Here is a 230686-nt window from a genome sequence, read left to right as displayed (position 1 = left end):
TCGTACGGATCAATGCCGAGCCGCTTCGCCGTTTCGACTTCCGGAGAAGCGAATTCGTCTCGAAGCCAGCGCAGCATAATGCCTCCGTTATTCGTCGGGCCTCCGATGACCCAATGCTTGTCAGTCAGCGCGTAACAGAATGTCCGCGCTTTTTCATCCGTAATCGGCGCATCCGTCACCGAACGCACGGCTCCGCTTGTTCCGATCGTAACGGCCACTTCGCCTTTGCCGATCGCGCCGACTCCAAGGTTGGCGAGCACGCCGTCATTTGCGCCGATAATAAACGGTGTATCCGCATGAATGCCCATCCGTGCAGCGATTTCCGGCGCAAGGCCGCGCAGCTGATGAGTGGTCGGCACGATGTCCGACAGCTGATCTTCCCGGATTCCGGCAATCCGGAGCGCTTCTTCATCCCAGGAAAGCGTATCTAAACGGAACAGCCCCGTTGCCGAAGCGATCGAATAATCGACGACATAAGTTCCGAAAAACTCGTGCAGAATATATTCTTTAATACTGATGAATTTGGCGGTTTTCGCGAATGTCTCCTTGTCCTGTTCTTTCATCCACACAATTTTGGAAAGCGGAGACATCGGGTGAATCGGCGTACCCGTTCTTTTATAAATATCAAAACCGTTCATCTCTTTTAAAATCCGTTTTGATTGCTCGGCGCTGCGGTTGTCCGCCCAAATGATGCTTTTGGTCAGCAGGCCGCCGTTTTGATCGACAGCTATCAATGAGTGCATGGCGGTGCTGATGCCGATTGCAAGCAGATTGTCAGGGCTCAGTCCGGCCTTTGTGACGGCGTCCCTGATGCTTCCGATCACCGCTTCCAAAATGTGCTCAGGATCCTGCTCGGCCCATGCCGGCTTTGGCTGTATTAAATCATAGTGAACCGAATGCTTGGCTAACACTTTGCCTCTTGGTCCGAACAGAACGGCTTTCGTACTGGTCGTGCCGATATCCAGACCGATAACAGCTTGGGTTTCCTTCATAATATATCCCGCCTAATCTGATTGAATAATAAGATAGATTGATAATGTATGCCCTTACAAAGTCAATTATAGGAATAATTTTTTTATAAATCAACGATGAAGAAGAAAAATTTTTTCATAAAATTGCCTCAATTCCCGCTGTATCGGCATTCTCTCTTTTGAAAAATAAATATTCAGAAAGCGATTACAAACGTTTGTGCGCGATCATTTTTCTGATTTGCTGCAAGTTGGCGAGCGTTTTCTCCTGCCGCAGCCGGGCCGTGGCGAAATACAGTGTATCAATGACCGACAGCTGGGCAAGCCTTGCGGACATTGCTTCCGTTCTGAAGGCCGTTTCCCTTGTTGACGTATACAGCACCACGTCGGAAATCTGGGTGAGCGGCGACTTTTGGTAGCTTGTAATGCCGATCGTGCCGGCGCCGAGCGATTTGGCCGTTTTCACCGCGTCGAGCACGTCCTTGTTGCTTCCAGAATGAGAAATGCCGATGACTGCGCTATCGGGACCGAGAAGACCCGCTGACATCGCCTGAAAGTGAGAATCCGTGTGCGCGATGCAGTTTATACCCGTACGCATAAATTTGTGATACGCGTCAGTGGCGATCAGCCCGGAACCGCCGTTTCCGTAAAATTCGATTCTGTCTGCGCGGTGGATCATTTCTACCGCTTTTTCAACGTCGGCCGGATCTAATAAATGAAAGGTATCGGTCAGACCGGAAATGTTTGTGCGGAAAACTTTCTGGATGATGACTTCGATATCGTCGTCGGGGCTCATTTCTTCATGAATGTGCTGCACCGGCTCCTGAACGATCTCCTGAGCAAGCGCGATTTTTAAATCCTGATAGCCGGAAAAACCGAGCCGTTTGCACAGCCTGAAAATCGTCGCTTCAGAGCTTTTTGTTTTTTCCGCCAGCTGAATGATGGAAAGGTGAATCACGTCTTTCGGTTCCTTCACGATATGGTCTGCAATCGCTCTCAATTTTGGCGACAAACCTTTGCTGGCCGCCTGAATCTTCCCGATGCTGCTTGAATTCACAGGGGTCATGCTATAACCTCCCTACTCGAATGTAAACGCATACTTTTATGATAAAGCAAGTTCTGTCATAAGGGAATCAGGTTTTGCTTTCTTTACCTCAAATGAAAGAAAAGAGAAAAGTATATCGGGGACACCGCCTCAATGAAACTTCATACATCCGATTTTCACAAAAAGTGATCGTTCTCTGAAAAGTGCCGGTGCCCAATTCGCCGGCCATAAGTGTAAGCTGTCCTGTTACAGTTCAGTTTCTAGTGAGTTGCCGGCGCTTGAAGTTCCGGATGAATTTCTTCAAATTAGTGTTCCGCCATTAGCAGTCAGTTCTTTATTAACTGGATTGATCAAAAGAGAAGGATTATTAAGCAGGAGGACACTTGAGAAGCACAGGTCTAATCAGCTTCGGAGAAAAACTTCAAATTAATATAATAATCTAATTGCTCTGAAACGCGTACCATACATTATACTTTCAATGATTTTTAAACTCTGAGGAGGAAATTCACATGAAAGTAATTGCAATTGACTTAGATGGCACGCTGTTATCAGAGAACTTAACTATCCAAGAACAAGATGTAAGAGCTTTAAAGCTTGGACAAAAACAAGGTCATCTTGTAACAATCGCTACAGGGAGAGCTTTATTTGATGCAAAACACATCATCCATAAATATGATTTGGATTTTCCGATTATTGCTTCAAACGGCGCTCAAATTGATGTGGGAAATCAGGTCATATTCGAACATTTTATGGATTCAGATGTAATCCAACCTATCATCACATGGTTAAATAAAGAAGAAATCTATTACCAGCTCTATTTATCTGACAAAATTGCCGTATCAAATCAAGGAATTCAGCAGCTTGAAAAAGAACTTTACAATACAGTAATGGAAGAACCTCATTTTAATCAAGAAGTATTTTGGAATTCTATTAAAGCTCAAATCCATCAATACGGGTTAGAGGAAATACCGGGTACAATTGACCCTATCGATTATCGGTATGTCATAAAATGTATGATTGTTTCGCCAAACCAAAGAAAATTAAAAAAAGCTAAAGAATATTTTGGACAACTGAAGGAGTGTGCCGTAACGAGTTCAGGAGCATTCAATCTTGAAATCACAAGTGCAGGAGTAGATAAAGGAGCGTCATTAAATAAACTTTGTGAACATTATGGAACGGATGCGCGGAATGCAATCGCAATAGGTGATAATTTAAATGATCTGCCTATGTTTCATGCAGCAGGAATAGGGATAGCCATGGGGAATGCAGATAAGAAGCTTATTCAATTGGCTGCTTTTAAAACGTTATCGAATGATGAGTGTGGTGTATCTTATGCTTTTAATCATTACATTCTGACGAAAGAAGAAGACCCTAAACCGCGGAGTATACAGCCATGAGCCATTTTGTGAAAAGATGTTTAATCTATATTGTCGGATTGTTTATTTTATCCGTAGGGGTTGTATGTATGATTAAATCTAATACCGGGATTGCCCCCTGGGATGCTCTAAACGTGGCTTTATCAGAACTCATTGGCCTTACAATCGGGTCATGGGTTTTCATTGTCGGAGGAATCCTTATCTTTATAAACAGCCTCATAAAAATGCGGTTTCCTAATCTAGCCGGTTTTATTCCGATTTTTATTATTGGAAGTTTTGTTGACCTTTTAAACTTAAAGGTTCTTTCGTTCTTAAAAACAGATTCTGTAATTCTTCAATGGAGTTTATTTTTGATAGGGTTGTGTATATTGGCTATGGGAATCGCTATTTATTTAAGAGCATCTTTTCCTTCGATACCGAATGATGAATTAATGTTGGCTATTACTGAACGTACAGGTTGGGGTATTAATATTACAAAGACGATAGGGGAAGCTTTAGCTTTTGTGCTTGCAATCATTCTTCAGGGGCCGATTGGGATAGGAACCATCATTGTGCTGCTATGTCTGGGGATATTAGTAGGTTTATTTGACAAACTATTATACAAGATGGGGAAGCCCCGTTCTATCTATAGTGTGGGACAGGAAGGCGCACATATTCATGCAGGCCATGATAAAACTATTAATTAAATGCTTTTTTTCCCCTTGTGTTATTCAGTGTGAAATCCTGATAACGCTGTCTAAGAAGGAGTAACAGTAATGACAAACATTACAGAGATAGCAAAGAAAGCGAACGTTTCCCGGACAACAGTTTCTAGAGTTCTCAATAATCATCCTTATGTAAAACCTGAGAAGCGGGACGCTGTGTTAAAATCTATGAAGGAATTAAATTATGTACCAAATTTCAACGCGATTAACCTATCCAGGGGGAAGACAAATGTATTCGGAGTCATTGTTCCTAAAATCAACCATCCGTTTTTCAGTAAACTGATTGCCGGAATAGGCGAAGAGTGTAATAAACATAATTACAGTTTGCTTGTGCACCAATCAAATAACGATCCTGAACAAGAAATGGAGTTTTTTAACAGATTGAAATACAAACTTATTGACGGTCTTATTTTGGGATCCTGTGTAAGCCCCCATCACGTACTCGACGAGATATCTGGGTTTGGCAATATTGTTTCCTGTGAAGCTTCTGCAAGCAAACAGGTTGCACATATATTTATTAATCATGAGTCAGGAATCAAAATGGCAATTGATCATCTGCGAAATCAAGGACATCAATCCATTGGTCTATGTATAGGAAATCCTAAGAGCGGTGTTGGCATAAGCAGAAAAAAATCATTTTTTCACTTTCAAAATGAATACGGATTGAAATGGAGTGATAATTGGTACTTTGAGGAACAGTACACTATTGAAAATGGTATAGAAATAGCAAAATTATTACTAAATAAGTCACCTCGTCCTGAGGCAATGGTTGTAGGAAGTGATTATGTTGCGGCAGGGATCATTTATGAAGCGAAAAGACAGGGAATACGAATACCTGAAGAACTGGCGATTATAGGATTTGATAATCAGCCGATATCTAAGGTAATAGAACTTTCAACGATACATCAACCGATTAAAGAGTTGGGACAAACAGCAGCAAATTTATTATATAACTTAATGAATAACAAAGATGTCCCCAATATAAATAAGTTGAACCTAAAACTTATTAAAAGAAAGTCAACTTAAAAAGACCACTTTATGGTGGTCTTTTTTGCTTAGCGCAGAATCAGCTCTGGGGCAGGCGCTTTGAAATGAGCTCTTTTTTTCGTTTCATCTATAAAACTGAAGGGCTTCATGGAATCGTAGAAGCTTTTCGGAATTTCTGTTTGAACAATATATATAAAGTGCTGATTACGCCATATTAGGGGCCGGCTCACCCCGCATATGAATATAAACATGGTCAGTCAAAATGTCTTAAATAGGTGATAAGAAAACCAGCGGCAAAAATTAGTATTGACTTTGAAAATAGAAGACTGTATATTATGTTACTATATTCAGAAAATAAAAACTCAAGAGATTCATTTAACATAAAACACTGTGAACGGGAGCAGTAAAAGAATCCAGTCAGAAAAAGAGAGCCGCGGGTTGGTGCAACGCGGACTGATTGTTCTTTGAACTCGCCCGGAAGTGGCAGGGCGGAACGGAATTGTCGGAATATTCCCTATGTCCTAACGGCTGACCTTCGTTAAAAGGTTTTTAAGCTGGATTCCGGATATTCGGGATCAACAAGAGTGGTACCGCGGCTGCCTGAGGCACGCCGTCTCTTTTCCCAAAGAGGCGGCGTGCTTTTTTATGTGATGAACACTTTTTGCGAGAGGGCGTGTGATAGATGGAAAAGGACAAGCAAACGTTAAAACGGACGATGTCGTCCAGACACATTATGATGATGGCGCTTGGAGGCGCAATCGGGGCCGGGCTCTTTAAAGGCAGCAGCACGGCGATTGATGAAGCGGGGCCATCCGTGTTATTGGCCTACCTCCTCGGCGGAATCATTCTGCTGTTTATTATGCAGGGGCTGGCCGAAATGGCAGTCAGAAACAAACATGCAAGGACGTTCCGTGATTTGGTTCAGCAGTCTCTCGGGTCGTACGCTGCATACTTTTTAGACTGGATCTATTGGAAAATGTGGGTGCTCAATATTGCCGCGGAGGCGGTCGTAGCCGCCATTTTCATTCAATATTGGCTGCCGGAATGTCCGATATGGATATTGGCTTTGATCATTTCCATTGTGGTGACGGTCGTAAACATGCTTTCTGTGAAACTGTTTGCCGAGACGGAGTACTGGCTCGCGCTCATTAAAATTACAGTGATTGTCATCTTTATTTTATGCGGGATTCTGCTATTATTTTTCTCATTCGGCAATCACACGGCGCCGGGGCTGTCTCATTTAACGGATCACGGAGGGTTTTTCCCGCATGGAGCGGGGGGCGTCATTACGGCGATGCTCGTCGTGATCTACTCATACGGCGGAACGGAAATCATCGGCGTCACGCTGGCGGAGACAAAAAATCCCGAAAAGGTGATCCCGAAAGCTGTCCGAAGCACGTTAACGCGGATTGTCGCTTTTTACTTGCTGCCGTTTTTCATCATCGTCAGCCTGATTCCTTGGAATCAAGTCAACAGCGTTCCCGAAAGCCCGTTTGTCATAGTATTTAAGATGATCGGGATTCCGGGTGCCGACCATATTATGAATGCCGTCATTCTTCTTGCGATTATCTCGTCTATGAACTCGGGACTGTACGGATCATCCCGCGTCTTGTTTACACAGGCTTCTGACGGCCGGGTGCCGAAAATCTTTTCAAAACTGTCGAAGAAAAAGGTTCCCGTTTATGCGATTCTGACTTGTACGTCATTTTTATATGTAGGCGTCCTGATTTCTTTATTCGCAGGAAGCCAGACGTTTAATTATTTGATGGGTTCCCTCGGCTATACCGTGCTGTTCATCTGGCTGATTATCGGATTCGCCCATTTGAAATCAAGAAAACATTCAACAGAACAGCCGGCTTATTACGTCAAATGGTTCCCGTACACGACATGGTTCGCAGTGCTTGCGCTTTTGGCCATCTTGGTCGGCGTGATTGCCACGACATCCATCGTCATCACATGCATCACTGCGGCCATCTATCTCCTTATTACGGCTGCGTATCTCGTGAAAGGGAGACGTCAATAAATAAAAAAACTCTTGCCCCGCGGCAAGAGTTTTTTTATTGAACGGCCTTTTTTTCTGCGGCCAGAGCAGGTGTTTTCAGTTTCTTCGGTGTTATATTCACAAAACAAATGCTTGTGACGATCAGAAGCAGTCCGGCTAAAAGGCTGACGGTCAGCGGTTCATGCAGGAATATCGAGCTGACGATAATGGATATGAGCGGGATCAGGAAGGTGTAAGAGGCAACCTTGCTTGCTTCCCCTGAACCGACAAGCGTAAAAAAGGCGAGCCAGCCGAGCGCGATAACAAAAACTGAAATGAACAGAAGGCTCAGAATGAACGGAGCTTTCCATTGAATCGCTGAAAAGCTTTCTGAAAAATGGCCAGAGCTGACAAGCAGCACGCCGCCGATCAGAAGCTGAAGAGCGACCATCCAGATAGAATCCGCGCGTCCGCCCGTTCTTTTCACATATACCGTGCCGAGCGCCCAGCTGACCGCAGAGCCTAAGGCCAAAAGAATGCCGGCGATGGAAATATGGCCTCCGAAACCGGCTGCGCTGATGACGGCGACACCGGCAAAGCCCAGAATAAGACCGGCTATTTTTAAAGGATACATCGATTCCCCGAGCCACAGCCAAGAAAAAACGCCCATTAACACCGGCTGGAAAAACACGATGGCTGAAAATAAGCCGGCAGGCAGGTAGTTCAAGCCGACCGTTTGCAGGCCGTAAAATAAAGTAATATTTAAAATGGCAGAAATAAGATAGATCGGCCACGTTTCTTTAAAACGCAGCTTTTTAAAACGGGGCAGCGCAACCATTAATAATAGAAGTCCGCCGATCAGCGTGCGGATTCCGGCAAACAGAAGGGGCGGCGAATAGGCAAGCGCGGCCTTTGTCAGCGGCCAGTTAATTCCCCATACCGTGACTAGAAACGCCAGCATAAGAGCCGTCTGTATTTTCGAAAGCTGTTTCACGTCGTTCACTCCTTGTAGAACAATTCCATCATATGATACGGTAATCAGCAAGATAAATAAAATGAATCTTTTTTATAAGGAGCATAAGTAAAACGTCATGACGATTACACAACTGCGGGTTTTTGTTCAAATCGCTGAAACGGGAAGCTTTACAAAAGCGGGGCAGGCGCTGAATATGACGCAGCCCGCCGTCAGCCATGCCATCTCTGCGCTTGAGTCAGAGCTCGGCATCAAGCTGATCGTCCGCGAGCGCCGCAACGGCGTAAGGCTCACGGACACGGGCGGAAAAATTCTCGTCCATATCAGAGAGGTGCTCAAAGGCATAGAAAAAGCCGAGCAGCTGGCGGCCGCGGAAAGAGGGCTTGAACAGGGAACGATTCACATCGGCACATTTCCGGCCGCTTCCGCTTATTTCATTCCAAAGCTGATCAGCGTGTTTAAAAAACGGTATCCGAAGCTTGAGTTGGTGCTTCATGAAGGAACGGTTAACGAAGTAAAGGAATGGCTCCGCTCCCGGGTAATAGATGTAGGTATCACTCTTTTTCCTACGGAAGACATGGAATATCTGCCGCTGAAAAAAGATAAAATGGCCGTCGTGCTTAGAAATGATCATCCGCTTTGCTGCTGTGAGTCAATCACTCTGAAAGATCTTGACCGCCAGCCGATGATCATCTGTGACGGAGGATACGAATCACCGTTTATTGATATGTTTAAGGAGGCAGGATCTGTGCTGACTGCCGCATTCACTGTTTACAACGTCAATACGTCCATCAGCATGATCAAAGAGGGGCTGGGAATTGCGATATTATCACAAATGTCTATGTCGGGAATATCGCTGCCGGAAAATGTCGTGACAAGGGAACTCAATCAGGCGGTGTACCGTGATGTTCTGCTTGCCGTTCCTTCTATAAAGGAGGCTTCATTGGCGGCAAAACTTTTTATTCAAATCGCACAGGAACTCACAAAGAATGAATAAAAAAAGACCCTAATCATCATAGGGTCCTGAATCTTATCGGTTAATTTTAAAAGAGTTAGTCGTATTGACAAGTTTTGAACCGCTGAACGTAGCTTTGACACGATAATAACCTGTCTTGCATCCTTTTAAAGAGAATGACTTAGTCACCCTTACTGAGAAAGAAAAGGTTGTTTTTTTACAAGTCATCCATTTCTTTCCGGACTTTCGCTGTAAGTATAGGTTTCCTTTAAAAGTTCGATCTGACGGATACGCTGTACTGAGAGTAAAATCGACACTTTTCGCTTTTTTAGTGTAGTAGGAGGCATCGGTAAATCCGCTTACATTTAAATGCTGCTGAGTGCCGGAGTAAAAGTCTGCAGCATATGCCTTATCGGTGTTTCCTGTAAAGAAGATTGCTGCCAGTAAAGCTGTTGTGAGTGCCATTAAGATTTTTTTACGCATATAGACAATGACTTCCTTCCTATTCAATATCATACATATCTTAACATTATTGGGTTTGTTCATTCAACGATAGATTTTCACTTTTATAGGATGAAAAGCTCATCATATCTGAATGTAATAGATCCATTCATACAGAGTTCAATAGTGACGACCGCTGACTGATTGTTCGAAGATCATCGAATCAAATTGTTTAACTCACGGGAAAAGCTGTGGTAAGGTGTGTGGTAGAGACCTTGTTTAAGATCTGCTTACACTAAACCAAAAAGGAGAAAACGATGGCTGAACATACATTGAAAGATACTGCGTTTTCCGTATTGAATTTATCGCCGGTCGTACAGGGGGGAACGGTTGCTGAATCGTTCCGCAACAGCATGGATTTAGCGCGCCGCGCCGAGGAGTGGGGCTATAACCGCTATTGGCTTGCGGAGCATCATAATATAGAAGGCGTCGCCAGCTCGGCAACGGCGGTGCTGATCGGCCACATCGCCGGCGGCACGAAAAAAATCCGCGTCGGTTCTGGGGGTATTATGCTGCCGAATCATTCTTCACTTGTGATCGCGGAGCAGTTCGGAACCCTTGAAACGTTATATCCGGGGCGGATTGACCTGGGGCTCGGACGCGCGCCGGGGACCGACCAATTAACGGCGAGAGCCTTACGAAGAAACATAAACAGCGGGGAAGATTTTCCGGAGCAGCTTGAAGAATTGAGAAATTACTTCAAACCGACAGGCAATGTGCGCAATCAAGTCCGCGCCATTCCGGGCGAAGGGCTGGACGTGCCGATCTGGCTTTTGGGCTCAAGCGGCTTCAGCGCGCGTCTTGCGGGAGAGCTCGGGCTTCCGTTCGCCTTTGCGGCTCACTTCTCACCGAAAAATACCGTGCCGGCTCTTGAACTGTACCGCAGCTCCTTCCGTCCGTCAGACGTACTGGATCAACCGTACGCGATGGTCGGCGTCACCGTCATTGCCGCCGATACGGATGAAAAGGCGGAGCATCTGGCAACATCGCATTATCAAAGATTTTTAGACCTCGTCCGCGGCACGCCGAACCAGCTGAAGCCTCCTGTTGAAGACATGGATCAAATCTGGTCGCCGTATGAAAAAGCGATGGTCAATGAACAGCTCAGTTCAACGATTGTCGGCGGACCGGAGCGTGTGAAGGAAAAGCTGGAAAGCTTCATCCGGACAACACAGGCGGATGAAATCATGGTGAATTCAGAAAGCTTTGAGCATGCCGACAGAATGAGATCATTTGAAATCATCGCCGAATTAAAAAACAGCTGAGCAAAAAAAGCAATGTGCCGCGCACATTGCTTTTTTTATTCGCCGATCCGCTTGACTGAATTCCGGATGACGAGTTCCGGTTCATACACGACGTCATCCTTCTTCGGCTTTTTATGTTCTAAGCAGTCGATGACATATTTTGCCGCCGCTTTCCCCATAATGGATTTCGGATGCTTGACAGAGGTGAGCTTCACCTCGGAAATCTGGGCGAAATGTGAATCGTCATAGCCCATGACCGATACGTCATCAGGCACCTTTAACCCCAATTCCCTGAGAAGATTAATCGTCTTCAGCGCAATTTCGTCATTGTAGCAAAGAATGGCCGTCGGATATGACCCGCTGTTTTGCTCAAGGGTATGCTTAATTTTTTGGAGAAGCACGGTTTCTTTTTCTTCAGTCGTGTAAGTCACGATCATGTCCGGAGACGGGAAAATCCCGCGCTCCCGATGCGCCTGAAGATAGCCGTTCATCCGTTTGACGCCCTGCGTGTCATCCGCTTTAAAGATTCCCATAATGTGTGTGTGGCCGAGGGACATGACGTATTCGCAAGCCATCATGCCGCCTTTGACATCATTGACGGAAAAGCTCGGTGCGGCCAGCTCCGCATAAGAGGCGTTAATCATGGCAAACGGAATGCCGTTTTTCTCCAGATTGAGATAGTAGCCGATGTTGGGCGTCTGCAGCGCGCTTTTTGTAGGCTCGACAATCAGCCCGTCTATATTTTTGGACAGCAGGTTTTCAAGGCCGCGCCGCTCACTTTCTGTATTGTTGTTGGTGCTCGTCAGCAGCATGGAATAGCCCTGTTCGCTTAAATAAGATTCAATTCCCCTGATGATGCTCGGAAAAATATAGTCTGATATGTACGTTGTAATGACGCCGATCGTTTTGTTTGAATGCATGGCTGATTTCGCCATGCGTGAAGCGACAAAGGTGCCCCCGCCCTGAACGCTGTACAGCAGCCCTTGCGAGACCAAATCTCCGATCGCCTTTCTGATGGTATGGCGGCTGACGCCGAACTGCTGCATCAGCTCATTTTCCGTAGGCAGCTTTTCGTCCGGCTGTATTTTTCCCTGATTCAGCCATGAACAAATTTCTTCTTTTACTTGAGCATATTTCGGTAGCATATCAATTCCTCCAAAATGTATACGGACAAATTCCAGTATAACATAGTAAGCCCTTTCATCAAGCTGTAAAAATAATTGACAGATTATGAAAAACTGCTTATTCTTTATTTGTACGTACTAATTTTCCTCATTTTTAGATAAAATTCTTCATAAGTACGTACAAATGTGGCGGTTCTGAAGAAAACAAAGCATCATCAAGCGCCGCACTTTGTTTTGTAAGCGTTTTTATTCTATTATTCGCGGGAGGGTAAAATTCATGAAGAATCACCCGGCACCAATTGGCTCAAATGTACCTGTCACTCGGCAGCATTCCAAGTGGTTTGTCATTCTCATCTCATGCGCGGCCGGACTGGGAGGGCTTTTGTACGGTTATGACACGGCGGTGATTTCCGGCGCCATCGGTTTCCTGAAAGATTTGTACCGCTTAAGTCCTTTTATGGAAGGGCTCGTGATTTCAAGCATTATGATCGGCGGTGTTTTCGGCGTCGGGATTTCCGGATTTTTGAGCGACCGTTTCGGACGGAGAAAGATTTTGATGGCAGCGGCGCTGTTGTTTGCGGTGTCAGCGGTTGTCTCTGCGCTTTCTCAAAGTGTGTCTTCCTTAGTGATCGCCAGAGTCATCGGCGGTCTGGGAATCGGCATGGGCTCCTCGCTTTCTGTCACGTATATTACCGAAGCCGCTCCGCCGGCCATACGCGGCAGTCTGTCTTCACTGTATCAGCTGTTTACGATATTAGGGATATCCGGCACTTATTTTATTAACCTTGCCGTCCAGCAGTCCGGCTCGTATGAATGGGGAGTGCACACCGGCTGGCGGTGGATGCTCGCTTACGGCATGATTCCGTCCGTCATCTTTTTTATCGTGCTGCTTATCGTGCCGGAAAGTCCGCGCTGGCTTGCGAAAGCGGGGCGCCGGAATGAAGCCCTCGCCGTGCTGACGCGCATTAACGGCGAGCAGACCGCGAAAGAAGAAATCAAACAAATCGAAACGTCTTTACAATTAGAAAAAATGGGGTCATTGTCTCAGCTGTTTAAACCGGGGCTGAGAAAAGCGCTTGTGATCGGGATTCTGCTGGCTTTATTCAATCAGGTCATCGGCATGAACGCGATTACGTATTACGGGCCGGAAATTTTCAAAATGATGGGCTTCGGACAGAATGCGGGGTTTATCACGACATGCATCGTCGGTGTCGTCGAAGTGATTTTCACCGTCATCGCCGTTCTTTTAGTGGATAAAGTAGGCCGGAAAAAGCTGATGGGAGTCGGATCTGCCTTTATGGCGCTGTTTATGATCTTAATCGGGGCAGCCTTTTATTTTCAGCTGGCGAGCGGTCCGGCTTTAGTCGTCATCATATTGGGATTCGTCGCCGCTTTCTGCGTATCAGTCGGGCCGATTACGTGGATCATGATTTCGGAGATCTTTCCGAACCACCTCCGAGCACGCGCCGCCGGTATTGCGACGATATTCTTATGGGGGGCCAACTGGGCGATCGGCCAGTTCGTGCCGATGATGATCAGCGGGTTAGGGCTCGCGTACACCTTCTGGATATTTGCCGTCATTAATATTCTCTGTTTCTTGTTTGTCGTGACGATCTGCCCTGAGACGAAAAATAAATCATTAGAAGAAATAGAAAAACTCTGGATAAAATGAAAGCGTTTTACGACAAAAGTCCGCTCCGGCGGGCTTTTGTCTGTCACCTTCATTCCGTTTCTGTATATAATGACTGTATCAAGGAGATACTGGAAAATCCCGCGAAGAATGTCGAGGAATTGACCTTTAACAGTTGAATTAACAATGTCATCCTGTTAAAATAATTAAAGAAAGCAGACATAATTTTTTTTGGCTATGATGGGACGTTTTTTGTCATAGCGGGACATTTTCTGTCCAGTATGAATAGGAAGGAACGTTTGAGTCATGAACCAGTTAATACAAGCTCAAAAAAAATTATTGCCTGATCTTTTGCTTGTGATGCAGAAAAGATTTGAAATCTTGCAGTATATCAGGCTTACCGAACCGATCGGCCGCAGAAGTCTTGCAGCCAGTCTCGGATTGACCGAGCGCGTTCTCAGAAGCGAGGTTCAGTTTTTGAAAGAACAGAATCTCATCGATATTAAAACAAACGGCATGACAATGACGGAAGAGGGCTATTCACTGCTTTCGATTCTGGAAGATACGATGAAGGATGTTTTAGGATTGACGCTTCTGGAAAAGACATTAAAAGAGCGGCTTAATCTGAAAGACGCCATTATCGTTTCCGGAGACAGCGACCAATCTCCTTGGGTCAAAAAAGAATTAGGGAGAGCGGCCGTTGCATGTATGAAAAAGAGATTTTCAGGCAAAAATATCGTCGCTGTAACCGGCGGTACGACAATTGAAGCCGTCGCCGATATGATGACGCCCGATTCAAAAAACCGCGAGCTCCTGTTTGTGCCCGCAAGAGGCGGTTTAGGCGAAGATGTGAAAAACCAGGCGAACACCATATGCGCGCATATGGCGGAAAAGGCTTCAGGCACTTATCGGCTTTTGTTCGTTCCCGGACAGCTGTCACAAGGCGCCTACTCATCTATTATTGAAGAACCTTCCGTAAAAGAGGTGCTTCACACGATTAAATCAGCGAGTATGCTCGTTCACGGAATCGGCGAAGCTAGAACAATGGCGGAGCGAAGAAACACGCCTTTGGAAGATTTGAAGAAAATAGATGACAATCATGCGGTGACAGAGGCATTCGGCTACTACTTTAATGCGGACGGAGAAGTCGTTCACAAGGTACATTCAGTCGGAATGCAGCTCGATGACCTCGATGCCATTCCCGACATTATCGCGGTAGCGGGCGGATCATCAAAAGCAGAAGCAATCGAAGCTTATTTTAAAAAGCAGCGAAACACGGTTCTCGTCACGGACGAAGGAGCCGCAAAGAAGTTATTAAGGGATAACAGTCCCTCAATATAAATATCTCTCACTTATTTAAAGGAGGAAATAATCATGGCAGTAAAAGTCGGTATTAACGGTTTTGGTCGTATTGGACGTAACGTATTCCGCGCAGCATTAAACAATCCTGAAGTTGAGGTAGTAGCGGTTAACGATTTAACAGACGCTAACATGCTTGCTCATCTTTTACAATATGATTCCGTACACGGAAAATTAGATGCAGAAGTTAAAGTTGACGGCAGCAACCTTGTTGTTAACGGCAAAACAATCGAAGTTTCTGCTGAGCGCGATCCTGCGAAACTCAGCTGGGGCAAACAAGGCGTTGAAATCGTAGTTGAATCTACTGGTTTCTTCACAAAACGCGCAGACGCTGCGAAACACTTAGAAGCAGGCGCGAAAAAAGTTATCATCTCTGCACCTGCTAACGAAGAAGATATCACAATCGTTATGGGTGTTAACGAAGACAAATACGATGCGGCTAACCACCATGTTATCTCTAACGCATCTTGCACAACAAACTGCCTTGCGCCGTTTGCAAAAGTACTTAACGACAAATTCGGCATCAAACGCGGTATGATGACAACTGTTCACTCTTACACAAACGATCAGCAAATTCTTGATCTTCCGCACAAAGACTACCGTCGTGCGCGTGCAGCAGCTGAAAACATCATTCCTACATCAACTGGTGCTGCTAAAGCAGTTTCCCTTGTTCTTCCTGAACTGAAAGGCAAACTGAACGGCGGAGCTATGCGTGTGCCGACTCCAAACGTTTCTCTTGTTGACCTAGTTGCTGAACTTAACAAAGACGTAACGGCTGAAGACGTAAACGCAGCTCTTAAAGAAGCGGCTGAAGGCGATCTTAAAGGAATCCTTGGCTACAGCGAAGAGCCATTAGTATCCGGAGACTACAACGGCAATGCTAACTCTTCTACAATCGATGCTCTTTCTACAATGGTTATGGAAGGCAGCATGGTAAAAGTAATCTCTTGGTACGATAACGAAAGCGGCTACTCTAACCGCGTTGTTGACCTTGCAGCTTACATCGCAAAACAAGGTCTTTAATTCATAGCTCCCGGAAAGGGCCGGACTTGGTTCTTTCGGACAGAAACGCTATAATGAAAGCGGACAAGGGAAGGGGACGGACTCCCTTTCCCTTTTTCCATGAGAACCGGCTTTCAGAAAGCGCCGGATTGCTGCAGAACGTCCGCGTTTTGAAGTTTCCGCGGCACTTTCGTTTTCTGAGCCGCCTGCCCTGGCTCAGAAGACGATCTGCCCCGTGCCCGGAAGCTGCAATCTGCCCCGCGGCGGAAGCATCATGAGGCGGTTTCACGTTTCACGTTTTTCGTGCTATGCAAACCATTTTGAAGGAGGATCTCCTAAGGCATGAATAAAAAAACAGTAAAAGACATCGACGTAAAAGGCAAAGTCGTATTCTGCCGCGTTGACTTTAACGTTCCAATGAAAGACGGGGAAGTAACAGACGATACTCGTATCCGCGCTGCGCTTCCAACAATCAAACACCTTGCAGACCAAGGCGCGAAAGTCCTTCTTGCGAGCCACTTAGGCCGCCCGAAAGGCGAAGTGGTTGAGGAGCTTCGTTTAACTCCTGTCGCTGCACGCTTAGGCGAACTGCTCGGCAAAGAAGTGAAAAAAGCGGATGAAGCTTACGGCGATGCTGTAAAAGCACAAATTTCTGATATGAAGGACGGAGACGTTCTTGTATTGGAAAACGTACGTTTCTACCCTGGTGAAGAGAAAAACGATCCTGAGCTTGCTAAAGCATTTGCTGAGCTTGCGGATGTATATGTCAATGACGCATTCGGTGCTGCCCACCGTGCTCACGCATCTACAGCCGGAATTGCCGAGCATCTGCCGGCGGTTGCAGGATTCCTGATGGAAAAAGAGCTTGACGTTCTCGGCAAAGCCGTGACAAATCCTGAGCGCCCGTTTACGGCAATCATCGGCGGCGCGAAAGTAAAAGACAAAATCGGCGTAATCGAAAGTCTGCTTGATAAAGTGGACAACCTGATCATCGGCGGAGGTCTTGCTTACACATTCGTAAAAGCGCTTGGCTATGAAGTCGGTAAATCTCTTCTTGAAGAAGATAAAATCGAACTTGCAAAATCATTCATGGACCGCGCGAAAGAAAAAGGCGTTAAATTCTATATGCCGGAAGACGTTCTCGTTGCTGATGATTTCTCTAACGATGCAAACGTTCAAATCGTGCCGATCTCTGAGATTCCAAGTGATTTAGAAGCGATCGACATCGGAACGAAAACCCGCGAAACGTACGCTGAAGTTATCAAAAACAGCAAACTTGTCGTATGGAACGGACCGATGGGCGTATTCGAAATCGACTTGTTCGCTCAAGGCACAAAAGCAGTGGCTGAAGCATTGGCAGAGGCAAACGATACATACTCTGTCATCGGCGGAGGAGACTCTGCGGCAGCCGTTGAAAAATTCGGCCTTGCTGACAAAATGAGCCATATCTCAACAGGCGGCGGCGCATCCCTTGAATTCATGGAAGGCAAAGAGCTTCCAGGTGTAGCTGCGCTGAACGATAAATAAAAACTGCTATAAGGAAGTGGAACAGATGAGAAAACCAATTATAGCCGGTAACTGGAAAATGAACAAAACACTCGGCGAAGCTGTCAGCTTCGTTGAAGAAGTGAAATCTTCCATTCCAGCAGCAGACAAAGCGGAAGCCGTTGTTTGCGCACCAGCTCTTTTCTTAGAAAAGCTGACTTCTGCTGTTAAAGGAACTGACCTGAAAGTCGGCGCCCAAAACATGCATTTTGAAGAAAACGGTGCGTTCACAGGTGAAATCAGCCCGGTCGCTCTGAAAGACCTTGGCGTGGATTACTGCGTCATCGGCCACTCTGAGCGCCGTGAAATGTTCGCTGAAACTGATGAAACAGTTAACAAAAAAGCGCATGCTGCTTTCAAACACGGCATTGTGCCGATCATTTGCGTAGGTGAAACGCTTGAAGAGCGCGAAGCCGGAAAAACAAATGATCTTGTTGCCGATCAAGTGAAAAAAGGTCTTGCGGGTCTTTCTGAAGAGCAAGTTGCCGCTTCCGTTATTGCGTACGAGCCAATCTGGGCAATCGGAACAGGCAAATCTTCTACAGCGAAAGATGCTAACGACGTCTGCGCGCATATCCGTAAAGTCGTTGCTGAAAGCTTCAGCCAGGAAACTGCTGACAAGCTCCGCATTCAATACGGCGGCAGCGTAAAACCTGCAAATATTAAAGAATATATGGCAGAGTCCGATATTGACGGTGCTTTGGTCGGCGGCGCAAGCCTTGAACCGCAGTCATTCGTTCAATTATTGGAGGAAGGTCAATATGAGTAAAAAACCAGCTGCACTCATCATTCTTGATGGGTTCGGATTACGCAATGAAACAGTCGGAAACGCAGTCGCACAAGCGAAAAAACCGAATTTCGACCGTTATTGGAACCAATACCCTCATCAGACGCTGACGGCATCAGGCGAAGCAGTCGGACTGCCTGAAGGACAGATGGGGAACTCTGAAGTCGGTCATCTGAATATCGGCGCAGGACGTATTGTGTACCAAAGCTTAACACGCGTGAACGTTGCCATCCGCGAAGGCGAATTCGAACGCAATCAAACGTTCCTTGACGCCATCAAAAACGCGAAAGACAACGACAAAGCGCTGCACCTGTTCGGCCTTCTTTCTGACGGAGGCGTACACAGTCATATCAATCATTTATTCGCGCTGCTGAAGCTTGCGAAAAGTGAAGGACTGACGAAGGTGTATATTCACGGTTTCCTCGACGGCCGCGATGTAGGTCCGCAAACAGCGAAAACTTACATTCAGCAGCTGAATGAGCAGATCGAAGAAATCGGTGTCGGCGAAATCGCCAGCATTTCCGGACGCTACTACTCCATGGACCGCGACAAACGCTGGGACCGTGTGGAAAAAGCGTACCGCGCAATGGCTTACGGCGAAGGCCCGTCTTACCGCAGCGCGATGGATGTAGTCGACGATTCTTATGCGAACGGCATTCATGATGAATTCGTCATTCCGTCCGTCATCACAAAAGAAAACGGTGAACCCGTTGCGAAAATTCATGACGGCGATTCTGTGATTTTCTATAATTTCAGACCAGACCGCGCCATCCAGATTTCAAACACGTTTACCAACAAAGATTTCCGCGATTTCGACCGCGGTGAAAATCATCCGAAAAACCTGTATTTCGTCTGCCTGACTCACTTCAGTGAATCTGTTGACGGATATGTGGCTTTTAAACCGGTAAACCTTGACAATACGGTCGGTGAAGTATTAGCACAGCACGGGTTAAAACAGCTTCGCATTGCAGAAACTGAAAAGTATCCGCACGTTACGTTCTTTATGAGCGGCGGCCGCGAAGAAGAATTCCCGGGCGAAGAGCGCATCCTCATTAACTCGCCGAAGGTCGCGACATATGACCTGAAGCCTGAAATGAGCGCGTATGAAGTGAAGGATGCTCTTGTAAAAGAAATCGCGGCTGACAAGCACGACGCGATCATCCTGAACTTTGCAAACCCTGACATGGTCGGCCACTCCGGAATGGTCGAACCGACGATTAAAGCAATTGAAGCAGTGGACGAATGCTTAGGCGAAGTGGTTGACGCCATCATCGCTAAAGGCGGACATGCCATCATTACCGCTGATCACGGTAATGCGGACATTCTGATTACAGAAACAGGCGAACCGCACACTGCCCATACGACAAACCCAGTCCCTGTCATTGTGACGAAAGAAGGCGTGACGCTGCGCGAAGGCGGAATCCTAGGCGACCTCGCACCAACGTTATTAGACCTTCTCGGTGTTGAAAAACCGAAAGAAATGACCGGAACATCTTTAATTCAAAAATAAGCGTAAATCAAAAGGAGAGACAAACTCATGCCATACATTGTTGATGTTTATGCACGCGAAGTCCTTGACTCCCGCGGCAACCCAACAGTTGAAGTTGAAGTATATACAGAAACAGGAGCTTTCGGCCGCGCATTAGTGCCAAGCGGAGCTTCTACAGGTGAATACGAAGCGGTTGAGCTTCGTGACGGCGACAAAGACCGTTACCTTGGAAAAGGCGTGTTAACTGCTGTTAACAACGTAAACGAAATCATTTCTCCAGAGCTTCTCGGCTTTGACGTAACTGAACAAAACGCAATCGATCAGCTTTTAATCGAGCTTGACGGAACTGAAAACAAAGGCAAACTCGGTGCGAACGCAATCCTTGGTGTATCTATGGCTTGTGCGCGCGCAGCTGCTGACTTCTTACAGATTCCTCTTTACCAATACCTTGGAGGATTCAACTCAAAAACGCTTCCTGTACCGATGATGAACATCGTAAACGGCGGAGAGCATGCTGACAACAACGTAGACATTCAAGAATTCATGATTATGCCTGTAGGCGCGCCTAACTTCCGTGAAGCGCTTCGCATGGGCGCTCAAATCTTCCACAGCCTGAAATCAGTTCTTTCTGCTAAAGGAATGAACACAGCTGTAGGTGACGAAGGCGGATTCGCTCCGAACCTTGGTTCTAACGAAGAAGCACTTCAAACAATAGTTGAAGCAATCGAAAAAGCCGGCTTCAAACCTGGCGAAGAAGTGAAGCTTGCTATGGATGCTGCATCTTCTGAGTTCTACAACAAAGAAGACGGCAAATACCATCTGTCTGGCGAAGGCGTTGTGAAAACATCTGCTGAAATGGTTGACTGGTACGAAGAAATGGTTTCTAAATACCCAATCATCTCTATCGAAGACGGACTTGACGAGAACGACTGGGAAGGCCACAAACTTCTTACAGAGCGTCTTGGCAAAAAAGTTCAGCTTGTCGGTGACGATCTTTTTGTTACAAACACGAAAAAGCTTGCTGAAGGTATCAAAAACGGCGTAGGCAACTCTATCCTGATCAAAGTAAACCAAATCGGTACATTGACTGAAACATTCGATGCGATCGAAATGGCGAAACGCGCGGGCTACACTGCCGTTATCTCTCACCGTTCAGGTGAAACTGAAGACAGCACAATCGCTGACATCGCTGTGGCAACTAATGCAGGACAAATCAAAACAGGTGCTCCGTCCCGTACGGACCGTGTTGCGAAATACAACCAGCTTCTTCGCATCGAAGATCAGTTGGCTGAAACTGCTCAATACCACGGTATCAACTCTTTCTATAACTTGAATAAGTAATGGAATGGACGCCGGGAGATATTCTCCCGGCGTTTTTTTATGCTCCCGGGTTTTTCCCTCCTTTTTCATCATCTTCATTTGGTCAATAATATTCATTTTTCCCCTATTTAAAGGAATCAGTGTTCTTCAATCGAAAGGGAAGAGGTGTTAATAAGAGGAGGGATTATGATGAAATTTTCATTTATGTCAGCCGCGGTGGCAGCAAGCGTTATATGGGGCGCGTCTGCCGGGCCGCTGTCTGAAACCCATGGTTATTCAGCCGTGACCGCGCCGGTTTTTGATGCTGATGAGGCATTGGACACTATGCATGATCTGAGCGAAACCATCGGGCCGCGGGAAACCGGAACTGCGAAAGAAAAGGAAGCGGCTGAATACATATCGAATCGTCTGCGGGCTCAGGGCGCCAGTGTCAAAGTACAGTCATTTCCGTTGAAAAAGTACTTTTCAGGTTCAGTCACAGCGGGAGATCATGAATTCCCGCTCCGCTCCGCTGATCAATCCGCTGTTGAAAAAGAGCTGAGAATTGAGGGAGGGATTTTTGACGGCGGCTGCGGATCACGCGATGACGTAACAGGAGCCAAAGGAAAGATTGCAGTGATACGCGAAGGAAAGATCCCCGTTTCTCAAAAGATCAAACATGCCGAACAAGCGGGAGCCAAAGCAGTCATTATTTATAATCAGACAACAAAACCGCTCGCCGTCCGTCCGCATACCGATAAAGGAATCACGATACCGGCGGCGGGTATGAAAAAAGAAGACGGTGAAGCACTGCTGCAGGAAAAGCAGGCAGTCATTCAATTTAAAAACTATAAAAACCGCACCTCACAAAATATTATAGGAACGCGCAAAGCGGCACAGGCCAACTCTTCTGATGCTGATATTATATATGTCACAGCGCATTATGACAGCGTAAAAGGCGCGCCCGGAGCGGATGATAACGCCTCAGGCACATCTGCCGTTCTGGAAATCAGCAAGCAACTCAAACACATACCGAAAGACAAAGAGATCCGCTTTATTTTGTTCGGTGCAGAAGAATTATGGTCTGCGGGTTCATCTTATTACGTCAGTACACTCACGAACAATGAAAGAAAGCACAGCCAGGCCAATTTTAATGCCGATATGATTGCGACTGACTGGGAAGAAGCGAGTCAAATGTGTGTCACGACTCCTGACGGCAGGGAAAACCCGAGCGTCCGGTACGCTGAAAAAGCCGCTGAAAAATCCCGGTTGGTCAAGCCAAACCTGATTCAGCTCGGTTACTCAGACCATGTCTCTTTTTATGAAGCAGGGATTCCGTCGGCTAACTGGATTTGGCTCAGCCCCGATACACAGGAGCCGGGGCCCTGGTATCACACTGAGAATGATAATATGAAACACATCAGCAAAGAACGATTAGAGAAAGCGGGAGCACTCGTTTTCGCGGCTGTAACTGAGGCAGTGACAGAATAAAAAAACAGGCTTCGGCCTGTTTTTTTATATTATTTTCTGTATATTCTCTCAATTAAGGGAGATTTTCTCACTCGTTACCAGATATATACCATTTGACAGGATTTTATTTTACAAATAAAAGAAAAATAAATATATAATACCTAATTTATAAAAGGATGTAAAACTCATTTATCAAATTTTAACTTTTGTTATAATTGCGATATCGATCGATATTTGTTTTAAATTGTAAAAAACAATACTCTTTTCTATCTATTAGGGGGCGAAAAATGAATACTGTCACAAAAGAAGCCAGCAACCTTGGTCAAAAACGGCTGTTACATCTAATTGAAACGAAGCAGGCGATTGTAGGCGTGTTAGGCATGGGATATGTGGGATTTCCTCTTGCGCTTGAATGTGTCGATAAAGGATACAATGTTATCGGATTCGACAAAAACAGTGAAAAGGTTTCCTTGTTAGCCGCCGGAAGCAGCCATATTCAAGATATAGAGGACGACAGACTGAACTCGGCTTTACAAACAAAACGCTTTCAAATCAGCGCCGACATGTCGCTCATCCAAAAATGCGACATCATTGTGATATGTGTGCCGACACCCCTGAACAAAAAAGACAAGATCCCCGATTTAACCTACATCGACAGTGCAGTTGACAGCATGATCGCTTATGGAAGGCAGCATCAGCTTTTAATTTTAGAAAGCACCACCTATCCCGGAACAACGAAAAAAAAGATTGCCGACAGAATGGCATCAAGCCGCGGCATGAAAATAGGAACAGACTTTTTTACGGCTTATTCTCCGGAAAGAATTGATCCGGGCAACAGGCAATATGAAGTTTCAGATATTCCTAAAGTAGTCGGCGGAACCACACAGACTTGCACAGAACTTGCCTCAGCGTTTTACAGCACCATTGTTACAAGCATTCACCCGGTCACCTCACCCGAAGTAGCTGAAACAGCTAAACTCCTAGAGAATACTTATCGTTATGTCAATATAGCTCTTATCAATGAAATGGCGCTTAATTGCCGTGAACTTGATATTGATATATGGGAAGTCATCTGCGCGGCAGACACGAAGCCGTTCGGCTTTCAAAAATTTATCCCGGGCCCCGGAGTCGGAGGCCATTGTATCCCGATTGACCCTTTTTACTTCAAATGGATCGCGAATGAAAAAGGGCTGCAGACAAAATTAATTGATCTGGCGGACGAAATCAATTCCAACATGCCGATTTCTGTCTCTGACTATGCTTTGAAACTGTCGGGCAAAGACAAATGCAGCATCTTAATAATAGGGGCCGCTTATAAAAAAAATACAAATGACCCGCGTGAATCCTCAGTGTTTACGATAATGGAAGAATTGATGGACAAGGGGTGCGCGATTGATTACCATGATCCGTTTATCAGCGAGATCCGCTTGAATGACGGAAGCCGCAAACAATCTGTCCCTTTCACAAAAGAACACATCAATCAGTACGACGTCATCATCATTCATACAGATCACGATGTCATCGACTACAGTATTTTGAAGGATGTCTCACCGATTATCTTTGACACAAGAAATGTATGTAAGGAAAAATCAGCCGACAATTGCAGAGTTGTCACTTTATAGGAGGGAACGGTCATTAGTAATCGATTTATCTCTTTTCACAGACCTGATATGACAAACGAAGAAATCGCAAGCGTAACCGAAACGATTCAATCGGGCTGGATTTCGAAAGGCCCGAAGGTAATCGATTTTGAAAAAAAGCTGGGAGAATGTATAGGAGCCGAACACGTCATCAGCTGTAATTCAGGCACCGCTGCATTACATATGGCTTTATTGGCGCTCGAGGTGGGAGAAGGCGATGAAGTCATCGTGCCGAGCTTCACGTTCTGTTCCAGTGTCAATGTTATCCTGCACGCCGGAGCCGTTCCGGTGTTTGCGGATATATGCGAGAAAAGTCTATGTGCCGATCCTGAAGATGTCAGGAAGAAAATAACGCCGCGCACAAAAGCGGTAATTGCGGTTCATTTTGCCGGCTATCCGGCTGATCTGGAAAACTTGCAATCCATTTGTAAAGAAAACGGATTGTATCTGATTGAAGACGCCGCTCATGCGCTCGGTACAAAATATAACGGAAGCATGATCGGCACTCACGGCGATGCCGTGTGCTTCAGCTTTTATGCCACCAAAAATATTACAACGGGGGAAGGCGGAGCCCTCGTCATGAAAGACGAACAGGCCGCAGAAAGAGCGAGGCTGTACGGCTGGCACGGCATCACAAAAAATGCCTGGAACCGGTACGGTGAAAAAGGCAGCTGGAGATACGACGTTTTACTGCCGGGCTTTAAATATAATATGACGGATATTCAGGCCGCGCTCGGTCTGGTTCAATTGAAACGCGCAAACGAAATTCAAGAAAAACGGGAACAGATCGCTCAATTTTATGTACGTGAACTGTCAGGCCAATCTGACAAAGCGGCGCTTCCGCTTTCTGACATTCCAAGCGGCATAACGCACTCATGGCATTTATTTATTTTGCGGATTCGAGAAAACGGCGGTATGGACAGAGATTTGTTTATTGAGAAAATGAAAGAAAAACAAATCGGGCTGAGCGTGCACTTTATTCCCGTGCATTTGCATCCTTACTATAAAAAACATTTTCCTGCCGAGCTTCCGGTAACTGAACGTGTTTTCCGGGAGATCGTATCACTGCCTCTTTACAGCCAGTTATCAGATGAGGATTGCAGCTATATTGTCAAGTCTATAAAAGAAGTTTTGACTATCAGCCAGGAGGTTGGATCATGAAACATATTGCGATTATCGGAGGAGCCGGTTTTATCGGAAGCGAACTGGCGGCATTATTACAGGCTAAAGGTTATCACACCATCATTGCAGACCAAAAGGAGCCGGCTTTTGACACTGAATACCGCCAAACGGATATTCTTGACCGGACGTCCCTCCGCGAATCACTGCGGGGAGCGGATGCGGTTGTCCATTTGGCGGCAATGGTCGGAGTGGACAGCTGCCGAAGCAATGAAGAAGACGTCATACGGGTCAATTTTGAAGGAACGAAAAACGTCACTGAGGTATGCGGTGAATTGGGAATCAGCACACTTCTTTTCTCATCGAGTTCAGAAGTGTTCGGAGATTCACCGGATTTTCCTTATACCGAGACAAGCAGAAAGCTTCCGAAATCGGCTTACGGAAAAGCCAAACTGCAATCAGAGGAATATTTGAGAGAACAGGCTTCCGACGACCTTCATATTCGGGTCGTCCGGTACTTTAATGTATACGGGCCGAAACAGCGCGAGGATTTTGTCATCAACAAGTTTTTCAGCCTGGCCGAGAATGGCTCTGAGCTGCCTCTTTACGGGGACGGCGGACAAATACGCTGCTTCAGCTACATCAGTGATATCGTCACCGGAACTTATCTCGCTCTCGTTCATGAAGGAGCCGTCTTTGAAGACTTCAATATCGGGAACGACCAGCCGATCACGATAAAAGAACTGGCTGAAAAAGTCAATGTGCTCTCAGGCAGAGAGAAGGATAACTATCTGTTTAAAAAGCTGGGCGAAGACGGCGTGAGGGGAAAAGACATCGAGATTTTTAAACGGGCGCCGTCAATCGAGAAGGCGAAACGTTTGCTCGGTTACGCTCCGAAAGTAAGTCTGAATGAAGGCCTGGAGATCATTAAAAATGAGAGACACAAGCACAAACTTTCACTTTCCTAAAAACCCGGAAGTGGTCAAATATCCCATTTATCCGGGTCAGTTTTCCGTCAGGGGCCGTCTGCGCGCGGTGAAGCACTTGCTCACTGCCGGACAAAGCGGACTGACTGAAAAACTGGAAAAACGTTACGGGAAAGGGATTGTGCTGACCTCCAGCGGCAGTGCGGCACTGGTGCTCGCATTAACTTATTCGGGAGCCGGGCCGGGGAAAGAAGTGATTTTCTCATCCTTCAGCTGCCCGAATGTCATTGATGCCGTATTGCAATCCGGTGCAACGCCTCTTTTTGCGCAGCTGGATGAGCATCTTTCATTATCGTTTGAGGATGTCAAAAAAAAAGCGACGCGGCAGACGTGTGCGGTTATCCTCACGCATGTATACGGCCGGAGAGAAAATACCGCCATCATTGACTGGGCGAAGGAACACGGTATTTTTGTCATTGATGATGCCGCTCAAGCCATGTTTACAAAACAAGCGGATACATATGCCGGCGGTCTGGGCGATTTCGGTGTTTTAAGCTTCGGCCCGTCAAAACCGCTTGCGAGTATCGGAGGCGGCGCGTTAATCGCGCCGAAAGAATGGCTTCGGCAAAAAGCAAATCTCCCGATGGAACAGCGCAGCCAAGTGGCAGCTGACTATCGAATTTATATCAGAAATCAAAGAATCCAAGCTGTAATGAAACGGAAACGGCATCATCCTATTTCATATATGTTTAGAAAAGCGGGCGCCATGCCTTCCATGAAAGCCACAAAGCTCGAAGCTCTGCCGGATAAACCGGCTGTTGTACCCGTGCTTCGCATGCATCCGGCAAGGGAAGCCATTATTGATGATCAGCTTTCACGTATGGATCAGCTTGTAACAGCTTCGCTCCGAAACTTAGAGACGGCGGGAGAAATCTTTGCAAAGGCGGGAGAAACAAACGGCATAAGAATGATCCAGCCCCAAGAAGGAGAACATCTGAATTATTTAACAATTGTATTTCCCCGGGATGAAGAGCGGTACGGGTATTCCGTTTATTTAGCTGAAAGAGGCATCCAAACATGCTGGAACTATCTTCCCCTCGGACGTATTCCGATTTATGAAACATACGCGGGGGAAGGCGGAGAAGACCCGCTTTGGAAGAGAGTTCTTTCTCTGCCGTTTAAACCCCCTCTTCAAAAGGAGCAAGTCAGATATATAGCCGAATCCGTTTTATCATATTATGAGCAAAAGAATAAGACTGAATAGTGGTGATAACTATGCAAAAAACAGCAGTATACACGACCCGCCAGGCATGGGATCGGGCCGCTGACATGTATCAGGCGGGATTGTTTCAAAGCTATGATTGGGGAATCCTCATGGAAGAGCTTCCCGGCACGTCATTTCACCCTGTCAGACTGACAACGGACGGAGGACAAGTCATCTATCTTCCGCTTTTTGAACAGAAGGGCGTATTATCCGGCAATATGATCGGATACGGCGGCGTTATTTCAGATCGACCCATCTCATTTGAATGGCTTCAAAGTGAAATCCAGACCATATTCGGCCGGAACATATCCCGGATGCTGCTGCCGTACGGTCAGACTTCTTTTACAGAAGACATCGGGGAAGGGTGGACGGAAAAGGCAACACGGATCCTTACGCTTCCGGACACGTTTGACGAACTTTGGACGGGCATTTCCGGAAAAGCCCGGACAGCAGTCAGATACGCTGAAAAAGAGAATATTGTCACCCGGCTGATCGGGCGAAAAGAACTTGGCGTGTTTTATGACCTCTACAAAGAGCATACGTCGGCAATCGGCGCGGCTTATGTGCTGAGCCAGGGCTTTTTCCAAAAGCTGCTTGACACGTTTGCGGACCGAATGTTTTGGGTCGGAGCATATCAGGGTGAGACGCTGATCAGCAGCAGTATTTTTCTCTATGACCGCTCTCATTTCTATTATTGGCAGAATATAAACAGCCTGGCGGGAAAAAAAGCGCAGGCCTCTTACTTATTGATGCGTGACGCCCTGCAATTCGCCATTTGCCGCAAGCTTCAATGGGCTGATTTTGGCTATTCACACAGTAAAGAAATCGCAAGACCGAAACGATATTGGGGAGCTGAAGAAAAACAATGCCGACTTTTTACGAAACCGGAATGAAAACAATAAGCGGCCATCAATCCAGTTATCTGCCGTGGTACGGTTTTTTTGAAAAAATGTATAAGTCGGATCTGTTTGCCATTCATGACACAGCTCAATTTGAGAAAAAAGGATTTCTCAACCGCAACAGAATCAAAACGCCGCAAGGCCCCAGATGGCTGACGGTGCCTTTGCAGATGAAACAATATAAAGACATAGAGCTTCGGCATATGAAAATCGACCAGACGCAGGATTGGCGGAAAAAACATTGGATGGCGATTAAAATGAACTATGCGAAAGCTCCCTATTTTGAGCGGTACCAGCATTTTTTTCAAGATGTCTATCAGCAGGAGTGGGAATATCTCCATGATTTGAATATGCACATCATTGAATTTTTCCGAAAAGAGCTGCGAATTGAAACGCCGCTCTGTTATGTCTCTGAGCTTGAATGCCGGAAGGAGAAAAAAAGCGATTTTGTTTTAGCGCTTTGTCAGGAGCTGGGGGCGGACCGTTATTATTCAGGCAGTCAGGGTTCCGACTATTTAATAGAAAGCGATTTTGACAGAAACGGAATAGTCATTGAGTATCAGCAGATCCGACATTTTGGCTATCCTCAATTATTTGGGGAGCATATCCCTCACCTCTCCATGCTTGATATGCTGATGAACTGCGGAGCGGATACAGCCGAAATGTTAGTTAAAGGAGGGCAATATGATGAAAGTAATGGTATTTGCAGCGCATCCCGACGATGAAATTATCGGCGTCGGCGGCACGCTCGCCAAACATGTCCGCCAAGGTGACAGCGTGTCGGCAGTCATTATGGCGGAAGGCAAGTCATCAAGAAAAACGGATTACAAAAAGCCTGAAGAGTCCGTTATGCAGCATTCTAATCAAGAAACGGAGCAGGCGCTCAGCACTTTGGGCATCCATGATTTTGTCAGGCTGAACCTTCCTGATAACAGAATGGATTCAATGGATTTGCTGGATGTTGTGAAGGAAGCGGAGAAACAAATCAATCGTTTTCAGCCTGACATTGTGTATACCCAGTACGGCGGTGACATTAATATTGATCACTCCGTCGTATTCAGAGCGGTCATGACGGCAACCCGTCCGCTTCCCGGTCATACGGTAAAACGGGTTTTTGCCTATGAAACATTGTCTTCGACGGAATGGAATTACTGTCAGAAGGATCAGTTTCATGCCAATTTCTTCGTTAATATTGAAGACGAGCTTGAAACGAAATTGAAATCGATGGCGTGTTACGGTTCCGAGCTCAGAGACTTCCCTCATCCCCGCTCTTTGCAGGCGATCGAACATAATGCCCGTGTGTGGGGAGCAAAATCGGGTTTTACCGCTGCGGAAGCGTTTATGCTTGTGAGAGGAACATGGTGACTGTCCTATGATTGCTCAAATTCCGTTTTTCGGACTTGATCCGAAGCAAATCGATGAGAAATGGGTGGAAGCGGGATACGGTCTGGAAGCGAATATTTTTGACGGCCATTCCTTTAGTGAAGCGGATTATCTCAAAACATTCAATCAGACGCTGGAATATGCAAAACAGCTTGATCCTTCATTATTGACGCTGCATTTCCCGACAGATCATGCCGATTATGTGCATGAAGATCACATCAAAAAACAGCTTTATCACTTTGCGGAGCTCGCTGTGAAATACGGCGCCAAAGGCATAACCGTTCATGCGAATCAATTTATGACGGTTGAGGAATTTCAAGTCTATGACCTGGAAGGAAACCGTAAAAAAATCGTTGAGTTTTTCGCGGAGTTTGATGAGCGGCTGAAAGGGACGGACATTTGGATCGGTGTGGAAAACCTTCCGATCATCGGGAATCTGGGAGAGGATTTTGATCCGATTTTCATTTATCCTGAGGATTTTACAGAGCTGGTGCAGCTGGATCTGAAGCATGTCGGTATTACGTGGGATCTGTGCCATTGGGCGATTACCTATCAGACTCACTTGTCTTCCGCCCTTATGTTCAGAAATGATCAGCTGAAATATCCAGATTTCTTTCAGTTTCTTTCGATAAAAGAGAGCATTAAGCATTATCACTTCAGCTCTTTTCGCCAGCTTGCGTTCCCGCATGGGGGCGTCCGCTGTTTTGAGGGCCGCCATCCGAGTGAAGGGACGATCGCTGAGGAGCTGCTGAGACGGGCTGCCGATACTTTGCAGGAGCTTTATCGGAATCAAGATACCGGCATTGTATTTGAGGTGATGGAAGAGGATTATACGGAAAGACGGGAATCATGGAGAACGCTGGAATGGTTCGGCGGTGTTTCTGATGACGAGGATCAAAAAAGGGTCTGATATGACATATCGAACACCGAACTATGCAAAGCTTTGGTGTGCACAGGTGTTTTCTTCAGCAGCGGATGGGGTCTGGCTCATTGCTCTGCCGCTGTTAGTGCTGGAATTGACCGGCAGCAAAATTCTTGTCGGCGTTATTTCTTTTATCGAACTCGTGCCGTTGACATTTGGCGTGCTGGCGGGACCGCTGATTGATTTATTCCGAAAAAAGTCGATCTTGTATTTGTGCAATACGGGCCGGGCCGTCATCATGATCCTCTTGGCGGTGCTCAGCGCGAACGATTTATTAACCGTGTGGATAGCCGGGGTGTGCGCCTTTTGTCTATCTCTGCAATCGATGCTGTTTGCGCCGGCGAAAGTCGCGATCATTCCGCTGCTCGTCCGCAAACAGCATCTTGATCAGGCGACATCTCTGATCAATACGAGTGACTTGATCGGACTCATCGTCGGAAAATTGATCAGCGGGATCATGATTGCGGCTATTCCGTTCGGGCTGCTGTTTGCCATAAACGGAACTGCTTTTTTTATCTCCGCGGCATTTATCGCGTTCATTCGTATTTCAGAACAGCCCAATGAAAAAAGCAACGGAACTGAAGATGTAAAATCCGGTTACAGAATGCTGAAAGGAAATGCGGCATGGCTGACATCGGTCGGATACTTTTTCGTCGTAAATCTCGTCATTGCCGGCCTTATTTCAGTAATGGGGCCGATTCTTGCTGTGGAGCGTTTTCAGCAGAACTATTCTGTATGGTTTGCCGTCATGTATTCAATGTTTCAGGCGGGGATGCTTTTGGGCAATCTGGCCGTATTTTTCAAATGGAATACAAAACGCTTGAACCGGCTGTACCCGCGGACGTTAACGGCAGCGGGACTGCTCATTATGCTCCTGTTTTTTCCCCTTCATGGGTTTGAGTGCATCATCTTCCTGGTGCTTGGCATTATCATCTCGTATATTGATGTGCAAACGGTGCTGTATTTCCAAAAGACGGTTCCGGCCGCATATTTCGGAAGGGTCTTTGCACTGATTTTTTCCATTGTCAAAATGGGTGAACCGCTGTCGGCCGCTGTCTACACAGGGCTTCTGCTGTTGATGAATGCGGATTATATTTTTGCGGCGGTCGGACTGACCCTTACGATCGTTTTTGCTATTTTTTCAGTCAGACAAGGGAGTCAAAGAAATACAGAGAAACAAGCGGATCAATCCGTCTGAATGGTAAACGAAGGGGCGCCGATGTCAGCCGGCGCCCTTTTTATCATAAATCCAAATAAAGCCTTATCATATCCCGGCATTGAATGCCGTTTTCAAAAATGTCTTCATCATAATGCCTGATAAAAAAATCATGGTCGACAGCCTGAATGCGGAATCCGCATTTTTGATAGAGTGACAGCTGATGAATACTGGAATTTCCGGTGCCGATTTCAATCGTATCAGCTCCCGATTGTCTCGCTTTTTCAATGGCATCTTGCACCAGCTGTTTTCCGAATCCCCTGTTCTGCAGCGATTCTTTTACCGCGATGTTTACGATTTCTATCGTTTTAGGCCTTGTTTGCAATAAAACGTAAACCCCTGCAAGCTCGTCTGACGTCCAAGCCGTATAGCATTCTCCTCTTACAAGATAATCATCGACAATCTCCCTCGACGGATCGGCCAGCAGCAATAGTTCATACAGCGCTTCATCCGGCTCCGCGGCTTTTCGGATACTCAGTTTTTGCATGTCCGTTTCTCCTCCTCTGTTATGATCGACAGCTATTTTTTCAAAATAACTCCAAAATCATTCTACTTTATTATAAAATATGAAACATAGGAAAAGTTATACAAGTTTTGCAGATTGAATAGGAGGAAAGTCATGTTTTTTTGTAAGTATTGCGGCCAGCAGAACAACGAAGAGGCGCATTTCTGTAAAGAATGCGGAAAACCGATCGGGAAAGGAAGCCGGCTGGAGCGGCAGGCGGCTGTAAGAGCGGCTGAACCTGCTTCACAAATAAGAAAGCCGATCCCTAAAAAAACGCTCTTCATATGGGGCGGCATTGCCGCAGCGCTGATCTTATTGATTGCCGCATATAAAACCGGAGCCTGGCTGACATCTGAAAAAAGGCTCACAGATCAATTCGAACAGGCGGTTCATGACGGGGACACGAAAAAGCTCGCAGCCCTGCTCACTCCTTCAGACAAAAAACTGAAGCTGAATGAGACCAATGTCAAACCGCTCCTTGCATACGCAAAGAAACACGATGAACTGCTGGCATCGCTTCGCGGCAATTCATCAGAAAAAGATGCGGTATACGTCAAAAAAGAGGGTAAAACCCTTCTTTTGTTTGACCATTACGAATTGAAAGTCGATCCGGTTTATTTCCGCGTCACCAGCAATTATAAAGGCGCCGATCTTTATATCAACAGCGAGAAAACAGGTACGGTCAAAAAAGCCGATGAAACCCAAATCTTCGGTCCGTATGCACCCGGTGTCTACACGGCGGAAGCCAAGCTTAAAAATGAGACGGTTGACGTTGTCAAAAAGCAAGAGGCAGAGGCGGCCGGCAGCCGGAATGTTGAGTTTGACCTGCCGTTAGACGCCGAGGATGTGACATTCACTCCGGCAGACAGCTTCAAAAGCGTGAAAGGCGATCTGCTGATAAACGGCAAGTCCGTCCATAAAGATCCGTTTACATCCGTTACATACGGTCCGCTCTTAACTGACGGTTCCATGACAGCCGCCGTGGAGGCTGATTTTCCTTGGGGGAAAACAAAAACTGCCGATGTTCCGATCAACAGCACTGATATGGAATTAACGCTTATTCCGGATCAAGATACACAACAAACAATCATGGACACGATTGTCAAAACAACGAAACAGTATACAAAAGCGATGGCAGACGGAAATACCGATCAGATGACCGAGGCTGGTTCCGCCTGGAAAGAGCAGACGAAAGAAGTGGTATCCGGCATGAAGAGTTCCGGCACCTTTTTGAAGGATCAGTATAAAGAGACAAGCTTTGATCTGGATTCATTTGCGATTTCTCAAGAGAACGGCCGCTGGCAAGTAACTGTTACGGGTAAAGAGCTTCATGAGTCTGCTTATTTCGACGGGAATACGAAGCCTGATATGGAAGAGGCTGAGCCAGGCTTTCACTATGTACTCTCATATGATACAAAACATAAAAAATGGATTTTCGAAAAAGCTGATCCAGCCTCAGATTCTTCTGGGACAAATGTAAAAAAAATAAAAAACGACCAGCCGAAAACCTATACATCAGCATGGGAGTCTTCCAAAGGAAACACAGCTTCAGACAGCGTGACAAACGAGCAAGTCACATCGTTTATGACTGATTACCTGACAAATCAATCAAGCGCCGTCAGCCTTAACAATTTTGCCATCATGGCGGGCAATTTAGAAGAGGGGAGCCCTTTGTATGCTGATCAGCAGAAACTGGTCAAAAAACTGCACAGCGAGGGAACGACCGAAGTATTTAATGAAGTGAATGTCAAAAGCTTTTCACAGAAAGGCTCTCATCTGACGATTCATACGTACGAGGAGTTTTATATTACGAAAGCCGGCGGCAGTCCGAAGCTCAGAACATACAATTGGACGTATGGCGGCGTTGTTAAAGACGGAAGAATTTATTTAACATCCATTCAATAAAAAACCCCCGCGCCAATCAGGCGGCGGGGGTTTCCGTTTTTAAAAGAAGAAATAATTCATGAGTTCTTTTATATAATGCTTGATCGTGAATTGAAACGTTACACAAATGATCAAATAGATGACGATAACAGAATAAATGATATCGGCCTTAGCCGTGAGCTGATGCTGATAGCTCGCCAGCATGAGCGGAGGCACGGCAAACGCCGCTCCTAAAAGACCGACAGCCAGAATGGTAAAGCAAACGGTTGTATGAAGCAGCATAAAAATGAGGGCAAGAAGCAAAATAGCTGTAAACGGAATCAAAAATGCCCCGAATCTGGACAGCGAATCTTTAAATGACACCTGCGCGCCGCCGGCCTTCAAAGCGATAAAAATCAAGAGATACAGGCAAAAAACGCATAATGCAAAGGTAAGCGCCGGTTTGATCACAACCGCGGTAAAACTGACGTCACGAAAGCCGTCTGATAAGAGAATATAAAACATAATCGGCGTCACCAGGCAGAAAAGCACCATGTTGATGATGCTGCTGACAAGCTGTTCGCCGCCTGTCGTTTTACATGTTTGGTACGGTCTCTTTAACACATCAAGCACGAATAAGGCAAATTGCTTTGAAGCCTGCTTAGCCGCGGCGCCGGCCTGAGCGGCCTGGCCTTGCGTTTGGCCTGCGCCTCCCTGCCCGGGCTGGGGCGCCCCGCATTTTTCACAAAACTTTCCGCCATCAGTTTGATGGCCGCATTGAGAACAATACATTCTAAAACTCCTTTTACAAGTAATATAGGGATTTTGTTCGATATTTACATTATAAAAGAAAATAGGGCGGATGTAACGGAGTTTTCTAAAGATATACAAATCACTTTCTCTATGAATTGATAATAGAGAAAAAGTACCCATTATGGTAGAATTTTAATGAAGCTGATGGATATCATGTCTCTCGGCGCATTGATTCAGAGTAAAAAAGGAAATTAACGCATGCTAAAAAAATTGAAAATGCTTTATCGGCTGTTGAAATTCGGAAAAGGCTTATGGAGATAACAAACAGAAAAAACCGTCCTTACAAGGACGGTTTTTTTCTGTTTCCGGATCGTCCGGCTGAGGTTATAAAAAGCAGACCCCGGGGTAAAAACCATGCATAAGAAACAGCGGAGAACAAAACATAACTCAATAACGGCAAGTCATAAGGAGGTACGCATGTTTTCATTCATCATTCATGTCTTCATTTCACTGTTTGCAGTCTCCAATCCCATCGGAAACGTGCCGATTTTTCTTTCACTGACGGAAGGGTACTCGGAGAAAGAACGGACAGCGATCGCGCGCAAGGCTTCCGTGCTGTCGTTTATCATCTTGGCGGCTTTTTTAATCTTCGGCCATCTGATCTTTAAACTGTTTGACATTAACATTCATGCCTTACGTATCGCGGGCGGCATTTTTATTTTCGGCATCGCTTATAATCTTCTGAACGCGAAGAAATCTCATGTACAGTCCCTTCATCATGAAGAGAAAGGGGAAAGCAAGGAGAAAGCCGATATATCTGTGACGCCTTTGTCGATTCCGATTATCGCCGGACCAGGTACGATCGCGACGGTGATGAGTCTGTCGGCCGGCCATGGCGGCATCTTCCATTACATCAGCGTGCTGATCGGCATTGCGGCCGTCATCGCGATGACGTTCATCTTCTTTCACTATTCATCTTTCATCAGCAATAAGCTCGGGAAAACCGAAATGAACGTCATTACCCGACTGATGGGGCTGATTTTGGCGGTGGTGGCGATCGGCATGATCGGCGCCGGTCTGAAAGGCATGTTCCCGATCTTGGTTTCCTGACTTAAAAAAGCAGCGCCCGGTTATCTTCGGGTGCTGCTTTTTTCTATTTTCGGCACATGCTGAAACACTTCTTCACTCTCAAAAAATTCTATCAAACGGCTCAGCCAGTCATAATAATGGAGCCAATCCGTCAGTTCATCCAAAAGCTGACGGGCTTTTTCTTCAATATCGGGACTGAGATTTTCCGATTCCAGAAGCTCAGTCAGCTCGCGGTTCAGCTTTTTATAGAGCATTTTGTTTTTGCTGACCGCCTTTGTCCAATTTGCCGTAAACAGGGAGATAAACGTCTGGTAATAATCACGCTCCACGTCATAAAGGTCTTTGCGAACGCCTTTTTCAAACACTTTTTCAGCCAGATTGGCGTCAGTCATTTCGCGGACCACCTGGCTCATCCTCGTTTTGCTCATCCCGGTTGCCTCTGACAGCTCATTTAACGTCATCGGCTTGCGGTTCATATAAATAATACCGAGCACACGTCCCAGTGTGGCCGGCATTCCGAATGTATGCATATTCTCGGCGATTCTCTCAATGAGATGCTCTTCAGCATGCCCGATGATATCAAGAGCGTTTTTTTCCACGGCTGATCATCCCTTCACTGGCTTTTCATGCTGACAATATATCATATTTTTTACAGTTGATGAAAAAGATGATGCGGCAGGATATGCGAGCTATCGGGAGCGATTGTAAGAACATCCGCATTGTCAGCGGGATAACATGAAAAAACACGTATATTGTATATAATTTCAACACATTGTAAACTTTTTATTTTACAAATTTCATCTTATAATAAAGATTATACTTTTCAGAAAAATAACGGAACCCTTCGGAGGTGCACGGATTGCTGAGATTAGAAAATGTATCGAAAGTCTATAAAGGCGGAAAAAAAGCTGTCAACAGCATTGATTTAAATATCGAAAAAGGCGAGTTTATTTGTTTTATCGGGCCGAGCGGCTGCGGAAAAACGACGACGATGAAAATGATTAACAGACTGATTGAGCCGTCATCCGGAAAGATTTTTATCGATGGCGAAAACATTATGGAGCAGGACCCGGTGGAGCTGAGACGGAAAATCGGCTACGTCATTCAGCAGATCGGACTTTTCCCTCATATGACCATTCAGCAGAACATTTCCCTCGTGCCGAAACTGCTGAAATGGCCGGAACAAAAGCGGAAGGAACGGGCGCGGGAGCTTTTGAAGCTCGTCGATATGGGCCCGGAATATTTAGACCGCTATCCTCACGAGCTGAGCGGCGGGCAGCAGCAGAGAATCGGCGTGCTGCGCGCCCTTGCAGCGGAACCGCCTCTTATTCTTATGGATGAACCGTTCGGAGCGCTTGATCCGATTACGCGGGATTCCCTTCAAGAAGAATTCAAAAAACTGCAAAGAACATTGAATAAAACGATTGTGTTTGTAACCCACGATATGGATGAAGCTATTAAGCTGGCTGACCGGATCGTCATTTTAAAAGCGGGAGAGATCGTTCAGGCCGGCACTCCTGATGACATTCTCCGGAATCCGGCTAATGAGTTTGTCGAAGAATTTATCGGCAAAGAACGGTTATTGCAATCAAGACCGGATATTGAACGCGTCGAGCAGATGATGAACAAAAAGCCTGTCACCGTTACGGCGGACAAAACACTTTCGCAGGCGATACAGGTGATGCGGGAACACCGTGTCGATTCCCTGCTTGTCGTTGATGACCTGAATGTGCTGCAAGGATATGTGGATGTGGAAATCATTGATCAGAACCGGAAAAAAGCGAGCCTCGTCGGCGACGTGCTCCGCTCTGATCTGTATACGGTCGAGCAGGGCACACTGCTGCGCGATACCGTACGCAAAATTTTAAAGCGCGGAATGAAATATGTACCCGTCGTTGATGAACAAAGGCATTTAGTCGGAATTGTCACGCGAGCGAGCCTTGTCGACATCGTTTACGATTCAATCTGGGGCGAGGAAGACCAGCTGGTGACGGGCTGACAAGGGGAGGAACGCTTACAATGAATGAAATGATCAAGTTTTTGCAGACGAACGGCGGAGAACTGTTATATAAAACGTGGGAGCATTTATACATTTCGATCATCGCCGTCATATTAGGCATTGTCGTCGCCGTTCCGCTCGGAGTGGCGCTGACGAGAATGAAAAAGGGCGCAGGCGCTGTCATCGGCGCCGTCAACATTGTGCAGACCTTGCCGAGTCTCGCGATACTGGCGTTTTTTATCCCGCTGTTAGGCGTGGGAAAGGTGCCCGCGATCGTCGCGCTGTTTTTCTATTCGGTGCTGCCGATTCTCCGGAACACGTATACCGGCATTCAAGGCGTAAACAAAAATCTGCTGGAATCGGGAAAAGGCATCGGGATGACGGTCTGGGAGCAGATCAGGCTTGTGGAACTGCCGCTTGCGGTTCCGGTGATCATGGCGGGCATCCGTACATCCACCATTTATCTGATCGGATGGGCGACGCTTGCTTCCTTTATCGGGGGCGGCGGGCTCGGAGACTATATTTTTATCGGCCTGAATCTCTATCAGCCTGAATATATTATCGGCGGCGCCGTGCCGGTCACTATTTTAGCTATTATCATTGATTATCTGCTAGCGGCGACGGAACGGAAGGTGACGCCGAAAGGGCTGAAAGGACTGAAGGAAGTATCTTAAGGAGTTGGCTGTTTTGAAAAAAAACCAAAAGAGATGGATGTGCGCACTGGCGCTGTCAGCTGCTCTGCTTCTAGGCGGCTGTTCCCTTCCCGGCCTGAGCGGGGCTTCCGATGATACGATCAAAATCGGGGCGCAAAGCATGACGGAATCAGAAATTATCGCCAATATGATCGCACAGATGATTGAACACAATACAGACTTGAATACGGCATTAATTAAAAACCTCGGATCGAACTATGTCCAGCAGCAGGCGATGCTCGGCGGTGAAATCGATATCGCCGCGACGCGCTACTCGGGAACGGATTTAACGAGCACCCTCGGCATGGAAGCGGAAAAAGACCCGAAAAAAGCATTAGCCATCGTCCAAAAGGAATTTGAGAAACGCTTCCATTACAAATGGTTTGATTCTTACGGATTTGAGAACACATACGCTTTTACCGTCACGAAAGAACTTGCGGAAAAAGACCATTTAGACAAAGTGTCCGATATTAAGAAGCATGCGGATCAATTTAAGCTCGGTGTAGACAATGCGTGGCTGAAAAGAAAAGGCGACGGCTATAAAGGCTTTACCGACACGTACGGCTTTGAATTCGGCACAACCTATCCGATGCAGATCGGACTTGTATACGATGCCGTGAAAAACGGGAAAATGGACGCCGTCCTCGCCTATTCAACGGACGGCCGGATTAAAGCGTACGATCTGAAAATTTTAAAAGACGACAAGCAGTTTTTCCCGCCGTATGACTGTTCGCCGGTCATTCCCGACAGCGTGCTGAAGCAGCATCCGGAACTGAAGGGCATTGTGAATAAACTGATCGGCAAAATCGATACGGAAACGATGCAGGGATTGAATTACGAGGTGGACGGCAAGCTGAAAGAACCGTCCGTCGTCGCTAAAGAATTTTTGGAGAAACATCATTATTTTGAATAAGAAATGAGGTGGGGCAAATGGAAGTGCTGCAGCAGCTCGGCACTTATTATTCTCAAAACGGCGCCTATGTGCTTCAGGAGTTTTACCGCCATTTTCTCATGTCGGTATACGGCGTTTTATTTGCGGCGATCGTCGGGGTTCCGCTCGGCATCTTCATTGCCAGGTACAGAACATTAAGCGGCTGGGTATTCGCGGTGACAAACGTGATTCAGACCGTGCCGGCGCTTGCGATGCTTGCGGTGCTGATGCTCGTCATGGGGCTCGGCGCCAATACGGTGATTTTGTCGCTGTTTTTATATTCGCTTCTTCCGATCATCCGGAATACGTACACGGGAATCGCCAGCATTGAACACGCTTATCTTGAATCGGGAAAAGCGATGGGCATGACCAAATTTCAGGTGCTCCGCATGGTGGAGCTGCCGCTTGCGCTTTCCGTCATCATGGCGGGGCTGCGGACGGCGCTCGTCATCGCGATCGGCATTACGGCAATCGGTACGTTTGTCGGCGCGGGCGGACTCGGTGACATTATTGTCAGGGGCTCAAACGCCACGAACGGAACCGCGATTATTTTGGCCGGCGCCATTCCGACAGCGCTGATGGCCGTTATCGCAGATCTTGTGATGGCGTGGCTGGAGCGTGCGCTGAGTCCGGTGAGAAAGAAAAAACGAACCAAAGCGCCGAATGCGGCATGAAAAAAACGCCTTGCGGGTCAGGGCGTTTTTTTTCTTATGGCTTCGGAACATGCTTGAAAATTTCTTCGCTTTCAAAAAACTCGATCAGACGGCTGATCCAGTTGTAGTAATCAAGCCAATCCTTTAATTCTTTCAGCAGTTCGTTGATTTTTTCCTCAGCTTCTTCCGGCACGCCGTTTTCAAGGACGGCCGTCAGTTCGCGGTTCAGCTTTTTATGCATCATTTTATTTTTGCTGACGACCTTGCTCCATGTGGCCGTAAACAGCGTAATAAAGGTTTGGTAATAATCCTGCTCGACGTCGTATAAATCTTTGCGGACGCCTTTTTCAAACACTTTTTCCGCCAGATTGACGTCAAGCATTTCACGGACCGCCTGACTCATTCTCGTCTTGCTCATGCCGGTCGCTTCTGATAATTCAGTTAAGGTCATCGGCTTGCGGTTCATATAAATAATGCCTAAAATGCGCCCCACCGTCGCGGGCATTCCGAATGTATGCATATTTTCAGCGATTCGTTCTATCAAATGATCTTCAGCTTGTTCGATTACGTGTAACGGATCTTTCTCCAACAGTTTCAATCCTTTCAGTCAGCAATTCCGATGTCAATATACCACATTTTTAAACCGGCGGAAATGCTCTTCCGAGAGAATCTGGCAGTAATCCGGAGCAATAAGAAGAACTTTGCCGGTCAATACGGGTAAATCAGTGCTTACACAACCTTTATATATAATATGGACAAATTGTAAACTTTTTAATTTACAAAGTTTAATTTATAATGGGAAACGTTCAATTGTCTGAAAAGTTAAATTTGAATTTAACGAATTGAATAAACTTAATCATGGAGGTGTGAGTGTTTGCTGACATTAGAAAATGTCTCGAAAATGTATAAAGGCGGGAAAAAAGCCGTCAACAGCATCAACCTGAATATCGCCAAAGGTGAATTTATTTGTTTTATCGGACCGAGCGGCTGCGGAAAAACGACGACGATGAAAATGATCAACCGCTTAATTGAACCGACAGAAGGCAGAATCCTGATAGAGGGCCGAAACATTATGGAACAAGACCCGGTGGAACTCAGAAGAAGCATCGGCTATGTCATCCAGCAGATCGGGCTGTTTCCGCATATGACCATTCAGCAGAACATTACCCTCGTTCCGAAGCTTTTAAAGCATCCTGCCGAAAAACGGAAGGAACGGGCGCGGGAGCTTTTAAAGCTCGTTGATATGGGGCCTGAATATTTAGACCGTTACCCTCATGAACTGAGCGGAGGACAGCAGCAGCGAATAGGTGTATTACGGGCACTTGCCGCAGAGCCGCCGCTCATCTTAATGGATGAACCGTTCGGGGCGCTTGACCCGATTACGAGAGATTCCCTTCAGGAAGAATTTAAAAAACTGCAAAAAACCTTACATAAAACCATCGTATTTGTTACCCATGATATGGACGAAGCCATCAAGCTTGCGGACAGAATCGTCATTCTGAAAGCGGGAGAAATCGTCCAGGCCGGAACGCCTGATGAGATTCTCAGATTTCCGGCGAATGAATTTGTTGAGGAGTTTATCGGCAAGGAACGGCTGATCCAATCATCCAGCCCTGATATTGAACGGGTGGAGCAGATCATGAATCCCGATCCCGTGACGGTAACACCTGAGAAAACACTGTCAGCCGCCATTCAGCTGATGCGTGCCGAGCGGGTGGATTCGCTGCTCGTCATTGATGAAAAGAACGTTCTCCAAGGTTATGTCGATGTGGAGATGATTGACCGCAATCGAAGACAAGCGGTAACCGTCGCGGAAGTGCTTGAACGGGATCTGTACACGGTCAGAAGCGGCACTCTGCTTCGCGATGCCGTCCATAAAATTTTAAAAAGAGGCATGAAATTTGTGCCGGTCATTGATGAAGCCGGCCGTTTAACGGGAATCGTGACAAGGGCAAGCCTCGTTGACATCGTCTATGACTCCATCTGGGGAGAAGAGAATCAGCTCGCGGTGATGTCATGAGGAGGCTTCAATTGATATGAATCAGACCGTGCAATTTTTACAGGCAAATGGAGGAGAGATGCTTTATAAAACATGGGAGCATCTGTACATCTCATTAATCGCCGTCATGGCGGGCATTCTCGCCGCCGTTCCGCTCGGCGTCCTGCTGACGAGGATGAAAAGAGGAGCCGGCGCCGTCATCGGCATCGTCAACATCATTCAAACCTTGCCGAGTCTTGCCATTCTTGCGTTTTTTATTCCGCTTTTAGGCGTAGGAAAGGTCCCGGCCGTTGCGGCGCTGTTTTTCTATTCCATGCTGCCGATTCTCAGAAACACGTATACGGGGATTCTCGGCGTCAATCGGCATCTTCTGGAATCGGGAAAAGGAATCGGCATGACGGCATGGGAGCAGATCAGGCTTGTAGAGCTCCCGCTTGCCGCTCCGGTCATCATGGCGGGCATCCGGACGTCTTCGATTTATTTAATCGGCTGGGCGACGCTCGCTTCCTTTATCGGCGGAGGCGGGCTGGGAGATTACATTTTTATCGGCTTGAACCTTTATCAGCCGGAGTATATTATCGCAGGCGCTGTTCCGGTCACAATGCTGGCGGCCGCTGTCGATTATATGCTGGGGATGACAGAACGGAAAGTCACGCCTGACGGGCTGAAGAGCATAAAGGATGCTTCATAAGGAGGAGGTCTCTCATGGGGAATAGATGCAAAAAACGGCTGCTCGCAATCGCCTGTATCGGCATGCTGCTCCTTGGCGGATGCTCGCTCCCGGGGTTGAGCACCGCATCGGAGGATACCATTAAAATCGGCGCGCAAAGCATGACCGAATCAGAAATCATCGCGAGCATGCTCGGGCAGATGATCGAACATCACAGCGGGTTAAAAACATCCGTTATTAAAAATCTCGGCTCCAATGCCGTACAGCAGCAATCCTTGATCAACGGTGATATTGATATCGCCGCTACACGCTATACAGGTGACGCGCTGACCGGGACGCTTCGCATGGAGCCGGAAAAAGACCCGGAAAAAGCGCTGCGGCTCGTTCAGCGTGAATTTCAAAACAGATATGACATGAAATGGTTTGATTCTTACGGCTTTGATAATACATACGTCTTTACCGTTTCCGGACAGCTTGCCCGCAAGTACCATTTGGAATCGGTATCCGATGTCAAAAAAGAAGCGTCTCATCTGAAATTCGGCGTAGATAACTATTGGATGAAGCTGAGAGGCAACGGATATCAGGATTTTATGAAAACGTACGGAATGTCATTTGAAGGCACGTATCCGATGCAGATCGGCCTCGTTTACGACGCGCTGAAAAGCAGAAAGATGGATATCGCGCTTGCTTATTCCACCGACGGAAGAATCATCGCTTACGGACTGAAAACGCTGAAGGATGATAAGCGGTTCTTTCCTCCGTATGACTGTTCACCCGTCGTTCCGGATCATGTATTAAAAGAGCATCCCGAACTGGAGGGCGTGATCAATCAAATGATCGGCGCGATTGATACAAAGATGATGCAGAAAATGAATTACGAAGTTGACGGCCGATTAAAAGAGCCGTCAGTCGTGGCTAAGGAATATTTAGAAAAACATCATTACTTTGAATAACGGAAAGGAGATGTGCGGATGGACACGATGAAGGAGCTGTTTGCGTATTACGCTCAAAATGGCAGCTATGTTCTGTATGAGTGCTGGCGGCACTTTCTCATGTCGGCGTACGGCGTCGTTTTCGCCGCCGTTTTCGCCATTCCGGCCGGAATTGTGACAGCAAGGCACGGGCGTCTCGCCGGCTGGGTGTTTGCTGTGGCGAACGTGATTCAAACCGTTCCGGCGCTTGCGATGCTCGCCGTCCTGATGCTCGTCATGGGACTCGGCGCCAATACGGTCATCACGGCTTTGTTTTTGTATTCCCTGCTGCCGATTCTCAGAAATACGCACACGGGCATTATCAATATCGAGCACGCTTATCTCGAGTCGGGAAAAGCGATGGGTATGACGAAATACCAAATCCTTCGTATGGTGGAGCTGCCGCTTGCGCTTTCCGTCATTATGGCGGGTCTTCGAACGGCGCTCGTCATTGCCATCGGCATCACGGCGATCGGCACCTTCGTCGGGGCGGGCGGCCTCGGCGATATGATCGTCAGAGGGTCGAACGCGACAAACGGAACCGCCATTATTCTGGCGGGCGCCATCCCGACCGCGCTGATGGCGGTAGCCGCAGACCTGCTGATGGCGTGGCTGGAACGAGCCCTCAGCCCTGTGAAAAAACAAAAAAGAAAGCTGATCGTACGCTCAGCCTCATGAAAAAAAGCATTCTTCCGCGTGAAGGATGCTTTTTTTGATTTCTTGATTAAATTTTGATAACTGCGCTGTAAAGTCTTACATATCAAATAACAAAGCAGAGGGGTAATCAAATGAGCAACATCTTAGAAACGAGACAGCTGCAAAAATCATTCGGCAGACAACAGGCAGTGGCTGATGTGTCTCTATCGGTTAAGCGCAACAGTATATACGGCCTGCTCGGTCCGAACGGGGCCGGAAAATCAACGACACTTAAAATATTGACCGGCATGCTGCAGCAAACATCCGGCGAGGTTCTGTTCGACGGACATACATGGAAGCGCGAAGATTTGAAAAGCATCGGTTCCCTGATTGAAGCGCCGCCGCTTTACAGCAACCTGACAGCCGCTGAAAATCTGAAAGTCCGCTGCGTTATGCTCGGACTGCCTGATTCAAGGATTGCGGAAGTGCTGGAAATCACGGGATTAACGGGAACCGGAAAAAAGCGTGCCGGACAATTTTCCATGGGGATGAAACAGCGTCTCGGCATTGCGTTAGCATTATTAAACCGTCCGTCGCTTTTAATTCTTGATGAGCCGACAAACGGATTGGACCCGATGGGAATTCAGGATTTGCGGGAATTTATCCGCTCCCTGCCCGGACAGGGAATGACGGTTATTTTATCTAGCCACCTGTTATCAGAAGTCGAGCAGATCGCAGACCATATCGGAATCATCAGTGACGGCGTTTTAGGATATCAGGGAGAAATCAGCCGGGAAGACGATCTGGAGCGGCTGTTTCTGGAGGTTGTCAAATCAACACGAGAGAAAGCGGGGACTGGGAAATGATTCAGTACATGCAGGCGGAACATCTTACATCTAAAAGAACATTTATCAGAAAGCTGATCATTCTGATTCCGCTTCTGAACACGGCTTTTTCTTTTCTGCTGAATACCGCCTATTTTATGACGGGCACGTTCAATTGGTGGGCGGTTATTTTCATGCCGCTCATGATTGCTCTAATGTGCGGTTTATCTGTTAAAAAAGAGAAAAAATCTGCGAATGACCGCGCGGTGTACTCATTGCCGGCAGATTTAAAAAGCATTTGGCTCTCAAAAATAAGCTTGATCGCGCTGTATTCACTCCTGTCGCAAATCGTCTTTTTCATCATCATGTTTTTGCTTGGCCTTGTATTTCCGGGAATTGCTGCGCTGCAGCTGAAAGGCGTTGAAGCAGGCTCCCTTTTATGGCTGACGACGCTTTGGGAAATTCCATTGTGCTTATGGATTGCCAGACAGTTCGGGTTTACGGCAGTCATCCTCATGAATATGATGGCCGCCTTTGTTTTTGGTATTGTGCCGGCGTCCGCTTCATTGTGGTGGCTGAGCCCATGGAGCTGGTCAGTCCGGGTGATGTCACCGATTCTCGGGATCCATCCGAACGGAATTCCGCTTCCCGCAGACAGCGGCTTATTAAACGGAAACGTGATCATTCCGGCTATTATTCTTTCTATTCTTTCTTTTATCGTGATAAGTTTTGTTTCCGCAGTGTCTTTTTCAAAAGGGGGAAACCGGTCATGACCGTGCTTTTACGATATATGTGGGCCGATGTATTAAAAATGAAGCGCACGCCGCTCATATGGATGCATGTTGCGGCGCCGGTTTTATGCGCGGGATTTTTCCTGTTGTATATGTATGGAAGGGTTCAGGAGCCTTATATGCTGTACAGTGTGTTTTTCAGCGCGATTGCTGTTTTATACCCTCTAATCATCAGTATTGTCTGCGGCATGTCTGCCTCCGTCGAGGAACAGGCGGGTCATTTTCAGATGATGCTGGCAGTTCCGCATTCGAAAATCGTCAGTTTTGCGGGCAAGCTGCTTCTATTGCTGCTCTTGAATGTGTTATCGATAGGTCTCGCCATCTGTCTTTATTTGGCGGGGATGAAATTTGTTCTTCACATCAATGATCTCCCGTATCTTCTCTTTTTAAAAGGAGGGGCGTGGCTGATTGCCGGCAGTATTCCGCTTTATATGATGTCTTTTTTTGTCAGCATAAAGTACGGCATGGGGCCGTCCGGGCTTTTAGGAGGTGCGGGATTATTAATGGCGGCGCTCATGAATACGGGACTTGGCGATATCATCTGGCGTTTTTTCCCATGGGCATGGAGCGTGCGGCTTTCAGGCCTTGCAGGACTGCTGCATTTTGACAAAGTCAAAAAAGAGTTCCTCCCTTATGTAAGATACGATATGAGATACGGAGAAATAATGTTATATTTTTCTATAGTGATATTATGTCTGGCCGGCCTCTATTGGTGCAGAAGATGGGAAGGGCGGCGTTCATATGAATAAAGGCAAGGAGCGATTCGGCCGGTGGCAAACATTTTAGCAATTGATGATGAAAAAGATATTCTCGTTCTGATCAGAAACATTTTACAGCGTGATCAGCATACAGTAACGATTCTGGAAAAAGCGGAGGATCAGTCATTGGATTTTTTTCAAGGCTATGATTTGATTCTTCTCGATGTCATGATGCCCGGAACGGACGGGATTGAACTCTGCCGGCGGATTCGGCCGCTGGTAGACAGCCCGATCCTGTTTTTAACGGCAAAGTCTGACGAAGAATCCATTGTGAAAGGCCTCATGACAGGCGCTGATGATTACATCACAAAGCCGTTCGGCGTACAGGAATTGATGGCAAGGGTAAACGCACATGTCAGAAGGGAACGGCGTGAAAAGCATCAGACGAAACGGCTGATATCAGGCTTCATGTTTGATTTTGACAATAAAGAAGTATGGATTGATGACCGGAAACTGCCTCTTACGAAAAACGAATATAAAATCGTTGAATGTCTGGCACAGCATAAAAACAGAACATTCTCACGGGAGCAGATTTACGAGGAAGTGTACGGCTTGGACGGCGATGCGCTCTATTCAACCATTACGGAGTTTATCAGAACCATCCGGAAAAAATGTAAAGAACACGGGGCTGATCCGATCAAAACGGTGTGGGGTGTCGGATACAAATGGGAATAGCAAAAGGAAAATCAAGCATCCGCAAAGAGCTTGTCAAATTTACCATCACGCTGTGTCTGAGCACGATGGGGGTGGCGGCATTATGTGTCGCCTTAAATGCCATTACCATGAATGCCGGAGCGATCCTGCCCGCAAATTACAGCGAGCATGAGGCGGAACAGATCAAACCCCGCCTGAAATCAGCGGAAAAGATAACAGAAGATATGATCCCCGCAGGTATGACATACGCCGTTTTTGATAAAAAAACAAAGCGGATGACAAAAGGAACGATGACGGAACAAGATGCGGCCAACGCCAGAAAAAAAATTCAGCATCAGCCGTATTTTAATTATGCTCAAAAAGGATTCATGGTGATAAATCGGAAAGATGAATATGGCGTTCTCCAATATTCACTTAGGTCGGAATTTCAGTCGCCGCTGTTAAGGCGCTATCTGCCGAATTATGAATGGACGGGGCTTACGATTCTGATCACTTTGCTTCTTTTGACCGTTTTTATCGTGACGACGCGTTTCGCCAATCAGCTGAGACGGCATTTCAGCACACTCAGCTCCATTACGGCAAGCATTCAAAAACAGAATTTAAATATCAATCCAAAAAGGTCGCGCATAAAAGAATTTGACGATGTCATTGACTCTCTGCTGAAAATGAAAGACGCGCTTCAGGCATCTCTGGCGGCGCAGTGGGAGGCGGAGCGGATAAAGAAAGAACAAATCGGCGCGCTTGCGCATGATATTAAAATTCCGGCAACGATCATTAAAGGAAATGCCGAGCTGCTTCAGTTAACAGAACCTGATGAGGAGCAGGCGGAATATGCGCAGTATATTCTGGATGCCGGAAACAAAATCGAGCATTATGTCGGACAGCTGATCCAGCTTTCTAAAGCGGAGGAGGCAGTTGCCGTTCATGTGGAATATACCGACCTCAAAGAGTGGATTCAAAACATATATCGTGACGCGGCGGCGCTTGCGGGGCCGAAACAGATTGATCTCGTCCTCAGCGAACGGGGAATTGACCGAATAGAAGCGCCGATCGATCATGAGCTGCTCCACAGGGCGGTCATGAATATCGCGGCAAATGCCGTCGACTATACGCCGGAAGGAGGGGAAATCCGTGTGGACGTCCTGTGCACCGATTCCGCCCTCCATCTTGCCGTATCCGACAGCGGAAGCGGGTTCTCGCCGGAAGCGCTGAAAAGAGCGACACAGCTTTTTTACACGGAGGATAAAAGCAGACATTCGGCGGGGCATCACGGCATGGGGCTTACATTCGCCCATCATGTCGTACATCTTCACCACGGCGAATTAATACTTGAAAATCAGGAGTCTGGAGGAGCCCGGGCGGAGATTCGAATCCCGCTGGAAGGCGTCAGACAAAAACAAGCCCTGCACGCCTGAGGGCTTGTTTTTCTGTTTAAGAAAAGCAAAAATAAAAACGGCTGTCCGTTTGAGAGATCAGCCGCTTATGCGGAAAAGAGTTTATTAGGAAGGATCAATCCATTGTGAAGACCACTTGGAAATTTCCTCTAAAATAGGGGCTAATGCGCAGCCTTTTTCCGTTAATGAATACTCAATGCGGACAGGCGTTTCGGGGATAACATCCCGTTTGATGACACCTTCTGTTTCAAGTTCTTTCAGACGTTCTGACAAGACTCTTCCGCTTAAATTCGGAAGCGCCGCTTCAATTTCGCTAAATCGCTGCTGTCCGTTCAATAACTGAAAGACGATTAGAGCCACCCAGCGTTTACTTAGGATGTCGACCGCTTTTTCGAATCTGGGGCACATTTCTGATTGGTTCATGCTTTTTCACCTCGTCTTCTGCTATTATACCGCAAAATCGGAGGGAACGTACGTCTGGCGCTTGTTAAGTTGAGGAGAGGATCAAAAAGAGGATGAGGAATCCGGGGAGCGCTTTTTCGCTTCAGCCGCGATAAAATCAAAGTATTTGCTGACGCTTTCAATATCTTCTTTTGTGAAGTGCTGCCACTTTTTGCTGTCAAACAGCGGCAGATGCTCCGCGCCTCTGTCAACGGCGGTCTGATAGATGGCGCAGATGGATTGATAGCTTTCGGAGGTTTCGCGGATTTCCTCCTGAAATGCCTTGATGTGTCCGGCCCGCGCCATTAACTCCTCATACGGAATTTTTAATGTGTCCGCCAATTTTCTGATGGTCGCGGGTTTAGGAATGCCACGGTGCCCGTTTTCAATTCTGGAAATGGTCGCCGAGCTGACGCCGGAATAGACGGCAAGCTGATTGACGGTAAGCTTCCGGGCGCGGCGCAGCTCTCTTAATTGCTTTCCGAATGTGTTCAATAAGATCGCCTCACATGTGCAAAGTCATGAGTCTTCGTTTGTTCTTTTTTTGGCTTCCGCCGATAAGAACGCAAAGTATTTATCAAGCAGAACCAAGTCTTCTTTCGACAGGTGCCGCCAGTTCTCCCGCTCCAAAAGGGATAAATCATGCAGCTCATACGTTTCGGCTTTTTCCAGCAAGGTGCAGCCCGTGTCGTACGGGGCTCTCGTTTCCTGGACGGTCTCTATGTATCCCGCCGTCTGCATCAGTTCCTCATACGGGATTTTTAACGCATCTGCGAGCTTTTTAATGGTTGCAGGTTTCGGCACCCCGCGTTTGCCGTTTTCAATCCGCGAGATTCCCGCGGCGCTGACGCCTGAATACGTTGCCAGCTGGTTCACTGTCAGATGCCTTTTTTCCCGCAATGTCCGCAATTGTTTCCCGAAGCTTTCCACAGTCTCTCCCCCTCCCGCGGTCTATTTATATTCTAGTATGTTTATTGACTAAAGGGAATAGCCAGGCTGGAAAAGTATTGACAAAAGTTAACAAAAGCCGTATCTTATGTATAAGAAAGAAAGTATTTGACAGAACGGAAGGTGAAGAAAGTGGTCGAAAAGATACAGATCAGAAGAGATTATGTGCTGCAGTATATGGTCAATAATGACTACTCGTTAAACCAGCTCGCCCTGGAGATCGGAATATCTCCCGCCACACTGAGCCGTGTACTGAATGGAGAGCGGAGGCCGGGCCAGCTGGTCATCGGAAAAATGCTCTATTACTTTGACATGAAATTTGAAGATCTTTTTTACTACGACTTTGTTGACAAAAGTCAATGATGATGGAAGATTCAAACGCATTTCCGTTTTTCTGACATGATGTGCACCGATACGGCGTGACATGCCTTTGTTTTTCATGTAAAATAGAAGCAATGTAGGCCAGTCAGTCTGGAGGTGTATGGGATGCACACATTATTGATTACCTTATTGGTTATCGTCAGTATTGCACTTATTATTGTCGTATTGCTTCAAACCAGCAAAAGCGCCGGATTATCGGGTGCAATTTCAGGCGGGGCGGAGCAGCTTTTCGGAAAACAGAAAGCAAGGGGCCTTGATCTGATTCTTCACCGCACAACCGTTGTGCTGGCAGTCTTGTTTTTCGTGTTGACGATTTCGCTGGCGTATATCGTATAAGGCAATGTTTGTATAAGGTCTGATTTAATATCAGGCCTTTTTCTTGTTGAGAGACGGCGTTTGTTTCTCGCAAAACTGTGGAAAACTAAATTGAATGTGCAAAAAAGGGGTTATGAGCATGAAAATTGTGACACCAAAACCATTTACATTTAAAGGCGGAGACAAAGCGGTGCTTCTGCTGCACGGATTTACGGGAAATACGGCAGACGTCAGAATGCTCGGCCGCTACTTGAATGAGCGCGGCTACACTTGTCACGCGCCTCAATATAAAGGGCACGGCGTTCCGCCGGAAGAGCTGGTACATACGGGGCCGGAAGATTGGTGGAAAGACGTCATGGACGGTTATGAATATTTACGGTCTGAAGGCTATGAAAACATTGCGGCCTGCGGACTGTCGCTTGGCGGGGTTTTTTCATTGAAATTGGGTTACACTGTACCCATAAAGGGAATTGTTCCTATGTGTGCGCCGATGCACATTAAAAGTGAAGAGGTTATGTACGAAGGAGTTCTCTCCTACGCGCGCAATTATAAAAAATTCGAAGGAAAACAGCCGGAGCAGATTGAAAAGGAAATGAAGGAGTTTGAAAAAACACCGATGAATACGCTCAAATCGCTTCAGGAGCTGATTGCCGATGTGCGCAAAAACGTCGACATGATCTATTCCCCGACATTTGTGGTTCAGGCACGGCATGACCATATGATTAATACAGAAAGTGCGAACATCATTTACAACGAGGTGGAAACGGACGACAAACAGCTGAAATGGTATGAAGAATCAGGCCATGTCATTACGCTCGATAAAGAACGGGACCTCGTTCATCAGGATGTGTACGAATTTTTAGAGAAACTCGATTGGTAACAAACAGGAGGTCGAATAATGGAAAAAGAAGCGTTTATGGACCGTCTTCTCGCGTTTATGAAGGAAGAGGCGTACAAGCCCCTTACCGTTCAGGAACTCGAGGAGATGCTGAACATCACGGAAGCAGATGAATTTAAAGAGCTGGTAAAAGCGCTGGTGGCGCTCGAGGAGACGGGACAGATCGTCCGCACCAGAAGCAACCGCTACGGGCTTCCGGAAAAAATGAATTTAGTAAAAGGAAAAATTTCCGCGCATGCAAAGGGATTCGCGTTTCTATTGCCGGAGGATACCTCTTTAAGCGATGTGTTTATTCCGCCGAATGAGCTGAATACGGCCATGAACGGCGATATCGTCATGGTGCGGCTCAATTCCCAGTCAAGCGGATCGAGACAGGAAGGCACGGTCATCCGCATCCTGGAAAGAAGCATCGACCGCGTCGTGGGCACATACACAGAAACGAAAAGCTTCGGCTTTGTCATCCCGGATGATAAGAAAATCACGAGTGATATTTTTATTCCGAAACATGCCAATAACGGCGCTGCGGAAGGCCATAAAGTCGTCGTCAAACTGACAAGCTACCCTGAAGGCAGAATGAACGCCGAAGGAGAAATCGTTGAAATACTCGGCCATAAAAATGATCCGGGGATCGATATTTTATCAATTATCCATAAGCACGGCCTGCCGGGGGACTTTCCGGCTGAAGTGATGGAGCAGGCAACAAGCACGCCCGATACCATCGATGAAAAAGACATCAAAGACCGCCGTGATCTCCGCGATCAGGTCATTGTCACCATTGACGGCGCGGATGCGAAGGATCTGGATGACGCCGTCACCGTGACAAAGCTTGATAACGGCAGCTACAAGCTCGGCGTCCATATTGCCGACGTCAGCCATTACGTCACGGAGAATTCCCCGATTGACAAAGAAGCGCTGGAAAGAGGGACAAGCGTGTACTTGGTTGACCGGGTCATTCCGATGATTCCGCACAGACTGTCTAACGGAATCTGTTCTTTAAATCCGAAGGTCGACCGGCTGACGCTTTCCTGCGAAATGACAATCAACCAGCAGGGACAGGTAACAGAGCACGAGATCTTCCAAAGCGTCATTAAAACGACGGAAAGAATGACCTATTCAGATGTCAACCGGATCCTCACAGAAGACGACGCCGAGCTGAAAGAAAGATATGAGCCGCTCGTCCCGATGTTTAAAGACATGGAACGTCTGGCGGAAATTCTCCGGGCGAAACGGATGGACCGCGGCGCCGTGGATTTTGATTTCAAAGAGGCGAAGGTGCTCGTCGATGAGGAAGGCGCCGTAAAAGACGTCGTCATCAGAGAGCGCTCAGTAGCGGAAAAGCTGATTGAAGAATTCATGCTTGTCGCAAACGAAACGGTGGCCGAGCACTTCCATTGGATGAACGTGCCGTTTATTTACCGGATTCACGAAGAGCCGAACGCCGAAAAACTGCAAAAGTTCCTGGAGTTCGTCACGACATTCGGTTATATCGTCAAAGGAAAAGCCGGAGACATTCACCCCCGCGCGCTGCAAAGCATTCTTGACGAAGTACGGGACCGTCCGGAAGAAACGGTGATTTCAACCGTCATGCTCCGTTCCATGAAGCAGGCGAAATACGACCCGCAAAGCCTGGGCCATTTCGGGCTGGCGACTGAATTTTATACGCACTTCACATCGCCGATCCGCCGTTATCCTGACTTAATCGTTCACAGGCTGATCAGAACGTATTTGATCAACGGACAATCGGACGAAGCGACTCAAGAAAAGTGGGCCGAACGCCTTCCGGAAATCGCTGATCATACGTCAACGATGGAACGTCGCGCTGTTGATGCAGAGCGGGAAACGGACGATCTGAAAAAAGCGGAATATATGCTTGATAAAATCGGCGAGGAATTTGACGGCATGATCAGTTCCGTCACGAATTTCGGAATGTTTGTCGAGCTGCCGAATACGATTGAAGGGCTTGTGCACGTCAGCTTTATGACGGATGATTATTACCGTTTTGACGAGCAGCATTTCGCCATGATCGGTGAACGCACGGGCAACGTTTACCGCATCGGAGACGAAATCACGGTCAAAGTCGTCGACGTCAATAAAGATGAGAGAAACATCGACTTTGAAATTGTCGGCATGAAAGGCACCCGCCGTCCGAGAGAAACAACAGGCGACCGCAGAAAACGAGGCAGACCGGCGCGGAAACGCGTGTTAAACAGCAATACCCCGGCTTCACCGCCGAAATCGGAGGAAAAAGGGGAATGGTTTACAAAACCGAAGAAGAAAAAGAAAAAACGCGGTTTCCAAAACGCGCCGAAACAAAAACGCAAAAAGAAGAAGTAAATGCGAAAAGCAAATGGGGCAAAATGCTCTGTTTGCTTTCTTTCGCAAGCCGCATTTTCATTGTCGCGGAACGCTCCATTTGCTAAAATAAAGCGTATCGCACACATGAACGGTTTTTGCGGAGAGAGGAGGAGAAGGCATGCCAAAAGGATCAGGCAAAGTATTATCACAAAACAAAAAAGCAAACCATGATTACTTTATAGAAGAAACCTATGAAACAGGCATCGTGCTGCAGGGAACAGAGATTAAGTCCATCCGCGCCGGCCGCGTAAACATGAAGGATTCCTTTGCGAAAATCGAGCGCGGCGAAGTGTTCCTCCACAACATGCACATCAGCCCGTACGAGCAGGGAAACCGCTATAACCACGACCCGCTCCGGACGAGAAAGCTTTTGATGCACCGGAAAGAAATCAATAAGCTGATCGGCTTGACGAAAGAGAAAGGCTATTCCCTCGTGCCGCTGAAGCTGTATTTGAAAAACGGCTTTGCCAAAGTGTTAATCGGCCTCGGAAAAGGGAAGAAAACATACGATAAACGCGAAGATTTAAAACGAAAAGACGCCAAAAGAGAAATCGAAAGAGCGTTCAGAGACAGACAAAAAGGCTTCTGATGCATGAGCCTTGATGTGATGACTGCCCTATGCTATACTGTTCACACATCAGATTCACAGGCTGTTTATTGAAGACATTCCCAATTGAATTTGTCTGTGATCATGATATAATAACAGTACAGCCAGTTGAGCAAGAGCTTGATAGATCTCCCGTATACCCTTAACAAGGGGACGTTACGGATTCGACAGGGATGGATCGAGCTTGAGCTGCGAGCCGAGAGGCGATCTCGTTAACACGCACCTAAATATAACTGGCAAAACTAAAAGTTTTAACCAAAACTTAGCACTAGCTGCCTAATAAACGCAGCGAGCTCTTCCTGACATTGCCTATGTGTCCGTGAAGAGCACATCCAAGTAGGCTACGCTTGCGTTCCCGTCTGAGAACGTAAGAAGAGACTGACAGACTAGCTCTCGGAAGGCCCGCCCGCAGGCACGAAGACGAGTGAAACACGAAATATGCAGGCTACGCTCGTAGACGCTTAAGTAATCGATGTTTCTGGACGTGGGTTCGACTCCCACCGTCTCCATACATAACAGAGGAACCGCAGTGCCGTCACATGACGCACTGCGGTTTTTTCATGCCGAAAAATAAAGGAGCGAAAGTGAATGGAAATCGTCATCATAGACGGAAAAGATGTTACAAGCACAGAAGCATTACACCGAATCTTAAAAGATCAATTAGATTTCCCGGACTATTATGGCGAAAATCTGAATGCCTTATGGGATTGTCTGACAGGCTGGATCGAACTTCCGCTGACTTTGGTGTGGAAGAATTTTGACATCAGTCAGAAGGAATTGGGTTCGGATGCTGATGATGTATTAAGGATATTAAAAAAGGCTCAGGCAGAATTAGATGGTGAATTTTTCATTCAAATCGATCAGCCGTCAGCCGGGACAACGGACAGGCACTAAAAAGTGCGTATTTTTCCTCATCCATTTTTCTATCCGATAATAGGGACAGACTTCTTTATTCTAATGATAGGTTAATCTATAAAACAACAGACCATTATAAAACATTTCATAAAATAAAATAGTGGAAGGTGTTATTGATGTTAAAAGTCATCATAGACGGAAAAGATGTTACAAGCACAGAAGCTTTACACCGAATCTTAAAAGATCAATTAGATTTCCCGGACTTTTATGGTGAAAATCTGAATGCCTTATGGGATTGTCTGACAGGCTGGATCGAACTTCCGCTGACTTTGGTGTGGAAGAATTTTGAGGCCAGTCAAAAGGCATTGGGTTCGGATGCTGATGATGTCTTGGAGCTGTTTCAAGAGGCTCAAGAGGAGTTAGGGAATCGGTTTGTCATTCAAATCGATCAGCCGTCAGCCGGGACAACGGACAGGCACTAAAAAGTGCGTACTTCCCCTCATCCATTTTTCTATCCGATAATAGGGACGGAAGGTTTCAGGCTTTCGATTTCTGTCCATATATAAGAAGAGACTTGCGATAGGGAGGAATGAATGATGGATTTGCAGTTGAAAGGGAAGACGGCGCTTGTGACGGGATCTACGTCAGGCATCGGGAAGGCGATTGCGGCTTCGCTGATTGCAGAAGGTGCGGCCGTGATCATTAATGGCCGCCGTGAAGAAAAGGTGAACGAAACGATCCGGGAACTAGAGAAACAGACGCCGGATGCCCGTCTCTATCCGGCCGCATTTGATTTAGGCACGGCGGAAGGATGCGGCGCGATTTTTCAGCAGTACCCTGATGTGGATATTCTCGTCAACAATTTAGGAATCTTTGAACCTGCGGAATACTTTGATATTCCTGACGAAGAGTGGCTCCGGTTTTTCGAGGTGAATATCATGAGCGGCGTGCGGCTGACACGCCGGTATGCAAAGCGGATGATTGAGCGTAAGGAAGGGCGGGTGATCTTTATCGCGAGTGAAGCGGCCGTCATGCCTTCTCAGGAAATGGCCCATTACAGCGCTACGAAAACGACGCAGCTGTCGCTGTCACGCAGTCTGGCCGAGCTCACGGAAGGGACGAATGTGACGGTGAATACAGTCATGCCCGGCTCCACGAAAACAGAGGGCGTCGAAACAATGCTCGAGTCGCTTTACCCCGGTGAAAACCTGAGTGCGGCGGAGGCGGAGAGACGATTTATGAAGGAGAATCGTCCGACGTCCATCATTCAGCGGTTGATCCGTCCGGAAGAAATCGCTCACTTTGTTGCCTTTTTAAGCAGCCCGCTGTCGTCTGCCATTAACGGATCTGCATTGCGGATCGACGGCGGCTTGGTGCGGAGCATTATATAAGATGAACGTACAAAAACCCCCGTAAAGCGGGGGTTTTTTTAATGCGGATCACGCTGAAACCGGCCGATGATCCTGCTGATTAAATCTTTTGTGGCGGAGTCAAAATGCTCTTCTTTTTGGTTTGTCAACAGCCCGACCGGCGGTGAAATTGTTAAGTTATGGATCGGAATGACCTTCGTGCCCTCGATCGGCTCTGAGTGCGCCGTCGCCGTAAAGATTGAGACACCGATATTTTCCCTGACATAGTATTGGTGAGCCATGCTGCTGGTCAGCTCCATTTTTCGATAGCGGCTGCCGATGGCCCGCTGCAGGTGCTGTTCAATTTGAATCCGGATCGGGCAATTGACGGGCGTAAAAATCAGACATTCATTTTCTAAATCCTCGAGATTAACGCTTGCTTTGGCGGCAAGGGGATGTCTGTCTGACACGATGACATTGAGCGAGTCATGGAAAAACGGATCGAAATAATTTTCCAGAATCAGCTCCGGCTCGCCGCATACGGCAAAATCAATGGCGCCCTCCAGCAGTTTGCGGCTGCATGTATTGGCATCATCCACGCTGACATTGACCGACATGTCAGGATAATCATTTAAGAAACCCCGCAGTACGGCAGGGAAGATCAGGCTTGCCGTCGGTTCGGATATGCCGATCTGAATAAGGCCGGCCTGGCCCTGTCTGATATCGGCCAGAGTATGGTCAAGCACCTCGTATTGCGCGAGAAGCTGCCCGGCCCGCTCATGAAACAGCCGCCCCGCCCTTGTCAGCTTCAGCTTCTTTCCCCGTTCAAACAGCTGTGCGCCTACATCCTGTTCCAGCTGTTTAATCCGCATTGAAATCGTCGGCTGTGAGTAGTTCAGAATTTCGGCGGCCTTATAAAAGCTGCCTGACTGTACGATCGTATGAAACGTTTTAATGGTGCGTAATTCCAACGAAATCCCCTCCCGGCTGTTCATTAATTTTCTTGAACCTTTCCTTTACTTTTTTTGATTAGTCAAATAAATCAGTTTGCTTTATAGTATAAACAATCAAAGCTTAGTAAACAAATTGGAATTATATATTTTTGCGGGGAGAGTGACCGGAATGAGTGAAGACATATTTCGATTGGCTGAGAAAAAGGATGCGCCGGAGTTTTTAGAGCTGCTGTACAGCGCGTTTCAGCCGATCCGCAATTTGGAGATCGACTGGCCGTCGGCGCGGGCCGACATCGATATGGTAACAGAAAATATTGAAAATCATTCAGCCGTCGTGCTCGAACGGGACGGACGGCTTCTTTCAACCATTACGATCCGTTTTCCGTGGGAGAGTGACACGCCTCCGTCAAAATATCCGTTTGTCTGGTGGTTTGCGACGCTTCCTGAGCTGAAGGGGCAGGGCATCGGCAGCAAACTTTTGACTTATGTGGAGGAACACGTGCTGCGGGATACGCTGAAGGCCCCGGCCATCACGCTCGGCACTTCGGCGCGCAAGCATCCCTGGCTTGTGGATATGTACAGACGGAGGGGGTATGAAGTGTATTTTGAGCAGGAGAAAGACGGAGACATCGGAGTCATGATGAGAAAGGTGCTCATACCGGAGCGGTTTGACGCGTCGCTGTTAGGCACACCGAGCTGGGCGCAATGATAAAAAAACGGATCAGAGCCGGCTGTCTGCTTCTGCTGCTCGGCGTGCTGGCCGGCTGCGGGCAAGGAGAAAGCACAAAAGCCGGGAGCGGCGTGCAGACCGTCATTGTCGGCACGGGAACTGATTTTCCGAACATTGCTTTTATGGATGAAAAAGGCGAGCTAACCGGCTATGACATTGAAGTGATGAAAGCCATTGATGAACAGCTGCCGCAATACAAATTTGTCTTTAAGACGATGGATTTCTCGAATCTGCTTACAAGTCTTGCAAACCGGAAAATTGACGTGATCGCGCACAATATGGCGAAAAATAAGGAACGAGAGAAACACTTTTTGTATCACAAAATCCCGTATAACTACTCGCCGATGTACATCACGGTGAAGGCGGATAATGACGCGATACACACGCTCCGGGATTTAAAAGGGAAAACCGTCATCGTCGGCGCGACGTCAAACGCGGCGGATTATATGACGGCATACAACAAAACCCACGGCAGCCCGATACATTTGAAATACGCCGGGCAGGGCGGCAATGACACAGCGAACCAAATGGAGACAGGACGCGCTGACGCCACCGTATCCACGCCGTTTGCCGTCGATTTTCAAAATAAGACGCACGCGTTCAAACAAAAGACGGTGGGTGATGTGCTGCTGGATACCGAGGTGTATTTTATGTTCAATAAAAACAGCCAAACCCTGGCGGACGATACAGATCGGGCGATTCAAAAGCTGGAGAAGGACGGCACATTGAAAAGGCTGAGTGAAAAATGGCTCGGCGCGGATTATTCAAAATCAAGTTTCACGAAATAACTGAAGCAGAAAACGGGGCGATCACATGAAAATAAGACTGGCGGTCATGTCATTAACAATTGCCGCAACGGCGGCGTTATCAGCCTGCGGCGCGGGCGGAGAGGCGGCAGCAGGCAATCAGAAAAACGTGAAGAACATCACGGTCGGCACCGGCACTCAATTTCCGAATATTTGCTTTATTGATGATAAAGGCAAATTGACGGGCTACGACGTTGAGCTGGTGAAAGAGCTTGACAGGCGCCTGCCGGACTATCGTTTCACTTTTAAAACGATGGATTTCTCCAACCTGCTTGTCAGCCTCAGCCAGCATAAAGTCGATATCGTAGCCCATCAAATGGAGAAAAGCGCTGAACGGGAGAAAAAATTTCTGTTCAATCAAGTCGCGTATAACAACTTCCCGTTGAAAATCACGGTGCTTCAAGAAAACGGGAACATTAACGGCATTGATGACTTGAAAGGGAAGCGGGTTATTACGAGTCCGACGTCAAACGGTGCGCTTGTGCTGAAGAAATGGAATGAAAAACACGACAGTCCGTTTGAAATCGCTTATGCCGGCCAAGGCTCCAACGATGCGGCCAATCAGCTGAAATCCGGCCGCGCCGATGCGACGATTTCAACGCCGTTTGCCGTCGATTTTCAAAACAAAACGAGCGCGATCAAAGAAAAAACGGTCGGCGGGGTGCTGTCAAATGCCAAAGTGTTCTTTATGTTTAACAAAAATGAACAAACGCTGAGCGATGACATTGATAAAGCCCTGCAGGAAATCATTGATGACGGCTCGCTTAAAAAGCTGAGTGAAAAGTGGCTCGGCGCGGATTATTCAAAGGAGCAATATTAAGTGAAAAAGAGAGGGATCGGCAATGGAAAAAGCGTTTGATATCAGTATGATCGCGTCTTTTGTGCCGACATTGCTCGGGTATTTGCCCGTCACGCTGTATATATTGGCGGTGTCTCTGCTGTTCGGCTTTCTATTGGGGCTGCTTTTGGCGCTGCCCCGCATCTATCGCATTCCCGTGCTGAATCAGTTTGCGAAGCTGTATATCTCTTTTTTCAGAGGAACGCCCATCATGGTGCAGCTGTTCATTGTATTTTACGGTATTCCGGCGCTCACGGCGCTCGCCGGAATTGATACCTCCAAAATGGACCCTTTGTATGCGGCAATCGCCACGTACGCGCTGAGCAGCGCGGCAAGAGCGGCCGAAATCATCAGGGGAGGTGTGAACAGCGTCGACCGCGGGCAGGCGGAGGCGGCGTTCAGCATCGGGCTGAACGGGGGGCAGACATTCCGGCGCATCATTCTGCCGCAGGCGCTTGTGCAGGCCTTTCCCAACATCGGGAATATGGTGATCGGTTTCTTAAAAGATACATCACTCGCTTTTTCGATCGGGGTGATGGATATGTCGGGCAGAGGACAGACCTTGATTACATCGAGCAATCATTCTTTAGAAGTGTATATCTCGCTTTCTGTTCTGTATTATGCGGCCGCCCTTTCATTTGAATGTGTCTTCAGATGGGCCGAAAAACGAATCAAGAAAGATGAGACGCGCCTTGTGACGGTTTTTGACATGAGCGCGCACGGCTGAAAAGGAGGGAGAACAGTGGAGCTGGACATTCCATTTATCGGCACTGCGATCAAACAAATGATGAAAACTGTTCCGCTTACATTGGTGATGACGGTCATTCCGATTATTGCCGGATTTTTCATAGCTCTCGGCAATATCACGGTGCGTATATTCCGCATCAAATGGCTGCTGGCCTGCTCATCGTTTTACGTGTCTTTTTTCCGCAGCACCCCGGCGATTCTCCATATTATGCTGATTTATTTAGGGGTTCCGCTGATTGCCGATCAATTCAGCCGCGCGTTTCATCTCGGCTGGTCGGCCAATCAGATTCCGGTCGCCGTGTTTGTCATCATGGCACTGTCATTAACGGCAGGCGCCTATATGACGGAAATTCTCCGATCCGGGATCATGGCCGTCGATACGGGGCAGGCGGAGGCGGCATATTCAATCGGCCTGACGCGGGGCCAGATGATTCGGCGTGTGGTTCTGCCGCAGGCGTTCATGATATCGCTGCCGAACTTCACCAATATAGGCATCGGTTTTTTGCATACCACTTCCATCGCGGCCATTGTTGCGGTGCCTGAAATTACAGGAACGGCGACGATTGCGGCATCCGATAACTATGCGTTTCTGGAAGCATTTATCGGGGCGGCCGTGATTTATTGGGGATTAACGCTGATTCTCGAAGCTGTAAACAGTCTGGCGGAAAAAAGAGCGGCCAGATATCAAGGAGGCGCATTATGATCGAAATCCGAAACATTCAAAAACATTTTGGCAGTCATCACGTGCTAAAGGGGATCAATTTAAGTGTCCGGAAAGGAGAAGTCGTGACCATCATCGGCCCGAGCGGTTCCGGGAAAACCACTTTTCTGCGCTGCCTTAATTTACTTGAGCGGCCGGATGAGGGCGCCATTTCGCTGCACGGTGAAGTCATTAACTGCAAAAAGCCTGCCAAAAAAGACATTCTCAGACTGAGGAAACAGACGGCGATGGTTTTTCAGCAATATCATTTGTTTTTGCATAAAACGGCGATTCAAAATGTCATGGAAGGCCTGACGGTCGCAAGGAAAATGAAAAAACCAGATGCGTACGCCATTGCCGAGCGGGAACTGGCCAAGGTGGGGCTTCAAGATAAATTGCACGCCTATCCGAATCAACTGTCGGGAGGACAAAAGCAGCGGGTCGGGATTGCCCGGGCGCTTGCCATTCATCCTGATGTCATGCTGTTTGACGAACCGACCGCAGCCCTCGATCCGGAGCTTGTCGGCGAGGTGCTCGAGGTGATGCTTAACATTGTGCGGACCGGCGCCACCATGATCATTGTCACACATGAGATGGAATTCGCCAGAAGAGTGTCCGACCGAATTGTGTTTATGGATGAAGGAGCAATCGTGGAACAAGGAACGCCTGAGGAAGTCTTTTACAAGACGAAAAAAGAAAGAACGAAGAAGTTCCTCCGCCGCGTGCTGCCTGATTACGGTTATGACATAAAAGAGCGCATAAAGGAGCCTGTCGTATGATTCGTTTAAGCATTTTAGACCAAAGTGTCACCGCGGAAAACCAAACCGCAGAAGAAGCCTTGCGGCAAACGGTGAAATTGGCTCAGGAGGCCGAACAATACGGGTATGACCGTTTCTGGGCGGCGGAGCATCATAACAATGAAGAGATAGCGGGATCAGCGCCGGAAATTGTTCTGGGGTATCTTGCCGCAAGCACGAAAAAAATCCGTCTCGCGTCCGGCGGGGTGATGCTGCAGCATTACAGTCCTTATAAAGTGGCGGAGCAGTTCCGGGTTCTGTCCGCCCTTGCTCCCGGCCGTGTGGCGCTCGGTGTCGGCAAAGCGCCCGGCGGATTTCAGCTGTCAACCGATGCATTGCAGCGGGAGCTAATCCAGCCAGCCCGTTTGTTTGAAGAAAAGCTTGAGGAGCTGACTCATTTCATCCGAAATGATTTTCCGGACTCGCACCGCTACGCGTCATTGCGGCCGACGCCGCATACTGAGTATGCGCCTGACATCTTTTTGCTCGGCGGCAGCGCGGAAAGCGCGATATCCGCGGCCAAACTCGGCATTTCCTTCGTTTTCGCCTATTTCATAAACGGTGAAGAGGCTGCGTTAGAAAAAGCGCGCCACGCCTTTGACGAGCATCTGCCGAAAGGGTCGAAGGCGGAATTTCACCTTGCGCCGATGGTATTTACCGCGCATACAAAAGCAGAAGCTGAAAAACACGTGGTATCGCGTGAGTCGGTCAAAATCATTCTCGAAGACGGCAAAAAGGTGAATGTCGGTTCCCGGGAACAAGCGAAAGCGTTTCTTGAACAAGTCACGCAGCCGTATAAGCTGATTACACAAAAGACGGGTGTGATTGCCGGGACAAAAGAAGAGACAGCCGCCGAGCTGAGACGATTATCGGTTCAATACAGCATTACCGATTTTGTGATTTTGTCGCCTATCAAAAACGCTGAGGAAAAACGATTGTCTTACCGGCTGTTAAGCGAAGCGGTGCAGCCGGCTCCACAATTATAGGAGGGATGAACATGAGTCATGAAGTAAACGTAGTGGTCTGGAGCAAACAGGGCTGCTCCTATTGCGATGAAGTGAAAGGATATTTGCGGGAAAAAGCCGTGGCATACGAAACAATTGATGTGACAGAGCGGGATGAATTGCGTGACGTGCTGCAGACGAAGTACGGCATCCGTCATGTCCCCGTCGTTGAAATCGGCAGCGGTGACAGCCGTGTGTATCAGGCCGTTACTCAAGTCGGCATTGAACATGTAGAACGGGCGCTTGCCGATTACGAGGGGAAAAAGGGGGAGAGAAAATGAGCCGGACGGATCTTATTCAATTCGGAGCCATGATTCATGGTGTCGGCGGCACAACAGACGGCTGGCGTCATCCCGACGCCGATCCGACAGCAAGCACGAATGCGGCGTTTTACAGGCAAAAAGCGCAGACTGCTGAAAGAGGGCTGTTCAGCTTTGCTTTTATTGCGGACGGCTTGTTCATTTCTGAAAAGTCCATCCCGCATTTCTTAAATCGGTTTGAGCCGATCACTATTTTATCGGCGCTTGCCGCCTCTACAACCCATCTTGGTTTAATCGGCACATTTTCCACATCGTTCACTGAGCCGTTCACCATCGCAAGACAGCTCATGTCTCTTGACCATATCAGCGGCGGCCGGGCGGGCTGGAATCTCGTCACTTCTCCGCAGGCGGGGGCTGCGCGCAATCACAGCAAGGAAAACCTTCCCGACCACAGCCGGCGCTACGCCATCGCCCAGGAACATGTGGACGTGGTGCGCGGTCTGTGGAATTCCTGGGAAGAAGATGCCTTCGTCCGCAACAAAGAAACCGGGCAATTTTTTGACCCTGACAAACTGCATCGTCTGTATCACAAAGGCGAGTATTTTCAAGTGGAGGGCCCGCTGAATATCGGCCGGTCCAAACAGGGAGAGCCGGTCGTTTTCCAAGCGGGGTCTTCAGAAACCGGCCGGTCGTTTGCCGCGAGGAATGCAGATGCAGTCTTTACGCACTCCAATTCACTTGAGGAAACGAAGGCTTTTTATAATGATGTGAAGAAGCGGGCGGCGGATTACGGCCGGGACGCTTCCAAGCTGCGGATCTTTCCGGGAATCAGTCCGATTATAGCCGGCTCACAAGAAGAAGCAGAAGCGAAATACCAAGAATTCGCCGAGCTGATTCCCATAGAGAACGCTGTTAAGTATGTGGCCAGATTTTTTGACGATTATGATCTGAGCCGGTTTCCATTGGATGAGCCGTTTCCTGATTTGGGCGACGTCGGGAAAAACGCGTTTCAAAGCACGACAGACCGTATTAAAAGAGAGGCGAAAGCCCGGAATCTTACGTTGCGTCAAGTGGCGCGCGAAGCCGCGTTTCCGCGAACCAACTTTATCGGGACACCGGAACGTGTGGCGTCATTAATTGAAACATGGTTTCAGCGGGAAGCGGCGGACGGGTTTATCATTCACTCTGACATCCCGGGCATGCTTGAAGCCTTTGTGGATCATGTCATACCGATCCTCCAGGAAAAGGGGCTGTACCGAAAAAGCTATCCGGCCGATACACTGCGGGGGAATCTCGGATTGGATATTCCGGCCTGCAGACCCAATCCGATTTTGAGCAGAAACTGAGGTTTCTGCTTTTTCTGCTGCTTGCCATTCCCGTCATTACAACCTTTTTTAAAAAAATATACTGATTTCAAGATATTATTGTTGCTAAATGATTTTTTTGTAACTATAATTATTACAGAACTGATCAGTATAAAAAAACATTCATATTTCATAATAAATGTGTGTGTAATCTGAAAACGAAAGGGCTGTTTACAATGGCAAAAGTACTTTATATCACTGCTCATCCTCATGATGAAAAGACATCTTACAGTATGGCGACAGGAAAAGCGTTTATCGATTCTTATAAAGAATCAAACCCGAATGATGAGGTTGTACATATCGACCTTTACAAAGAGAACATTCCTCATATCGACGCGGATGTATTCAGCGGCTGGGGAAAACTTCAATCCGGAACAGGTTTTGAAGAGCTTTCTGAAAACGAAAAAGCGAAAGTCGGCCGTCTGAACGAGCTGAGCGATCAATTCGCGTCAGCTGACAAATACGTATTCGTCACACCGCTTTGGAACTTCTCATTCCCGCCTGTTATGAAAGCGTACCTTGATTCTGTGGCTGTAGCCGGAAAATCATTCAAATATACAGAGCAAGGCCCGATCGGTCTGTTGACTGACAAAAAAGCGCTCCACATTCAGGCGCGCGGAGGCTATTACTCTGAAGGGCCGGCGGCTGACATGGAAATGGGCCACCGTTACATCGGCATCATGATGAACTTCTTCGGCGTTCCTTCTTTTGACGGATTAATCGTTGAAGGCCATAATGCTGAACCGAATAAAGCACAGCAAATTAAAGAAGATGCGATTACCCGCGCGAAAGAAGCCGGAAAATCATTCTGATCTTAAAAAAACCTCCCCGCCGTACGGCTGGGGGGTTTTTTATATTAAAGGGCAATCGTCCGTTTTTGTTCGCTGCTTCTCATCGCCGCTTCAATGACACGGATGACATCGATGCCTTCTTTTGCTGTAACGGGAAGCGGTTTTCCGTTTAAGATGCTGTCTGCCAGCAGTTTGTAGTACGTAAGGTAAGAGCCGTTCTCAGAGGGGATTGTTTCTGTATGCCTTTTCTCATCCGCTGCGGTTGTCAGCTCTCCGAAGTTGTCAGGATCATCGGCGCCCCAGCTGTCGTCAACCGGCTTTTTGCCCGCTGAAAGAGCGTCTTCCTGTCCGTCCATTCCGTATTTGATAAAGCTTGCATTCCGTCCGTGAATCTGATAGCGCGGGCCGCTTGCCGCATTCATGGAGCCGGATTGAAGAATGACCTGAAGCTTGCCGTAATGGAGCGCGGCCAGAAAACAATCAACAGTTTCACTATTGTCCCGCTGCTTCATCACATGTGCGGTGACGGATTCCGGCATTCCGAAAAGCAGAAGCGTCTGGTCAATAATATGTGAACCGAGATCATACAGCGTTCCCGTGGCGGGTCCGTTTTTTTCGCGCCATCTTTCTTGTACAACTGGATTGTACAGATCGTAGTTGACTTGATATGTATGAATGTCTTGAAGTGCCCCGTCCCGAATCAGCTTTTGTATTGTTAAAAAGTCATTGTCCCACCGCCGGTTGTGGTACACGCTCAGTAAGACGCCTTTATCTTCAGCCGTTCTTCTCAGTTCCTCCGCTTCTGCTGAAGTCGCCGTCATCGGTTTTTCCACGACGGTGTGTTTTCCCGCAAGGAGGCATTTCATCGCTGATTCATAATGCATTCCGCTCGGTGTCGTGACGATGACGAGATCAATGTCAGGATCACCGGTAATGTCTTCAATCGCGCGCACGGCTTCAGCCCCCGGCAGATCACGTTTGACCTCATCCGTTCTGGACGTCATGACTTTTTTGATCTGATAATCATCAAGGACGTCCAAAAGCGGCGCATGAAAAACTTTACCCGACAAACCATATCCCAATATGCCAACCTGTATCGTTTTCAATGAACTTCCCCCTCATGATATGTGATAACAATATATACCCCGCGGGTGTACTGGTAAAACTTGTGTGTTGAAAATTTTTTACACCGGATTTTCAAGTCTGTATAATGAAGATAACGAAGAAAAAAACCGAGGTGGAAAATGGACAAACATACCGAGCATCAATCGTTAAATCATAAAAGCGCCAAAGAAAAAGACCAGATCCTGAACCGGCTGAAACGGATTGAAGGCCAAGTCAGGGGCATTCAGAATATGGTGGATAACGAACGATACTGCGTGGATATTCTCGTGCAGATTTCAGCCGTACAGGCGGCCATGCAGAAAGTCGCGTTTCATCTGCTGGAAGATCACGCCCATCACTGCGTAGCCGGCGCCATTGAGAGCGGAAACGGGGAGCCGGCGATTGCCGAGCTGCTTGATGTTGTGAAAAAAATCGCAAAATCGTAAAATAAAATGTTTTGAAATACCCTACAGGGGTATGGTAACATGAAGAAGAAAAAACAAGACGTGGAGGGAATCATCATGGAACAAAAAACACTGCAAGTCGAAGGCATGTCCTGTCAGCACTGCGTCAAAGCAGTAGAGACCGGAGTAGGAGAACTGAACGGAGTGACGGCGGTTCAGGTGAAATTGGAAGCCGGACAGGTGGATGTGACGTTTGATGAGAACAAAGTCTCCGTATCAGATATAAAAGACGCGATTGAAGATCAAGGTTATGACGTCGTATAGGATTTATCGCGCTGCGGAAACGGGCGCGGTTTTCTTTTATCAAATTTATACCCCCCTGGGGTTTATGGAGAGAGATGAGGACATTGAGTGAACCGAAAGAAATGACCATTCAAGTGGGGGGCATGACATGCGCCGCCTGCGCTTCAAGAATTGAAAAAGGGCTGAAACGGATGGACGGCGTCAATGACGCTTCCGTCAATCTTGCGCTTGAAACCTCAAATATTTCCTATCAGCCTGACAAAATCGAAGCTGGCGCCATAAAAGAAAAAATTGAAAAACTCGGCTACCATGTTGTGACGGAAAAAGCCGATTTTCAGATTAAAGGCATGACGTGCGCCGCTTGCGCCAACCGGATTGAAAAGCGCCTGAACAAAATAGGGGGAGTTGACAGCGCACCGGTGAATTTCGCCCTGGAAACGGTCACCGTTGAATACAATCCGAAAGAGGTGACACCGAAAGAGCTGAAAGAGACCGTGGCAAAACTCGGCTACAGATTAGACGAGAAGAAAGCGGTTGATGGAGCCGGCGGATTTTCCCAAAAGGAGAAAGAGCAGCGAAAGCAGCTGATCAGGCTGATATTTTCTGCCGTTCTCTCCTTTCCGCTTCTATGGTCGATGGTCAGCCATTTTTCTTTCACTTCTTTTATCTGGATGCCGGATATCCTGATGAATCCGTGGCTGCAATTCGCGCTTGCCACCCCGGTGCAGCTCGTCATCGGCTGGCCTTTTTATATGGGAGCGTACAAGGCGCTGAGAAACAAAAGCGCCAATATGGATGTTCTCGTTGCGCTCGGAACGACGGCCGCTTACGCATACAGCCTGTACATGACGATTGCGTCTCTCGGACGAGACGGACATGTTGAGGGGCTTTATTATGAAACGAGCGCCATTTTGCTGACTTTGATTTTGCTTGGAAAGCTTTTAGAGATGAAAGCGAAAGGCCGCTCATCAGAAGCGATTAAAAAGTTAATGAAGCTTCAGGCGAAGACGGCGGCGGTTGAGCGGGAAGGGAAGGTACAGGTGATTCCGATTGACGAGGTCCGGACGGGGGATATCGTATATGTGAAACCGGGAGAACGCGTCCCTGTCGATGGCGAAGTGATTGAAGGCCATTCCGCGATTGATGAATCGATGATTACGGGAGAGAGCATGCCTGTCGATAAGTCTCCCGGAAGCACTGTCACCGGGGCGACGATCAATGCAAACGGCTTTCTCAAAATCAAAGCGGTGAATGTCGGGAAAGATACCGCGCTTGCACACATTATTAAAATCGTAGAAGAAGCCCAAGGATCAAAAGCGCCCATTCAGCGGCTCGCGGATCACATTTCAGGCATTTTCGTCCCGATTGTGCTGGGGCTGGCCGTGCTGACTTTTCTCATTTGGTATGTATGGGCCGCGCCGGGACAGTTTTCTGAAGCGATCGGCAAATTCATCGCCGTGCTTGTCATTGCCTGTCCGTGCGCACTCGGGCTCGCCACTCCGACGAGCATTATGGCGGGCTCCGGCCGTGCAGCTGAATTTGGCATTCTTTTTAAAGGCGGAGAGCATTTAGAAAAGACCCAGCGTCTGACGACAATCGTACTGGATAAAACAGGAACGGTGACAAACGGCAGACCGGTTCTGACAGATGCCGTACCGGCAGAGGGAATGAACGAAGAGGAACTCCTGCGGCTGGCGGCGGCCGCCGAAACGGGATCAGAGCACCCGCTTGGAGAAGCCATCGTGTCAGGAGCCGAAAAACGGGGGATTGCCATCCCGAAAATCACCCGGTTCCAAGCCCGGATCGGTTCCGGAATCTATGCAGAGGCTGACGGCAGAACGATTCTTGCCGGATCAAGACGGCTGATGGAATCAGAACACATTGAACATGAGGCGCTGCTTCCGCACATGGCTCGCTTGGAGGCGGTAGGGAAAACGGTGATGATTATTGCGGCAGACGGCAAAGCGGCGGGGCTTATCGCAGTCGCCGATACGATCAAGGAAACATCTCCGGCCGCGGTGAAACGTCTGAATGATATGGGGCTTGACGTCATCATGATGACCGGTGACAACAAAAAGACCGCGGAGGCCATTGCAAAAGCCGCGGGCATCGGCAGCGTGATCGCCGAAGTGCTTCCCGAACAAAAGGCGGCGGAAATTTCCCGGCTGCAAAAAGAAGGCCGGCGCGTGGCGATGGTCGGTGACGGCATCAATGATGCTCCGGCGCTGGCTGTGGCCGATATCGGAATGGCCATCGGCACCGGCACCGATATCGCAATGGAAGCGGCGGACATTACGCTGATCCGCGGAGACCTGAACGGCATTGCCGACGCCATCGGCATGAGCAGGCTGACCATGAGAAACATCAAGCAGAATTTAGGCTGGGCATTGGGATACAACAGCATCGGCATTCCGATTGCGGCGTCCGGCTTTCTGGCCCCGTGGGTGGCAGGCGCTGCCATGGCGTTCAGCTCAGTATCGGTCGTGCTTAATGCTTTGCGTTTACAGAAGGTGAAAAAAGACAAAATGGGCTGAGGCCTGTTTTGTCTTTTTTATTGACACTTTATTCAAAGCCTGCATATAATAGAGAAAACATATATGAGTATATGTTCATATATATAAAATCGTTTAGCTGTATTGATGTTATGGGAATCCTATTACGGAAAGTAGGGTGAGTCGAAAATGAAAGCAGCCAAAGGTGAATTTGTATTAGACGGACTTGATTGCAGCAACTGTGCAAAAAAAATAGAAAACGGCGTAAAAGCCATTGACGGCATCGACGGCTGTGCTGTCAATTTTGCGGCAAGCACCATCACGGTCTCAGCCGGCGGCAAAAACGAGCAATGGATGAAAGATGAGGTTGCGAAAAAAGTAAAGTCCATTGATCCTCATGTGACCGTCCGTGCGAAACATGAAGACAAACCCGGCGAGGATGAGTACCGCAAAAAGCTGGAGCTGATGTTAGTGAGATTGGCAGCGGGAGCCGTTTTGGCCGTCATCGCTTACTTCGCGCACACGGGCGCCGTCCTTGAGTTTCTGCTCTTTTTTGCTTCATATTTGATCATCGGCGGCGATATCGTAGCCAGAGCGGGAAAAAACATTGTCCGCGGCCAGGTATTTGATGAGCATTTTCTGATGGCGCTTGCCACGATCGGCGCATTTGTGATTCATCAGTATCCGGAAGGCGTCGCGGTCATGCTGTTCTACCAAATCGGTGAATTGTTTCAGGGAGCGGCCGTCAGCCGATCCAGAAAATCGATCAGCGCGTTATTGGACATCCGTCCTGAGTACGCCAATGTGAAAACGGAAAACGGCATGGCTGCCGTTCCGCCGCAGGACGTCAAAGTCGGACAGGTCATCGTCGTGAATCCCGGAGAACGGATTCCGCTGGACGGAAAGGTGCTGAGCGGTTCTTCGATGGTTGATACATCCGCTTTAACGGGCGAATCTGTGCCGAGAAAAGCGGAGCCGGGGCAAGATGTGATGGCCGGATTTATGAATCAGAACGGCGTGCTTCATATTGAAACCTCTAAAGGATACGAAGACTCTGCCGTGTCAAAAATATTGGATCTGGTCGAAAATGCGGCCGGACGTAAAGCGAAAACGGAAAACTTTATTACGAAGTTTGCCAAGTACTATACACCGGCCGTTGTCATTGTTGCGGTGCTTCTCGCCTTTTTACCGCCGCTTCTCGTGCCTTCAGCCGCACTATCCGACTGGGTGTACCGCGCGCTGATTTTCCTTGTGATTTCTTGTCCGTGCGCACTCGTCGTCTCCATTCCGCTCGGGTTTTTCGGCGGTATCGGAGCTGCGTCTAAAGCAGGGGTGCTCGTGAAAGGCAGCAACTATTTAGAAGCGCTCAATCAGGTGGCATACGCCGTGTTTGATAAAACGGGAACCTTAACGAAAGGCAATTTCGCCGTTACTGATATCAAACCGGCGGCAGGGTTTACAAATGACAGCCTGCTTCATGCGGCCGCGCTCGCAGAAGCCCATTCCAATCATCCGATTGCTTCTTCCATCCGTGAAGCTTACAATCAACCGCTCGCGGCAGACGAGATTGAAGAATATGAAGAAATACCCGGACACGGCATTCGGGTGAAAACCGGCGGATCAACGATTTTGGCCGGAAATCAAAAACTGATGGCAAAAGAACAAATCGCTTCCGGTACAGCTGAAAATAACGGAACCGTCGTCTATGTCGCCGTTGATCAGCAGTATGCGGGGGCGATCGTGATCGCCGACGAAATCAAAGAGGACGCCAAACAGGCCATTGCCAATTTAAAAGCGCTCGGCGTGAAGCGGACAGTGATGCTGACGGGTGATTCAAAGCAGACCGGAGAAGCTGTCGGCCGAGAGCTCGGTATTGATGACGTGTACACAGAGCTTTTGCCGGGTGACAAGGTAGACCGCGTCGAAGAACTTGAAGCGGCGCTTTCACCGAATGAAAAACTGATGTTTGTCGGTGACGGGATTAATGATACGCCTGTGCTTGCCAGAGCTGACATCGGAGCTGCCATGGGGGCTCTCGGCTCTGATGCCGCCGTCGAAGCGGCCGATGTCGTCCTGATGACAGACCAGCCGTCAAAAGCAGCCGAAGCTATCCGGATTGCACGCCGCACACGCCGGATCGTCTGGCAGAACATCGGATTTGCTTTAGGCGTAAAAATCATTTTTCTCCTGCTTGGCGCATTCGGATTCGCCACCATGTGGGAAGCGGTCTTTTCAGATGTAGGCGTCACGCTGATCGCCGTTGCCAACGCGATGCGCGTCATGAGAGTGAAAGCGGAATAATTGTCAAAGATAATTCGTTTTTCAGGGTTTTCTTAAACAAGGTTGTCTTGGTAAAATAGAGAAGCGGGCCATCCGGCATCCGCTTCTTTTTTATTTTAAAAACAATGAGGTGTCTGAGTGAAAAAGAAACAATCGTCTGCGAAATTTGCGGTGATACTGACGTTAATCGTTGTCGTTTTATTTGCGGCCATCGTAATTATTAACAACCAAACGGAAAAAGCGGGCGAAACAGTCGCCGAACAGCCTTCCATTAAAGGACAGCCCGTGCTTGGCAAAGACAGCGCGCCTGTTACGGTAGTTGAATTCGGAGATTACAAATGTCCGTCATGCAAAGTATTTAACAGCGATATCTTTCCGAAAATCAAAAAAGATTTTATCGATAAAGGCGACGTGAAATTTTCATTTGTGAACGTCATGTACCACGGAAGCGGCTCGCGTCTGGCGGCTCTTGCTTCAGAAGAAGTGTGGAAAGAAGACCCGGCATCATTCTGGGCTTTCCATGAGAAGCTGTTTGAAGAGCAGCCGTCAAGCGAACAGGAATGGGTCACGCCTGCATTGCTTGAAAAAACGGTCAAAAGCACCGCGAAAAAGGTTGATCCTGACAAGCTGAAGGAAAACCTTGATAAAGAGACATTTGCAAAAGAGCTGAAAACTGACACTGACCTGAATGATAAATTAAACATTACGGCGACACCGACGATTTATGTAAATGACAAGGTGATTAATGACTTCTCTAAATATGATGAGATTTCAAAAACGATTAAGAAAGAGCTGAAAAATGAAAAATAGAATCGTATTTTTATATGCTTCTTGGGTGATAGCTCTTGCTGCCATGCTCGGCAGCCTATATTTCAGCGAGATCAGAAAATTCATACCGTGCGAGCTGTGCTGGTATCAAAGAATTCTCATGTACCCGCTTGTCCTGATTTTAGGAATCGCCACCTTCCAGGGTGACACGCGCGTGAAAAAATACGTGCTGCCGATGGCCATCATCGGCGCGTTTATATCGATCATGCATTACCTTGAGCAGAAGGTGCCCGGTTTCAGCGGCATCAAGCCGTGTGTCTACGGCGTGCCTTGCTCATCTGAATATATTAACTGGTTCGGTTTCATTACCATTCCTTTCTTGTCATTGACGGCATTTATTCTCATTATGATCTGCATGTGTTTTGTCAAAACGGAACGCACGGCAAAATAAAGAGCCTGCTCCATAGGAGCGGCTCTTTTTCTATTATTTGTACCAAGCTTTGTTTGTCGCAATCTGTCTGTTATGGGAGCTGTCCCAAATATCCACGGAATAGGCATAATCATAATTCATGACGCAGCGGATGCCGCTGCCTTGGGCGTCATGCTGAAGTCCGAAGTTATGGGAAAACTCGTGCTGTGCCGCTTTCGCCGTGTTGGCCGTTCCTTGATCAAGGTTCACGCTGAAAGCCGGGCCGCTCGGTTTGCCGTTATATACATACGCGATACCGCCGGCGTCAAAACTTGATTTTGCGGTAAAACCGACGACAAAATGATAATTTTGATTTCTGAAGCTGCCTTGGAGATTCGATAAAATCTGAGAACTGTTTGAGCCGGAAGAATTCCAAGCCTGCACGGCCTGTACGACGAAATCAATGTTGTGATCACGGTTAAAAGCGACATCCGCCTGCTCCACGATCTGGACGATTCGCGTTTGCCAGTCGCTGTATTTGGCGCGGTATTCAGCGTCCGCCACCGCCAAAACTCTGACCTTCTGAGAGCCCGTGCCGGCTTTAGTTGAGGCTTTATCCTGACTGACATTGGCATTAAATCGTTTCGTGCCGACCTGCTTTCCGTTTTCATCCAGAATTTTTGTGTCAACCGTCTGTTCAACTTGGACCGGGCCCTTCAAATCTTTAAAATGATCGGCTTTCGGAAGCGGGTCCGTATACACCGTTTTCGCCGGCTCCGCATGAGTGTGCGAATGCGTATGGCTTTCGGCTGACGGCAGGCCGGGAATTAATCCGGCGGCCAATAAAACAGGAAAAACAAGTGAACTGATTTTCATCTCATAACCCCCTTTTTGTTAGAGAAAGTATTCAATGAAACTTCCAATAAACCTCCCAAAATAGTATAAAATAGGTAAATATTCTTGCTCCCAGCCGTTATGGGTGGGATTGTCCCGGGTTAGGAATCAGAATCTTTCAAAAATAAGGTTGATTTTAAGAGAAAGCGATTATAAAATCTAATGGTCGTCAGAAAATTTAACAAATAAAAAGGAGCATATGGAATGGCCTGGGAGCTGCTTAGTGTAATCGGCATCATTGCGTTTGCGGTCAGCGGAGCGATTGTTGCGATGGAAGAGGAGTATGATATTTTAGGCGTATATATTTTGGGGATCGTAACGGCGTTCGGCGGTGGAGCCATCCGAAACCTGCTGATCGGTGTTCCGGTCTCCGCCTTGTGGGAGCAAGGCGCGTTTTTTCAAATCGCTCTCGCATCAGTTACGATTGTCTTTTTGTTTCCGAAGCTGCTGTTAAGACATTGGAGTAAATGGGGCAACCTATCCGATGCCATCGGGCTTTCGGCGTTTGCCATCCAAGGCGCTTTATATGCCGTGAAAATGGGCCATCCGCTCAGTGCGGTGATTGCGGCAGCGGTCCTGACCGGCAGCGGGGGCGGCATCATACGGGATTTGCTCGCGGGCAGGAAGCCGCTTGTGCTCAAGGCGGAAATTTACGCGGTCTGGGCCGCGCTCGGAGGGTTAATCGTCGGCTTGGGCTGGTTGGGAAATTCGTTTGGCTTGTACGTTCTGTTTTTCGTGCTTGTTGTTTGCCGCGTTTGTTCCTATATGTTTAAGTGGCAGCTGCCAAACCGTTCTTTTCGTTTAGATAATTAACATCAAAAAAACCGATTTCAAAGCGAAATCGGTTTTTTTGCATATAAATAACCCATATCTTGATTGATATTGGGTGAATGTGCTAAGATGAATTGTATTTGCCTATTTTATTTATATATTAACTATATGTATCCAATTTTATTTTACAGTATTTCGTATGTGTTTGTCAACTATTTTCTGGAGGTGCCGTTCATGAATCAGCAGGATAAGGAATGGAAGGAAGAGCAGTCAAGAATAGATGAAGTGCTGAAGGAGCTCCGCAAAAAAGAGCGGTCTCTGGAAACATCATCGGGCGGATTGAAGCAGGATATTGTCGGCCTGAGAAAAACGTTTTGGGATGATGTCACCGTGAATATGGATGACGCCCATGAAGCGGCGGAGACATTTTCAAGCATTAAACAGCAGGCGGAAATGCTTTCAGAACGTGAACGGACGCATCGGCTTCAATACCGGCAGCTTCAAAAAATCCAAAAGCTGAAAACCTCTCCGTACTTCGGCCGTGTCGATTTTACGGAAAAAGGGGAGTCTTCTTCCGAGCGGATTTATATCGGGCTGACTTCTTTGATGGATGAAAACAACGAGCAATTTCTCATTTATGATTGGCGCGCGCCCATCTCATCTCTTTACTATCAATATTCCCCGGGAAAAGCCCGCTATGAAGTTCCGGAAGAAACAATAGAGGGAGACATCACACTGAAGCGGCAGTTTATCATTAAAAACGGGACGCTTAAAGCGATGTTTAACACGGATATGACGATTGGTGACGAAATGCTGCAAGAGGTGCTGAGCGGCCATTCCGGACAGCATATGAAAAACATCGTGTCAACCATCCAAAAAGAACAGAACGAAATCATCCGGGATGAAAAAAGCAAATATCTCATCGTTCAGGGAGCCGCCGGAAGCGGGAAAACATCCGCGGCGCTTCAGCGGGCCGCTTACTTGCTGTACCGCGGGCGCGGGGTGCTTGATGCCCGTCAGATTGTATTGTTTTCCCCGAACATTTTGTTCAACAGTTATGTGTCCGCCGTATTGCCGGAATTGGGAGAAGAGAATATGGAGCAGGCCACCTTTCAGGAATATATCATCCGCCGGCTCGGACGAAAGTTTGATTGTGAAAGCCCGTACGAGCAGCTTGAATATTGCCTGACTGAACAAAATCAGGACGCACTTTCCGTAAGGCTCGCAGCCATTGCTTACAAAGCGTCATCAGCTTTCCAGGCCATGATTGACCGCTATGCCGGCTCGCTTTCCGGCTCGGGCCTGATGTGTAAACAGATCAGCTTCCGGGGAGAGACCCTGATTTCAAAAGAACGGATTGAAGCCTATTTTTATTCGCTTGATCAGCAGCTGCCGATTCCGAACAGAGCGGAGCTGACGGCGGAATGGCTTCTCGCGGAAATCAGCGCTCTCGAAAAAAAGGAGCGTAAGAAGGAATGGGTCTTGCAGGAGAGCGAGCTGCTTGATAAGGAAGACTATGCCGAGGTTTATCAAACACTCAAGAAGCAGGCGGCAGATGATGAACCTGCATTTGACGACCATCAGCGCGAACAGCGGCTGCTTGGCGCCATTATTGTCGGCAAAGCCTTTAAACCGATTAAGCAGGCCGTCAGACGGCTCGGCTTTCTCGATATAAAACGGATGTATCTCCGGCTGTTTTCAGACTGGGGAGCTGCTGAAAAGCCCGATCATTGGGAGAGCATCGGCGCTTTGACCAGAAACGCATTTGCAGAACGGTCACTTCTGTATGAAGATGCCGCTCCGTATCTGTATTTGCAGGATCTGTTAGAAGGAAAAAGAAAAAACACACAAATGAAGCACGTCTTCATTGATGAAGCGCAGGATTATTCCCCATTTCAGCTCACGTATATTCAAAGCATCTTCCCAGCGGCAAAGATGACGGTGCTCGGTGATGTCAGCCAGTCGATTTATGCCCACACCATTACGGGCCCTTCTTCCCTCGCCGGCTGCTTTCGCAATGGTGCAGAAAAGTATGTCAGCCTGAAACGGACTTACAGATCGACGCGGCAGATTGTTGAATTTACGAAAGCGCTGCTGGCTGACGGCGATGACATTGAGCCTTTTAACCGGAACGGGGAAAAACCGCGTGTTTTGCGGACGGATACAGAAAAAGCGCGGCAGGAACAATTGGCGGATACAATCCGGGAGCTCAGACAAAAAGGCTGGGAGACGGTCGCCGTCATCTGCAAAACAGCCGCGGAAGCCAAAAAAGTATTTCAGGCGGTCAGCGCCGGGAGCGGTGTCCGTTTGATCAATAAAGAAAACCAGCCTTTTCAAAAAGGGGTATGCGTCATTCCCGTTTATTTGGCAAAAGGCATTGAGTTTGACGCCGTCATTGCCGCTGACGCCTCCGCTGCCCAGTACAAAAGCGAACATGACCGTAAGCTGTTATATACGGCCTGTACGCGCGCGATGCATCATCTGACCGTGCTGTCTCCGGGAGAACCCTCTCCTTTTATAAAAGAAGTGCCCGCCGGCTTATTCGTGTAAGCCCTTTGCCAAGTGCAAAGGGCTTTTTATCATTAGTAATCTTAATCATTGTCATCATGATTATATATTTTACTTACATACAAACTTTCGGTAAAGTTTCAATTAGAATATTATTTTGACAATTCCTATAGAAATAACGTACGTTACGTTTAATTCCTTGTGAGGTGGATATCGTTGCAACTTCAGGTCATGAACAGTCCGTTTAATCAGGAGCAGGCAGAGCTCCTTAACCGCCTTCTGCCGACCTTGACAGAATCACAGAAAATCTGGCTGAGCGGTTATTTGGCTGCGGCCCGGTCCGAATCCGGTGAAACAGCCGCACCCGCTGCTCCGGCTCCAGCAGAAAGCCCGGCAGTCTCAAGAGAAGTCACCGTATTATACGGATCGCAAACGGGAAATGCGGAAGGTCTTGCGAAACAGACGGTAAAGACGCTTGAGGAACGGGGATTCCAGGTCACCGTCGCGTCGATGAACGATTTTAAGCCGAATAATCTGAAAAAAGTAAACAATTTACTGATCGTGGTGAGCACGCACGGAGAAGGCGATCCGCCGGATAACGCGCTGGCTTTTCATGAATTTCTTCACGGCAGACGCGCGCCGAAGCTTGAAGCGCTCCGTTACTCCGTTTTGGCGCTCGGAGACAGCTCGTATGAATTTTTCTGCCAGACCGGCAAAGAGTTTGACGAGCGTCTTCAAGAGCTCGGCGGCACCCAGCTTGCGCCGCGGGTTGATTGCGATCTTGATTATGATGAGCCGTTTTCGGAATGGCTTGACGCGGTCATCGGCGGTTTGAACGAAGGAGCGGGAAATCAAACAGCCGAAGCGCCTGCCGAGACGCCGGCTCTCGGTGAATCCGTTTATTCCAGAACGAACCCGTTTCGGGCGGAGGTTCTTGAGAACATCAATCTGAACGGACGCGGTTCGAATAAAGAAACACGCCATCTCGAGCTTTCGCTTGAAGGGTCGGGCCTCGCGTATCAGCCCGGAGACAGCCTCGGCATCTATCCGGAAAATGATCCGGCGCTCGTTGATGAGCTGATCAATGAGCTGAAATGGGACCCAAAACAGGAAGTGGCGGTGAATAAACAAGGAGAGCGCCTCCCTTTGAAAGATGCGCTTACTTCTCATTTTGAAATAACCGTCTTAACAAAACCGTTCCTGCAAAAGGCCGCACAGTTTACGGCTGACCAAAAGCTGAGTGAACTTCTGGCCGAAGGAAACGAAGAGCAGCTGAAAGCATACATCAACGGCCGTGATCTGCTTGATCTCGTCCGGGATTTCGGGCCGTGGGAAGCTTCCGCCGAAGACTTTCTTTCCATCCTGCGTAAAATGCCGGCCCGGCTCTATTCGATCGCAAGCAGTTTAGAAGCGAATCCGGAAGAGGTGCATCTGACAATCGGAGCGGTCAGATATGACGCGCACGGCAGAGAACGAAAAGGCGTCTGCAGCATTCTGTGTGCGGAAAGACTCCAGCCGGGAGATACGCTTCCGATTTACATTCAGCACAACCAAAACTTCAAGCTGCCGGACAATCCGGATACACCGATCATTATGGTCGGGCCGGGGACAGGCATCGCGCCGTTCCGTTCCTTTATGCAGGAGCGTGAAGAAACCGGAGCTGAAGGGAAAACATGGCTGTTTTTCGGGGATCAGCACTTTGTCACTGATTTTCTGTACCAGACGGAATGGCAAAAATGGCTGCAAAACGGTGTTCTCACAAAAATGGACGTCGCTTTTTCCCGGGATTCGGAGGAAAAGGTATATGTGCAGCACCGCATGAAAGAACAAAGCAAAGAGCTGTATGAATGGCTGCAGCAGGGAGCCGCCGTATACATCTGCGGTGATGAACAGCATATGGCACATGACGTGCACCAGGCGCTTCTCGATATCATTCAGGAAGAAGGCGGCATGAGCCGTGAAAAAGCGGAAAGCTTCCTGGCAGACATGCAGCAGAAAAAACGCTATCAGCGTGACGTATATTGATTTTGGTTTGAAAGGAGCTTATTCAGCATGGTGAACAACATTTTAAAAGCGCCGGAAGGCCCTCCAAGTGATGTTGAGGATATTAAAGAAAAAAGCGATTATTTGCGCGGCACATTGAAAGAAGTCATGCTCGACCGGATTTCAGCCGGCATCCCGGACGAAGACAACCGGCTGATGAAGCATCACGGAAGCTACTTGCAGGATGACCGCGATCTCCGTAATGAACGTCAAAAACAAAAGCTTGAACCGGCTTATCAGTTCATGCTGCGCGTTCGGATGCCAGGCGGCGTGTCAACTCCGGAACAATGGCTTGTCATGGATGAACTGGCGCAAAAATACGGAAACAATACATTGAAGCTGACGACGCGTGAAACGTTCCAAATGCACGGAATTTTAAAATGGAACATGAAAAAAACGATTCAGAAAATCAATGCGGCGCTGCTTGATACCATTGCGGCCTGCGGAGATGTCAACCGAAACGTCATGTGCGCTTCAAATCCGCACCAGTCTGAAATTCATGCGGAAGTATACGAATGGTCGAAGAAATTGAGCGATGACCTTCTTCCGCGCACGAGAGCCTATCATGAAATCTGGCTTGATGAGGAACGTGTGGCGGGCACTCCTGACACGGAAACGGAACCGATGTACGGGCCGCTGTACCTGCCGCGGAAATTCAAAATCGGAATCGCCGTGCCTCCGTCCAATGATATCGATGTCTTTTCTCAAGATCTCGGCTTCATTGCCATCGTGGAGGAAGGCAAACTTATCGGATTCAACGTTGCAATCGGCGGCGGTATGGGAATGACGCACGGCGATACGGCCACTTATCCGCAGCTTTCAAAAGTCATCGGCTTCTGCAAACCGGAGCAGCTGTATGATGTAGCGGAAAAAACCATTACGATTCAGCGCGATTACGGAAACCGTTCCGTCAGAAAGAACGCCAGATTCAAGTACACTGTTGACCGTCTCGGGCTGGAAAACGTAAAAGCCGAGCTGGAAAACCGCCTCGGCTGGCAGCTGGATGAAGCGAAACCTTATCATTTTGACCATAACGGCGACCGTTACGGATGGGTGAAGGGTATAAAAGGGAAATGGCACTTTACGATGTTTATCGAAGGCGGCCGCGTCACGGACTATGAGAATTATAAGCTGATGACGGGATTGCGTGAAATCGCCAAAGTCCATACGGGAGATTTCCGTCTCACCTCTAATCAAAACCTGATTATCGGCAATGTCTCGAGCCAGAAAAAGAAACAAATCAGCGCATTAATCGAACAATACGGTCTGACAGACGGCCGGCAGCATTCCGCCCTCCGCCGCAGTTCAATGGCTTGCGTCGCGCTTCCGACATGCGGGCTCGCCATGGCCGAAGCCGAGCGGTATCTGCCGAAATTGATTGATAAGATTGAAGCCATTGTTGACGAAAACGGGCTGCGGGATGAAGAAATCACCATCCGTATGACCGGGTGCCCGAATGGCTGCGCCCGCCATGCGCTTGGCGAAATCGGATTTATCGGAAAGGCGCCCGGAAAATATAATATGTATTTAGGAGCGGCGTTTGACGGCAGCCGTTTGAGCAAAATGTACCGGGAAAATATCGGTGAAGAGGAAATTCTGAGTGAGCTTCGCACCATTCTCCCGCGCTACGCGAAAGAGCGTGAGGAAGGCGAACACTTCGGCGATTTCGTCATCCGCACGGGTATCATTAAAGCGACGACAGACGGCACGAATTTTCACGAATAAGATGAGCACTTAAAACCAAGGATAGAGACACACTGACGGTGCGTTCTCTATCCTTTACTAAGCAGCATAAACGCTGCACCGCGTCATGAAACAGATGACGCAGCTTGCGAAAAAGCCTGTTTTCTCTGAAAACAGGCTTTTTCTTTTTCCGGAAAAAATGTAGCTGAAGGAAAAAAAGTTCGCCGTGAGCACGTTATGAGAAATTTTAAATAAAAACGGGTAAAATAAAAGAAGAATGGTTGCGTGCGGAAAATATATTGAATCTGCCCGATCATCGGCTCCGGCCTTTGGCAAAGGCAGAGAACAGGCAATAATGATATGATGCAGCAGATGAAGGAGGTCATGCTTTGGACATATTTTTAGTCGTACTCGTACTTTTAACCATCATCGCGATCTCAAATATCGTAAATCGGTTTGTCCCCTTTATCCCGGTGCCTCTGATTCAGGTGGCGCTCGGTATCATTGCGGCGTCATTTCCGCAGGGGCTTCATTTTGAACTGAATACCGAATTATTTTTTGTTTTGTTTATCGCTCCGCTGCTTTTTAACGATGGAAAACGGACGCCGCGTGCGGAACTTTGGAATTTGAGAGCGCCGATTTTGCTGCTTGCGCTCGGGCTCGTGTTTGCCACGGTGATTGTCGGCGGTTACACGATTCATTGGATGATTCCGAGCATTCCGCTGGCTGCCGCGTTCGGGCTGGCGGCGATACTGTCACCGACTGACGTTGTCGCAGTCAGCGCGCTGTCAGGGCGAGTGAAGATGCCAAAAGGCATTCTGCGTCTCCTTGAAGGAGAAGGACTGATGAATGACGCATCCGGCCTGGTCGCTTTTAAATTTGCGATTGCGGCTGCCGTGACGGGCGCATTTTCGCTGGCGCAGGCCGCCTTCAGTTTCGTTCTGATTTCAGCCGGCGGTTTACTCAGCGGTGTCGTCATTTCTTTTTTGATTATCCGTTTCCGGCTGTTTTTGCGCCGCCTCGGCATGCAGGATGTCACGATGCATATGCTGATTCAAATTCTGACGCCGTTTGTCATCTATCTCGCGGCTGAAGAAATCGGCGTTTCCGGCATTTTAGCTGTTGTGGCCGGCGGCATCACGCATGCGGTGGAGCAGGACCGTCTTGAATCAACGATGGTCAAACTGCAAATCGTCTCTTCAAGTACGTGGAATATTATTTTGTTCATTCTGAACGGTCTTGTTTTCGTTATTTTAGGTGCGCAAATACCGGATGTGGTTTCTGTCATCTTTAATGATACCGCGTTTAACAATATGATGGTCATCGGGTACATTATTGTCATTACACTGACGTTAATGATTCTCAGGTTTTTGTGGGTGCTGTTTTTTTGGAACGGCAAGTGGTTTTTTAACAAGGATCAGAGCATTTATAAACCCGGCCTGCGCTCGACCCTGCTGATTTCGGTTTCAGGCGTCAGGGGAGCGGTCACGCTCGCGGGTTCCTTTTCCATTCCTTACGTGCTCTCTGACGGCTCACCGTTTCCTGAACGGAATTTGATTCTCTTTTTAGCCGCGGGTGTTATTATGTGCACATTGGTACTGGCGACAATCGTACTGCCGATTTTGACAGATAAGCCGGAAGACAATGTGAAAGAGAAGAAAGTCAAATTGCTGACAGCGAGACGGAAGCTGATAAAGGCTGCCTTAACGGCCATTAAAGAAAATATGAATGAGACAAACAAAACGGCTTCTTTTGCGGTTATTGCCGAATACAATGAGAAAATGAAAAATCTCAGATTTCAGCAGTCCACCGTCAAAAACCGCACGAAAAAAGATGAGCGGAAAGTCCGCGCCCAAGGGATACAGGCTGAACAGGAAGAACTGCTGCGGCTGATTGAGCGGGGCGAAATACCGGAAGAAACGGCAGACAGCCTTCAGGAACGGTTTGATGAACTGGAAGTGCTGTATACGAATCCGTTTAAAGTCGGCTTATCTAAGAAAAAGCTGAAACGCCTGATGTACTGGATCTTTTTCGGTGAACAAAAAAAGCCGGAAATGTCGATTTTAAATGAAGAAGGCCTCATCCGCACCACAAGGGTTAAAACGGCAAAAGCGGCCATTGAAAGCCTGAAAAAACACATGACTGAAGAAAATAAAGATGTGACGCTTGCCGTCATTTCCTTTTACAATCACTTGATTTTCAGGCTGGGGCACTCGTATCACGAACAGAGTCCGACCCGCCGTTTTGAAAATCAAAAACTCGAAATCAAACTGCGGGCCGTGCAGGCCATCCGCAACGAAATCCAAACATTATTCGAAGAGCGGGAAATTTCCCGCGATATGTCACATGAGCTTCGCCAATACATCAATGATGTGGAAGCGGCCATGCTTGACGGAGGTGAATAAAAAAAGTCCGGCATCTGTTCGCCGGACTTTTTTTGATTACGGACGATGGAATTCGACGTGATCGCCGTCGCGGTCAAACCAGCCTCTGAAGGCCCAGTTGATCCAGCCGCCATCACCTTTGTTGGTGAAGCTTCCGTCTTCAAACACCCAAATGCCGTACGTGATGCCGTCATAAACGGCGGAACCGTAAAACTGAACACCGTTAAAATGATCTTCATATTCCTGGCTTAAATTAAACACCATGACGTTATATTTTTGTCCGGAAGCGTAGAATGAAGATTCCATTAAGTTTTTGACGAAGCCGTCACGGTTTTGCGCCGACTTAATCGCGTCAGCAATCGAATTGCCGATACCGAGCAGGTCAACGTCAATGTTTAATCCGACATCTTTTGCTGAGACATCTGATGTTTGCTGCGCCATGTTTTGAGGGACCGGGGTTTCTTTTGCGGATACAAAGGACAGAGGAGTCAGAGACAAAGCGGCACCAAGGGCAACGGACATCGGGATACGCATACGTTTCATATGATTTCCTCCTTCAATTGTGTGGTGGCTACAGTAGCGATTTACCCGGACAGTTACCCAGTTAACCTGAATTTTTGAAAAATAGGAAAATAATAACGTCAGTGGTGCTTGGGCACTAAAGATGGTTTTTGTGATAAAGATGAGCGTATAATTGGTTTCTTACAGCGGAAATGTGAGATAATAATAACCGTTTACATAATGACTAGAAAGGATGGTTCAACGTGGCAAAAAGCTTAAAAGATACTGTAAAGCTTCATAATGGCGTTGAAATGCCGTGGTTCGGCCTTGGCGTCTTCAAGGTGGAAAACGGAAGCGTAGCGGCGGATTCCGTCGAAGCGGCAATCAGAAACGGCTACCGCAGCATTGATACGGCGGCTATTTATAAAAATGAAGAGGGTGTCGGCGAAGGCATCAGAGCCGCGGGCGTTGCCAGAGAAGAGCTGTTCATCACGTCAAAAGTGTGGAATGAAGATCAAGGATACGAAACGACACTTGACGCGTTTGAGAAAAGCCTTGAGCGCCTCGGCCTCGATTACCTCGACCTTTACCTGATTCACTGGCCGGGCAAGGATAAATATAAAGACACATGGCGCGCTCTTGAAAAGCTGTACAAAGACGGCAAAATCCGCGCCATCGGCGTCAGCAACTTCCAAGTGCATCATTTAGAAGAACTGCTGAAAGATGCTGAAATCAAGCCGATGGTCAACCAGATTGAATTCCACCCGCGCCTGACTCAAAAAGAAGTAAGAGATTTCTGCAAAGCGCAGGGCATTCAAGTGGAAGCATGGTCTCCATTGATGCAGGGACAGCTCCTCGATAACGAAGTGCTGTCTCAAATTGCGGAAAAACATAACAAATCGGTTGCTCAAGTGATTTTGCGCTGGGATCTTCAAAACGAAGTCGTTACCATTCCGAAATCGATTAAAGAGCACCGCATCATAGAAAATGCCGATATTTTTGATTTCGAACTGTCACAGGAAGAAATGGAAAAGATCAGCGCATTGAACAAAGACGAGCGTGTCGGCCCGAATCCGGACGAGCTTCTGTTCTAAGAAAAAACAGCCCTTTACGGGGCTGTTTTTCTTTACATAAATGTCTGTGTCTGACGTTTTACGCTGAACCTGTATGCGGCTATTAATAACAGGGCGGCGGCGAAGGCTCCCAAAATGATGATGTTCAGCATCAGGCTTTGGAGCGTGCGGCCGTGCTGCAATTGATCGACCGTATCGAGCACCCAGCGCTGAGGCAGAAATTCGGCGATTGTCTGCACCGTTTTCGGCATAATATTGCCCGGAAAGAAGCAGCCGGCCAGCAAGCATGTCGGCACGACGATCAAATTCAAAAGCGCCGATGCCGAAGCGCTGCTGTTGGAAAAACCGACGGTAATAAAGGCGATCCCGATCGCGCTTAATGCAAACAGCATCATCAGGACGAACAGCTGCCACAGTGGGAATGACGGATGAATATGAAAAGCGGCGCCCATAAAGAGAACGGCGAATAGAATTTGGACGGCCATGATAATGATATTCACCGCCGCGTTTGCCAGTACATACTGCTTTGATGTGATCGGCGTTGACAGAAGTCTGTAGTACGTTCTGTTTTCCCGCTCTTTAATCATCAGTTCCGTCAGGTTGCCGGCGGAATAGAGCATAATGATAATGAGATACCCGATGACTGAGTAGGTCATTTCTTTATGGTTCGATGTATCTTGTAAAACAGCGGACTCCGTTTGAATGGGAGAATGCTTGAAATCGGCGTACATCGCCTGAAAGGCTTTCGCGTCTCCGCCGGAAGATTTGCCGATTGAGGCGGCGCTGTTCATATAATTGTACAAATAAGAGCTGATATATCCGGTGACCTGGGCGCCTTTCAGCGAAGTCATGCCGATGTGAGCCGGTTTCCCGTCTTTTACGCTTTGGGAGAAGCCTTTTTCAAACGTAATGAGCGCCTCCATTTTTCCTGAAGCGATCTTGGATGAGGCGGACGCAGCCGTTTCCTCCGAAATCTTCACATGATCCAGTCCTTTTAAAAACGTGACCGTATCCTGTGCCACTTCTCCGCCATCTTGATTGAGAATGCCGATATTGAGCGTTTCGGCTCCGCCGTTGGCATTGGTCATGAAGGAGAGGAAGACGCCGATCAGCGGAGCCCCGATATAAAGAATGAGCTGTTTTTTGCTTTTTGTAATCCCTTTGAGAGTGTGCGCAAACAGCCACCAGAAGTTTTTCATATTACAGTCCCTCCCGTCTTTGAAACGTAAATGCGGCGATCAGCAAAAAGAGTGCTGCCAATGCTGTATTTAAACCGAGTGCAGGCCATGCCGCTGATACATCATTTGCGTAAATGATGTTGTTAATAGCCTTATTGATCCAGGATAAGGGCGACAGGGCGGAAATTCCTCCGCCTTCATATTTGTAATAGGCGCCGCCGATAATGGACATCACCTGAACGATGATGACGGTGATTAATCTGGCGCTTTCGGGTTTTCTGGTCAAATAGCTCAGGCTGAGCCCGAAGCTGACGGCCAAAAGAATTTCAGAAACGAGAATCAAAAGCACAAGGCCCATGTGGCTGCCCCAATTCGCTTTTAAGATAAATTTGCTGAAGGCGACAACGGCAAGAATCGTCAGAACATTCACAGCCAAAATGCCGAGCATCTTTCCGAGAAAGATATCGCTTTTCCGGAGCGGGGCGGCGATCAGGCGATCTGCGGTGTGCCGTATTCTTTCCCCGCGGAATAAGCTGCTTGCAAAAATCGAGGCGTACAGCCCGATCATTGTCGTCATGGATATCGCGTAAAAATCTTTCGCTTTCGGTTCTTTCGTTTTGTGTAAAGACGTCTGCTTCATATAATCGCTTTTGATTTGTCCGGCGGAAGGCGTCTTATGCGCCTTGTAAGCGGCGGCGCCTGCTTTGTATTGATTGGTAAAAGCGGTCAGCATGCCTTGGACGATCGTGCCGTTTATGCCGCTCCGGTCATTTGTAAAGACTTGAAAACCGGTGTTTTTTACAGTGACGAAAGCATCCGCCTGATTTTCTCGAACCTCGTTTTTGCCTTTTGCCTCCGTGTCCGCTTTTTGAAAATAGACATGCTCTTTTTTGGCGGCTTTCATAAACTCAGTAAAATCATGAGAAAGAGGGCCGTTTGACTGGTCCGTATATACGACCTTGATGTTCCCGACCGTCACCTCTGAATCAAAGGCGTTTGATAATGCCGCAGTAAAAATCAGCATGAAGACGATCGGAAAAGCAAGCATGAAAATAAAAGTCCGTCTGTCGCGGAAACTGATTTTGATTTCTTTCCCGGCGATGTGCAGAATATTCATTTGCAATCCTCCTTTCAGTGAGGTCAGTCGCGCAGGCTTCTGCCTGTCAGCGTGAGAAATACCGTTTCTAAGTCAGGGGCCTGTTCCTGCAAGGAGCGGATTTCAATTCCTTTGTCCATGAAGTACCGGATCAGGCGGTTTAAATTGTTGACCCCTGTGTCAGAGCTGATTTTCACGCTGTTTTCTTCCAGTGCGGCGGCTCTGACGCCGGGCAGCTCCTGAATATCGCCGAGGCTGATGCCGTTTCCGGATGACAGCTCAATCACGACGTCCTTCGTGTCGGTAATGATGGAGGTCAGCTGTTCTTTTGTGCCTTCTGCGATGACTTTTCCGTGGTCGATGATGGCGATGCGCGTGCATATTTCTTCCACTTCCTCCATGTAGTGGCTCGTGTAGATGATCGTGCAGCCCATTTCATTCAGCTTTTTCACTGATTGCAGAATATAATTTCTTGATTGCGGGTCAATACCGACCGTCGGTTCATCCATGATGATCAGTTTCGGCCGGTGGGCAAGGGCGCAGGCGATATTGAGCCGGCGTTTCATTCCGCCGGAGAAATGCTTCGGCAAATATTTGTGTTTATCGCTCAAGCCGACGAATGTCAGGGCTTCCTCGACCCGTTCTTTCAGAGCCGCCCCTCTTAGGCCGTACAGCCCGGCGAAGAACTTCACATTTTCATAGGCGTTTAATTCTTCGTAAATCGCGAGGTCCTGAGGGACGATGCCGATATTCATTTTCGTTGCTTTGCTATATTTGAAAATATCTTTTCCGAGAAACAGAATGTCTCCGCCAGAAGGTTTTAAAAGACCTGAGATCATATTGATCGTCGTGCTTTTTCCGGCTCCGTTTGCGCCGAGAAACCCGAAAATCTCACCTTCTTTTACGGCAAGCGACATTTGGTCAACGGCGGTATAATCACCGAATTTCTTACTCAGCTGTTTGAGCTCCAAAATGTTCATGTTTCCACCTCTATGTCTTGTGATGTTCTTATTATAAAAAAAAGAATGAACGGCCGTTAGTGCAGCTGTTCATTCCTTTGACATGAGAATCTTCATATTTTTCACATGAAAACATTCACTTATTCAACCGGAAGCAATGTCGTGACGGAAAAACCGGCCGTGCCGTCAAAAATAACGGTTCCTTGCAGGACGGCCGCCCGTTCTTCCATACCGAGCATGCCGAGGCCTTTTTTAAAGCGGACGGCGCCGTTTCCGTTATCTTTCACTTCCGCTTTCACGGCTTTATTCAGCACATGGATATCAATGAAAATCTGCGTGGCATCGGCGTATTTCATTGCATTGGTCAAGGCTTCGGTTACGTTTTCCTGAATGACTCTCCAATGCATTTGCGTCAGCCTGTCCAAATCGCCTTGATGCGTAAACGGAACCGGCATCCCGTTTTTGGCCGAAAATTCATCAATAAACGTTCTTAATCTGTGAATGCCCATTTGTTCAGCGGGCGGTTTCATATTTTTCAGCGTAATGCGGATATCCTCTATGCCCTCTTTGGAAATGGTAATGGCGTTTTGGAGCAGTTCAGCCGCTTTGTCCGGATGGGAGCCGAGCATCCGTTTCGCCGCTTCCATCTGAATGAGCGCGCCTGTCATGGAATGGCCGATTTTGTCATGGATGGCTTGGGACAATCTGTTTCTTTCTTCGAGTTTGCCGGTATACTCCGATTGTTTGATATATTCTGTGCTGCTGTGCAGCTGTTTCGTCAGTTTTTCAATGCTTGAGCGCATGCTGTCTGACTGCTCTTCATATTTTTTCAGCCGGTCGCTGGACCGGGCGGCCAAAACGAATATCGCCAAGCAGAACAAGGTCATGACGATATAAGTCGGAAGGTCGCCGTACGGGATAAATAAAAACGGCAAAAACACGAGCAGGCAGAACACATAGCGGTGAACCGGATATTCGGCAAGAACGGCAAAAATGGCGGGCGGCAAAAGAAACAGAAACGCCGGGTGGCCTAAGGCGGAAAGCGAGGCGGTCAATGCCAGCGCCAGCAGGGTGATCCCGCGCCTCCAAGCGGGCGGCCTGATCATGCAGACCGCAATGCCCAAAGACAGATAAAGCAGCAGAAACAAGACGGCGTACGGTGTGTAAATGCGGTCTGCCGATACGAACAAAAAAGCCGTATAAAAAATGGCGATCAGTCTGCTCATCAGCATCCAAAAATCCATACCGTTCAACGCCCGTTATCCACCTTCCCGGTGATATAATAAATCGCGATCTGCGTTCTGTGCTCAAGCCCCGTTTTCCCTAAAATAGATGAAATATAATTGGCCGTCGTCCCTTCAGAAATGAAAAGCTGTTTTGAAATTTCCCTGTTCGAGAATCCTTTCGCAATAAGCGACATGATGCTGAGCTCTCTTTCAGTAAACTGGCTTTCATCAATCTGATGCGCGGCTTCCGCCGGCCGGGAAAGGCTGTCTTTTATTTTATCCAGTACGGTGTCCTGAAGAATGCTGTGCCCGTTGAAGACGCTTTTGATCGCATCGCGGATCCGTTCCGGTTCGGTATTTTTTAATAAATATCCTTTCGCGCCGTTTTTAATCGCTTCTAAAATATACTCATCGTCGTCAAATGTCGTCAGGATCATCGGCTTCGTATCCGTTTCCTCCGCGATCCGTTTTGCGGCTTCGACGCCGTTCATCACCGGCATGCGGACGTCCAACAAGGCGATATCGACGGGATTGTGTTTACAATACTCTGCCGCCTCGAATCCGTTTTCCAACGTTGCCGATACAGTAAATTCCTCATATGTATGCAAAATGATTTTCATTCCTTCTCTGATGAAAGAATTATCATCCGCGATAATGACATTAATCTTCATGGCCGCACCCTTTGTGTGTTTTTTGTTTCATTATATACCATCCGATTTTAAATCAAAAAGCCTCCCGGCGAAAGGTGCGCGGAAGGCGGAGCGGTCAAGCGGGTTTTTTCAATTGTATGAAAAACAGCATCAGAAAAGAAATGATCACAATACAGATCACCCACACCCAGGCGAGTGTTTCATTGCCGGAGTCCATCGCGACGTAAATCGCTGTCGGCAGCGTTTGGGTGACGCCGGGAATATTTCCCGCAAACATTAAAGTCGCCCCGAATTCACCTAGCGCCCTTGCAATACTGAGAATGCTTCCGGTCAAGAGGGAGGGAAAGGCAAGCGGGACGGAAATACGGGTGAACACCTGCCACCTGCCGGCTCCGTCTACTTTCGCCGCTCCCTCGATGTCGGCATCAACCGCGGCGAAGCCCGTTTTAGCGGACTGATACATAAGCGGGAAGGCGACAATGGCCGAAGCGATCACCGCGGCCGACCACGTGAAAATGACGGGCTGGTGAAAAATCCGCTCAATCGCCCGGCCGAAAAAGCTGTGTTTTCCGAAAATGATAATGAGAATGAACCCGACAACGGTAGGCGGAAGAACGAGCGGGAGCATAAACAGCGTCTCCACAGCCGTTTTTCCGGGAAATCGCGCTTTCGCCATCCAGGCGCCGGCAAGCGTTCCGAGAATGATGACGGCGAAGCCCGACGCCAAAGCCACCTGAAACGACAGTACGACTGGGGTGAAAAACTCCGAAGCCGTAATGTTACTTGGCAGTAAATCCATATTTCTTAAACACTTTCATCGCTTCATCCGACTGCAGATACTGATAAAACGCTTCTGCTTCTTTACGGTGCTTTGTATCCTTGACAATGCCGAGCGGATATACGATCGGATCGTGCGTTTTCGCCGGCGCTTCATCGGTGATTTTCACCTTTTTCGAAATCAGCGCGTCTGTTTTATAGACAAGCCCTGCATCGACATTTCCGGTTTCAACATAAGACAGCACCTGGCGCACGTCTTTTGCATAGACGACTTTATCTTTTACCTTGTCCCACAGGGATAATGCCGTCAATGATTGTTTGGCGTATTGTCCGGCCGGAACGGATTCAGGTGTGCCGAGCGCGATTTTTTCCGTGCTGTCTTTTTTCAGGTCATTCAGGTGTGTCAGGTGTGCGCTGTTTTTCTCAGGCACGATCATGACGAGATCATTTTTCAAAAGACCCGTGCTGTCCTTTTTATCGATATCTCCGTCATGAACGAGCTTTTCGAATTTATCTTCGGCTGCCGAGAAGAATAAATCAGCTCCCGCGCCTTGTGAAATTTGTTTTTGCAATGTGCCTGATGATCCGAAGTTGTCTTGAATGGTTACGTTTGAATGTGATTTTTCGTAGTTGGTCTGGATTTCTTCAAGTGCATCCTGAGCGCTGGCTGCCGCAGAAACGGTCAGCGTGACTTTTTCGTTTTGTCCGCCTTTGGACGATTGTCCGGATGAGCAGCCCGCAGTTGCGAGGAAAACGGCCATAGCCGTAGTTGTGAGTAGTGTCGCTTTCTTTTTCAACATTGTGCACCCCTTATAGCTAAATATCATTAGATCAAACTAATTATAACGCAATTGTACGTGATGGTGCGGTTTTTTTTCAATATCTGAACAGTTATAATAAAAACGGAGCGTGATAATATGACAGAAGCCACTTCCTATACAATAGAAGAAGTTGCGGGCCTTTTGAAGGTCTCCAAACTGACAGTATATGATTTGATAAAAAAAGAACTCATTCCGGCGTACAGGGTCGGAAGACAGATGAGGGTCGATGAAGAGGACTTAAAACAATATAAAGCAAACATGAGAATGTCAAAAAAGCCATCCGCAGCAGAAGCGCCTGACCCGTCCCGCGGGCGGGAGCCGGAAAAAAGGCAGTCCGTTATCATCAGCGGGCAGGATGTGTCGATGGACCTCCTCAGCAAACAGCTGGAACAAACAATACAGGCGGCTCCGCTCCGTAAGTACAGCGGCAGTTTGAACAGCCTGATCGAGATGTACCGCGGAGCTTGTGACATCGTCAGTCTGCATTTGTACGATGGGGAGACGGGGCAGTATAACATCCCGTATGTGAAGCGCATTCTTTCAGGGGAGCCGTTTGCGCTTTTTCATGTCGTGCTTCGTCAGGCCGGATTATATGTGAAAAAGGGCAATCCGCTGAACATTCAGGGCTTTCAGGACTTGAGCCGAAAGGATGTCCGTATCGTCAATCGCGAAAAAGGATCAGGCGCTAGGGTCCTGCTGGATGAACAGCTCAGATCATTCGGCATTACGCCGTCTGATGTCGCCGGCTACCATGACATTGTCACGGATCATCTGTCAGCGGCTTCACAAGTATCAAGCGGAAAGGCGGAAATCGGAGTCGGGTCGCAGCATGCGGCGCATATGGCAGGCACGGACTTTATCCCGGTGATCAGTGAACAGTACGATGTGGTCGTCTTAAAACAAAACCGGGAGCTTGTTCAAAGCGTGCAAGACATCCTCAATTCTGAGGAATTCAAGTCTCAGCTTTCTCAATTATCCGGATATGATACGAAAATGACCGGACGGCTCATATATGAAACATGAAAAATCCCTCCATATAACGGAGGGATTTTTTTATTGCTTATAAAACCGCAAAAGGTCGCCGTTTAATATTTTATCGGAAAGCATCAGCTCTTGTTCAGCTTTTTCTTTCTCATCGCTGCACGCGCTCATGTCAGAAAGCGGTTCGCCCGTTTTACGGCTGTAACACGTATTTTTCGTATAAATATGATCATCCGTGATAAAGCTGCCGTTTCTCAGCACTGCAAACGGGGTCCGCTCTCCGGAAAACAGATCATTGCCGAACTGAATGCTGCCTTTCGTTTCAATGCCGAGCAGGTGAAGCAGCGTCGGCCTTACATCAACCTGTCCCGCGGCGGAAGCAATCGTTTCCGGCTCACGGTCGGTCACCCCGGGAATATGAATGATAAACGGCACGCGCTGAAGCTGAACCGTATCAAACGGAGTGATTTCCTCTTTCCCTAAGAATTCGGCAAGTCCTTGATTATGGGCTTCGGATATACCGTAATGATCTCCCATCAGGACGATCATCGCGTTGTCATACAGTCCTTCTTTTTTCAGCTTCTTGAAAAAGTGTTTCAGGGCCTCATCTTCATAGCGGACCGTCGTCACATAGCGGTTTAATAAATCGCTGCTTGTGTCCGGTTCCTCAATGAGCTGATCCTGTTTTTCAATTTCAAAAGGAAAATGGTTGGTCAAAGTCAGCAGGCTCGCGTAAAACGGCTGCGGAAGCTTCTTTAATTTTTCCGCTGACTGTTCGAGAAATTCCTTATCCTTCAGGCCCCAGCCTGTTGAATTTTCCTGTGTCACCTTAAATTCATCCGCGTCGAAAAAACGGTCGATTCCGAATGCCCCGTACATCTCATCCCGGTTCCAAAAGGCTTTATGATTGGCATGCAGAACGGCTGAATAGTATTGACGGTCTTTTAACATATGGTACATCGTATTGTACCGGTGGCCGCTTTTTGTGAAAAAAACGGCGCCGCTTGAAGACGGATACAGCGAATTCGCAGTAATGAATTCTGAATCTGAGGTTTTTCCCTGTTCAGTCTGCTGATAAAAATGAGTGAAGTTATAACTTTTTTTCCGCAGTTTATTTAAAAACGGGGTAATCTCCCGCCCGTTGACCCGCTCATCCATTACAAAACGCTGTGTTGATTCGAGCGTAACAAAAATCACATTGCGCCCCTTTGCAAGCCCGAATTTTGCATCGGACGGCCTGCTGTAGTCGGCTTGAGTGTAATTTGCGACCGCCGCAAGGCTGTCTTCATCGGCAAACGCTTTAGCTCCTGCATTCAGCGTCTGCGAAATGGTGTCATACAAATGAAAGTGGAACAGGCCGATTCCTTTTACGAGCGCTTCACGATCAAAAGGGTGCTTGAACAGCTTCGGCTGCTCGGCCTCAGACAGTGCGAGGTTGCACAGCATGAGGCCGGCTGATGCCCACGCATACGCTTTAACGGTACGGTCGCCCGCTTTTCCTTTATCGGCTTTATGCCTTTTACCAAGGTAAAACAAAACCGCAATATCCAAAAATAAAGCGATGTAAAGCGGGTGAAACAGCTCTTGGACGCTGCTTCCCATATCACCCATATTGCTCGCCTGAAACAAAACCGGTATGGTGATAAAATCAATATAAAACCCGTAAAACACCGTATTCGCGATTAAAATTCCCGTCAGCATCACATTTGCCGCAAGCAGAAAGATCCGCTGTTTTTTTTCCGTCAGCAGCAGGGCGATGCCGAACAGCGGCACAATGAAGCTCAGCGGATTAATGAGAAGCAGACATTCCTCAAGAACCGAATTGTTCTGCAGATCAAAACCGAGCTTATAAACGGCATAGGTTTTCATCCACATGAACAGGATGGACAGGCATAAAAACCGATGATTGCTGAAAAAGGTTTTCTTCATATGTATGACTCCTCACCCTAAAAGCGAAAAGACGCTTTTTGTTTAAGAGATGCGGCCGTGAACCAGTTCGTATAAATAATAGCAGGATACAATCGTTAAGCCGGCCAGCACAAGCTGCTCCGAAAAGCTCCCCGTTCTCATATAAAGGGGAAGACGGAAGCGGATGGCGGACGGAAACAGCAGTTTAATGCCGTTGACGGTCCATGCGTCAAGCACAAGATGGCTCGCCATTCCGATCATCAGTCCGGCGGAAATGCTCGGATTCGGAATATAGGTTGCCGTAATGAAAAACATAATAAGCATAAACAGCAGGCTGTGTGTAAACGTTCTGTGGCCGAACACCGTGCTAACGATTTTGGACAGAACGGGCAGCGTCCTGCCGATTTTGCTTTTCGTATGGCATATGTCGGGAATCAGCGCCCCGAGGGCACCCGCTGAGGTCATAAGGACCGGATCATACCCGTAATAATACGCAATTGCGGAACAAGAAGCGATGCCTCCCATGATGTGTGTTTTTCCTGTCATTTTTCGCTTCTCCTTTTTATTTTTGCCAAAATCCCCTGAATTACAAATATATCAAGAGAATGCATGTTTGATCAACAAACTTTACCTGTTCCGCCAAAAGGAAGGAGACGCGGATTCCGCATATTCTGCCGCGGAAAAAGACACATTATAGGTGTACCTATATTTGATAAAGAGGTGATACAGATGGCTTTCTTTAACAAAGAAAAAGGAAAAAACAGCGATAAAAACAAAAATGTCATTCAAGGCGCGCTTGAAGACGCCGGTGCAGCTCTGAAAGACGATCCGCTTCAAGAAGCTGTTCAAAAGAAAAAAAACAACCGCTGACCATATAAGACGGGTAGGGCGAACGCTCTATCCGTTTTCCATCTAATTTTTCCCTTTGACAGATCTTTTTATCTCTGATAACCTCTGAGTAGAATTGAATGATAAAAATCCTCACTCTTTCTCGGTGAGGTAGAGGTTGCGCTTGATGATGAGTCGCACATGCCAGGCTGATAGGGGCCGCGAAACATGTGTTAAAGGCATCAGCGCCGAAGTGTAAAGAAAGCCGATCCTTCTTTATGCTGGGACTGTATCTGAATAAGTGCAGGACTGCCGCGTGCTTTTTCGCGGAGGGCTATCCGGAGATCAAGGGTGTGTGTGTTTCTTTAAGCATGGACTTTTGTTCAGGCTTTTTTTGCGTGTAAATATGGTCTCGGGGTCTGGTCCGTAGGAATGAACAACCAGGAGGTACAGGAATGGAACAGACGAAAAAATGGGGTTTTTGGTTATTAACGGCGTTTGTCGTAGGAAATATGGTAGGCTCGGGCATCTTTTCGCTTCCGAGTACGCTCGCAAAAATCGCGAGCCCGTTCGGCGCTACATCAGCATGGCTTTTAACGGGAGCCGGTGTGTTAATGATCGCGCTGGTCTTCGGCCACTTATCCATCCGTAAGCCTGAACTGACGGCGGGGCCGCAAAGCTATGCGCGTGCGCTGTTCAGCGATCGGAAAAAAGGGAATGCAGCGGGCTTCACGATGGTGTGGGGCTACTGGGTGGCGAGCTGGATCAGCAACGTGGCGATCATCACGAGCCTTGCCGGATATTTAACATCATTTTTCCCGATTTTAACGGATAAGCGTGAAATGTTTTCGATCGGCGGTCAGGCGGTTACGCTCGGCCAGCTGCTGACGTTTGCCGTATGTACGGTTTTATTATGGGGCACTCACACGATTCTCGTCACCAGCATTAACGGTGCGAGTAAATTAAATTTCGTCACGACGTTTTCAAAAGTATTAGGATTTATCTTCTTTATCATTGCAGGTTTATTTGTGTTTCAAACGTCGTTTTTCGATCATTTTTATTTTCCGGTTCAAACAGGTCCTCACACAGTTGAGGGAATCGGCGGACAGATCCACAATGCGGCGATTTCAACATTATGGGCGTTCGTCGGAATTGAATCGGCAGTCATCTTATCCGGGCGCGCCCGTTCGCAGCGCGACGTGAAACGCGCCACCATTACCGGATTATTGATCGCGCTCAGCATCTATATCATCGTAACATTGATTACGATGGGCGTGCTTCCGCATGGTAAGCTTGTCGGCTCGGAAAAACCGTTTGTTGACGTATTGTACGCGATCGTCGGCAATGCGGGAAGCGTCATCATGGCGATTCTGGCGATTTTGTGTCTGTTCGGAACGATGCTCGGCTGGATTCTTCTCGGCTCTGAAGTTCCGTATCAAGCGGCGAAATCAGGAGACTTTCCGGCTGCTTTTGCAAAAACGAATAAACAGGGAAGCCCGGTTGTGTCGTTAATCGTAACGAACGTGATGTCACAGATCTTTATCTTTTCAGTTATTTCCCGGACGATCAGTGACGCATTTACGTTTTTAACAACGGCGGCAACGCTCGCTTATCTGATTCCGTATCTCGTATCAGCGTTTTACAGCCTGAAGCTCATTTTTACGGGTGAAACGTATGACGAGATAAAGGGTTCAAGAGTAAGAGACGGTATCATCGCCATCCTTGCCTGCATTTATTCTTTTTACGTCATTATTACCGGAACGGCCGATTTAACGACCTTTATTCTCGGTATCGGGCTGTTCTTCGTCGGTTTGCTGTTATATCCTTTCGTCTCAAAGAAATTTGCAAACAACAGACAATCGGTATGACAAAAAGACATCTCACGTCTGTGAGATGTCTTTTTTATTTGCGGCGGCGGGTTACGTTTTGACGGCGTGTATATAATGAATGGTCTCGAATGCGGTTAAATGGTCAGTGCGTCCGCTGAAAAAACGGTCAAGTGTAAAGAATAATAAAAAGCCGCTGTGACAGCGGCTTCGGGGTTACTTCGTTAAGCTTTTTGTGATGTAGTCGAGCTGGCCTTCAAGTGAGATCGGGTCTGAGAAATAGAAGCCGATCGGATCAATGCGGTAGACATGGTTTTGTTTGACGGCATCGAGGTTCTTCCAGATTGAGCTGTCAAGCACGCCTTTGTCGTCACCGCCGGCCTGCCATGGCCCCATAAAGATGTAGTCTCCCGCGAAGTCAGGCAGTTTCTCGAGTGAAATGCTGGCGTAGCCCGGCCCTTGATTAATGGCTTTTTCCTGCGTCAGTTTTGTGGCCTTCAGCCCGAGTTTGTCATAAATGATGCTTCCGCCGCGGCCGAAGTCTTTACCGAATACATAGATGTCTTTTCCGTTTGTCTGCATGATGGAGATGGTTTTTGAGCCGACCGCTTTTTGAACCTTTGTTTTAGCGGCAGCGGTTTTCTTATCCCATTCAGCCAGCCATTTGTCTGCTTTATCTTCAGTGCCTGTCATTTTCGCAAACTCTTTGAATTGATCAATGTTGCTGAGCTTGTCATATTTAATGGCGATTGTCGGCGCGATTTTTTCCAGTTTTTCAATATCGGCGCCTTGTGTCGTCCAGACAACGATTAAATCCGGCTTTAAGTCAATGATTTTTTCAACGGACGTGCCGTCTCCGATGTTTGTCACACCTTTTGTTTTCCCTTTGTAATAAGGGTTTTTAAATACGTTTTGCGGCGCGCCGACAACATTGATGCCGAGCTGTTTAAAGTCGCCGTAGTAGCCGTCAGCCATGACGACGACCCGTTTCGGGTGCTTCGGAATTTTAATATTGCCGTTTTCGGCTTTATACGTGATGGTTTCTTCTTTTTCAGAAGAACCTTTCGTGTCTGAAGAATTGCCGCATGCGGCCAAAGCGGCAATGAGCAGCATGGCAATCAGCGCTGCGCCGATTTTCTTGTATGTATGGAACATCTGACATTCCTTCTTTCATAAAAATTAGTGATAAAGAGAATCATTATCAGTGTGATTATATCACTGCTTTCATAGAGAAGCACGCTCTTTTTTAAGAAAAACTTTCTTTTTTTATATGAAATTAGGTCTATTAAAAGAGAAGATAAAAGTGCTATACTGAAACAAGTCATTGATAATCATTATCATTACCATTCTTGTTTTGAGAAAGGAAGAACGAGTGTTGGGTCTATTGAAAAAGAAACAGACAATGACGGCTCAAGGGGCATCAGGGAGTGAAATCCAATGGACGGCGCGTTCATTCCGGGCGGCTGTGCTGCTGTGTGCCGGTATTGCGGTTTTATTGATCGGCGCGGCTCTGTCTGTTTCCATCGGAGCTGCCGATATTCATCTGCGGACGGTGTGGGATGCTCTCTTTCACTTTCAGCCGCAAAATACATCTCATCAAATCATACGCGATCTGAGGCTGCCGAGAACTGCCGCCGCCGCGCTCGTCGGGGCTTTTTTAGCTGTGTCCGGGGCGATTATGCAGGGGCTGACGCGGAACCCGCTTGCTGAGCCTTCCATTATGGGCGTGACGTCGGGGTCAGGATTTGCGATCGCATTGGCATTTGCTTTTTTTCCGGGGCTCTCTGCCGCTGGGCTTGTTTTGTGGTCCTTTGCGGGAGCGGGAATCGGAGCGCTTATTGTGTTTGGCATCGGCCTGTTTTCAAAAGGCGGTCTGACACCGGTGAAGCTCGCGCTGGCCGGTACGGCAGTCGGCTATTTCTTAACGGGGCTTTCAAGCGCGATTGCGATCCGTTTTGATGTCGCCCAGGATGTGAAGTTCTGGTACGCCGGAGGAGTCGCTTCCGTGAAATGGGAAGGCGTGCAGCTGCTGTTGGCGGCCGGTGTTATCGGACTTTTGCTGGCATTTCTGATTGCGCGCTCAGTGACGGTGCTGAGCTTGGGTGAGGAGCTGGCCAAAGGGCTCGGGCAGTACACATCGCTTGTGAAAGTAATCGGAATGTTTGTCGTTGTCCTCTTGACGGGGGCTTCAGTCTCAGTCGCCGGAGCCATTTCTTTTATCGGCTTGGTGATTCCGCATATCACCCGATTTTTAGTCGGGGTAGATTACAGGTGGATCATTCCCTGTTCGGCGGTATTCGGCGCCGTTCTATTAGTCTTCAGTGATATTGCCGCAAGACTCGTCAATGCGCCGTTTGAAACACCGGTCGGCGCTTTAACCGCCCTTATCGGCGTTCCCTTTTTCTTTTATTTGGCGCGCAGGGAAAGGAGAGGGCTGTAATGAATGTAAAATCGAAAAAACCGCTGGCGGTCATGGCCGTTACGTTTTTGCTCATATGCATCGTCTTTTTTATCAGTTTAAACATGGGTGTGATCCGGATTGCGCCTCTTGATACGCTGCGTGTCTTTTTCGGACAGGGGGATGCCCGGGATCAGCTCGTTTTATTTGAATTCAGACTGCCGCGCATGGTGCTGTCATTGCTGGTCGGCGCCGGAATCGCGGTTTCAGGCGCGATTTTTCAAAGCGTGTCTCAAAATGACTTGGCGGAGCCGGGCATTCTCGGTATTAACGCCGGGGCGTCTTTGGCGGTCGTTCTGTTTATCTTCTTTTTCCAAGGATCAGCTGTTGATTTAAGCATGGCCAGTACATGGCTGCTTCCGGTGAGCGCTTTGGCGGGGGCTTTTCTGGCTGCTCTGCTCATCTATGTGCTGGCTTGGAAAAAAGGCGTTTCACCTGTCCGGCTCGTTTTGGTCGGAATCGGCGTCAATGCGGGGTTTAATGCGCTTCTCTTGATTTTTCAGCTGAAAATGGACCCGCGGGATTTCATGCAGGCGCTTGTATGGATTTCCGGTTCGATTTGGAACGCCAATTGGAAAATGGTGCTGTCCATTTTGCCGTGGCTGCTGGTTCTTTTACCGTTCAGCCTCTATAAAGCCAGGTATTTAAATGTGCTCCAGCTCGGTGATCAGCTGGCGGCGGGGCTTGGCACCCGGGTTGAAAAGGAGCGGCGCGTTCTGCTGATGTCCGCCGTTGCCCTGACCGCGTCATGTGTTGCGGCAGCCGGCGGAATCGCTTTTCTCGGACTCATTGCGCCGCATTTGGCCAGAAGGCTTACCGGGCCGCGCCACCAGACGCTTATCCCGGTTTCGGCTTTAATCGGCGCATTTTTATTTCTGCTTGCCGATACGCTGGCGAGAAATGTGCTTGCACCGTCCGAAGTTCCCGTCGGCCTGGTGATTTCCGTGCTCGGAGCGCCGTATTTTGTATATTTGCTGATGAAAACGAAATAGAGGAAGGAGACTGCCGCGATGAACTCATTATCGGCGGAACAGCTTACTGTCGGTTATGGCGACCGTTTGATAGCGAAAGAATTGGATATCGCCATACCGAAAGGAAAAATCACAACGCTGATCGGTCCGAACGGCTGCGGAAAATCGACGGTTCTCAAAACGATGTCAAGAATCATGAAACCGAAATCCGGCGCCGTCTATTTAAACGGACAGGCAATCATGCAAAAATCCACGAAGGACATCGCCAAGGAAATGGCAATTCTTCCGCAGACGCCTGAAGCGCCGAGCGGGCTGACGGTGTACGAACTTGTTTCTTACGGCAGGTTTCCGCATCAGTCCGGAATGGGCCGTTTGAGTGATAAAGACCGTGACATGATCAAATGGGCGCTTGAAGAGACGGGGATGGCCGAATTTTACGACCGGCCGATCGAAGCGCTTTCCGGGGGGCAGCGGCAGCGTGTGTGGATCGCCATGGCGCTCGCTCAAGAAACGGAGCTGCTGCTTCTTGATGAACCGACCACTTATTTAGATCTCGCCCATCAGCTTGAAATTTTGCAGCTGCTGGACAAATTAAACAAGGAGCAGGGCCGCACCATCTTAATGGTCATTCATGATCTGAACCATGCCGCCCGTTTTTCCCATTACATGATCGCCCTGAAAAAAGGGCGCGTCATCAAGGAAGGAACGGCGGAGGAAGTCATGACTCCCGGCATATTGGAAGACGTGTTTCAGATTGACGCACAGATTGTAAAAGATCCGCGCACGAACAAACCGGTCTGCTTAACCTACGATTTAATCCGGCATGAAAACGCAACGGTATGATGAAAAAAACGCAGAGCCATTCCGGCCTGCGTTTTTTTATTGCGCCCGGGTCTGCTTCTGTCCGGAGACGCATTTATCCAAAACGAAAAAAACCCCCGCCACAATCAGCTCCTCCGTCGTTGACAGCCAAATCTTTTCAATCAGTTTATCCGTCGTATACGCGGTCATCCAGAGGAACAGCAGCTGAACGGTGCTGGCTAAAAGGAGAAAAGGCAGCCTGCCCGTCCCAAAAAAGGTAAAGCTATGTATCATCAGCCGCTCAAGCGGTTCAAAACATAAACCGAGAAAAATAAAAAGTACGGAAAAAAGCAGGACGTACGCCATCGATCCGTAGCTCGTCCCGGCTAATGAAAATACGGCCATCATCACGATAAAATACCCGAATAATACGGCAGCGGCTGCCAGGGCATACCGGAGCACCTGAAGAAAAAACATTTTCGTCCCGTTTTGATTGATCATCTGTTCAGCTCCTTTTCACACAGAGGAGACTTGCAGAGACGGAACTCTGCAAGCCGGTGTGTGTCTTCAGCATTTCTTTTTGACGACAGGGTGTTTCTCTTTCGAAAGAATATCCGTAAAGTCTTTGCCCAGATCCAGATGCTGCTGGACGAATTTCTCAGGAAGCATGGCAAGCCATTGGTTCAGGGACACATCGGCATAGTGGTCATCCTTGAAGATTTCCAGGAAGACGAGCGGCTCATCCCCCAAATTCTCCACATAGTGGCCCATTGCGAACGGAACGTAACCGACATCCCCGGCCTGATAGTTAAATGTTCTTGCATGGCCGTCCGATGCAAAAACCGTCATCCGCCCTTTACCGGAAATATAATACTGCCATTCATGCGTATTCGGATGCCAGTGCAGCTCTCTCATTGCGCCCGGTTCGACTACGACAAGCGCTGAAGCGATCGTTTTGGACACTTTGAAGTTTGTGGAATCCGCGATATATACTTTGCCGCCGTCCGTCTCAGCAGTCGGACCTTCATCGAGCAGGCGGTAAGTGAACGGATAAGGCACTTCGCCGTTCGGGCCTTCCACAATGTCGTCTTTCAGCTTCCCGGGAACCGGCTCTTCAAAGATGTATTTTTCTTTCCGAGGCAGGCCGGCGAGGTCTTTTTCTGAAACCCCGAAATTGTTGGCGATGACATCAAGCGGCGTGTGGGCAAGCCAGTCAGTCACTTGGAATGTGCTGTTTTCTGAGAAGGAACCGTCATCAAAAACCAAGAGGAATTCACAGCCTTCTTTCAGCGCCTGAATGGAGTGCGGCAGGCCTGACGGGAAGTACCACAGATCTCCTTCCTTCACGTCATCGATAAAACTGCGTCCCTGTTCATCAACGATCGTGACCCGTGCTTTGCCCGTCAGCATATATGCCCATTCGGCTTCTTTATGCCAGTGCAGTTCACGGATGGCGCCCGGTTTTAAACGCATGTTGACAGATGCCAGATTTTCAGAAATCGGCAGCTCGCGAACGGTCACCTCACGCGCGTATCCGCCCTTTTCCAGCCGGTTGTGCACATCTGAGAAAGAGAATTTCATATTATCCACTGTGCCGTGATCCGTTTCCGGCGGCGTCAGCATATCCGGATTTTGGCGGTCTCTTTCAAGGTTGCGCGGAATCGTGACGGTCGCCCCTTTGTCTCCTCTGATCGGCTGCGGGATATTGCAGTTGTTTTCTTTTGACATGTAAATCGTCTCCTCTCAAGCTTTGTTTTTTCAGAAAGAGAATGTGAAAGGCCTTTCGTTTTCCCTTCTGCTTTGTTAAGTGATGCGTTCCGATGAAAAGTCAACTTCGTGTGAAAATTAATTTTTCATTTTCTGATCTTTCAGTTCCGTCATCAGTTCGATCAGGGCGTCAAACTTCTTCTCAAACCGTGTGAGAAGATACATGGCAATCAGAGCCGGAAAGCCGAGATTGCCGATCTGTCTGACCGCTTCTTCTATAAAAACCTGATCCATTATCAGCCACCTCCTGACTTGACCTGCAGTCATGTATATAAGTGAAAGAAAGAGCGGCTCCTGTAAACCTGATATCGCGGTTGAGGGTCTTTTTTTTGTTCCGGTAAATCCGGGACATAAGGAGTGCGGAATCTTAGTCGGAAAGGAGTAGTTTACTTTTTTTTGCTTTCTTTCATTTAATTTAAATAGGGGGCGGTTTTATGGACTATCAAGTTCTTTTACGGTCAAAATGCAAGGAAATTATGAAACATCCGATCGTTAAACATTTTTTAAGTGACCCAAAGCATTACGAGAAATTTAAAAATGTGCTGGAACATTCAGACGAGAAGGATGCAAAATCATTGGACGACCATTTTAAGCAGTTTTATAAGGAAATCCGGATCATCAAATATATGAACTCTATGATCCGGATTTTCTCCATCGATTTTGACAAACGCATCCGTAAAAATCAGAAGCGCTATCCGCTGACGGTGGATCAGCCGGAGGGAGGTGAAGCGCTTCCCTATGAAATGGGAAAAGACGCGTATGAAGAGTTTCTGCGGAAGCAGGGGGATTTGAGCCAGCATGTCCAAAACCGTGATTTATACGAAGCGCTTCAGACGTTAACCGATAAACAAAAAAGCGTGCTGACGAATATTTATCTTCACGGAGCGACGATGAAGGAGATTGCCGAGTCGCTGGGTGAATCACGGCAGAACATTTCTAATATTCATAAAAAAGGGCTCGATAATCTCAGAAAGCAGCTGGACAAGCAAAAAAAGGGGGAAAATAAGCAGTGAACGGGCCATTTGACTTCAACAAAGAGAACACAGATACCGACGAAATGGAACTTTTGATTTCGCGTTTTTCGCCAATGATAAAAAAAAAACTGAGCAATACATCATACCAGGAAAGAGAAGACCTTGAACAAGAATTGAAGATTAAAATAGTTGAAAAAGCGGACATGCTGTTATGCCAGGAAGTGCCGGGTTTTTGGGAATTTATACTTCATCTTATAAATGAAAGCTCCTGACAAAAGCGGCGGAATGATGGATATTCCGCTCTGACAACGTGAGAAAAACGAGAAGAGATGTCCGGTCTCGTTTTTCTTTTCTGTTTCCCCGCAAGACCTCCGCACTAAAAAAGTACCAAATCTTATCCATATAATGATATGATGAAAAAAACAAAGAGAAAGGAACGTCCAAGGTGGAAAATGCGTCAATTTTAATTGTAGACGATGAGAAGGCGATCGTTGATATGGTCAAACGCGTTCTCGTCAAAGAAGGCTATCACAACATTAAGACAGCCGGAAGCGCTGAGGAAGCGATTGAGTTTGTTAAACATGAATCCGCGGATCTGCTCGTGCTGGATGTGATGATGGAAGGCATGTCCGGTTTTGAAGCATGCACCGAAATCCGGAACTATACCGACGCTCCGATCTTTTTTCTGACTGCCCGTTCTTCTGATGCGGATAAGCTGTCAGGATTTGCATTGGGAGCTGACGATTATATAACAAAGCCGTTTAATCCGCTCGAATTGGCGGCGCGGATCAGAGCGACGTTAAAGAGAACCTATAAGCGCGAAGAGAAAACGGCGGTAAAGACGTATTCATACAGCCATTTTTCCTATTCGCCGCAAAACGCCGAGCTGATCGTCGGGGGCGAGCCCGTCAGCTGCTCCGCACAGCTTCTGCAATTGCTTCAATATTTCTGTGAACATCCTGATGTGGTGCTCTCTAAAGATCAGATCTATGAAAAAGTGTGGGGATATCCGTCTTACGGCGACAACAACACCGTCATGGTTCACATCCGCAAGCTCAGAGAAAAGATTGAAAAAGACCCCAGCAATCCGTCCTATATTGTAACGGTGCGCGGCCTCGGCTATCGGTTTATTCCCGATCAAGGAGAAAAAGGAACCCGCTCATGAGAATGCGCGGAAAATTTCTGCTCCACTTTTTCGGACAGCTTCTGCTTGTCATCCTGCTGATGTCCGTTTTGGCCGTCGCTTCTTTCTTCTATTTGGATTGGCGTTTCAGCGAAGCGGAAGCCAATGCGGGACTGACCAAAGCGACGGCAGACTCGTTTGAAGCGTGGCTTGATAAAAACGAAGACGGCACATGGGATGTCGATGAATTTTTAAAGATGTCGGTCAGAAAGCAGAAGGGCTGGCTGCAGATCATTAATGACAAAGAAAAAACGGACTACGCGTACAGAGTGCCGAAAGACGTGCCGAGCCATTACAGCAGAAAAGACCTCTTATCCATTTACCAGTACCGGAATTTTGACAACTACAAGCTGAATTACTGGACGGTCACGATAAATGATGAGACCTATTTGATTCTGTTCGGCTGGAAATCCGCCAGTGAGCAGCTTCTCACTTACATCGAATCACAGGAGCCATCCCTCGCTTCCCTTTCTCAATATAAAAAAAGCACGGTTGATTATATTAAACGGGAAAAAGGGGCGGTCTACCTTCTCGAAGACAGCGGCAGACTGCTCGGGGATATCAACAGCACGAAAAAAGAACGGAACACCGTCAATGAGCTTGAATTGCTGAAATACAGTTCCAAGCCGTGGAATTACAAACGGGAAATTTCTTTTAAAAGACTCGATAAAACGAAATGGATGGTCGCGTCGGTGCCGAACCCCGTGTACATCCCCGATCACGAGTTTAACAAATCATTTTTGAGAAATGTGATGAAAACCCTCTTCCTCTTGATCGGAATCCTGGTATTTATGATCTGCATCTTGACCATCTGGTACTCTTTCCGTTTCGGCTGGCCGCTGTTTCATACCATCAAATGGCTCGTCAATTTATCAAAGGGCCGGCTTGAAGAACCGAAGAACCGCAAAGGACAGCCGGTCAGCAAAAACAAAAAAGGCAAAACAAAGCAGCCGTTCCGCTTTTTCGCCGAGATTTTCGAATCGATGGATCAGCTGACCGACACGCTGAAGCGGGATAAGAAAAACAGAGAAAAAATCCAGGCGACAAGGGAAGAATGGATCGCCGGGCTGAGCCATGACTTAAAAACCCCGCTGAGCACGATTTACGGCTACAGCATGATGCTTGAATCGAAGCAATACGACTGGACCCCGGAAGAAGTCAAAGAGATGGGGCAGATCGTCCGGGAAAAATCAGAATATATGTCGAAGCTGATTGAGGACTTAAACTTAACATACCGTCTCAAAAACGCGGCCCTCCCGATCGAACGGCGGCTGATCAACGTCGTGCCGTTTATCAGAAACGTCACGAACGATTTCACGAAAAACACGTTCTCGGAAGGCTATGACATCGCCTTTGAAACCAAAAAGGAAGACATTCTTTTCGCCATTGATGAAGCGTGGTTCCGCCGTGTTCTGGAGAATCTGCTGGCAAACGCGGTTAAGCATAATAAGAAAGGGACCGCCATTCGGGTCGTGCTTGAGGAATCAGCCGAACAGCTCATTCTGAAAGTGAAAGATAACGGAAGAGGAATGGACGACGAAACGATTCACCAGCTGTTTAACCGTTATTACCGGGGAACGAATACGAAAGGCCCGTCAGAAGGAACGGGACTCGGACTCGCCATTGCCAAGGAGCTGGTACACCTTCATAACGGAACCATCCATGTCAACAGCAGAATCAGCGCCGGAACGGTGATTACGATTCTTTTTAAAAAAGATTAAGTTTGGACGCCGCTTTGTCGGGAATAACAATAGAAGACTGACAAGCAAAAGAGGTGTTCACATATGGAAGCAGCATTACGAGCAGATACGAGAGCAGTTATCGGAGAAGGCCCTTTATGGGACAAGGATAAGGAATGCCTGTACTGGGTGGATATACTGGGCAGCCAGCTCCATATCTTCACTCCGGCTGACGGAATCAACCGTTCCGTTAAATTCAAATCATTTGTCACGGCTCTGGCCTTGTATTCAAAGGAAGAGCTGGTGATGACGATGAAAGATGGGTTTTACCTGTACAATCTTCGGGAAGACACATTGACGAAGATGAAGCAGCCGAGAGACATGCGGGAAGATATCCGTTTCAATGACGCAAAATGCGACCCGTCCGGCAGATTATGGGCGGGAACGACGAGCATGGAAGGCAAAGAAGAGGAGGCTTCGCTGTACCGTCTGAATACGGACGGCAGCCTTGCCAAAATAAAAGACCAGGTCTCCACCTCGAACGGTTTGGATTGGGATCGGGACCGAAACTTGATGTACTATATCGACACTCCGACGCAGGAAATCGTCTGTTATGCATACGATCCTGAAACCGGGGCCGTATCAGATCCGAAAACGGTCTACCGCTTTCCGGAATCGCAAGGATCTCCCGACGGAATGACCATTGACCGTGACGGAATGCTGTGGGTGGCTCTGTTCGGAGGCGGCCGTGCCGTCCGGATTGACCCGTTTTTGCATAAGGAAATTGCATCTATCGAAGTTCCGGCGAAATACGTCACCTGCTGCGCGTTCGGGGGCAGAGACTTGAACACGTTATACATTACGACCGCGACAGAAAAATTGACGGAAGCCGAAAGACTTGAGCAGCCGCATGCGGGCGGCCTGTTTTCAGCAGAGCTTGAGACGGGCGGCTGGGAGCCGGTTCCGTTTGCAGGCATGATGTAAAAAAAGCCCTGGCATATGGGGAAGTTCCCATTGTGCCGGGCTTTTTTGTGTTAAATGGAGCGGATGATGCCGCCTTCAACCCGCTGTGCGGTGCCGTTAATGGCAGAAGCCGCTGATGAAGCGAGAAATACAATCGTATTGGCGACTTCTTCCGGGGTTGCATAGCGCTGAATCAAAGATGTCGGCTCGTTCACTTTAAAATAATCCCGGACGAAGCTGTCCGTGTCTTCTCCGGCAGCCTTTGCGGCTCCTTCCATGTAAGAAGCGACGCCTTCGGTCCATGTCGGTCCCGGCAGCACGGAGTTGACCGTGACATTTGTGCCTTTCGTCATTTCAGCCATTCCCCGGGACAAGCTGATTAACGCCGTTTTCGTCATTGAATACGGAATCATTTGCGCAAGCGGTTTGACTCCGGCTTCACTGGAGATGTTCAGAATCCGTCCGCTGTTTCTTTCGAGCATTTGCGGCAGAAAACGCCGGCACAGGCGCACGGCGCTCATAACATTCACTTCAAAATACCGAGTCCATTCGTCATCAGACACCTCAGCGAAGTCCTTTACTTCAAAAAAGCCGAGGTTATTGACAAGAATATCGACTTCCCCGATTCCGCCGGCGCGCTTGATCAAGTCATCCGCCTCATCCTGACGCGATAAATCCGCAGCGATGCCGTGAACCGTTCCGTAAGCGGAAAGCTCCTCAACCGTCCGTTCCACAGTTTCTTTTTTTCTTCCGTTTACAATCACCTCGGCACCTTCGGCTAAAAAGCTTTTTGCCGCGGCTTTTCCGATGCCTGAAGTCGATCCTGTAATCAACACGAGCTTTCGTTCAAGCTGTAATTCCATGATAATCCTCCTTTTTACGCCATTGTGTAACAGTATACATGATGAATTTTAGTGTGTACGAACAATTTGCTTTCATGCAAAAAGGCCGGATATACAAGCCTTAAAGACTTATAGTATAATTACTGCGAAAAAAGGATACGAATGTCAAAGAGACAATCGTTTACCATAATCAGGGGGAGTTAAAAGAATGAAGAAGATCACTGCCGTCTGGGCGGCGCTCTTTGTCACCGCCTTTGTGATCGCCGGCTGTTCCGGCGCACAGGAAGAAGGAAGCGCGGCCAAACAAAAAGCCGTCTCAACCGAAGCATTCCCGGTAACCATTAAGGATGCCTCGAACGAAAAAGTAACCATAAAGCAGGCACCGGAAAAAATCGTTTCCCTCATGCCGAGCAATACGGAAATTACATACGCGCTCGGACTGGGAGATAAGGTCGCAGGCGTTACGACAAATGATACATATCCGAAAGAAGCGGTAAAAAAACCGAAAGTCGGAGATATGAATGTGAACGCTGAAAAAGTCATCGCGCTGAAGCCGGATCTCGTGCTTGCCCACGCGTCCTCTATGTCCGCTTCCGCCGATGCGATGAAGCAACTGAAAGATGCGGGCATCACCGTCTTAACGGTCAATGATGCGCAATCGTTCCAAGACGTGTACAAATCTATCAGCATGATCGGAAAAGCGGCCGGCAAAGAAAAGCAGGCGGATAAGCTGATCAAATCGATGAAATCCGACCTTTCCGGTATAGAAAAGAAAGCGGCGGCCATTTCTGAAAAAGACGAAAAGAAAGTATTCGTCGAAGTGTCTCCTGACGGCTACACGACGGGGAAAGGCACGTTTATGAACGAAATGCTTGAAGATATACACGCGAAAAACGCCGCCGGCAGCCAGACCGGCTGGGTGCAATTGACGGATGAAGCGATTGTCAAAATGAATCCGGACGTCATCATTACGACAGACGGCGTAAAGGCCGCTGAAGTGGAAAAACGCGCCGGCTGGGGTGCCGTCAATGCGGTCAAACACCACAATGTCTATTCTGTTGATCCCGACCTTGTCACACGCTCAGGCCCGCGCCTTGTCAAAGGGGTCGAGAAGCTTGCAGAAAGCGTTTATCCTGAAACGTTTAAAAAGTAACCGCCCGCTGGCCTACACGGTCAGCCTGCTGTTTTTAGCCGTTTGTACGGCACTCGGCATTTCAATCGGCAGTCTGCATATTCCTTTATCCGACGTTTTTTGGATCGGGATCGGCCGGACATCCTCGGCTGACCCTATGAATGTAAATATTATGATGAATATCCGCCTGCCGAGAGTCGTTCTGGCTGCCCTTGTCGGAGCCGCGTTATCTATTGCGGGGGCGGCGTTTCAGGGACTTCTGAAAAATCCGCTCGCCGACCCTTATACACTCGGGGTATCTTCGGGAGCCTCAGCGGGAGCCGTTATCACCTTGTTTTTCGGCATTCAGATTCCCGTCATCGGCCGGTTCACACTACCGGTTGTCAGCATCGCCGCAGCGATTGCGGTCATGGCGGCGGTTCTGTTTTTCAGCCGCCTCGTTCATGCGTCGATGTCGGTTTCAACGCTCATTTTGACAGGCATCATCATGAATTCTTTTCTCGGGGCTCTCATTTCGCTTGTGATCGCTTTAACGGGCAATGATCTGCTCCCGATTGTCCGCTGGCTGTTAGGAAGCGTGTCAATGAGGGGCTGGGGCTATGTCGCGCTGTTTCTGCCTTTTTTTCTGGCCGGGACGGCGCTTCTGCTTATCAATGGCAGAGAATTAAACATTATGACTTATGGAGAAGAAAAGGCAAGGCTGTTAGGCGTCAGTACGGGAAAAAGAAAACTGCTGATGATCGCCGCCGGATCTCTGCTGACGGGAGGAGCGGTTGCCGTCTCGGGGACGATCGGATTTGTCGGCCTTGTCATTCCCCACGTGACACGGCTTTTATGGGGAACGGATCATCGCCATTTACTGCCGCTGTCAGCATTGACGGGCGCCGGGTTTCTCATTTTGGCGGATTTGTTTTCCCGCACCGTCATTGAGCCTGTCGAATTGCCGATCGGCATTATGACGGCTTTGGCGGGAGCGCCTGTGTTTGCCTTGATTCTGCTTCGCCAGCATCATGGAGGGAAACGCTTATGATCAGGGTGAGCAGCCTGTCCGGCGGGTACGGAGGCCGGATGATTGTGGAAGATGTCAGCTTTACCGCCGGAAAAGGTGAATTTGTCGGCATACTCGGTCCGAACGGCTCGGGAAAAACAACGCTGATGAAATTGCTGACGGGAATGCTCTCTCCGTCAAAAGGCGAGGTGCTCGCAGCAGGCAGGCCCGTCGGCGGATACAAGCCGCGGGAGCTTGCGAAAATTATGGCCGTTTTGCCGCAGCATACGGAGCAAGCCTTTACATTTTCCGTTAAGGAAACGGTGTCCTTCGGCAGATACCCGTATCAAAAAGGACTCTTCAGACAGATGGATCAACATGACGAAGACATTGTCCGGGAAGCGATGGAAATGACGGGCATCGACCGATATGCGCAGCAATCCGTCCGCAATCTGAGCGGAGGGGAGCGGCAGCGCGTCTATCTGGCGCAGGCGCTGGCTCAGCAGCCTGAGGTGCTGTGTCTGGATGAGCCGACGACCTTTCTTGATCTCAAATATCAGAAAGACCTGCTTGATACGGTGAAGCGGCTGACGAGAGAAAGAGGCCTGACGGTCATCAGCATTTTTCACGACCTAAACGCCGCAGGCCAATATTGTGATCAGCTACTGATGATGAAAGACGGACGCGCTTTTCCGAAGCAGACGCCGGATCAGGCTTTGAAAAAAGAGACGATTGAAGACATTTACGGCATCAGTGTCAGCGCTGTTGCCCAGCAATCGTCGCCGAAACCGCTGATCGCTTTCATGCCGGAAGCGCGGGAGGAAAGAGAGCCTGTCAGCGTTCCGTTCGCCTCTCTGATAAACAAAAGCGGAACTACCGTAACGCTTCATACAGAACGGCCGTTCAGAATGTTGTCAACCGCATCTGACGGCCCGGGCTTTTCGTGGAGCCGCCGGCTTTCCGGCTCAGCGGCTGCTGGTTTGATCTGCCGTACGTTTGATTCGGTCACAATTGCCGTGACTGCGCAGCATACCGTTTGGGTGCTGATCAGCGGACGTTTATCGGAACAGGGATTTGTACGGCTGTTAACGGCAGCGGCTGAAGCGAGAATGCAGGCTCTTTCCGGCAGACAGGCAAAAGGCGACATTGTCATTTGTGCCTTGCAGACAGGAGAGGCGATGGACGTCCCTCAGGCGGAAAGAGCCGTCAGAAGAGGAACCGCGGCATGTGTAAAAGCGGCGGAAGAAGGAGGAATACAACGATGAAGCTGTATACAAAAACCGGCGATAAAGGACAGACAAGCCTGATCGGCGGCAGAACGGATAAAGACAGTCTGCGGGTTGAAAGCTACGGGACGATCGATGAGCTGAACAGCTTTATCGGGCTTGCGCTTGCGGAGCTTGATGATTGTGAGAATTGCGGTGATGTGAAAGCCGAACTCCGAAACATTCAGCATGAGCTGTTTGACTGCGGCGGCGACTTGGCGACGGTCACTGAACATAGAAGCTATATATTAAGAGAGACATCTATTTCCGCATTGGAAGACTGCATAGACCGTTACACGGCTGAAGCGCCCCCGCTTGAGAAATTTATTCTTCCGGGCGGGCATAAGGCGGCTGCTCAGCTTCACATCGCGCGGACCGTCACGAGACGGGCTGAGCGTCTCGTCGTGAAACTCGGCAAAACAGAAGAGATAAACGATACGGTGATGCGTTACTTGAACCGCCTGTCTGATTATTTTTTCGCGGCGGCAAGAGCGGTTAACGCAAGACAGGGCGTTCAGGATATAGAGTATGAAAGAAGCGCCGCGGTATTCCGTGATGATGAATAACGTTTTGTTCAGCCGGCAGCAGCAAGCCGGCTGTTTTTTTATAGAGATATCCATCAATTGAACCTTTATTGACAGGAGGAAAATGTATCTTATGCATTATTGACTGAAAAATTAAAAAATGAGATATTATAAGAAACATTGTAAAATAATGGGGGATTTGATAGATGGATACATATAATAAGAGCGAGAGCATCTGGAATAAAAATTTCACCCTTCTGTTTATCTCAAGGCTAGTTAAATTGTCAGGCGACGGTTTTGCCTTTAATTCCATTCTGTGGTTTTTGATTTTTGACGGGGAAGGCGCGATCGGCACGTCCCTGTTAATTGCGGTCACGTTCCTTCCGGAGGCGATGCTGGCGCCGATTACCGGGCCTTTTATGAAGCAGCATACGCTGAAATTCTGGATGTATTTCTCCGATCTCACGCGCGCGGCGGTCGTGTTGATCATTCCGATCTGTTATTTTAACGGTTTTTCTCCTTTATGGTTTGTCATGCTTCTCATGATTGTGCATTCAGCCACGGGAGCCGCTTATAATCCTGCATCTATCTCGTTAATCCCCAATATTGTCGGAGAAAACAGCCTGCAGAAAGCGAATGCGGTCATCCAGTCATCAGGCCAGATCGTCAGGCTTGCCGCCATTACGCTGAGCGGGGTGTTCTTAACATTTATCAGTCCCGCTTATTCTTTGTTTATCGCTCTTATATTCTATCTTCTATCAGGTTTTCTCGTACTTTTTATGTCATACCAAGTCCAGCATGCCAAACAGGATACAGTCGCCGTCAGACAGCGCGGGACGTATTTCGGAAGGCTCAAACGGGGTTTCGTTCTTGTCAGGAAGCACCAGATTTTATACCCGCTCGCCATCTATTGTATCTTCATGAATTTTGCGGCCGCTCCGTGGGAGGCGCTCTCTGCCGTTTATGTCGCCGAAGATTTAAACATGCCGCCGATCATCTACTCGCTTTTGAAAGCGACAGGCACGGGCGGAGCCTTTTTAATGGGTTTTATTTTGGCTAAGGTGAAGGTGAACAAATACGGTCTCCTGTTTGTGTCAGCGGGAATCATAGAAGGGGCTGCATTTTTCATCACCGGCCTCAACACTTTTCTGCCGCTCGTCTTCCTCGCCGCGTTTGCGTTCGGATCTGCCGTCAGCGCGATTAATGTGCCGGAATATACGATTATTCAGACGTCTGTGGACCATGATGACCAGCCGCAAGTCTATGCCGTCATCCATATGATCTCAAACATATCCATTCCGCTCGGCGCGGTTCTTTGCGGGTACGCGGCTAACGCCTTCGGTTCCGGAAAAGTCATTGCCGCCGGCGGTCTCGTTGAAGTCCTGTCCGGTCTCGGAATATTGTTCTTTACGAAGCTGGCCAAAGCCGAACGCTCAGATCTCATCAGAGAAAAAGAAGCGAGCATCAGAATATAGATTTTTCGTAAAACGCCCTGCGCCGTCCGGTGCAGCGGCGTTTTTTTATGCGAAGGTCCGGGGGCTTATACGACTCCGGTCTGATATGAAAATCAATCTCTGACTCGTTTTGCCGGCCGCGGGATTTGTTTATAGTAAAGACAAGGAAAACGAAAGGAGGATCTGCATGAATATAAATGGTAAAACGGCAGGCGGCTTTCTGCTGATTGTGTTCGGACTTTCTGTCTTTTTCGGAGGAGGCCATTTCGCATTTATCATCCCGCTGGGGATCGGAGGCCTGATGCTTTACTGGGGAATCAAACGTTTTTCAAAAGGCCGGGCGGTATCGGGTATCATCGCGGGCGTCATCGGAGCTATGATTCTCGTCGGTTCTCTTCCATTTATCGTTGCGATCGGACTGGCCGGCGCCATGGTGTATTTCGGATGGAAGATGATGAAGCAGGGCGGCTCAGACACCGCTTCCCGCCAGTATGAACCGGAAGCGGCATCACCGGGCTATCAATCCGGATTTGACTCTGAATGGGAAGAATTTCTGAAGAAAAAATAAGGAGGAAAACAAAATGGTCTTAAAAAGAATAAGAAATATGTTCGTCGCATCTGTTAACGAAGGGCTTGATAAATTAGAAAATCCGAAAGTCATGCTGAATCAATATGTGCGTGATATGGAAAGTGACATCGCTAAGGCGAAACAAACGATTGTCAAACAGCACACGATCGTCCATCAGTTTAAGAAAAAACAGGAAGATGCCTCTGAAACGGCGGCAAAACGGAAAAACCAGGCTCAGCTTGCTTTTGACGCCGGGGAAGAGGAGCTAGCGAAAAAGGCTCTGACTGAAATGAAATACCTTGAGGGAAAAGCGGCCGAACATGAAAAAGCGTATGAGCAGGCGAAAACACAGCTGGCAGAGCTGAAAGAGCAGCTGGAAACTTTAGAAACGCGCCTCCGCGACGTAAAGGATAAAAAACAGGCGCTCATCGCCCGCGCGAACGCGGCAAATGCGAAGGAACATATGAACGCTTCTTTCGACAAAATTGACAGCGAAAGCGCCTACAGAGAGTTCCTTCGAATGGAAAGCCGCATTGAAGAAATGGAAGTCCGCGTCAAATACGGCACTTCAGCTGAGGCAAACACAGAATACAGCCGCTCCCAATATTCAGACGAGGTGGAAGCTGAGATTGAAAACATGCGCTCGCTTTCTCTGGAAAAAACAGAGCGTCAAAAAGCGGCTCATGAATAATGTGCACAAGGGAAGATCGGCGCGTTTACGCCTCTTCCCTATACGCACGTATCAATTCTCCGGCTTTTCCTTTATAATAAAATGAATGAAAAAGGATGGAACGTAATGAAGCGTAAGATTGCCAAAGGACTGATGGCGGCGTCCGTTCTGATCTGCTGTCTGTTTTTGGTGAAAGAAGTGTTTGCCGGGCGTTTTTTTCCGCTGTACGAAACAGAAGCAGAATCGGCAAGCATATCGCCGCGTGCCGTCAACAGCCTGTCGGTTTCATCGGAACAGACGGATGTGAAAATCATCGCGGAAGCGCGGAATGATATCGCGGCAAACATGACGGGACCGGCGGGGAAAATGTTTGTCCAAAGCAGGGGAAAGACCCTCAATCTCAAAGCGAAGGAGAAAGGGTTCCAATTTCTGAATCTCTTTCAGCGCCCTCTGCTGATTGTCCGTATTCCGTATGATTATCATCGGGACATCACCGTCCATACGTCAAACGGCAGCATTGCCGTTGACGGAAACAAGGGGCTGTCTCTTGCGCACCTCAGCGTCCGTTCTGTAAGCGGGAATATGTCGCTGAAGCACGTGAAGACGGATGTGTTTGAAGCGAAGGGGCTGTCGGGCAATCTCACAGCAGCAGGCCTTGCGGCAAAAACGGGGGCTGTCCGCTTATCCTCGGGACATGTCGGGCTTCAACATCTGGCGGGCGCCCTTGACGTGCGGGTCGCTTCCGGCAGTGTCGACGCCTCGCTTGAGACGGCGGATGCTCCCGTATCCGTCAGGCTTGCGAGCGGCAGCGCAGCGATCAGCCTGCCGAAAGACGGAAGTTTTACGGTGAACGCCGAGACGGCAAGCGGAAGAATCCGGCCGTCTTATTCCTTTGAGAAAACGAGTAAGGAAGGCGGGGCATTTACCGGCATGAAAGGCAGCGGCGCCAGGCCGATTGATATAAAAGTGACGAGCGGCAATATTGCACTGCAATAGTCAAGGAAAGGAGGGGCAAGCAGCTGATGGCAAAAAAACAGATTCTCGGACTTATCATCGCCTTATTAGGCGTCAGCATGTTTTTGCGTATTATCGGCATCGGTGACTTCTTGTTTTGGCCGCTCTTTTTTCTGATCACAGGCTATATTTTTAATAAATATTCCCGCGGCTGGCTCGGCTCCGTCCTGTATATCTTCGCCGCTTTTTTATTTTTGAGGAACCTGTTCAGCGCCACTTTTAACCTGTTCGGCTATGCCTTCGCCGCCTTTCTCATCTACGCGGGCTACAGGCTCCTGAAAGGAAAGCGCGTGTATGAACATAAAGAGAAGAAAATCAATCTTGAAAAAGAAGAGCAGCCAAAGCCTTCCGCCCAGACGGAAAGCAGACAGCCGGACCTCCGCAGCTTTTTTATCGGCGAGCTCCGGATGATGAAGGACCCATTTGAGCTGAATGATTTAAATGTTTCCGGATTCATCGGCGATGTGAAAATTGATTTGTCAAAAGCGATGATTCCCGAAGGAGAAAGCACGATGACCATCAGCGGTGTCATCGGCAATGTCGATGTGTACGTCCCGCCGGATATTGAAGTGTCCGTCAGTTCATCGGCTTTTATCGGCGATATGAACCTGCTCGGCTCTAAGAAAAGCGGCATGAGCCCGAATCTGTATAAAGTATCGTCTGAGTACGGCGACTCGCCGCGGCGGATTAAAATTTCAATTTCGTTATTCATCGGCGATGTGGATGTGAAGTATTTATGAGGAAAAAATTACTCGCCAATATTCAGTGGCGCGCCATGCGGATGACCGCGGGACTCAGTCTGCTCCTTTGCGCGGTGTTTATTACGCTGATGCTGCTGTATTACGGGCTTGACCCGATGCTGTTGTTTTCTTCCGGCTGGTTCGGTATTCCGTTTGTGGTCATCCTGCTTCTGGCGTCTCTTTCGGCGGGATTGATTTCCGGTTATGTATACGGCGGCCGCCTGAAAACAAGAATGGATACACTGATTGAAGCGGTTTTGAAATTTGAAAACGGCAATTTTGCTTATCGGGTGCCGCCGCTCGGCGATGATGAAATCGGTCTGGCGGCAGATCAGCTCAACGAAATGGCCAAGCGGGTCGAGCTCCAGGTCACATCGCTGCAAAAGCTCTCCAACGAACGGGCGGAATGGCAGGATCAAATGAAAAAATCGGTCATCACTGAAGAACGCCAGCGGCTGGCGCGCGATCTGCACGATGCCGTCAGCCAGCAGCTCTTTGCCATATCTATGATGACATCCGCCGTCTTAGAGCAGGTGAAAGATGCGGATGACAAAATCGTCAAACGGATTCGCATGGTTGAACATATGGCGGGGGAAGCGCAAAACGAGATGAGAGCGCTGCTATTGCATTTGCGGCCCGTCACTTTAGAAGGAAAAGGCTTAAAAGAAGGGCTGATTGAGCTGTTAAAAGAGTTCAAAGCGAAGCAGCCGCTGGATATTGAGTGGGACATCAGCGATACGGGTGTGTCAAAAGGCGTTGAAGACCATCTGTTCCGCATCGTGCAGGAGGCGCTTTCCAACGTTTTCAGACATTCAAAGGCGACCAAGGTCACCGTCAGGCTCGGCGCGAAACATCAAAAGCTGCAGCTTAAAGTCATTGATAACGGGGCGGGTTTTACGATGGATCAAGTGAAAGCATCTTCATACGGCCTGCATTCCATCAAGGAAAGAGCGAGTGAAATCGGCGGCATAGCGGAAATTATCTCCGTAAAGGGAAAAGGCACGCAGATCGACGTGAAAGTCCCGATTTATCAGAAAACAAAAGGAGAGAACGACAGTGATTCGAGTGTTACTGATTGATGATCATGAAATGGTCAGGATGGGTCTGGCCGCATTTTTAGAAGCACAGCCGGACATTGAAGTCGCCGGTGAAGCATCAGACGGGCAGCAGGGCGTCGATCTGGCCGCAGGGCTTTTGCCGGATGTGATTTTAATGGACCTTGTCATGGACGGCATGGACGGCATCGAAGCGACAAAACAGATATGCTCGAAACTCAATGACCCGAAAATCATCGTGCTGACGAGCTTCATTGATGACGACAAAGTGTATCCGGTGATCGAAGCGGGAGCGCTCAGCTATTTGCTGAAAACGTCCAAGGCGGCAGAAATAGCCGAAGCCATCAGAGCGGCTGCCAAGGGCGAACCGAAGCTTGAATCGAAGGTGGCGGGAAAAGTGCTGTCAAGGCTGCGCCATTCAGAGAATCAGCTTCCGCATGAAACACTGACAAAAAGAGAACTGGAAATCCTCTGTCTCGTCGCGGAAGGCAAGACGAATAAAGAGATTGGTGAAGAGCTGTTCATTACGATTAAAACGGTGAAAACCCACATTACGAATATATTGTCAAAGCTTGATGTCAGTGACCGCACGCAGGCAGCCGTATATGCCCACCGCAACCATCTCGTGACATAAGAAAAGGAGAGCGGCGCCAGCACACTCTCCCGAGGGACGGGGTCATTGGGACATTCCCTTTGTTCCGAAATCCCTGATGGCGACTTTGACTTTGTATTCAATATCCGATTCACTGAAGTGATGATCCCAGTCAGAGGATATCTTTTTCCATTTACCGGGATAATGAATCCGGACTTGATCGCCTAACCCGGTAATATCCACTTTCAACTCATGCTGCATGTAATCAATGAATGCCGTGACATCTGAATGAATGCTGCGTTTTACCGCGTTTTTGATTTCATTTATATAGGACTCTTTGAAGGAATCTTCTTTCGGGTTCCAATCCTCAGACAGACGGCCTTCAACAAACCGGGTAACGATAAACTTGAATTTTCCATTTTTATATTTTGTTTTTACATTATATTTGCTGGAAAATACTTCGAAGGATAAATAATGATTGTCATGCTTTGCAAACGTGACGCCTCCCTTTACCGTGCCTGTGAACAGGTTCATATTCTGGACTTGTAAAGGCGTTAAATTCGCATACCAGAATTTATTTTTAATAATGGTAGCGCCCCAGATTTCCAGTCTGCTGCCCACTTGGCGCACTTGAGGAAGGGCAAAGGTCTCGCCTTTGGCGATTTTCTCTGATATTTCCCCCAATGTCACGGGCTCCATCATCCGGATGGTGACCGAATTATTCTCCGTTAAGTCATAGATCGTATTTGACGCAGGTTCTCCCTGGTCACTGATTTTGAAAATATCTTTCGTTTTATCCGGCACCGTCATCACATTGCAGCTTCTTCTCGTACCGTTGTCTCTGATAAATTGGTTCATCAATGCGTCAAGCGGAATGTCATCCTTTAACAGCGCTTCGGAAAACAGCATGATGCGCAAGTGCTGAGAGAAAGCGGGGTGGTTTTTTAACGATGCCGTCCTTAAGGCTTGGTGAACGGTTTCCCCGGAAGTGGAAGTCACCTTTGTCGGATTGCTTGATGTCGACTGCTGGGAACTTGCTTTTTGCGGGATCAGAATCTGCTGCGTCACTTCCACGTTTTCTTCCTCAGGTTTATCGAGCCCGACTCCGATAACGAGGCTCAAGTCTTCTATATTACGGCTGTCCCAGCATCCCGTCAAAAGCAATGAGCAAAGAAAGATTACGATGTATTTCTTCATTGCGCTTTTTTCACCTTCCTTTTCACAGCGACGACTCCAAACATCAGCAAAGGCAGCAAAAAGAAAACCAAGAAGATATAGCCGAGAATATCACTGAACATCAACAGCTTGTTGCCGTCTTTTGGCATCAATGATCCGAAGAATGTCGCAATCCCTACGAAGATAATCCCTTTTTTCTGCTTCAGCCCGAAAATTTTATTCAGGCCAGATGTCGCGAAATACCCGTACGAGACATAGGTGGCGAAAAATTGGATGATCCAGACAACAAGCAAAAAGGACTCGAACCTTTCAATAAAAAGCCCTTTGATTTCAAATGATTGAAAGAGCGCGATCGTAGGCCAGATCATTGTTTTGACATCCTGGGTGGTTAAGGCGCCGACGACGAGAACATAGGTAATGATGTATAAAATAATCGGGATGCCAAAGCCCATGGCCGACATGCGGAATGTGTGCTTTTTATTTTTGAGGTACTCGGGGAGAAACAGCATAATCTCAATTCCCAAGAAGGAAACAGAAACGACGGTCAAGGAGGCCATAACGGGAGAAAATCCCTGCCCGAGCACCGGCCGCAGGTTGTCCAGATCAAATATTTTAAAGCTGAAAGAAAACACCACCAGCAAAATAATGATCGTAATCGTTAAATAGAAAGGAAAGAGCCTGCCGATATCGCTCATGCCGCCGATAATTAAATAAACGGAACAGGCGATAAAGATAAACAGCGTGACCGGCACGGGCGTTCTTTCCAATAAAAAGAACTTGACCATTTCCGCCATCGCCCGGGCTTCGAAGCTGGCGACTCCTATAAAATAGAGACAGATCATAAGATTGACGATATTTCCCGCCCATTTGCCGAGTCCTTCATTCATATAATCAAATAATGATCCGTACTGATGCTTTTTCATAATGAGCGTATTGAGATAAATCAAAAAGATAAAGATGACGCCTTCCAGACATAACGCGATCCAGCCGTCCGGCGAATTTGCCCTTGCTGACAGCGCACGCGGCATGGTGAGGAGTCCCGCGCCGAGCATCGTGTTTGAAATCAATGCTGTCCCTTGATAGCTTGTAAGCTTATTGTGAGTTGTTTTCTGGCTCATTTATGTTTTTCGCCTCTTTTGGTTGATTTTTAATAGGGAGACGGAGAATAGAGTCGTTTGCGTTTTTTAAGCTGAAAAATCCATTCGGCGAGAAATACGGAGAACCGAAGCTTCGCTGTCTCGATAAATGAGTGTAGATCGCCAGCATAAATAAAATCATGCCGTACAGCCCGAAAGCTGCCGCGGTAAACATCGAAATGAAACGGAGCACACGGAACGACAGACCCATCCCGTACTGCGGCACCGTAAATGAAGCGAGCGCGACAATGCTGACCACGATGACCATGATGGAGCTGACAATATTCGCTTCAACGGCCGCCTGGCCAATGACGACTCCGCCCACCAATCCGATCGTCTGGCCGAGCGGGCTGGGAAGCCTCAAGCCCGCTTCTCTCAGCAGCTCTATCGTAATTTCCATTACCATCGCTTCAATGATAGGCGGGAAGGGAACGTTTTCTCTGTTCGCCGCGATGGTGACTGCGAGCGTCGTCGGCAGCAGCCCTTGGTGAAACGAAACGAGGGCGATATAAATGGACGAAAAAAACAGCGTGATAAAAATAGACGTAAACCGCAGCGCCCGGATGAGCGAAGCGGAAATCCACCGTTCATAATAATCATCGGGAGACTGCATTAAAATTCCTAAAGAAGCCGGGACCACAAGCGCAAACGGCGAGTTGTCGACAAGGATGGCGACGCGGCCGTTGAACAAGGCGGAAGAGACTTTATCAGGCCGTTCCGTATTTTGTATTTGCGGAAAGGGCGAATACTTATTATCCTCAATAAGCTCCTCAAGCGTTCCGGAATCCTGGATGTCGTCCATCTTCACTTCGCTGAGGCGCTTTACAACATCGCTGACGACAGACGGGTCCGCTTTATCATCTATGTACATGACTGTGGCGTATTTTAACTTATTTTCTCCGATCGGAACCTTTTTCGTTTTCAGCTTCGGATGGTTCGTGCGCTGCCTGATCATGGCGACGTTTGTATCAGAATCTTCTATGAAGGCGGTTTTGGGACCTCTTACGACCTTTTCGGATGTGGGTTCATTCACGCTTCTTTTTTCTCTTTTTCCCGTGGACAAAATGTATACGCTGTCAAGTCCGTTAATAAACACGGCGCATTTTCCCCGCAGAATGGAGATGACGGCTTCCTTCGACGTAAAGACGGGACGGGCGTCGATCTTATCAAGACGTTTCGCCACCGTATCCAGCGTCAGAGTGTCTTCCTCCCGAAGCAGCGTTTCAATCGCTTCTTTTATTTTGTCTTCGTCGTTCATTTCACTCAGATACATATAATAAAAAACAAGCCCGTTCGGAAGCATCTTTTTATTTTGAACCAGGTCATCATTCTGCTCTACGTGGGGAAGCACCAGTGCCAGATTAACGTGTATGTATTCCTTGAATTCCGATTGCGCCATCGACAGTCACCCGCCTTCCAATCCTTAATTGAGGTTATCTTTTCCTGTTAAAAAAATGATATACTATGATAAAGTATTTAATGGTACAAGTTTTTTTATGAAAGCGGAGGAGAGATGTGGCACAAGTCAGACTGGCAGGAAATGCCGAAGAAATTGAACAGCTCATCAAATCATTTGAAGCGCATTACGAAGTGGCTTACACGTCGAAAGAATACCGTAAAACAAATCCGAAGTATAAATACTCTAAGGATTCGCGCGTCTATCTTGAGCTGAAATTAAAAACGGCTAAGGCCGAAAAATAAAAAGGGTTTCATCTGTTACTGGCGAATAATACTCAGGGTGAAGCAACTGTTATGGAGGGATACATAAATGGACTACAGAATTGAAAAAGACACCATGGGAGAAGTTAAAGTTCCGGCAGATAAATTTTGGGGCGCTCAGACACAGCGCAGCAAAGAGAACTTCAAAATCGGTTCAGAAAAAATGCCTCAGCGTGTTGTGAAGGCGTTTGCAATATTGAAAAGAAGCACAGCGATCGCGAACGAACGCCTCGGCAACTTAGAGTCTGAAAAAGCACAGGCGATTGCCGCTGTATGTGACGATGTTTTAAACGGCAAATACGACGATAACTTTCCGCTCGTTGTCTGGCAGACGGGAAGCGGCACGCAAAGCAACATGAACATGAATGAAGTGGTGGCCAACCGCGCGACTGCTTTATTGAAAGAAAAAAATTCCGAGCTGAAGATTCATCCGAATGATGACGTTAACCGCAGCCAAAGCTCAAACGATACATTCCCGACGGCGATGCACGTTGCGGCGGTTCTTGCCGTATATGAGCAGCTCGTTCCGGCGCTTGATCAGCTGCGCGCGACGCTTGATGAAAAAGCGAAAGCTTATCAGGATATTGTGAAAATCGGACGGACGCATTTGCAGGACGCCACTCCGCTGACGCTCGGACAGGAAATCAGCGGCTGGGTATACATGCTTGACCGTTCGAAAGAAATGATTCTTGAGTCAACGGAAAAAATCCGCGCGCTTGCCATCGGAGGCACGGCAGTCGGCACGGGAATCAACGCCCATCCGCAGTTCGGTGAATTCGTCGCGGAAGAAATCACAAAAGTAACGGGGCAGACATTCAAGAGTTCGCCTAACAAATTCCATGCGCTGACAAGCCATGATGAAATCACTCACGTTCACGGCGCGTTAAAAGCATTGGCTGCCGACCTGATGAAGATTGCCAACGATGTCAGATGGCTGGCCAGCGGCCCGCGCTGCGGAATCGGCGAAATCGTCATTCCTGAAAATGAGCCGGGAAGCTCTATCATGCCGGGCAAAGTCAACCCGACGCAAAGTGAGGCGCTGACAATGATCGCCGCGCAAGTGATGGGAAATGACGCGACAATCGGATTTGCGGCCAGCCAAGGAAACTTCGAGCTGAATGTCTTCAAACCGGTTATTATTTATAACTTCCTGCAGACCGTGCAGCTGCTCAGTGACGGAATGAATTCCTTCCATGACAAATGCGCTGTCGGTATTGAGCCGAACCAAGAGACGATTCAGGAAAATCTCTCTAACTCATTAATGCTTGTTACGGCGCTTAACCCGCACATCGGTTATGAAAACGCCGCGAAAATCGCCAAGCTTGCCCACAAAGAAGGCCTGACACTGAAAGAAGCGGCATTACAGCTGAACCTTCTGACAGAAGAACAATTTAATGAAATGGTGCGTCCGGAAGATATGGTGCACCCGAAAGCATAAAATGAAAGAACGGCTGCAGTCATTGCGGCCGTTCTTCTAAATAAACTGCTGTTTCAGTAAAAATCTGAGCTGTTCTGCATCTTTAGCCAGCAGGTCGGATTCCTTCAAATTCAAAATCATTCCTTTGATGATTGCCGGTTTCGGCGACTTTTTCTTCATTTCCGCTTCCAGAATATCCAAGCTCTCGGTGAATTCAGATGCCTGCGCCTTGTCCATCGTGCCGATGCGCGTGCGGAGGGTCTGCAAGATCGATTGACTTAAAGGATCGGGCTGCCCGTTATGAAGGGGCCCAAACAGTGAGCTTGCCTCATCAAGAGAAATAAACGCTTCATCATGTCTGTCCGCCATTCCGTTTACGATGTCATCAATTCTGTGAATCACGGTATTTGCCAGAAGCGAAGGCTGTACGGACCGGCCGGTCAGAATGAGATATTCAAGATACATCTGACTGATTCCTTCTATTAAAAAACAAAGCTCGGCTGTGTATGGTTCAGCTTTTTCTCCGTAAATAGCAAGAAGACTGTCGATATGAAACTGCAGGATCGACCGGCGGATTCTCTTTCCGCACTGCGCCGCTTCCTCGGTATAAGGAAGTGAACCGTCTTTCATCTGCACGGTAATAAAATCCTGATGGGCGAGAATCGATTCGTAAAACACCGCAAGCTGTTTTTGGTAAGCGGCTCTCGGACTGTCACCCTCCGTTTGGATCGTCGTGATTCGGGTAAACGTTTTATCATAGTAGTAATTCAGCATGGATAGAAGCAGTGCTTCTTTGGAAGGAAAGTAAAGATAAAAAGCGCCTTTTGAGATTTTGCATTCATCGGCGATTTCCTGAACCGATGTAGATTTGTACCCTTTTCGGGCAAACAGTTTAATTGCTGCTTCAATGATCAGCTTTTCTTTTTCCTTCAATGGTTCCACCCTTTCGGAGCCAGGAGGCTGGCTTGTGCTTCTCATGTATGACTATATGGTCATATTGATATTCCGTAAATTTAACCTGATTGTAACTTGTTTTTTTGTTTTGTTTTATTTATATTATAAAGTGAGCTGACCGAATGGTCAAAGTTCTGGCGAAAGGGTGAATCTGAAAATGAAAGAATTAGATGAAATGATCAGCCGCTTGCGAAACAGAGGAATTAAAGTCGAAAAGGTGAAATATCCGAAAAAGACAATTTGTGAAAAGAAATGGGTTCATCAATGCCAAAAACCGCTGAAAACAAACTACAGAGATTTTAACGGCTACTCCTTCACATAAAAAAAAAGACTGCAATGAAACACTACAGTCTACTTTGGTATGATAATTCGGTAGATTACACCTGATTGGCCATTTTCAATTGAAATTGATGCTTTATGCAGGGTTAAAATCCGTTTTACGATGCTGAGTCCTATGCCGAACTCGCCTTTCTTCCCTTTATTAAAAGGCTCGTACAAGCTGGATAGCATCTCATCCTCAATCGGAGGCCCGTCATTTTCAACCGTCATGACAATCTGCTGCTGATTTTGGCTGATCCGAATGTGAATCGCCGTTTCTGCATAGCGGATTTGATTTTCGAGAATGTTTTCAAGAAGTTTGCTCCATTGTTCCGGATCACCGGGCATCATTAATGCATCTTCTGTTTCAACGGTCCACGATAATTCCTTCCGGGCCCATTTGAGCCGTTCAATGACTTCTTCCGTGACCTTCACAATGTCAAATGTCTCATGGTGCACCCGCTGCTTCATTAAATAATCAAGCTTCGTTAAATATAATAAATCCTTAATTTTCTTCTCAAGTTTTTCTGCTTCGCCTTCAATGACATCAATTGTGGTTTCCAGATCCCCCTTAGGAAAAATCCCGTCCTTTATTGATTGAGTATAGCCCCTTATCACCATGACAGGCGTTTTTAAATCATGAGAGATATTTTGCAGGAGTGTTCTTTCCGTTTCATCCTTTTGCACCAGCTTGCTCCGCATATCTTCAATGGTATGGCCTAATTTTCCGATTTCGTCTTTTCTGTCGACGATGACCGGATCATCCCAATCCTGTTTTGAAATCCGTTTGACATGCTTCTCTAAGGAAACGAGCGGCCGCGAGAGATATTTGGCAAGCCAAATCGCCGGAATCCAGCTTAACAAAATCACGCCGGCAATGATAAAGAGCAGCTGCTTGAACAGGGTGAATGCCAGATCATCACGATAAGAATCAAGGGCGTAAGACAGCATCATCGCATCCTGGCCGTTAATGGTGAGGCCTTTTTTAATGACGAAAAACACTTTTTCCCCGCTGATGTCCGCGCTGTATCGTTTCGTGACGCTGTGCTGGCGGCCCGCGAGCTTGTACACCTTATGGATAAAGGAAGAAGAAAAGTAGTTCAAGTCTTTGTCACTGGCCGATTCCTCCCGTTCAGGCAGAAGAACGTGCTGAACGGATCGGAAAGTCGTCGGAGCGGTCGCATCCTCGCTGTAATATCCCCGCTCGATCGATCCGGGCAGCCGGTACTCCGTCAGTACATGCTGTTCATTTTCAATGGTCGTATACGTTTCATCCGTGAAAAAATTACGCAGCGTATTTGAGAACAGCACGAGCAGCAGAATCGAAATGGCTAAGAGGATGCCTGAGATGACCACCCATATTTGAAAAGCAAGCGGCTTATTTTTCATGACGTCATCATCCTGTAGCCGAATCCGTAAATGGTCTCAACCTTTAATCCGGGCATTTTTTTCCGCAGCCTCCGCACAAGATCATCGACCACCCGGTCAGTGCCGAAATAATCATGGCCCCATATTTTCAGCAGAATGTCTTCCCTGGAAAAGGGGTGTCCTTTATGGTGAAGAAATAAAAGCAGCAGATCAAATTCCTTAGACGTCAAATTGACCAGGCTGCCGGTTTCATCATAAACCTCTCGGGCGTCTTCGATCACATTGTAGGAAGAAACGGTGATGCCGGTTTTTTTGGGAGCGGGCTGTTCTTTATACACGAGCTGGAGCAGCTTCTGGACCCGTATAATAAGCTCTCTCGGCAAAAAAGGCTTGGCGATATAATCATTGCTTCCAAGCTCTAACCCGAGGACTCTGTCAATATCGGCATCCCGCGCGGAAATGAAAATGACCGGCACATCGGGATCTTTTTCTTTTATTTCTTTTATCAATGTATAGCCGTCCGTATCCGGAAGCATGATGTCAAGAATCCACAAGTGGGGAGACGGCTGCATCTGCTTTCTGGCATCTTCGCCTTTTGTGAAAGATGTAATGTTCCAGCCTTCATTCTCTAAATATTTTGTGAGCAGTTCATTCAGGTTATCCTCATCTTCAACTAGATAAATGGTGTATGACAAGGCATTTCACATCCTTTCAACGTCATTATACTAGTTTTAACACACTCAAGCCGCATTTTCATAATTTCACATATTCTTTTCATTTTTATCCCACAATGTTTGTTTATGATGTGTATAAGGGAAGAAAGGAAGAAAAAAAGCGGGGAAGATAACATGTTCAAACACATTTTGTTTTGGAGCTTTGCTTTTCTCCTTATTATTGGGACAATAGAACTTGTACATGCGATGAATATGTAATCGATAGAATGAAAACATGCTGAAGGAGTGTGCGTGAATATGAATGATCATCGAGATGACGGCAGAAGCCGCGATCAGTCAGATCTTTCACATACGGAACAAAACAGAAATGAACAGCAGCGGATCAGCCATCAGGAGCCCGAGCTGCTTGAAGAGCCCGTCTCGAAAGAAGCGGAAAACGAGACGGCGGCCGGTACGGAATTTGAAAAAACGGCTGCCGTGAAAAAAGAAAAAAAACGGAGAGCCGCTTGGCTGAGCCCGGTTTTAGGCGGCATTATCGGCGGCGGCCTCGTGCTTGGCATTGTGCCGAACCTGCCGAGTGAGCAGCATAAGACAGAAGCCGTTTCTGATACGAAACAAGTTCAGTCTTCGAATTTTACGTCAACGCCTTTGAAAAATACCTCAAGCGTAGCGGATATGGTGGAAGATTTGGAGCCCGCGATTGTGGGAGTGTCCAACTACCAAGCTTCGCAAAGCAGCCAGTTCGGACTTGACGGCGGTTCAAGCTCTGAAACGGAAAGCGGCACGGGGTCAGGCGTCATCTTCAAAAAAGACGGCGAAAAAGCGTACATCATTACAAACAACCATGTCGTAGAAGGGGCGAACAAACTGTCGGTCACTCTTTACAATGGGAAAACCGAAACGGCAAAGCTTGTCGGAAAGGATGCCATCAGTGACTTGGCCGTATTGGAAATCAGCTCGTCCAATGTCAAAAAAGCAGCCAGCTTCGGGGATTCCTCCAAGCTCCGCATTGCCGATAAAGTGATTGCCATCGGCAACCCGCTCGGCCAGCAGTTTTCCGGCACCGTCACACAAGGTGTCATCAGCGGGCTGAACAGAACGGTAGATGCCGATACATCCCAAGGCACAGTGGAAATGAACGTGATTCAGACGGATGCGGCGATTAACCCCGGAAACAGCGGCGGCCCGTTAATCAACTCAAGCGGCCAGGTCATCGGGATCAACAGCATGAAAGTCAGTGAAAACGGCGTGGAGTCACTCGGTTTTGCCATTCCAAGCAATGATGTAGAACCGATAGTCGACCAGCTCCTTGCAAAAGGAAAAGTCGAGCGCCCGTTTTTAGGTGTGCAGATGATTGACATGTCCCAAGTGCCGGAAACCTATCAGGAAAACACGCTCGGACTGTTCGGCGACCAGCTGTCTAAGGGTGTTTACGTAAAAGAAGTGCAATCCGGCTCACCGGCTGCGAAAGCGGGCATCAAATCAAATGACGTCATTGTACAATTGAACGGCAAAGATGTCGGCAGCAGCGCCGATATCAGACAAATCTTATATAACCAGCTGAAAATCGGCGATAAAACGACTGTTCAAGTGCTCAGAAGCGGAAGCAAAAAGACGCTGAACGTCACATTAACGAAACAAACCGAAAGCGCAAGCTGAACGCATAAAAAAAGCTGAACCTTCAACTGAGGTTCAGCTTTTTTCGTCATTCTCCCAAGTAGGCTGACAGCATCCACACATGCTTGTCCGCTTCTTCAACTAATCCGACAAACAGGTCGGCAGTTGACGGGTCATTTTGTTCCTCGGCGATGCCGATGACAAATTTTGATTCGCGACTGATTTGTTTATAGTCTTGAACCAGTGATTCCACCATTTCAGCAGCCGTTTTTTCCTGGCCTTCATCCGTAATGGAAGCTTGTTCAAGGTAAGTGTGTAAAGTCGCCGCAGGCTGTCCGCCGATGGCCAGAAGTCGCTCTGCGATGGCATCCGCCGTTTCCGCCGCTTCGTTATACAGTTCTTCAAATTTTTCATGAAGCGTAAAGAAGTGAGGACCTTTTACATACCAATGAAAGCGGTGCAGTTTAGAGTAAAGGATAAACCAGTTTGATAATTGTGTGTTCATTGATTTCTCAACAAGAGTTTCAGTTTTTTTCGCGTTTTGTGTATTCATATTCATCGTCCTCCCTGTGATCTGTTAATTTAATTGTACTACATATCAAATAAAAATCAATACTAAATTATAATTATTATAATTTAGTTTAAGTGAACAGCTTTTTCTTTATAATCGATTCCCAGGCGGACCACGGAAAGAGTGAGCGGAAAGCCAATGTGAGCTTAACGCCCCTGCCGATCGGATACCGCAGTTTCTTCAGCCGTTTCCTTTGTGCCAATTGATAAATCAGCTCCGCTACGTCATCAGGATCGCCGCTTTTGGATGCGTTGGCTTTGAAGTAAGCTTCGATTTGCTGATAATAGCGGTAATAGGGCGAATCTTTGCCGGGGGCCGTAAGATGATTGGAGAGAGACGTCTCCCATATAGACGTTTTATAGGAGCCCGGTTCTATTAAAGCGGCATCAATTCCTAAAGGCAGCAGTTCGAGGCGCAGGCTCTCTGTAAACCCTTCAACCGCGAATTTGGAAGAGACATACGGAGATAGAGCCGGGAAACCGGTCAGTCCGCTGATACTGCTGATATTGAAGATTTTCGCCCCGCCATGTTTTCGCATATAAGGCAGTACGGTTTTTGTGACGTGAATCAGACCGAATACATTCGTTTCATACTGCTGTCTGTAATGTTCCATCAGCACATCTTCAATAAATCCCCCGTACGCAGTGCCGGCGTTATTGACGAGCAGGTCAATCGATCCGAAACCGCTGATGGTGTTCCCGAAGTCAGACACCGACTGCTCATTTGTCACATCTAAAGAAACGACCGTAACATGTTCGGATGCACCCGCTTGAGCGGCGGCCTCTTTCAGTATTTCAGCTTTCTCCGGCTGTCTGGCTGTTGCGATGACATGATAAGACCGGGCGAGCTTCAGCGCTGTCAGCAGCCCGAATCCGCTCGTCGCGCCGGTTACAATGGCAATTTTTCTGTTCATCTTATAATCCTCCCCGTTTGTGCTTATCTTTTAGTGTATATCATCTCGCGGAAAGAAGGAGAAATCGTTCGGAAATATGTCAGAATTGTTTTATAATGGAGTCAGCTTCGGATAGAAAGGGGTAAAGAAAAGATGGCATTAGAGGGATTGAAGGAAACATGGGATTTAAACTCCATTTTTGAGGGCGGGAGCCGGTCGGAAGAGTTTCAGCAATACATACAAGAGCTCAAAAAGCATCTAAGCGCTTTTCAACATGCGGTTGAAGCATTTACAGTTCCGGCGCATGCGGATGAAAGCCGGGAGCTGATCAATCTGATTGATAGGTTTGAACGGTCAGCGATCATGATCAGGCAGGCGGGAGCGTTCGTCGGCTGTCTTCAGGCTCAGAACACTCATGATCAGAAAGCGAATGAATGGAGGGCGCGGATCAATCAGCTGAGCAGTGATTTTAAATCCGCTCTGGTCACCCTTGACGATACACTTGCCCGGATTGACGAGCGGGTCTGGGAGGAGCTGCTGCAAAAACCGGAACTTCAGGATCTCACATATGTTTTAAATGAAAGAAGAGACCGGGTCAAAGAGAAGCTCAGCGCTTCAGAAGAAAGGCTGATTGAAGGTCTGGCCGTTGACGGCTATCACGCATGGGGCGACTTGTATAATGCGGCTGTCGGCAGAATGAAGATTCCATTTGAGGATAAAGAGCTGTCGGTCGGTCAAGCGGAAAATATGATGGCGCACCCGGATCGCCGCATCAGACATCAAGTGTTCAAAGAGCTTAATGAAGCGTGGAAAGGAGAAGAGGAGCTTTTCGGCAGCACGCTGAATCATCTGGCCGGCTTCCGCACGGAAATCTATAAAGCGCGGGGCTGGAAAAGCGCTTTGGAAGAGCCGCTTGCGATCAATCGGATGAAAAAAGAAACGCTGGATGTGATGTGGCAGGTCATTACCGATCATAAAAAGCCTTTTGCTGAATACCTGAATCGAAAGGCGTCTCTTTTAGGGCTTGAGCGGCTGAACTGGTATGATGTGGACGCACCGATCGGCGAGGCTCCGAAAGAATACACATATGATGAAGCGGCCAATCTGATCGTCAGCCAATTTTCGACGTTTGGCAAAAAGCTGTCCGCATTTACGGAAAAAGCGTTCCGTGATCGGTGGATAGAAGCGGAAGACCGCAGCGGTAAACGGGTCGGCGGTTTCTGCACCAGTTTTCCCGACAGCGGAGAATCCCGGATTTTTATGACGTTTTCCGGAAGCGCTTCGAATGTATCGACGCTGGCGCATGAGCTCGGTCACGCGTTCCATCAGGAGGCCATGCTCCAAGTGCGGCAGCTGAACAGAGCCTACGCTATGAATGTCGCTGAAACAGCCTCGACCTTTGCGGAAATGATCGTCGCCGACGCCGCTTTGAAACAAGCGGAGACAAAGGATGAAAAGCTGTTCTTGCTTGAAGATAAAATTCAAAGAAGCGTAGCCATGTTTATGAATATTCATGCGAGATTTTTATTTGAAACGCGTTTTTATGAAGAGCGGAAGCAGGGCGTCGTTCCGGCTGAGAAACTGAATGAACTGATGGAAGCGGCGCAGAAAGAAGCGTTTTGCGATTCATTAGGGGAATACCACCCTCATTTCTGGGCGTCAAAACTGCATTTTCATATTACGGGAGTGCCGTTTTACAACTTTCCGTATACGTTCGGTTATTTATTTTCGCTTGGAATATATGCAAGAGCTCTTCGGGAAAAAGCGGATTTTGAAGAAAAATATATCGCGCTTTTGTGTGACACGGCTTCGATGACTGTTGAGGATTTGGCGATGAAGCACCTTGGAGCGGATCTGACGGAACGGTCGTTTTGGGAAGACGCGGTCCGCCTTGCCGTACAGGATGTGCAGGAATTTTTAGAGCTGACTGAATGATAATCTTGAGATGAACCGGCCGGAGTGTTACCGCTCCGGTTCTTTTTTGTTTAATGAATGACAGCCGCCTCCCTTGGAAATACCTAAAAACGATCGGAATGGAATGGGAGTGAATCGCATGAAATGGTTCAGGACGGCGGGCGTTTTATGTCTTATGCTGATGCTGATTGCCGGCTGCCGATTGAATGAAGAAAAACGGGAAGCGGAACAAGACAGCACACCCGTGTCATCCGCGAAGCCGGTTCCTTACAGCAGCTTTGCCCTGCGCGTCAGCTACGGAGCCGGAGAGCATAACCGCTATGAAGGTTTGTATGAGAGAAAAAGCGGTCATGAAAAGGCGGACATCCGGGACAAGCTCTCAGGGGTTCACAGAGAGGGCGAGGAAGCGCTTGATGAAATGAAGATGATCCTCGGAGAACTTGCCGTAAACAGCCGGATGCAGGAAAGCGAGGTCGTCCGGCAGGTGCTCTCGGCTTTTAATTTGGACAGCCGCTATGACCATTTTTATCTGAAACTGAAAAAGAACGACGGAGAAATGACAGAAATAAAAAAATAACCGCCGTCCGCTGCTTTTTTGCCCAAAACTAATTGATAATGATATTCAGAGTCATTAATTTCTGTTACAATATAATCATGATCTCACGTTGAATGTTTAGGCAATTTGTTTATATACATAGTGTTGGGAAACTCAAAAAAGGAGCGGTTAGCGGTATGAGTGCAATTTCTACAGAGACGCTGAGCTTAGGGTACGGAGAAACTGTTATCATTGACGAATTGGATGTCGCGATTCCAAAAGGCGAAATCACTGTATTGATCGGAAGCAACGGCTGCGGAAAATCGACGCTTTTACGTTCATTGGCCCGGCTGATGAAACCGAGGGGCGGTTCTGTGCTTTTAGAAGGAAAAGCCATCGCTAAGCTTCCGACGAAGGAAGTGGCAAGAGAGCTCGCTATTTTGCCGCAGAGTCCGTCAGCTCCCGAAGGCCTGACGGTGCATCAGCTTGTGAAGCAGGGAAGATACCCTTATCAAAGCTGGCTGAAGCAATGGTCCAAAGAGGACGAAGACGCAGTGGCAAAAGCGCTTAAAGCGACGAAGCTTGAGGAAATGGCCGACCGTCCTGTGGATTCCTTGTCAGGCGGACAGCGCCAGCGCGCATGGATTGCGATGACACTCGCTCAGGATACGGATATCATTCTGCTTGATGAGCCGACAACTTATCTCGACATGACGCATCAAATTGAAATTCTTGATTTGCTGTTTGAATTAAATGAAAAAGAAAAACGCACAATCGTCATGGTGCTGCACGACCTCAATCTGGCATGCCGTTATGCCCATTATCTGGTCGCCATTAAGGATAAACAGATTTACGCAGAGGGCCGTCCCGAAGAAGTCATCACTTGCGAGCTTGTACAGCAGGTCTTTGCGATGAACTGCCAGGTAACGCAAGATCCGCTGTTCGGCACGCCGCTTTGCATTCCGCACGGACGCGGCAGATGTATCGTGCAGGAAGCGGCCCTCACCGCCCGATTGTCATAATCATGAAAAAGGGAAGGGAACGGTATGGAAGAGAAACTGCAGCAGCAGCTGGACGGCCTGCTTGAGAAATACACGGAACTATTGCTTGGCGAAACAAACCCGGATGTAAAGGAAGAAGTCAGGCAGTGGATTTTGTATACACATATCGCAAAAAGCATGCCTCCGCTCGTCAAACATTGGAATCAATCCTACCCGGACGCCAAAGAGGGCATCAAAGCTGCGATACAGCATATTAAACAGCTCAATGAAGCACACAGAAAAAAACAATAAAAAAAGCTTTCGGCATCAAAGAGAGGTGCCGGAAGCTTTTTTTTGCTGAAAAGGAATCAATAAAGGCTTCGTTCAATTCATAGGCGAAGAACTTTAATGTAACTAATGCACCCGTTTGTTTACGTATATTTCTTCCGCTTGCTGAACCAAGAAAAAAGGACCGCCGCAGCAATCCCTTTCTCTCTTTCCTATATATCACATTTCCTTTCGGCTACGTAATAACTCTTCAAATGCTTTTATATTTGTATCAAAATTGGGCACTGTTTGGGATTCCTCGGCACATTTGACTTGTGCTACAACCAAATCATGAAAAGGTGTTGAAATGCCAGTACCTTCTGCCATTTTGGGAATAACTCCATTAATATAATCAATTTCAGTTTTGCGTTTTTTCTCAAGATCCTGGAGCATACTTGCTCTTAGCAGCCTGGATGGTTCCATGGCTGACCTAAATGTTTGGATACGTTCAGGAATATCATTTTCACTTCTTAATTCCAAAGATTCTAAATCAAGGCCGCCCATTTTCGCAAATTTGACACCATTGGCGTGTCCAACCTTAATCGTCTCATCTGCGATATGGACTGCACTAACAATGCCGATTTCATGGTCAAGGATGTCTCCGTATTCTCCGTTTAAAGCTGCCGATAAACCACTGAATGCATTATTGATAAGTAATTTTGACCACTTCGTTCCAACTAAATTATCGGAAATATGTGTTCCGCCGATAAGGTCTAAAACCGATTTAATACGCTGGATTCTTTCTGTTGTTTCACCATGTAATTCTCCAATTTGAAAAGCGTACTCTTTAAATTGAGTATACTCAGTTGTAAGTCTGGATACGCCCGGCTCAATAAACGTAGCACCAAATTCAACAGAACCTGCAATAACACGTTCATCACCAACGATCGAAGCAACTTTCTGTTCAGGTATACCGTTTTGCAAGGAACATACTACACTGTCATCCTTTAAAAAAGGCAGCAACTCTTTAAGAATGGAGTCATTATATAATTGTTTCGTCAGAAGTAATATTAAATCATACTTGCCTGACTTGTTTTCAGGGGTAATGGCTTTCACTTTTGCTTGAAATTCCGTTGTACCAACTACTTTAGCACCTATTTGATTTAGAGTATCTACATGTTCTTTGTACGAATCAATCAATTCGACATCCATTCCGCCAGCAGACAGATATGCTCCAACTATGGTTCCTAAAGAACCTGCTCCTAAAACTGCAATTCTCATTGTAAACGCTCCTTATTTTTCCTCTAAGTAGTTATAAACCGGCTGTGCTGCATTTAAGGTTAAATCCGTAAGAATATGAGATGCTGAAACGACTTCTAATACAGGCAAATCTGCAAGAGGTGCCAGAGCATGTTCAAATAATTGAAGCCGCGCCGGTCCAGTCCAGGCACCTTTAACTTCTATATTCGTTATTTGCGTTCGCACCAAATCACAAACCCTTAAATCACCATTGTAATCAGTAGCAATCTTAACCATAAAATTAGGTCGGCAAATTTCCCTTTTCGCTTTTTCCTTGTCCATTTCGAAATGTTTATATCCCATAGTCGCAGTTGCCACACGAAGACTGCCATAATCCAATGTGCCGACAAGAGTATCAGAGTCTATATACAGCTTAGGGGCACCCAATTTCTTTGGGTATGCAGTAAGTTCCCGTCCGCTTGCAATAGCCGGGAAATTGTCAACATACATAGAATGTACATAATCTCCTTCTTCACCATTAAAGCTGACAGGGATGACTTGTCCTGCCTCTGTATAGGCGCCAAGTCCGGAAACATCGGGCATCCACATCACTTCGAATTTCACTAAAGGTTCAGTAATTTCAAGAGGTTCTGGCACTGCCGCACGTAAAGCTTTTTCATCCGTTCGGTAAATAATATTAAGATATTCCCGGTTAACAAATTTATAGGTTGGCACGGGGTAAGCAGGTGATGTTAAAGGTGTGTTTAAATTTTTAACAATGTTATTCACATCAATTTTCATAGTATGGGACCCCTTTCTTTTTCTTTTTTATGTTTTTTCAATTTAACTATGCTATTATCTTACATTCGCATTTACATTTAATCCAATACATAATAAGGTATATATATATTTATTGAAATAAATGAGGGGAGCAGACAGATGGAATTGCTGCAGCTAAAATACTTTCAGACAGTTGCCTATACTGAACATATTTCTAAAGCGGCAGAACAATTAAAGATTGCCCAGCCTTCTTTAAGTCTCACTATAAAAAGACTTGAGAATGAACTGGGAACAACCTTGTTTGAGAGAAAAGGCAGAAATATTAAGCTGAGTTCAGCAGGGAAAATTCTTTTAAAACATGTAAACAGGATTTTTACTGAGATTGAAAATGCACAAACGGAAATTCAATTGGAGGAACATCAAATGTCTGACACCATCAGAATATCTATTTCCAATCCAAGATTCCTTGCAGGACTGATGAGTGAATATATCAACCGCTCCCCTCAATCAAAAATTCTTCAAGCAATCGGAGTTAAAAGCGAGATCATAACAAGTTTAAAAAAAGGGGACATTGATTTAGGAATAACAGGTCATCCGATTCAAGATGAAGAGATAGAGAGTTGTGTGCTGGTAAATGAAGATATTGTTCTGGCTTTGCCCTCAAACCACCGATTTACGGGTAAAACAGAAATTTCTTTACGCCTTGTCGCCGATGAACCATTTATTACCCTTGCTAATAATGAAGAGTATAGCGGTTTTACAGCCTCGCTTTGTGAGAAAGCTGGTTTCACCCCAAATATTGCATTTGAGGCAGATTCTCATTTACTAGTCGAGATTTTAAAGCTGGATCAAGGTGTGGCGTTGCTTCCCATTTCAGTTTGCAGAACATTGGGGCTGAATTTTATAAAAGTGACTGATCACTCTGCTTCATATCCAGTCGGCTTATCTTGGATGAGACATAAGCTGTTGTCTTCTTCGGTAAGAAATTTTCGTGACTTTATTATGTCGTACTATAAAGATAACTATGAAATGTTTAAAGTTTATTAAAGGGTTTCATCATTATTTTATTGAATTTCCCCCATTTCCCGTTTCACTTGTTGCGGGATGGGTACTTGCGATTGTTGTTTTCTTAATTTTAAAGTTTTCGAACGGAAGCCCTTGGTGTTATACAACGTTGCTTTTTGCAATGCCGGCTTCCTTTGACACGCTGTTAAAAATTAATGTTTTTTAGTTGGTTTTAAAAGCCTACTATTATCCGTTTTGCTATACGGATCTCGTGAATTTTTTCAATTGTTCTTTTCGATCATAATTAGATATTTACTGAGCGTAAAACATTGGAACGAATCCTGTCCGGGCACCAAAGAGGGCATCAAAGTTGCGATGCGATACAGCACATTAAACAGCTCAATGAAGCTCACAGAAAAAAACAATAAAAAGCTTCCGGCATCAAAGAGAGGTGCCGGAAGCTTTTTTTACTGAAAAGGAATCAATAAAGGCCCGTAATGCACTGCTCATATATGAATCCTTCCGCGTGACGAATTCCGTTTTCATCATGCTGAAAGATTCGGGAATGGTCCATATCTGAACCGCGCCCAGTGCGGCGTGCTGTGCGATCACGCTTCTCGGAAGCAGTGTAATGCCGAGTCCCGCCGTCACTCCGCCGATAATCGCTTCAAGTGTGCCGAATTCCATCATGACCGGATGCGCCGTGCCTATGGAATGAAGCCACCGCTCTAATGTGTCACGGTATGTGCAGCCCGTGCTGTACACAAGAAGCGGCTTTTTCACCGCTTCTTCTATAGCAGTGACGGCAGCGGGAGTCACGACAACGGCTTCTTCTTCAAAGGCCGGGATGGAGTGCAAATCCGGATGATTAAAGTGACAGCCGATAAATGCACCGTCCAATTCATAGCGAAGAACTTTATCAGTTACATATTGTGTATGTCCTGTCGTAAGGGACAGCTCCACATCAGGATACCGCTCATAATAAGATGCCAAAAGCTTCGGCAGCCTGACGGCGGCTGTTGTCTGGGTCGAGCCGATCATGAGCGGTCCGCTCGGCTTGTCCGTTGAAGCGAGCGCCATTTTGGCTTCTTCAATCAGACCGACAACCTGATCCGCATATTGGAGGAGCACCGTGCCGCTTGAGGATAGGGTCATCCCGCGGTTATGGCGGAAAAACAACTCGGTTTTCAGATCTTCTTCCAGCTGGCGGATTCTGGCCGTCACATTTGACTGCACATAGCCGAGACGCGCAGCCGCCTTTGTAATCGAACCTTCACGGGCCACCATCTGAAAAATCCGCAAATCTCCGCTCTCCATTGTCATCTCTCCCTCTTTGCTATCACTTTTTGTGATGTGAAACATCTCTAACAATCATTATACGGAAATTCAGATCTCCATTACAATAAACATATCAGCTGATGAACATAGATCGTAAGAGGAGAGGGAGCAATGAATTTACAACATAAAACGGCACTGGTCACAGGTGGCGGTACAGGAATCGGAAGAGCAGCGTGCCTTGCCTTGGCAAAACGGGGAGCGGCTGTCGTCATTAACTATTCACATTCAAAAACGGAAGCGGAACAAACAGCTGAATTCATAACAAAGGCAGGCGGACGCGCGATGACCATTCAAGCGGACGTTTCTATAGACAAACAGGCGAGAGACATGGTGAACGAAGCGGCCGGCTGCTTCGGAAGTCTTGATTTACTCGTAAATAATGCGAGCATCACCAGACATATTCCGCTTCATGATTTGGAATCTGCAACGAAAGAAGTATGGGATGAATTATTTGCTGTCAACGTAAGCGGGATGTTTCATTGCGCAAGAGCGGCAGCGCCTCATATGAAAAAACAAAAGTCAGGCGCTATTGTGAATGTCGGGAGCATCGCCGGTCTGACGGGAGCGGGTTCTTCCCTTCCGTATGCCGTTTCCAAAGCGGCGGTGCATGGCCTGACAAAATCATTGGCCCATGCGCTGGCGCCGGACATCCGTGTAAGCTGTGTCGCGCCCGGAGCCGTTGCGACAAGATGGTGGATGGGTCGGGAAGAGACGATGTACCGGCTTGCCGGAAGCCTTCCGCTGGAACGGATCGCCGCTCCGGAGGATATCGGAGAACTGATTTGCTCTGTGCTGGAGCAGGAATCACTGACGGGACAAATCATAACAGCCGATTGCGGACAGACGATGTGACGAAAGGAGAGAGAAATGATGCCGTTTGTACAGATCCATTTACAGAAAGGAAAAAACGGTCCTTGGCTCAAAAAAATGAGCACCGTTATTCACACCGCGATGACGGAGATGATTGATGTTCCGCATGATGACTATTTTCAAGTGGTACATCAGCACGAAAAAGGAGAGTTTTTCTATGATCCGTCATATCTACAAGTCGAGCGGAGCGATGAACTGATGTTTATCCGCTTCACTCTGAAAAACTCCAGAACAACTCATCAGAAACAAGCATTCTATCAGCATTTGGCTGACCGGCTGCACGAAAAACTGGGCGTCAGAAAAGAAGATGTGTTTATCGTCCTTTCAGGCAACGCAGCGGAAGACTGGTCATTCGGAAACGGAGAGGCCCAGATGATATAAAAAAATCCCGCGGCATCCGCGGGATTTTTCTTTGTTAAACGGCTTTCGCCTTTTCTTCTTGTTTGCCTGTCTTTTTGTTTGTCAGTTTAATTGATTTAACAAACAGCGTGAGGATCAATCCGGCAGCGATAAAGGCCAGGCCTGTGAAAAACACGCTGTGAAGCGAATCCATCAGTGACGTTTTCAAAACCGGCACGATATGGGAAGAAAATGCGGCCGGAATCTGCTTAATCGATTCCTGACTGAACAAGGATTGAAGCAGCCCTTCAGGATTCTTGTCAATCATACCTTTAAACTGGGCGGCAAAGGCACTTGCCTGTTTCGGCAGTGAGTCTAAGTAAGGCACCAGTCTGTCGGTTAAAAGGCTTCCTGATCTGGCATTCATGACAGCGCCGAGCACCGTAATGCCGAACGTTCCCCCGATCATCCGGAAAAATTGGCTTGAAGAGGTCACAACACCCAGCTCTTCTTTTGAAAACGTTTCTTGCAGAGCGAGCGTGAGAAGCGGCATGACGAGCCCCATTCCCAGACCGATCACGGCCATATAGCATGTAGCCGCGAGCTTGCTTGTATCCAGCTGCAAAGTCGTTAATAAGAAGAAGCCGACAGCCATGATCAGCATGCCGATCATGATTTGCGGTTTAATACCGATCTTATAAACCAGCTGGCCTCCGATAATACTTGTGATAATCATAGATACCATCATCGGCGTCATAATCGTGCCGGACGCGGTGGCGCTGACTCCGATAATTCCCTGCATAAAGAAAGGAACAAACGTGACGGCGCCGAACATGCCGATACTCATGAAAAAGCCGATCAGATTCAATACGGTAAACGTTCTGTTTTTAAACAGGTACATCGGCAGAATCGGTTCTTTTGCTTTGATTTCAGCGAAAATGAATCCGACAATCCCGGCAAGTGCAAGCGCAAAGAGACCGAGAATCTGCCAAGAGCCCCATGCGTAATCCTTTCCTCCGAAGCTGAGCGCGAGGAGGAGGCTGACGATTCCGACGATCATTGTGAAAATGCCGGCGATGTCAAAGTTAATCGGCCCGGTCTGTTTTCTGCCTTGAAGTCCTCTTGCGATAAAGATGACGGCTAAAATTCCGACAGGCAGGTTGATATAGAAAACCCATTTCCAATTTAATGAGTCAACAATCCATCCTCCGATTTGCGGGCCGATCACGGAAGCAAGCCCGTAAATCGCCCCGAAAAGCCCTTGGAACTTGGCACGCTGTTTCCCTGTGAACAAATCCCCGATGACGATCATAGCCATCGGCATCATGACACCGCCGCCGATTCCCTGAAGTCCGCGGAAAATAATCAGTTCCGTCATGTTGCTGGCCATTCCGCACAGTGCGGAAGCTCCCATAAAAATCAATAAACCTGACACATAGACGACGCGGCGCCCCAATAAATCTGCAAGTTTCCCCGCAATCGGAACGATCGTCGTCGAAGTTAAAAGATATGCCGTGGTCAGCCACGTCATCATGCTTAATCCCCCGAGGTCACCCACGATTTTAGGAATCGCCGTTCCTACGATGGTGCCGTCAAGGGCTGAGAAAAACATGGCGATGATTAAGCCGGTTATTAATAATGTGCGTTTTGGATCTTTCTTTTCAATGCTCATGTTTCGGCAGCTCCTCTTTTCTATTCGTTTTCTTTTTGATCAGCCGCGTATTTCTCGGCTGCTTCAGCTACTTTACGGATGATGTTCACGGACTGAATCAGTTCATCGTCAGTCAGAACGGACAGGTTTCGCGCCAGTATCGCTTTCCGTCCTTCCACAACTTCTTCGAATTTTGTTTCGCCTTTTTTGGTGAGGCTGATGTCGATGACGCGTCTGTCCTGCTGGTTATGTTTGCGGACGATAAGTCCTTTTTGTTCGAGTCGGTCGGCCATCAGCGTCACTGCGCTCGGTTTTACCTCCATGCGTTCCGCAATTTCAGAAACTTTGCAGCTCCCGTGTTTTTTCAAGCTGGCTAAAACAAATAATTGGGCAGGCGTCACCTCGTGTTTTGCCATGCTTTCCACCATTTCAGGCTGTATGTTTTGCAGCAGCGTCTGAAGAGATTTCTGGATGTCAGACACATATTGATCCGCGTTTTTCATAACTCCTCCTCATCTTGTTCCTCGAGAAAATAATTAACATTAGTTAAATATAAATAAGGATTAATGATAAGTCAATCTTTTTGTGCAAAAATAAAAAAAGGATTGATGCTTGGCGAAAACATCAAATCCTTCTTCGTTTTACTGCTGGTAGGGAGACTGCTGCTGAATAGTCTGCCGGAACTTTTGATACGATTGCTGAAGCTTTTGGGTATCGGCTGCTTCGATGGAATACCAGCCATTTTGAAACATCACATCGTATAATCTTCTTTGCGCTTTTTGTGACTCATCGAAAATCGCCTGAATATCTTGATAAAGAGACTCGTGGCTGAACTCGTGCAGGGCTGTGCAATATGAAGCCGTGATGTATTTTTCCGTCGTCAGCAGCTCATTCACCAAGTCTCTGTCATTCATTTGCGCCGTATTGGGCACGGGCGTTTGCGGATTCGTGATTTTTTGATTTTGCTGTTCCATGTATTGTCCTCCTATTGCATATAGCCTGTTGTTGTCTGTCCGCCTTGATCGGGGTTCAAGCGGTCCAATATGTGCTGATAATGCTTCTGATGCATCCGGCCGATCTGATCAAGCTCTTGTTTTAACGTCTGATTCTGGCAATGTTCCGCCATAAAATGCGCTTTTTTCATGGCAAGCAGATTCCAGTTCAGCATGTCCTCAAGATACAAATGGTCTTTCGTTGAGATGACGGCAGGCGGCAAGTTTCCGTGCTGCTCTTGGTTGTTCATATAAACGCCTCCTTCAATTCTGTTCTTTTTAGCTTTCTCTGCGATCAGGATTTCATACACGAATAAAAGAAAAAGGAGGGAGTTCATCCTTGCTGCGGAGCATATGTTTATTTTTGTCGAAAAATAAAATGCTTACAAAATTCGCCCAGGCTTACGGAATCCGCTTCGGTGCGGGAAGGTTCGTTGCAGGGGAAACACTCACGGAAGCTGTGAAAACGGTAAAGCGGCTGAACCAAAAAGGGCTGTCGGCTTCGATAGATTATCTAGGTGAATATGCGGGTTCAGAGAAGGATGCGAAAAGGACGGCGGAAGAATGTAAAAAAGCAATCAGGGCGATTGCCGAGAATCAACTGGATTGTGAGCTGTCACTGAAATTAACTTCCATCGGTCTGGATATTTCCGAGAAACTCGCGGAACAGCATGTCAGAGACATATTGACGGAGGCAAAAGAACGCTGCGTGCCTGTAACGATTGATATGGAGGACTATTCAAGATGCGGCCGTACACTCGAGCTGTATAAGCGGTGCAAGCCGGATTTTCCGATGCTCGGCACCGTCATTCAGGCTTATTTGTACCGGGCAGCTGAAGACATCAGCGGTCTGATGCCATACAAGCCGCGGCTCAGGCTTGTAAAAGGCGCTTATAAAGAATCGGCGGCCGTTGCATTCCCTGATAAAAAAGCAACCGATCTTCATTTTCAGCAGCTGATTAAGCTGCAGCTTTTGAGCGGCCATGAAACGGCGGTGGCGACTCATGATGATGACATCATTTCTTATACGAAAACACTCATCAGCGAACATCAAATTCCCCGGGAGCAGTTTGAATTCCAAATGCTGTACGGCATCAGAACGGAGCGCCAGAAGGAGCTTGCCGAAGAAGGGTACAGGATGAGGGTGTATGTCCCGTACGGAACCGATTGGTACGGGTACCTGATGAGAAGAATTGCCGAGCGCCCGGCAAACGCGGCGTTTGTGCTGAAAGGGATCTTCAAAAAATAACGGCTGCTCCAAAAAGCAGCCGCAGCATGTTATTCCATGTTGTCTTTTTTATATTGCTGATTTTGGCTCGTCCGTTTGCCGCCGCCGTATTTTTGCTTCGGTCCCGCATTTCCTTTCATGCTGGCCGCGCTCACTGCGGCAGAAGACGGATCTTTTCTCCCTCGCACCATTCCATTCACCTCCGGGTTTAAGTTTCCCGCCCGCGCCATGGAACATGCGGAAGCCGAAAAATTAAAAAAATTCCATATTTGCTATTGAAGTCATCCTGAAAATCTTTTAAGATGAAAGAAGAAAAGGGTTTCATTTTTTTTGCCGAAAAAATGAATGACTATTCATTCAAAGTTCAAGGGGGATGACTCATGCACAAGTTTATAAAGAAAGCAGCCGTTCTCGGATCAGGCGTCATGGGGTCCGGAATTGCCGCGCACTTGGCTAACATCGGAATTCCCGTCCTGCTGCTTGATATTGTGCCAAACGAGCTGACAAAGGATGAGATGAAAAAAGGGCTGACATTAGAAAGCCCGGAGGTCCGCAGCAGGCTGAGTCGATCGGCCATGCAAAAGCTGCTGAAGCAAAAACCGGCGCCGCTGACTTCGGCTGCCAATCTCGACTATATAACTGCGGGGAATTTGGAAGATGACGCAGCTCAATTGAAGGATGCTGATTGGATTATTGAAGTCGTCGTCGAAAATCTTGACGTAAAAAAACAGATTTTCTCACTCGTTGATGAATACCGGAAACCGGGAAGCATCGTGTCGAGCAATACGTCCGGTATCTCCGTCACAAAAATGGCGGAAGGCCGATCTGCCGATTTTAAAGCTCATTTCTTAGGAACCCATTTCTTTAATCCGGCCCGCTACTTAAAGCTTCTGGAAATCATTCCGATTCAGGAAACAGATCCTGACGTACTGGAGTTTATGACTTCATTTGCAGAAAACACGCTTGGGAAAGGTGTCGTCATCGCAAAAGACACGCCTAACTTTATCGCCAACCGCATCGGTACGTACGGCCTGCTGGTCACGGTAAGAGAAATGCTTTCTTCCGGCTGCCGCATCGGCGAGGTGGACACGGTGACCGGGCCTTTGATCGGCAGACCGAAAAGCGCGACCTTCAGAACCCTTGACGTTGTGGGGCTTGATACGTTCGCCCATGTGGCAAAAAATGTGTATGATAAAGCCGACGGCGCTGAAAAAGACATGTTTAAGCTTCCTGAATTTATGAATGACATGCTGAAAAACAATTGGCTGGGCAGCAAATCAGGCCAAGGTTTTTACAAAAAAGAAGGTAAAACAATATATGAACTCGATCCGCTGACCATGACATACGGTGAGCGTTCGAAAATGAAGACGCCCGCTTTAGAAGCCGCCAAACAGGCAAAGGGTGCCAAAGGCAAAATGAAAGCGCTTGTATACTCCGATGACCGCGCCGGACGCCTGCTTTGGAATATTACATCGCAAACACTCTTATACTCAGCCCGGCTTTTAGGTGAGATCGCTGATGATATCAAAGCGATTGACGACGCCATGAAATGGGGCTTCGGATGGGAGCTCGGCCCGTTTGAGATGTGGGATGCCATCGGCGTCAGAAAATCAGCGGAGCGGCTCGAAGAAGAAGGTGCAGCACTCCCCGGCTGGGTGAAAGAAATGCTTGATCAGGGCCATGAAACATTTTATATGAAGGAAAACGGAACACCATTTTACTATTCAGACGGCCAATACAGGGCTGTGAAAGAAAATCCGAAACGGATCAGCCTGCAAACGTTAAAAGAAACAAAAGGCGTTATCACTAAAAACAGCGGCGCAAGTCTGATTGATCTCGGCGATGATGTCGCGCTGCTGGAATTTCATACGAAAAGCAACGCGATCGGCTTAGACATTATTCAGATGATTGACAATGCGCTTGAGGAAACGGAGCGGAATTATAAAGGTCTTGTCATCGGTAACCAAGGCAGACATTTCTGCGCGGGGGCAAACCTTGCGATGATTTTGATGGAAGCTCAGGATGATAACTTCATGGAAGTCGATTTTGTCATCCGCCGTTTTCAGCAGACGATGCTGAACATCAAATACAGCGGTAAACCCGTTGTCGCGGCGCCATTCGGGATGACACTCGGCGGCGGCACGGAAGTCTGTCTCCCGGCGGCACGCGTTCAGGCGGCGAGCGAATCGTATATGGGTCTCGTTGAAACCGGCGTCGGCCTTATTCCGGGCGGCGGAGGAAACAAAGAGCTGTACATGAATTATTTGGACGGCGGAAGTGAACTGATGGACGCGGCCATCAAAACCTTTGAAACAATCGCGCTTGCCAAAGTGTCCGGTTCGGCACACGAAGCCCGTGATATGAAGATTTTGTCCGCGGCTGACCGTATCAGCATGAATCAGGATCACCTGCTGCACGATGCGAAACAGCTGGCTGCTTCCTTATATGACAGCGGATACCGCCCGCCTGCCCGCAAAAAAGTGAAAGTCACCGGAGAAACCGGCTGTGCGGCATTACTGCTCGGAGCAGACCAAATGAGACGGTCGGGTTATTTATCCGATCACGATATGAAGATTGCGAAGAAGCTGGCCCATGTCATTGCCGGCGGAAGAGTCCCGTTCGGCACGGAGGTTTCAGAAGAATATTTACTCGAGGTTGAAAGAGAAGCCTTTTTAAGCCTCGCTGGCGAGGCGAAATCTCAAGCGAGAATGCAGCATATGCTCGTCAAAGGCAAACCTTTACGGAACTAGGAGGGTGTTTATGAGAGAAGCAGTCATTGTGGCCGGTGCGAGAACCCCGGTCGGTAAAGCGAAAAAAGGATCGCTTGCAGCCGTTCGTCCTGATGATTTAGGTGCGCTTTGTGTAAAAGAAACGCTGAAACGGGCAGGCGGCTATGAAGGAAATATCGATGACTTAATTATCGGCTGTGCAACACCTGAAGCCGAACAAGGATTAAATATGGCGCGGAATATCGGTGCGCTGGCGGGGCTTCCTCATACGGTGCCGGCCATTACGGTGAACCGCTACTGCTCTTCCGGGCTCCAATCCATCGCTTACGGTGCTGAAAAAATCATGATCGGCGCGGGAGACACCGTCATTGCGGGCGGTGCGGAATCCATGTCGCAAGTTCCGATGATGGGGCATGTGACCCGCCCGAATATCGCTTTGGCTGAGCATGCGCCTGAGTATTACATGAGCATGGGGCACACAGCGGAGCAGGTCGCCGAAACGTACGGCGTATCCAGAGAAGACCAGGATGCATTTGCCGTCCGCAGCCATCAGAATGCCGCTAAAGCCCTTAAAGAAGGCAAATTCAATGACGAAATCGTGCCGGTTGAAGTATCGCTGACAGAAGTCGGTGATGACCATAAGCCGCGGAAAAAACAATTTACCTTTTCTCAAGATGAAGGCGTTCGTCCCGGCACATCGGCTGACGTCTTGGCGAAGCTCCGTCCGGCTTTTTCTAAAACGGGAACCGTGACGGCCGGGAACTCTTCACAAACAAGTGACGGCGCGGCGGCTGTCATGCTGATGGATCGCGAAAAAGCATCGTCGCTCGGATTGGCGCCGCTTGTCAAATTCCGTTCCTTTGCCGTAGGCGGCGTTCCGCCTGAGGTAATGGGGATAGGTCCGATTGAAGCTATTCCGCGGGCGCTCAAGCTTGCCGGACTCGAATTACAGGATATCGGGCTTTTTGAATTGAATGAGGCCTTTGCTTCACAGGCCATTCAAGTCATCAGATCGCTTGGGATAGATGAAGAAAAGGTGAACGTCAACGGAGGCGCCATCGCGCTCGGACATCCGCTCGGATGCACGGGAACGAAGCTGACCCTGTCACTCATTCATGAAATGAAACGGAGAAACGAGCAATTCGGCGTGGTGACGATGTGCATCGGAGGCGGCATGGGCGCTGCCGGCGTATTTGAGCTCATTTAAAACAAGGGGGAAACGAAGCATGAAACAGGAAACGGTCAACGTCAAAAAAGGCGGCAGCTTTCTGATTGAAGAGACGGGATATGATCAAATATTCACTCCGGAGGACTTTACAGACGAACATAAAATGATCGGCAAAACGACAGAAGACTATGTCGTAAACGATGTGCTTCCTTATATCGATGAAATCGAAAACCATCAGTTCGAGCATTCGGTCAGACTGCTGAAAAAAGCCGGAGATCTCGGCCTCCTCGGAGCAGACGTGCCTGAAGAGTACGGCGGAATCGGCCTGGATAAAATCAGTTCAGCCTTCATTACGGAAAAGTTTTCACGTGCCGGCAGCTTTTCGCTGTCTTACGGCGCTCACGTCGGTATCGGCTCATTGCCGATCGTGTTCTTCGGAACGGAAGAACAGAAGAAAACCTATTTGCCGGACTTGGCTTCAGGACAAAGAATCGCGGCATACGCCTTAACTGAGCCCGGTTCAGGTTCAGATGCCCTCGGCGCGAAAACGACAGCTGTTTTGAATGAAGCGGGCACACACTATATTCTTAACGGAGAAAAGCAATGGATTACAAACTCCGCCTTTGCAGATGTCTTTGTCGTCTACGCTAAAGTGGATGGAGATAAATTTTCCGCATTTATCGTAGAAAAGAACTATCCGGGCGTGTCTACGGGCCCGGAAGAGAAAAAAATGGGGATTAAGGGTTCATCGACAAGAACGCTGATTTTAGATCAGGCGGAAGTCCCGAAAGAAAACCTTCTCGGCGAAATCGGAAAAGGCCATGTCATCGCCTTTAATATTCTGAATATCGGGCGCTACAAGCTTGCCGTCGGCACAATCGGCGCTTCAAAACGGGTGATTGAGCTGTCTGCCGCTTATGCGAACCAGCGCCGGCAATTTAAAACGCCGATCTCAAGCTTCACTCTCACTCAGGAAAAGCTTGCAACGATGTCAGCTCGGCTTTACGCGATGGAGAGCTCTGTATACAGAACAGTGGGCTTATTCGAAGATAATATGAGCAGACTGACGGAAGAGGAGCAAAAGGACGGACGCGAAGTCGCGAAGTCAATCGCCGAGTACGCGATTGAATGCTCGCTCAACAAAATGTGCGGTTCTGAAACGCTTGATTATATTGCCGACGAAGGCGTTCAAATTCACGGCGGTTACGGATTTATGCAGGAATATGAAGTGGAGCGCGCCTATCGCGACTCAAGAATCAACAGAATTTTTGAAGGCACAAATGAAATCAACCGCCTGATCGTAACGAGCACGTTCCTGAAAAAAGCCGTAAAAGGTCAGCTGCCGCTCTTTGAAAAAGCAAAAGCGCTCCAAGAAGAGCTCATGATGCTGATGCCTGAAGAGCCGGGCTCAGAACCTCTTGAACAGGAAAAATACATTGTCAGACAGGCGAAAAAGATCGCCCTCTTGACAGCGGGTCTCGCGGCGCAGAAATACGGCAAAGAGATCGAAGGCGAGCAGGAAATCATGGTGAACATTGCCGATATTGTCAGCGCGCTGTACGCTTTGGAATCTGCCGTCCTCAGAACGGAAAAAGCAATTGCGGCGGACGGTGCCGAAAAAGCCGCGCAGAAGCTGTTATATACGGAAATCTTTGCCCAGGAAGCCCTTCAGAACATTGAAGCGCACGCCAAAGAATCACTGATCGCCATGGAGGAAGGAGACTCCCTCCGCATGATGCTTTCCGTGCTGCGCAAACTGACGCGCCTGACACCGAAAAATCTGATTCAGAAAAAACGTGAAGCGGCAGCCGCTGTCTTCCGTGAAGAAAAATATATCGTCTGATCACATGCTGAAAGCGCTCCTTCATCAGGGGCGCTTTTTCACGAAGCAACGTTATAGGTTTTTACAAGTGATTGTGTTAAAATAACGACGATCATTTACAAGGGGTGAAGAAGATGTCGTTAAATTTTTACTGGTACCCTAAATGCGGAACGTGCCGTAATGCGAAAAAATGGCTGGAAGACCGCGGTAAGGAAATAAACGAAATACATATCGCGGAGGAAACTCCGTCGAAAGAAGAAATTAAAGACCTCTATGAGAAGAGCGGTCTTGAGCTCAAAAAGTTTTTCAACACGAGCGGAATGAAATACCGCGAGCTGAACTTAAAGGAAAAACTGTACCACATGTCAGAGGATGAACAGCTCGAACTCCTGGCATCAGACGGTATGCTCCTGAAACGCCCGATTACGACAGACGGCGAAAAAGTCACTGTCGGCTTTAAAGAAGACCAATTCGAAAAATATTGGATGTAATGCCAGGTTCAAAGAATTATGGTATCTTCTTATTATAAGAAAAAAATGGAGGGATTTAGATGAGCACACCGAAAGATATGCGTTATTCCAAAGAGCACGAATGGGTCAAAGTTGAGGACGGAAAAGCCCGCATCGGGATTACACATTTCGCGCAAGCCGAACTTGGCGACATCGTCTTTGTCGAGCTTCCGGAAGTCGGCGCCGAAATTAAAGCGGACGAGCCATTCGGCAGCGTGGAATCCGTCAAAACCGTTTCCGAACTGTACGCACCGATTAACGGAACGGTGACGGAAGTGAACGAAGACCTTGATGACAGTCCTGAATTCGTAAACGAGTCTCCGTATGAAAAAGCGTGGATGATCGTCGTGGAACCGGCTGATGCTGAAGAAATCGAAAACCTCATGACTTCCGAGCAATATGACGAAATGACACAGGAAGACTGATCGGATAGCAAACGGGCCATTTGGACATTCTATCTGTAACGGGAGGTGTCTAAAATGGCTTTTGATAAACAAAAGGTCGATGTGACGGAGAACGTTACGGGCCGCTTTCAAAACGGCCGGTTTTCCTTGTTTCATGAAAATGAAGCCATCGGCGAGATGACAGGCATGGACCAGTACGAGCTCAAACAGGGCTTTTCATTTGAAAATCAAAAATTTTATAAAACAGCCGATGTCATAAACGGCAGCGATCCGAAATATGTCGATTGCGATTATGAGAATGGCTGGTGTTAACAGTTGGCGGTGAATTTCACTGCCTTCTTTTTCAATCTGACGCTAAAACAATCGGCAGGTGACGCGCTTATGTACAACGGAGATGAAAAGGTCATTATCGTAGAAGGAAAATCTGATAAAATTAAAGTCAGGGAAGTGCTCATCGAACCTGCGGAAATCGTCTGTACAAACGGGACGATCGGCCAAACCGAACTGGAAGATCTGGCGGACCGCCTGTTTGACAGAGACGTCTATATTTTAACGGACGCAGATGACTCCGGAGAAAAATTAAGAAAACAGCTGAAACGGGAGCTTCCCGAAGCGCGCCATATTTATATAGACAGAACATACAGGCAAGTCGAGTCGTGCCCGGGCCATCATCTCGCATCTGTGCTGATCAGAGCCGGCTTTGATGCTGACACTGTATTTTTGAAAAAGAACGACCTGAGGTGGTAATCATGAAAGAACTCCAAGAAAATGAACTCGAATCGATTCAGGATGACGTTTATCTCCTGTATTTGTACACCCCGTTTTGCGGCACATGCCAGCTGGCGTCCAAAATGCTTACTGTCGTCGAAGAAATGCTGCCCGGCGCCGCCTTCTATAAAAACAACGTGAATTATTCCCCCGCATTCGCCAAAGCCTATCAGATTGAAAGCGTTCCGTGCTTTTTGCTGTTTAAAGGCGGAGAGCTTGTTGAGAAAGGATACGCCTTCCGCTCCGTTTCCTATTTATATGAGCTGATTAAACAAAAAACATCGCAAACGTTCCCGATGTGACAATATTTACAGGAAAATGTCGTGCGGTTTATAAAGGGTTCTGTCCGTTAAAAAGAGAAAGTGTATGTATGGCCATTAAAACGGGAGGTTATACGAGTGGAGAAAATAGAAGTTTCAGAGAATGACGGACAGCATCTGTTTTTGAAACCGCTATTAAACGCCTCAACGCTGCTGATTACATTCCAAGGAGAAACAGAAGCCTTAACGGTCTCAATTAACGGACAGGGAGAAATGAGAAAAACGTCGGTTTCAAAGGAAAAATCTAATTTGACCTTTTACGGAAACCAGACGGAAATCATCCATCTCCTGCATGGTGATGTCTCTTTGCAAAAGCTTATCCAAAGCGGAAAACTCAAAGTGAAAGGATCATTCAGAGCTCTGCTGAAGCTGGAGGCCATCCTCTGGCTGACAAACGGATTTTTTCAGGCGATCAGTAAACGGCCGTAACTGCCAATCTACTATGTGACAATAGCTTCCAATATTTATTTTATTGACTTTTTATCATTCGCCGTGCTATTCTACAGTAAGAATTTCCGGACGAAAATACGATATGTTTTCTCTTATCAAGAGAGGTGGAGGGAAGTGCCCTATGAAGCCCGGCAACCATCAACAATGTTGAAATGGTGCCAATTCACTCGAAGCGGTCTGCTTTGAAAGATGAGAGAAAGGCCTTTTTCAATAAGCCTTTCTGCTCATTTTTGCAGAAAGGCTTTTCTTTTGCGGAGAAACCCGGAAGATTTCTTAGAATAGTGTAAGGCGGGTGATTGCTTTGATCCATCTTCAAAATGTTTCAAAAATTTACAAAGCGAAGCATGGGGATGTCAATGCTGTCCAAGATGTCACTCTTGATATCAAAAAGGGCGAAATATTTGGAATTATAGGATATAGCGGAGCTGGTAAAAGTTCCTTAATCCGTCTCCTGAACGGTCTTGAAAAGCCGACGTCGGGAACCGTGGAAGTCGCGGGGACGGAATTAAATAAAGTAAGCAGCCGCGGACTGAGAAAAGCGCGCCAGGAAATCAGCATGATCTTCCAGCATTTTAACCTTCTGTGGTCGCGCACCGTCCGGGAGAACATTATGTTCCCGCTGGAAATCGCCGGCGTGAAAAAAAGCGAACGGGTCCGCCGCGCTGATGAATTGATTAAACTGGTCGGATTAGAGGGGAAAGAAAAATCTTATCCGTCGCAGCTGAGCGGCGGTCAAAAGCAGCGTGTCGGCATCGCCCGGGCGCTCGCCAATAATCCGAAAGTCCTTCTGTGCGATGAAGCGACATCAGCGCTTGATCCGCAGACGACCGATTCAATTTTGGATCTTTTATCCGATATAAATGACAGACTCGGTCTGACGATCGTGCTCATTACCCATGAAATGCACGTCATCCGAAAAATCTGCAACAGAGTCGCCGTCATGGAAAACGGGAAAGTCGTTGAAGAAGGCGAAGTACTCCAAGTTTTCAGAAACCCGCGCGAACCGATGACCAAGCGTTTCGTTCAGCAGGTGACAGAACCGGAGGAGACGAAAGAAACCATCCAGCATTTTCTGCAGGAAACAGCGACAGGAAAAACGATTCAGCTCTCATTTGTCGGGCAGGCCGCCGAGCAGCCCCTCATTACGGAAATGATCCGAAACTTTGATGTGGACGTCAATATTCTGCAGGGGAAAATTTCACAGACGAAGGACGGAGCCTACGGTTCTTTATTCATTCATATTGACGGTCAGGAAAAAGAAGTAGAAAACGTGATCCGATTCATCAAAGACAAACAGGTAGAAGCAGAGGTGATCACAAATGTTTGAAAAATGGTTCCCGAACGTTGATATAACCGAGCTGTGGACGGCCACATACGAGACCCTTTATATGACGGTCATCGCATTAGTTTTTTCATTTATCATCGGATCGATTCTCGGTCTTCTGCTCTTTTTAACGGGCAAGGGAAGCTTATGGGAAAATAAAATCATTAACACCGTGATTGCGGCGGTCGTTAATATTTTCAGGTCTATTCCGTTTCTTATTTTAATTATTCTGCTTCTCGGCTTTACTAAGATTTTGGTCGGATCGATTTTAGGGCCGAACGCCGCATTGCCGGCGCTGATTATCGGCTCCGCGCCGTTTTACGCCCGTCTTGCGGAAATTGCGCTCCGGGAAGTCGATAAAGGAGTCATCGAAGCTGCCAGATCAATGGGAGCAAAGACATCGACGATTATCTTCAAAGTGCTGATTCCTGAATCAATGCCTGCGTTAATTTCAGGCATCACCGTTACGGCCATCGCCCTGATCGGATCTACCGCCATTGCCGGCGCCATAGGATCAGGCGGACTCGGAAACCTTGCATACGTAGAAGGCTACCAGTCCAATAATACGGATGTAACATTTATAGCGACAGTATTTATACTCATCATCGTCTTTATCATTCAGATTATCGGTGATGTCATTACAAATATAATAGACAAGAGATAAGGGAGGATTTACATTGAAAAAGATTGTATTAAGTGCGCTGCTGCTTGTGTTCGCGGGAGTTTTGGCTGCCTGCGGATCAAACGGCTCGAATAAAAAGGAAATCGTCGTCGCCGCGACAAAAACACCGCATGCTGAAATCTTAAAAGAAGCGGAACCGCTCTTAAAGGAAAAAGGCTACACATTAAAAGTAAAAGTGCTGAACGATTACAAAATGTACAACAAAGCGTTAGCTGATAATGAAGTGGATGCGAACTACTTCCAGCACGTTCCTTACCTTGAACAGGAAATGAAAGAAAATAAAGATTACAAACTCGTGAATGCCGGAGCCGTTCACCTTGAGCCATTCGGAATTTACACGAAAAAATACAAATCACTGAAAGACCTGCCTAAAGGCGCGACCATCATCATGACTAACAATGTCGCTGAACAAGGCCGTATGCTGGCGATGCTTGAAAAAGCCGGACTGATCACACTTGATCCGAAGGTAAAAACGATTGAAGCCACTACGAAAAACATTACGAAAAACCCGAAAAACCTGACATTCAAAAAAATCGCCCCTGAATTAACGGCGAAAGCATATAATGAAGAAGAAGGCGATGCAGTCTTCATTAACGTCAACTATGCGATTCAAAACAAACTGAATCCGTTAAAAGATGCGATTCAAGTAGAATCAACGAAAAACAACCCTTACGCAAACATCATCGCCGTACGCAAAGGTGACGAAAAATCAGAGAAAATCAAAGCGCTTATGGAAGTGCTTCACTCTAAGAAAATCAAAGACTTTATTGAGAAAAAATACGACGGAGCCGTGCTTCCCGTATCTGAATAAAGCGAAAACCCCGGATGAGTCATCCGGGGTTTTTTTCGGGTATTAATCGGAGAACTGTCCATAATAAAAAGGAAGGTTAACGATTGGAGGGAATGGCAGTGGCTCAATACCAGGAAAACGGAAAAAGCGTGCATGACGCATTGAAACAATATAAAGAAGGTTTAGGTATATTCGAGCAAAAAATGCCGATGATGGGGCGGAAGTTTAATGAATTTACTGAACAGTGTTTCTCAGCGGATTCATTAACTGAAAAAGAGAAACAATTAATCGCTCTGGGCATCAGCATCAGCGCTCAAGATGAATTTTGCATGATTTATCATACGAAGGGCTGCCTTGACCAAGGGGCGACAGAAGAAAACATCCTTGAGGTCATCGGCGTCGCGGCGGCATTCGGGGGCGGCGCGGCTCTCAGTCAGGGAGTGACCCTCGTGCAGCAGTGCATTCAGGAATTCGGACATACGACGCATTAGAAAGAGCAATCGTGTGAATACCGTTTTTCAGATAAAGCGAGCGCCGGATTCCGGCACATTCGGAAGGATTCAGGGGCACACTCCCTTTGGCCGGAGCAGCGGATCATTGTTACAATAGAAACAAATAGATGAAGGGATTGATTCATTATCTGCACCAGCCACGAGAGACTGGACCTTGACTATACGCCTGAAATGGAAAAAGCGATGCAGAAGTCACACGGCATCGGCTACGAGGAATACGGACGGCGTCTTTCAAAAAGGATGGAAGTCGAACGGCAGAGGGAGCTTGAATATCAAAAAAGCAAGTTCCTCGCAGCGCAGCTTAATGAGAAAATCGGTCAGTAAAAAAGGGTGGATTTCCGCCCTTTTTCTGTTTCAAACAGCTTTAATTACGCCTTGATCTTTGATAAACTTTAGGAATGTTCCGGGTAATATAAAAAGTTGTATTTACTTTTCATTTGTTATAAAATTAGAATGAGAATAAATTGAGAATAATGATTATATATTTTGGAGGTATAGATATGGCTGCTTCAACATTAACGATCAAGGATCTTCACGTTGAAATCGAAGGAAAAGAGATCTTAAAAGGTGTAAACCTTGAAATAAAAGGCGGCGAATTCCACGCTGTCATGGGGCCGAACGGTACCGGTAAATCCACGCTCTCAGCAGCGATTATGGGACACCCGAAATACGAAGTTACAAAAGGCAGCATCACGCTGGACGGCAAAGATGTACTGGAAATGGAAGTGGACGAGCGCGCTCAGGCGGGTCTTTTCCTTGCGATGCAGTACCCAAGCGAAATCAGCGGTGTGACAAATGCCGATTTCCTTCGCTCTGCGATTAACGCACGCCGTGAAGAAGGCGATGAAATTTCTCTTATGAAATTCATCCGCAAAATGGACGAAAACATGGAGTTCCTTGAAATGGACCCTGAAATGGCGCAGCGTTACCTGAACGAAGGTTTCTCAGGCGGGGAGAAAAAACGCAACGAAATCCTTCAGCTTATGATGATCGAGCCGAAAATCGCCATTCTTGACGAGATCGATTCAGGTCTTGATATCGATGCGCTTAAAGTCGTTTCTAAAGGAATCAACAGAATGCGCAGCGAAAACTTCGGCTGCTTAATGATCACTCACTACCAGCGCCTTCTGAACTACATCACGCCTGATGTCGTTCACGTTATGATGCAGGGACGCGTAGTGAAATCCGGCGGCGCGGAGCTTGCACAGCGCCTTGAAGCGGAAGGTTATGACTGGATTAAACAAGAACTGGGCATTGAAGACGAAACTGTAGGCCAAGAAGCGTAAGCGTTAGGGGGATAATCATGACATTGGAAACGAAACTATCCGTAGATCAGGAATATGTCAAAGGCTTTTCCGAAAAGCATCAAGAACCTGCCTGGCTGAAAAACCTGCGCTTACAGGCTCTTGAAAAAGCTGAAGATCTGCCGCTGCCTAAGCCTGATAAAACAAAAATCACAAATTGGAACTTTACAAAGTTCAACAAGCATACAGTAGAAAATGCGCCGCTTGCTTCTTTAGAAGATTTAGCTGATGAAGCAAAAGCGCTGATCGATATCGAAAACGAAGACAAAACGTTATATGTGCAGCGTGACCAAACGCCCGCTTTCCTTTCTCTTTCTAAAGAACTGAAAGACAAAGGCGTCATTTTTACGGACATCTTAACGGCTGCCCGTGAGCACAGCGACCTCGTTGAGAAGTACTTCATGAAAGACGGCGTTAAGGTCGACGAACATAAACTGACTGCGCTTCATGCAGCATTAATGAACGGCGGGGCATTCCTTTACGTTCCTAAAAACGTTCAGGTGGAGACGCCTGTTCAGGCCGTTTACGTTCATGAAAGCAATGACACGGCATTGTTCAACCACGTGCTGATCGTCGCTGAAGACCACAGCTCCGTCACTTACGTTGAGAACTACATCAGCACGGTGAATCCGAAAGAAGCTGTATTCAACATTATCAGTGAAGTGGTCACAGGTGATAATGCCAGCGTGACGTACGGCGCCGTTGACAACCTGTCAGCAGGCGTCACAACATACGTCAACCGCCGCGGAGCCGCGCGCGGACGCGACAGCAGAATCGAGTGGGCGCTCGGACTGATGAACGACGGCGACACGATTTCTGAAAATACGACAAACCTCTACGGAGACGGCACATACGGCGATACGAAAACCGTAGTTGTCGGAAGAGGAGAACAGACGGAAAACTTTACGACGCAGATCATCCACTTCGGTAAGGCTTCTGAAGGCTATATCCTGAAGCACGGAGTCATGAAAGATGCCGCATCTTCCATTTTTAACGGAATCGGCAAAATCGAGCACGGCGCGTCGAAAGCAAACGCTGAACAGGAATCCCGCGTTCTGATGCTGAGTGAAAAAGCACGCGGAGATGCAAACCCGATTCTTTTAATTGATGAAGACGATGTAACTGCAGGACATGCGGCATCTGTCGGCCGTGTGGACCCGATCCAGCTTTACTACTTAATGAGCCGCGGAATTCCGAAAGAAGAAGCGGAGCGCTTAGTCATTTACGGATTCCTTGCTCCGGTGGTAAAAGAGCTTCCGATTGAAGGAGTTAAGAAACAGCTCGTCTCCGTCATCGAAAGGAAAGTAAAATAATGAATATCACCGATATTCGTGAACAGTTCCCGATCCTTCATCAGCAAGTGAACGGACATGACCTCGTGTACCTTGACAGCGCGGCGACTTCCCAGAAGCCGCGTGCTGTCATTGAAGCAGTGGATCAGTATTACAGCAAATACAATTCCAATGTCCACAGAGGCGTTCATACTCTTGGCACGAGAGCGACAGACGGCTATGAAGGTGCGCGTGAAAAAGTCCGTAAGTTTATCAATGCGAAGTCAATGGCTGAGGTCATTTTCACAAAAGGCACGACAACTTCACTGAATATGGTGGCGCTGAGCTATGCCCGCGCCAGCTTAAAACCCGGTGATGAAGTGGTCATCACCCAAATGGAGCATCATGCGAATATCATTCCGTGGCAGCAGGCAGTAAAAGCAACCGGCGCAACTTTAAAATATATCCCGATGCAGGAAGACGGCACGCTTTCGTTAGACGACGTCCGGCAGACTGTCACAAGCCATACGAAGATCGTGGCAGTCGCTCATGTGTCAAACGTGCTCGGCACGATCAACCCGATTAAAGAGATCGCCAAAATCGCTCATGACAATGGCGCGGTCATCGTGGTGGACGGGGCGCAAAGCACACCGCACATGAAAATCGACGTTCAGGACTTGGATTGCGACTTCTTCGCGCTTTCTTCCCATAAAATGTGCGGCCCGACAGGAATCGGCGTGCTGTACGGCAAGAAAGAACTGCTTGAAAATATGGAGCCGGCCGAATTTGGCGGCGAGATGATCGACTTTGTAGGGCTTTATGAATCAACTTGGAAAGAGCTTCCGTGGAAATTTGAAGCAGGCACGCCGATTATCGCAGGCGCGATCGGATTGGGAGCCGCGATTGATTTTCTTGAAGAGATCGGACTCGACGAGATTTCCCGGCATGAGCATAAGCTTGCGGTCTATGCGCTTGACCGTTTCGAGCAGCTAGACGGCGTGACGGTATACGGTCCGAAAGAGCGGGCGGGACTTGTGACATTTAATCTTGATGAGGTTCACCCTCATGATGTCGCGACTGTCCTCGATGCTGAGGGCATTGCGGTCAGAGCCGGCCATCACTGCGCCCAGCCGCTCATGAAATGGCTGGATGTATCTGCTACTGCGAGAGCGAGTTTTTATCTGTATAATACAGAGGAAGAGATCGATAAGCTCGCGGAAGCCCTCCAAAAGACAAAGGAGTACTTTACAAATGTCTTTTAATGCAAATTTAGATACATTATACAGACAAGTGATCATGGATCATTACAAAAATCCGCGCAACAAAGGGGTTTTGGATGACAGCATCGTCGTCGATATGAACAACCCGACTTGCGGCGACCGGATCAGACTGACAATGAAGCTTGACGGCGATACTGTTCAGGAAGCGAAGTTTGAAGGGGAAGGCTGTTCTATCTCCATGGCTTCAGCTTCCATGATGACGCAGGCGATTAAAGGAAAAGATATTGATACCGCCCTTTCCATGTCTAAGATTTTCTCAGACATGATGCAAGGGAAAGAGTATGACGACTCGATAGATCTCGGGGATATTGAAGCTCTTCAAGGCGTTTCGAAATTCCCGGCCCGGATAAAATGTGCCACCCTTTCATGGAAAGCACTTGAAAAAGGAGTCGCTGGCGAAAAAGGCGGCAATTAAAAGATTGGAGTGAAAATGGATGGCTAAAAAAATGCCTGAAATTGGTGAATACAAGTACGGTTTTCACGATAAGGACGTTTCCATTTTCCGTTCAGAGCGCGGATTGACAAAAGAAATCGTAGAAGAAATTTCACGCATGAAAGAAGAGCCTCAATGGATGCTTGATTTCCGCCTGAAATCTCTTGAGCATTTCTACAACATGCCGATGCCGCAGTGGGGCGGGGATTTAAACTCTTTAAACTTTGACGAAATTACGTATTACGTAAAGCCGTCTGAGCGTTCAGAGCGTTCTTGGGATGAAGTGCCTGAGGAAATTAAACAGACATTCGACAAACTGGGTATTCCTGAAGCTGAGCAAAAATACCTTGCCGGTGTTTCTGCACAGTACGAATCCGAAGTTGTTTACCACAATATGAAAGAAGATCTTGAAGAGCAAGGCATCGTCTTCAAAGACACAGACAGCGCGCTGAAAGAAAATGAAGACATTTTCCGCGAGCACTGGGCGAAAGTCATTCCGCCGACTGATAACAAGTTTGCGGCGCTTAACTCAGCTGTTTGGTCCGGCGGATCTTTCATCTACGTGCCTAAAGGCGTGAAGGTTGAAACACCGCTTCAAGCTTACTTCCGCATCAACTCCGAAAACATGGGTCAGTTCGAACGTACGCTGATCATCGTTGACGAAGAAGCAAGCGTTCATTACGTAGAGGGCTGTACGGCTCCTGTGTACACAACAAACTCGCTTCACAGCGCAGTTGTTGAAATCATTGTCAAAAAAGGCGGCTACTGCCGTTATACAACAATTCAAAACTGGGCGAACAACGTTTACAACTTAGTAACGAAACGTACGGTTTGTGAAGAAAACGCGACGATGGAATGGGTTGACGGAAACATCGGTTCTAAATTGACGATGAAATATCCGGCTGTCATTCTGAAAGGTGAAGGAGCGCGCGGCATGACGCTCTCTATCGCTCTTGCGGGCAAAGGGCAGCATCAGGACGCAGGTGCGAAAATGATTCACCTTGCACCGAATACGTCATCCACAATCGTATCAAAATCGATTTCCAAACAGGGCGGAAAAGTAACATACCGCGGTATCGTCCACTTCGGACGGAAAGCGGACGGCGCCCGTTCAAACATCGAGTGTGATACGCTCATTATGGATAACAAATCAACTTCTGATACAATTCCTTACAATGAAATCCTGAACGACAACATTTCATTGGAGCACGAAGCAAAAGTATCAAAAGTTTCTGAAGAACAGCTTTTCTACCTGATGAGCCGCGGGATTTCTGAAGAAGAAGCAACAGAAATGATCGTTATGGGCTTCATCGAGCCATTCACAAAAGAACTTCCGATGGAATACGCAGTTGAAATGAACCGTTTGATTAAGTTCGAAATGGAAGGCTCTATCGGTTAATAGTAAAACCCCGCCACATAGCGGGGTTTTTTTGTTTATTGAATAGTGAAATTACCGTATTCGCTTGACCGGACATGAATCGGCCCGTTTAAATTGTAGTTCTTCTCTTTGACAATATCGCGGAAAACGTCGACACGGGCAACCGATTCTCTCCATTCATCCTGAGTGTCCTCATCTGACGGATTCATCAGATCGTCATAGCGCACATCCAAGAATTTATTGAGCCATTTCTTCTCATCAATTCCATCTTTCGGTGACCCGCCCATTTTTTTGTTCGTGCGTTTAATCAGGGCATAAAAGGAGTCTGGATCATCGCCGTCGCCATGCTGAATCACCGTATCGTACATCACCGCTTTTGCCAAGGCCGTTTTCAGTCCGGCATTTTCTGAACGTTTCATCGCCGGCTGATAATACAAGCTGTCATTTACCTTATCTTGGGCAGCGCGGAAGGCTTTATCATTGCCAAGTGAGCGCCAAGCAGAAGCGAATCCTTTCAGATTGCTGATGTCATCGCTTTCGTCCTTCGCAAGACGACGCAATTCAGGCAAATACTTTTTCAATTTGTTATTCGGCACTGCTTTCGTGTATACTTCGACTACTTCCAGCGCATCTCCGGTAGCCGTCGTAAAGCCGGCCCGCCCGCAAGTGTAACCTCTTCCGTCATCCAACGCTTCAACATATCCGTATTGGATTTCCGTCTTTCCGTTTTCAAAGATGCTGGTCAGCTGTTCCGCCCGGCGCTTCTGATCTGTATTCAGCCCGGCCGCAAAAACCGTACCGCTCATCATCAGGGTAAAAAACATGGTGAAAATAAGTGACGAAACCGCCGTCTTCTTCCAAAAACCTGCTTTTTTCTTCAAGCTGATTTTCATTGCCATACCCCTTTCATATGTAAGTTACGCACTCAGTATACATGAGGGGGTTGTTTTTTTGTTGAAAACACACGAATTTGTCAATATTTTGAATCCTAAGCCCTATCCGACGCTTCATAAAAAGAACGCACCTTCATCAGACAGACAATCCCGTTCTCGCGTCATTCTCATCTGTAACATAGTCAACGCGATGAAACCCGCATTGTACAGCCTGCTGATAAAGGGCTTCGAGCATATCCGGATCTTTGCAATATAACGTTACATACGAGCAATCTGCAATGAGAAGCACAAGCTCACAGGAACTCTCCAAATATTCCTCATATGTATTGATTTCCGTTACCATCCCGCTCGGGAAAGCTTTCAATTCAGCAAAAATCATATAATAAGGGTTTCCTTCCAGACGCTGACGGAGTTCTTGACCCTGAATGATGCGCTGATTTTGCGGAAACAGGTCTGTATCGATGCCTTCTTTGAATTCAGTATACGCCTCTCCATAACCGATAAACCACGTATAGGAAGAGATGGGGAACGGTTGTAATATATCTGCCGCAAACCGTCCGAATTCATTTGGGATGTCAAAAGTAATGCCGCGTTTCATAATAAAATGAGGAAATCGAATAATTAATAACTGACTATTTTGAAATTAAATCCATAGGAACTTTATTTTATTACTGTAAAATTGCTATAATAATAGCTAATATATTTCTAAATTGGAGGACTATTGTTATGAAGGGGAAAAAGATTATTATTTGTTTATTGGTCATCTGTATTATTTTCATAATCAGTTTGTTTTTTATTAAGAATAATGAAACTCCTGATTCAGCGAAAAAATTTAATACTGAACATGAAGCTTTACAGTATGCTAAACAAGAATCACCTTATATCACTGATTTTATATATGAAACAAAGGAAATTGACAATGAAAAAGTTGTGATATACAAATTTGAAGAAAATAAACAAATGGGTATAGGAACAGGAACATTGGCATGGAAAGATAAAAAAGTTATATGGGTAAAGAATGGAAATGGTGTAGCGCTTAAAAATCAGAATAATAAGACGGATATTTCATTTGATGTAAAGTCGTATTCAGGTAAAAAATATAAGTTATATGCTGGATTTAACAAAACGAAAAATCTGAAAATTGAAACTCAGACAGATAACAATTTAACCCCTCATGTGGATAAGAAATCCGGAATATATTATTTGTTAATTCCTAGTATAAATTAATCACACTCGGTTTACAAAAATATGCTCCTCTGGTAATATTTTAATGTGCCATAAAAATAAGGAGGGTGTATATGAAAAAGAAAGTTACGCTTTTGATTGCAGTTTTCGTGGTATTTTTGATGATTTTTGGAAATCCCTCGAAAGGATTCGCTGTCGAGCAATATACTATTAATCTATCTGATTCAAATGTAGAAAAATTTTATGATGAGGAACAAGGTGCAGTAATCGCACCATTCAAAGCGTCAGAACATGGGCTTGTACCTGTTTCAAAAGATGAATATGAAAAAACGACTGAAATAAAAGAAAACGAAGATTTAGAGAATGAGTTTTTTGTTTCTGAGGAAAGCAATGACGAATTAGAATTTAAGCCCTATGCTGACGTTGATCTTAGATATTGGAGATATAAAGAAAAATCAGCCACTAAATATTATGGAGACCCTATAAAAGTTTCAGCAACAATTAAGTGTACTACATCATCGTGCAGAGTCGATAAACAGACGCAAGCTACTGTATCTAAGTCTTACAGTGTTAATGCTTCATCAGAAATTCAAGCTATAAACTATGGAGCTAGTTTTAATTTTACGTCAGCAAAATCTTATTCTACTACATATTCCTTTACGCTCAAAAAAGGCCAATCTGGATATATAGCCTTTAAACCATACAAAAGAAAGTCTACAGGTACCCTAACGCAGTATTCTACAATGCATGGTAAAATCAGCAGTAAATCAGCCTATGGAAGATCAGCGATTAAGATGAAAACTGGAGAAGCTGATGGATACTATACTTTTGTTTTTACTAAAAAATAGTATGATAGATCAGTTTATATAGTGGAAGGATAATAGTGATAATGCCTTTATCCTCCAATCTTTTTTTAAAAAAAAAGGACGGGGTTGATACTTAGCCGCGTTCTTTGATGTTCTCTTTTGTTCTTGATCTGTATATACGTTGACTATGACTTTTGAATTGATACTGAGCGAAGAGATTGGTCAGCCTTCCACTTTTTCATATGGGGACAAAAGGTCGAAGCAAAGTGCTCCATTTGTTAAAATAAATAAGACAAAACAGATAGAAAAGGTGTTATACATGAAGTCTTATTTGATTATCGGGGCCGGCATTCTCGGTGCGTCCGCGGCTTATCATCTCGCAAAGGCCGGGGCGGATGTAACGGTCATTGACCGGAAGCACCCGGGGCAGGCGACTGACGCCGCGGCGGGGATCGTCTGCCCGTGGCTGTCACAGCGCCGCAATCAGGCATGGTATGCGATCGCAAAAGGCGGAGCCCGCTATTATAACCAATTGATACAGCAGCTTGAAGCTGACGGAGAAACAGAAACCGGTTATCAAAAGGTCGGTGCCGTCAGCCTCCATATGGATGAAAAAAAGCTCAGCCAAATGGAGGAAAGAGCTTATAAAAGAAGAGAGGACGCCCCTGAAATCGGTGCCATTACAAGACTGACTCCGGAAGAAACGAAGGCGCTGTTCCCCGCGCTGTCGGAGGAATACGGAGCGGTTCATGTCAGCGGCGCGGCCCGGGTGAACGGGAGAGCGCTTCGTAAGGCGCTGTTAAATGCGGCCGTTAAGCACGGAGCGGCTGTTTACAATGAAGAAGCGTCAATATTGACAGAGGACGGTGCCGTCATCGGTGTGAAAACCGCAGAACGCACGCTTACTGCCGACCAGGTTCTCGTAACGGCCGGCGCTTGGGCGAGAGAGCTGCTTGAGCCGCTCGGCATCCGTTTTTCAGTATCATACCAAAAGGCGCAGATCGTTCATTTAGAGCTTCAGGGAGAGGAGACGGGCGGCTGGCCCGTCGTCATGCCCCCAAACGATCAATACATTCTCGCCTTTGACAGCGGCAGAATCATAGCGGGCGCGACTCATGAAAACGATACCGGCATGGATTTGCGGGTGACGGCCGGCGGTCTCCGCGAGATTTTTGACAAAGCATTAACCGTGGCGCCGGGGCTTTCAGACAGTACTATGATAGAGTCAAGAGTCGGGTTCAGGCCGTTTACTCCCGGTTTTCTTCCCGTCATCGGCAAAGTGCCGAATATCAGCGGACTCCTCGTTGCCAACGGGCTGGGCGCCTCAGGGCTGACGAGCGGGCCGTATCTGGGGGCTGAACTGGCGAAACTCGCGCTCGGGCAGCAGACGGAAATTGATTTGAGCCTTTATGATCCGGCCGGGGCGCTTGAATAAAAAATAGCTTTTGGCGCATTCTTATGATAGGATGGAGCTTTAATGAATAAGAGGACGTGACCCATTTGATAAAAATAAACCTTCCTGCTCCTGATGTAACCATTACGGAACGGCAGCAGTCACCGTCGGAGAATGAACCGGCGATTAAAGCGATTTACGGTTTCATTGATTTTCACCAAATTCCGAGAGACAAAGGCGGCATCTTTATGTTTTATAACATTCATGATGAGCTGCTGTTTGTCGGGAAAGCCCGTAAATTAAGACAAAGAATCAAAAAGCATTTTGAAGACAATGTGTCGCCTGTTAAACATCACAGGGACGAAGTGTATAAAATTGAAGTATGTGTCGTAAATGATCCGATGGAAAGGGAGATTTACGAAACGTACGCGATCAATACCCTTCAGTCGAAATACAATATTGAGAAAGTATTTTATAAATAAGAAAAACCGGAGCTTAAGGGCTCCGGTTTTCTTTATGTCTACAGTGCCAGCCACATCACGGCAATATGCACGATCAGCAGACAGTAAACGACGAGGAATAGCTGGACGACCTTTTTTCTGAATAACATGCAGATCATCATGAGCACGGGAAAAATCAGGACGCCGGCCGTTTTATTGATTGATGTATTCGGACGGTTCGACACGTCATAGTGAATGGCCATATCAGCAGGAAGAAACGGATAAAACACAATCGAAAGAATAAAGGCGAGAACCACAGCTCCCCACAGCACTTTATCATTCATCAAAAACATATGAACACTCCCCTTTTTTACATATAATAGTATATTAGTCTGAAAAATCTAATTCATCAATATTTTACTTGTTGAATGGTGTATAATCATGTCAATGAAATTTCCATACGCTAGGAGGGTTTCAATTGACTGACAAGAAGCAAACCAGCATGTTTTCATTCTTTCTTTTTATCATGGCCGCCTGGATCATCGTTTTGTTTTTTACCATCATCGCGGCATTGCCAAGCTCCGCCATCCAATTAACCAAGCATCAATCCAAAACCGTTTCCATGATTTATCCGCAAAGCTGGGGATTTTTCAGTAAAGATCCGAGAGAAGACAGCTTGAACATCTATCTTCTTGATGCCGATGAGGAGCTCAGATGGCCGAATAATTCTCTGAAAAATGTCATCGGCTTAAACCGCTACGGCCGGACGCAAGGGATAGAGCTCGGCCTTATGCTGGAAAAGCTGCCTTCCAAAGAGAAGTGGAACGACTTCACGACTGGCCAAGACATTAAGGATACCACATTTTTGAAAATGAAAAATGAGTCTCCCTCCCCAAGGCTGAAAGGGAAAATGATCATTACATATGAACGCATTACCCCATGGGCATGGAGCCAGCATACCGAAACGAAAAGAACCATCAAAAAATACATCGGAGTGGATGTCAATTGATTCAGGATGCAAAAAAGCAGCTCACCTTATGGATGATGAAGAATCCGCCCTGGACAAATGTGTACGGGCTTGCCAGAAGCTTAATCGCGCTCGGCACGCTGCTGACATTGCTGTTCAATCCGGCGTCTGTCTTCTTCAAAACGCAAAATCAAATGCTCAGCTTTTCCGACACGTTCAGCCTGTTTCTGCTGTTTCCCGATTTCCGTTACATTGAGATCGTCAAAGCCGTTTGTATCTGTATGTTAATCCTTGTTGTCATTGGCTGGCGGCCCCGCCTCACCGGTTTTTTTCACTGGTGGATTTCGTACAGCTTCCAAAACTCCGCCGTTACTCTTGACGGGGGAGATCAAGTGGCTGCCGTTTTTACGCTGCTGCTGCTCCCGCTGACATTAACCGATCCGCGGAAATGGCACTGGTCTCCGTACGAGGCGTCTTTTGAGAAAAGACCGCTTGAGCCTTATTACCGCTCCTTATGCTGGGCGACACTGACAATCATCAGAATACAGGTCGCGATGCTGTACTTTAACTCTGTCATTGCCAAACTGATGGAAGAAGAGTGGCAGAACGGAACCGCCGTTTATTACTATTTGAACGATCCGATGCTGGGTCTGCCGGATGCGCTTCACGGTCTGTTTGACTTTATCCTGCAGTCCAAGCTTGTCATCATCCCGACGTGGGGCACGCTCATTGTGCAAACCATTATGTTCTGCGCTTTGTTCGCTCCGAAAACATATTGGCGTTTGATATTGTTTATCTCCATTTTTATGCACGAAATCTTTGCCGTTATGCTGGGGCTTACCTCGTTTTCCATTACGGTGGCTGGTATTTTGGTCCTGTTTTTGGTGCCGGCAGAGAAAACAGTAGCTTTGAACCATTACAATCCCCTTTTTATCAGATACAATTTTCTCAATAAAAGGAAAAGGAGGAAATTATATGGTTAAAAGCAAGAAGTCCGCAGCTGCCATGATGCTGGTGTTTGTTTTAATGGTCGCATTAGTCGGCCCGCATGCCGCGGCGAAAACTGAGCCGTCGGTCTCTTATTCGGGTGAAGACATTTTTTCCGGCATCTTTTTCGGACAAGGTGAGGTCGCAAAGCTCCTTCCTGAAGTATGGGATACCAAGGCTGTCAAAAAGATTGATCAGGATGAATTAAAGCAAGTGTCCGATCAGGTGATTGCTGATATTAAAAAGTCATCGCCGGATTATTTTAAAGAGTTAAAAGCGGCGGTCTACAGCGGCGATTATGAAAAAGTGAACAGCGTCATTGATCAAGGTTCGCAGATTATGGCGAAAGTGCTGAAAGAAGAGTTTGACAAAAAGAGCATGGACAAAGGAAAATCAACGGCCATCGGCCAATGCGCAACGGCTGTATGGGTATTTTTAAACGCGGCGGCCGCCATTGAGACGATCGCTCTTGCGGTAGCGGCCATCATTTTGACAGTAGCAAGCGTTGACGAAGATTCCGACTTAGGAAAAGAGCAGCTCATCGCTAATGTCGTTGACCGCATTAACGCGCAGCACTGAGGCTGAAGAAAGAAAACGCTAAGGAGACGAACCTTAGCGTTTTTTTGATTGAAGCATCTGTTTTAAATATGCTTCTGAATCAAAGCCGAGTTCCTCGTCGGCTTCTTTTTTCAGTTCAAGCTGAAGTCGCACGTACGTGTCATATTTCGGGCTGAGCTTTTGAAGAAGATTGCTGAAAGGCGATCCCGCCTTCAGCGCGGGAAGATCAGAAGCTGATTCTCCGACCTTGATCAGGCTTTCTCGGTATTCTTCATCTGTCTGCACTCTTTTCACAAGCTGAATGATGATGTTTTTATGAGTATCCCAAGTGGCGGGGTCTCTCTCCAAAATCCGCTCGATAAATTGATCATGCTGGACTTTATGCTGCTGGAGCTGAGCCGGATCTTCCTTGCCGACCAGCTGCATCATCGGGTGTGCAGCCGGAACTTCTTCCATATCATCCAATACTTTGATAAGCTCCGCCCATATCGTTTTTTTCTCATCTGTATCAATAGAAAAGTCGAGGAACGGTTCAAACAGCGCGGCGATAAATTCTCCGAAATCTCCGGGGAACAGTTTTTTCAGCTGAAGTCCCATATATTTCGGTTCATCTATTTTGACCTCGCCGATATCATGCAGAATTGAATCGACATTTTCCGCATCTTCCACGCGCTTGATCAGCATTTCAGTCAGTTTCCGTTCCTGTTCAAGCTCTTCAATCTGCCGGCTGAGCTTTTGATGCTGCTGGCGCAGTATATCATGCAGACTGCTGCCCTCTAAGAGGAACGCTTTAATATCGCTTACAGACAGTGCCAGCATTCGGAGGGCGGCAATCATTTTCAGCGTATTCACGTTCTGAGCGGAATACTCACGGTATCCGTTATCAGGGTTTTTGCTGACGGTGATTAAACCTTCCTGCTCATAATATTTGATGGCTTTTTTCGTGAGACCCGTCTGCCCGGCGGCTTCTTTTATATTCATTCTGAATCACTCCCTGCTTTTCATTCTAAACGTGTCTCTAAGGGTCAGGTCAAGAGAGGGCGGGAAATAAGAAGGTTTTATTTTATATTTTAGAAATTTCAGAAAATATGATTGACAACGCACCTTTGTTGCGATTAATATAACGTTATATAATGTTATATAACATTATATAATAAAATACTGAGGAGTGAAGGATTTGAGTCAAACTGCCGCACAAGTGAATCACAAGGTTCAGGCTTTCTTGGATGATCTGAAAGGAAAAACGATTGATCACGTCTTTTTCGTCGCCTGCGGGGGTTCTTCAGCCATTATGTATCCGAGCAAGTACGTGTTTGACAGAGAGGCGAAAGCCATCAGCTCTGATCTCTACAGTTCAAATGAATTTATTCAGCGCAATCCGATTCAGCTCGGAGAGAACTCACTCGTGATTTTATGTTCTCAGTCAGGCAATACGCCGGAAACGGTGAAAGCCGCTGGTTTCGCCAGAAAAAAAGGCGCGCTTACGATTGCGATGACCTTTGAGCCTGATTCGCCGTTAGCGAAAGAAGCCGAATATGTCGCGGTGTATGACTGGGGTGAGAACGCACAGGCGATAAATACGAATTACGGAGTTCTGTATCAAATCGTGTTCGGCGCTTTACACGTGCTGGAAAACCATCCCGTGTTTGAGCAGGCCATCGACGGACTCAATAAGCTCCAGACCGTATATGACAAAGCGCTTAAACAAGAAGCGGATCACGCAAAGGCATTCGCGAAAACCCACGAAAAAGAAGATATCATTTACACGATGGCAAGCGGTGCGAACTACGGCGTCGCTTACTCCTACAGCATCTGCATTCTCATGGAAATGCAATGGATTCATTCCCACGCCATTCATGCCGGAGAATATTTTCACGGACCGTTCGAAATCATTGATGAATCCGTTCCATTTATTATCCTGCTCGGCTTAGACGAAACAAGACCCCTTGAAGAGCGGGCGCTTTCCTTCTCAAAAAGATACGGCAAAAAACTGACTGTGCTTGATGCGGCAGCATATGATTTTTCCGGAATTGACGATTCTGTAAAAGGCTACCTGGCTCCTCTCGTATTAAACCGGGTGCTCAGAAGCTATGCGGATGCGCTGGCGGAAGCAAGGAACCATCCGTTAAGCAAGCGGCGTTACATGTGGAAAGTCGAATATTAAGAACGCGCATTATATTTCACCGGACTATAATGATATATAACGTTATAGTCCGGTGACAAAGGAGGAAAAGCATCTGAAAAAGCTCATCTGCCTGTTCGTTCTGTTAGCTGTATGTCTGTCAGCCGCCGCCTGTTCAAGCCAAAGCAGTTCCTCTGACGGAAAAGTGACCCTGAAGTTTTTTCACAGGTGGCCGAAGGAGCCGGAAAAAAGCTATTTTGAAGAAGCGGTCAAAGAATTTGAAGCCGATCATCCGGATATTCATATCCAAACGGAAGCGGTCTTAAACGATTCTTATAAAGACAAGGTGAAAGTCATGCTCGGAACAACGAGCCCCCCTGATATTTTCTTTTCATGGAGCGACCGGTTTGCTTATAAATTCATCAAAGGAAATAAAGCCCTCGATCTGTCGTCTTACTATCAGCAGGATAAAGATTGGTCCTCACAGCTTGTGCAGTCACAAATCAAACCCTTTACGCATGACGGAAAACAGTACGGTGTTCCGTGGCAAATGGACGCTAAATCATTCTTTTATAATAAGGACATTTTTAATACATTACATTTGAAGCCCCCGGCGACATGGGATGAACTGATCACAGTCTCTGAGAAATTGAAAGAGAACGGATATATTCCGATCAGTTTCGGCACAAAAGCGCCTTGGACCATTTCTCATTATATCGGGACGCTGAACCAGCGTATGGTGGATGAAAAAACGCGGGCGAAGGATTACAGCCCGGAAACCGGGGAGTTTACGGACGAAGGCTATGTCAAAGCGCTTGAAAAGCTTCAGGAACTTCTGCCGTACTTTACAAAGCACGTGAACTCCGTCGATCACGAATACGTGCGCCAGCAGTTTACGAGCGGCAAAGCGGCGATGATTTATGCGGAAACGGCAGAAATTAAGCTCGTCGAACCGGTCAATCTGGGGTTGTTTCCTTTCCCGAAAATCAGCGGCGAAAAGGGATCTCCCCGTGCACTGACCGGATCTCCGGAAGGATTTATGATTTCCTCAAAAACGAAGCACCCGAAAGAAGCTATGGAATTTCTTCAGTTTTTAACCTCGAAAAAAATGGGAGAGAAGCTGATAAAAGACGTCGGTAAATACAGCGCGGTTCAAGGAACGGCGACAGAAAACAATTCCGCCCCGATCCAGCGCGAAGCCGTGCAGGATATCGTCCGTGCAGAAACAATGGTGCCGTGGTTTGATATGGATGTTGACGTTGAAATCGCCGATGTGTATGCGGCAGGCGTTCAGCAGATGCTCGGCGGCACAATGACACCGCGCGAGGTGATGAATTCCGTGCAGAAAGCGGCGCGTCAGGTCAAAGCGTCATCTGAATAGAACAGATTTCTTTGGAGAAAGGAGATGAGGATTTCCTTGGTCAGCCGAAAACGTTTCATTCCGTATCTGTTTCTCGCGCCCGCGCTGATTTTTCTGCTGTTCGTTTACATTCCGATTATTGAGAATGTGTTTTTCAGTCTGTTTGAATGGAGCTCATTTCAACCTGAAAAGACGTTTATCGGTCTGAAAAATTATATTGACCTGTTTCACGATCCCGTGTTTTTTACAGCACTCCGCAACAATGTGCTGTATGCGGTCATATCGCTGATTTTCCAGGTTGGCGGCGGCTTAATTCTGGCGGCCGTGCTGGAAGACAAATTGTTAAGAAAATGGTCGCCTTTTTTCCGTACGGTCTTTTTTCTTCCGGTCGTCATTTCTATGACCGTCATTGCGCTGTTGTTTGATTTTATTTATAACCCGGAAATCGGGCTTTTGAATCAGCTGCTGGAAGCCGTCGGACTTGATGAACTGACCCGCGCGTGGCTGGGCGATGAAAACACCGCTATCCTGTCTGTCATTTTTGTGTCTCAATGGCAGTCTGTCGGTTACATCGCCATGCTGTACATTGTCTCGATTCAGAGCATTCCCGCTGAATTATATGAATCGGCGCAGCTGGACGGAGCCGGAAAAATCCAGCAGTTTTTTCACATTACGGTGCCGCAGACGAAAGAAATGTCGTTTGTTGCCGTGGTGATGACGCTGACCGGCGCATTTACCGTATTTAATGAACCGTATATTCTGACCGGCGGAGGGCCGGGCAATGCTTCAGAAGTGCTGAGCACATTTTTGTATAAGAGCGCTTTTACAAAAGATATGATGGGCTACGCTTCTGCGATCGCGACGGTGGTGCTTTTGCTGACGCTTGCTCTGTCGCTTATTCAGATGAAATTCTTTAAGACCGGAAAGGAGGAGTAGCCGATGCTTCCTGAAAAGACGGACTTGCGTCATGCCCGTCAGGCCGTCAGAACAGGCGGAAAACCGAGAAAATGGTATGTCGGGGAAACGTCTGTGTGTCTGTTTCTCTTTATCTACCTCATTGCTGTTGCATATCCGCTGTTATGGATGGCGGTCAGCGCCTTTAAAAGCTCGGATGAGATTTTTGAGCACAGCTGGTCGCTGCCCTCTGTCTGGCATCCCGAAAACTTCGTATCCGCATGGAACCAAGGGATTTCCGCTTATTTTATGAACAGCGTCATTGTGACCGTGCTGACTTGTCTCATCACCGTATTTGTGAGCGCCTGGGCGGCATACGGGCTGGCCCGTTTTCAATTTAAAGGAAAAGGGTTTGTGCTGATCATTTGTCTTGGCGGTTTGATGCTGACGCCGCAGGTCAGTCTTGTGCCGCTGTACTCCATTATCCAGTCATTGGGACTGTACAATACGTATTGGGCATTGATTCTTCCGTACGCCGCCTACCGTATTCCGTTTACCGTGATTCTGATCCGTTCCTATTTTTTGTCGATTTCCAAAGAGCTTGAGGAAGCTGCCTATCTGGATGGATGTACAAGTTTCGGAATATTTTTCAGAATATTCTTACCTATGAGCGTGCCGATTCTGGTGACATCAGGCATTTTGACGGCTTACCATACATGGAATGAGTTTATGTTTGCGATTATTTTTATCGATGATGAAAATTTACGGACGATTCCGGCCGGGCTGATGCAGTTCAGAGATGCGCTGCAGACGAATTGGGGCGTGCTGCTGGCCGGGCTGACGATTTCTGCTGCTCCGATCATCGCGCTGTTTCTATTGATGCAGAGATATTTTATCCGCGGCATTGCAGCGGGAAGCGTGAAAGGATAAGGAGGATGAAAAGATGAAACTGATAGCGGCCGGAGATAATGTAGTAGATTATTATCAGGATCAGGAAACGTTTTACCCGGGCGGAAATGCGTTAAACGTAGCCGTGCTTGCCCGGCGCTTAGGCCACGAAACTTCTTATATCGGGATTCTCGGCAGTGATGAAGCGGCGGATCACGTATTGAATGTGCTGAAACTGGAAAAGGTGAATGCCGATCTGATCCGCCGGGCATACGGAGAAAACGGGATGGCGGTCGTCACGCTTGATGAAAGAGGGGACAGAATATTTGCCGGATCAAATAAAGGCGGCGTGCAATCGCGTCTGACACTCGCTTTTCAGGAGAATGACATCTCATTTATCGCCGGACATGATCTGCTGCATACGAGCGTATACAGCAGGATAGAACGTGACCTTCCGATGCTGAGCGGCCATGTGCCGATTTCCTTTGACTTCTCTGTAAAACGTGACGAAGCCTATTTAGAAGCGGTCTGTCCATACGTGACGTATGCGTTTTTTTCCGGGAGTGATTTGAGTGAAAGTGAATGTATGCGGCTTGCCGAAAAAGCCCGCGGTTTCGGAGCGAAAATCGTCTGTCTGACAAGGGGAGAACATGGCGCGGTGTTATCGGATGGGGAACGCGTCTATCATCAGCCGGTGGTAAGAGCTGATATAATAGATACATTGGGCGCGGGTGATTCTTTTATTGCCGGGTTTCTTACCGATTTCTTCGAGCATCAGGATATTCGGCGAGCGCTTACTGCGGCCGCCGGGACGGCTGCCAAAACATGCGGAGGGTTCGGCGCGTTCGGTTACGGGCATCCCTACAGGCCGGGCGGCGGGAAAAGCAGTGAAAAAACGAGAATACGATAAGCATTGTCTCGTTTTTTATACTTGTTACGCATAGGGACTGTTAATGGTAAACGTGACGCGGTCGGTATGCATTACAAACAGCGAGCTGTATATCGGCTGGTCTTTTGACATAAAAGCGGTTTTGTCAATTTCAAAAAGCGCATCCCCGATATCACAAGCCAGATAGCGGCTTTCTTCCTGCTTGGCATATACGACATTTAACAGCTTTGTATTATGAGTGGGCACCACCTGATAGTGCTGTTTCAAAATGTCATGCATCGACACGCCTCCTTTAATATGCTTGCCGATGTCGGGAAATAAACTGAGCGGATAGTGGGCGATTTCGAATGAGAGCGGCTGGTCGTCGTGAAATAAAATGCGTTTTAATTCAAGAACGGGACTTTCGGAAGCGACGCGAAGTTTTTGAGCGATGGATTTAGGCGCTTCAATGATTTCATGGGAAAGGATCTGGTGTTTCGGTTTTTTCCCCGTTGATTCCATAAATTCAGAGTAGCCGTTGACCGCGATGAGCTCCCGCTTCAGTTTAGGGCTTTTAACGAACGTTCCTTTTCCCTGCTGCCGGACGAGCCAGCCTTCTTCCACAAGATCAAGGATGGCCTTCCTGACCGTTATGCGGCTGACGTTGTACGTTTCGCACAGCTCATTTTCGGTCGGCAGTTTTACGGACGGCGAATAAACGCCCTTCTTAATATCGTCCGCGATAATTTGTTTCAGCTGAATATATAAAGGTTTCGAGCTCCCGTTATTTAACAATGGGACGGACCTCCTTTGTCAAGTAGTAGTACTATTATATGTATTATGACGTTATAATACAAATTTGCTTTTTATTTATGAATCTGTCAGAAACCCCGAACATTTTTAACATAACAGAAAGATGTGGCGGTTTCCAGTATTGGAGGAGGTTTCGAATGGCATCATTAACATTTGACCATATCAAAAAAACATACGGCGCCCAATCGGCGGCAGTGAAGGATTTTCACTTAGATGTAAAAGATGAGGAGCTGCTGGTGCTTGTCGGTCCCTCCGGCTGCGGCAAATCTACGACACTCAGAATGATTGCCGGACTGGAGAGCATTTCTGAGGGGAAGCTTTATATCGACGGAGACGCGGTAAACGATCTGCCCCCGAAGGATCGTGATATCGCGATGGTTTTTCAGAATTACGCGCTGTATCCCCACATGACGGTGTTTGACAATATGGCGTTCGGTTTGAAGCTCAAAAAGCTGCCGAAAAAAGAAATTGCAGAGCGAGTCCGGACGGCCGCTGATATTTTGGAAATCGGGCATCTGCTCAAGCGGAAACCGAAGGCTCTTTCAGGCGGACAGCGGCAGCGGGTTGCGCTCGGCCGGTCGATCGTGCGGGAGCCGAAAGTGTTTCTGATGGACGAGCCGCTTTCCAACTTAGATGCGAAATTGCGAGTGACGATGCGCGCCGAAATCAGCAAGCTCCATCAGCGTTTGAAAGCGACCATCGTTTATGTGACGCATGATCAGACGGAAGCGATGACAATGGGCGACCGGATTGTCGTGATGAATGAAGGAGATATTCAGCAGGCCGCAAGCCCCCATGAGATTTATCATCATCCGGCGAATATGTTTGTGGCGGGTTTTATCGGTTCTCCGAGTATGAATTTTATAAAAGGCGTCATTGAAGAAAGTCACGGGCAATGGTATTTTGCCGGTTCGTCCGTTCGTCTGCCCATTCCGAAAGAAAAAGCGGCCGTTCTTGTGCAGAAAGGATACAGCGGTAAGGAGATGATTGCGGGGCTGCGTCCGGAGCATGTGACGCTTGCCGGACAATCAGAGCACCCGCCTGAAGCGGTGTGCCGCGCTGTGGCGGAAGTATGTGAAAACTTAGGCGCGGAGATGTACGTTCATGCGGTGAGCGGAGATGACCGCATGACGATCCGTCTTGACGGCGCTTCACAGGTGAAACCCGGCGATGCCATTCTGCTTGCGGTCAATATGAACCGGGCCGTCTTTTTTGATGCCGACACTGAAAACGCCGTATATTGAAAAAGGGAGCCTGATGATCAGGGCTCCCTTATCACTTCTTATGATACGATTACCAGATTTCGTCCGCCCATTCCGGATGGTCGATAAACGGATTGCGGTTATGCTGATAGTCTTCGTAAATGATTTCGTTCCGCCGTTTTTCCTTACTGTCGACGGGGTCTTGTTGATTCCATTTGAGCAAAACGGACAGTTTTCCCATGTAAGGAGCTGAGCCGTTTCCGGTTTTATCATTCAGCTCAAGGTCGGGATACCCGTCGTCTCCTTCATAACGCACCGCCATGTAAAACAGCATACGGGCGACGTCTCCTTTAACTTCATCGCGCGGCTCCCAGGAATCACCGTCGTAATAATTGCCCGGCGCTTTCGGGTATTCTGAGCCGCCGTTATCAAAATCCATGTTTCCTCTGGCACTGTTCACCTGGACGTCTGCAGGGCGCAGATGATGAATGTCCGTCCCGGGGCCGGCAGCTGTTCCGAAGTTTCCGTGTGACTTTGCCCACACGTGTTCGCGGTTCCAGTCCCCGACGCTGCCTCCGTTTTTACTTTTGGCCCGTGATTCCTGGGTGTAGAGCAAGATGACATTGTTCGGATTTGCCGGATCTTCGTCAGTTTCCTTCAATGCATTCCATACTTGACTGTAAGACAGCTTTGTATGTCCGCTGATGATGCGGTGCAGGGCGCTCTTTAAGGCTGTTCCGCTTTTCCTGGAAGCTTCTTTGTAATATGTGTCCGTATCCGCAGACGGAGTGATGACAGCTGAGGCAGTTTGCGGAAAAAGAGTTGTGCCGCCGGCAGTTGAAACCGCCATCCGGCTGTACAGATTCGTGTCAGCCGGCGCGCCCGCAGAGGCTGACGGCGCGGCCCATCCAAAAATGAAAAACAGGCAGACAATCGGCAGAAACCAAAGTTTTTTTGTCATGACTTGCCCTCCTTTACCTCTATTATCCAAAAAATAAATCTAATATTCTATCTTTTTTGAAAAATGGTTCCTTCGGCTTATTGGTCAAAGTATCCGGAAAATCATTGATTTTTTGGAAGATATGATAATGAACTCGTTATGCGCTCCTTCTATAATGAAGATCATCTTGTCAGTTTTTCAGTTTAAAAGGAGGGCGTGTATGGAACATCAGCAGCTTTCGGCGGCGAATATCGGGATTTCCGATGACATACAATGGCTGTCTCAATTCGGCGCTTCCGCTTCCGGCGGAGTGACGAGGCTTTTATATACGAAAGAATGGATGGACGCCCAGCTTGCCGTCAAAAAGAAAATGGAGGCGTTCGGGCTGGAAACGGCATTTGACGATGTCGGTAACGTATTCGGCCGGCTGAGCGGCACAGAATCGCCTGATGAGGTGATTCTGACCGGGTCGCATATTGACACCGTTATTGACGGCGGCAAATATGACGGTGCGTTCGGCGTGCTGGCGGGCATACTGGCGATCCGTCATTTGCATGAGACGTGCGGGCGTCCGAAAAAAACGCTGGAGGCTGTGTCGCTCTGTGAAGAGGAAGGGAGCCGTTTTCCCATCACCTATTGGGGCTCAGGCAATATCACCGGTGCTTTCTCGCTTTCAGATGCGGAAACGCCGAAAGACGCGTCCGGCATTTCTCTGAGAGAAGCCATGCGGCAGAACGGCTTCGGTGCAGGCCGTTATCCAGCGCCGCTGCGCACAGATATCAAAGCCTTTCTGGAAATTCATATTGAACAAGGGCAAACGCTTGAACGATCAGGAAAGGATATCGGGGTTGTCACCGGGATTGCCGGACAGAGACGCTATACCGTTACGCTTGACGGTGAATGCAACCATGCCGGCACCACTTCGATGAAATGGCGGAAAGACCCGCTCGCGGCGGGAAGCAGCATCATCCACGAACTGATGCTCTCAGCGGAAAGACAGCCGGAAGAGCTCCGCCTGACGTGCGGGAAAATGACGGTTGAACCGAATATGGCGAATGTCATTCCGGGCCGTATCCAGTTTTCCGTTGATATTCGCCACCGGCAGGAAGACGTGCTGGCAGCCTTCCATCAGAAACTGGTGTCGATTATTGAAGACATCAGTCGCAGCAAAGGAGTCAGACCCTTTATTGATGAATATATGAGGATAGAGCCGGTTCAAATGGATCAGACACTGACACGGACCGCAGCAGAGGCTGCAAAAGAGCAGGGGGCGGACCCGGAGGAAATTGTAAGCGGAGCGGGACATGACGCCCAGATGCTCGGCAGAACCTTTCCGGCCTGCATGCTGTTCGTGCCGAGCCGTGGCGGGATCAGCCACTCGCCGCTTGAATTCACACCCGCACATCAGCTTGAAACCGGCGTCCTTACGCTGGCGAATGTATTACATAAACTTGCCTATTAACGTAAAGGGGGAATCGGCGTGCCGACCAGAAAAGAATTGTGCATTCCGCAAAGAACGATTATGACACCGGGACCGACAGAAGCTGAACCGAGAGTGCTGAGGGCGATGGGCGCTCCGATCATCGGCCAGTTTGACCCGGCATTTACCGGCATCATGAACGAAACGATGCAAATGCTCCGTGAATTGTTTCAAACGGAAAACCGCTGGGCCTATCCAATTGACGGCACATCAAGAGCGGGGATTGAGGCTGTTCTCGCAAGTGTGATAGAACCGGGCGACAGCGTGCTCGTTCCGATATACGGACGCTTCGGATACCTGCTGACTGAAATCGCCGAGCGATACGGAGCGGACGTTCATACGATCGAGTGTGAATGGGGAACGGTCTTCCGGCCTGAAGAGATTATCAGCGAGATGAAAAAGATTTCCCCGAAAATCGTCGCTATGGTGCACGGAGAAACATCAACGGGGCGGATTCACCCGCTGAAAGAAATCGGGGAAGCGTGCCGCGCCCAAGACGCACTCTTTATCGTGGATGCCGTGGCCACGATCGGAGGCTGCTCCGTAAAAACGGATGAGTGGAAGATTGACGCAGTCATCGGGGGAACGCAAAAATGCCTGTCGGTCCCTTCCGGAATGGCGCCGATTACTTATAATGACAGGACGGCCGCTGTCATTGCCGCGCGTAAAAAGGTAGAACGGGGCATTGCGACGGCGGCTGACGGTAACATGCTGTCCGGTCATCGCCCGATTACGAGCAACTATTTTGATCTGAGCCAGCTCGAAGATTATTGGAGTGAAAGAAGGCTGAATCACCACACAGAAGCGACAACAATGCTTTATGCGCTGCGGGAGGGTGTGCGCCTTGTCCTGGAAGAAGGACTTGAAGAACGGTTCCGCAGGCATCGGCGTCACGAAAAAGCGCTTACGGCGGGACTTGCAGCGATGGGCCTTGATTTATTCGGCGATCCGGAGGCGAAGCTGCCTGTGGTCACATGTGTGCAGATTCCGCCGGAAGCAGACGGCGAATCGATCAGAAGTATGCTTTTGTCTCAATTCGGAATTGAAATCGCCAGCTCGTTCGGTCCGCTGCAGGGGAAAATTTGGCGAATCGGAACGATGGGCTACAGCTGCAGAAAGGAAAATGTACTGTTTGTGCTGGCCGGACTTGAAGCGGTTCTGATCAGACACGGAGTTGCCGTTAAAGCCGGGGAAGCGCTGCAGGCGGCCCTTAACATATATGATCTGCCGGCTGAAACCGGTGTGCTGTCATGAGACTTGAAAACGAGATTGAAATCATCTGGACTTTTTTCCCTTTTGCCCGTTATACTGAATGGTATAAAAAATGACAAATATGGAATGATCATCTGTTTGTCTGGGGAGAAGGTAAGAAATCATGGCGTACATAGGCCGATTGTCAATTTTAATGCTGAATATGTTTATTGCGATGCTTGGAATCGGATTGATTATTCCGATTATGCCCACCTATATTACCGAATTCGGCGCGACGGGCAGCACGATGGGTCTGCTTGTTGCGGCGGCGGGGCTTACACAGCTTTTATTTGCGCCTATTGCCGGGGAAATAACCGACAAATACGGACGGCGGAAACTGATTATTTTCGGCATCGCCGCCTTTGCCGTGTCACAATTGATCTTCGCTTTTGCCGGAAGCCTGTGGCAATTGTTCGCATCCCGGCTTTTGGGCGGAATGGGCGCGGCGTTTTTAATGCCGTCAATGTTCGCTTACATTGCGGATATTACGACCGAAGAAGAACGCGGGAAAGGAATGGGGCTGTTCAGCGCGGCGATGACGCTCGGTGTTGTCATCGGGCCCGGTGTCGGAGGCTATTTGGTTCATTACGGCATGTCTGTGCCGTTCATCGTGTCTGCAAGTCTTGCCTGCTTTTCAAGTGTGCTTTCATTTTTCTTTCTGCCCGAAACGCTGGGACGTGAAAAGCAGCTGGAAGCCCGGGCAAAAACGGAAAAACGTGAGCATCTGTTTAAGCAAATGTCACGCGCGCTCAAATCGCCGTTCGCGTTTATGCTGATTCTGGTTTTTGTGCTGAACTTTGGAATTATGAACTTTGAATCCGTTTTCGGCCTTTACGTTGACCATAAACACGGATTTAAAGCGTCTGATATTGCCTTTATTATTACGGCTGCGGGTCTCATCGGCGTGTTTGTGCAGGCGGTCGGCGTCAGTTATCTCGTCCGCAAGTTCGGGGAAAAACGCGTGATTAACGTGACGTTGATCGGGGCTGCTGCAGGACTTGTGTGGTGCCGGTTTGCGGGTTCATATTGGGCCGTTTTTGCCGCGGCAATCTTTTTCCTGACGCTGACATCGCTGCTCCGGCCGGCCGTTAACACGATGCTGTCGAAGCTCGCCGGTGACCAGCAGGGGTTTGCCGGCGGGATGAACACCTCATTCATCAGCTTAGCGAATATCGCCGGACCGTCTGCTGCCGGTTTTCTCTTTGACGTAAATATGGAATTTCCGTATATGCTGGGAGCGGCTATTCTCGCCATCAGTTTTCTGGCCGCGCTTGGCTGGGGCAAAAAGACACAGACCCGGCCGTTTACGCAGCAAGGATAAGAATCAAAAGCCTCCGGGGATCCGGAGGCTTTTTGCTATTGTCGTTTATTCTTCGGCTGTCTGTATCTCTGAAATTGCAGAGATGCGCATAGAGGGAAAATCATATCGAACCAGTTGTTCCGTATGCTCAAGCATGGCGCGAATGGAAACCGGAACAGGTGTAGATAAAGTAAAACCAGTTTTATCGCTTGACGAGTCTGACGAATTTGATTTGCCGGAAGTTGATCAAAAAAGAAGGCATTCAGGCGGGAATAACATAGATCGGCGTAAATGAAGAAAGGGAAAAAGCAGCGGTGTTGGTATTTGCTGTTTCGTATGCAGAGTGAGAACAGTCTGCCTAAACGGGTCATTGGGATAATAAGAACCGTTCAACCGGGTATAGGGGTTGATTGGTGACAACAAGGAGAGGTTAGCTTATAAAACCTCTCACGGAAGATGTTGTGATGGCTCTCCTGCACGAATTTTGCAGGCTAAAACCCGCAATTAGGCCAACACACAATTATGCAAGAGACAATCATCTAAAAAGGGTGTCGGTAAGTACAATATGGTGTACGGAAAAGGAGTTGAAAATGTTGTATTATTACCCGTCATTCCATTTGTATCAGCGGCAAGAATTTAATTCTTATCCATGGCCCCATCAATTGACCCATTCAGGGAGCTCCCCCTATGTTTCCGCGCGCCCTCCTTTTTATAATTCTCCATGTTACAGAGAGTGCATAAGAAGCGGAGCGGATAGCTATTTCTGCTGCTATATCTGTGGTTTCTGTTAAAAAGAAAGACTTATAGAAGTAAGTGATTTTTCCAGGATGACAGTGAGACCATTATCCAGACAGCCATTAGCCAACACACGAAGCTTCATTACGATTCACGGAGGGGAACCGCCCCCTTCTATTTCGGAAATTTTATAAAATCCCCTTGCAAGGCCTGTCAGAAGCGGTATTTGGTCTTGAGGTGTTCGACTGTTGTGTTGACGAAGAATTCAAGATACCAGGAAGCAGCGAAACCTGTATGTATCAGCGAGACACAAAGCTTTCCGCCGCTGAGCGGGTTAGTTGTCACTGCGTTCTATCGCCTGTGGTAAATAACGAAATTTAGGGGCTGACAGCTGAGGAAAAATAAAAAATTCGAAACGCCGCAATCATTTAATTAAAAAGAAGAGATAGAATCTATCTCTTCAGGTTATTACTCAACAAAAAAATAGTATCGGGTTCTCCAAGTGAAGGAGTCATCATAGAATTCGATGTATGCTTGTCCTTTAGCTACTGCAAAGACTTGGACAGTGCTGATGCTACCTAATGTTGTATATTTAATAGCATTAGGTTCTGTGAGCGGATTAAAGGAAATGTGGTTACCTGCATTAGCAAAAGTTCTTACATCTCCAACTTTTAAGGAGATACGGGTTTCTGTTGGGTCCCATATGTTCTTATTCACTTTAGTAGCGGGACCGGCAGCTGATGCTGAAGAGTTAAAAAAAGGCGCGAAAACGAATGAAACAATTGCAAGTGATAACAAAGAATTTTTAGCTAGTTTCAAAGTAAAAACCTCCTTTTGGTATTTATAGGATAACAATAACACTTAATGGAAGTATAACAATGGAGAAATTGTTAAATATTCTTTTAAATGAGTGAACATATGCCAAGAGAACTGGTAAACGCAAACATCACACATGTTTCTTACGTAGACAAGGCTGTTAATCAAAAGCGTTTTTTTATGAAATCAGAAAAGGAAAAGCAGCATGACTTTCAGGGCGGCGTTGGTGAAGTGGTTGAGTCTTGTGTCGCTCCCCGCTGATTTTCAAATAAATGGCGAAATCATCAAAAAAGGGTCATGGGTGCTTGTGACAAAGGCTCCCGAGGCAGTTTAGGATGAGATTTAAAAGGGTGAGATTATAGGTTGCATCCCGGATATTAGAAAAGCCTGATGATGTCAATGGAAGCAGATTTTGACGGCAGCATTTTTTGAGAATTAAGCTGAATCAATCCCACTTAAATAGGATGCGGGAGAACACCCGCATCCCTATCTCTAACGATTCCTTAACTGATCAGCCGCTGCATTCTCAGCGCGAGCCGCAGGCGCATCGTCGTCTCCGGATCTTTTAAGCTTTTGCCGAGCAGTTCCTCGCATTTTTCTAAACGATAGATCACCGTATTTCGATGGACGTACAGGCGCTTAGCCGTTTCTGAAATCTGGCAGTGGGTCTCCAGATAAACAGACAGCGTATGAAGCAGGCTCTGGTCCTCCTTTTGCCGGTCGGCCAGGCTTTGGAGGGTGGCTTCGTAAAACTTCTTCACATCTTCCGCGGGAAGCAGGCGGAGCAGCTCCGGCACGTCTTTGGCATGATAGATTTGAATAAACTCCGCGCTTCTGGACAAATGCCCGGATGAAATGGCGTCAGATGCTTTGGTAAAGGCGTCAGGGACGTCGATCAGCTTTTGGCATATGTTTGAGATGCCGAAGGAGACAGTCCGTTTAAAATGCGTCCGGACCTGCTTTTGAAACTGCTCCAAAAAGCTGATGACAGACGCGTGCATTTCATTCCAGCTGTCTGTCGCCTCAATTAAAAGAATACCGACATTTCCTTTAATAAAGAGATGAGGGGGAAACGGAAAGGATGACAGCTCTCCTTCAAGCAGATCAAATACATGATCGGAAACGAGCTGATTTTCGGTAAAGCTGATCGTTTTCTCATTTCGGTCAAGTTTTCCGCAAATGCACATGTATTTTTGATCCCAGCGGAGCCGGAATTCTTTGGCGCGGCTTTTGATTTCTTCATGGCCGGTAAACGAGCGGTCGATGAAATTGCTGAAAAATTCATTGCGCGCCCGTCTGCCGAATTGTTTGACGGCATTTTCTTTCAGCAGTTCAAAGGAAATGACGTTGGCCGCCTGTTCAATTGTCAAAATCATGCCTTTATCAGCGGTCTGCACCAGCTCCGGAATCACCAGATAACCGCAGTTTTTTTCAACATTCAGAATCGGCAGGACAGAATACGCCTTTCTGTCGGACAGCATGGAAAAGCAGGTGAAATAAGGCCCGGAAAGGGAATAACAGATGTTTTTCAATACAGACGTGTCAATGGGTATGCGGTGGGACGATGATAAGAGTTTTGTATGCTGATCCAAAAGCAGCACGGGAAGCCGGAGAATGTCTGAGAGCTTCTTAAGCAGGGATTGAAGCCCCTTGCCGCTCATGATGTGGTTTGTGAATTTTTTATGGGCGTAAATGGCCTGCTGCAGCTCATTTGAACGCATATCAAGAATATGGCTCAGTGTGGCGTTGACGATATCTCCCAGCCGGATGTCTTCCGGCAGCTCAATAATCGGAAATTCATACCGGTCGGCAAGCTCCGCGGCATCTTTCGGAATGACATCAAGATAACGCTTCGTTTTGATCCCCAGCCCCGCGCAGCCCCGTTTTGCCATGAGGCGGATCAAATCTTTCAACAGCTGCGGGCGGTCCTTCAAGTGGTAAGCCGTCGTGACGAGCAATTCATTTTTATGTAAAAAATCAGCGATGTCCGGCGCATCCATCATGTTGACGTGCTGCACCTCCCTCCAGCCGCCGGATCTGCCTGCGATTAATGCGGCCCGCTCATAAGCGGGAATCTTCATCACGTCATAAATGTTCATCAGTCAATCTCCTTTCAGGTTCTAAAGACAACCATTGGTTAATATGAATAAAAATCATCAAAAATAATAGCGGTTTTGCTGATGTATTACGATCATCGTAGCAGTAAACTGACAATCATAGACGCATGTTGTGATAAAAACTGACAGAAAATCGTCATCCTTACAGGGAGGAAGATAAAATGGCCTATGACGTAATTGTAAAGGGTGCGAAAGCTGTGCGAAAAGGCGGGACAGAGCGGGCCGATATCGCCGTCAAGGACGGGAAAATTGCCTTGATCGGGCCCGGCATTGACGAAAACGCGGAACAAGTGGTGCAGGCGGACGGCATGTATGTATTTCCGGGCGCGGTCGATTGTCACGTGCATTTCAATGAACCCGGCCGCGAAGAATGGGAAGGCATTGAAACCGGCTCAAACATGCTGGCTGCCGGCGGCTGTACGTCTTATTTTGATATGCCGCTTAACTGCATCCCTTCGACGGTAACTGCTGAAAACCTGCTGGCAAAGGCGGAAATCGCTGAACGGAAGTCAGCGGTTGATTTTGCGCTTTGGGGCGGTTTGATGCCCGGGTATACCGAACATATCCGGCCGATGGCAAAAGCGGGGGCAATCGGGTTTAAAGCATTTCTGTCTAAATCGGGAACGGATGAATTTCAGTCAGCCGATGAACGGACTCTTTTAAAGGGAATGAAGGAAATCGCGGCGTGCGGCAAGATTTTGGCCCTGCACGCAGAAAGCGACGCCCTCACCCGATTCCTTGAAGCCGAGTACGCGCTCCAAGGGAAAATTGATGCCCGCGCTTACGCTTCCTCACGTCCGGAAGAAGCCGAATGCGAGGCTGTGCAGCGGGCGATTGAATATGCGAGAGCGACGGGATGCGCGCTTCATTTTGTACATATCAGCACGAAACGGGCCGTGCTCTCCATTCAGCAGGCGAAAAAAGACGGGTTGGATGTCACCGTTGAAACGTGTCCGCACTACTTATTATTCAGCTTTGAAGACTTCCTCAAAAAAGGGGCGGCCGCCAAATGCGCTCCGCCGCTCCGCTCAGAGGCTGATAAAGAGGAATTGATCGGGGTTTTGGCTGAGGGCCTGATTGATATGGTGTCTTCGGATCATTCTCCCTGTCATCCGTCTTTGAAACGCGAGGATAATATGTTTCTGTCGTGGGGCGGGATCAGCGGAGGCCAATTTACGCTTCTCGGCATGATTCAATTAGCGATCGATCATGGGATTCCGTTTGAACATGTGGCCCGATGGACGGCCGAAGCACCTGCCGAGCGCTTCGGGTTAACGAATAAAGGCCGGCTTGAAGAAGGATTTGACGCTGATTTTGCCATTGTCCGGCCGGAACCTTTTACCGTCACAAAAGAAACGATGTTTTCCAAACATAAGCAAAGCCTGTATGAAGGCCGCACCTTTCCATACCGAATTGCTGCGACCTACAGCAAGGGGCGCTGTGTGTATCAGGATGGCGTGGGTAAGCAGAGCGGGGCTTTCGGAACATTCCTGAAGCCTTCTGAAATAAAAGAGCCGATTCTCTGAGGAGAATCGGCTTTTTTTGTCGTTTGGAAAGCGGGTCTCGTGGTATCTTTTTATAAAAAGGAGTAAAACACATTGTATAATCAAATCTTGAACATATTAACGGCATCCTGGTCGCGCAAGACTAATACAAAATGGACGGAAGATTGCCCGGCCAAAGGCCAGTGCGGCGTAACGGCTTTAGTCATCCAAGATGTTTACGGCGGTGACATTCTCAAAACAAAAACCGGCACAAGCTGGCATTTTTATAACCGAATAGACGGGGAGATATATGATTTCACGAGCGGTCAGTTTTCAGAGCCGATCGTCTATCAGCACATTCTTTCTTCCAGAGATGAGGCATTTTCGGACACCAATGAACATCAGTACCGGTTCCTGAAAAGTGCATTCAGAAAAAACATGGAAACAGAAAGAGAAAAACACCTGTGATAAACTAGAGTGAGAGGTGAAGGATTGTGATTTATATCGGACTAACGGGGTGGGGGGATCATGACAGCATCTATCCGCCGAAAACAGCGGGCCCGCAAAAACTGCAGGTGTATTCCTCCCATTTTCCCATCGTCGAGCTGGACGCGAGCTTTTACGCGATACAGCCCGCCCGTAATAATGAAAGATGGGTCAAAGAGACGCCGGAATCTTTTCAATTTGTCATTAAGGCATATCAAGGAATGACGGGCCATCAGCGCGGCGATATTCCCTTTGAATCGAAGGAAGAAATGTTTGAGGCGTTTAAGCTGTCATTATCGCCGTATATAGAGCATGGAAAGCTTGCCATGGTGCTGTTCCAATTCCCGCCGTGGTTTGACTGCAAGAAAGAAAACGTCGCATATTTAAGATGGAGCAGGCAGCAGATGGGCGATATTCCGTGCGCGCTTGAATTCCGCAACCGGTCTTGGTTTTCCCCGCCATTTTATGAACAGACGCTTTCTTTTATGAAGGAGGAAGGCTGGATTCACAGCATATGTGACGAGCCGCAAATCGGCGAGGGCAGCATTCCGACCGTCCTGAAAGCAACGGATGAAGAAAAAACGCTTGTCCGTTTTCACGGACGGAACAAGCAGGGCTGGATCAAACCAGACGGCGGACAAAACTGGCGTGAGGTCAGATATTTATACCGCTATAACAAACAGGAGCTCAAAGATTGGAAAAACAATCTTCAGGAGCTGAAAAAGCAGTCGCGCAATCTGTATGTGCTCTTCAACAATAACTCAGGCGGAGACGCCGCCGATAACGGGCTTGAGATGCTTGAAATGTTAGATATCTCATATACCGGGCTTGCTCCGAAGCAGCTCGACCTATTCAGCTAGAAAAGAGGTTTCAAGACACATGTCTTATCTTATTTTGATCATATTGGGATTTATCGCGGGAACGGTCGGCAGCCTGATCGGGCTTGGGGGAGGAATTATCATCGTGCCGGCGATGCTCTATTTAAGCACGATGACTCCGTTTTTCCATAACGTAACACCGCAGACTGCCATCGGTACGTCCCTTTTGGTGATTATTTTTACGGGCCTGTCATCAACTCTGGCCTATATGAAATATAAAACCGTTGACTACAAAAGCGGACTGATCTTTTTTATCGGTTCCGGCCCGGGAAGCATCATCGGCGCGTATTTGTCTAAACTTTTTAATGCGCATACGTTTTCCGTCTGGTTCGGACTTTTTATGATTTTGATTTCCATTACATTAATGCTGAAGACGAAAGCAAAACCGGTCAATAAAGCGCATAAAGGCATGATCCGGACATATGAGGATGAATCAGGTGAGCTTTATACATATTCGTACCGTATTTTCACCGGTATCGTAATTGCCTTTTTCGTCGGTTTATTGGGCGGTCTTTTCGGCATTGGCGGCGGCTCTCTTATGGTTCCGGCCATGATGCTGTTATTTTTGTTCCCGCCGAAAGTGGCTGTGGCGACGTCAATGCTCATTATTTTCTTATCCTCCGTGACGGGTTCCGTGTCACATATCGCAGAGGGCCATGTCAATTGGCTGTATGCGCTGTGCCTCGTTCCGGGCGCGTGGTTCGGCGGCAAAATGGGCGCGTGGGTCAATAAGCGGGTGCAGACGAAAACGATCGTGCTTTTCATGCGGGTCGTCTTGATTTTGATCGGCTGTGAATTGATTTATCAAGGGATATTCAGCTAAAAGGTAGGAGAGATGGTATGTTAGAGAAGCTCCGTTTATATCATACGAATGATTTGCACAGCCATTTCGAAAATTGGCCGAAAATCGTACATTATATTGAGCAGAAGAGAAGTGAGCATGAAAAAAACGGGGAGGAAACACTCGTATTCGACATCGGCGATCATATGGACCGATTCCAAATGATAACGGAAGCGACCTTCGGCAAAGCGAATGTCGGCTTGTTAAACCGGCTTGAGATCGATGCGGCTGCCGTCGGGAATAATGAAGGAATTACGCTGCCTCACGATGAGCTGGCGGATTTATATACCCATGCCGCGTTTCCCGTCATTGTGTCCAACCTGTTTGACGCGGACGGACAGCGGCCGGAATGGGCCGAGCCCTACGTGATCAAAACGCTGAAAAACGGGATGACCGCCGGTATACTCGGCGTCACGGTGCCGTATTATCCCGTCTATCAAAAACTCGGCTGGACGGTGACGGATGCGGAAAAAAGCATTCAAGAATCACTTGACGATATCAAGGGCAAAGCGGACATCATCATTCTGCTTTCTCATTTAGGCCTGATCGATGACCGGGCAGCAGCGGAAAAATTTCCGGACATCGATGTCATTCTTGAATCACATACGCACCACCTTCTTGAGGACGGACAGGACATAAACGGTGTATTGCTTGCATGTGCGGAGAAATACGGGAACTATGTCGGCTGTGTCGAGCTGACGATAGAAAGTGAATCACGAACCATTGTCAGCAAACAGGCATCTGTACAGAAAATGGCTGATTGGCAAGGGGAATCTGAAGATACGGCGGCTTTTCTGAAAGAGAAAGAACGGGAAGCGGAAAACCTGCTCTCCGTACAAGTCGCCAATCTGAATGAAGAAGCCGGCGTGAAGTGGTTTGAGGAATCGCCGCTCCCGCTTCTATTAGCCGAAGCGCTGAAAAGCTGGTGCGGCTGTGAAGTCAGCATGGTGAATTCAGGCGTCATTTTGGGGTCTTTACAGAAGGGGCCTGTCACAAAGCTTGACCTGCACCGCATCTGCCCTCATCCGATCAATCCGGTGGCCGTTCGTCTTTCAGGCAGGGAACTCCAGGAAACAATCAGCCAGGCCGCCTCGGAACAAATGGAGCAGCTGCGGATAAAAGGCCTCGGCTTCCGAGGGGAAGTGATGGGCAGGATGGTATATGCCGGAGCGGAGGCAGAGGCCGGCATTCTTGAAGACGGTGTGACGCATCTCCTCAATGTGAAAGTGAACGGAGAAGAGATTGATCCGGAGCGGATATACTCGGTTGCCGTTCTCGACATGTTTACACTCGGAAAGCTGTTCCCTTACATCCGCGATTCAAAAGAAAAACAATACTTTATGCCGGAGTTTTTAAGGGATCTGCTCGCCTGGAAGCTCGCGCGGCAGCGGTAATGTCATATAGCTGTCCGCCGTTCCATTTCACCCGAGTGAAGGTAAGCGGGACTTTTTAAGAGTGAAAATAAAATACTATGTCCCCTCTTACAAGCATACATTGTGATATGTAAGGGGGGATTTTTCTTGCCTAGATACCGGAGCGCTCTTCGCAAGAGAGGGCCTTTGCCTTTTCGATATGTGCTTCTTCTGTCGTTTGCTTTTTTTATCATATCGACGGTCATCAGCCTTTGGATGATCAACTCCTCAATCAAACCGGTGCTGATGAACATCGGAGAAATGGAAACTAAACGGGTGGCGACAGAGGTCATTACGGAATCCATTGAGGAATACATGTCTCACAGCGACAATGTGAAAGATATGGTCGATATGAAAACGGATGAAAACGGAAAAGTCACAACGATGGATTTTAATACACAAATGGTCAACAGCATGAAGGCGAAAGTGACAAAGCAGCTTCAGGCTCATCTGAAGGAAGTGGAGTCGAACAATAAGCAGCATGAAACAGAAAAAGGCGCGAAAACGGCCGATGAAATTATGATCGATATTCCCTTAGGGCAGGTCACGGGAAACAGCATTCTCGGAAATCTCGGGCCGAAAATCCCCGTGCGCTTTAACTTGATCGGCGATGCGTTAACTGATGTGAAAACAAAAATAAAGCCGTACGGCATTAACAATGCCCTGATTGATATCAGTATTTTCGTGGAGATTAAAGTGAAGGTCATTATTCCGTTTGCCAGTAAGACTTCAGTCGTGACAAATAATATTCCGGTCTCCATTAAAGCGATTCAAGGAGAGGTGCCGCAGTTTTATAACGGGAGCGGCGGATCAGGTGTGACGCCTTCCGTCCAGCTGCCGAATGAAAAACAGAAGAAAGATAAATAAAAACACACAGCCGCAATTTTTCCTGGCGGCTGTGTGTTTACTTTTTCCTGCGGATTTCTTTTCGTTCCCATGCCCTTAAATGAGGATACGGGTCAAAGGACCATTCCGATCTGCCGTTATCTTTATACATCCCGTAGTGAAGATGCGGCGGAAATTTTCCCGCGGTGCCCGGCGGTCCGTATCCGGAACTGCCGACAGAGCCGATCACCTCTCCGGGTTTGACGATCCGGCCTTTATGCACACCTTTTGCAAAGCCGTTCAAGTGAGCGAAGTAGTGATACGTGTTATTGATATCCCTGATGCCGATTCTCCAGCCTCCGAAACGGTTCCAGCCCTTCATTTCAACAATACCGTAGCAGGTCGATCTGACGGGGAGCCCGTAATGGGCGAACAGATCCGTTCCTTCGTGAATCCGGCGCCCGCCGAAACCCCGCGCGGCGCCCCATGTGCTGCGGTAGCTGTAATCCGTCTTCACGGGAAGCGGAAAGGCGTGCTCTCCGAGATCAAGGCGGCCGAACGTTTTAAACAGTGTCATGAATTCGGTGATAATGCCGACCGTCTGATCACGGCGGTAATAATTCCAGAGGCCGATGCGGATATGGTCAAGATCCGTTCCGAATCCCGCTAAATACTGTGCAAATGTATAAAGGATGTCCTCATCATTGCTTACCTCGGCTTTTCCGTCGCCGTCGCCGTCCAGGCCGATCCCGTCAAATACTTTAATGCTGAGGGGCGCATCGTCCTTAGGATTTGGATTTTCAGGGCCGCTCCACAAATGATCCGGAATATAAATGCTGATGATTCCCGCTTTTTCCGGCAGATCCTTTCGGTTCGAGCGGACATTTTCTTCATATTGATCAACTGCCGCAAGCACATACCAAGGAATCTGCGTGACTGCTTCGGCTTTGCGGTACAACTGCATCCGTTCGCCGTAAACAGGAGCCGATTGTTCTTTCCCGCTTGCAGCCGGACAGAAAACTGATAAAAGGAGAAGAGCAGATAACAGAACTTTCACAACATGATCTCCTTTCAGGATTGAATACACATAGTTTGCGGCAACAATCCGAGAAAATGTAAGTAATTCTCTTCCCTTGTCGAGAAATTTTTCCTATGTTAAAGTGACTATTGAATAGAAATCCGCAAGTTTTACATCCATCGTGAAATAGAAATTTTTCGCACACGAACATGAATAAAGGGATAATGGAGATGATGGGGAAATGGCAAAGAAAGACGAGCATCTGAGAAAGCCGGAATGGCTCAAAATAAAGCTGAACACGAATGAAAACTATACGGGTCTGAAAAAATTAATGCGTGAAAATAATCTGCATACCGTATGTGAAGAAGCAAAATGCCCGAACATCCATGAATGCTGGGCTGTCAGACGTACGGCGACGTTCATGATTCTCGGTTCCGTCTGTACGAGAGCATGCCGCTTCTGCGCTGTAAAAACGGGACTGCCGACTGAGCTGGATCTGCAGGAACCGGAACGCGTAGCTGATTCCGTCGCGCTGATGAATTTAAAACACGCCGTCATCACGGCCGTAGCGCGTGATGATCAGAAAGACGGCGGAGCAGGCGTCTTTGCGGAAACGGTCCGGGCGATCCGCAGAAAAAGCCCGTTCACGACAATTGAAGTGCTGCCATCCGATATGGGCGGAAATTACGACAACCTGAAAACATTAATGGATACCCGTCCTGATATTCTGAACCACAACATTGAAACCGTCCGCCGCCTGACACCGAGAGTCCGGGCCCGCGCAACATATGACCGTTCTTTGGAATTCTTGCGCCGTGCGAAAGAAATGCAGCCTGACATCCCGACGAAATCAAGCATTATGATCGGTCTCGGCGAAACGAAGGAAGAAATTATTGAAGTGATGGACGACCTGCTTGCGAACAATGTCGACATCATGGCGATCGGCCAATACCTGCAGCCGTCGAAAAAACATTTAAAAGTCCAAAAATATTATCATCCGGATGAATTTGCCGAACTGAAAGAAATCGCGATGCAAAAAGGCTTCAGCCACTGTGAAGCAGGCCCGCTTGTCCGTTCTTCCTACCATGCGGATGAACAAGTGAACGAAGCGTCTAAAAAACGTCAGGCCCAAGCATAAGATAAGCCGAAAAAACCCAAAACGCCGCAGGTTTTGGGTTTTTTGTGATGGAGCCGTTTTTGCAGGGAAAAAGTCATTCTTGAATAAGGATCGTCTGAACCGCTACACTGGATATAAAGAGGAAAAATTCTCCGTCCGTCCGAACCGTCTCATTTTGCAATTGATGGACAGAAGTCAATGAATTATGATAGTAAAGAGTGATAAAAGAGGTGAAGACATGATTCTTATTCAAAATGCCGAGTTTGAACTCGTACACGATTTTAAAAACGGCTTTAATGAAGAAGCGTTCAAAGCCCGCTATTCGGACATATTAAATAAATATGATTACATTGTGGGAGACTGGGGATACAGTCAGCTGCGGCTCAAAGGCTTCTTTGATGACCAGAATCAAAAAGCAACCTTTGAAACGAAAATCAGCACATTGGACGAATACATTTACGAATACTGCAATTTCGGCTGCGCGTATTTTGTTTTAAAACGAATCAGAAAATAATTGATGCAGAAGGGGATGCTGTCACGTGTATTTTGTTGACAGAAATAATATCGAACAAACACTCCGTTTTTTTGAGACCCAGCTGGCGCTGTTTGACAGCACGCCTGCATGGCAGAGCGAAATCGAAAAAAGGGCGCTTGAGCGGATCAGCCATCTTATGATCGAATGCATTCTCGATGTCGGAAATGATATGATTGACGGCTTTATCATGCGCGATCCGGGCAGTTATGACGACATCATGGATATTCTGACGGATGAAAAGGTGGTAGCTGAGGATGAAGGGAATAAGCTGAAGCAACTGATCTCTTCCAGAAAGCAGCTTGTCCAGGAATATCAGCATGCCGACCATCAGGAGCTGTTTACGCTGATCACGTCAAACAGAGATGTGCTGAAAGCCTTTCCGGCCCGTGTAAGAACCTACCTGGAATCAGAATTAGGGCCTGTTTCCGCATTTAAATAACAACGAGTGAGAAAATCCACAGGAGTGTTGAGTATGAAGGATTATAAAGGATATTTGATAGATTTGGACGGCACAATGTACAACGGGACGGAAAAAATCGAAGAAGCGTGTGAATTCGTGAGAACGCTTAAAGCGCGCGGCATTCCTTATTTATTCGTGACGAACAATTCTTCCCGGACGCCGAAGCAGGTGGCGGACAAGCTGATGAGCTTTGACATTCCGGCATCTGAAGAGCAGGTCTTCACGACGAGCATGGCGACTGCGCAGCATATCGCCCAGCAGAAAAAACACGCGTCGGTGTATGTAATTGGCGAAGAAGGCATCCGTCAGGCCATTGAAGAAAACGGGCTGAGCTTCGGAGAAGAAAACGCGGACTTTGTCGTTGTGGGAATCGACCGCGGCATTACATATGAAAAGTTGGCAACGGGATGCCTTGCGATCAGAAACGGTGCCCGGTTCATTTCAACAAACGGCGACGTCGCCATTCCGACTGAAAGAGGGCTTTTACCAGGGAACGGTTCGCTCACATCCGTTTTGACGGTGTCAACGGGCGTTGAGCCTGTCTTTATCGGCAAGCCTGAATCCATTATTATGGAACAGGCGATGCGTGTGCTCGGAACGGATATTTCCGAAACACTCATGGTCGGCGATAACTATGCAACGGACATTATGGCCGGCATCAATGCGGGCATGGATACGCTGCTGGTTCACACCGGCGTGACAAAGCGTGAGCATATGGCAGATTACGACCAGAAGCCGACATATGCGATTGATTCTTTAACCGAATGGATTGAACATCTATAAAAAAAGGGACGGCCATGACGGCCGTCCTTATTCTGTATTTCTGGCGCTGTGAGCAAGCCGGCTTGAAGCCGCTGCTGCGATTGCGCCGACGATATCATCAAGAAACGTATGGCATTCGCCCGTAGATTTATCATTTAACCGCCCGAGAATGCCGGGTTTTTCTTTGTCAATGTAGCCGTAATTCGTAAAGCCGATCGAGCCGTATATATTCACGATAGAGAAGGCGAGCACCTCGTCAACCCCATACAGGCTTTCATCAATCGCCAGAATGGTCTGAAGCGGTTCAGACAGCTTTTTTTGTTCGGCGAGCACATCTAATTCTATTCCCGTTAAAATGGCGTTTTGCACCTCGCGTTTTGCGATGACACGGTCCACATTGAGCCTGCATACCTCCATCGTCAAATCAGGATGATATTTTTTTTGAAGGAAATACACCAGCTCGGCGATATCGTCCGTCTCAACCCCCCGTTCTTTTAAACGCGCTCTGGCGACAGCTTCCACGTGATTCAGTTGTTCCTTTTCTGACATTTGCTTCACCCAATCTTTTTTTACTAGTTTATACAACATCCTTCCGATGTGTACGATGTTTCTCCACTTGATTCAAAGGATTACAATATGTATTCATAATTCCGCCGGCGTATGACTACGATGTGAATAGCTCTAATTTTTCAGGCAGGTGATTATGATGAAAAGCATCATTAAAGAAAAGTACGGCATCCACGTCAGACAGCTTTCCGTTTATCAGAAATACCAATGCTTCCAGACGCCTAATTCCTTCTTTCTTATAATTCCCGTTTCCGGGTTTTCGCAATCAGAGCTGACGGAGCTTTACTACATGAGTCAGTATTTACAAGAACAAAGTGACCCATACGTTTCAGTGTTTATCTTTACGAAGGAAGGAGAACTGACCTTTGAGGACGAAGGCAAAACGTATGCGCTCTTAAAAGCGCCGATTCCCGTCTCAAACCGGTCGTTTTCTGTCGGAGGGGAGCTTGCCGAATTTCACAGAAAAGGGCGGGGTTTTCCGTACGAAGTGAAAGAAGCGGGCAGGATCGGCCAATGGAAGGACTTATGGGGAAAACGGGTGGATCAGCTGGAATCATTCTGGATGCAGAAAATTCATATGTCTCCGCTTGAACCGTTCGAAAAGAAAATGATCGAAGCATTTCCTTATTATTCGGGCTTAGCGGAAAACGCCATTCAATATTTAGTGGATACGGAGCTGGATGACAATCCCGGCGCAGAAGACTCGGGGACAATCTGCCATCAGCGGATGGAACGGGATACCTGGTCGGAGGAATCACTGATCCGCATTCCGGGCGATTGGGTATTCGACCATGCCGCCCGTGATATTGCGGAATATATGCGCAGCACATATTTGTATCATCGTGACGACCTGCTCAAAGATGGGTTTTTGTTTCTGCAGGAATATGAGCAAGTTACGCCGTTATCCTCCTTTTCCAAGCGCCTGTTTTACAGCCGCCTGCTGTTTCCGCTCCATTTCTTCGAGACGGTGGAGAGCTATTACATTTCTCATGATTCTGAAAAACAGTTTTACGAAGAGCAGCTTGACTACATTCTTGCCGACTGCACCCGCTATGAACAGTTTTTACAGACATGTCACAACATGATGAATGTCAGGTCGGCGCAGGTTTTTGTCCCGCCTGTGGCGTGGCTCGGAAAAGGAATCAGTTCGTAAGAAAATATGACGTAAAAATATTTAGAAAATAGGGAATCTTGTCATATCAGTGTGTTAAGCGTTTTCATAGCAGTAGAAACAATATTCAGCCGCTTGTCAAAACAAATGCGGGCTTATATAATATTTGTAACTTAAATGTCTGTGAAGGGTTAACAATTGTCCTTTTCTAGTGGACGAAAGGAAGAAAGGTGGAGTTTCTCTTTGGAAGCGATTCGTATTGGACTGTTAGGACTGGGAACCGTGGGAAGCGGTGTCGTCAAAATTATACAAGATCATCAGGATAAGCTTATGCACCAGGTCGGCTGTCCGGTGACGATCAAAAAAGTGCTAGTTAAAGATATTGATAAAAAACGAGACGCAGACCTGCCGAAAGAAGTGCTGACGACAGAAGTCTATGATGTAATCGATGACCCTGAGGTCGACGTGATTATTGAAGTCATCGGCGGTGTCGAACAGACGAAGCAATATCTTCTTGACGCCTTGAAAGCGAAAAAACATGTTGTGACCGCAAATAAAGATCTGATCGCCGTATATGGCTCAGAGCTTTTAGCCGCCGCAAAGGAAAATGGCTGTGACTTGTATTATGAAGCGAGTGTCGCCGGCGGAATCCCGATTTTACGCACGCTCGAAGAAGGCCTTTCCTCTGACCGGATCACAAAAATGATGGGAATCGTCAACGGAACGACGAACTTCATCTTAACGAAAATGATTAAAGAAAAAAGCCCGTATGAAGAAGTACTGAAGGAAGCGCAGGATCTCGGATTCGCGGAAGCGGACCCGACCGCCGATGTAGAAGGGCTCGATGCCGCGCGCAAGATGGCGATTTTAGCCCGTCTCGGCTTCTCTATGGACGTTGATCTGGACGATGTCAAAGTAAAAGGAATTTCCCGGATTACGGATGAAGACATCAGCTTCAGCAAACGGCTCGGCTATACGATGAAGCTGATCGGCATCGCCCAGCGTGATGACAATAAAATCGAAGTCAGCGTTCAGCCGACACTGCTTCCGGATCATCATCCGCTCTCTGCGGTGCATAACGAGTTTAATGCCGTTTACGTGTACGGAGAAGCCGTCGGCGAAACGATGTTTTACGGCCCCGGAGCCGGAAGCATGCCGACTGCCACATCGGTCGTTTCCGATCTGGTCGCGGTCATGAAAAACATGCGTCTCGGCGTAAACGGAAACAGCTTTGTCGCCCCGCAGTTTGAAAGAAATCTGAAGCAGCCGTCTGATATCTATGCCCAGCAGTTTTTAAGAATTCACGTCAAAGACCAGGTCGGCTCTTTTTCAAAAATCACATCGGCCTTCTCGGAGCGCGGCGTCAGCTTTGAAAAAATTCTGCAGCTGCCGATTAAAGGCCACGACGACCTCGCGGAAATCGTCATCGTCACGCATCATACATCGGAAGAAGATTTCAGCGACATTCTGCAAAACTTAAATGACCTCGAAGTCGTACAAGAAGTAAAAAGCACATATCGCGTAGAAGGGAACGGTTGGAGCTAATGTGGAAAGGACTCATCCATCAATATAAAGAATTTCTGCCGGTGACGGATCGGACGCCGGCCCTGACATTGCATGAAGGCAACACGCCGTTGATTCACCTGCCGAAGCTTTCTGAAAAGCTCGGAATTGAACTGCATGTGAAAACAGAGGGCGTTAATCCGACGGGATCCTTTAAAGACCGCGGCATGGTCATGGCGGTCGCCAAAGCGAAAGAAGAAGGCAATGATACCATCATGTGCGCCTCTACAGGCAACACATCCGCGGCGGCTGCGGCATACGCGGCGAGAGCCGGCATGAAATGCATCGTCATCATCCCGGACGGAAAAATCGCCTTCGGAAAACTTGCGCAGGCCGTCATGTACGGTGCGGAAATCATTGCGATTGACGGAAACTTTGACGACGCGCTGGCCATCGTCCGGTCGATTTGCGAAAAATCACCGATTGCATTAGTGAATTCAGTAAACCCTTACCGGATTGAAGGGCAAAAAACAGCGGCTTTTGAAGTATGCGAACAGCTTGGCGGAGCGCCGGACATTCTGGCGATCCCGGTAGGAAACGCCGGGAATATCACGGCCTACTGGAAAGGGTTCAAAGAATATCATGAGAAAAACGGCACCGGACTTCCGAAAATGCGCGGTTTTGAGGCGGAAGGTTCTGCGGCTATCGTCCGCGGGGAAGTTATTAAAAATCCAGAAACCGTTGCGACGGCAATCCGAATCGGGAATCCCGCCAGCTGGGACAAAGCCGTGCTCGCTGCGGAGGAATCAGCCGGAAAAATTGATGAAGTCACAGATGAAGAAATTCTTCACGCTTATCAGCTGATTGCCCGTGAAGAAGGCGTGTTTGCCGAACCGGGCTCCTGTGCATCCATCGCCGGCGTTTTGAAACAGGTGAAATCCGGTGAAATTCCAAAAGGCAGCAAGGTTGTCGCAGTTTTGACCGGAAACGGCCTGAAAGACCCGAACACGGCTGTAGACGTATCTGACATAAAACCGATCACGCTGCCGACAGATGAGGACAGTATTCTGGAATACTTAAATGGAGCGGCGCGTGTATGAATGAGGCGGAGATGCTGTTTTCCATTACGGTTCCGGGAAGCACAGCCAACTTAGGGCCCGGGTTTGATTCCGTTGGGATGGCGCTCAGCAGATATTTGAAGCTTTCGGTTTTCCGAAACGATGAATGGCAGTTCTCGGCGGAAACCGAAACTGTCGCGGGCATCCCTCAAGGAACGGACAACCTCATCTACCAAGTCGCCAAACGGACGGCTGACCGCTATCAAAAAGAGCTGCCGCCCGCCCATGTCAAAGTATGGAGTGACATCCCCCTTGCACGAGGTCTCGGAAGCAGCGCGGCCGCTATCGTCGCCGCCATTGAGCTTGCGGATGAGTTATGCGGCCTGCAGCTGTCGGAAAGCGACAAACTGCACTTAGCGAGTCTTGAAGAGGGGCACCCTGATAATGCCGCTGCTTCCCTTGCAGGAGGGCTTGTGATCGGTTTTCACGAAGAAGATGAAACACATATCGTGCGTGTTGCCGAAGCGGATATCGACGTTGTGGCAGTCATTCCGTTTTACGAAGTTCTGACCAGGGACGCAAGAGACGTGCTCCCGAAAGAGCTGCCGTACCGACGCGCCGTTAAAGCAAGCGCCGTCAGCAACCTTCTCGTTGCTGCGATCATGTCAAATGACTGGGCGCTCGCCGGGAAAATGATGAGAAAAGACATTCTCCATCAGCCGTATCGCGCCATGCTTGTTCCTGAGCTTTCAAAGGTGGAACACGCGGCCGAAATGAAAGGCGCCTACGGGACGGCGCTGAGCGGAGCGGGACCGACGATTCTTGTCCTGATTGAAAAAGGAAAGGGAGAAGAGCTGAGAAAACAGCTTTCTGAGCATTTCCCCCACTGTGAGATTGCGGCGCTTACCGTCCCGTCAGAAGGAAGCGTAATTGAACGGAATCCTTTAGAGCAGGTGAAAAGTGTATAATGATAAAAAAGCGTTCTTCCCATCAGAGAAGGACGCTTTCTTTTTCTGGAGAAGGATTTTTATTTAGGGAAGCGAAATAAAAAAGAAAAGGAGGAGAAACGATTTGAAAAAACTCATAACCGAGGAGGACATTGCGTCTCTCGTATCCGTGACAGACCCGCAATATGCCCCTGACGGCAGAAGAGCCGCTTACGTCCGGACAACAGTCAATCATAAGCGTGATGCCTATTCCTCAGCCATTATGGTATATGACACAGAATCCGGCATCTCAAACCCGTGGACTTTCGGGGACAATAGAAATACAAGTCCGCGGTGGTCGCCTGACGGACGGCGCCTCGCCTTTGTTTCTGACAGGGAGAACGGCATCCCTCAGCTGTACATCATCGACGCTGCCGGCGGAGAGGCGGAGCAGGCGGCCGATATTCCTTGGGGCGTATCAGATCCGATATGGGCGCCCGACGGCAGATCCGTGCTTGTGTCCGTCAGTCTGACATCAGCGGAGCGCGCCGATGAGAAAGAAAAAAAGAAGCATGACGACTATGAGCCAGTTGATATTCAGTCATTAACATATAAACGTGACGGGAAAGGCCTGCTGAACGGAAGCTGGGCCCAGCTTGTGCTGATTCATCTTGAAACGGGGGAGATTCAGCAGCTGACGGATCATGAAGCGGATCATTATGACGCGGCCTTTTCACCGGATGGCAGGCAGCTTGTGTTTACCGCCAATTTATGCGAGCCGGGTGACGCCGGAAAGCCGAGCGATGTCTATCTGATGAATCTGGCGGATGGAAGCCTGAAGCAGATTACGCCGCACCGCGGTTCTTTCGGTTCCTGCGTGTTTTCACCGGACGGTTCTTATATCGCGATGCTGGGCCATGAAAATGAATTTCGCAATGCGACTTTAGAAAAAGCGTGGCTGTACGAGGTGAAAACTGAGCGGCTGTCCTGCCTGACCGACATGCTGGATGTTCATTTGAGCGATGCGCTGATTGCGGATTCAATCATAGGAGGAGTGACGCCCCGGCCGGTATGGACAAACGACGGGCAGGGTTTTTACGTTCTCGGGAGCGAGCAGGGAAGCACCGGTATTTATTATATCTCGATTGACGGCCTCGTATATCCGATCCGATTAGAAGAAGAGTATGTGAACGGTTTTGCTTTTCATCCTGATCAGAAAAGCTGTATCGCTGTCATTGCCAAACCCGCACAGCCTTCCGAGCTTTACAGCATTTCGCTCGAAGATGGGGAAGAGAAGCAATTGACATCCGACAATGATCGGTTTATTGAGGAGCGCATCATATCCGTGCCGGAAAAGCTGCAATATGAAACAAAGGACGGGCTGACGGTAAACGGCTGGTTTTTAAAGCCCGCCGTTTTTGAAGAAGATCAAACTTATCCCCTCATTCTATACATACACGGCGGGCCTCACATGATGTACGGCCATACGTATTTTCACGAATTCCAAGTGCTGGCCGCACAAGGATATGCTGTCATGTATGTCAACCCAAGAGGAAGCCATGGCTACGGGCAGGATTTTGTCAATCGTGTCAGGGGTGATTACGGAGGCGGAGATTACCGTGATGTCATGCAGGCGGTGGATGAAGCCGTTCAGGCGTATCCGTTTATTGACAGCGGCCGTCTCGGTGTGACGGGCGGGAGCTACGGAGGGTTTATGACGAATTGGATTGTCGGGCAGACAGACCGTTTTAAAGCAGCCGTCACGCAGCGCTCCATTTCAAATTGGTTCAGCTTCCACGGTGTCAGCGATATCGGTTTCTTTTTTACCGACTGGCAGCTCGGGCATGATTTGTTTGAGGAAGCGGATAAGCTTTGGGATCGTTCTCCTGTAAAATATGCGTCCCGCGTTTCGACACCGCTTTTGATTCTGCACGGTGAGCGAGATGACCGCTGTCCGATAGAGCAGGCCGAGCAGCTCTTTACCGCGTTGAAGAAACTGAACAAAACGACGTCGTTCATCCGATTTCCGAAAGCCACGCATGAGCTGTCGAGAAGCGGCCATCCGGAACAGCGGATGAAACGCATCCGTTATATTTGTTCATGGTTTGATGACTATTTGTAAAAAATAAAAAACCAGGCTGTCATGCAGCCTGGTTTTACGATTAAAATACTTGTTCTACTTCAACCACACCCGGTACTTCTTCAAGAAGGGCGCGTTCGATTCCGGCTTTCAGCGTAATCGTTGAACTTGGGCAGCTGCCGCATGCGCCAAGGAGGCGAAGCTTTACAATGCCTTCGTCTACGTCAACAAGCTCACAGTCACCGCCGTCACGAAGCAGAAACGGACGTAATTTATCCAATACTTCCTGTACTTGCTCTTTCATTTCAACCTCAGTCATGAGATTCGCTCCTTTCATATACATAAAACCATTATATTCACAGTAACGGTAAAAATCTAATGTTTGGTTTGCAAAGCTGCTTTCCCCATTATAGCATATTTAAACTTGAACATAAAAACCGTTTTTTATACAAAAGCTGCCTCGTCCTTTGTATACTGGTGTAAAGGGGATGATATACATGACAAAGCCGGTTACGCTCAGTGTTTACGGCGCTGAAACGCTTTGCGCAAGCTGCGTGAATATGCCGAGCGCCAAAGATACGTTTGAATGGCTGGAGGCGGCGCTGAAACGGAAATATCCCGAGCAGCCTTTTAACATGCGGTATATTGATATTGACGCACCGCCTCAGCAAAAGGAGACAGAAGAGCTTGCGGAGCGCATCAGAAACGATGAATTTTTCTATCCGCTCGTGCTGGTGGAGGATGTCATTGTGGGGGAAGGGAATCCGCATTTAAAAGATATATATGAAGAAATGGAAAAGCGCGGCTATGTTGCGGGCTCTTAAAAATGGCCGCTGATCGCAATCAGCGGCTTTTTTCTTATCAGCCGTTATGATGCTTGTACATCCATAAAAGGCCTGATTTTAATAAACGGGGCACACGCCCGATGAGGGGACGGTCGTTGACAAGACCGAAGCCCGCTTTTTTTCCGAGTGAACCGAGAACGCCTTTCAGCTTAAATTGCGGCATTGTTTCCGGCAGCTCTTCATTGTTCCAGCGTTTCAGGAGGATCTGCACAATTTGTTCCGCTTGCGCTTCAGCCAGCTGGGCGCTCGGCGCATGAGGCAGGCTCGCGCAATCACCGACGACGTAAACATGCTCATCGCCCGGAAGATTGTGGTGCGGTGTTAAAACGATGCGGCCCTGCGGATCTTTTTCAGCGTCCAGTTCTCTGACGGCTTTATTCGGCTGAATTCCCGCCGTCCACACGATGGCATCGGCCGGTATTCCTTCATCATGGTTATAAACTATGCCGTCTTCCACTTTTGTAATATTCGCATTATTGATAATGGTGACGCCGTGTTCTTCAAACCATTTTTGAACGTACTTGCTGAGTCTTTTCGGAAAGCTTGATAAAATCAGGTCGCCCCGGTCAAATAACATAATCTTCAGATCGTCACGGCTCTCTCTTAATTCACTGGCAAGCTCCACGCCGCTTAATCCCGCTCCGACGATAGCGACAGATGCATTGGCGCCGAGGTTGTTCAGCTTTTGATAGGCTTCGCGTGACTGATCAATGGTCTGAATGCTGTAAGTATGTTCCGGCGCGCCGGGCACGTTATGATACTTATCCTCGCAGCCCAGTCCGATCACCGCGTCATCGTAAGAAATCGGTTCGCGGTCATGAAACAGAACCTGTTTGTTTTTCGTGTCGACGGAAGCCACCTCACCGTATTGAACATCCAGATTCGGATGCTCAGGAAAAGACACCCTGATATGATGATCAGAAATCGTGCCGGCGGCGAGCGCATAATATTCTGTTTTTAAGCAGTGATACGGGTTTCTGTCAATCAGCGTGATGGATATATCTGACGGAAGCTGGTTCGGCAGTAAGCGGTGCAGCACCCGCATGTTTCCGTAACCCCCGCCGATCAAGACCAATTTTTTCATAATGATTCCCCTTTTGCCCGAAAAATATGGTAGTCAATGTTGTTACAAAATAACGAACTATGTAAAATAACATCTAGAATTATATCGAATTTGATCTAAAACCACAATAATAGTTTTAAAATAACCTACAAATTGACCAGAAAACACGTAATAGTAAAACCTTTAACCTGAATTAATATGTTACGATAACATTGAGCGTGAAACCGGATCTTTGACGAATAGAGGAAATTCCGTTAGGATAAGGTACATATGTGAGGTGAAACCGCATGAATCCGATGATTGAATTCTGTGTCAGCAATTTAGCGCGCGGTTCCCAGGAAGCACTTGAGATCTTAGAGAAGGATCCGAACTTGGACGTGCTTGAATACGGCTGTTTAAGCTATTGCGGGAAATGCATGGAGTCCCTGTTCGCCCTGGTCAACGGCGAAGTGGTCACGGGAGGCACGCCTGCTGAATTGGTTGACAACATATATACATTCATAGAAGAAAATCCGATGTTTTAATCAGAGGCTCCGAATGGGGTCTCTTTTTTATTGCGCCCGGGTTTTGGCAAAATAAAAAATTTGTAGACAGCAAAAATAAATATTGTTATCTTAATAAAGACTTTTTTTAAATAAAATTTTAGAGGTGGATTCATTGAATATCGTTTGGGGGCTGCTCGGGGCAGTTGCTATATTAGCCATTGCTTTTTTGTTATCAGAGAAGAAAAGCAAAATTAACCTGCGAACCGTCATTGTCGGTTTATGTTTACAAATGGCCTTCGGATTCATCGTATTAAAGTGGGACGCCGGCCGGGCCGTATTTTTATGGTTCTCAAGCCGTGTGCAGCTTCTCATTGATTATGCGAACGAAGGCATCAGCTTTATTTTTGGCCCGCTGTTAAAAGTGGGCAGCAGCCCGGCTTTCGCGCTGAGCGTTCTGCCGGTCATTATCTTTTTCTCAGCGCTGATTGCCGTTTTGTATCACTTGAAAATCATGCAGCTCATCTTTCGCGTCATCGGAGGCGGACTGTCAAAACTTCTTGGGACAAGCAGAACGGAATCGCTTGCGGCGGCTGCGAATATTTTTGTCGGACAGTCTGAATCACCGCTTGCCATTAAACCGCTGATTGCGGGATTGACCCGTTCCGAGCTGTTTACGATTATGACGAGCGGCCTTTCGGCTGTAGCGGGTTCGACGCTTTTCGGTTACGCCCTGTTAGGCATTCCGATCGAATACTTGCTGGCGGCCAGCTTTATGGCGGCTCCCGCCGGTCTCGTGTTCGGAAAAATTTTAATACCTGAAACGGAAAAAACGCAGACGATAAAAGGCGATTTTAATATGGACGAAGAAGGCGAAGGCGCCGCTAACGTGATTGATGCAGCGGCAAAAGGCGCGTCCACTGGCCTTCAGATTGCTTTAAATGTCGGCGCCATGCTGCTTGCGTTTGTCGCGCTCATCGCCGTAGTGAACGGAATTCTCGGCGGAATCGGCGGCTGGTTCGGTTTCAAACATATTACATTAGAATCCATTCTCGGTTACGTGTTTTCACCGATCGCATTTGTAATCGGCGTTCCTTGGCATGAAGCGCTCGGAGCGGGAAGCTATATCGGACAGAAACTTGTGCTGAATGAGTTTGTCGCTTATTCAAACTTCGGTCCGCATATTGCGGACTTTTCTAAAAAAACGTCTACGATTATCAGCTTTGCGCTGTGCGGATTTGCCAACTTCTCTTCGATTGCGATTATGCTCGGCACACTGGGCGGTTTGGCCCCAAGCCGCCGTTCGGACATTGCGCGCCTCGGATTAAGAGCGGTTATTGCGGGAACACTCGCAAACCTTCTCAGCGCGGCGATTGCCGGCATGTTTATTTAGTAAACGATAAAAGCTCCCTGCATATGCAGGGAGCTTTTATGTATGAAAAACGGGGGATATTTGTATTGTGTCCGAGCAGAAGAGCTTTTATACTAAGTAAAAGAAAAAAAGTTGGAGGCCGATATGAATTCATTCCGTTTTACCAAGATGCACGGTCTTGGAAACAGTTATATATATGTAAATCAATTTGAAGAACAGCTGCCGGAAGAACGGCTGGCTGAGATTGCCGTTAAAGTGTCCAGCATTCATACGGGCATCGGCTCTGACGGAATGATCCTCATCTGTCCGTCAGAAAAAGCGCCCGTCAAAATGCGGATTTTTAATAATGACGGCTCAGAAGGGAAAAATTGCGGCAACGGCCTTCGCTGTGTGGCAAAGTACGCATACGAACATAAGCTGACAGAAGAAACGTCCTTTTTCATTGAGACGCTTTCAGGTCTTGTGAAAGCAGACATTACAGAGGACAACGGGATTGTGCGTGAAGTCGCCGTTGATATGGGCGAACCGCGTCTCACCAAAAAAGAGCTGCCGATGCTCGGCAATGAAGATGAACGGACGATCGATGAAACCTTTGTTTTTGGAGAAACGGAGCTTTCCGGAACAGCCGTATCAATGGGAAACCCCCATATTGTTTTTCCGGTTGCGGATATCAATCAAGCGCCTCTTACAACGCTCGGCCCCGTCATTGAAAAAGACCCGAGATTTCCGGAAGGCGTCAATGTCGAATTTGTGGAAACCGTCAGCGCCGATGAACTTCATTTCCGCGTATGGGAACGCGGCTCCGGCATTACACAGGCTTGCGGAACAGGCGCCTGTGCGGCGGCTGTCGCATCCGTATTGAACGGTGTTTCTGAACGAAACCGGGATATCACTGTTCATTTAGCGGGAGGCGACCTTGTGATTAATTGGCAGGATAACGGGCATGTGCTGATGACGGGACCCGCCGAAACCGTATGCAGCGGCGTCTTTTATTTGTAAACAGCTCGTTTGAGAAATACTCTCCTCAAGGTTTATAATAGATACTAGCATCGTTTTTAAAAAAGGAGGTCTACCTATGATTGTTCCAGTAACCATCACTGAAGCAGCGGCTTTGCATATAAAAGATATGATGAAAGAGCATGAAGAAGAAAACGCGTTTCTCCGTGTGGGCGTAAAAGGCGGCGGCTGCAGCGGCCTGTCTTACGGAATGGGATTTGAGCACGAAAAAGGCGAAAAAGACAGTATGTTTGAACAGCACGGAATCACCGTTTTGGTCGACAGCGAAAGCCTTGATATTATGACCGGCACGATCATTGACTTCAAACAGTCCATGATGGGCGGCGGTTTCACTATTGACAACCCGAATGCCATCGCTTCCTGCGGCTGCGGATCTTCTTTCCGCACGGCCAAAAACGCCGGTACGCCGGAAGAGTGCTAAGGGTCAACCCGCTATTCTTAGGATGAAAAAATATGACGTCTTTCTTTTCGATGGCGCTTGCACCATTGTTAAAAAAGGCGTTTATCTGTTTAATAAAAGCAAAACCCGCTCAACAGAAGCGGGTTTTGCTTTTTCAAAGAGGTTATTCAATTGTATGTTTCATCGCATTGTACATATTTGCCGTATGTTCATCGGCTTTATCCCGTGGCATGCGCAGCCGTTCAACTGAAGAACCATACCCGATTTCTTGTTTGCCCTCTTTCAGTCCTTTAAAAATCCCATCAGCGAATTCATCCAGCGGTTCTCCTTGAGTATGCAGCCCTGCTCCGCCTAAATCTGTATTCACCGCCGGAGGCGCAACTTCAATCACTTCTACAGATGAATCAGAAAGCTGATGTCTCAGACTCACCGTAAATGAATGAAGCGCCGCTTTCGTTGCTGAATAGATCGGTGCAATGGCAAGCGGTGTAAAAGCCAATCCCGAAGAGACGTTAATGACAGCCGCATCTTCTTTTCCGGCAAAAAACGGAGCGAACAGCATAGACAGGTGGAAGGGAGCTTCAATGTTCGTTGTGATTTCTTTATTGAAATAGTCCCAATTGTCCTTCGCATCCGCTTTCAGCACATGAAAACGTTGTTGAATCCCCGCGTTGTTTACTAACACATTCACTTCCGGATAATTTTCTTTCACCCAATCAAACAGTGATATACGTTCAGATGGAATGCTCAAATCACTGACATATGTAATAAGATCCGGGAATGTTTCCTTTGCTTTTTGAAGAGCGTGCTCACGCCGTCCGGTCACGATGACTTTATTTCCCGCTTTTAAAAAACGTTCTGCGAAAGCCAATCCTATTCCGGCATTTCCGCCTGTAATCAGTATTGTATTTCCCGTCAGTTTCATATTATCTCCTCTTTTCCGATTGTTTTTACATTTCTTTGTCAACATTTCAGCTTTGATCCAATCAATATATTCATCCCGCAAATAGCATGAAATAAGACAGCAGTGATTCTGTAAAATTGATTTTTAGATCATCGGGAAACCCGCCAAAACTATTCTTTCCTTGTCACAATATGATGATACGGCTTAAAGCACGGTTTAAGTCAACAAAAGAACCTTGTGATTCCGTTTCGGTTACTCACATCAGACATAGGTCACGAAAGGAAAGGTGAATGTGAAGTCTTGGAATTTTCTTGATGCGATAAAGCGTACCGTATAACATGGGTGAGAGACAATTAAAAAACGTTTCTGATCAAAACAAAAGGACGGCGATGCATGTGCAGGAAGGAAACAGCATTGATATCAGGCCGCTCAGCCTGAATGATGCAGAGCAGGAACTGGTTTTGCAGACGGAAAACCGCATGTTTTTTGAACGGTTTGCCATGTCGAGACAAGAGGATTTTTATACGCTGGAAGGCCGGAAAAAACGAATTGAACAATCACTGAAGAACGCGGAAAATGACACAGAATACAGCTTCGGCATTTTTCTTCAGGACCAGACCCTGATTGGCACGATCAGCCTTTTTCAGGTGGTTCGGGGTTCTCTCCAAAGCGCTTTTATCGGTTACTTTTTAGATGGTGAACATAACGGAAAAGGCTATGCGACGAAGGCTGTCAAGCTGGCAGTCGATTATGCATTCAATGAGCTGAAACTGCATCGGATAGAAGCCGGAGTCATGCCGCACAATAAGGCGTCAATCCGGGTGCTCGAAAAAGCTGGCTTTCATAAAGAAGGCATTGCGAGAAAAAATGTAAAAATAAATGGAAAATGGGAAGATCATCAGGTGCTGGCGATCATACATCCGGAGGATACATGACGATATCCTCCTTTTTTATATCCTGCGTCTCTTTCGACAGGTTCTTCCTAAAACTTCAAATCAACGGTTCAAATCATACTATTTGCAAATTCGAAAAAAAATAAAGGGTACATAGCACCAAAAACTCTGAAAGATGTGCTCTTTGTCAACACGTTCTAAAGTCATATTTTTCGAAAGGATATTGATTTTTTGATAGGATTAAACTAAATTGTAAAAGTATAGAATAGTTAATTTATTTTGTAAGAAAAGGATGATAATATGATAGGTCAATTGAGCAATAAAAAAATATTTTTAAGTTCTTTTTTCATCATTTTGATCTGTTCATTACTCTTCCAATTCAGTATTTCAGATAAAGTTCTGCAGTCGTATTATTCTTCCGTCGGAGAAAGTACCTATGATATCGGGGAGAAAAGTGTTCGTACGATTGTCATGTTTCTGCAAGGGTTTATGATCTTCACAACTTTTGTGGAAATTCTGATAGGCGGATTTCTGTTATTCGTTGTTGCTTTTATTCTCGGTACAAAAAAACCGAAAAAAATATATTTGCTTCTATATACACTGACTTCTTTAATCTCGGCATTTAAAATGTTGATTCTTTCAGTTGTTAATTACTTAACGGCTGATTCCTCGCTTATATATTCTGCCGGCGGCACCAGCTTGAGTCTGCAGCTGCTGGACCCATTTCTGCTCATATCAATCGCGGCTCTTTATGCTGCCGCAGGAAAACTGACCGATCTCAGTAAAGGCAAGAGAATCATTTTGACTGGATGTTTTGTTTTACTAAAACTCTTTACTATTTTCTTAAACTATTTTATGGCGGATAAAATTTAGCTCGGGAGAGAGTCAATTAAGCTGAATTTTATTATAAATTTTAAAAAAAGAGTAGGGAGATGTTATGATGAACTTAGTAAAATCTAATAAAAAGTCTTTCATTTTGTTTGGCGCGGCTCTTGCTGCAGCAACATTGGTTTATGCACTATTATTAACGGGAACTGAATTAAACGTGGCGGCGGCTCATGCATTCTCAGCCAATGCTGAATTAGCTTCAACTCTAGGCATCTCTACAGCAGCAGCTAAAAAAGCAATTGATATTATTGATGCGGCATCAACAATTGCTTCTATCATTTCTCTTATCGGTATCGTTACAGGCGCAGGCGCAATTTCTTATGCAATCGTTGCAACAGCAAAAACAATGATTAAGAAATACGGCAAAAAATACGCAGCTGCTTGGTAAAATCGATCAATAAATAATTGCTCTTTTTGTACAAGCTGCAAAAAGAGCCTCTCTCCCAAATACATATGTAAGGATTGAAAGTATGATAGTCAAACAAATTGCGGCTCTTATCAAATATAATACCCTGTCATCGTTTCGAAAAAGAAAGGAAGATTGGGGCATTCCTCAACTCAACAGCAAAGTGCTGTCTGCCATTATTATTTCTCTGTTATGTTTATATCTCGTTTTCCTGGGATGCGGTGTTGTATTCGGGACAAAACTGATTCAGCTGCCCCTCAGCGCATGGGGGCAATTTGTTTTAATCGCCGTTTCACTTGAGCAGCTTTTTTGGGCTGCCGGCTTCTTTAAAGAACATCACAATGCCTTTCTGCTGGATACGCGTAAGGTCATTCATCAATTAAAAAAGGTTCGTTTTTTACAGCTGTTTTCTGTTTTTGCCGGCCAGGCGATCAAAAAAACCATTTTCGTATGGTATCTTTTTGTTTTTCCGGTTTTTTTGTTTTTATCAAGCGCAGGCATGACGGGGTCTGCGGCGATCATCGTATTTTTCTTGGGCTTCGTTTATTTTCTTCTCAATTTATTTTTATCTATGCTGTTTTCTTATGTTGTTTATCTTCTTACAAATATGTGGAGCAAATTGTTTTACTTGAAAATCATGAAAGGCGTTTTATTCAGCGTCAGCCTGCTGGTTCCGCTTGCAGTCGGGTATGCCGTTTATCTTCTCGTGTTTGGGGAGTATACCGCAAAGGATATTTCAAGCTTTACGGAGACACCGGCTTTCCGGAACATCCTCATGAATACGCCGTATGTATGGTTAGCATTCCGCTCACATTCCGTGCTCGTTTTCGCTGCGGTGTTTGCGGCCGCCGTCCTTTTAACGGCGGGGATGTTTAAACTGTGGTCGGCCACGCTGAAGAAAATGGACCTTATTCCTTATATGTTTTTGACAAACGCAGATTTTGCGCCAAAGCTGAAATTATATAGAAATAACAAAATATTTCATGCCGTTTTTCAAAAGGATCTGCTGTTCTTATCGAGAATTGACGGGTTTTTTATCAGGAATTTCGGCAGTATGCTGTATTTGTTCATGCTGTTTTTAGGTTTTTGTATTCCGCTTCTATCGCATCACTTTATCGGGTATTCGGCAGCTGCCATCGTGTCTGCGGCGGTTATCATTGCGAACTTTTCGTATCAGCTCGTCGGAGATGCGCTCAAAACAGTATTGTCAGTTGACGGCGAAATAAAAAATCAGCATTTGTTTCACCGGAATATCAAACATGTGTGGCAGCTGGTGTTTCCGAAAGTATGTATTTATAATCTCGCCGCTCTTATCTATTCGTTCATCATCACCATTTTGATTACGGTGTTTTTTCCGTCTTCCGCGGCGCTGACGATCTACTTGTTTATTGTGTTTTTATGTTCGGGTTTTTTATACAGTCTTGTCCAGATTTCAAGCACCGCCTTGTATCCTAAGAAAAACTGGGAGCATCTGTACGAAATTGGAGAAGCGGGGAAAGCAAAGACATATAACAACTTATACAGTTCTTTCATTTTCATTGTGTCGCTTCAAATCGCTGCGATCACGTCCTATTTTATCTATAAAAAGCCGGAACTTGAAACGATGCTTATTCATTCGGCATCAGGTATTTTTGTCCTGTTCACACTATTAAACTATGGAGTCATGTTTCTGTTTCTTCGCAGAATCAATATGGCGGAAAGGTTTGCGAACAATGATTAAATTAGTGAATATACAAAAAAACTATAGTGAAAAACAGGTGTTGAAAGATATTTCGTTTGAGGTGAAAAAAGGCTCAATCTATGCTTTGCTGGGGACTAATGGAGTCGGGAAAACAACGACTTTGAAAATCATTTCGGGCCTGCTTAAACCGACTTCAGGCCGCGTCATGATTGACGGCAAGGAACTGGATTCAGAAGAGGGGGGGCAACTATCGGCTGATATCGGTTTTGTGCCCGACCATGCTTTTTTATATGATTACTTAACGGGAGTCGAATACTTGCGTTTTACAGCGGAGATGTTTCAAGTGCCGTCTCAGCGGACAAATGATTATATAAAGAATATGTTAGAGACGCTGAAGCTTGCTCAAGACGGAAATCAGCTGATTAAAACATATTCACATGGAATGAAACAAAAATTATCAATTGCGGCCGCGCTCATTCATCAGCCAAAGATATTAATTCTTGACGAGCCGCTGACGGGCATTGATTTAATCAGCGGTAAAACGATACGGACGTTATTAAAGGAGTACGTCAAGCAGGGAAATACGGTCCTGTTATCAACTCACCTGCTGGAGCTGGCGCATTCGCTGTGCGATACGATCGGTATTATACATGAAGGCGTTTTTGCGGCGGAGTATCAGTCATCCGAGCATTCATTAGAAGAGATTGAAGAATTGGCTGAGAGTATCTATACATGATGAACCGCATGTTGCCGGCAATCAGGACGTCCGCCATTCCGTTAACCGCGTCATTGCTGTTTTTTTCAGGCGGTGTGATCGTTGCGTTTTTTTCCGATCACTTTGTTTCAACAGCGTCTTACAACGGCTCGTCAGGCGCGGTTGAACTGCTGAAAAACAATGCAATCGCTTGTCTGTTTTTAGCCGCGGGTTTTTTTACCTTTGGGTTGACCTCAATCTTTTATTTATTCACCAACGGGTTTATTTTAAGCGGCTCTATTATAGAAAATCTGCATAGCGGGGTTCCTTTTTATCAGATTTTTTTACTGCTAATTCCTCATGGTATATTTGAAGTTCCCGCGTTATTATTAAGTGGCGCCATTGGTTTTAAGGGCGTTGAATTGGTCATCAGGCTGTGTTTTTCTAAGAAAAAAAAGATAATGGCTTCAATGTTCAGGCATATTGGAATATTGGTGCTCATAATTATTTGTCTGCTGATCGCCGCTGCCATTATTGAAGCTTACATCACACCAATTTTTAAGTAAAAGGGGCAGAAATCATATGAGAAGTAAATTATCATTAATCGGTGTGCCGATTGTTATGATTATCGGTTATATCATTTCTTTATCCTTTGAGTGGCTGTTTCCTGTTCTTACTTTTGGGGTGGCAGGACTATATCTCTTTATATTTGCTCCGGTGCAAAATAAATTCATTCGTTACATCTTTTTGTTTATTTTTGTGATTAATCTGTTGGCCAGTGTGGCTCTTTATTTCGGTATTTAATAAAAAAAATGACATTCATATTGAATGTCATTTTTTTATCTTTTTTGCGGCTATGCTGCGTGTTAAAATCTGTCGCCGTTGAAAATAGAGTTTTTTACGATCACGTAGTCGACATTGCGAATGGCTTCGAGTGTATTGCCGCCGGCGTAAGAGATGGAAGATTGCAGATCCTGCTCCATTTCAATCAGCGTGTCCTGTAAAGACCCTTTATGTTCGACATGCATTTTTTTGCCTTCGACGTTTTTCTTTTCGCCTTTTTGAAATTCGGAAGCGGAGCCGAAATATTCTTTGTACAGCTTGCCGTCGATTTCGATCGTTTGTCCCGGTGATTCTTCGTGGCCGGCGAATAATGATCCGATCATGACCATAGACGCGCCGAAACGGATGGACTTCGCGATATCGCCGTGCGTGCGGATGCCGCCGTCGGCTATGATCGGTTTGCTCGCCGCTTTTGCGCACCACCGAAGCGCGGCTAATTGCCATCCGCCGGTTCCGAAGCCGGTTTTAATTTTGGTGATGCAGACTTTCCCGGGGCCGATTCCGACTTTTGTCGCGTCGGCGCCCGCGCGTTCCAGCTCCCTTACAGCTTCAGGCGTCCCGACATTCCCTGCGATGACAAAGCTTTCCGGGACATGTTCTTTAATAAATTGAATCATGCTGATCACGGCATTGGAATGGCCGTGCGCGATATCAATGGTAATATAATCCGGCACAAGCTCCTGTGCTTTCAGCTCCCGGATGAATTCATAATCATTTTCCTTCACGCCGACACTGATGGAAGAAATCAGTCCGCGCGCTTTCGTATCCCGGACAAAAGCCAGGCGTTTTTCCGGCTCGAAGCGGTGCATGATATAAAAATACCCGTTTTCCGCGAGCCAGGCCGCGATGTTTTCATCTATAATCGTCTGCATGTTGGCCGGCACGACCGGAAGTTTAAACGTGTGTCCGCCCAATGTAACTGATGTATCACATTCAGATCGGCTGTCCACAATGCATTTTGCAGGAATCAGCTGAATATCTTCGTAATCAAATACATTTTCCATATATAACACCCCTAAAAGCGAATAATATAATTAAATAAAATTAAAATGTTCGTCTTTTTATAATGTACTTTGTTTTGTCAGGAATGTCAAATGATTTCATGCTGCCTCATATGCGGTCAGCTTGTCATCCATTTGCAGTTTGGTTATCATAGTAGTATTGGGTGTTGTAAGACATTTGTTACGATAGATAGATTTGCAGAAGAAGGGAGGGGCCGGTGTGGAACAAAAACAGCCCGGGCACAGCCCGAAAGCCCAGAAAATTCAGGACCGGATTATTTTAGGCACGATTTGGGCCGTGTCGGCGCTTGTCATTGCGCTTATTGTCGGAACCGTCATGAATTATATTTGGATATTTAAATAAAAAAGAGTCTGTGCCGGCAGGACACAGACTCTTTTTTATATTATTTTTCAAACATGCTTGTAGAATGCAGAGGCTGGACGCGCGCTTTCGGGTCCATGTAAGCCTTCGCGTTGTTCACGGCTGTCGGAGCTTCGCCGAAACCGCTGGCGATCAGCTTGACCTTGCCTTCATATGTGCAGATATCTCCGGCGGCAAAGAAGCCTTCAATATTCGTTTCCATCGTGCTTTTGACGACGATGGAATTTTTCTCGATTTCAAGGCCCCAGTTTTTAATCGGTCCGAGAGAAGAAACAAAGCCGTAGTTTACGATCAGGTCATCAATTTCGATGATTTCTTTACGGTCGCCTTTCACTTCTTCGAGAACGAGCTGTTCGATCCGGTCTTCACCGACAAGTTCACCGGGAACAAACGGTGTCAGCACGTTGACTTTAGAATTATGCAGGTTTTCGACACTGTGCTCATGCGCGCGGAATTTATCACGGCGGTGGATGATGCTGACTTCTTTGGCGATTGGCTCAAGCATGAGCGCCCAGTCCACCGCGGAATCGCCGCCGCCCAGAACGGCAACGCGTCTGCCTGCGAATTGATTGAGGTCGTCAATGAAGTAGTGCAGGTTTTTGCCCTCATATTGTTCCGCTGATTCCAGCTCAAGCTTTCTCGGCTTAAATGCGCCGTTTCCCGCGGTGATAATGACCGTTTTTGAATAATGCGTTTCTGAATTCGTGACAAGCTTAAACACACCGTCCGCCTGTTTTTCAACAGATTCAACGGCCTGCTCTAAGCAGATGGTCTGATCGAACTTTGCCATTTGCTCTTTTAAGTTGTTCACAAGTTCCTGGGCGCGGATTTTCGGGAATCCGGCTACATCATAAATATATTTTTCAGGGTACAGCGCGCTGAGCTGGCCGCCAAGCTGAGGCAGGCTCTCGATGATTTTGACGCTCGCCTGTCTCATTCCCCCGTAAAAAGCGGTAAACAGGCCGACCGGGCCGCCGCCGATGACCGTAATATCATAAACCTTTGAATCCTCTTGCATACCAAATTGCCTCCTAATTGAAAATTGTTATTAATTATAACATACAATTTAAAAGGATGACGAGTGCCGAAAACCGCCCGGCCGCTTCATTCTTGAAAAAAATTGCGGCCGCCGCTAATATGGGGACAAATTCCAATCTGTTTTTTCCTGAATGTTTTCTGATTCTTCCGGATAGTATGGTGATATGCAGACATGTGCGGTTTTCTAAAAAATTTTATATTTCATTTCATAAAATCCCGCCAATAAGCTGAAGCTAATACAAATGTTGATTTGATTATGCGTCTAACAGCAAAAAAAAGAAGGTGGATGTGATGGCATTGAATAAACCCAAAATCGTGGTTTTAGGTGCAGGTTATGGTGGATTAATGACAGTAACAAGGCTTCCGAAGCATATCGGGGCAAATGACGCTGACATTACTTTGGTCAATAAACACAATTATCATTATGAAACGACATGGATGCATGAAGCGAGCGCAGGAACACTGCATCATGACCGCTGCAGATATCAAATAAAAGATGTAATCAATGAATCCCGGGTCAAATTTGTGCAGGATACCGTAAAAGCGATAGATGTGCAAAATAAAAAGGTGACGCTTTCACAAGGGGACATCCCTTATGATTATCTTGTCATCGGGCTTGGCGCCGTCCCTGAAACATTCGGGATTAAAGGCTTAAAAGAATTCGCTTTTCCGATCGCGAATATTAATACGTCGCGCCAGCTGAAAGACCATATTGAGCTCCAATTTGCGACATACAATACGGAGGCTGAAAAACGCCCTGACCGCTTAACCATCGTTGTCGGCGGAGCGGGCTTTACGGGAATTGAATTTCTCGGAGAGCTTGCGAACCGCAAGCCGGAGTTATGCAGATATTATGATATAGATGAAAGTCTCGTCCGGATCGTCTGTGTCGAGGCCGCCCCGACGGTTTTGCCGGGATTTGATCCGGAGCTTGTCGATTACGCCGTTCAATACCTTGAGAGCAAAGGCGTTGAATTTAAAATCGGCACCGCGGTTCAAGAATGCCGCGCAGACGGTGTCACAGTCGGCAAGAAAGATGAAGAGCCGGAAGAAATCAAATCGCAGACCGTTGTCTGGGCGGCGGGCGTGCGCGGACATCCGATCGTGGAGGAAGCGGGTTTTGAAAATATGCGCGGCCGTGTCAAGGTCAACCCTGATCTTCGGGCGCCGGGTCATGATGACGTTTTTATACTCGGCGACAGCTCGCTCTTTATCAATGAAGAGACGGAACGGCCGTACCCGCCGACTGCTCAGATCGCGATGCAGCAAGGAGAAACGGTCGCCAAAAATCTGGGCGGTTTGATTAAAGGAGGCCAGCTTGAAGAGTTCAAGCCTGACATTAAAGGAACCGTCGCCTCCCTCGGTGAGCATAACGCTGTCGGAGTCGTATACGGCAGGAAGCTCAAAGGCATGCCAGCGTCCTTTATGAAAAAGGTCATTGACAACCGATCGCTCTTTATGATCGGCGGGCTGGGCCTGACGCTGAAAAAAGGGAAGTTTAAATTCTTCTGAAAACCCGCGGCCGCGGGTTTTCTCTTCTTTTAAAAAAGAGCGCTATAAAAAGCATGTAAAAGAAAAAAAAGAATGTTTCCGCTTACATGAGTTGTTTTGTTACATATTCTGACTTGGTGCTTGACAAGTAAATATGATATATTATCAGAAAATTAAGAAAAAGGGTGATCCGCATGAAAACGACAGCAAAAAGCACGGCGGCGTGTCCGTTCTGCTCAGGTAAAGGGTATTTTCAATTGCTTCTTGGCGGCTCCGAAACATGTCCCTCCTGCCAGGGAAGCGGCAAAGAGAGACGATGATTTTTCCAGACGTTGACTTTTTTACCGCCCCCGAGGTACACTGAAAGTGCTGTAGGGGGTGGATGTTTGTGATTAGTTTGCCGGTTGTCCTGATCTCAATCGTACTATTTTTTGTACTGTTTTTCGGCATAGGCTTTCTGTTGAACATGCTGCTTAGAATGTCGTGGATTATGGCTGTTGTCTATCCGATTGTATGCCTTTTCATTATCAGCAATCAAAAGATGATCAGTTACGTGCAGGCGCCGGGGGAATCCTTTCAAAGCCTGTTTCAGCGTATCATGTCATTAGCGGTTGCGGATGTCGTGATTTTGGCGGGCGGACTGGCGGGAGCCATCACGTCAGGCATTGCCATAAAGGCGCTCAGAAAAAGAGGATATCAAATGTTTTAAGCCGCTTTCTTATTTGAGAAAGCTTTTTTTGTGTCGCGGCGCTTTTTGTATAGCACCTCACCGAGTTGGGAACAATGACTCGGAGGAGAGTGATTTCAGATTGACGATAATCAGACGCATATTCATGATCGTGCTCTTTTTGGGCGCATGCCATGCGACATACTTTTCCATAACCGGTGTTGAAGCAAAGGATCTGACAAACTGGATGACCGAGCATCGCGGCGCCGTTTTGAAAAACATGGGCACTCCGTTTCAATCCTTACAGAATCAGCCGGAAAAGAAGGCATCAGGCAGGATAAAACCGCTGGAAGAAGCTTTTGACTGGGAACGCTATCCCTCACATAAGGTGACAGCCACCGGTTATACCGCCGGAGCGGAATCTACCGGAAAATCTCCGGGTCATCCGCAGTACGGAATTACATATTCAGGCGTGAAGGTCAAACGCGATTTGTATTCAACTGTTGCGGCCGATCCGTCTGTTTTCCCGATCGGGACGATTCTGTTTATACCGAATTACGGTTACGGGGTTGTCGCCGATACCGGCTCAAAAATTAAAGGCAGCCGCCTTGACCTCTACTTTGACACAGTCAAGGACGTCTATAACAATTGGGGCAAAAAAACACTTGAGGTCTATATGATTAAAAAAGGGAACGGCACAGTGACCGAGGACGAACTTGTAAAGCTGAACGAAACAAAGTCGATGCAAGTGTTCAGAAATCAATACAAAACGGTAAAAGAATAAAAACGCTTCAGCACCTGCTGAAGCGTTTTTTACATAAAGAGATAATCTAAAATCAATGTCAGCACAATACCGGTGACGCCGCCGAAGAATACTTCAATCGGCTGATGGCCGAGCAGTTCTTTCAGTTTCTTCTGTTTTTCCTTCTCTTCCGCTTTCTGAAAGTCCTTCGCTTCGCTGACAAACCGATTAAAGTCGATGACCAGTTTATTAATGACCGTCGCCTGTTCACCCGCATGCCGCCTGACACCTGTAGCGTCGAACATCGTAATGACGGCGAAAATCGCGGCGACTGCAAACAGGGGCGAGTCCAGCCCCTGTTGCAAAGCGACTCCGGTTGACAGCGCAGTGACGGCGGCGGAATGGGAGCTCGGCATGCCGCCGGTGCTCGTCACAAGAGACCAGTCAAGTTTTTTGGATACGATAAATTGAATAGGCACTTTTACAACTTGGGCAAAAATAATGGCGGCAAAACTCGCCAGTAAAGGAAAATTCATAAGTACATCCATATGCGACATCCTTTCTGTATCTGCTGATTCCGATCGTATCGAAAAACTGCAGAAAACGCCCTTAGTTTGGTAAAATAAAATCAATGAAAAATGTTTTTTCATTATACCACTTTACATAACAAATACCCACATAAGGAGTGTGTACTCATGTTTTATGCATCTGATCAACTGCGGCATCCCGAAACACTGGTCATCGGTCTTTTTCAAAAAAGCACGCTGAACGGATTTACGAAGGAATTGGATGATAAATTGGACGGTCATCTGACCCAGCTGTTAAAGGATGGTGATGTGTCCGCCAAACGCAATCGTGTATCAAAAGTATACCCTCCGGCTGCGACCGGTATGAAACGTATTTATTTTATCGGCCTGGGAAGAGAAGCGGATTATTCGTTTGAAGATACGAAAGAATGCTTTGCACGAGTATTTCAGCAGATTCATCAAGATAAAAAACAGGAAGTATCCGTTTTGCTCGATACATTCGTCTCCGGTGAAGTGCCTGCCGCCGATGCCGCTCATGCGCTTTCAGAAAGCTGTCTGCTTGCGGTTTACGAAGTGCAGGATTATAAACATAAATCGAATGAGCCGGATCAGGAACTGAAATCAGTCTGCGCCGTGACCGAAGAAGACCTTAGGGAAGTGCAGGCCGGCCTGAATGTCGGCGCGGCATACGGCCAAGGGACGAATTCAGCCCGCACGCTTGTAAATATGCCGGGTAATATGCTGACGGCCACCGATTTGGCGTCATATGCCGCTGAGCTGGCGGCAAAATACGATTTTGAGTGTGAAATTTTAGAAAAAGATGAAATGGAAGAGCTCGGCATGGGCGGGCTGCTTGCTGTTAACAAGGGCTCATCCGAACCGCCGAAAATGATCGTTCTGAAGTATCAGGGCAAAGATCAGTGGGAAGACGTCATCGGCCTGGTCGGTAAAGGAATTACCTTTGATACGGGCGGATATTCAATTAAGCCGAAAACCGGTATCGTCGGCATGAAAAGCGATATGGGAGGGGCCGCTTCGGTATTGGGCGCGATGGAGATTATCGGCGAACTGCGGCCTGAACAAAACGTGCTCGCCGTCATACCATCTACGGACAACATGATTTCGTCCGATGCTATGAAGCCGGATGATGTCATCGTTTCGCTCAGCGGAAAAACCATTGAGATTCTGAACACCGATGCGGAAGGGCGTCTCGTGCTTGCCGACGGCATCACATACGCCAAGCAGCACGGAGCCTCTGTCCTCGTAGACGTCGCAACGTTAACGGGCGGTGTCATTGTCGCCTTAGGAAACGAAATGACGGGCGCCATGACCAATCACGCTGCGTTTTATGAACAGGTGGCGGAATCGGCGAAAGAATCCGGCGAGCCGATCTGGCAGCTTCCGATTACAGAAAAGGATAAAAAACGGGTGAGAAACAGTCAGATGGCTGATTTGAACAATTCTCCGGGAAGAGAAGGCCACGCGATTATGGCGGGGGCATTCATTGGTGAATTCGCGGAAAACACGCCGTGGGTTCATCTCGATATTGCGGGAACCGCGACGGCGAATAAAGCGACATGCTTCGGCCCTGCCGGCGCAACAGGCGTCATGGCAAGGACGTTGGCTGTTTTGACTGAGCGCTTTACGCCCGAAAGATAACAGCATCCCGCTGCCTTGATGCAGCGGGTTTTTTGATTTCCAAAATCTTTAGTTGACTAAAGCGCAGAATATATGTTAACTTTAATTATCTACTACATTAGCAAACTAAAGGATTTTTGGAGGGACTCATCAATGAATGCTGTTGTTGTCGCAGTATTGCTTATGCTCGTCTTAAGCCTGCTGCGTGTCAATATTATTATAGCTTTAATGATCGGCGCGCTTGCCGGCGGGCTGACCGGCGGCTTAGGCCTCGGAGAGACGGTGAAGGCTTTTACGGACGGTCTCGGCGGAAATGCCACCGTCGCGGTCAGCTACGCGCTGCTCGGGGCATTTGCCGCGGCGCTGACAAAAACGGGGCTTCCCGATGCAATGGTGGAAGCGTCTGTCAAACTAATCGGAAAAAAGGAAGATTCGCGGAAAAAAGCACTGTCAAAAGTGTTAATCGTACTGATTATTTTAATCATATCCTGTTTCTCGCAAAACGTGGTGCCCGTTCACATTGCGTTTATTCCTGTATTGATTCCGCCGCTTTTAAAAATATTTAACGAACTTGAAATAGACCGCAGGCTGATCGCGTGTGTGATGACATTCGGACTGACTGCGCCGTATATCGTTCTGCCTGTCGGATTCGGACAGATTTTCCAGGGGATGCTGAGAGATAATATGGCGTCAGCCGGTTTAAAGGTGCCGCTCAGTGATATCCCGTATGCTTTAATCATCCCGACGGCCGGGATGGCGGTCGGTTTAATTTTAGCCGTCATCGTCTTCCGGAAACCGAAGAAATATGAGACGAAGGAGATTGCCGGACTATCGTCTTCTCCTTATACGAAAAAAAGCATTGCCATCGCCTTGATCTCCATTGCCGTGTCGCTTGCCGTTCAGCTCTATCTGTCACAAGTGCTCGGAGTGGAAGGTATGATCATGGGCGCGCTTGCCGGCTTGTTTACGCTGTTTATCAGCGGAGTCATGAAGCGCAATGAAGCGGATAAGCTGATCACGGACGGCATGATTCTGATGGCTTTTATCGGGTTTGTCATGCTTGTTGCGGCCGGTTTTTCAAATGTATTGAATAAAACGGGCGATGTGGCTTCCTTGGTCAAAGCATCAACAGGCTTTATCGGCCACAGCCAATCATTGGGCGCGCTCCTGATGCTGGTGGTCGGTTTATTAATCACGATGGGAATCGGATCATCATTTGCAACCGTACCCGTCATTACGACCATATTCGTTCCGCTGTGCGCTCAGCTCGGATTCAGCCCGATGGCAACGATCGCCGTAATCGGAGCGGCCGCCGCGGTCGGCGATGCGGGTTCTCCTGCAAGTGACAGTACGCTCGGCCCGACGTCAGGCCTCAGCGCCGACGGACAGCACCACCACATATGGGATACGTGCGTACCGACATTTATTTTCTATAACATTCCGCTTGTGATATTCGGCTGGATTGCCGCGCTTGTTCTGTAAAAAAAGGCTCCCGGAAAGGGGAGCCTTTTTGTATGCTGAAAACATCTTACGCCGGATTTCTGCTGAACCCCGTCGCTTTATGAATAGACCTGTAAACGGCAGGCGCGATTGATGCCAATAACAGTGCTAAAATGATATCTTTTATGAAAAACCATATCATGTAAAACCAGGCCATTCCGTAGCTGATCGGAGCATGAAGCCATAATTTCAGCGCAATATACGTATAGGTTGTGCCAATGATATAAATGACGGCGGTACCGATCAAAGAGGCCCATGCATAATGCAGGCGGCCGGGTTTTTTTGTTTTTTCCAGCAGCCATCCGGCTGCAAATGCCGCCGGGATGTAAGCGAGAATAAATCCGCCGCTTTTTCCGATAAACGGCGCAAAGCCTGCTGAGAATTGAGCGAAAACAGGCGCCCCCGCGAGTCCGGCCAATGCGTATACCGTCATTGCGATGGCTGCCCGTCTGGCGCCGAGAAGCATCGCGGCTAACAGACAAAAGAAAGGCTGCAGCGATAACGGAATTCCCGCAACTTGCAAAAAAGGAGCCATTGATGTAATGTTGGCGCCGACGGCCATCAGTGCGGCAAACATGCCGATAAGCGCCATATCGCCCGCGCGAAGGTTGCGTTGTTTCATTTGTTTTTCCCCCTTACACTTGTACCAGATTAGCGTAATCGAAGGGTGATTGATTGTCAACACAGATTTAATGTAGGTTTACTAAATGGAGGGAGCCATATGTTTTTCGGGAAAACGAAACAAACAAAACAGTCGGAACGGATTCCGCCAAACCAAAATGTCACAACGAAGTTTCCCGTGCTTCACGCCGGAAATGTTCCTTATTATGAAGATATGTCAAAATGGAACCTGCAGGTGTACGGGCTTGTTGACCGTCCTATGCTGTTAAGCTTTGACGATATCAAAGCCTTTCCTGAAGCCGAAGTGAAAAATGATATTCATTGCGTCACGGGCTGGTCCCGTCTTGATAATATCTGGCAGGGAATACGCGCTAAAGACATCGCTGAGAAAGCGGGCGTGCACAAAGAAGCGGGATTCGTCATTCTGCACGCTGAAGAGGGCTGGACGGCCAACCTGCCGCTTTCTGATTTTACGCGGGAAACATCCCTGCTGGCATATGCGCATAACGGCGAGCCGTTAACGCCAGAGCACGGCTATCCGCTCAGAGGCGTTTTCCCCCACCTTTATTTTTGGAAAAGCGCCAAATGGCTGCGCGGCATTCAGTTCACAAAGGAAAACCACCCCGGCTTTTGGGAGAAAAACGGCTACCATATGAGGGGAGATCCATGGAAAAATCAGCGCTTTACATGGGATTAAACACATATCATCATATAGTTCTTAGGTACCTTATTGAAATAAGGTGCTTTTTTTATATCCAAAATCCATTGACTTTGTTTGGCAAAAAACCTATTATTTGAGGTGTCTTTTGATATTGAAAATCATTATCAATAAGGATAGATAAAGCAATTGCCGCAAAGGGGATGAACACATAATGGACGGAAAACAAATAAAGCGGGGTTTCACGCCGGCCGGCCGATACGCGGTTCCGGGCACAGAAGTAAGAGAAATGCGCTCTAAAGGAGGCCGTACGTATCGTATCTTTGTCTCTTTTCCTCAGGAAGAACCGCCTGTATCCGGTTTCCCCGTCATATACCTGCTCGATGCGAATTCCGTATTCGGCACAATGGCCGAAGCTTTGCGGGTGCAAAGCCGACGGCCTGAAAAAACAGGCGTTGTTCCGGCGGTGATTGTCGGAATCGGCTACCCGACAGATCAGCCGTTTTCCGCCGAACGGCACAGTGATTTTACGATGCCGCTTTCTGAATCAGAATTGCCGGTGCATCCGCGCGGCGCGGCATGGCCCGAACAGGGAGGGGCGGAAGCGTTTCTGAGTTTTATAGAAGAAGAAGTAAAGCCCGCGATGGAGCGGGATTATCCGATCGACAGAGGCAGGCAGACGATTTTCGGCCATTCGCTGGGCGGTCTTTTTGTGCTGCAAGTGCTTTTGACGAGGCCGGACATGTTTCAGACCTATGTTGCCGGGAGTCCGTCAATTCACTGGAACAAGCGTTTTATTCAGGAAAAAGCGGAACGTTTGTCAGACCGGCTCTCTGCGGAAAATCTTCAAGTCAGCGTATTGCTGGCTGCGGGAGAAATTGAAAAAACACATAAAAGCAGAATCCCGCAGCACGCAGAGGCGCTGTACTCTTTATTATCCGGTTTTGAAGATGATGGAGTCCGTACTGAATACAGCGAGTTTGAAGGAGAGGGCCATATTTCTGTCCTGCCCGTTTTAATCAGCAGGGCCCTGCGTTTCTGCCTGAATCCGGGAGGGCCGCATACCCCGTATTCTCCCGCATGAGAAAAAACAGGCCCTTCGAACTAAATGCGGCTGATTCTAATTTTCTAATTGACTGCGTGTTTTGATTTGGATATGATTGTCTTGAATCATAATTGATAATGATAATCATTATCAATATAGAAAGGGAATGATAATATGGACGCATTGGGAATGAAAGGGAAAACGGCCGTTGTCACCGGCGCCGCTCAAGGCATCGGAGAAGCAACAGCGCTTGCCCTTGCTGAACAAGGCGTAAATGTGGCAGCTATAGATACAAATGAAGACCTGCTTCTCAGGCTTACTGACAGACTCCGGCAAAAAGGCGTGCAGGCGCAGGGGTTTGCCGCAGATGTATCTGACAGTGCGGCTGTCAATAATATCATCGCCGCCGTTGAACGCGACATGGGGCCTATTGAAATATTGGCGAACGTTGCGGGCGTGCTGCGGCCGGGTCCGGTGCAATCTCTCAGTGATGAAGATTGGGATCAAACATTTTCAGTTAATACGACCGGCGTATTTCATGTGTCGCGGGCTGTAAGCCGGTACATGATTGAGCGGAAAAAGGGCGCCATCGTTACGGTCGGTTCGAATGCAGCCGGCGTTCCGCGTGCTTCCATGGCGGCTTATGCGGCGTCAAAAGCGGCTGCCGTCATGTTTACGAAATGCCTCGGACTGGAGCTTGCGGCCCATCATATCCGTTGCAACATCGTATCTCCGGGTTCAACGGAAACCGACATGCAGCGGGCGCTGTGGCAGGACGAGAACGGAGCCCGGGACGTCATCAGAGGTTCGCTTGATACATATAAAACGGGAATTCCGCTTCAAAAGCTGGCGAAGCCTTCTGATATTGCAAATGCCGTTTTATTTCTGGCTTCTGAACAGGCAAACCATATTACGATGCATGATTTATGCGTTGATGGCGGCGCTACTTTAGGCGTTTGATTTAACGAGAAGGAGGGACAAACATGACAAATCAACATGTATTGACGGAAGTGTCTGCAAAAGAGGTGCTGGACGCTTACAAGCCCGGGGCGTTCTTTTTAGCTTCCCCGAAAAGTACGATGCTTGCGGAAGGAATGTTTGCGGAAGTGCCTGATACAGACACGGAAAATCAGCTGGATTCACTGCCTGAACGCGTGAGACAGACGCTTCTTGAGGCAAAGAAAGCCGGCATCAAACATCCGATTGCGGCCGGCGCCATTCCTTTTGACGGCAGAAAAGCTTCCCGGCTTTTTGTACCGAAGAATGTCCATACGGCAGGCCCGCTTTCGTTTGTGGAATCTTCCGCAGAAAAGCCGCAATCCAATACATATGACATCCGTCCCGTTCCGGAGCCTGAGGGCTTTATGAGCGGTGTGGAACAAGGCGTATTCAACATTACGGACGGTCCGCTCAGCAAAATCGTGCTGTCAAGGACGCTTCATCTGACCGCTGAAAAGGATATCGACATTCCTCAGGCCGTCAAGCATTTGGCGCAGCACAACCCGCGCGGCTATACATTCGCTGCGGATGTGACGGGAACGTCAGAAACAAGAAAAACGCTTTTCGGCGCAAGTCCTGAACTGCTGCTGTCCAAAAACGGAACATCGATTCTGTCCAATCCGCTGGCAGGTTCCAGACCTCGCAGCACAGATCCCGCCGAGGATCAGAGAAGAGCGGAAGAACTGCTGCAATCAGCAAAAGATCTGCATGAACATGCCGTAGTCGTGGCCGCCGTGGCCGCCGCCCTTAAACCGTTCTGCCGTGTGCTTGATGTGCCGGAAAAACCGTCACTCATTAAAACTGAGGCGATGTGGCACCTGTCCACCGAGGTAAAGGGAGAGCTTCGTGATCCGTCAACGACATCGCTTGAGCTGGCCATCGCCCTGCATCCGACGCCCGCGGTATGCGGAACGCCGACGGATGCGGCGAGAGAAGCGATTCAGGATATTGAGCCGTTTGACCGCAATTTCTACACGGGAATGGCGGGCTGGTGTGATGCTGAAGGTGACGGAGAATGGATTATCGCACTCCGCTGCGCCGAAGCGGAAACAAGGTCTCTCCGGCTCTTTGCGGGTGCCGGGATTGTCGCCGGATCAAAGCCGCAGGATGAACTGGACGAGACATCGGCCAAATTCCGCACCATGCTCCGGGCGATGGGGCTTTACCAAGATGAGTTGTAAAAAAGGAGGGAACGGATCGTGCTGACTGGATTTACGCCATGGCCGGAAGAATGGGCTGACAAATACCGAAAAGACGGCTGCTGGAAGGGTGAAACGTTCGGAGGAATGCTGAAAGAGCGCGCGGCTTTATACGGAAATCAAACTGCCGTGACGTGTAAAGATGTACATTGGACCTACAAAGAATTAGATGAAAGGGCCGATCGTTTAGCGGCGGGGCTGCATGAGCTCGGAATTCAAAAGGAAGACCGCGTTGTCGTTCAGCTGCCGAATATCGCTGAGTTTTTTGAAGTGATTTTCGCGCTGTTCCGCCTCGGAGCACTGCCCGTTTTCGCGCTGCCTTCTCATAGAAGCAGTGAGATTACGTATTTCTGCGAGTTTGCAGAGGCGAAAGCATACATCATTCCTGATATGCATTCAGGTTTTGATTACAGGGCGCTTGCCAGACAGGTGAAAGACAAACTTCCGGATTTGGCGCATGTCATTGTGGCCGGCGAAGCTGAAGAGTTTCAGGAACTGAGCAGCCTGCATAGTGAGCCTGTTCAGCTGGAAGATGTAAGCCCGGCGGAAGTCGCCTTTTTACAGCTTTCAGGAGGCAGTACGGGGCTGTCCAAGCTGATTCCGCGAACACACGACGATTACATATACAGTTTGCGTATCAGTGCGGATATATGCGGCTTGGATCATCACAGTGTTTATTTGGCAGCTCTGCCGACAGCGCATAATTATCCGCTCAGCTCGCCGGGTGTGCTGGGAACTTTATATGCCGGGGGCCGGGTTGTTCTGTCACCGACGCCGAGTCCGGATGACTGCTTCCCGTTAATTGAAAAAGAACGTGTCACGATTACAGCGCTCGTCCCGCCGCTTGCGATGGTGTGGATGGACGCATCCGGTTCGCGAAGTGATGATTTATCAAGCCTTCAAGTGCTGCAGGTAGGAGGCGCCAAATTCAGCGCTGAGGCGGCCCGCCGCGTAAAGAGCGCTTTCGGATGCACCCTTCAGCAGGTTTTCGGAATGGCGGAAGGATTGGTGAATTATACGAGACTGGATGATCCTGAAGAGATCATTGTCAATACGCAAGGCAGACCGATGTCCCCTTTTGATGAGGTCAGGGTTTTAGACGATGACGGGCGGGATGTCGCCCCCGGTGAAGCGGGACATTTGTTTACACGCGGCCCTTACACGATTCGCGGATATTATAAAGCGCCAGAACATAATGAAAGATCATTCACAGCCGACGGATTTTATCAGACCGGCGATATCGTCAAACTGACGGCGGACGGCTATATCATCGTCGAAGGACGTGCGAAAGATCAAATCAACCGGGGCGGTGAAAAAATAGCCGCTGAGGAGGTGGAAAATCACCTTCTTGCGCATCCTGCCGTTCATGATGCCGCCATGGTTTCAATGCCGGATGATTTTCTCGGAGAGCGGTCCTGTGTGTTCGTCATTCCGAAAGGAGAAGCGCCGAAACCGGGAGAGCTGAAAGCGTTTTTACGGGAGCGCGGACTGGCGGCATATAAAATCCCCGACCGGATTGAATTTATCGCTTCTTTCCCGAAAACTGGCGTCGGCAAGGTCAGTAAAAAGGATCTTCGCGAAACGATCGCCCAAAAAGTAAAGCCGGCTGAAATCAAACAATCTTAAAAAAGGAAGTGTTTACATTGGCTATACCGTCTATTCCCGCATATGCGCTGCCGACAGCGTCAGATATGCCTGAAAATAAAGTATCGTGGACGCTGAATCCGAAACGCGCGGTGCTTCTGATCCATGACATGCAGAATTATTTCGTCGATGCTTTTGCGAAAGGTGAAGCTCCGATCACAGAGGCGTCTCAGAATATCAAAAAAATAAAAGAGCAATGCAAAGCACTCGGCATTCCGGTGGTGTATACCGCGCAGCCGGGCAGCCAAGACCCGGCGGACCGTGCGCTGCTGACGGATTTTTGGGGGCCGGGGCTAAAAAGCGGGCCTTATGAAGAAAAGGTCATTCCGGAGCTTGCCCCGGATGATCAGGACATTGTCCTCACAAAGTGGAGATACAGCGCGTTTAAACGGACGAATCTCCTTGAGATCATGCGTGAAAGCGGCAGAGACCAGCTCATGATTACGGGAATTTATGCACACATCGGATGCCTCGTCACAGCATGTGAAGCATTTATGGATGATATCCAAAGCTTCTTTATCGGAGATGCCGTTGCTGATTTTTCTTCAGAAAAACATAAGATGGCCATCGAATATGCGTCTCAGCGCTGCGCTTACACAGCTTTGACAAACGAAGTGCTGGAGCTGCTGGGCGGCGCGCCGGTTTCTGAAGGAGAAGAGAAGGTTTCCGCCGTATTGACAAAAGACCGGGTGCGGGAACAAATTGCGGCGATTCTTCAAGAATCACCGTCTGATATTCCGGATCATGAAGACCTGCTGGACAGAGGTCTTGACTCCGTCAGAATCATGAGTCTTGTCGAACAATGGCGCCGTGACGGAGCCGAAGTGACGTTTGTGGAACTGGCGGAGAACCCGACGCTGGAAGAGTGGTGGAGACTTCTTTCTTCCCGATCTCAAAAAGTCTTGCCGAACGCAGATTATTTATAAAGGGGAGAGAATAGAATGCATGATACACAACAGCTGCCTCTGACAGGCGCACAGGCCGGTATCTGGTTTGCGCAGCAGCTTGATCCTGATAATCCGATTTACAATACAGGCGAGTACGTTGAGATAAACGGCGCGATCGATGTGAACATATTTAAAACCGCTCTCGAACGCGTGCTGACGGAAGCCGCGTCATTACACGCCCGCTTCGAAGAGGGAGCAGACGGGCCGAAGCAGATCATCAATCCTCCATTTGAGGCTGCGATCGATGTCATAGATGTGAGT

General features: G+C 47.6%; 240 protein-coding genes, 1 other RNA gene, 5 pseudogenes, 2 riboswitches and 1 other annotated feature (2 of these 249 running past the window's edge). Of the genes and pseudogenes, 182 read left to right on the top strand and 64 right to left on the bottom strand.

Annotation, left to right across the window (positions count from 1 at the left end):
- Together gntK and SB847_RS12775 are read right to left on the bottom strand one after the other, a co-directional pair.
- A protein-coding gene (gntK, locus tag SB847_RS12780; RefSeq protein ID WP_032876357.1) for a gluconokinase crosses the window boundary here: on the bottom strand, positions 1 to 992 show its 5' portion. The gene continues 553 nt to the left of window position 1, outside the view; the window shows 992 of its 1545 coding nt (coding positions 1-992); it begins with the start codon at positions 990 to 992; its stop codon lies off the left edge, out of view.
- A gap of 184 nt (positions 993 to 1176) precedes the next feature.
- Entirely contained in the window at positions 1177 to 2034 is an 858-nt protein-coding gene (locus SB847_RS12775) for a MurR/RpiR family transcriptional regulator (RefSeq protein ID WP_044801862.1), read from the bottom strand.
- A gap of 488 nt (positions 2035 to 2522) precedes the next feature.
- Here SB847_RS12775 and SB847_RS12770 point away from each other — a divergent pair, with 488 nt between their 5' ends.
- The 4 genes from SB847_RS12770 (at position 2523) to SB847_RS12755 (ending at position 7103) form a co-directional block, all read left to right on the top strand.
- Positions 2523 to 3410: a Cof-type HAD-IIB family hydrolase gene (locus SB847_RS12770; RefSeq protein ID WP_406528611.1), complete on the top strand. Its 888-nt coding sequence runs from the start codon at positions 2523 to 2525 to the stop codon at positions 3408 to 3410.
- Positions 3407 to 4075, top strand: coding sequence for a YczE/YyaS/YitT family protein (locus SB847_RS12765; RefSeq protein ID WP_410563601.1), 669 nt, complete (start codon positions 3407 to 3409; stop codon positions 4073 to 4075). The genes SB847_RS12770 and SB847_RS12765 overlap by 4 nt, the downstream gene beginning before the upstream one ends.
- A gap of 69 nt (positions 4076 to 4144) precedes the next feature.
- Positions 4145 to 5119, top strand: coding sequence for a LacI family DNA-binding transcriptional regulator (locus SB847_RS12760; RefSeq protein WP_410563599.1), 975 nt, complete (start codon positions 4145 to 4147; stop codon positions 5117 to 5119).
- Between the two features lie 342 nt (positions 5120 to 5461).
- Positions 5462 to 5701: a binding site (T-box leader), on the top strand.
- Between the two features lie 61 nt (positions 5702 to 5762).
- On the top strand, positions 5763 to 7103 hold the full coding sequence (locus tag SB847_RS12755; protein WP_007613881.1) for an amino acid permease: 1341 nt from the start codon (positions 5763 to 5765) through the stop codon (positions 7101 to 7103).
- Positions 7104 to 7137: 34 nt separating this feature from the next.
- Here the strand turns inward: SB847_RS12755 and SB847_RS12750 are convergent, their stop codons facing one another.
- On the bottom strand, positions 7138 to 8055 hold the full coding sequence (locus tag SB847_RS12750; RefSeq protein WP_410563597.1) for a DMT family transporter: 918 nt from the start codon (positions 8053 to 8055) through the stop codon (positions 7138 to 7140).
- Positions 8056 to 8152: 97 nt separating this feature from the next.
- Here SB847_RS12750 and SB847_RS12745 point away from each other — a divergent pair, with 97 nt between their 5' ends.
- Positions 8153 to 9031, top strand: coding sequence for a LysR family transcriptional regulator (locus SB847_RS12745; RefSeq protein WP_410563595.1), 879 nt, complete (start codon positions 8153 to 8155; stop codon positions 9029 to 9031).
- Between the two features lie 33 nt (positions 9032 to 9064).
- Here the strand turns inward: SB847_RS12745 and SB847_RS12740 are convergent, their stop codons facing one another.
- Positions 9065 to 9472 carry a hypothetical protein gene (locus SB847_RS12740; protein WP_410563592.1) on the bottom strand — a complete coding sequence of 136 codons (408 nt, stop codon included), beginning with the start codon at positions 9470 to 9472 and terminating at the stop codon, positions 9065 to 9067.
- A gap of 275 nt (positions 9473 to 9747) precedes the next feature.
- Between SB847_RS12740 and SB847_RS12735 the strand changes: the two genes are divergently transcribed.
- On the top strand, positions 9748 to 10755 hold the full coding sequence (locus SB847_RS12735; RefSeq protein WP_007409952.1) for an LLM class flavin-dependent oxidoreductase: 1008 nt from the start codon (positions 9748 to 9750) through the stop codon (positions 10753 to 10755).
- Positions 10756 to 10790: 35 nt separating this feature from the next.
- Here SB847_RS12735 and araR read toward each other — a convergent pair whose 3' ends face one another.
- On the bottom strand, positions 10791 to 11879 hold the full coding sequence (gene araR / locus SB847_RS12730; protein ID WP_410563588.1) for an arabinose utilization transcriptional regulator AraR: 1089 nt from the start codon (positions 11877 to 11879) through the stop codon (positions 10791 to 10793).
- Positions 11880 to 12135: 256 nt separating this feature from the next.
- Between araR and araE the strand changes: the two genes are divergently transcribed.
- From araE to SB847_RS12645, 17 genes are all read left to right on the top strand, one after another.
- Positions 12136 to 13530, top strand: a complete 1395-nt coding sequence (gene araE, locus SB847_RS12725) for an arabinose-proton symporter AraE (protein ID WP_032876389.1) — start codon at positions 12136 to 12138, stop codon at positions 13528 to 13530.
- A 264-nt stretch (positions 13531 to 13794) separates the two neighbouring features.
- Positions 13795 to 14829, top strand: coding sequence for a gapA transcriptional regulator CggR (gene cggR, locus SB847_RS12720; protein WP_003151607.1), 1035 nt, complete (start codon positions 13795 to 13797; stop codon positions 14827 to 14829).
- Between the two features lie 33 nt (positions 14830 to 14862).
- Entirely contained in the window at positions 14863 to 15870 is a 1008-nt protein-coding gene (gap, locus tag SB847_RS12715; protein WP_003151611.1) for a type I glyceraldehyde-3-phosphate dehydrogenase, read from the top strand.
- A gap of 321 nt (positions 15871 to 16191) precedes the next feature.
- On the top strand, positions 16192 to 17376 hold the full coding sequence (locus SB847_RS12710; protein ID WP_003151616.1) for a phosphoglycerate kinase: 1185 nt from the start codon (positions 16192 to 16194) through the stop codon (positions 17374 to 17376).
- Positions 17377 to 17401: 25 nt separating this feature from the next.
- Positions 17402 to 18163: a triose-phosphate isomerase gene (tpiA, locus tag SB847_RS12705; RefSeq protein WP_003151618.1), complete on the top strand. Its 762-nt coding sequence runs from the start codon at positions 17402 to 17404 to the stop codon at positions 18161 to 18163.
- Positions 18156 to 19691, top strand: coding sequence for a 2,3-bisphosphoglycerate-independent phosphoglycerate mutase (gene gpmI / locus SB847_RS12700; protein ID WP_003151620.1), 1536 nt, complete (start codon positions 18156 to 18158; stop codon positions 19689 to 19691). The genes tpiA and gpmI overlap by 8 nt, the downstream gene beginning before the upstream one ends.
- 27 nt (positions 19692 to 19718) lie before the next feature.
- Positions 19719 to 21011 (top strand): phosphopyruvate hydratase, encoded by a 1293-nt coding sequence (eno, locus tag SB847_RS12695; protein ID WP_007409956.1) that lies wholly within the window; start codon positions 19719 to 19721, stop codon positions 21009 to 21011.
- A 168-nt stretch (positions 21012 to 21179) separates the two neighbouring features.
- A complete protein-coding gene (locus SB847_RS12690; RefSeq protein WP_410577910.1) occupies positions 21180 to 22460 on the top strand; it encodes a M20/M25/M40 family metallo-hydrolase in 1281 nt (426 codons plus the stop codon).
- A 266-nt stretch (positions 22461 to 22726) separates the two neighbouring features.
- Positions 22727 to 24061 (top strand): nucleotide sugar dehydrogenase, encoded by a 1335-nt coding sequence (locus tag SB847_RS12685; RefSeq protein ID WP_410563577.1) that lies wholly within the window; start codon positions 22727 to 22729, stop codon positions 24059 to 24061.
- Positions 24062 to 24109: 48 nt separating this feature from the next.
- Entirely contained in the window at positions 24110 to 25240 is a 1131-nt protein-coding gene (locus SB847_RS12680; RefSeq protein ID WP_224223829.1) for a DegT/DnrJ/EryC1/StrS family aminotransferase, read from the top strand.
- Positions 25237 to 26166, top strand: coding sequence for an NAD-dependent epimerase/dehydratase family protein (locus tag SB847_RS12675; protein ID WP_410563574.1), 930 nt, complete (start codon positions 25237 to 25239; stop codon positions 26164 to 26166). Before SB847_RS12680 ends, SB847_RS12675 begins: the two co-directional genes overlap by 4 nt.
- Entirely contained in the window at positions 26132 to 27388 is a 1257-nt protein-coding gene (locus SB847_RS12670) for an aminotransferase class V-fold PLP-dependent enzyme (protein ID WP_410563572.1), read from the top strand. The genes SB847_RS12675 and SB847_RS12670 overlap by 35 nt, the downstream gene beginning before the upstream one ends.
- Before the next feature lie 11 nt (positions 27389 to 27399).
- A complete protein-coding gene (locus tag SB847_RS12665; RefSeq protein ID WP_410563569.1) occupies positions 27400 to 28281 on the top strand; it encodes a GNAT family N-acetyltransferase in 882 nt (293 codons plus the stop codon).
- Positions 28254 to 29012: a WbqC family protein gene (locus SB847_RS12660; RefSeq protein ID WP_410563566.1), complete on the top strand. Its 759-nt coding sequence runs from the start codon at positions 28254 to 28256 to the stop codon at positions 29010 to 29012. Before SB847_RS12665 ends, SB847_RS12660 begins: the two co-directional genes overlap by 28 nt.
- Positions 28975 to 29652, top strand: a complete 678-nt coding sequence (locus SB847_RS12655; protein WP_045208946.1) for a PIG-L deacetylase family protein — start codon at positions 28975 to 28977, stop codon at positions 29650 to 29652. Before SB847_RS12660 ends, SB847_RS12655 begins: the two co-directional genes overlap by 38 nt.
- A gap of 7 nt (positions 29653 to 29659) precedes the next feature.
- Positions 29660 to 30580 (top strand): sugar phosphate isomerase/epimerase family protein, encoded by a 921-nt coding sequence (locus SB847_RS12650; protein ID WP_410563563.1) that lies wholly within the window; start codon positions 29660 to 29662, stop codon positions 30578 to 30580.
- Positions 30555 to 31790, top strand: a complete 1236-nt coding sequence (locus tag SB847_RS12645) for an MFS transporter (protein ID WP_088461686.1) — start codon at positions 30555 to 30557, stop codon at positions 31788 to 31790. Before SB847_RS12650 ends, SB847_RS12645 begins: the two co-directional genes overlap by 26 nt.
- 43 nt (positions 31791 to 31833) lie before the next feature.
- Here the strand turns inward: SB847_RS12645 and SB847_RS12640 are convergent, their stop codons facing one another.
- The gene (locus tag SB847_RS12640; RefSeq protein WP_007613857.1) at positions 31834 to 32295 is read right to left on the bottom strand and encodes a GNAT family N-acetyltransferase; all 462 of its coding nucleotides are present in this window, start codon (positions 32293 to 32295) and stop codon (positions 31834 to 31836) included.
- A 132-nt stretch (positions 32296 to 32427) separates the two neighbouring features.
- Here SB847_RS12640 and SB847_RS12635 point away from each other — a divergent pair, with 132 nt between their 5' ends.
- Complete coding sequence (locus tag SB847_RS12635) at positions 32428 to 34218, top strand: zinc ribbon domain-containing protein (RefSeq protein ID WP_410563558.1); 1791 nt, start codon at positions 32428 to 32430, stop codon at positions 34216 to 34218.
- Between the two features lie 39 nt (positions 34219 to 34257).
- Here the strand turns inward: SB847_RS12635 and SB847_RS12630 are convergent, their stop codons facing one another.
- Complete coding sequence (locus tag SB847_RS12630) at positions 34258 to 34968, bottom strand: hypothetical protein (protein ID WP_044801843.1); 711 nt, start codon at positions 34966 to 34968, stop codon at positions 34258 to 34260.
- A 438-nt stretch (positions 34969 to 35406) separates the two neighbouring features.
- On the opposite strand from SB847_RS12630, the gene SB847_RS12625 reads away from it, so the two are divergent.
- Positions 35407 to 36039: an NAAT family transporter gene (locus SB847_RS12625; RefSeq protein ID WP_007409973.1), complete on the top strand. Its 633-nt coding sequence runs from the start codon at positions 35407 to 35409 to the stop codon at positions 36037 to 36039.
- A gap of 20 nt (positions 36040 to 36059) precedes the next feature.
- On the opposite strand, the gene SB847_RS12620 is transcribed toward SB847_RS12625, so the two are convergent.
- Positions 36060 to 36617 (bottom strand): GbsR/MarR family transcriptional regulator, encoded by a 558-nt coding sequence (locus SB847_RS12620; protein WP_014418904.1) that lies wholly within the window; start codon positions 36615 to 36617, stop codon positions 36060 to 36062.
- 260 nt (positions 36618 to 36877) lie between these two features.
- Here SB847_RS12620 and opuCA point away from each other — a divergent pair, with 260 nt between their 5' ends.
- From opuCA to opuCD, 4 genes are read left to right on the top strand one after another with little or no spacing between them, the layout of a single operon-like run.
- A complete protein-coding gene (gene opuCA / locus SB847_RS12615) occupies positions 36878 to 38017 on the top strand; it encodes an osmoprotectant ABC transporter ATP-binding protein OpuCA (RefSeq protein ID WP_003151651.1) in 1140 nt (379 codons plus the stop codon).
- A gap of 20 nt (positions 38018 to 38037) precedes the next feature.
- Positions 38038 to 38691: an ABC transporter permease gene (locus SB847_RS12610; RefSeq protein WP_003151654.1), complete on the top strand. Its 654-nt coding sequence runs from the start codon at positions 38038 to 38040 to the stop codon at positions 38689 to 38691.
- A 37-nt stretch (positions 38692 to 38728) separates the two neighbouring features.
- A complete protein-coding gene (gene opuCC, locus SB847_RS12605) occupies positions 38729 to 39622 on the top strand; it encodes an osmoprotectant ABC transporter substrate-binding lipoprotein OpuCC (protein WP_089072489.1) in 894 nt (297 codons plus the stop codon).
- A gap of 17 nt (positions 39623 to 39639) precedes the next feature.
- Complete coding sequence (gene opuCD / locus SB847_RS12600; protein ID WP_003151658.1) at positions 39640 to 40314, top strand: glycine betaine/carnitine/choline/choline sulfate ABC transporter permease OpuCD; 675 nt, start codon at positions 39640 to 39642, stop codon at positions 40312 to 40314.
- Positions 40315 to 40348: 34 nt separating this feature from the next.
- On the opposite strand, the gene SB847_RS12595 is transcribed toward opuCD, so the two are convergent.
- Positions 40349 to 40882, bottom strand: coding sequence for a GbsR/MarR family transcriptional regulator (locus SB847_RS12595; protein ID WP_003151660.1), 534 nt, complete (start codon positions 40880 to 40882; stop codon positions 40349 to 40351).
- Between the two features lie 285 nt (positions 40883 to 41167).
- On the opposite strand from SB847_RS12595, the gene SB847_RS12590 reads away from it, so the two are divergent.
- From SB847_RS12590 to SB847_RS12550, 9 genes are all read left to right on the top strand, one after another.
- Positions 41168 to 42313 carry a betaine/proline/choline family ABC transporter ATP-binding protein gene (locus SB847_RS12590; protein WP_410577907.1) on the top strand — a complete coding sequence of 382 codons (1146 nt, stop codon included), beginning with the start codon at positions 41168 to 41170 and terminating at the stop codon, positions 42311 to 42313.
- Between the two features lie 16 nt (positions 42314 to 42329).
- Complete coding sequence (locus SB847_RS12585; protein ID WP_014305838.1) at positions 42330 to 42983, top strand: ABC transporter permease; 654 nt, start codon at positions 42330 to 42332, stop codon at positions 42981 to 42983.
- Positions 42984 to 42997: 14 nt separating this feature from the next.
- Positions 42998 to 43915 carry an osmoprotectant ABC transporter substrate-binding protein gene (locus SB847_RS12580; RefSeq protein ID WP_396021778.1) on the top strand — a complete coding sequence of 306 codons (918 nt, stop codon included), beginning with the start codon at positions 42998 to 43000 and terminating at the stop codon, positions 43913 to 43915.
- Positions 43916 to 43933: 18 nt separating this feature from the next.
- A complete protein-coding gene (locus SB847_RS12575) occupies positions 43934 to 44611 on the top strand; it encodes an ABC transporter permease (RefSeq protein WP_224181149.1) in 678 nt (225 codons plus the stop codon).
- Between the two features lie 110 nt (positions 44612 to 44721).
- Entirely contained in the window at positions 44722 to 45435 is a 714-nt protein-coding gene (locus tag SB847_RS12570) for a lantibiotic protection ABC transporter ATP-binding protein (protein WP_130571460.1), read from the top strand.
- Positions 45432 to 46166, top strand: a complete 735-nt coding sequence (locus tag SB847_RS12565; protein ID WP_410563546.1) for a lantibiotic immunity ABC transporter MutE/EpiE family permease subunit — start codon at positions 45432 to 45434, stop codon at positions 46164 to 46166. The genes SB847_RS12570 and SB847_RS12565 overlap by 4 nt, the downstream gene beginning before the upstream one ends.
- Positions 46163 to 46933 carry a lantibiotic immunity ABC transporter MutG family permease subunit gene (locus SB847_RS12560; protein ID WP_410563545.1) on the top strand — a complete coding sequence of 257 codons (771 nt, stop codon included), beginning with the start codon at positions 46163 to 46165 and terminating at the stop codon, positions 46931 to 46933. The genes SB847_RS12565 and SB847_RS12560 overlap by 4 nt, the downstream gene beginning before the upstream one ends.
- A 21-nt stretch (positions 46934 to 46954) precedes the next feature.
- Entirely contained in the window at positions 46955 to 47617 is a 663-nt protein-coding gene (locus SB847_RS12555) for a response regulator transcription factor (protein WP_007613820.1), read from the top strand.
- On the top strand, positions 47608 to 49011 hold the full coding sequence (locus SB847_RS12550; RefSeq protein ID WP_410563541.1) for a sensor histidine kinase: 1404 nt from the start codon (positions 47608 to 47610) through the stop codon (positions 49009 to 49011). Before SB847_RS12555 ends, SB847_RS12550 begins: the two co-directional genes overlap by 10 nt.
- 84 nt (positions 49012 to 49095) lie before the next feature.
- On the opposite strand, the gene catR is transcribed toward SB847_RS12550, so the two are convergent.
- From catR to rghR, 3 genes are all read right to left on the bottom strand, one after another.
- Complete coding sequence (gene catR / locus SB847_RS12545) at positions 49096 to 49413, bottom strand: catDE operon transcriptional regulator CatR (protein ID WP_007613812.1); 318 nt, start codon at positions 49411 to 49413, stop codon at positions 49096 to 49098.
- 81 nt (positions 49414 to 49494) lie between these two features.
- The gene (locus SB847_RS12540; protein ID WP_003151674.1) at positions 49495 to 49926 is read right to left on the bottom strand and encodes a helix-turn-helix domain-containing protein; all 432 of its coding nucleotides are present in this window, start codon (positions 49924 to 49926) and stop codon (positions 49495 to 49497) included.
- A gap of 24 nt (positions 49927 to 49950) precedes the next feature.
- Positions 49951 to 50361: a transcriptional repressor RghR gene (gene rghR, locus SB847_RS12535; RefSeq protein WP_003151677.1), complete on the bottom strand. Its 411-nt coding sequence runs from the start codon at positions 50359 to 50361 to the stop codon at positions 49951 to 49953.
- Between the two features lie 195 nt (positions 50362 to 50556).
- Here rghR and SB847_RS12530 point away from each other — a divergent pair, with 195 nt between their 5' ends.
- The 9 genes from SB847_RS12530 (at position 50557) to SB847_RS12490 (ending at position 57181) form a co-directional block, all read left to right on the top strand.
- Positions 50557 to 50742 carry a helix-turn-helix domain-containing protein gene (locus tag SB847_RS12530; protein ID WP_087920807.1) on the top strand — a complete coding sequence of 62 codons (186 nt, stop codon included), beginning with the start codon at positions 50557 to 50559 and terminating at the stop codon, positions 50740 to 50742.
- Between the two features lie 123 nt (positions 50743 to 50865).
- Complete coding sequence (secG, locus tag SB847_RS12525) at positions 50866 to 51096, top strand: preprotein translocase subunit SecG (RefSeq protein WP_003151681.1); 231 nt, start codon at positions 50866 to 50868, stop codon at positions 51094 to 51096.
- A gap of 118 nt (positions 51097 to 51214) precedes the next feature.
- Complete coding sequence (locus tag SB847_RS12520) at positions 51215 to 51955, top strand: alpha/beta hydrolase (RefSeq protein ID WP_007409986.1); 741 nt, start codon at positions 51215 to 51217, stop codon at positions 51953 to 51955.
- Positions 51956 to 51973: 18 nt separating this feature from the next.
- On the top strand, positions 51974 to 54307 hold the full coding sequence (gene rnr / locus SB847_RS12515; protein WP_021494134.1) for a ribonuclease R: 2334 nt from the start codon (positions 51974 to 51976) through the stop codon (positions 54305 to 54307).
- 139 nt (positions 54308 to 54446) lie between these two features.
- Complete coding sequence (gene smpB, locus SB847_RS12510; protein ID WP_003151688.1) at positions 54447 to 54917, top strand: SsrA-binding protein; 471 nt, start codon at positions 54447 to 54449, stop codon at positions 54915 to 54917.
- Between the two features lie 167 nt (positions 54918 to 55084).
- Positions 55085 to 55447, top strand: a transfer-messenger RNA (tmRNA) gene (ssrA, locus tag SB847_RS12505).
- Between the two features lie 76 nt (positions 55448 to 55523).
- Entirely contained in the window at positions 55524 to 55829 is a 306-nt protein-coding gene (locus SB847_RS12500; RefSeq protein ID WP_410563532.1) for a barstar family protein, read from the top strand.
- Positions 55830 to 55966: 137 nt separating this feature from the next.
- Positions 55967 to 56272: a barstar family protein gene (locus SB847_RS12495; protein ID WP_032867936.1), complete on the top strand. Its 306-nt coding sequence runs from the start codon at positions 55967 to 55969 to the stop codon at positions 56270 to 56272.
- Positions 56273 to 56386: 114 nt separating this feature from the next.
- Positions 56387 to 57181, top strand: a complete 795-nt coding sequence (locus SB847_RS12490; RefSeq protein ID WP_032876460.1) for an SDR family NAD(P)-dependent oxidoreductase — start codon at positions 56387 to 56389, stop codon at positions 57179 to 57181.
- Positions 57182 to 57219: 38 nt separating this feature from the next.
- On the opposite strand, the gene SB847_RS12485 is transcribed toward SB847_RS12490, so the two are convergent.
- Positions 57220 to 58110 carry a LysR family transcriptional regulator gene (locus tag SB847_RS12485; RefSeq protein WP_410577904.1) on the bottom strand — a complete coding sequence of 297 codons (891 nt, stop codon included), beginning with the start codon at positions 58108 to 58110 and terminating at the stop codon, positions 57220 to 57222.
- Between the two features lie 151 nt (positions 58111 to 58261).
- Between SB847_RS12485 and SB847_RS12480 the strand changes: the two genes are divergently transcribed.
- From SB847_RS12480 to SB847_RS12435, 10 genes are all read left to right on the top strand, one after another.
- Complete coding sequence (locus SB847_RS12480; RefSeq protein WP_003151702.1) at positions 58262 to 58801, top strand: GNAT family N-acetyltransferase; 540 nt, start codon at positions 58262 to 58264, stop codon at positions 58799 to 58801.
- Entirely contained in the window at positions 58798 to 59610 is an 813-nt protein-coding gene (locus SB847_RS12475; protein WP_410577902.1) for an amino acid ABC transporter substrate-binding protein, read from the top strand. The genes SB847_RS12480 and SB847_RS12475 overlap by 4 nt, the downstream gene beginning before the upstream one ends.
- A gap of 25 nt (positions 59611 to 59635) precedes the next feature.
- Positions 59636 to 60448, top strand: a complete 813-nt coding sequence (locus tag SB847_RS12470; RefSeq protein WP_410577901.1) for an amino acid ABC transporter substrate-binding protein — start codon at positions 59636 to 59638, stop codon at positions 60446 to 60448.
- A gap of 22 nt (positions 60449 to 60470) precedes the next feature.
- Positions 60471 to 61193, top strand: coding sequence for an amino acid ABC transporter permease (locus tag SB847_RS12465; RefSeq protein ID WP_044801829.1), 723 nt, complete (start codon positions 60471 to 60473; stop codon positions 61191 to 61193).
- Between the two features lie 15 nt (positions 61194 to 61208).
- The gene (locus SB847_RS12460) at positions 61209 to 61916 is read left to right on the top strand and encodes an amino acid ABC transporter permease (protein WP_410577898.1); all 708 of its coding nucleotides are present in this window, start codon (positions 61209 to 61211) and stop codon (positions 61914 to 61916) included.
- Positions 61913 to 62692 carry an amino acid ABC transporter ATP-binding protein gene (locus tag SB847_RS12455; protein WP_410563515.1) on the top strand — a complete coding sequence of 260 codons (780 nt, stop codon included), beginning with the start codon at positions 61913 to 61915 and terminating at the stop codon, positions 62690 to 62692. The genes SB847_RS12460 and SB847_RS12455 overlap by 4 nt, the downstream gene beginning before the upstream one ends.
- Positions 62689 to 63696, top strand: a complete 1008-nt coding sequence (locus SB847_RS12450; protein WP_410563512.1) for an LLM class flavin-dependent oxidoreductase — start codon at positions 62689 to 62691, stop codon at positions 63694 to 63696. Before SB847_RS12455 ends, SB847_RS12450 begins: the two co-directional genes overlap by 4 nt.
- An 11-nt stretch (positions 63697 to 63707) precedes the next feature.
- The gene (locus SB847_RS12445; RefSeq protein ID WP_003151715.1) at positions 63708 to 63995 is read left to right on the top strand and encodes a glutaredoxin family protein; all 288 of its coding nucleotides are present in this window, start codon (positions 63708 to 63710) and stop codon (positions 63993 to 63995) included.
- Positions 63992 to 65320, top strand: coding sequence for an LLM class flavin-dependent oxidoreductase (locus tag SB847_RS12440; protein WP_410563509.1), 1329 nt, complete (start codon positions 63992 to 63994; stop codon positions 65318 to 65320). The genes SB847_RS12445 and SB847_RS12440 overlap by 4 nt, the downstream gene beginning before the upstream one ends.
- Before the next feature lie 194 nt (positions 65321 to 65514).
- On the top strand, positions 65515 to 66150 hold the full coding sequence (locus SB847_RS12435; RefSeq protein ID WP_007410009.1) for an FMN-dependent NADH-azoreductase: 636 nt from the start codon (positions 65515 to 65517) through the stop codon (positions 66148 to 66150).
- A 44-nt stretch (positions 66151 to 66194) separates the two neighbouring features.
- On the opposite strand, the gene SB847_RS12430 is transcribed toward SB847_RS12435, so the two are convergent.
- Positions 66195 to 67235, bottom strand: coding sequence for an oxidoreductase (locus SB847_RS12430; RefSeq protein ID WP_410577896.1), 1041 nt, complete (start codon positions 67233 to 67235; stop codon positions 66195 to 66197).
- A 138-nt stretch (positions 67236 to 67373) separates the two neighbouring features.
- Here SB847_RS12430 and csoR point away from each other — a divergent pair, with 138 nt between their 5' ends.
- From csoR to SB847_RS12400, 6 genes are all read left to right on the top strand, one after another.
- Complete coding sequence (csoR, locus tag SB847_RS12425) at positions 67374 to 67679, top strand: copper-sensing transcriptional repressor CsoR (protein ID WP_082998465.1); 306 nt, start codon at positions 67374 to 67376, stop codon at positions 67677 to 67679.
- 75 nt (positions 67680 to 67754) lie between these two features.
- Positions 67755 to 67961, top strand: coding sequence for a copper chaperone CopZ (gene copZ, locus SB847_RS12420; RefSeq protein ID WP_015240581.1), 207 nt, complete (start codon positions 67755 to 67757; stop codon positions 67959 to 67961).
- 83 nt (positions 67962 to 68044) lie between these two features.
- A complete protein-coding gene (locus tag SB847_RS12415) occupies positions 68045 to 70474 on the top strand; it encodes a heavy metal translocating P-type ATPase (RefSeq protein ID WP_410577893.1) in 2430 nt (809 codons plus the stop codon).
- Between the two features lie 147 nt (positions 70475 to 70621).
- On the top strand, positions 70622 to 72733 hold the full coding sequence (locus SB847_RS12410; protein WP_410563497.1) for a heavy metal translocating P-type ATPase: 2112 nt from the start codon (positions 70622 to 70624) through the stop codon (positions 72731 to 72733).
- Between the two features lie 117 nt (positions 72734 to 72850).
- Positions 72851 to 73522, top strand: coding sequence for a disulfide bond formation protein BdbD (bdbD, locus tag SB847_RS12405; RefSeq protein WP_044801822.1), 672 nt, complete (start codon positions 72851 to 72853; stop codon positions 73520 to 73522).
- Positions 73512 to 73931: a disulfide oxidoreductase gene (locus SB847_RS12400; protein WP_410563494.1), complete on the top strand. Its 420-nt coding sequence runs from the start codon at positions 73512 to 73514 to the stop codon at positions 73929 to 73931. Before bdbD ends, SB847_RS12400 begins: the two co-directional genes overlap by 11 nt.
- A gap of 33 nt (positions 73932 to 73964) precedes the next feature.
- Here SB847_RS12400 and SB847_RS12395 read toward each other — a convergent pair whose 3' ends face one another.
- Positions 73965 to 74765, bottom strand: a complete 801-nt coding sequence (locus tag SB847_RS12395; protein ID WP_007613764.1) for a zinc-dependent metalloprotease — start codon at positions 74763 to 74765, stop codon at positions 73965 to 73967.
- Positions 74766 to 74987: 222 nt separating this feature from the next.
- Here SB847_RS12395 and SB847_RS12390 point away from each other — a divergent pair, with 222 nt between their 5' ends.
- The 5 genes from SB847_RS12390 to SB847_RS12370 all read left to right on the top strand — a co-directional run bounded on the left by SB847_RS12390 (position 74988) and on the right by SB847_RS12370 (position 84193).
- Positions 74988 to 75596, top strand: coding sequence for a trimeric intracellular cation channel family protein (locus SB847_RS12390; RefSeq protein WP_032876509.1), 609 nt, complete (start codon positions 74988 to 74990; stop codon positions 75594 to 75596).
- Positions 75597 to 75788: 192 nt separating this feature from the next.
- Complete coding sequence (gene helD, locus SB847_RS12385; RefSeq protein WP_410577891.1) at positions 75789 to 78104, top strand: RNA polymerase recycling motor HelD; 2316 nt, start codon at positions 75789 to 75791, stop codon at positions 78102 to 78104.
- 174 nt (positions 78105 to 78278) lie between these two features.
- A complete protein-coding gene (locus tag SB847_RS12380) occupies positions 78279 to 80087 on the top strand; it encodes an assimilatory sulfite reductase (NADPH) flavoprotein subunit (protein ID WP_410577890.1) in 1809 nt (602 codons plus the stop codon).
- Between the two features lie 27 nt (positions 80088 to 80114).
- Positions 80115 to 81830, top strand: coding sequence for an assimilatory sulfite reductase (NADPH) hemoprotein subunit (gene cysI, locus SB847_RS12375; RefSeq protein ID WP_410577888.1), 1716 nt, complete (start codon positions 80115 to 80117; stop codon positions 81828 to 81830).
- 347 nt (positions 81831 to 82177) lie between these two features.
- Positions 82178 to 84193: a Na+/H+ antiporter gene (locus tag SB847_RS12370; RefSeq protein ID WP_082998472.1), complete on the top strand. Its 2016-nt coding sequence runs from the start codon at positions 82178 to 82180 to the stop codon at positions 84191 to 84193.
- 36 nt (positions 84194 to 84229) lie between these two features.
- Here SB847_RS12370 and SB847_RS12365 read toward each other — a convergent pair whose 3' ends face one another.
- Complete coding sequence (locus SB847_RS12365) at positions 84230 to 84715, bottom strand: stress protein (protein ID WP_410577886.1); 486 nt, start codon at positions 84713 to 84715, stop codon at positions 84230 to 84232.
- A gap of 221 nt (positions 84716 to 84936) precedes the next feature.
- On the opposite strand from SB847_RS12365, the gene SB847_RS12360 reads away from it, so the two are divergent.
- A complete protein-coding gene (locus SB847_RS12360; RefSeq protein WP_007410023.1) occupies positions 84937 to 85767 on the top strand; it encodes an aldo/keto reductase in 831 nt (276 codons plus the stop codon).
- Between the two features lie 32 nt (positions 85768 to 85799).
- Here the strand turns inward: SB847_RS12360 and SB847_RS12355 are convergent, their stop codons facing one another.
- The 7 genes from SB847_RS12355 to modA all read right to left on the bottom strand — a co-directional run bounded on the left by SB847_RS12355 (position 85800) and on the right by modA (position 92432).
- Complete coding sequence (locus SB847_RS12355; RefSeq protein ID WP_045208878.1) at positions 85800 to 86945, bottom strand: ABC transporter permease; 1146 nt, start codon at positions 86943 to 86945, stop codon at positions 85800 to 85802.
- A 1-nt stretch (position 86946) separates the two neighbouring features.
- Positions 86947 to 88041, bottom strand: coding sequence for an ABC transporter permease (locus tag SB847_RS12350; RefSeq protein WP_224181126.1), 1095 nt, complete (start codon positions 88039 to 88041; stop codon positions 86947 to 86949).
- Between the two features lie 23 nt (positions 88042 to 88064).
- On the bottom strand, positions 88065 to 89000 hold the full coding sequence (locus SB847_RS12345; protein ID WP_007613736.1) for an ABC transporter ATP-binding protein: 936 nt from the start codon (positions 88998 to 89000) through the stop codon (positions 88065 to 88067).
- A gap of 119 nt (positions 89001 to 89119) precedes the next feature.
- Positions 89120 to 90223, bottom strand: a complete 1104-nt coding sequence (locus tag SB847_RS12340) for a sensor histidine kinase (RefSeq protein WP_410578026.1) — start codon at positions 90221 to 90223, stop codon at positions 89120 to 89122.
- Between the two features lie 5 nt (positions 90224 to 90228).
- Positions 90229 to 90876, bottom strand: coding sequence for a response regulator transcription factor (locus SB847_RS12335; RefSeq protein ID WP_038459814.1), 648 nt, complete (start codon positions 90874 to 90876; stop codon positions 90229 to 90231).
- A 94-nt stretch (positions 90877 to 90970) separates the two neighbouring features.
- Positions 90971 to 91654: a molybdate ABC transporter permease subunit gene (modB, locus tag SB847_RS12330; RefSeq protein ID WP_032876534.1), complete on the bottom strand. Its 684-nt coding sequence runs from the start codon at positions 91652 to 91654 to the stop codon at positions 90971 to 90973.
- Positions 91635 to 92432, bottom strand: a complete 798-nt coding sequence (gene modA / locus SB847_RS12325) for a molybdate ABC transporter substrate-binding protein (RefSeq protein ID WP_410577883.1) — start codon at positions 92430 to 92432, stop codon at positions 91635 to 91637. The genes modB and modA overlap by 20 nt, the downstream gene beginning before the upstream one ends.
- A gap of 117 nt (positions 92433 to 92549) precedes the next feature.
- On the opposite strand from modA, the gene SB847_RS12320 reads away from it, so the two are divergent.
- Positions 92550 to 93476 (top strand): substrate-binding domain-containing protein, encoded by a 927-nt coding sequence (locus SB847_RS12320; protein WP_410577881.1) that lies wholly within the window; start codon positions 92550 to 92552, stop codon positions 93474 to 93476.
- A gap of 30 nt (positions 93477 to 93506) precedes the next feature.
- Here SB847_RS12320 and SB847_RS12315 read toward each other — a convergent pair whose 3' ends face one another.
- Positions 93507 to 95363 carry an LTA synthase family protein gene (locus tag SB847_RS12315; protein ID WP_410577879.1) on the bottom strand — a complete coding sequence of 619 codons (1857 nt, stop codon included), beginning with the start codon at positions 95361 to 95363 and terminating at the stop codon, positions 93507 to 93509.
- A gap of 42 nt (positions 95364 to 95405) precedes the next feature.
- Positions 95406 to 95888, bottom strand: a complete 483-nt coding sequence (locus tag SB847_RS12310; RefSeq protein ID WP_003151759.1) for a metal-dependent hydrolase — start codon at positions 95886 to 95888, stop codon at positions 95406 to 95408.
- 183 nt (positions 95889 to 96071) lie between these two features.
- Between SB847_RS12310 and sspJ the strand changes: the two genes are divergently transcribed.
- The gene (sspJ, locus tag SB847_RS12305; RefSeq protein WP_007410034.1) at positions 96072 to 96212 is read left to right on the top strand and encodes a small acid-soluble spore protein SspJ; all 141 of its coding nucleotides are present in this window, start codon (positions 96072 to 96074) and stop codon (positions 96210 to 96212) included.
- 122 nt (positions 96213 to 96334) lie between these two features.
- A riboswitch (Lysine riboswitch) is annotated at positions 96335 to 96515 on the top strand.
- 110 nt (positions 96516 to 96625) lie between these two features.
- Positions 96626 to 98038: an amino acid permease gene (locus SB847_RS12300; RefSeq protein WP_014418866.1), complete on the top strand. Its 1413-nt coding sequence runs from the start codon at positions 96626 to 96628 to the stop codon at positions 98036 to 98038.
- A gap of 51 nt (positions 98039 to 98089) precedes the next feature.
- Here SB847_RS12300 and SB847_RS12295 read toward each other — a convergent pair.
- A pseudogene (locus tag SB847_RS12295) lies at positions 98090 to 98194 on the bottom strand (class I SAM-dependent methyltransferase); the annotation flags it as partial.
- An 18-nt stretch (positions 98195 to 98212) separates the two neighbouring features.
- Complete coding sequence (locus tag SB847_RS12290; RefSeq protein WP_012118425.1) at positions 98213 to 99151, bottom strand: iron-hydroxamate ABC transporter substrate-binding protein; 939 nt, start codon at positions 99149 to 99151, stop codon at positions 98213 to 98215.
- A gap of 247 nt (positions 99152 to 99398) precedes the next feature.
- Between SB847_RS12290 and SB847_RS12285 the strand changes: the two genes are divergently transcribed.
- From SB847_RS12285 to SB847_RS12275, 3 genes are read left to right on the top strand one after another with little or no spacing between them, the layout of a single operon-like run.
- Positions 99399 to 100436, top strand: a complete 1038-nt coding sequence (locus tag SB847_RS12285; protein ID WP_172401312.1) for a FecCD family ABC transporter permease — start codon at positions 99399 to 99401, stop codon at positions 100434 to 100436.
- On the top strand, positions 100436 to 101446 hold the full coding sequence (locus tag SB847_RS12280; protein ID WP_410563467.1) for a FecCD family ABC transporter permease: 1011 nt from the start codon (positions 100436 to 100438) through the stop codon (positions 101444 to 101446). The genes SB847_RS12285 and SB847_RS12280 overlap by 1 nt, the downstream gene beginning before the upstream one ends.
- 18 nt (positions 101447 to 101464) lie before the next feature.
- Complete coding sequence (locus SB847_RS12275; RefSeq protein WP_007613715.1) at positions 101465 to 102268, top strand: ABC transporter ATP-binding protein; 804 nt, start codon at positions 101465 to 101467, stop codon at positions 102266 to 102268.
- 36 nt (positions 102269 to 102304) lie between these two features.
- Here the strand turns inward: SB847_RS12275 and SB847_RS12270 are convergent, their stop codons facing one another.
- From SB847_RS12270 to SB847_RS12260, 3 genes are all read right to left on the bottom strand, one after another.
- Complete coding sequence (locus SB847_RS12270) at positions 102305 to 102727, bottom strand: YrvL family regulatory protein (RefSeq protein ID WP_375004491.1); 423 nt, start codon at positions 102725 to 102727, stop codon at positions 102305 to 102307.
- Positions 102728 to 102793: 66 nt separating this feature from the next.
- On the bottom strand, positions 102794 to 103954 hold the full coding sequence (locus SB847_RS12265) for an oxalate decarboxylase family bicupin (RefSeq protein ID WP_003151773.1): 1161 nt from the start codon (positions 103952 to 103954) through the stop codon (positions 102794 to 102796).
- A gap of 117 nt (positions 103955 to 104071) precedes the next feature.
- On the bottom strand, positions 104072 to 104227 hold the full coding sequence (locus tag SB847_RS12260; protein WP_012118419.1) for a YvrJ family protein: 156 nt from the start codon (positions 104225 to 104227) through the stop codon (positions 104072 to 104074).
- A 242-nt stretch (positions 104228 to 104469) separates the two neighbouring features.
- On the opposite strand from SB847_RS12260, the gene SB847_RS12255 reads away from it, so the two are divergent.
- The 5 genes from SB847_RS12255 to SB847_RS12235 all read left to right on the top strand — a co-directional run bounded on the left by SB847_RS12255 (position 104470) and on the right by SB847_RS12235 (position 108813).
- Positions 104470 to 105006, top strand: a complete 537-nt coding sequence (locus tag SB847_RS12255) for a sigma-70 family RNA polymerase sigma factor (protein WP_087920805.1) — start codon at positions 104470 to 104472, stop codon at positions 105004 to 105006.
- The gene (rsoA, locus tag SB847_RS12250) at positions 105003 to 105239 is read left to right on the top strand and encodes a sigma-O factor regulator RsoA (protein ID WP_003151778.1); all 237 of its coding nucleotides are present in this window, start codon (positions 105003 to 105005) and stop codon (positions 105237 to 105239) included. The genes SB847_RS12255 and rsoA overlap by 4 nt, the downstream gene beginning before the upstream one ends.
- Positions 105240 to 105412: 173 nt before the next feature.
- Positions 105413 to 106132, top strand: a complete 720-nt coding sequence (locus SB847_RS12245) for a response regulator transcription factor (RefSeq protein WP_070082352.1) — start codon at positions 105413 to 105415, stop codon at positions 106130 to 106132.
- Positions 106129 to 107871: a HAMP domain-containing sensor histidine kinase gene (locus SB847_RS12240; RefSeq protein ID WP_224443370.1), complete on the top strand. Its 1743-nt coding sequence runs from the start codon at positions 106129 to 106131 to the stop codon at positions 107869 to 107871. The genes SB847_RS12245 and SB847_RS12240 overlap by 4 nt, the downstream gene beginning before the upstream one ends.
- 63 nt (positions 107872 to 107934) lie before the next feature.
- Entirely contained in the window at positions 107935 to 108813 is an 879-nt protein-coding gene (locus SB847_RS12235; protein ID WP_088461649.1) for an SMP-30/gluconolactonase/LRE family protein, read from the top strand.
- A gap of 50 nt (positions 108814 to 108863) precedes the next feature.
- Here SB847_RS12235 and SB847_RS12230 read toward each other — a convergent pair whose 3' ends face one another.
- Positions 108864 to 109655, bottom strand: coding sequence for an SDR family NAD(P)-dependent oxidoreductase (locus tag SB847_RS12230; protein WP_003151783.1), 792 nt, complete (start codon positions 109653 to 109655; stop codon positions 108864 to 108866).
- 187 nt (positions 109656 to 109842) lie between these two features.
- Between SB847_RS12230 and SB847_RS12225 the strand changes: the two genes are divergently transcribed.
- From SB847_RS12225 to liaR, 11 genes are all read left to right on the top strand, one after another.
- Positions 109843 to 110787 carry an ABC transporter substrate-binding protein gene (locus SB847_RS12225; protein ID WP_410577877.1) on the top strand — a complete coding sequence of 315 codons (945 nt, stop codon included), beginning with the start codon at positions 109843 to 109845 and terminating at the stop codon, positions 110785 to 110787.
- Positions 110750 to 111796 (top strand): FecCD family ABC transporter permease, encoded by a 1047-nt coding sequence (locus SB847_RS12220; RefSeq protein ID WP_270353729.1) that lies wholly within the window; start codon positions 110750 to 110752, stop codon positions 111794 to 111796. Before SB847_RS12225 ends, SB847_RS12220 begins: the two co-directional genes overlap by 38 nt.
- Positions 111793 to 113019 (top strand): ABC transporter ATP-binding protein, encoded by a 1227-nt coding sequence (locus SB847_RS12215; protein ID WP_410563451.1) that lies wholly within the window; start codon positions 111793 to 111795, stop codon positions 113017 to 113019. The genes SB847_RS12220 and SB847_RS12215 overlap by 4 nt, the downstream gene beginning before the upstream one ends.
- Positions 113016 to 113585, top strand: a complete 570-nt coding sequence (locus SB847_RS12210; protein ID WP_088461645.1) for a cob(I)yrinic acid a,c-diamide adenosyltransferase — start codon at positions 113016 to 113018, stop codon at positions 113583 to 113585. The genes SB847_RS12215 and SB847_RS12210 overlap by 4 nt, the downstream gene beginning before the upstream one ends.
- A 164-nt stretch (positions 113586 to 113749) precedes the next feature.
- Positions 113750 to 115018 carry an MFS transporter gene (locus SB847_RS12205; RefSeq protein ID WP_007613685.1) on the top strand — a complete coding sequence of 423 codons (1269 nt, stop codon included), beginning with the start codon at positions 113750 to 113752 and terminating at the stop codon, positions 115016 to 115018.
- A gap of 166 nt (positions 115019 to 115184) precedes the next feature.
- A complete protein-coding gene (locus SB847_RS12200; RefSeq protein WP_308826115.1) occupies positions 115185 to 115565 on the top strand; it encodes a protein liaI in 381 nt (126 codons plus the stop codon).
- Positions 115566 to 115578: 13 nt separating this feature from the next.
- Complete coding sequence (liaH, locus tag SB847_RS12195) at positions 115579 to 116256, top strand: stress responsive protein LiaH (RefSeq protein WP_007613678.1); 678 nt, start codon at positions 115579 to 115581, stop codon at positions 116254 to 116256.
- A gap of 105 nt (positions 116257 to 116361) precedes the next feature.
- Positions 116362 to 117231, top strand: a complete 870-nt coding sequence (liaG, locus tag SB847_RS12190; protein ID WP_410563446.1) for a LiaG family protein — start codon at positions 116362 to 116364, stop codon at positions 117229 to 117231.
- Between the two features lie 26 nt (positions 117232 to 117257).
- Positions 117258 to 117989 carry a cell wall-active antibiotics response protein LiaF gene (gene liaF, locus SB847_RS12185; RefSeq protein ID WP_003151794.1) on the top strand — a complete coding sequence of 244 codons (732 nt, stop codon included), beginning with the start codon at positions 117258 to 117260 and terminating at the stop codon, positions 117987 to 117989.
- A complete protein-coding gene (gene liaS, locus SB847_RS12180) occupies positions 117986 to 119068 on the top strand; it encodes a two-component system sensor histidine kinase LiaS (RefSeq protein WP_003151796.1) in 1083 nt (360 codons plus the stop codon). Before liaF ends, liaS begins: the two co-directional genes overlap by 4 nt.
- A complete protein-coding gene (gene liaR, locus SB847_RS12175; protein ID WP_410577875.1) occupies positions 119046 to 119678 on the top strand; it encodes a two-component system response regulator LiaR in 633 nt (210 codons plus the stop codon). Before liaS ends, liaR begins: the two co-directional genes overlap by 23 nt.
- Before the next feature lie 42 nt (positions 119679 to 119720).
- On the opposite strand, the gene SB847_RS12170 is transcribed toward liaR, so the two are convergent.
- From SB847_RS12170 to gerAA, 3 genes are read right to left on the bottom strand one after another with little or no spacing between them, the layout of a single operon-like run.
- Complete coding sequence (locus SB847_RS12170; RefSeq protein WP_410577873.1) at positions 119721 to 120833, bottom strand: Ger(x)C family spore germination protein; 1113 nt, start codon at positions 120831 to 120833, stop codon at positions 119721 to 119723.
- Positions 120830 to 121930, bottom strand: a complete 1101-nt coding sequence (locus SB847_RS12165) for a spore germination protein (RefSeq protein ID WP_032876583.1) — start codon at positions 121928 to 121930, stop codon at positions 120830 to 120832. Before SB847_RS12165 ends, SB847_RS12170 begins: the two co-directional genes overlap by 4 nt.
- Positions 121905 to 123347 carry a spore germination receptor protein GerAA gene (gerAA, locus tag SB847_RS12160; protein WP_007613662.1) on the bottom strand — a complete coding sequence of 481 codons (1443 nt, stop codon included), beginning with the start codon at positions 123345 to 123347 and terminating at the stop codon, positions 121905 to 121907. The genes SB847_RS12165 and gerAA overlap by 26 nt, the downstream gene beginning before the upstream one ends.
- 116 nt (positions 123348 to 123463) lie before the next feature.
- Here gerAA and SB847_RS12155 point away from each other — a divergent pair, with 116 nt between their 5' ends.
- Positions 123464 to 123649, top strand: coding sequence for a YvzF family protein (locus tag SB847_RS12155; protein ID WP_003151806.1), 186 nt, complete (start codon positions 123464 to 123466; stop codon positions 123647 to 123649).
- A gap of 67 nt (positions 123650 to 123716) precedes the next feature.
- Positions 123717 to 125105, top strand: a complete 1389-nt coding sequence (fumC, locus tag SB847_RS12150; protein WP_007410064.1) for a class II fumarate hydratase — start codon at positions 123717 to 123719, stop codon at positions 125103 to 125105.
- Positions 125106 to 125141: 36 nt separating this feature from the next.
- Here the strand turns inward: fumC and SB847_RS12145 are convergent, their stop codons facing one another.
- On the bottom strand, positions 125142 to 126017 hold the full coding sequence (locus SB847_RS12145; protein ID WP_410577871.1) for a TetR/AcrR family transcriptional regulator: 876 nt from the start codon (positions 126015 to 126017) through the stop codon (positions 125142 to 125144).
- A 178-nt stretch (positions 126018 to 126195) separates the two neighbouring features.
- Here SB847_RS12145 and spxO point away from each other — a divergent pair, with 178 nt between their 5' ends.
- The gene (gene spxO, locus SB847_RS12140) at positions 126196 to 126360 is read left to right on the top strand and encodes an anti-adapter protein SpxO (RefSeq protein ID WP_007410067.1); all 165 of its coding nucleotides are present in this window, start codon (positions 126196 to 126198) and stop codon (positions 126358 to 126360) included.
- Positions 126361 to 126389: 29 nt separating this feature from the next.
- Here the strand turns inward: spxO and cssS are convergent, their stop codons facing one another.
- Both cssS and cssR read right to left on the bottom strand, forming a co-directional pair.
- On the bottom strand, positions 126390 to 127745 hold the full coding sequence (gene cssS / locus SB847_RS12135) for a two-component system sensor histidine kinase CssS (RefSeq protein ID WP_007613652.1): 1356 nt from the start codon (positions 127743 to 127745) through the stop codon (positions 126390 to 126392).
- Complete coding sequence (cssR, locus tag SB847_RS12130) at positions 127742 to 128419, bottom strand: two-component system response regulator CssR (RefSeq protein ID WP_032876594.1); 678 nt, start codon at positions 128417 to 128419, stop codon at positions 127742 to 127744. The genes cssS and cssR overlap by 4 nt, the downstream gene beginning before the upstream one ends.
- Before the next feature lie 276 nt (positions 128420 to 128695).
- Here cssR and SB847_RS12125 point away from each other — a divergent pair, with 276 nt between their 5' ends.
- Complete coding sequence (locus SB847_RS12125) at positions 128696 to 130057, top strand: S1C family serine protease (RefSeq protein ID WP_007613649.1); 1362 nt, start codon at positions 128696 to 128698, stop codon at positions 130055 to 130057.
- A gap of 46 nt (positions 130058 to 130103) precedes the next feature.
- Here SB847_RS12125 and SB847_RS12120 read toward each other — a convergent pair whose 3' ends face one another.
- On the bottom strand, positions 130104 to 130568 hold the full coding sequence (locus tag SB847_RS12120; protein WP_038459773.1) for a Dps family protein: 465 nt from the start codon (positions 130566 to 130568) through the stop codon (positions 130104 to 130106).
- Between the two features lie 88 nt (positions 130569 to 130656).
- On the bottom strand, positions 130657 to 131499 hold the full coding sequence (locus SB847_RS12115) for an oxidoreductase (RefSeq protein WP_326155822.1): 843 nt from the start codon (positions 131497 to 131499) through the stop codon (positions 130657 to 130659).
- Between the two features lie 132 nt (positions 131500 to 131631).
- Here SB847_RS12115 and SB847_RS12110 point away from each other — a divergent pair, with 132 nt between their 5' ends.
- The 4 genes and pseudogenes from SB847_RS12110 (at position 131632) to SB847_RS12095 (ending at position 135219) form a co-directional block, all read left to right on the top strand.
- Positions 131632 to 133413 carry a M3 family oligoendopeptidase gene (locus tag SB847_RS12110; protein WP_224223793.1) on the top strand — a complete coding sequence of 594 codons (1782 nt, stop codon included), beginning with the start codon at positions 131632 to 131634 and terminating at the stop codon, positions 133411 to 133413.
- Positions 133414 to 133531: 118 nt separating this feature from the next.
- A complete protein-coding gene (locus SB847_RS12105; RefSeq protein ID WP_410563430.1) occupies positions 133532 to 133969 on the top strand; it encodes a YusW family protein in 438 nt (145 codons plus the stop codon).
- Between the two features lie 155 nt (positions 133970 to 134124).
- On the top strand, positions 134125 to 134949 hold the full coding sequence (locus tag SB847_RS12100) for an ABC transporter ATP-binding protein (RefSeq protein ID WP_012118397.1): 825 nt from the start codon (positions 134125 to 134127) through the stop codon (positions 134947 to 134949).
- 2 nt (positions 134950 to 134951) lie between these two features.
- Positions 134952 to 135219 (top strand): annotated as a pseudogene (locus SB847_RS12095) (YusU family protein).
- A 195-nt stretch (positions 135220 to 135414) separates the two neighbouring features.
- On the opposite strand, the gene SB847_RS12090 reads toward SB847_RS12095, so the two are convergent.
- Together SB847_RS12090 and SB847_RS12085 are read right to left on the bottom strand one after the other, a co-directional pair.
- Positions 135415 to 136455, bottom strand: a complete 1041-nt coding sequence (locus SB847_RS12090) for a ketopantoate reductase family protein (protein ID WP_410563426.1) — start codon at positions 136453 to 136455, stop codon at positions 135415 to 135417.
- Between the two features lie 12 nt (positions 136456 to 136467).
- Positions 136468 to 137214 (bottom strand): acetoacetate decarboxylase, encoded by a 747-nt coding sequence (locus SB847_RS12085; RefSeq protein WP_007613633.1) that lies wholly within the window; start codon positions 137212 to 137214, stop codon positions 136468 to 136470.
- Between the two features lie 138 nt (positions 137215 to 137352).
- Here SB847_RS12085 and SB847_RS12080 point away from each other — a divergent pair, with 138 nt between their 5' ends.
- Complete coding sequence (locus SB847_RS12080; protein WP_410563423.1) at positions 137353 to 138240, top strand: LysR family transcriptional regulator; 888 nt, start codon at positions 137353 to 137355, stop codon at positions 138238 to 138240.
- 399 nt (positions 138241 to 138639) lie between these two features.
- On the opposite strand, the gene SB847_RS12075 is transcribed toward SB847_RS12080, so the two are convergent.
- Positions 138640 to 139515 carry a LysR family transcriptional regulator gene (locus tag SB847_RS12075; protein WP_046702224.1) on the bottom strand — a complete coding sequence of 292 codons (876 nt, stop codon included), beginning with the start codon at positions 139513 to 139515 and terminating at the stop codon, positions 138640 to 138642.
- Positions 139516 to 139647: 132 nt separating this feature from the next.
- On the opposite strand from SB847_RS12075, the gene SB847_RS12070 reads away from it, so the two are divergent.
- Entirely contained in the window at positions 139648 to 140388 is a 741-nt protein-coding gene (locus tag SB847_RS12070) for an SDR family NAD(P)-dependent oxidoreductase (protein ID WP_046702225.1), read from the top strand.
- An 18-nt stretch (positions 140389 to 140406) separates the two neighbouring features.
- Positions 140407 to 140787: a tautomerase family protein gene (locus SB847_RS12065; RefSeq protein ID WP_046702226.1), complete on the top strand. Its 381-nt coding sequence runs from the start codon at positions 140407 to 140409 to the stop codon at positions 140785 to 140787.
- Between the two features lie 34 nt (positions 140788 to 140821).
- On the opposite strand, the gene SB847_RS12060 is transcribed toward SB847_RS12065, so the two are convergent.
- From SB847_RS12060 to SB847_RS12045, 4 genes are all read right to left on the bottom strand, one after another.
- Positions 140822 to 142417, bottom strand: a complete 1596-nt coding sequence (locus SB847_RS12060) for an MDR family MFS transporter (RefSeq protein WP_007410079.1) — start codon at positions 142415 to 142417, stop codon at positions 140822 to 140824.
- Positions 142418 to 142437: 20 nt separating this feature from the next.
- A complete protein-coding gene (locus tag SB847_RS12055) occupies positions 142438 to 142899 on the bottom strand; it encodes a MarR family winged helix-turn-helix transcriptional regulator (RefSeq protein WP_410577869.1) in 462 nt (153 codons plus the stop codon).
- A 138-nt stretch (positions 142900 to 143037) separates the two neighbouring features.
- Positions 143038 to 143370, bottom strand: a complete 333-nt coding sequence (locus SB847_RS12050; protein WP_003151830.1) for a spore coat protein — start codon at positions 143368 to 143370, stop codon at positions 143038 to 143040.
- An 11-nt stretch (positions 143371 to 143381) separates the two neighbouring features.
- Entirely contained in the window at positions 143382 to 143639 is a 258-nt protein-coding gene (locus tag SB847_RS12045; RefSeq protein ID WP_061862549.1) for a hypothetical protein, read from the bottom strand.
- A gap of 89 nt (positions 143640 to 143728) precedes the next feature.
- Between SB847_RS12045 and SB847_RS12040 the strand changes: the two genes are divergently transcribed.
- Positions 143729 to 144637, top strand: coding sequence for a proline dehydrogenase family protein (locus tag SB847_RS12040; RefSeq protein WP_017418958.1), 909 nt, complete (start codon positions 143729 to 143731; stop codon positions 144635 to 144637).
- A gap of 29 nt (positions 144638 to 144666) precedes the next feature.
- Here the strand turns inward: SB847_RS12040 and SB847_RS12035 are convergent, their stop codons facing one another.
- The gene (locus SB847_RS12035) at positions 144667 to 144807 is read right to left on the bottom strand and encodes a YuzL family protein (RefSeq protein ID WP_003151836.1); all 141 of its coding nucleotides are present in this window, start codon (positions 144805 to 144807) and stop codon (positions 144667 to 144669) included.
- A gap of 189 nt (positions 144808 to 144996) precedes the next feature.
- On the opposite strand from SB847_RS12035, the gene SB847_RS12030 reads away from it, so the two are divergent.
- The 19 genes from SB847_RS12030 to sufB all read left to right on the top strand — a co-directional run bounded on the left by SB847_RS12030 (position 144997) and on the right by sufB (position 161781).
- Positions 144997 to 147366 carry a 3-hydroxyacyl-CoA dehydrogenase/enoyl-CoA hydratase family protein gene (locus SB847_RS12030; RefSeq protein ID WP_410577867.1) on the top strand — a complete coding sequence of 790 codons (2370 nt, stop codon included), beginning with the start codon at positions 144997 to 144999 and terminating at the stop codon, positions 147364 to 147366.
- A gap of 10 nt (positions 147367 to 147376) precedes the next feature.
- A complete protein-coding gene (locus tag SB847_RS12025) occupies positions 147377 to 148552 on the top strand; it encodes an acetyl-CoA C-acetyltransferase (protein ID WP_003151841.1) in 1176 nt (391 codons plus the stop codon).
- A 19-nt stretch (positions 148553 to 148571) separates the two neighbouring features.
- Positions 148572 to 150356, top strand: a complete 1785-nt coding sequence (locus SB847_RS12020; protein ID WP_082998492.1) for an acyl-CoA dehydrogenase family protein — start codon at positions 148572 to 148574, stop codon at positions 150354 to 150356.
- 113 nt (positions 150357 to 150469) lie between these two features.
- Complete coding sequence (locus SB847_RS12015) at positions 150470 to 150826, top strand: arsenate reductase family protein (RefSeq protein ID WP_003151843.1); 357 nt, start codon at positions 150470 to 150472, stop codon at positions 150824 to 150826.
- A 59-nt stretch (positions 150827 to 150885) separates the two neighbouring features.
- Complete coding sequence (gene gcvH / locus SB847_RS12010) at positions 150886 to 151269, top strand: glycine cleavage system protein GcvH (protein WP_003151844.1); 384 nt, start codon at positions 150886 to 150888, stop codon at positions 151267 to 151269.
- Positions 151270 to 151323: 54 nt separating this feature from the next.
- A complete protein-coding gene (locus SB847_RS12005) occupies positions 151324 to 151560 on the top strand; it encodes a YusG family protein (RefSeq protein WP_003151845.1) in 237 nt (78 codons plus the stop codon).
- A gap of 69 nt (positions 151561 to 151629) precedes the next feature.
- Positions 151630 to 151995 (top strand): toprim domain-containing protein, encoded by a 366-nt coding sequence (locus tag SB847_RS12000; protein WP_007410083.1) that lies wholly within the window; start codon positions 151630 to 151632, stop codon positions 151993 to 151995.
- Between the two features lie 2 nt (positions 151996 to 151997).
- Entirely contained in the window at positions 151998 to 152318 is a 321-nt protein-coding gene (locus tag SB847_RS11995; RefSeq protein ID WP_003151847.1) for a thioredoxin family protein, read from the top strand.
- A gap of 96 nt (positions 152319 to 152414) precedes the next feature.
- Entirely contained in the window at positions 152415 to 152765 is a 351-nt protein-coding gene (locus tag SB847_RS11990; protein WP_007410085.1) for an SCP2 sterol-binding domain-containing protein, read from the top strand.
- Positions 152766 to 152875: 110 nt separating this feature from the next.
- Positions 152876 to 152982: riboswitch (SAM riboswitch) on the top strand.
- Between the two features lie 105 nt (positions 152983 to 153087).
- The gene (metN, locus tag SB847_RS11985) at positions 153088 to 154113 is read left to right on the top strand and encodes a methionine ABC transporter ATP-binding protein MetN (protein WP_003151850.1); all 1026 of its coding nucleotides are present in this window, start codon (positions 153088 to 153090) and stop codon (positions 154111 to 154113) included.
- Positions 154106 to 154774, top strand: a complete 669-nt coding sequence (locus tag SB847_RS11980; protein WP_410563406.1) for a methionine ABC transporter permease — start codon at positions 154106 to 154108, stop codon at positions 154772 to 154774. Before metN ends, SB847_RS11980 begins: the two co-directional genes overlap by 8 nt.
- A gap of 13 nt (positions 154775 to 154787) precedes the next feature.
- Positions 154788 to 155603 carry a methionine ABC transporter substrate-binding lipoprotein MetQ gene (metQ, locus tag SB847_RS11975; RefSeq protein ID WP_012118382.1) on the top strand — a complete coding sequence of 272 codons (816 nt, stop codon included), beginning with the start codon at positions 154788 to 154790 and terminating at the stop codon, positions 155601 to 155603.
- Positions 155604 to 155695: 92 nt separating this feature from the next.
- Complete coding sequence (locus tag SB847_RS11970) at positions 155696 to 156073, top strand: carboxymuconolactone decarboxylase family protein (RefSeq protein ID WP_007613607.1); 378 nt, start codon at positions 155696 to 155698, stop codon at positions 156071 to 156073.
- A 192-nt stretch (positions 156074 to 156265) separates the two neighbouring features.
- A complete protein-coding gene (locus SB847_RS11965; protein ID WP_003151857.1) occupies positions 156266 to 156418 on the top strand; it encodes a YuzK family famiily protein in 153 nt (50 codons plus the stop codon).
- 176 nt (positions 156419 to 156594) lie between these two features.
- A complete protein-coding gene (gene sufC, locus SB847_RS11960) occupies positions 156595 to 157380 on the top strand; it encodes a Fe-S cluster assembly ATPase SufC (RefSeq protein ID WP_003327022.1) in 786 nt (261 codons plus the stop codon).
- 17 nt (positions 157381 to 157397) lie between these two features.
- Entirely contained in the window at positions 157398 to 158711 is a 1314-nt protein-coding gene (gene sufD, locus SB847_RS11955) for a Fe-S cluster assembly protein SufD (RefSeq protein ID WP_007613603.1), read from the top strand.
- Complete coding sequence (gene sufS, locus SB847_RS11950) at positions 158711 to 159931, top strand: cysteine desulfurase SufS (RefSeq protein WP_410563402.1); 1221 nt, start codon at positions 158711 to 158713, stop codon at positions 159929 to 159931. Before sufD ends, sufS begins: the two co-directional genes overlap by 1 nt.
- Positions 159921 to 160364, top strand: a complete 444-nt coding sequence (gene sufU, locus SB847_RS11945; RefSeq protein ID WP_003151877.1) for a Fe-S cluster assembly sulfur transfer protein SufU — start codon at positions 159921 to 159923, stop codon at positions 160362 to 160364. Before sufS ends, sufU begins: the two co-directional genes overlap by 11 nt.
- Before the next feature lie 19 nt (positions 160365 to 160383).
- A complete protein-coding gene (gene sufB / locus SB847_RS11940; protein ID WP_007410090.1) occupies positions 160384 to 161781 on the top strand; it encodes a Fe-S cluster assembly protein SufB in 1398 nt (465 codons plus the stop codon).
- Positions 161782 to 161816: 35 nt separating this feature from the next.
- Here sufB and csn read toward each other — a convergent pair whose 3' ends face one another.
- On the bottom strand, positions 161817 to 162653 hold the full coding sequence (csn, locus tag SB847_RS11935) for a chitosanase (protein WP_032876648.1): 837 nt from the start codon (positions 162651 to 162653) through the stop codon (positions 161817 to 161819).
- Positions 162654 to 162789: 136 nt separating this feature from the next.
- Positions 162790 to 163251 carry a DUF2691 family protein gene (locus SB847_RS11930; protein ID WP_410563398.1) on the bottom strand — a complete coding sequence of 154 codons (462 nt, stop codon included), beginning with the start codon at positions 163249 to 163251 and terminating at the stop codon, positions 162790 to 162792.
- A 128-nt stretch (positions 163252 to 163379) separates the two neighbouring features.
- On the opposite strand from SB847_RS11930, the gene SB847_RS11925 reads away from it, so the two are divergent.
- From SB847_RS11925 to SB847_RS11910, 4 genes are all read left to right on the top strand, one after another.
- Positions 163380 to 163880, top strand: a complete 501-nt coding sequence (locus tag SB847_RS11925) for a hypothetical protein (protein ID WP_032876657.1) — start codon at positions 163380 to 163382, stop codon at positions 163878 to 163880.
- Between the two features lie 71 nt (positions 163881 to 163951).
- Positions 163952 to 164686, top strand: coding sequence for a DUF6060 domain-containing protein (locus tag SB847_RS11920; RefSeq protein ID WP_032876661.1), 735 nt, complete (start codon positions 163952 to 163954; stop codon positions 164684 to 164686).
- A gap of 277 nt (positions 164687 to 164963) precedes the next feature.
- Positions 164964 to 166079 (top strand): NAD(P)/FAD-dependent oxidoreductase, encoded by a 1116-nt coding sequence (locus SB847_RS11915; protein ID WP_410563395.1) that lies wholly within the window; start codon positions 164964 to 164966, stop codon positions 166077 to 166079.
- 65 nt (positions 166080 to 166144) lie between these two features.
- Positions 166145 to 166519, top strand: coding sequence for a nucleotide excision repair endonuclease (locus SB847_RS11910; RefSeq protein ID WP_007410094.1), 375 nt, complete (start codon positions 166145 to 166147; stop codon positions 166517 to 166519).
- A 38-nt stretch (positions 166520 to 166557) separates the two neighbouring features.
- Here the strand turns inward: SB847_RS11910 and SB847_RS11905 are convergent, their stop codons facing one another.
- Positions 166558 to 166830, bottom strand: a complete 273-nt coding sequence (locus SB847_RS11905) for a DUF1648 domain-containing protein (protein ID WP_007410095.1) — start codon at positions 166828 to 166830, stop codon at positions 166558 to 166560.
- A 125-nt stretch (positions 166831 to 166955) separates the two neighbouring features.
- On the opposite strand from SB847_RS11905, the gene SB847_RS11900 reads away from it, so the two are divergent.
- The 3 genes and pseudogenes from SB847_RS11900 (at position 166956) to SB847_RS11890 (ending at position 169010) form a co-directional block, all read left to right on the top strand.
- A complete protein-coding gene (locus SB847_RS11900) occupies positions 166956 to 167486 on the top strand; it encodes an SdpA family antimicrobial peptide system protein (RefSeq protein WP_025285231.1) in 531 nt (176 codons plus the stop codon).
- A gap of 32 nt (positions 167487 to 167518) precedes the next feature.
- A pseudogene (locus SB847_RS11895) lies at positions 167519 to 168335 on the top strand (sporulation-delaying protein SdpB family protein); the annotation flags it as partial.
- A gap of 84 nt (positions 168336 to 168419) precedes the next feature.
- Complete coding sequence (locus tag SB847_RS11890; RefSeq protein ID WP_007410098.1) at positions 168420 to 169010, top strand: sporulation delaying protein family toxin; 591 nt, start codon at positions 168420 to 168422, stop codon at positions 169008 to 169010.
- Positions 169011 to 169043: 33 nt separating this feature from the next.
- Here the strand turns inward: SB847_RS11890 and SB847_RS11885 are convergent, their stop codons facing one another.
- A complete protein-coding gene (locus SB847_RS11885) occupies positions 169044 to 169970 on the bottom strand; it encodes a MerR family transcriptional regulator (protein ID WP_044801780.1) in 927 nt (308 codons plus the stop codon).
- Positions 169971 to 170166: 196 nt separating this feature from the next.
- Here SB847_RS11885 and SB847_RS11880 point away from each other — a divergent pair, with 196 nt between their 5' ends.
- From SB847_RS11880 to SB847_RS11860, 5 genes are all read left to right on the top strand, one after another.
- Entirely contained in the window at positions 170167 to 171153 is a 987-nt protein-coding gene (locus SB847_RS11880; protein WP_410563388.1) for an SIS domain-containing protein, read from the top strand.
- A gap of 73 nt (positions 171154 to 171226) precedes the next feature.
- Positions 171227 to 172492, top strand: a complete 1266-nt coding sequence (locus SB847_RS11875; RefSeq protein ID WP_410564412.1) for an ABC transporter substrate-binding protein — start codon at positions 171227 to 171229, stop codon at positions 172490 to 172492.
- A gap of 24 nt (positions 172493 to 172516) precedes the next feature.
- The gene (locus SB847_RS11870; RefSeq protein ID WP_410563386.1) at positions 172517 to 173407 is read left to right on the top strand and encodes a carbohydrate ABC transporter permease; all 891 of its coding nucleotides are present in this window, start codon (positions 172517 to 172519) and stop codon (positions 173405 to 173407) included.
- A gap of 3 nt (positions 173408 to 173410) precedes the next feature.
- Positions 173411 to 174295 carry a carbohydrate ABC transporter permease gene (locus SB847_RS11865; protein ID WP_410563383.1) on the top strand — a complete coding sequence of 295 codons (885 nt, stop codon included), beginning with the start codon at positions 173411 to 173413 and terminating at the stop codon, positions 174293 to 174295.
- Between the two features lie 13 nt (positions 174296 to 174308).
- On the top strand, positions 174309 to 175163 hold the full coding sequence (locus SB847_RS11860) for a PfkB family carbohydrate kinase (protein ID WP_040238907.1): 855 nt from the start codon (positions 174309 to 174311) through the stop codon (positions 175161 to 175163).
- A 24-nt stretch (positions 175164 to 175187) separates the two neighbouring features.
- Here the strand turns inward: SB847_RS11860 and frlR are convergent, their stop codons facing one another.
- Positions 175188 to 175916 (bottom strand): transcriptional regulator FrlR, encoded by a 729-nt coding sequence (frlR, locus tag SB847_RS11855; protein ID WP_007613583.1) that lies wholly within the window; start codon positions 175914 to 175916, stop codon positions 175188 to 175190.
- Between the two features lie 155 nt (positions 175917 to 176071).
- Here frlR and SB847_RS11850 point away from each other — a divergent pair, with 155 nt between their 5' ends.
- Positions 176072 to 177178 carry an ABC transporter ATP-binding protein gene (locus SB847_RS11850; RefSeq protein ID WP_410563379.1) on the top strand — a complete coding sequence of 369 codons (1107 nt, stop codon included), beginning with the start codon at positions 176072 to 176074 and terminating at the stop codon, positions 177176 to 177178.
- Between the two features lie 49 nt (positions 177179 to 177227).
- Here SB847_RS11850 and SB847_RS11845 read toward each other — a convergent pair whose 3' ends face one another.
- The gene (locus SB847_RS11845; RefSeq protein ID WP_410563376.1) at positions 177228 to 178097 is read right to left on the bottom strand and encodes an endonuclease I family protein; all 870 of its coding nucleotides are present in this window, start codon (positions 178095 to 178097) and stop codon (positions 177228 to 177230) included.
- A 199-nt stretch (positions 178098 to 178296) separates the two neighbouring features.
- Here SB847_RS11845 and allC point away from each other — a divergent pair, with 199 nt between their 5' ends.
- From allC to SB847_RS11820, 5 genes and pseudogenes are all read left to right on the top strand, one after another.
- Positions 178297 to 179538, top strand: a complete 1242-nt coding sequence (gene allC / locus SB847_RS11840) for an allantoate deiminase (protein ID WP_410563373.1) — start codon at positions 178297 to 178299, stop codon at positions 179536 to 179538.
- A 60-nt stretch (positions 179539 to 179598) separates the two neighbouring features.
- Positions 179599 to 180810, top strand: coding sequence for a pyridoxal-phosphate-dependent aminotransferase family protein (locus SB847_RS11835; protein ID WP_410564410.1), 1212 nt, complete (start codon positions 179599 to 179601; stop codon positions 180808 to 180810).
- 121 nt (positions 180811 to 180931) lie between these two features.
- Positions 180932 to 182128, top strand: coding sequence for an MFS transporter (locus SB847_RS11830; protein WP_015418151.1), 1197 nt, complete (start codon positions 180932 to 180934; stop codon positions 182126 to 182128).
- 142 nt (positions 182129 to 182270) lie between these two features.
- The gene (locus tag SB847_RS11825; RefSeq protein WP_254894429.1) at positions 182271 to 182402 is read left to right on the top strand and encodes a hypothetical protein; all 132 of its coding nucleotides are present in this window, start codon (positions 182271 to 182273) and stop codon (positions 182400 to 182402) included.
- Between the two features lie 692 nt (positions 182403 to 183094).
- A pseudogene (locus SB847_RS11820) lies at positions 183095 to 183223 on the top strand (hypothetical protein); the annotation flags it as partial.
- A gap of 87 nt (positions 183224 to 183310) precedes the next feature.
- Here SB847_RS11820 and SB847_RS11815 read toward each other — a convergent pair.
- A complete protein-coding gene (locus SB847_RS11815; protein WP_410563367.1) occupies positions 183311 to 183661 on the bottom strand; it encodes a hypothetical protein in 351 nt (116 codons plus the stop codon).
- Positions 183662 to 183760: 99 nt separating this feature from the next.
- On the opposite strand from SB847_RS11815, the pseudogene SB847_RS11810 reads away from it, so the two are divergent.
- Positions 183761 to 183989: pseudogene (locus SB847_RS11810) on the top strand (XkdF-like putative serine protease domain-containing protein); the annotation flags it as partial.
- A gap of 172 nt (positions 183990 to 184161) precedes the next feature.
- Here SB847_RS11810 and SB847_RS11805 read toward each other — a convergent pair.
- Positions 184162 to 185757 carry a PucR family transcriptional regulator gene (locus tag SB847_RS11805; RefSeq protein ID WP_410577865.1) on the bottom strand — a complete coding sequence of 532 codons (1596 nt, stop codon included), beginning with the start codon at positions 185755 to 185757 and terminating at the stop codon, positions 184162 to 184164.
- 179 nt (positions 185758 to 185936) lie between these two features.
- Between SB847_RS11805 and SB847_RS11800 the strand changes: the two genes are divergently transcribed.
- The 6 genes from SB847_RS11800 to yunB all read left to right on the top strand — a co-directional run bounded on the left by SB847_RS11800 (position 185937) and on the right by yunB (position 191743).
- Entirely contained in the window at positions 185937 to 187301 is a 1365-nt protein-coding gene (locus SB847_RS11800) for an allantoinase (protein WP_326155853.1), read from the top strand.
- A gap of 72 nt (positions 187302 to 187373) precedes the next feature.
- Entirely contained in the window at positions 187374 to 187727 is a 354-nt protein-coding gene (locus tag SB847_RS11795) for a YunG family protein (protein WP_410563363.1), read from the top strand.
- A 26-nt stretch (positions 187728 to 187753) separates the two neighbouring features.
- Positions 187754 to 188605: a DUF72 domain-containing protein gene (locus tag SB847_RS11790; protein WP_410563360.1), complete on the top strand. Its 852-nt coding sequence runs from the start codon at positions 187754 to 187756 to the stop codon at positions 188603 to 188605.
- A gap of 19 nt (positions 188606 to 188624) precedes the next feature.
- On the top strand, positions 188625 to 189446 hold the full coding sequence (locus SB847_RS11785) for a sulfite exporter TauE/SafE family protein (RefSeq protein WP_410563357.1): 822 nt from the start codon (positions 188625 to 188627) through the stop codon (positions 189444 to 189446).
- A gap of 17 nt (positions 189447 to 189463) precedes the next feature.
- Complete coding sequence (locus tag SB847_RS11780) at positions 189464 to 190858, top strand: bifunctional metallophosphatase/5'-nucleotidase (RefSeq protein ID WP_410563355.1); 1395 nt, start codon at positions 189464 to 189466, stop codon at positions 190856 to 190858.
- 126 nt (positions 190859 to 190984) lie between these two features.
- Positions 190985 to 191743: a sporulation protein YunB gene (yunB, locus tag SB847_RS11775; RefSeq protein ID WP_032876717.1), complete on the top strand. Its 759-nt coding sequence runs from the start codon at positions 190985 to 190987 to the stop codon at positions 191741 to 191743.
- Positions 191744 to 191780: 37 nt separating this feature from the next.
- Here the strand turns inward: yunB and lytH are convergent, their stop codons facing one another.
- Positions 191781 to 192758: an L-Ala--D-Glu endopeptidase gene (gene lytH / locus SB847_RS11770; protein WP_029325853.1), complete on the bottom strand. Its 978-nt coding sequence runs from the start codon at positions 192756 to 192758 to the stop codon at positions 191781 to 191783.
- 202 nt (positions 192759 to 192960) lie between these two features.
- On the opposite strand from lytH, the gene lipA reads away from it, so the two are divergent.
- The 4 genes from lipA (at position 192961) to SB847_RS11750 (ending at position 195614) form a co-directional block, all read left to right on the top strand.
- Positions 192961 to 193857 carry a lipoyl synthase gene (gene lipA / locus SB847_RS11765; protein ID WP_003151923.1) on the top strand — a complete coding sequence of 299 codons (897 nt, stop codon included), beginning with the start codon at positions 192961 to 192963 and terminating at the stop codon, positions 193855 to 193857.
- 217 nt (positions 193858 to 194074) lie between these two features.
- A complete protein-coding gene (locus SB847_RS11760) occupies positions 194075 to 194350 on the top strand; it encodes a YutD family protein (protein WP_003151928.1) in 276 nt (91 codons plus the stop codon).
- A 25-nt stretch (positions 194351 to 194375) separates the two neighbouring features.
- Positions 194376 to 194810, top strand: coding sequence for a DUF86 domain-containing protein (locus tag SB847_RS11755; protein ID WP_032876724.1), 435 nt, complete (start codon positions 194376 to 194378; stop codon positions 194808 to 194810).
- A 33-nt stretch (positions 194811 to 194843) separates the two neighbouring features.
- Positions 194844 to 195614, top strand: a complete 771-nt coding sequence (locus SB847_RS11750) for a TIGR01457 family HAD-type hydrolase (RefSeq protein WP_105937358.1) — start codon at positions 194844 to 194846, stop codon at positions 195612 to 195614.
- 27 nt (positions 195615 to 195641) lie between these two features.
- On the opposite strand, the gene SB847_RS11745 is transcribed toward SB847_RS11750, so the two are convergent.
- Positions 195642 to 196142, bottom strand: a complete 501-nt coding sequence (locus SB847_RS11745) for a phosphatidylglycerophosphatase A family protein (RefSeq protein ID WP_060561902.1) — start codon at positions 196140 to 196142, stop codon at positions 195642 to 195644.
- Between the two features lie 154 nt (positions 196143 to 196296).
- On the opposite strand from SB847_RS11745, the gene cotNH reads away from it, so the two are divergent.
- From cotNH to SB847_RS11720, 5 genes are all read left to right on the top strand, one after another.
- Complete coding sequence (gene cotNH, locus SB847_RS11740; protein WP_007613555.1) at positions 196297 to 197313, top strand: spore coat-associated protein CotNH; 1017 nt, start codon at positions 196297 to 196299, stop codon at positions 197311 to 197313.
- A gap of 201 nt (positions 197314 to 197514) precedes the next feature.
- Positions 197515 to 198816: a homoserine dehydrogenase gene (locus tag SB847_RS11735; protein ID WP_007613551.1), complete on the top strand. Its 1302-nt coding sequence runs from the start codon at positions 197515 to 197517 to the stop codon at positions 198814 to 198816.
- Positions 198816 to 199874 (top strand): threonine synthase, encoded by a 1059-nt coding sequence (gene thrC / locus SB847_RS11730; RefSeq protein WP_014721762.1) that lies wholly within the window; start codon positions 198816 to 198818, stop codon positions 199872 to 199874. The genes SB847_RS11735 and thrC overlap by 1 nt, the downstream gene beginning before the upstream one ends.
- Positions 199871 to 200800, top strand: coding sequence for a homoserine kinase (thrB, locus tag SB847_RS11725; protein WP_410577863.1), 930 nt, complete (start codon positions 199871 to 199873; stop codon positions 200798 to 200800). Before thrC ends, thrB begins: the two co-directional genes overlap by 4 nt.
- 103 nt (positions 200801 to 200903) lie before the next feature.
- Complete coding sequence (locus tag SB847_RS11720) at positions 200904 to 202880, top strand: S9 family peptidase (RefSeq protein ID WP_410577862.1); 1977 nt, start codon at positions 200904 to 200906, stop codon at positions 202878 to 202880.
- Between the two features lie 40 nt (positions 202881 to 202920).
- On the opposite strand, the gene SB847_RS11715 is transcribed toward SB847_RS11720, so the two are convergent.
- A complete protein-coding gene (locus tag SB847_RS11715; RefSeq protein WP_169510385.1) occupies positions 202921 to 203256 on the bottom strand; it encodes a NifU family protein in 336 nt (111 codons plus the stop codon).
- Between the two features lie 79 nt (positions 203257 to 203335).
- Between SB847_RS11715 and SB847_RS11710 the strand changes: the two genes are divergently transcribed.
- Entirely contained in the window at positions 203336 to 203662 is a 327-nt protein-coding gene (locus SB847_RS11710) for a YuzD family protein (protein WP_017419453.1), read from the top strand.
- A 37-nt stretch (positions 203663 to 203699) separates the two neighbouring features.
- On the opposite strand, the gene SB847_RS11705 is transcribed toward SB847_RS11710, so the two are convergent.
- Positions 203700 to 204767 (bottom strand): NAD(P)/FAD-dependent oxidoreductase, encoded by a 1068-nt coding sequence (locus SB847_RS11705; RefSeq protein ID WP_007613539.1) that lies wholly within the window; start codon positions 204765 to 204767, stop codon positions 203700 to 203702.
- Positions 204768 to 205033: 266 nt separating this feature from the next.
- Between SB847_RS11705 and SB847_RS11700 the strand changes: the two genes are divergently transcribed.
- The 4 genes from SB847_RS11700 to SB847_RS11685 all read left to right on the top strand — a co-directional run bounded on the left by SB847_RS11700 (position 205034) and on the right by SB847_RS11685 (position 208038).
- Positions 205034 to 205270: a YuzB family protein gene (locus tag SB847_RS11700; protein WP_007408721.1), complete on the top strand. Its 237-nt coding sequence runs from the start codon at positions 205034 to 205036 to the stop codon at positions 205268 to 205270.
- A 133-nt stretch (positions 205271 to 205403) separates the two neighbouring features.
- Positions 205404 to 206621, top strand: coding sequence for a NupC/NupG family nucleoside CNT transporter (locus SB847_RS11695; RefSeq protein WP_012118346.1), 1218 nt, complete (start codon positions 205404 to 205406; stop codon positions 206619 to 206621).
- A gap of 123 nt (positions 206622 to 206744) precedes the next feature.
- The gene (gene dapF, locus SB847_RS11690; RefSeq protein WP_014418790.1) at positions 206745 to 207599 is read left to right on the top strand and encodes a diaminopimelate epimerase; all 855 of its coding nucleotides are present in this window, start codon (positions 206745 to 206747) and stop codon (positions 207597 to 207599) included.
- 76 nt (positions 207600 to 207675) lie between these two features.
- Positions 207676 to 208038, top strand: coding sequence for a HesB/IscA family protein (locus SB847_RS11685; RefSeq protein WP_032876743.1), 363 nt, complete (start codon positions 207676 to 207678; stop codon positions 208036 to 208038).
- Between the two features lie 142 nt (positions 208039 to 208180).
- Here SB847_RS11685 and SB847_RS11680 read toward each other — a convergent pair whose 3' ends face one another.
- The gene (locus tag SB847_RS11680) at positions 208181 to 208942 is read right to left on the bottom strand and encodes an SDR family oxidoreductase (RefSeq protein WP_285979825.1); all 762 of its coding nucleotides are present in this window, start codon (positions 208940 to 208942) and stop codon (positions 208181 to 208183) included.
- A gap of 368 nt (positions 208943 to 209310) precedes the next feature.
- Here SB847_RS11680 and SB847_RS11675 point away from each other — a divergent pair, with 368 nt between their 5' ends.
- The 7 genes from SB847_RS11675 to SB847_RS11645 all read left to right on the top strand — a co-directional run bounded on the left by SB847_RS11675 (position 209311) and on the right by SB847_RS11645 (position 214287).
- Positions 209311 to 209856 (top strand): GNAT family N-acetyltransferase, encoded by a 546-nt coding sequence (locus tag SB847_RS11675; protein WP_406528861.1) that lies wholly within the window; start codon positions 209311 to 209313, stop codon positions 209854 to 209856.
- A 258-nt stretch (positions 209857 to 210114) separates the two neighbouring features.
- A complete protein-coding gene (locus SB847_RS11670) occupies positions 210115 to 210687 on the top strand; it encodes a hypothetical protein (RefSeq protein ID WP_410577859.1) in 573 nt (190 codons plus the stop codon).
- A gap of 67 nt (positions 210688 to 210754) precedes the next feature.
- Entirely contained in the window at positions 210755 to 211090 is a 336-nt protein-coding gene (locus SB847_RS11665) for an uberolysin/carnocyclin family circular bacteriocin (protein WP_003151973.1), read from the top strand.
- A gap of 82 nt (positions 211091 to 211172) precedes the next feature.
- Positions 211173 to 212828 carry a hypothetical protein gene (locus SB847_RS11660; protein ID WP_410577858.1) on the top strand — a complete coding sequence of 552 codons (1656 nt, stop codon included), beginning with the start codon at positions 211173 to 211175 and terminating at the stop codon, positions 212826 to 212828.
- Positions 212821 to 213525 carry an ABC transporter ATP-binding protein gene (locus SB847_RS11655; RefSeq protein ID WP_017419446.1) on the top strand — a complete coding sequence of 235 codons (705 nt, stop codon included), beginning with the start codon at positions 212821 to 212823 and terminating at the stop codon, positions 213523 to 213525. The genes SB847_RS11660 and SB847_RS11655 overlap by 8 nt, the downstream gene beginning before the upstream one ends.
- Entirely contained in the window at positions 213522 to 214049 is a 528-nt protein-coding gene (locus SB847_RS11650; RefSeq protein WP_410563331.1) for a stage II sporulation protein M, read from the top strand. Before SB847_RS11655 ends, SB847_RS11650 begins: the two co-directional genes overlap by 4 nt.
- Before the next feature lie 16 nt (positions 214050 to 214065).
- On the top strand, positions 214066 to 214287 hold the full coding sequence (locus tag SB847_RS11645; protein WP_410563329.1) for a DUF5970 family protein: 222 nt from the start codon (positions 214066 to 214068) through the stop codon (positions 214285 to 214287).
- 62 nt (positions 214288 to 214349) lie between these two features.
- Here the strand turns inward: SB847_RS11645 and guaC are convergent, their stop codons facing one another.
- The gene (gene guaC / locus SB847_RS11640; RefSeq protein ID WP_410577856.1) at positions 214350 to 215330 is read right to left on the bottom strand and encodes a GMP reductase; all 981 of its coding nucleotides are present in this window, start codon (positions 215328 to 215330) and stop codon (positions 214350 to 214352) included.
- A 217-nt stretch (positions 215331 to 215547) separates the two neighbouring features.
- Between guaC and SB847_RS11635 the strand changes: the two genes are divergently transcribed.
- Entirely contained in the window at positions 215548 to 215691 is a 144-nt protein-coding gene (locus SB847_RS11635; RefSeq protein WP_410563327.1) for a hypothetical protein, read from the top strand.
- Between the two features lie 40 nt (positions 215692 to 215731).
- On the opposite strand, the gene yumC is transcribed toward SB847_RS11635, so the two are convergent.
- Complete coding sequence (yumC, locus tag SB847_RS11630) at positions 215732 to 216727, bottom strand: ferredoxin--NADP reductase 2 (protein ID WP_410563324.1); 996 nt, start codon at positions 216725 to 216727, stop codon at positions 215732 to 215734.
- Between the two features lie 311 nt (positions 216728 to 217038).
- Here yumC and SB847_RS11625 point away from each other — a divergent pair, with 311 nt between their 5' ends.
- The 4 genes from SB847_RS11625 to SB847_RS11610 all read left to right on the top strand — a co-directional run bounded on the left by SB847_RS11625 (position 217039) and on the right by SB847_RS11610 (position 219689).
- Positions 217039 to 218259 carry an NAD(P)/FAD-dependent oxidoreductase gene (locus SB847_RS11625; RefSeq protein WP_007408709.1) on the top strand — a complete coding sequence of 407 codons (1221 nt, stop codon included), beginning with the start codon at positions 217039 to 217041 and terminating at the stop codon, positions 218257 to 218259.
- A gap of 173 nt (positions 218260 to 218432) precedes the next feature.
- Entirely contained in the window at positions 218433 to 218558 is a 126-nt protein-coding gene (locus SB847_RS11620; RefSeq protein WP_007408708.1) for a YuiA family protein, read from the top strand.
- Between the two features lie 68 nt (positions 218559 to 218626).
- Positions 218627 to 218947, top strand: a complete 321-nt coding sequence (locus SB847_RS11615; RefSeq protein WP_224181084.1) for a YuiB family protein — start codon at positions 218627 to 218629, stop codon at positions 218945 to 218947.
- A gap of 100 nt (positions 218948 to 219047) precedes the next feature.
- Positions 219048 to 219689 (top strand): 3D domain-containing protein, encoded by a 642-nt coding sequence (locus tag SB847_RS11610; RefSeq protein ID WP_082998515.1) that lies wholly within the window; start codon positions 219048 to 219050, stop codon positions 219687 to 219689.
- Between the two features lie 29 nt (positions 219690 to 219718).
- Here SB847_RS11610 and SB847_RS11605 read toward each other — a convergent pair whose 3' ends face one another.
- Positions 219719 to 220195: a divergent PAP2 family protein gene (locus SB847_RS11605; protein ID WP_014418782.1), complete on the bottom strand. Its 477-nt coding sequence runs from the start codon at positions 220193 to 220195 to the stop codon at positions 219719 to 219721.
- Between the two features lie 147 nt (positions 220196 to 220342).
- Here SB847_RS11605 and SB847_RS11600 point away from each other — a divergent pair, with 147 nt between their 5' ends.
- Together SB847_RS11600 and SB847_RS11595 are read left to right on the top strand one after the other, a co-directional pair.
- Entirely contained in the window at positions 220343 to 221833 is a 1491-nt protein-coding gene (locus tag SB847_RS11600; protein WP_007613484.1) for a leucyl aminopeptidase, read from the top strand.
- 132 nt (positions 221834 to 221965) lie between these two features.
- Positions 221966 to 223294 (top strand): Na+/H+ antiporter NhaC family protein, encoded by a 1329-nt coding sequence (locus tag SB847_RS11595; RefSeq protein WP_007613482.1) that lies wholly within the window; start codon positions 221966 to 221968, stop codon positions 223292 to 223294.
- Positions 223295 to 223340: 46 nt separating this feature from the next.
- On the opposite strand, the gene SB847_RS11590 is transcribed toward SB847_RS11595, so the two are convergent.
- Positions 223341 to 223934 carry a biotin transporter BioY gene (locus SB847_RS11590; protein ID WP_003151994.1) on the bottom strand — a complete coding sequence of 198 codons (594 nt, stop codon included), beginning with the start codon at positions 223932 to 223934 and terminating at the stop codon, positions 223341 to 223343.
- Positions 223935 to 224033: 99 nt separating this feature from the next.
- Here SB847_RS11590 and SB847_RS11585 point away from each other — a divergent pair, with 99 nt between their 5' ends.
- The 7 genes from SB847_RS11585 to SB847_RS11555 all read left to right on the top strand — a co-directional run.
- Positions 224034 to 224630, top strand: a complete 597-nt coding sequence (locus SB847_RS11585) for a sulfite oxidase-like oxidoreductase (protein ID WP_410577854.1) — start codon at positions 224034 to 224036, stop codon at positions 224628 to 224630.
- Between the two features lie 175 nt (positions 224631 to 224805).
- Positions 224806 to 225675, top strand: a complete 870-nt coding sequence (locus SB847_RS11580; RefSeq protein WP_410577852.1) for an alpha/beta hydrolase — start codon at positions 224806 to 224808, stop codon at positions 225673 to 225675.
- Positions 225676 to 225810: 135 nt separating this feature from the next.
- Complete coding sequence (locus tag SB847_RS11575; RefSeq protein ID WP_326156494.1) at positions 225811 to 226596, top strand: 2,3-dihydro-2,3-dihydroxybenzoate dehydrogenase; 786 nt, start codon at positions 225811 to 225813, stop codon at positions 226594 to 226596.
- A 23-nt stretch (positions 226597 to 226619) separates the two neighbouring features.
- Positions 226620 to 227816 carry an isochorismate synthase DhbC gene (gene dhbC, locus SB847_RS11570; RefSeq protein ID WP_410577850.1) on the top strand — a complete coding sequence of 399 codons (1197 nt, stop codon included), beginning with the start codon at positions 226620 to 226622 and terminating at the stop codon, positions 227814 to 227816.
- An 18-nt stretch (positions 227817 to 227834) separates the two neighbouring features.
- A complete protein-coding gene (locus SB847_RS11565; RefSeq protein WP_410577848.1) occupies positions 227835 to 229460 on the top strand; it encodes a (2,3-dihydroxybenzoyl)adenylate synthase in 1626 nt (541 codons plus the stop codon).
- A 17-nt stretch (positions 229461 to 229477) separates the two neighbouring features.
- Positions 229478 to 230404, top strand: a complete 927-nt coding sequence (locus tag SB847_RS11560) for an isochorismatase (RefSeq protein ID WP_095352711.1) — start codon at positions 229478 to 229480, stop codon at positions 230402 to 230404.
- Positions 230405 to 230419: 15 nt separating this feature from the next.
- Positions 230420 to 230686, top strand: the 5' portion of a protein-coding gene (locus SB847_RS11555; protein ID WP_410577846.1) for an amino acid adenylation domain-containing protein. 6861 nt of this gene lie beyond the right edge of the window; the window shows 267 of its 7128 coding nt (coding positions 1-267); the start codon lies at positions 230420 to 230422; its stop codon lies off the right edge, out of view.

The sequence above is a fragment of the Bacillus sp. SIMBA_026 genome, from assembly GCF_046535335.1.
Classification (GTDB): domain Bacteria; phylum Bacillota; class Bacilli; order Bacillales; family Bacillaceae; genus Bacillus; species Bacillus velezensis.
Note: the sequence above shows the minus strand (reverse complement) of the source record. Positions and strands in the feature narration are given on the sequence as shown.

Bases quoted from the DNA above. Each gene is read 5' to 3' on its own strand.
- SB847_RS12775 (WP_044801862.1), bottom strand. From the start codon at position 2,034: ATGACCCCTGTGAATTCAAGCAGCATCGGGAAGATTCAGGCGGCCAGC.
- SB847_RS12770 (WP_406528611.1), top strand. From the start codon at position 2,523: ATGAAAGTAATTGCAATTGACTTAGATGGCACGCTGTTATCAGAGAAC.
- SB847_RS12765 (WP_410563601.1), top strand. From the start codon at position 3,407: ATGAGCCATTTTGTGAAAAGATGTTTAATCTATATTGTCGGATTGTTT.
- SB847_RS12760 (WP_410563599.1), top strand. From the start codon at position 4,145: ATGACAAACATTACAGAGATAGCAAAGAAAGCGAACGTTTCCCGGACA.
- SB847_RS12755 (WP_007613881.1), top strand. From the start codon at position 5,763: ATGGAAAAGGACAAGCAAACGTTAAAACGGACGATGTCGTCCAGACAC.
- SB847_RS12745 (WP_410563595.1), top strand. From the start codon at position 8,153: ATGACGATTACACAACTGCGGGTTTTTGTTCAAATCGCTGAAACGGGA.
- SB847_RS12740 (WP_410563592.1), bottom strand. From the start codon at position 9,472: ATGCGTAAAAAAATCTTAATGGCACTCACAACAGCTTTACTGGCAGCA.
- SB847_RS12735 (WP_007409952.1), top strand. From the start codon at position 9,748: ATGGCTGAACATACATTGAAAGATACTGCGTTTTCCGTATTGAATTTA.
- araR (WP_410563588.1), bottom strand. From the start codon at position 11,879: ATGCTACCGAAATATGCTCAAGTAAAAGAAGAAATTTGTTCATGGCTG.
- araE (WP_032876389.1), top strand. From the start codon at position 12,136: ATGAAGAATCACCCGGCACCAATTGGCTCAAATGTACCTGTCACTCGG.
- cggR (WP_003151607.1), top strand. From the start codon at position 13,795: ATGAACCAGTTAATACAAGCTCAAAAAAAATTATTGCCTGATCTTTTG.
- gap (WP_003151611.1), top strand. From the start codon at position 14,863: ATGGCAGTAAAAGTCGGTATTAACGGTTTTGGTCGTATTGGACGTAAC.
- SB847_RS12710 (WP_003151616.1), top strand. From the start codon at position 16,192: ATGAATAAAAAAACAGTAAAAGACATCGACGTAAAAGGCAAAGTCGTA.
- tpiA (WP_003151618.1), top strand. From the start codon at position 17,402: ATGAGAAAACCAATTATAGCCGGTAACTGGAAAATGAACAAAACACTC.
- gpmI (WP_003151620.1), top strand. From the start codon at position 18,156: ATGAGTAAAAAACCAGCTGCACTCATCATTCTTGATGGGTTCGGATTA.
- eno (WP_007409956.1), top strand. From the start codon at position 19,719: ATGCCATACATTGTTGATGTTTATGCACGCGAAGTCCTTGACTCCCGC.
- SB847_RS12690 (WP_410577910.1), top strand. From the start codon at position 21,180: ATGAAATTTTCATTTATGTCAGCCGCGGTGGCAGCAAGCGTTATATGG.
- SB847_RS12685 (WP_410563577.1), top strand. From the start codon at position 22,727: ATGAATACTGTCACAAAAGAAGCCAGCAACCTTGGTCAAAAACGGCTG.
- SB847_RS12680 (WP_224223829.1), top strand. From the start codon at position 24,110: ATGACAAACGAAGAAATCGCAAGCGTAACCGAAACGATTCAATCGGGC.
- SB847_RS12675 (WP_410563574.1), top strand. From the start codon at position 25,237: ATGAAACATATTGCGATTATCGGAGGAGCCGGTTTTATCGGAAGCGAA.
- SB847_RS12670 (WP_410563572.1), top strand. From the start codon at position 26,132: ATGAGAGACACAAGCACAAACTTTCACTTTCCTAAAAACCCGGAAGTG.
- SB847_RS12665 (WP_410563569.1), top strand. From the start codon at position 27,400: ATGCAAAAAACAGCAGTATACACGACCCGCCAGGCATGGGATCGGGCC.
- SB847_RS12660 (WP_410563566.1), top strand. From the start codon at position 28,254: ATGCCGACTTTTTACGAAACCGGAATGAAAACAATAAGCGGCCATCAA.
- SB847_RS12655 (WP_045208946.1), top strand. From the start codon at position 28,975: ATGAAAGTAATGGTATTTGCAGCGCATCCCGACGATGAAATTATCGGC.
- SB847_RS12650 (WP_410563563.1), top strand. From the start codon at position 29,660: ATGATTGCTCAAATTCCGTTTTTCGGACTTGATCCGAAGCAAATCGAT.
- SB847_RS12645 (WP_088461686.1), top strand. From the start codon at position 30,555: ATGACGAGGATCAAAAAAGGGTCTGATATGACATATCGAACACCGAAC.
- SB847_RS12640 (WP_007613857.1), bottom strand. From the start codon at position 32,295: ATGCAAAAACTGAGTATCCGAAAAGCCGCGGAGCCGGATGAAGCGCTG.
- SB847_RS12635 (WP_410563558.1), top strand. From the start codon at position 32,428: ATGTTTTTTTGTAAGTATTGCGGCCAGCAGAACAACGAAGAGGCGCAT.
- SB847_RS12630 (WP_044801843.1), bottom strand. From the start codon at position 34,968: ATGTATTGTTCTCAATGCGGCCATCAAACTGATGGCGGAAAGTTTTGT.
- SB847_RS12625 (WP_007409973.1), top strand. From the start codon at position 35,407: ATGTTTTCATTCATCATTCATGTCTTCATTTCACTGTTTGCAGTCTCC.
- SB847_RS12610 (WP_003151654.1), top strand. From the start codon at position 38,038: ATGAATGAAATGATCAAGTTTTTGCAGACGAACGGCGGAGAACTGTTA.
- opuCC (WP_089072489.1), top strand. From the start codon at position 38,729: ATGTGCGCACTGGCGCTGTCAGCTGCTCTGCTTCTAGGCGGCTGTTCC.
- opuCD (WP_003151658.1), top strand. From the start codon at position 39,640: ATGGAAGTGCTGCAGCAGCTCGGCACTTATTATTCTCAAAACGGCGCC.
- SB847_RS12585 (WP_014305838.1), top strand. From the start codon at position 42,330: ATGAATCAGACCGTGCAATTTTTACAGGCAAATGGAGGAGAGATGCTT.
- SB847_RS12580 (WP_396021778.1), top strand. From the start codon at position 42,998: ATGGGGAATAGATGCAAAAAACGGCTGCTCGCAATCGCCTGTATCGGC.
- SB847_RS12575 (WP_224181149.1), top strand. From the start codon at position 43,934: ATGGACACGATGAAGGAGCTGTTTGCGTATTACGCTCAAAATGGCAGC.
- SB847_RS12570 (WP_130571460.1), top strand. From the start codon at position 44,722: ATGAGCAACATCTTAGAAACGAGACAGCTGCAAAAATCATTCGGCAGA.
- SB847_RS12565 (WP_410563546.1), top strand. From the start codon at position 45,432: ATGATTCAGTACATGCAGGCGGAACATCTTACATCTAAAAGAACATTT.
- SB847_RS12560 (WP_410563545.1), top strand. From the start codon at position 46,163: ATGACCGTGCTTTTACGATATATGTGGGCCGATGTATTAAAAATGAAG.
- SB847_RS12550 (WP_410563541.1), top strand. From the start codon at position 47,608: ATGGGAATAGCAAAAGGAAAATCAAGCATCCGCAAAGAGCTTGTCAAA.
- catR (WP_007613812.1), bottom strand. From the start codon at position 49,413: ATGAACCAATCAGAAATGTGCCCCAGATTCGAAAAAGCGGTCGACATC.
- SB847_RS12530 (WP_087920807.1), top strand. From the start codon at position 50,557: ATGGTCAATAATGACTACTCGTTAAACCAGCTCGCCCTGGAGATCGGA.
- secG (WP_003151681.1), top strand. From the start codon at position 50,866: ATGCACACATTATTGATTACCTTATTGGTTATCGTCAGTATTGCACTT.
- SB847_RS12520 (WP_007409986.1), top strand. From the start codon at position 51,215: ATGAAAATTGTGACACCAAAACCATTTACATTTAAAGGCGGAGACAAA.
- rnr (WP_021494134.1), top strand. From the start codon at position 51,974: ATGGAAAAAGAAGCGTTTATGGACCGTCTTCTCGCGTTTATGAAGGAA.
- smpB (WP_003151688.1), top strand. From the start codon at position 54,447: ATGCCAAAAGGATCAGGCAAAGTATTATCACAAAACAAAAAAGCAAAC.
- SB847_RS12500 (WP_410563532.1), top strand. From the start codon at position 55,524: ATGGAAATCGTCATCATAGACGGAAAAGATGTTACAAGCACAGAAGCA.
- SB847_RS12495 (WP_032867936.1), top strand. From the start codon at position 55,967: ATGTTAAAAGTCATCATAGACGGAAAAGATGTTACAAGCACAGAAGCT.
- SB847_RS12490 (WP_032876460.1), top strand. From the start codon at position 56,387: ATGGATTTGCAGTTGAAAGGGAAGACGGCGCTTGTGACGGGATCTACG.
- SB847_RS12480 (WP_003151702.1), top strand. From the start codon at position 58,262: ATGAGTGAAGACATATTTCGATTGGCTGAGAAAAAGGATGCGCCGGAG.
- SB847_RS12475 (WP_410577902.1), top strand. From the start codon at position 58,798: ATGATAAAAAAACGGATCAGAGCCGGCTGTCTGCTTCTGCTGCTCGGC.
- SB847_RS12470 (WP_410577901.1), top strand. From the start codon at position 59,636: ATGAAAATAAGACTGGCGGTCATGTCATTAACAATTGCCGCAACGGCG.
- SB847_RS12465 (WP_044801829.1), top strand. From the start codon at position 60,471: ATGGAAAAAGCGTTTGATATCAGTATGATCGCGTCTTTTGTGCCGACA.
- SB847_RS12455 (WP_410563515.1), top strand. From the start codon at position 61,913: ATGATCGAAATCCGAAACATTCAAAAACATTTTGGCAGTCATCACGTG.
- SB847_RS12450 (WP_410563512.1), top strand. From the start codon at position 62,689: ATGATTCGTTTAAGCATTTTAGACCAAAGTGTCACCGCGGAAAACCAA.
- SB847_RS12445 (WP_003151715.1), top strand. From the start codon at position 63,708: ATGAGTCATGAAGTAAACGTAGTGGTCTGGAGCAAACAGGGCTGCTCC.
- SB847_RS12440 (WP_410563509.1), top strand. From the start codon at position 63,992: ATGAGCCGGACGGATCTTATTCAATTCGGAGCCATGATTCATGGTGTC.
- SB847_RS12435 (WP_007410009.1), top strand. From the start codon at position 65,515: ATGGCAAAAGTACTTTATATCACTGCTCATCCTCATGATGAAAAGACA.
- csoR (WP_082998465.1), top strand. From the start codon at position 67,374: ATGGACAAACATACCGAGCATCAATCGTTAAATCATAAAAGCGCCAAA.
- copZ (WP_015240581.1), top strand. From the start codon at position 67,755: ATGGAACAAAAAACACTGCAAGTCGAAGGCATGTCCTGTCAGCACTGC.
- SB847_RS12410 (WP_410563497.1), top strand. From the start codon at position 70,622: ATGAAAGCAGCCAAAGGTGAATTTGTATTAGACGGACTTGATTGCAGC.
- SB847_RS12400 (WP_410563494.1), top strand. From the start codon at position 73,512: ATGAAAAATAGAATCGTATTTTTATATGCTTCTTGGGTGATAGCTCTT.
- SB847_RS12395 (WP_007613764.1), bottom strand. From the start codon at position 74,765: ATGAAAATCAGTTCACTTGTTTTTCCTGTTTTATTGGCCGCCGGATTA.
- SB847_RS12390 (WP_032876509.1), top strand. From the start codon at position 74,988: ATGGCCTGGGAGCTGCTTAGTGTAATCGGCATCATTGCGTTTGCGGTC.
- helD (WP_410577891.1), top strand. From the start codon at position 75,789: ATGAATCAGCAGGATAAGGAATGGAAGGAAGAGCAGTCAAGAATAGAT.
- cysI (WP_410577888.1), top strand. From the start codon at position 80,115: ATGGTGAACAACATTTTAAAAGCGCCGGAAGGCCCTCCAAGTGATGTT.
- SB847_RS12365 (WP_410577886.1), bottom strand. From the start codon at position 84,715: ATGAAACGTATGCGTATCCCGATGTCCGTTGCCCTTGGTGCCGCTTTG.
- SB847_RS12355 (WP_045208878.1), bottom strand. From the start codon at position 86,945: ATGAAAAACTTCTGGTGGCTGTTTGCGCACACTCTCAAAGGGATTACA.
- SB847_RS12350 (WP_224181126.1), bottom strand. From the start codon at position 88,041: ATGAATATTCTGCACATCGCCGGGAAAGAAATCAAAATCAGTTTCCGC.
- SB847_RS12345 (WP_007613736.1), bottom strand. From the start codon at position 89,000: ATGAACATTTTGGAGCTCAAACAGCTGAGTAAGAAATTCGGTGATTAT.
- SB847_RS12340 (WP_410578026.1), bottom strand. From the start codon at position 90,223: ATGGATTTTTGGATGCTGATGAGCAGACTGATCGCCATTTTTTATACG.
- SB847_RS12335 (WP_038459814.1), bottom strand. From the start codon at position 90,876: ATGAAGATTAATGTCATTATCGCGGATGATAATTCTTTCATCAGAGAA.
- modB (WP_032876534.1), bottom strand. From the start codon at position 91,654: ATGGATTTACTGCCAAGTAACATTACGGCTTCGGAGTTTTTCACCCCA.
- modA (WP_410577883.1), bottom strand. From the start codon at position 92,432: ATGTTGAAAAAGAAAGCGACACTACTCACAACTACGGCTATGGCCGTT.
- SB847_RS12320 (WP_410577881.1), top strand. From the start codon at position 92,550: ATGACAGAAGCCACTTCCTATACAATAGAAGAAGTTGCGGGCCTTTTG.
- SB847_RS12315 (WP_410577879.1), bottom strand. From the start codon at position 95,363: ATGAAGAAAACCTTTTTCAGCAATCATCGGTTTTTATGCCTGTCCATC.
- SB847_RS12310 (WP_003151759.1), bottom strand. From the start codon at position 95,888: ATGACAGGAAAAACACACATCATGGGAGGCATCGCTTCTTGTTCCGCA.
- sspJ (WP_007410034.1), top strand. From the start codon at position 96,072: ATGGCTTTCTTTAACAAAGAAAAAGGAAAAAACAGCGATAAAAACAAA.
- SB847_RS12300 (WP_014418866.1), top strand. From the start codon at position 96,626: ATGGAACAGACGAAAAAATGGGGTTTTTGGTTATTAACGGCGTTTGTC.
- SB847_RS12290 (WP_012118425.1), bottom strand. From the start codon at position 99,151: ATGTTCCATACATACAAGAAAATCGGCGCAGCGCTGATTGCCATGCTG.
- SB847_RS12285 (WP_172401312.1), top strand. From the start codon at position 99,399: ATGACGGCTCAAGGGGCATCAGGGAGTGAAATCCAATGGACGGCGCGT.
- SB847_RS12280 (WP_410563467.1), top strand. From the start codon at position 100,436: ATGAATGTAAAATCGAAAAAACCGCTGGCGGTCATGGCCGTTACGTTT.
- SB847_RS12275 (WP_007613715.1), top strand. From the start codon at position 101,465: ATGAACTCATTATCGGCGGAACAGCTTACTGTCGGTTATGGCGACCGT.
- SB847_RS12270 (WP_375004491.1), bottom strand. From the start codon at position 102,727: ATGATCAATCAAAACGGGACGAAAATGTTTTTTCTTCAGGTGCTCCGG.
- SB847_RS12265 (WP_003151773.1), bottom strand. From the start codon at position 103,954: ATGTCAAAAGAAAACAACTGCAATATCCCGCAGCCGATCAGAGGAGAC.
- SB847_RS12260 (WP_012118419.1), bottom strand. From the start codon at position 104,227: ATGGATCAGGTTTTTATAGAAGAAGCGGTCAGACAGATCGGCAATCTC.
- SB847_RS12255 (WP_087920805.1), top strand. From the start codon at position 104,470: ATGAAACATCCGATCGTTAAACATTTTTTAAGTGACCCAAAGCATTAC.
- SB847_RS12240 (WP_224443370.1), top strand. From the start codon at position 106,129: ATGAGAATGCGCGGAAAATTTCTGCTCCACTTTTTCGGACAGCTTCTG.
- SB847_RS12235 (WP_088461649.1), top strand. From the start codon at position 107,935: ATGGAAGCAGCATTACGAGCAGATACGAGAGCAGTTATCGGAGAAGGC.
- SB847_RS12230 (WP_003151783.1), bottom strand. From the start codon at position 109,655: ATGGAATTACAGCTTGAACGAAAGCTCGTGTTGATTACAGGATCGACT.
- SB847_RS12225 (WP_410577877.1), top strand. From the start codon at position 109,843: ATGAAGAAGATCACTGCCGTCTGGGCGGCGCTCTTTGTCACCGCCTTT.
- SB847_RS12215 (WP_410563451.1), top strand. From the start codon at position 111,793: ATGATCAGGGTGAGCAGCCTGTCCGGCGGGTACGGAGGCCGGATGATT.
- SB847_RS12210 (WP_088461645.1), top strand. From the start codon at position 113,016: ATGAAGCTGTATACAAAAACCGGCGATAAAGGACAGACAAGCCTGATC.
- SB847_RS12205 (WP_007613685.1), top strand. From the start codon at position 113,750: ATGGATACATATAATAAGAGCGAGAGCATCTGGAATAAAAATTTCACC.
- SB847_RS12200 (WP_308826115.1), top strand. From the start codon at position 115,185: ATGAATATAAATGGTAAAACGGCAGGCGGCTTTCTGCTGATTGTGTTC.
- liaH (WP_007613678.1), top strand. From the start codon at position 115,579: ATGGTCTTAAAAAGAATAAGAAATATGTTCGTCGCATCTGTTAACGAA.
- liaG (WP_410563446.1), top strand. From the start codon at position 116,362: ATGAAGCGTAAGATTGCCAAAGGACTGATGGCGGCGTCCGTTCTGATC.
- liaF (WP_003151794.1), top strand. From the start codon at position 117,258: ATGGCAAAAAAACAGATTCTCGGACTTATCATCGCCTTATTAGGCGTC.
- liaS (WP_003151796.1), top strand. From the start codon at position 117,986: ATGAGGAAAAAATTACTCGCCAATATTCAGTGGCGCGCCATGCGGATG.
- SB847_RS12170 (WP_410577873.1), bottom strand. From the start codon at position 120,833: ATGAAGAAATACATCGTAATCTTTCTTTGCTCATTGCTTTTGACGGGA.
- SB847_RS12165 (WP_032876583.1), bottom strand. From the start codon at position 121,930: ATGAGCCAGAAAACAACTCACAATAAGCTTACAAGCTATCAAGGGACA.
- gerAA (WP_007613662.1), bottom strand. From the start codon at position 123,347: ATGGCGCAATCGGAATTCAAGGAATACATACACGTTAATCTGGCACTG.
- fumC (WP_007410064.1), top strand. From the start codon at position 123,717: ATGGACTACAGAATTGAAAAAGACACCATGGGAGAAGTTAAAGTTCCG.
- spxO (WP_007410067.1), top strand. From the start codon at position 126,196: ATGAAAGAATTAGATGAAATGATCAGCCGCTTGCGAAACAGAGGAATT.
- cssS (WP_007613652.1), bottom strand. From the start codon at position 127,745: ATGAAAAATAAGCCGCTTGCTTTTCAAATATGGGTGGTCATCTCAGGC.
- SB847_RS12125 (WP_007613649.1), top strand. From the start codon at position 128,696: ATGAATGATCATCGAGATGACGGCAGAAGCCGCGATCAGTCAGATCTT.
- SB847_RS12120 (WP_038459773.1), bottom strand. From the start codon at position 130,568: ATGAATACACAAAACGCGAAAAAAACTGAAACTCTTGTTGAGAAATCA.
- SB847_RS12115 (WP_326155822.1), bottom strand. From the start codon at position 131,499: ATGAACAGAAAAATTGCCATTGTAACCGGCGCGACGAGCGGATTCGGG.
- SB847_RS12110 (WP_224223793.1), top strand. From the start codon at position 131,632: ATGGCATTAGAGGGATTGAAGGAAACATGGGATTTAAACTCCATTTTT.
- SB847_RS12105 (WP_410563430.1), top strand. From the start codon at position 133,532: ATGAAATGGTTCAGGACGGCGGGCGTTTTATGTCTTATGCTGATGCTG.
- SB847_RS12100 (WP_012118397.1), top strand. From the start codon at position 134,125: ATGAGTGCAATTTCTACAGAGACGCTGAGCTTAGGGTACGGAGAAACT.
- SB847_RS12090 (WP_410563426.1), bottom strand. From the start codon at position 136,455: ATGAGAATTGCAGTTTTAGGAGCAGGTTCTTTAGGAACCATAGTTGGA.
- SB847_RS12085 (WP_007613633.1), bottom strand. From the start codon at position 137,214: ATGAAAATTGATGTGAATAACATTGTTAAAAATTTAAACACACCTTTA.
- SB847_RS12080 (WP_410563423.1), top strand. From the start codon at position 137,353: ATGGAATTGCTGCAGCTAAAATACTTTCAGACAGTTGCCTATACTGAA.
- SB847_RS12075 (WP_046702224.1), bottom strand. From the start codon at position 139,515: ATGGAGAGCGGAGATTTGCGGATTTTTCAGATGGTGGCCCGTGAAGGT.
- SB847_RS12070 (WP_046702225.1), top strand. From the start codon at position 139,648: ATGAATTTACAACATAAAACGGCACTGGTCACAGGTGGCGGTACAGGA.
- SB847_RS12065 (WP_046702226.1), top strand. From the start codon at position 140,407: ATGCCGTTTGTACAGATCCATTTACAGAAAGGAAAAAACGGTCCTTGG.
- SB847_RS12060 (WP_007410079.1), bottom strand. From the start codon at position 142,417: ATGAGCATTGAAAAGAAAGATCCAAAACGCACATTATTAATAACCGGC.
- SB847_RS12055 (WP_410577869.1), bottom strand. From the start codon at position 142,899: ATGAAAAACGCGGATCAATATGTGTCTGACATCCAGAAATCTCTTCAG.
- SB847_RS12050 (WP_003151830.1), bottom strand. From the start codon at position 143,370: ATGGAACAGCAAAATCAAAAAATCACGAATCCGCAAACGCCCGTGCCC.
- SB847_RS12045 (WP_061862549.1), bottom strand. From the start codon at position 143,639: ATGAACAACCAAGAGCAGCACGGAAACTTGCCGCCTGCCGTCATCTCA.
- SB847_RS12035 (WP_003151836.1), bottom strand. From the start codon at position 144,807: ATGGTGCGAGGGAGAAAAGATCCGTCTTCTGCCGCAGTGAGCGCGGCC.
- SB847_RS12030 (WP_410577867.1), top strand. From the start codon at position 144,997: ATGCACAAGTTTATAAAGAAAGCAGCCGTTCTCGGATCAGGCGTCATG.
- SB847_RS12025 (WP_003151841.1), top strand. From the start codon at position 147,377: ATGAGAGAAGCAGTCATTGTGGCCGGTGCGAGAACCCCGGTCGGTAAA.
- SB847_RS12020 (WP_082998492.1), top strand. From the start codon at position 148,572: ATGAAACAGGAAACGGTCAACGTCAAAAAAGGCGGCAGCTTTCTGATT.
- SB847_RS12015 (WP_003151843.1), top strand. From the start codon at position 150,470: ATGTCGTTAAATTTTTACTGGTACCCTAAATGCGGAACGTGCCGTAAT.
- gcvH (WP_003151844.1), top strand. From the start codon at position 150,886: ATGAGCACACCGAAAGATATGCGTTATTCCAAAGAGCACGAATGGGTC.
- SB847_RS12005 (WP_003151845.1), top strand. From the start codon at position 151,324: ATGGCTTTTGATAAACAAAAGGTCGATGTGACGGAGAACGTTACGGGC.
- SB847_RS12000 (WP_007410083.1), top strand. From the start codon at position 151,630: ATGTACAACGGAGATGAAAAGGTCATTATCGTAGAAGGAAAATCTGAT.
- SB847_RS11995 (WP_003151847.1), top strand. From the start codon at position 151,998: ATGAAAGAACTCCAAGAAAATGAACTCGAATCGATTCAGGATGACGTT.
- SB847_RS11980 (WP_410563406.1), top strand. From the start codon at position 154,106: ATGTTTGAAAAATGGTTCCCGAACGTTGATATAACCGAGCTGTGGACG.
- SB847_RS11970 (WP_007613607.1), top strand. From the start codon at position 155,696: ATGGCAGTGGCTCAATACCAGGAAAACGGAAAAAGCGTGCATGACGCA.
- SB847_RS11965 (WP_003151857.1), top strand. From the start codon at position 156,266: ATGGAAAAAGCGATGCAGAAGTCACACGGCATCGGCTACGAGGAATAC.
- sufC (WP_003327022.1), top strand. From the start codon at position 156,595: ATGGCTGCTTCAACATTAACGATCAAGGATCTTCACGTTGAAATCGAA.
- sufD (WP_007613603.1), top strand. From the start codon at position 157,398: ATGACATTGGAAACGAAACTATCCGTAGATCAGGAATATGTCAAAGGC.
- sufS (WP_410563402.1), top strand. From the start codon at position 158,711: ATGAATATCACCGATATTCGTGAACAGTTCCCGATCCTTCATCAGCAA.
- sufU (WP_003151877.1), top strand. From the start codon at position 159,921: ATGTCTTTTAATGCAAATTTAGATACATTATACAGACAAGTGATCATG.
- sufB (WP_007410090.1), top strand. From the start codon at position 160,384: ATGGCTAAAAAAATGCCTGAAATTGGTGAATACAAGTACGGTTTTCAC.
- csn (WP_032876648.1), bottom strand. From the start codon at position 162,653: ATGAAAATCAGCTTGAAGAAAAAAGCAGGTTTTTGGAAGAAGACGGCG.
- SB847_RS11930 (WP_410563398.1), bottom strand. From the start codon at position 163,251: ATGAAACGCGGCATTACTTTTGACATCCCAAATGAATTCGGACGGTTT.
- SB847_RS11925 (WP_032876657.1), top strand. From the start codon at position 163,380: ATGAAGGGGAAAAAGATTATTATTTGTTTATTGGTCATCTGTATTATT.
- SB847_RS11920 (WP_032876661.1), top strand. From the start codon at position 163,952: ATGAAAAAGAAAGTTACGCTTTTGATTGCAGTTTTCGTGGTATTTTTG.
- SB847_RS11915 (WP_410563395.1), top strand. From the start codon at position 164,964: ATGAAGTCTTATTTGATTATCGGGGCCGGCATTCTCGGTGCGTCCGCG.
- SB847_RS11905 (WP_007410095.1), bottom strand. From the start codon at position 166,830: ATGTTTTTGATGAATGATAAAGTGCTGTGGGGAGCTGTGGTTCTCGCC.
- SB847_RS11890 (WP_007410098.1), top strand. From the start codon at position 168,420: ATGGTTAAAAGCAAGAAGTCCGCAGCTGCCATGATGCTGGTGTTTGTT.
- SB847_RS11885 (WP_044801780.1), bottom strand. From the start codon at position 169,970: ATGAATATAAAAGAAGCCGCCGGGCAGACGGGTCTCACGAAAAAAGCC.
- SB847_RS11870 (WP_410563386.1), top strand. From the start codon at position 172,517: ATGAGGATTTCCTTGGTCAGCCGAAAACGTTTCATTCCGTATCTGTTT.
- SB847_RS11865 (WP_410563383.1), top strand. From the start codon at position 173,411: ATGCTTCCTGAAAAGACGGACTTGCGTCATGCCCGTCAGGCCGTCAGA.
- SB847_RS11860 (WP_040238907.1), top strand. From the start codon at position 174,309: ATGAAACTGATAGCGGCCGGAGATAATGTAGTAGATTATTATCAGGAT.
- SB847_RS11850 (WP_410563379.1), top strand. From the start codon at position 176,072: ATGGCATCATTAACATTTGACCATATCAAAAAAACATACGGCGCCCAA.
- SB847_RS11845 (WP_410563376.1), bottom strand. From the start codon at position 178,097: ATGACAAAAAAACTTTGGTTTCTGCCGATTGTCTGCCTGTTTTTCATT.
- allC (WP_410563373.1), top strand. From the start codon at position 178,297: ATGGAACATCAGCAGCTTTCGGCGGCGAATATCGGGATTTCCGATGAC.
- SB847_RS11835 (WP_410564410.1), top strand. From the start codon at position 179,599: ATGACACCGGGACCGACAGAAGCTGAACCGAGAGTGCTGAGGGCGATG.
- SB847_RS11830 (WP_015418151.1), top strand. From the start codon at position 180,932: ATGGCGTACATAGGCCGATTGTCAATTTTAATGCTGAATATGTTTATT.
- SB847_RS11825 (WP_254894429.1), top strand. From the start codon at position 182,271: ATGGAAACCGGAACAGGTGTAGATAAAGTAAAACCAGTTTTATCGCTT.
- SB847_RS11805 (WP_410577865.1), bottom strand. From the start codon at position 185,757: ATGAACATTTATGACGTGATGAAGATTCCCGCTTATGAGCGGGCCGCA.
- SB847_RS11800 (WP_326155853.1), top strand. From the start codon at position 185,937: ATGGCCTATGACGTAATTGTAAAGGGTGCGAAAGCTGTGCGAAAAGGC.
- SB847_RS11785 (WP_410563357.1), top strand. From the start codon at position 188,625: ATGTCTTATCTTATTTTGATCATATTGGGATTTATCGCGGGAACGGTC.
- SB847_RS11780 (WP_410563355.1), top strand. From the start codon at position 189,464: ATGTTAGAGAAGCTCCGTTTATATCATACGAATGATTTGCACAGCCAT.
- lipA (WP_003151923.1), top strand. From the start codon at position 192,961: ATGGCAAAGAAAGACGAGCATCTGAGAAAGCCGGAATGGCTCAAAATA.
- SB847_RS11760 (WP_003151928.1), top strand. From the start codon at position 194,075: ATGATTCTTATTCAAAATGCCGAGTTTGAACTCGTACACGATTTTAAA.
- SB847_RS11750 (WP_105937358.1), top strand. From the start codon at position 194,844: ATGAAGGATTATAAAGGATATTTGATAGATTTGGACGGCACAATGTAC.
- SB847_RS11745 (WP_060561902.1), bottom strand. From the start codon at position 196,142: ATGTCAGAAAAGGAACAACTGAATCACGTGGAAGCTGTCGCCAGAGCG.
- cotNH (WP_007613555.1), top strand. From the start codon at position 196,297: ATGATGAAAAGCATCATTAAAGAAAAGTACGGCATCCACGTCAGACAG.
- thrC (WP_014721762.1), top strand. From the start codon at position 198,816: ATGTGGAAAGGACTCATCCATCAATATAAAGAATTTCTGCCGGTGACG.
- thrB (WP_410577863.1), top strand. From the start codon at position 199,871: ATGAATGAGGCGGAGATGCTGTTTTCCATTACGGTTCCGGGAAGCACA.
- SB847_RS11710 (WP_017419453.1), top strand. From the start codon at position 203,336: ATGACAAAGCCGGTTACGCTCAGTGTTTACGGCGCTGAAACGCTTTGC.
- SB847_RS11705 (WP_007613539.1), bottom strand. From the start codon at position 204,767: ATGAAAAAATTGGTCTTGATCGGCGGGGGTTACGGAAACATGCGGGTG.
- SB847_RS11700 (WP_007408721.1), top strand. From the start codon at position 205,034: ATGAATCCGATGATTGAATTCTGTGTCAGCAATTTAGCGCGCGGTTCC.
- dapF (WP_014418790.1), top strand. From the start codon at position 206,745: ATGAATTCATTCCGTTTTACCAAGATGCACGGTCTTGGAAACAGTTAT.
- SB847_RS11685 (WP_032876743.1), top strand. From the start codon at position 207,676: ATGATTGTTCCAGTAACCATCACTGAAGCAGCGGCTTTGCATATAAAA.
- SB847_RS11680 (WP_285979825.1), bottom strand. From the start codon at position 208,942: ATGAAACTGACGGGAAATACAATACTGATTACAGGCGGAAATGCCGGA.
- SB847_RS11675 (WP_406528861.1), top strand. From the start codon at position 209,311: ATGCATGTGCAGGAAGGAAACAGCATTGATATCAGGCCGCTCAGCCTG.
- SB847_RS11670 (WP_410577859.1), top strand. From the start codon at position 210,115: ATGATAGGTCAATTGAGCAATAAAAAAATATTTTTAAGTTCTTTTTTC.
- SB847_RS11665 (WP_003151973.1), top strand. From the start codon at position 210,755: ATGAACTTAGTAAAATCTAATAAAAAGTCTTTCATTTTGTTTGGCGCG.
- SB847_RS11660 (WP_410577858.1), top strand. From the start codon at position 211,173: ATGATAGTCAAACAAATTGCGGCTCTTATCAAATATAATACCCTGTCA.
- SB847_RS11655 (WP_017419446.1), top strand. From the start codon at position 212,821: ATGATTAAATTAGTGAATATACAAAAAAACTATAGTGAAAAACAGGTG.
- SB847_RS11650 (WP_410563331.1), top strand. From the start codon at position 213,522: ATGATGAACCGCATGTTGCCGGCAATCAGGACGTCCGCCATTCCGTTA.
- SB847_RS11645 (WP_410563329.1), top strand. From the start codon at position 214,066: ATGAGAAGTAAATTATCATTAATCGGTGTGCCGATTGTTATGATTATC.
- guaC (WP_410577856.1), bottom strand. From the start codon at position 215,330: ATGGAAAATGTATTTGATTACGAAGATATTCAGCTGATTCCTGCAAAA.
- yumC (WP_410563324.1), bottom strand. From the start codon at position 216,727: ATGCAAGAGGATTCAAAGGTTTATGATATTACGGTCATCGGCGGCGGC.
- SB847_RS11625 (WP_007408709.1), top strand. From the start codon at position 217,039: ATGGCATTGAATAAACCCAAAATCGTGGTTTTAGGTGCAGGTTATGGT.
- SB847_RS11620 (WP_007408708.1), top strand. From the start codon at position 218,433: ATGAAAACGACAGCAAAAAGCACGGCGGCGTGTCCGTTCTGCTCAGGT.
- SB847_RS11605 (WP_014418782.1), bottom strand. From the start codon at position 220,195: ATGGATGTACTTATGAATTTTCCTTTACTGGCGAGTTTTGCCGCCATT.
- SB847_RS11600 (WP_007613484.1), top strand. From the start codon at position 220,343: ATGTTTTATGCATCTGATCAACTGCGGCATCCCGAAACACTGGTCATC.
- SB847_RS11595 (WP_007613482.1), top strand. From the start codon at position 221,966: ATGAATGCTGTTGTTGTCGCAGTATTGCTTATGCTCGTCTTAAGCCTG.
- SB847_RS11590 (WP_003151994.1), bottom strand. From the start codon at position 223,934: ATGAAACAACGCAACCTTCGCGCGGGCGATATGGCGCTTATCGGCATG.
- SB847_RS11585 (WP_410577854.1), top strand. From the start codon at position 224,034: ATGTTTTTCGGGAAAACGAAACAAACAAAACAGTCGGAACGGATTCCG.
- SB847_RS11580 (WP_410577852.1), top strand. From the start codon at position 224,806: ATGGACGGAAAACAAATAAAGCGGGGTTTCACGCCGGCCGGCCGATAC.
- SB847_RS11575 (WP_326156494.1), top strand. From the start codon at position 225,811: ATGGACGCATTGGGAATGAAAGGGAAAACGGCCGTTGTCACCGGCGCC.
- dhbC (WP_410577850.1), top strand. From the start codon at position 226,620: ATGACAAATCAACATGTATTGACGGAAGTGTCTGCAAAAGAGGTGCTG.